General features: G+C 63.2%; 146 protein-coding genes, 2 tRNA genes, 1 rRNA gene, 1 pseudogene, 1 CRISPR repeat array and 1 riboswitch. Of the genes and pseudogenes, 64 read left to right on the top strand and 86 right to left on the bottom strand.

Annotated features, from left to right (window positions below; genetic code table 11):
• Nucleotides 1–495 precede the first annotated feature (495 nt).
• Nucleotides 496–1098, bottom strand: a complete 603-nt coding sequence (locus GBB14_RS08685) for a nitroreductase family protein (protein WP_151529444.1) — start codon at nt 1096–1098, stop codon at nt 496–498.
• Nucleotides 1099–1508: 410 nt separating this feature from the next.
• Here GBB14_RS08685 and GBB14_RS08690 point away from each other — a divergent pair, with 410 nt between their 5' ends.
• From GBB14_RS08690 to GBB14_RS08715, 6 genes are all read left to right on the top strand, one after another.
• Nucleotides 1509–2066 carry an MptD family putative ECF transporter S component gene (locus tag GBB14_RS08690; RefSeq protein ID WP_151529445.1) on the top strand — a complete coding sequence of 186 codons (558 nt, stop codon included), beginning with the start codon at nt 1509–1511 and terminating at the stop codon, nt 2064–2066.
• The gene (locus GBB14_RS08695; protein ID WP_151529446.1) at nt 2066–2623 is read left to right on the top strand and encodes an MptD family putative ECF transporter S component; all 558 of its coding nucleotides are present in this window, start codon (nt 2066–2068) and stop codon (nt 2621–2623) included. The genes GBB14_RS08690 and GBB14_RS08695 overlap by 1 nt, the downstream gene beginning before the upstream one ends.
• Nucleotides 2620–3345: an energy-coupling factor transporter transmembrane component T gene (locus tag GBB14_RS08700; protein ID WP_151529447.1), complete on the top strand. Its 726-nt coding sequence runs from the start codon at nt 2620–2622 to the stop codon at nt 3343–3345. The genes GBB14_RS08695 and GBB14_RS08700 overlap by 4 nt, the downstream gene beginning before the upstream one ends.
• Nucleotides 3342–4772 (top strand): ABC transporter ATP-binding protein, encoded by a 1431-nt coding sequence (locus tag GBB14_RS08705; RefSeq protein WP_151529448.1) that lies wholly within the window; start codon nt 3342–3344, stop codon nt 4770–4772. Before GBB14_RS08700 ends, GBB14_RS08705 begins: the two co-directional genes overlap by 4 nt.
• Complete coding sequence (locus GBB14_RS08710) at nt 4765–6477, top strand: ABC transporter ATP-binding protein (RefSeq protein WP_151529449.1); 1713 nt, start codon at nt 4765–4767, stop codon at nt 6475–6477. The genes GBB14_RS08705 and GBB14_RS08710 overlap by 8 nt, the downstream gene beginning before the upstream one ends.
• An 86-nt stretch (nt 6478–6563) precedes the next feature.
• Nucleotides 6564–8249, top strand: a complete 1686-nt coding sequence (locus tag GBB14_RS08715; RefSeq protein WP_370513652.1) for an ABC transporter ATP-binding protein — start codon at nt 6564–6566, stop codon at nt 8247–8249.
• A gap of 180 nt (nt 8250–8429) precedes the next feature.
• Here the strand turns inward: GBB14_RS08715 and GBB14_RS08720 are convergent, their stop codons facing one another.
• The 3 genes from GBB14_RS08720 to GBB14_RS08730 all read right to left on the bottom strand — a co-directional run bounded on the left by GBB14_RS08720 (nt 8430) and on the right by GBB14_RS08730 (nt 14037).
• Entirely contained in the window at nt 8430–9320 is an 891-nt protein-coding gene (locus GBB14_RS08720) for a CPBP family intramembrane glutamic endopeptidase (protein ID WP_192796191.1), read from the bottom strand.
• Nucleotides 9321–10629: 1309 nt separating this feature from the next.
• Nucleotides 10630–10706 (bottom strand) — tRNA-Met (locus GBB14_RS08725).
• A 289-nt stretch (nt 10707–10995) separates the two neighbouring features.
• Complete coding sequence (locus GBB14_RS08730) at nt 10996–14037, bottom strand: UPF0182 family protein (protein ID WP_370451596.1); 3042 nt, start codon at nt 14035–14037, stop codon at nt 10996–10998.
• Nucleotides 14038–14288: 251 nt separating this feature from the next.
• On the opposite strand from GBB14_RS08730, the gene GBB14_RS08735 reads away from it, so the two are divergent.
• Entirely contained in the window at nt 14289–14828 is a 540-nt protein-coding gene (locus tag GBB14_RS08735; protein WP_151529452.1) for a PPA1309 family protein, read from the top strand.
• A gap of 139 nt (nt 14829–14967) precedes the next feature.
• Nucleotides 14968–15660, top strand: a complete 693-nt coding sequence (locus tag GBB14_RS08740) for a hypothetical protein (RefSeq protein WP_151529453.1) — start codon at nt 14968–14970, stop codon at nt 15658–15660.
• Between the two features lie 37 nt (nt 15661–15697).
• On the opposite strand, the gene GBB14_RS08745 is transcribed toward GBB14_RS08740, so the two are convergent.
• The gene (locus GBB14_RS08745; RefSeq protein WP_370451594.1) at nt 15698–16756 is read right to left on the bottom strand and encodes a PDZ domain-containing protein; all 1059 of its coding nucleotides are present in this window, start codon (nt 16754–16756) and stop codon (nt 15698–15700) included.
• 121 nt (nt 16757–16877) lie between these two features.
• On the opposite strand from GBB14_RS08745, the gene GBB14_RS08750 reads away from it, so the two are divergent.
• Complete coding sequence (locus GBB14_RS08750) at nt 16878–18338, top strand: zinc-dependent metalloprotease (RefSeq protein WP_151529455.1); 1461 nt, start codon at nt 16878–16880, stop codon at nt 18336–18338.
• A gap of 6 nt (nt 18339–18344) precedes the next feature.
• Here the strand turns inward: GBB14_RS08750 and GBB14_RS08755 are convergent, their stop codons facing one another.
• The gene (locus tag GBB14_RS08755) at nt 18345–18884 is read right to left on the bottom strand and encodes a SprT-like domain-containing protein (RefSeq protein ID WP_225976678.1); all 540 of its coding nucleotides are present in this window, start codon (nt 18882–18884) and stop codon (nt 18345–18347) included.
• A 118-nt stretch (nt 18885–19002) separates the two neighbouring features.
• Here GBB14_RS08755 and GBB14_RS08760 point away from each other — a divergent pair, with 118 nt between their 5' ends.
• A complete protein-coding gene (locus tag GBB14_RS08760) occupies nt 19003–19920 on the top strand; it encodes a TOMM precursor leader peptide-binding protein (protein ID WP_151529457.1) in 918 nt (305 codons plus the stop codon).
• Here the strand turns inward: GBB14_RS08760 and GBB14_RS08765 are convergent.
• The 9 genes from GBB14_RS08765 to GBB14_RS08805 all read right to left on the bottom strand — a co-directional run bounded on the left by GBB14_RS08765 (nt 19917) and on the right by GBB14_RS08805 (nt 34327).
• Nucleotides 19917–22025, bottom strand: coding sequence for an ATP-dependent DNA helicase UvrD2 (locus tag GBB14_RS08765; RefSeq protein WP_151529458.1), 2109 nt, complete (start codon nt 22023–22025; stop codon nt 19917–19919). The genes GBB14_RS08760 and GBB14_RS08765 overlap by 4 nt on opposite strands.
• 20 nt (nt 22026–22045) lie before the next feature.
• Entirely contained in the window at nt 22046–22876 is an 831-nt protein-coding gene (locus tag GBB14_RS08770; RefSeq protein WP_225976677.1) for an NAD(+) diphosphatase, read from the bottom strand.
• Between the two features lie 3 nt (nt 22877–22879).
• Complete coding sequence (locus tag GBB14_RS08775; protein WP_151529602.1) at nt 22880–24001, bottom strand: TrkA family potassium uptake protein; 1122 nt, start codon at nt 23999–24001, stop codon at nt 22880–22882.
• 73 nt (nt 24002–24074) lie between these two features.
• Entirely contained in the window at nt 24075–27533 is a 3459-nt protein-coding gene (locus GBB14_RS08780) for an ATP-dependent helicase (RefSeq protein ID WP_151529459.1), read from the bottom strand.
• Complete coding sequence (locus GBB14_RS08785; RefSeq protein WP_192796192.1) at nt 27526–30702, bottom strand: ATP-dependent DNA helicase; 3177 nt, start codon at nt 30700–30702, stop codon at nt 27526–27528. The genes GBB14_RS08780 and GBB14_RS08785 overlap by 8 nt, the downstream gene beginning before the upstream one ends.
• 95 nt (nt 30703–30797) lie before the next feature.
• Complete coding sequence (locus GBB14_RS08790; protein WP_151529461.1) at nt 30798–31697, bottom strand: TIGR02569 family protein; 900 nt, start codon at nt 31695–31697, stop codon at nt 30798–30800.
• Between the two features lie 82 nt (nt 31698–31779).
• On the bottom strand, nt 31780–32997 hold the full coding sequence (locus tag GBB14_RS08795; protein WP_225976676.1) for a HesA/MoeB/ThiF family protein: 1218 nt from the start codon (nt 32995–32997) through the stop codon (nt 31780–31782).
• A 5-nt stretch (nt 32998–33002) separates the two neighbouring features.
• Complete coding sequence (locus GBB14_RS08800) at nt 33003–33860, bottom strand: DUF3152 domain-containing protein (protein ID WP_151529463.1); 858 nt, start codon at nt 33858–33860, stop codon at nt 33003–33005.
• A gap of 239 nt (nt 33861–34099) precedes the next feature.
• A complete protein-coding gene (locus GBB14_RS08805) occupies nt 34100–34327 on the bottom strand; it encodes a DUF3107 domain-containing protein (protein WP_151529464.1) in 228 nt (75 codons plus the stop codon).
• 422 nt (nt 34328–34749) lie between these two features.
• Between GBB14_RS08805 and GBB14_RS08810 the strand changes: the two genes are divergently transcribed.
• Together GBB14_RS08810 and GBB14_RS08815 are read left to right on the top strand one after the other, a co-directional pair.
• Nucleotides 34750–36057, top strand: a complete 1308-nt coding sequence (locus GBB14_RS08810) for a DEAD/DEAH box helicase (protein ID WP_151529603.1) — start codon at nt 34750–34752, stop codon at nt 36055–36057.
• A 23-nt stretch (nt 36058–36080) separates the two neighbouring features.
• The gene (locus tag GBB14_RS08815; protein ID WP_151529465.1) at nt 36081–37376 is read left to right on the top strand and encodes a hypothetical protein; all 1296 of its coding nucleotides are present in this window, start codon (nt 36081–36083) and stop codon (nt 37374–37376) included.
• 36 nt (nt 37377–37412) lie between these two features.
• On the opposite strand, the gene GBB14_RS08820 is transcribed toward GBB14_RS08815, so the two are convergent.
• Nucleotides 37413–37883: a hypothetical protein gene (locus tag GBB14_RS08820; RefSeq protein ID WP_192796193.1), complete on the bottom strand. Its 471-nt coding sequence runs from the start codon at nt 37881–37883 to the stop codon at nt 37413–37415.
• A gap of 98 nt (nt 37884–37981) precedes the next feature.
• Here GBB14_RS08820 and GBB14_RS08825 point away from each other — a divergent pair, with 98 nt between their 5' ends.
• The 3 genes from GBB14_RS08825 (at nt 37982) to GBB14_RS10825 (ending at nt 39830) form a co-directional block, all read left to right on the top strand.
• On the top strand, nt 37982–39004 hold the full coding sequence (locus GBB14_RS08825) for a diacylglycerol kinase family protein (protein WP_192796194.1): 1023 nt from the start codon (nt 37982–37984) through the stop codon (nt 39002–39004).
• Between the two features lie 383 nt (nt 39005–39387).
• On the top strand, nt 39388–39651 hold the full coding sequence (locus tag GBB14_RS08830) for a WhiB family transcriptional regulator (protein WP_151529467.1): 264 nt from the start codon (nt 39388–39390) through the stop codon (nt 39649–39651).
• A 104-nt stretch (nt 39652–39755) separates the two neighbouring features.
• Nucleotides 39756–39830, top strand: a complete 75-nt coding sequence (locus GBB14_RS10825) for a 50S ribosomal protein bL37 (RefSeq protein ID WP_012714902.1) — start codon at nt 39756–39758, stop codon at nt 39828–39830.
• An 89-nt stretch (nt 39831–39919) separates the two neighbouring features.
• Here GBB14_RS10825 and rsrA read toward each other — a convergent pair whose 3' ends face one another.
• Genes rsrA through GBB14_RS08845 form a run of 3 tightly spaced genes read right to left on the bottom strand, consistent with a single transcriptional unit; the run spans nt 39920 to nt 41621 of the window.
• The gene (rsrA, locus tag GBB14_RS08835; RefSeq protein ID WP_151529468.1) at nt 39920–40186 is read right to left on the bottom strand and encodes a mycothiol system anti-sigma-R factor; all 267 of its coding nucleotides are present in this window, start codon (nt 40184–40186) and stop codon (nt 39920–39922) included.
• On the bottom strand, nt 40183–40851 hold the full coding sequence (locus GBB14_RS08840) for a sigma-70 family RNA polymerase sigma factor (protein ID WP_151529469.1): 669 nt from the start codon (nt 40849–40851) through the stop codon (nt 40183–40185). Before GBB14_RS08840 ends, rsrA begins: the two co-directional genes overlap by 4 nt.
• Nucleotides 40852–40901: 50 nt before the next feature.
• Entirely contained in the window at nt 40902–41621 is a 720-nt protein-coding gene (locus tag GBB14_RS08845; protein ID WP_151529470.1) for a metal-dependent transcriptional regulator, read from the bottom strand.
• Nucleotides 41622–41686: 65 nt separating this feature from the next.
• Between GBB14_RS08845 and ybaK the strand changes: the two genes are divergently transcribed.
• Complete coding sequence (gene ybaK / locus GBB14_RS08850; RefSeq protein ID WP_151529471.1) at nt 41687–42214, top strand: Cys-tRNA(Pro) deacylase; 528 nt, start codon at nt 41687–41689, stop codon at nt 42212–42214.
• Nucleotides 42215–42260: 46 nt separating this feature from the next.
• Here the strand turns inward: ybaK and GBB14_RS08855 are convergent, their stop codons facing one another.
• Nucleotides 42261–42938, bottom strand: coding sequence for an SOS response-associated peptidase (locus GBB14_RS08855; protein ID WP_151529472.1), 678 nt, complete (start codon nt 42936–42938; stop codon nt 42261–42263).
• Between the two features lie 110 nt (nt 42939–43048).
• Here GBB14_RS08855 and aroA point away from each other — a divergent pair, with 110 nt between their 5' ends.
• The 3 genes from aroA to GBB14_RS08870 are packed head-to-tail and all read left to right on the top strand — an operon-like array spanning nt 43049 to nt 46854.
• Complete coding sequence (gene aroA / locus GBB14_RS08860; RefSeq protein ID WP_151529473.1) at nt 43049–44386, top strand: 3-phosphoshikimate 1-carboxyvinyltransferase; 1338 nt, start codon at nt 43049–43051, stop codon at nt 44384–44386.
• A gap of 9 nt (nt 44387–44395) precedes the next feature.
• Entirely contained in the window at nt 44396–45412 is a 1017-nt protein-coding gene (rsgA, locus tag GBB14_RS08865; RefSeq protein ID WP_151529474.1) for a ribosome small subunit-dependent GTPase A, read from the top strand.
• Nucleotides 45409–46854, top strand: a complete 1446-nt coding sequence (locus tag GBB14_RS08870; RefSeq protein ID WP_225976675.1) for a chloride channel protein — start codon at nt 45409–45411, stop codon at nt 46852–46854. The genes rsgA and GBB14_RS08870 overlap by 4 nt, the downstream gene beginning before the upstream one ends.
• On the opposite strand, the gene GBB14_RS08875 is transcribed toward GBB14_RS08870, so the two are convergent.
• From GBB14_RS08875 to GBB14_RS08890, 4 genes are all read right to left on the bottom strand, one after another.
• A complete protein-coding gene (locus tag GBB14_RS08875; RefSeq protein ID WP_151529475.1) occupies nt 46855–48144 on the bottom strand; it encodes a fatty acid desaturase in 1290 nt (429 codons plus the stop codon).
• Nucleotides 48145–48197: 53 nt separating this feature from the next.
• Nucleotides 48198–49307, bottom strand: coding sequence for a flavin reductase family protein (locus tag GBB14_RS08880; RefSeq protein ID WP_151529476.1), 1110 nt, complete (start codon nt 49305–49307; stop codon nt 48198–48200).
• Between the two features lie 106 nt (nt 49308–49413).
• Nucleotides 49414–49920 carry a hypothetical protein gene (locus GBB14_RS08885; RefSeq protein ID WP_151529477.1) on the bottom strand — a complete coding sequence of 169 codons (507 nt, stop codon included), beginning with the start codon at nt 49918–49920 and terminating at the stop codon, nt 49414–49416.
• 4 nt (nt 49921–49924) lie between these two features.
• A complete protein-coding gene (locus GBB14_RS08890) occupies nt 49925–50335 on the bottom strand; it encodes an HAD family hydrolase (protein ID WP_151529478.1) in 411 nt (136 codons plus the stop codon).
• Between the two features lie 187 nt (nt 50336–50522).
• Here GBB14_RS08890 and GBB14_RS08895 point away from each other — a divergent pair, with 187 nt between their 5' ends.
• Nucleotides 50523–51107, top strand: coding sequence for a hypothetical protein (locus tag GBB14_RS08895; RefSeq protein ID WP_151529479.1), 585 nt, complete (start codon nt 50523–50525; stop codon nt 51105–51107).
• 48 nt (nt 51108–51155) lie between these two features.
• Here the strand turns inward: GBB14_RS08895 and secA are convergent, their stop codons facing one another.
• The 8 genes from secA to GBB14_RS08935 all read right to left on the bottom strand — a co-directional run bounded on the left by secA (nt 51156) and on the right by GBB14_RS08935 (nt 61284).
• Nucleotides 51156–53774, bottom strand: a complete 2619-nt coding sequence (secA, locus tag GBB14_RS08900) for a preprotein translocase subunit SecA (RefSeq protein ID WP_151529605.1) — start codon at nt 53772–53774, stop codon at nt 51156–51158.
• A gap of 368 nt (nt 53775–54142) precedes the next feature.
• The gene (hpf, locus tag GBB14_RS08905; protein WP_151529480.1) at nt 54143–54814 is read right to left on the bottom strand and encodes a ribosome hibernation-promoting factor, HPF/YfiA family; all 672 of its coding nucleotides are present in this window, start codon (nt 54812–54814) and stop codon (nt 54143–54145) included.
• A 188-nt stretch (nt 54815–55002) separates the two neighbouring features.
• Nucleotides 55003–55515, bottom strand: coding sequence for a ComF family protein (locus GBB14_RS08910; RefSeq protein ID WP_225976674.1), 513 nt, complete (start codon nt 55513–55515; stop codon nt 55003–55005).
• A 190-nt stretch (nt 55516–55705) separates the two neighbouring features.
• The gene (locus tag GBB14_RS08915) at nt 55706–57520 is read right to left on the bottom strand and encodes an LpqB family beta-propeller domain-containing protein (protein ID WP_151529482.1); all 1815 of its coding nucleotides are present in this window, start codon (nt 57518–57520) and stop codon (nt 55706–55708) included.
• Nucleotides 57501–59597: an MtrAB system histidine kinase MtrB gene (gene mtrB, locus GBB14_RS08920; protein WP_274703398.1), complete on the bottom strand. Its 2097-nt coding sequence runs from the start codon at nt 59595–59597 to the stop codon at nt 57501–57503. Before mtrB ends, GBB14_RS08915 begins: the two co-directional genes overlap by 20 nt.
• 19 nt (nt 59598–59616) lie before the next feature.
• Complete coding sequence (gene mtrA, locus GBB14_RS08925; protein WP_151529483.1) at nt 59617–60297, bottom strand: MtrAB system response regulator MtrA; 681 nt, start codon at nt 60295–60297, stop codon at nt 59617–59619.
• 4 nt (nt 60298–60301) lie between these two features.
• A complete protein-coding gene (locus GBB14_RS08930) occupies nt 60302–60931 on the bottom strand; it encodes a dTMP kinase (protein ID WP_151529484.1) in 630 nt (209 codons plus the stop codon).
• The gene (locus GBB14_RS08935) at nt 60931–61284 is read right to left on the bottom strand and encodes a DUF4259 domain-containing protein (protein ID WP_151529485.1); all 354 of its coding nucleotides are present in this window, start codon (nt 61282–61284) and stop codon (nt 60931–60933) included. Before GBB14_RS08935 ends, GBB14_RS08930 begins: the two co-directional genes overlap by 1 nt.
• Nucleotides 61285–61727: 443 nt before the next feature.
• Here GBB14_RS08935 and GBB14_RS08940 point away from each other — a divergent pair, with 443 nt between their 5' ends.
• Nucleotides 61728–62603, top strand: coding sequence for a hypothetical protein (locus tag GBB14_RS08940; protein ID WP_151529487.1), 876 nt, complete (start codon nt 61728–61730; stop codon nt 62601–62603).
• Nucleotides 62604–62679: 76 nt separating this feature from the next.
• On the opposite strand, the gene manA is transcribed toward GBB14_RS08940, so the two are convergent.
• From manA to GBB14_RS08960, 4 genes are all read right to left on the bottom strand, one after another.
• Entirely contained in the window at nt 62680–63906 is a 1227-nt protein-coding gene (gene manA / locus GBB14_RS08945; RefSeq protein WP_151529488.1) for a mannose-6-phosphate isomerase, class I, read from the bottom strand.
• An 89-nt stretch (nt 63907–63995) separates the two neighbouring features.
• On the bottom strand, nt 63996–64985 hold the full coding sequence (locus GBB14_RS08950) for a hypothetical protein (RefSeq protein ID WP_151529490.1): 990 nt from the start codon (nt 64983–64985) through the stop codon (nt 63996–63998).
• 23 nt (nt 64986–65008) lie between these two features.
• The gene (locus tag GBB14_RS08955) at nt 65009–66385 is read right to left on the bottom strand and encodes a phosphomannomutase/phosphoglucomutase (protein ID WP_151529492.1); all 1377 of its coding nucleotides are present in this window, start codon (nt 66383–66385) and stop codon (nt 65009–65011) included.
• 89 nt (nt 66386–66474) lie between these two features.
• Nucleotides 66475–66933: a DUF3499 domain-containing protein gene (locus tag GBB14_RS08960; protein WP_151529494.1), complete on the bottom strand. Its 459-nt coding sequence runs from the start codon at nt 66931–66933 to the stop codon at nt 66475–66477.
• Nucleotides 66934–67028: 95 nt separating this feature from the next.
• Between GBB14_RS08960 and GBB14_RS08965 the strand changes: the two genes are divergently transcribed.
• Nucleotides 67029–67496 carry a metallopeptidase family protein gene (locus tag GBB14_RS08965; RefSeq protein ID WP_151529496.1) on the top strand — a complete coding sequence of 156 codons (468 nt, stop codon included), beginning with the start codon at nt 67029–67031 and terminating at the stop codon, nt 67494–67496.
• An 81-nt stretch (nt 67497–67577) separates the two neighbouring features.
• Here GBB14_RS08965 and GBB14_RS08970 read toward each other — a convergent pair whose 3' ends face one another.
• From GBB14_RS08970 to rfbD, 4 genes are all read right to left on the bottom strand, one after another.
• Complete coding sequence (locus GBB14_RS08970) at nt 67578–67922, bottom strand: WhiB family transcriptional regulator (RefSeq protein ID WP_225976680.1); 345 nt, start codon at nt 67920–67922, stop codon at nt 67578–67580.
• Between the two features lie 472 nt (nt 67923–68394).
• Nucleotides 68395–69528 (bottom strand): sugar phosphate nucleotidyltransferase, encoded by a 1134-nt coding sequence (locus GBB14_RS08975; protein WP_370451595.1) that lies wholly within the window; start codon nt 69526–69528, stop codon nt 68395–68397.
• A 247-nt stretch (nt 69529–69775) separates the two neighbouring features.
• Nucleotides 69776–70672 (bottom strand): glycosyltransferase family 2 protein, encoded by an 897-nt coding sequence (locus tag GBB14_RS08980; protein WP_151529499.1) that lies wholly within the window; start codon nt 70670–70672, stop codon nt 69776–69778.
• Nucleotides 70669–71547 carry a dTDP-4-dehydrorhamnose reductase gene (gene rfbD / locus GBB14_RS08985; protein ID WP_151529500.1) on the bottom strand — a complete coding sequence of 293 codons (879 nt, stop codon included), beginning with the start codon at nt 71545–71547 and terminating at the stop codon, nt 70669–70671. The genes GBB14_RS08980 and rfbD overlap by 4 nt, the downstream gene beginning before the upstream one ends.
• Before the next feature lie 273 nt (nt 71548–71820).
• On the opposite strand from rfbD, the gene GBB14_RS08990 reads away from it, so the two are divergent.
• The 7 genes from GBB14_RS08990 to GBB14_RS10700 all read left to right on the top strand — a co-directional run bounded on the left by GBB14_RS08990 (nt 71821) and on the right by GBB14_RS10700 (nt 78788).
• Nucleotides 71821–73314, top strand: a complete 1494-nt coding sequence (locus tag GBB14_RS08990; protein ID WP_151529608.1) for an LCP family protein — start codon at nt 71821–71823, stop codon at nt 73312–73314.
• 10 nt (nt 73315–73324) lie between these two features.
• Entirely contained in the window at nt 73325–73972 is a 648-nt protein-coding gene (locus GBB14_RS08995) for a TIGR03089 family protein (RefSeq protein ID WP_151529502.1), read from the top strand.
• 84 nt (nt 73973–74056) lie between these two features.
• Nucleotides 74057–75088: an ABC transporter ATP-binding protein gene (locus tag GBB14_RS09000; RefSeq protein ID WP_151529503.1), complete on the top strand. Its 1032-nt coding sequence runs from the start codon at nt 74057–74059 to the stop codon at nt 75086–75088.
• Nucleotides 75089–75185: 97 nt separating this feature from the next.
• Nucleotides 75186–76436 carry an ABC transporter substrate-binding protein gene (locus tag GBB14_RS09005; RefSeq protein ID WP_151529505.1) on the top strand — a complete coding sequence of 417 codons (1251 nt, stop codon included), beginning with the start codon at nt 75186–75188 and terminating at the stop codon, nt 76434–76436.
• Nucleotides 76437–76638: 202 nt separating this feature from the next.
• Nucleotides 76639–77673, top strand: coding sequence for a carbohydrate ABC transporter permease (locus GBB14_RS09010; protein WP_151529507.1), 1035 nt, complete (start codon nt 76639–76641; stop codon nt 77671–77673).
• Entirely contained in the window at nt 77670–78491 is an 822-nt protein-coding gene (locus GBB14_RS09015) for a carbohydrate ABC transporter permease (protein ID WP_151529508.1), read from the top strand. The genes GBB14_RS09010 and GBB14_RS09015 overlap by 4 nt, the downstream gene beginning before the upstream one ends.
• A gap of 66 nt (nt 78492–78557) precedes the next feature.
• Nucleotides 78558–78788 (top strand): hypothetical protein, encoded by a 231-nt coding sequence (locus tag GBB14_RS10700; protein ID WP_151529510.1) that lies wholly within the window; start codon nt 78558–78560, stop codon nt 78786–78788.
• Here GBB14_RS10700 and GBB14_RS09025 read toward each other — a convergent pair.
• The 5 genes from GBB14_RS09025 to GBB14_RS09045 all read right to left on the bottom strand — a co-directional run bounded on the left by GBB14_RS09025 (nt 78696) and on the right by GBB14_RS09045 (nt 82332).
• A complete protein-coding gene (locus GBB14_RS09025; protein ID WP_151529512.1) occupies nt 78696–79235 on the bottom strand; it encodes a YdcF family protein in 540 nt (179 codons plus the stop codon). The two genes, GBB14_RS10700 and GBB14_RS09025, sit on opposite strands and share 93 nt — an antisense overlap.
• Nucleotides 79232–79729, bottom strand: coding sequence for a 5-(carboxyamino)imidazole ribonucleotide mutase (gene purE, locus GBB14_RS09030; protein WP_151529514.1), 498 nt, complete (start codon nt 79727–79729; stop codon nt 79232–79234). Before purE ends, GBB14_RS09025 begins: the two co-directional genes overlap by 4 nt.
• A gap of 34 nt (nt 79730–79763) precedes the next feature.
• Nucleotides 79764–80978, bottom strand: a complete 1215-nt coding sequence (locus GBB14_RS09035) for a 5-(carboxyamino)imidazole ribonucleotide synthase (protein ID WP_370451593.1) — start codon at nt 80976–80978, stop codon at nt 79764–79766.
• Nucleotides 80979–81043: 65 nt separating this feature from the next.
• Nucleotides 81044–81523, bottom strand: a complete 480-nt coding sequence (locus GBB14_RS09040) for a hypothetical protein (protein WP_151529516.1) — start codon at nt 81521–81523, stop codon at nt 81044–81046.
• A 14-nt stretch (nt 81524–81537) separates the two neighbouring features.
• The gene (locus GBB14_RS09045) at nt 81538–82332 is read right to left on the bottom strand and encodes a biotin--[acetyl-CoA-carboxylase] ligase (protein WP_151529517.1); all 795 of its coding nucleotides are present in this window, start codon (nt 82330–82332) and stop codon (nt 81538–81540) included.
• Nucleotides 82333–82491: 159 nt separating this feature from the next.
• Between GBB14_RS09045 and GBB14_RS09050 the strand changes: the two genes are divergently transcribed.
• The 6 genes from GBB14_RS09050 to GBB14_RS09075 all read left to right on the top strand — a co-directional run bounded on the left by GBB14_RS09050 (nt 82492) and on the right by GBB14_RS09075 (nt 89587).
• Nucleotides 82492–84117 carry an acyl-CoA carboxylase subunit beta gene (locus tag GBB14_RS09050; protein WP_151529519.1) on the top strand — a complete coding sequence of 542 codons (1626 nt, stop codon included), beginning with the start codon at nt 82492–82494 and terminating at the stop codon, nt 84115–84117.
• A 203-nt stretch (nt 84118–84320) separates the two neighbouring features.
• Nucleotides 84321–85946: an acyl-CoA carboxylase subunit beta gene (locus GBB14_RS09055; RefSeq protein WP_151529521.1), complete on the top strand. Its 1626-nt coding sequence runs from the start codon at nt 84321–84323 to the stop codon at nt 85944–85946.
• A 46-nt stretch (nt 85947–85992) separates the two neighbouring features.
• A complete protein-coding gene (locus GBB14_RS09060) occupies nt 85993–86262 on the top strand; it encodes an acyl-CoA carboxylase subunit epsilon (RefSeq protein ID WP_151529523.1) in 270 nt (89 codons plus the stop codon).
• Between the two features lie 300 nt (nt 86263–86562).
• Nucleotides 86563–88542: an OPT family oligopeptide transporter gene (locus tag GBB14_RS09065; protein ID WP_151529524.1), complete on the top strand. Its 1980-nt coding sequence runs from the start codon at nt 86563–86565 to the stop codon at nt 88540–88542.
• A gap of 11 nt (nt 88543–88553) precedes the next feature.
• Entirely contained in the window at nt 88554–89144 is a 591-nt protein-coding gene (locus tag GBB14_RS09070) for a nucleoside triphosphate pyrophosphatase (protein WP_151529526.1), read from the top strand.
• Between the two features lie 29 nt (nt 89145–89173).
• Complete coding sequence (locus tag GBB14_RS09075; protein ID WP_151529528.1) at nt 89174–89587, top strand: DUF3151 domain-containing protein; 414 nt, start codon at nt 89174–89176, stop codon at nt 89585–89587.
• On the opposite strand, the gene GBB14_RS09080 is transcribed toward GBB14_RS09075, so the two are convergent.
• The gene (locus tag GBB14_RS09080) at nt 89584–90000 is read right to left on the bottom strand and encodes a hypothetical protein (protein ID WP_151529529.1); all 417 of its coding nucleotides are present in this window, start codon (nt 89998–90000) and stop codon (nt 89584–89586) included. The two genes, GBB14_RS09075 and GBB14_RS09080, sit on opposite strands and share 4 nt — an antisense overlap.
• Before the next feature lie 151 nt (nt 90001–90151).
• Nucleotides 90152–91213, bottom strand: coding sequence for a Cj0069 family protein (locus GBB14_RS09085; RefSeq protein ID WP_151529531.1), 1062 nt, complete (start codon nt 91211–91213; stop codon nt 90152–90154).
• 557 nt (nt 91214–91770) lie between these two features.
• Between GBB14_RS09085 and GBB14_RS09090 the strand changes: the two genes are divergently transcribed.
• The gene (locus GBB14_RS09090) at nt 91771–92658 is read left to right on the top strand and encodes a sulfurtransferase (protein ID WP_151529532.1); all 888 of its coding nucleotides are present in this window, start codon (nt 91771–91773) and stop codon (nt 92656–92658) included.
• Nucleotides 92659–93148: 490 nt separating this feature from the next.
• The gene (locus GBB14_RS09095; RefSeq protein ID WP_151529534.1) at nt 93149–94927 is read left to right on the top strand and encodes an acetyl/propionyl/methylcrotonyl-CoA carboxylase subunit alpha; all 1779 of its coding nucleotides are present in this window, start codon (nt 93149–93151) and stop codon (nt 94925–94927) included.
• A 207-nt stretch (nt 94928–95134) separates the two neighbouring features.
• On the opposite strand, the gene GBB14_RS09100 is transcribed toward GBB14_RS09095, so the two are convergent.
• The 4 genes from GBB14_RS09100 to prpD form a co-directional block, all read right to left on the bottom strand.
• Nucleotides 95135–98545 (bottom strand): pyruvate carboxylase, encoded by a 3411-nt coding sequence (locus GBB14_RS09100; protein ID WP_151529536.1) that lies wholly within the window; start codon nt 98543–98545, stop codon nt 95135–95137.
• Nucleotides 98546–99002: 457 nt separating this feature from the next.
• On the bottom strand, nt 99003–100148 hold the full coding sequence (locus GBB14_RS09105) for a bifunctional 2-methylcitrate synthase/citrate synthase (RefSeq protein ID WP_151529537.1): 1146 nt from the start codon (nt 100146–100148) through the stop codon (nt 99003–99005).
• 2 nt (nt 100149–100150) lie between these two features.
• Nucleotides 100151–101071 (bottom strand): methylisocitrate lyase, encoded by a 921-nt coding sequence (gene prpB, locus GBB14_RS09110; RefSeq protein WP_151529539.1) that lies wholly within the window; start codon nt 101069–101071, stop codon nt 100151–100153.
• Complete coding sequence (gene prpD / locus GBB14_RS09115) at nt 101072–102577, bottom strand: 2-methylcitrate dehydratase PrpD (RefSeq protein ID WP_151529541.1); 1506 nt, start codon at nt 102575–102577, stop codon at nt 101072–101074.
• 167 nt (nt 102578–102744) lie between these two features.
• On the opposite strand from prpD, the gene GBB14_RS09120 reads away from it, so the two are divergent.
• Nucleotides 102745–104067, top strand: coding sequence for a short-chain fatty acyl-CoA regulator family protein (locus tag GBB14_RS09120; RefSeq protein ID WP_151529542.1), 1323 nt, complete (start codon nt 102745–102747; stop codon nt 104065–104067).
• Between the two features lie 70 nt (nt 104068–104137).
• Here the strand turns inward: GBB14_RS09120 and GBB14_RS09125 are convergent, their stop codons facing one another.
• Nucleotides 104138–105544, bottom strand: coding sequence for an NAD(P)H-quinone dehydrogenase (locus GBB14_RS09125; RefSeq protein ID WP_151529543.1), 1407 nt, complete (start codon nt 105542–105544; stop codon nt 104138–104140).
• A 55-nt stretch (nt 105545–105599) separates the two neighbouring features.
• Nucleotides 105600–106796 carry an amidohydrolase gene (locus GBB14_RS09130; RefSeq protein ID WP_151529544.1) on the bottom strand — a complete coding sequence of 399 codons (1197 nt, stop codon included), beginning with the start codon at nt 106794–106796 and terminating at the stop codon, nt 105600–105602.
• A gap of 240 nt (nt 106797–107036) precedes the next feature.
• Here GBB14_RS09130 and GBB14_RS09135 point away from each other — a divergent pair, with 240 nt between their 5' ends.
• Entirely contained in the window at nt 107037–108572 is a 1536-nt protein-coding gene (locus tag GBB14_RS09135; protein ID WP_151588411.1) for a phospho-sugar mutase, read from the top strand.
• Here the strand turns inward: GBB14_RS09135 and GBB14_RS09140 are convergent.
• Together GBB14_RS09140 and upp are read right to left on the bottom strand one after the other, a co-directional pair.
• Nucleotides 108555–109115 carry a helix-turn-helix domain-containing protein gene (locus GBB14_RS09140; protein WP_151529545.1) on the bottom strand — a complete coding sequence of 187 codons (561 nt, stop codon included), beginning with the start codon at nt 109113–109115 and terminating at the stop codon, nt 108555–108557. The two genes, GBB14_RS09135 and GBB14_RS09140, sit on opposite strands and share 18 nt — an antisense overlap.
• A 96-nt stretch (nt 109116–109211) precedes the next feature.
• Nucleotides 109212–109847, bottom strand: coding sequence for a uracil phosphoribosyltransferase (upp, locus tag GBB14_RS09145; RefSeq protein ID WP_151529546.1), 636 nt, complete (start codon nt 109845–109847; stop codon nt 109212–109214).
• 76 nt (nt 109848–109923) lie between these two features.
• Between upp and GBB14_RS09150 the strand changes: the two genes are divergently transcribed.
• From GBB14_RS09150 to GBB14_RS09160, 3 genes are read left to right on the top strand one after another with little or no spacing between them, the layout of a single operon-like run.
• The gene (locus tag GBB14_RS09150; protein ID WP_151529547.1) at nt 109924–110205 is read left to right on the top strand and encodes a hypothetical protein; all 282 of its coding nucleotides are present in this window, start codon (nt 109924–109926) and stop codon (nt 110203–110205) included.
• A 5-nt stretch (nt 110206–110210) separates the two neighbouring features.
• Entirely contained in the window at nt 110211–111056 is an 846-nt protein-coding gene (locus GBB14_RS10780) for a C40 family peptidase (RefSeq protein WP_151529548.1), read from the top strand.
• 21 nt (nt 111057–111077) lie between these two features.
• Entirely contained in the window at nt 111078–112319 is a 1242-nt protein-coding gene (locus GBB14_RS09160; RefSeq protein WP_151529549.1) for a hypothetical protein, read from the top strand.
• Between the two features lie 33 nt (nt 112320–112352).
• Here the strand turns inward: GBB14_RS09160 and GBB14_RS09165 are convergent, their stop codons facing one another.
• Nucleotides 112353–114089, bottom strand: a complete 1737-nt coding sequence (locus tag GBB14_RS09165) for an adenosine deaminase (RefSeq protein WP_151529550.1) — start codon at nt 114087–114089, stop codon at nt 112353–112355.
• Between the two features lie 78 nt (nt 114090–114167).
• Between GBB14_RS09165 and GBB14_RS09170 the strand changes: the two genes are divergently transcribed.
• Nucleotides 114168–115481, top strand: coding sequence for a serine hydrolase (locus tag GBB14_RS09170; RefSeq protein WP_151529551.1), 1314 nt, complete (start codon nt 114168–114170; stop codon nt 115479–115481).
• On the opposite strand, the gene GBB14_RS09175 is transcribed toward GBB14_RS09170, so the two are convergent.
• The 5 genes from GBB14_RS09175 to GBB14_RS09195 all read right to left on the bottom strand — a co-directional run bounded on the left by GBB14_RS09175 (nt 115478) and on the right by GBB14_RS09195 (nt 120787).
• Nucleotides 115478–116383: an RDD family protein gene (locus tag GBB14_RS09175; protein ID WP_151529552.1), complete on the bottom strand. Its 906-nt coding sequence runs from the start codon at nt 116381–116383 to the stop codon at nt 115478–115480. The two genes, GBB14_RS09170 and GBB14_RS09175, sit on opposite strands and share 4 nt — an antisense overlap.
• On the bottom strand, nt 116383–117489 hold the full coding sequence (locus GBB14_RS09180; RefSeq protein WP_192796196.1) for a YihY/virulence factor BrkB family protein: 1107 nt from the start codon (nt 117487–117489) through the stop codon (nt 116383–116385). Before GBB14_RS09180 ends, GBB14_RS09175 begins: the two co-directional genes overlap by 1 nt.
• A gap of 137 nt (nt 117490–117626) precedes the next feature.
• Nucleotides 117627–118703 (bottom strand): inner membrane protein YhjD, encoded by a 1077-nt coding sequence (yhjD, locus tag GBB14_RS09185; protein WP_151529554.1) that lies wholly within the window; start codon nt 118701–118703, stop codon nt 117627–117629.
• 36 nt (nt 118704–118739) lie between these two features.
• Entirely contained in the window at nt 118740–119783 is a 1044-nt protein-coding gene (gene trpS, locus GBB14_RS09190; RefSeq protein ID WP_151529555.1) for a tryptophan--tRNA ligase, read from the bottom strand.
• A 92-nt stretch (nt 119784–119875) separates the two neighbouring features.
• Entirely contained in the window at nt 119876–120787 is a 912-nt protein-coding gene (locus tag GBB14_RS09195; RefSeq protein ID WP_192796201.1) for an exodeoxyribonuclease III, read from the bottom strand.
• 95 nt (nt 120788–120882) lie between these two features.
• Here GBB14_RS09195 and GBB14_RS09200 point away from each other — a divergent pair, with 95 nt between their 5' ends.
• Nucleotides 120883–122127, top strand: coding sequence for an FAD-binding oxidoreductase (locus tag GBB14_RS09200; protein ID WP_151529557.1), 1245 nt, complete (start codon nt 120883–120885; stop codon nt 122125–122127).
• Here the strand turns inward: GBB14_RS09200 and GBB14_RS09205 are convergent.
• Entirely contained in the window at nt 122124–123356 is a 1233-nt protein-coding gene (locus GBB14_RS09205; protein WP_151529558.1) for an MFS transporter, read from the bottom strand. The genes GBB14_RS09200 and GBB14_RS09205 overlap by 4 nt on opposite strands.
• Before the next feature lie 203 nt (nt 123357–123559).
• Here GBB14_RS09205 and GBB14_RS09210 point away from each other — a divergent pair, with 203 nt between their 5' ends.
• Complete coding sequence (locus tag GBB14_RS09210; protein WP_151529559.1) at nt 123560–125770, top strand: NADP-dependent isocitrate dehydrogenase; 2211 nt, start codon at nt 123560–123562, stop codon at nt 125768–125770.
• A gap of 79 nt (nt 125771–125849) precedes the next feature.
• Here the strand turns inward: GBB14_RS09210 and GBB14_RS09215 are convergent, their stop codons facing one another.
• The gene (locus GBB14_RS09215) at nt 125850–127514 is read right to left on the bottom strand and encodes an FAD/NAD(P)-binding protein (protein WP_151529561.1); all 1665 of its coding nucleotides are present in this window, start codon (nt 127512–127514) and stop codon (nt 125850–125852) included.
• A gap of 122 nt (nt 127515–127636) precedes the next feature.
• Between GBB14_RS09215 and GBB14_RS09220 the strand changes: the two genes are divergently transcribed.
• The gene (locus GBB14_RS09220; RefSeq protein WP_192796197.1) at nt 127637–128407 is read left to right on the top strand and encodes a YwqG family protein; all 771 of its coding nucleotides are present in this window, start codon (nt 127637–127639) and stop codon (nt 128405–128407) included.
• Nucleotides 128408–128592: 185 nt separating this feature from the next.
• On the opposite strand, the gene GBB14_RS09225 is transcribed toward GBB14_RS09220, so the two are convergent.
• Nucleotides 128593–129627 carry a triacylglycerol lipase gene (locus tag GBB14_RS09225; RefSeq protein ID WP_151529564.1) on the bottom strand — a complete coding sequence of 345 codons (1035 nt, stop codon included), beginning with the start codon at nt 129625–129627 and terminating at the stop codon, nt 128593–128595.
• A 291-nt stretch (nt 129628–129918) separates the two neighbouring features.
• Nucleotides 129919–130031, top strand: a riboswitch (TPP riboswitch).
• Here GBB14_RS09225 and thiC point away from each other — a divergent pair.
• The 3 genes from thiC to GBB14_RS09240 all read left to right on the top strand — a co-directional run bounded on the left by thiC (nt 130024) and on the right by GBB14_RS09240 (nt 134601).
• Nucleotides 130024–131751 carry a phosphomethylpyrimidine synthase ThiC gene (gene thiC / locus GBB14_RS09230; protein WP_151529565.1) on the top strand — a complete coding sequence of 576 codons (1728 nt, stop codon included), beginning with the start codon at nt 130024–130026 and terminating at the stop codon, nt 131749–131751. It overlaps the preceding riboswitch by 8 nt.
• 413 nt (nt 131752–132164) lie before the next feature.
• Nucleotides 132165–133481 (top strand): O-acetylhomoserine/O-acetylserine sulfhydrylase, encoded by a 1317-nt coding sequence (locus GBB14_RS09235; protein WP_151529566.1) that lies wholly within the window; start codon nt 132165–132167, stop codon nt 133479–133481.
• 46 nt (nt 133482–133527) lie between these two features.
• The gene (locus GBB14_RS09240) at nt 133528–134601 is read left to right on the top strand and encodes a homoserine O-acetyltransferase (RefSeq protein WP_151529567.1); all 1074 of its coding nucleotides are present in this window, start codon (nt 133528–133530) and stop codon (nt 134599–134601) included.
• Here GBB14_RS09240 and GBB14_RS09245 read toward each other — a convergent pair.
• Complete coding sequence (locus GBB14_RS09245; RefSeq protein ID WP_151529568.1) at nt 134598–134936, bottom strand: DUF3017 domain-containing protein; 339 nt, start codon at nt 134934–134936, stop codon at nt 134598–134600. The two genes, GBB14_RS09240 and GBB14_RS09245, sit on opposite strands and share 4 nt — an antisense overlap.
• A 10-nt stretch (nt 134937–134946) precedes the next feature.
• Nucleotides 134947–135816, bottom strand: a complete 870-nt coding sequence (locus GBB14_RS09250) for a bifunctional methylenetetrahydrofolate dehydrogenase/methenyltetrahydrofolate cyclohydrolase (protein ID WP_151529569.1) — start codon at nt 135814–135816, stop codon at nt 134947–134949.
• A gap of 9 nt (nt 135817–135825) precedes the next feature.
• Here GBB14_RS09250 and GBB14_RS10710 point away from each other — a divergent pair, with 9 nt between their 5' ends.
• Nucleotides 135826–136395, top strand: a complete 570-nt coding sequence (locus GBB14_RS10710) for a tRNA (cytidine(34)-2'-O)-methyltransferase (protein ID WP_151529570.1) — start codon at nt 135826–135828, stop codon at nt 136393–136395.
• A gap of 28 nt (nt 136396–136423) precedes the next feature.
• Here GBB14_RS10710 and GBB14_RS09260 read toward each other — a convergent pair.
• The 3 genes and pseudogenes from GBB14_RS09260 to GBB14_RS09270 form a co-directional block, all read right to left on the bottom strand.
• A pseudogene (locus tag GBB14_RS09260) lies at nt 136424–137812 on the bottom strand (PH domain-containing protein); the annotation flags it as partial.
• Nucleotides 137809–138324 (bottom strand): PH domain-containing protein, encoded by a 516-nt coding sequence (locus tag GBB14_RS09265; protein WP_151529572.1) that lies wholly within the window; start codon nt 138322–138324, stop codon nt 137809–137811. The gene GBB14_RS09265 and the pseudogene GBB14_RS09260, both read right to left, overlap by 4 nt.
• Nucleotides 138325–138363: 39 nt before the next feature.
• Nucleotides 138364–141525, bottom strand: coding sequence for an error-prone DNA polymerase (locus GBB14_RS09270; RefSeq protein ID WP_151529573.1), 3162 nt, complete (start codon nt 141523–141525; stop codon nt 138364–138366).
• Between the two features lie 149 nt (nt 141526–141674).
• Here GBB14_RS09270 and GBB14_RS09275 point away from each other — a divergent pair, with 149 nt between their 5' ends.
• The 6 genes from GBB14_RS09275 (at nt 141675) to cas2 (ending at nt 149218) form a co-directional block, all read left to right on the top strand.
• On the top strand, nt 141675–142538 hold the full coding sequence (locus GBB14_RS09275; RefSeq protein WP_151529574.1) for a MetQ/NlpA family ABC transporter substrate-binding protein: 864 nt from the start codon (nt 141675–141677) through the stop codon (nt 142536–142538).
• A 74-nt stretch (nt 142539–142612) separates the two neighbouring features.
• Nucleotides 142613–143680, top strand: coding sequence for a methionine ABC transporter ATP-binding protein (locus GBB14_RS09280; RefSeq protein ID WP_192796199.1), 1068 nt, complete (start codon nt 142613–142615; stop codon nt 143678–143680).
• Nucleotides 143681–144358: a methionine ABC transporter permease gene (locus tag GBB14_RS09285; protein WP_151529575.1), complete on the top strand. Its 678-nt coding sequence runs from the start codon at nt 143681–143683 to the stop codon at nt 144356–144358.
• A gap of 325 nt (nt 144359–144683) precedes the next feature.
• Nucleotides 144684–147983, top strand: a complete 3300-nt coding sequence (gene cas9, locus GBB14_RS09290) for a type II CRISPR RNA-guided endonuclease Cas9 (RefSeq protein ID WP_151529576.1) — start codon at nt 144684–144686, stop codon at nt 147981–147983.
• Nucleotide 147984: 1 nt separating this feature from the next.
• Nucleotides 147985–148908: a type II CRISPR-associated endonuclease Cas1 gene (cas1, locus tag GBB14_RS09295; RefSeq protein WP_151529577.1), complete on the top strand. Its 924-nt coding sequence runs from the start codon at nt 147985–147987 to the stop codon at nt 148906–148908.
• Nucleotides 148889–149218, top strand: a complete 330-nt coding sequence (cas2, locus tag GBB14_RS09300; RefSeq protein ID WP_151529578.1) for a CRISPR-associated endonuclease Cas2 — start codon at nt 148889–148891, stop codon at nt 149216–149218. The genes cas1 and cas2 overlap by 20 nt, the downstream gene beginning before the upstream one ends.
• 50 nt (nt 149219–149268) lie before the next feature.
• Nucleotides 149269–150585: a CRISPR direct-repeat array (repeat unit 36 nt; unit sequence GAAGTCTATCAGGGGTATATCGAACTGAACCCCAGC).
• A gap of 141 nt (nt 150586–150726) precedes the next feature.
• On the opposite strand, the gene GBB14_RS09305 is transcribed toward cas2, so the two are convergent.
• Nucleotides 150727–153666, bottom strand: coding sequence for an FAD-binding and (Fe-S)-binding domain-containing protein (locus GBB14_RS09305; protein WP_151529579.1), 2940 nt, complete (start codon nt 153664–153666; stop codon nt 150727–150729).
• A 43-nt stretch (nt 153667–153709) separates the two neighbouring features.
• Entirely contained in the window at nt 153710–154666 is a 957-nt protein-coding gene (locus GBB14_RS09310) for a sucrase ferredoxin (protein WP_151529580.1), read from the bottom strand.
• Between the two features lie 139 nt (nt 154667–154805).
• On the opposite strand from GBB14_RS09310, the gene GBB14_RS09315 reads away from it, so the two are divergent.
• Nucleotides 154806–155531 carry a hypothetical protein gene (locus tag GBB14_RS09315; protein ID WP_151529581.1) on the top strand — a complete coding sequence of 242 codons (726 nt, stop codon included), beginning with the start codon at nt 154806–154808 and terminating at the stop codon, nt 155529–155531.
• Here the strand turns inward: GBB14_RS09315 and GBB14_RS09320 are convergent.
• Nucleotides 155528–157144, bottom strand: a complete 1617-nt coding sequence (locus tag GBB14_RS09320; RefSeq protein WP_225976687.1) for a DNA polymerase Y family protein — start codon at nt 157142–157144, stop codon at nt 155528–155530. The genes GBB14_RS09315 and GBB14_RS09320 overlap by 4 nt on opposite strands.
• A 7-nt stretch (nt 157145–157151) precedes the next feature.
• Nucleotides 157152–157916: a hypothetical protein gene (locus GBB14_RS09325; protein WP_151529583.1), complete on the bottom strand. Its 765-nt coding sequence runs from the start codon at nt 157914–157916 to the stop codon at nt 157152–157154.
• A 183-nt stretch (nt 157917–158099) separates the two neighbouring features.
• Here GBB14_RS09325 and GBB14_RS09330 point away from each other — a divergent pair, with 183 nt between their 5' ends.
• Nucleotides 158100–158513 (top strand): hypothetical protein, encoded by a 414-nt coding sequence (locus GBB14_RS09330; RefSeq protein ID WP_225976688.1) that lies wholly within the window; start codon nt 158100–158102, stop codon nt 158511–158513.
• 84 nt (nt 158514–158597) lie between these two features.
• On the opposite strand, the gene nrdE is transcribed toward GBB14_RS09330, so the two are convergent.
• The 4 genes from nrdE to ykgO form a co-directional block, all read right to left on the bottom strand.
• Nucleotides 158598–160745 carry a class 1b ribonucleoside-diphosphate reductase subunit alpha gene (gene nrdE / locus GBB14_RS09335; RefSeq protein ID WP_192796202.1) on the bottom strand — a complete coding sequence of 716 codons (2148 nt, stop codon included), beginning with the start codon at nt 160743–160745 and terminating at the stop codon, nt 158598–158600.
• Nucleotides 160746–160884: 139 nt separating this feature from the next.
• Complete coding sequence (nrdI, locus tag GBB14_RS09340; protein ID WP_151529586.1) at nt 160885–161343, bottom strand: class Ib ribonucleoside-diphosphate reductase assembly flavoprotein NrdI; 459 nt, start codon at nt 161341–161343, stop codon at nt 160885–160887.
• 110 nt (nt 161344–161453) lie between these two features.
• Nucleotides 161454–161687 (bottom strand): glutaredoxin-like protein NrdH, encoded by a 234-nt coding sequence (gene nrdH, locus GBB14_RS09345; protein WP_151529587.1) that lies wholly within the window; start codon nt 161685–161687, stop codon nt 161454–161456.
• A gap of 400 nt (nt 161688–162087) precedes the next feature.
• The gene (gene ykgO, locus GBB14_RS09350) at nt 162088–162210 is read right to left on the bottom strand and encodes a type B 50S ribosomal protein L36 (protein WP_151529588.1); all 123 of its coding nucleotides are present in this window, start codon (nt 162208–162210) and stop codon (nt 162088–162090) included.
• Between the two features lie 182 nt (nt 162211–162392).
• On the opposite strand from ykgO, the gene nadE reads away from it, so the two are divergent.
• On the top strand, nt 162393–163220 hold the full coding sequence (nadE, locus tag GBB14_RS09355; protein ID WP_151529589.1) for an ammonia-dependent NAD(+) synthetase: 828 nt from the start codon (nt 162393–162395) through the stop codon (nt 163218–163220).
• A 30-nt stretch (nt 163221–163250) separates the two neighbouring features.
• On the opposite strand, the gene GBB14_RS09360 is transcribed toward nadE, so the two are convergent.
• The gene (locus tag GBB14_RS09360) at nt 163251–163670 is read right to left on the bottom strand and encodes a pyridoxamine 5'-phosphate oxidase family protein (protein WP_151529590.1); all 420 of its coding nucleotides are present in this window, start codon (nt 163668–163670) and stop codon (nt 163251–163253) included.
• 368 nt (nt 163671–164038) lie between these two features.
• On the opposite strand from GBB14_RS09360, the gene GBB14_RS09365 reads away from it, so the two are divergent.
• Complete coding sequence (locus GBB14_RS09365) at nt 164039–165307, top strand: hypothetical protein (protein WP_151529591.1); 1269 nt, start codon at nt 164039–164041, stop codon at nt 165305–165307.
• Here the strand turns inward: GBB14_RS09365 and GBB14_RS09370 are convergent.
• Both GBB14_RS09370 and GBB14_RS09375 read right to left on the bottom strand, forming a co-directional pair.
• The gene (locus GBB14_RS09370) at nt 165304–165639 is read right to left on the bottom strand and encodes a hypothetical protein (protein WP_151529592.1); all 336 of its coding nucleotides are present in this window, start codon (nt 165637–165639) and stop codon (nt 165304–165306) included. The genes GBB14_RS09365 and GBB14_RS09370 overlap by 4 nt on opposite strands.
• Before the next feature lie 59 nt (nt 165640–165698).
• Nucleotides 165699–166265, bottom strand: coding sequence for a TetR/AcrR family transcriptional regulator (locus GBB14_RS09375; protein ID WP_151529593.1), 567 nt, complete (start codon nt 166263–166265; stop codon nt 165699–165701).
• 679 nt (nt 166266–166944) lie between these two features.
• Here GBB14_RS09375 and GBB14_RS09380 point away from each other — a divergent pair.
• Entirely contained in the window at nt 166945–167679 is a 735-nt protein-coding gene (locus GBB14_RS09380) for an Ltp family lipoprotein (RefSeq protein WP_192796200.1), read from the top strand.
• A gap of 356 nt (nt 167680–168035) precedes the next feature.
• Here GBB14_RS09380 and GBB14_RS09385 read toward each other — a convergent pair.
• The 4 genes from GBB14_RS09385 to pgm form a co-directional block, all read right to left on the bottom strand.
• Nucleotides 168036–168108: transfer RNA gene (locus GBB14_RS09385), tRNA-Ala, on the bottom strand.
• A 188-nt stretch (nt 168109–168296) separates the two neighbouring features.
• Entirely contained in the window at nt 168297–169007 is a 711-nt protein-coding gene (locus GBB14_RS09390; RefSeq protein ID WP_151529594.1) for a thioredoxin domain-containing protein, read from the bottom strand.
• Between the two features lie 62 nt (nt 169008–169069).
• Nucleotides 169070–169564, bottom strand: coding sequence for a DoxX family protein (locus GBB14_RS09395; protein WP_225976689.1), 495 nt, complete (start codon nt 169562–169564; stop codon nt 169070–169072).
• 176 nt (nt 169565–169740) lie between these two features.
• On the bottom strand, nt 169741–171396 hold the full coding sequence (pgm, locus tag GBB14_RS09400) for a phosphoglucomutase (alpha-D-glucose-1,6-bisphosphate-dependent) (RefSeq protein WP_151529595.1): 1656 nt from the start codon (nt 171394–171396) through the stop codon (nt 169741–169743).
• 311 nt (nt 171397–171707) lie between these two features.
• On the opposite strand from pgm, the gene GBB14_RS09405 reads away from it, so the two are divergent.
• The 3 genes from GBB14_RS09405 to GBB14_RS09415 are packed head-to-tail and all read left to right on the top strand — an operon-like array spanning nt 171708 to nt 173805.
• Nucleotides 171708–173123, top strand: coding sequence for a sodium:alanine symporter family protein (locus GBB14_RS09405; protein ID WP_151529596.1), 1416 nt, complete (start codon nt 171708–171710; stop codon nt 173121–173123).
• Between the two features lie 56 nt (nt 173124–173179).
• On the top strand, nt 173180–173494 hold the full coding sequence (locus GBB14_RS09410) for a CrcB family protein (RefSeq protein WP_151529597.1): 315 nt from the start codon (nt 173180–173182) through the stop codon (nt 173492–173494).
• On the top strand, nt 173470–173805 hold the full coding sequence (locus GBB14_RS09415; RefSeq protein WP_151529598.1) for a CrcB family protein: 336 nt from the start codon (nt 173470–173472) through the stop codon (nt 173803–173805). The genes GBB14_RS09410 and GBB14_RS09415 overlap by 25 nt, the downstream gene beginning before the upstream one ends.
• Here GBB14_RS09415 and GBB14_RS09420 read toward each other — a convergent pair.
• Together GBB14_RS09420 and rrf are read right to left on the bottom strand one after the other, a co-directional pair.
• A complete protein-coding gene (locus tag GBB14_RS09420; RefSeq protein WP_151529599.1) occupies nt 173802–174227 on the bottom strand; it encodes a DUF2871 domain-containing protein in 426 nt (141 codons plus the stop codon). The genes GBB14_RS09415 and GBB14_RS09420 overlap by 4 nt on opposite strands.
• A 111-nt stretch (nt 174228–174338) precedes the next feature.
• Nucleotides 174339–174453 (bottom strand): 5S ribosomal RNA (rrf, locus tag GBB14_RS09425); the annotation flags it as partial.

Below are 174453 nucleotides of genomic sequence, written 5' to 3' on the forward strand. Positions count from 1 at the left end.
CCCTTGAATCAATCCCCCTCCCCCCCTAGTGGCCCAAGGCGTTAAAATCACAGCCCTCAGCTGCATATTCCTACCTATAAGTCACTAGATATTCAGGAGACACGCTGTTGCACCGTCCCACATCGCTACAGGTAAGAGTCACCTAACCTTCAGCGTTACCTTCTCTGTGATGTTTTTTGACACACCCACATCTGCAGGCACCTATACTCCTCCGCCGACCGCGCGGAAATGGGATGCCAGGACTGCGGAGCGTGGAGCGTGCAGTCTAAAACCATTCGCCACCCGTAGCACGTAGACATTACCGCGAAGTGCTCAAGCAAGTACCGAGAATAAAAAAGACCACCTTCTATAGCGAAATACATGACGCTAGAGAGGCGACAAAAAATAACTATGCGTTTTAATCGAGAAATTCAATAGCGAGGACACTTCCAGTCCTAAGAACTACGACTTCACACCCACCACGCGATAGAACACGGGCGACCTCCCGAGCGCGCGCTAGCCAGCGTAGCTATTATTCACCCGCCGATCCGCCTTGCGCCCAGGATGGGCCGGCATCTCGGCCTGCGGATCGGGGTACCCCATCGCCACGATCACCGCAACGCTGCGATCGTCTCGCCCACCAAGGTCGATGATCTCCTTGACCGCCTCATCGTTCCACCCGGTGGTGGGGTTGGTGGCCAGCCCTTCCGCCTGTGCCGCCAGCAAGGCGGTGCCGGCCGCGAGGGTGGCGTCGATAATCGCAGCTTGTCGACGCTGCCCCGCCGATTGTTGTTGCTTGTAGCCGCGGACATAGTCCGCCTTTGCGCCGAGGATCTCCTCGGCATCCTCCGGCCACATCTCCGTGCGGCCCACGAAGATGAGCACCGCTGGGGCGTCCGCAAATTGCTGCTGGCCCGAGGAATCCGTGAGCGCCCGACGTAGCTCGGGATCAGTGACCACCACAACATCACGCAACTGCAGATTGAACGCACTCGGCGCTTCGAGCGCCGAGGACACAACCCGATCCAGCACCGCATCAGGGATTGGGATGTCCGCATAAGCGCGAACGGTGCGGCGTTGTGCAATCAAATTGTGAACGAGAGAAGACGTGTTATCCATGCCCCCTACAACAGTGAGAATCAGCTGTTATTCCAAGCCTTCATCATGCGGCCTAGCGACCGCAGAATCCATGACACACACCCCCGCCGTGTACGCGGAGCACCGGCGAAAGACCTTCCGAGCCACGCACCCGTGGCGCGACAGGCTCGCCCTCCACTGTCTCGCGCCCCCGTTATAGGGGCCCACCCGAGCCGTGAACACTCGCACACTCGCCGAGCGCACCACACCATGATCACAGCACCCTCCCCGCTCAACGACTACGTCACACCACAAGAACACCCCGCCACGCGCACGGATTCACCAGAGCTCCCACACCCCCCATCATCAAGACTCAAATCACGCTTGACACTCCCAAGGGGAACAGCAATAGTTAGGGTAGGTTCAACTAACTCGTTACTAAGGTAGGGCTCGTGAAGTTCACAACCCGTGATTTCATCAACGTCGGCATCTTCTCCGCCCTCTACTTCGTCGTCATCTTCGCCATCGGCACGATCGGCTTCTTCGGCCCCGCATTCATGTTCGTCGGCTGGACCCTCTCCATCCTCATCGATGGCGCAGTCATCGCCCTCTACTCCACCCGCGTCCCGAAAGTAGGCGCACTAGCCCTCCTCGGTCTCATCAACGCCCTTTTATTCATCGCTACCGGCCACTGGTGGGGCATCGCAATAGTCATGGTGCTACTCGGCCTCGCCGCCGACCTCCTCAAGAACAAAAACTTCCCCCTCGCCTACGCCATCTTCACCCTGTGGTTCATCAGCCCCCTCGTGCCCGCCATCGTCAACGCCGACACCTACTACGCCGAACTCACCGAACAGATGGGCGCCGAATACACCAAGCAGATGCGTGAACTATTCACCAACTGGGTCGTAGCCATCTGGTTCATCATGCTCTTCATCCTCGGCTACACCGGCGGCCTACTCGGCAAGAAACTCAATAAGCACAACTTCCAACGAGCAGGACTCGCCTAATGACCACCAGAGACTTCATCAACGTCGGCATATTCACCGCGTTGTATATCGCGGTTGTCTTGCTCACCGGCATGGTCGAATTAGCCGGTCCGGCGTTCATGTTCGTCGGCATCCTCATTGGCATTCTGGCCAACGGTGTGGTTGTAGCTCTCTACGCCTCCCGCGTCCCGAAATTCGGTGCGCTGACCCTGCTGGCGCTGATCACCAGCATTCTTTTCGTCGCATTCGGCAACTGGTGGGCCATGCTCATCCTCGCCCCGCTGCTGGGGCTTGCTGCCGATGCAATCCTCAAGGCCACGAAGAATTTCCCCCTGGCCTACGGTGTGTTCAGCATCTGGCTGGTCATCGGCTGGCTACCCGTCATCTTCAACAGCGACGAATTCTGGGCTGATGTCGCAGAGCGGATGAACCCGGAGTACGCCGACTCCATCTCCGCTGTGCTCAACGGCCCCGTGCTGCTCATCTGGGCTGTCGGCATGTTCATCGTCGGTGTCCTCGGCGGCCTGCTCGGGCAACGCCTCAGCCACCGTAATTTTCAGCGCGCTGGTCTGGCATGACCCCCATCCCCGAACCGCGGCCGCTGTCTCGTCCCGACCCGCGAACTGTGCTGCTGACGCTCATCACAATCAACGCACTGGCGCTGGGGGCGACGACGAGAACAGTAGAGATCGCCGCCGCAGTCGTCGTGTTTACGGCACTGGCGACACTGCGGCGACCGAAACCCTTCTTCGGGTTCCTCATCTTCTGGCTGTTCTTTATCTTCGGCTACGAGCTCATCATCAACGCCGGCGCCTCCACCACCCTGGCGTTGCTCTCCGGTATCGGATACTGGTTATCGCGGTTTGGCCTGGTCATCGCCGCCGCCTACTGGGCTGTGTCCTCGATCCGCCCCACCGAGCTCATCGATGCGCTCAAGCGGCTACACGCACCGAATTTCCTGGTGGTGCCGCTGGCAGTGGTCTTTCGCATGTTCCCCGTTATCGCCACCGAGGCGCGCGCCGTCGTCGATGCGATGACGCTGCGCGGCATCCGCCCCACCGGCTGGTCCATGATGGCCCACCCCCTACGTACCGCTGAACTTATCGTCATCCCCCTGCTGACCACTGTAGTCCGCGCCGGCGATGAGCTCGCGGCTGCGGCCATGATTCGTGGCCTCGGCGGGCCGCGCAAGCCGACCTCCATCATGCAACCGCGCTTCCGTCCCGTCGACGCTGTCCTCATCGTCGCCGTTATTGCACTGATCATCCTTGCCCAAAGCGATTGGGAGCTGCCGCTATGACTATCAGCGTCGCGGACGTTCATTTCCGCTACACCTTCGGCACCAACGGTGAACTCACCGAGCATGGCCTGAGCGATATCACCTTCAGCGCCGAAGCTGGCACGCTCACAGTGCTATGCGGCGCCTCTGGTTCGGGAAAAACCACTGGGTTGCGCCTTCTTAATGGGCTGGTACCCAATTTCCATCCCGGCACGCTCACCGGCACGGTCACGGTGGCTGGTACCGATGTCCCCAACCAGCCGCTGCACGATGCGCTGCTCACCTCCGCCACGGTGTTCCAGAACCCGCGCACCCAGTTCTTCACCGAAGAGGTCACCAGCGAGCTGGCCTTCGGCAATGAAAACCTCGGGATTCCGGCCGAGGACACCATCGCTCGTATTCGCGCGGCGGCGAAAGAAACCAATACAGAGCACCTTATTGGCCGAAAACTCAACGAACTGTCTGGCGGTCAAACTCAGCGGGTTGCCTGCGCCGCCGCAATTGCCAGCCAAGCACCGGTACTTCTTTTCGACGAACCCTCATCCAATCTCTCCCCGGATGCCATCGACGATTTGCACGATATCCTCGCCCACCAAAAAGCCGCTGGGCGCACCATCGTCGTCGCTGAGCACCGCCTCTACTTCCTCCGCGACCTGGCTGACCAGGTGCTCTATTTCCGCGAAGGCCGACTGGCACACCGCTTCACCGGCGAAGAGTTCTTTGCGCTTTCCGACGATCAGCGCCGCGAATTGGGGCTGCGCCGGATCACCCCACCGGAGGGCACGCATCCCCCCGCGCCACCAAAGGGCAGCACTGGCCTGCAGCTGAACAATATCCGCTTCAGTTATCTCTCGAAGCAGATTCTCGATATCCCTGAGGCATCCTTCCCAGCCGGCGCTATCACCGCCCTGACTGGGCCAAATGGCTGCGGTAAAACCACGCTGGCGCGCCTATTGTGCGGCCTGAGTTCACCGGCGCGCGGCGGCACCATCAGCATCAACGGCACCCCCATGCGCAGTGCCGCCCGCACCAAGGCCAGCTACATCGTCATGCAGGACGTGAGCCGTCAGCTCTTTGCCGAGGCCGTGGAGGACGAGATCACCCTCGGCCACACTGCCTCTGAGCGCGAGGCTATCGACGTCAGCACGCTTCTCGCCCAGCTCGATCTCGACGGGTTAGAAGATCGCCACCCCCAGTCGCTCTCCGGCGGGCAGCGGCAGCGGCTCGTCATTGCCTCAGCAATGGCCCAGAACAAACAGGTACACATCCTCGATGAGCCCACCTCGGGTGTCGGCCAGGCTCATCTGGTCGCTATTGCTGAGCGGATGCGGCAGCTTGCCGACGCTGGTGCGGTGGTCATCGTTATCACCCACGACGAGGAACTTATCGAGGAGTGCGCCGATTACGTCGTTCACCTTCCAGATATCAACAGGAAGACACATGGATAATAAATATCAGGCGGGAAAAGCCGCTCTCAATGAATTCCTCTCCCCGATCCAGAAGCAGATCTGGATTGCTCGGATCCTCTCAGCACTATCCGCAATACTTCGGGTCGCGCCCTATGTCGCCCTAATCCGGCTCGGCGAGGAGCTTCTTTCACCTACGACCGACCCTGAGCGAGTGCGCACCATCGTCTACTTCTTGATCGGCACGTTCATTCTGCAGATACTGCTGTTCACCTTGGGGCTGGCGGTCACCCACTTCGCGGATCTTAAGCTCAACCGAATTCTGCGCGACCGCATTATTGAACACATTTCGCACGCCCCACTGGCGTGGTTTAGCGATAAAAACTCTGGCCGAGTACGCAAGGCCGTGCAGGACGATGTCAAAACCTTGCACATGCTCGTCGCACACGCCCCCGCAGAAAGCACCGCAGCTGTTATCGCCCCCATCGCGCTGGTCGTTTATGCCTTTATTGTCGACTGGCGGTTGGGGTTGCTATCTATCGCCACACTGCCGATCTACATCGCGGTACAAGGCTGGATGATGTCGTCCATGGGAGAAAAGACCGCCCGCATGGATGACCACCTCGGCAACGTCTCGGCGACTGCCACCGAATTTGCCGATGGCATCGCCGTGGTGAAAACCTTCGGCAGGGTCGGCCAGGCGCACCGCCGCTACCGGGATGCCGCCAATACCTTTAGCAAGTTTTATCTCGACTGGGTGGGGCCGATGCTGCGCATCTCCGGCTTGGCCGAATCCACGATCAGTGTGTCGGTGCTCGTGTTGATCAACCTCGGCGGTGGCGCCTGGCTGGTTTCCCAGGGCTACGTGAATCCGGCCGATGTGATTGCGACCAGCCTTATCGCCCTGATGGTTCCTTTGGCCATCACCACGATGGGCACCTCCATGTGGGCCTATCAGATGGCAGGCAACGCCGCCCTACGCGTCAAGGACGTGTTAAACAGTCCCTCTCTGACTCCGCCAGAGGAGCCGGAACATCCGCGCGATAACACCGTGGAGTTCCACAATGTTTCCTTCTCTTATGGCGAGAATACGGCGCTTTCCGACGTCTCCCTGACGCTGACCCCAGGCACCGTCACTGCGCTCATCGGCCCGTCGGGCTCCGGTAAGTCAACGCTGGCCACAATGGTGGCACGCTTCCAGGATCCCACCTCTGGCACGGTGACGATTGGTGGTGCAGACGTACGGCAGATTCCTACCGCAGAGCTCTACGAGCGCGTGTCCTTCGTGCTCCAAGACCCACAATTGCCGGAGATGTCCGTGCGCGACAATATCGCTCTCGCCTGCCCAGATGCCTCCCTCGAGGATATCTGGCAGGCCGCTACTGACGCCCAGATTGCCGAGGATATTCGCGCCTTGCCTTTGGGTTTGGACACCATCACCACTGATCTTTCTGGCGGCCAGCGCCAGCGCATCGCCATCGCGCGGGCATTGCTTGCCGACGCCCCGATCCTCGTTTTGGACGAGGCGACAGCAGCAACAGACACCGACTGCGAAGCGGAGATTCAAGCAGCATTGAACCGGCTCGTCGTCGGCCGCACTGTATTGGTTATCGCACATAAGCCGGAGTCGGTTCTAGGAGCCGACATGGTGGTGCACCTTGTCGGCGGCCGTATCCACACCATCCTTCGCGGCGCGGATGTCACTACCGACGCCGTCACCGAACTCATGCAAGGAGCAGTCTCGTGAGCGTCTCCGTTATCCGCAGCCCTCTCCTCATCGGACCAATCCGCCGCCTCCTCACCGACCGTGGTCGGTCCCAGAACATCCGCCACATGGCCCTCACCACCGCGATGGGCGTGGTCGATGGTCTCGCCATGCTGGCGCTGCTGCCTACGGCAATGACGATGGCCGTCGGCGGCACGAGTTGGGGCTTCGACCTCACCGCGTGGTTATTCATCCTGGCGGGCCTTGCACTCATCAGCGCGGTACTGCGCTATCGATCGGCCATCGTGGGCTATGACGTCGCCCTCGATTTGATTACGAGCCTGCACCACCGCCTCGGCGACCGCTTAGCTGCCTTGCCGCTTGGCTGGTTCCGCTCGGAGCGCACCGGCGGGCTATCCCAGCTGGTCACCGATGGATTCATGTCCATTGGCCAAACACTGGCACACATGATGGCCACCATCTTAAGCAATGCCGCAACGATGCTCGTCATCGTCATCGGCGCATGGTTCTGGGACCCCACATTAGGACTGGCCCTCACCGCCTTCATCCCCGTGGTACTCCTCGTCAATGGACTAGCCCAATGGCTAAAAGCGAAGTCCACGGCCAATGTTGTACCGAAGACACGCGAGGTATCCCACCGCATTGTGGAATTTTCTGCCTGCCAGCCCGCATTGCGCGCGGCGGGCCGATCGAGTGAATTCGCCCCGCTGCGTCAGGCCACCGAGGCCGAAGACAAGGCCCGGCTGCGGGATTTGTGGATGTCACTGGTGCCGATTGCGCTGGCAGGAGGTGTCGTGCAGATGGTCCTGGTGGTGATGATCTCAGCGACCGCAAGCCTAGCGATCACTGACACCCTCGGCCCGTTGCAGACCATTGCCATTATCGGCCTTACCCTGCGATACAGCCAGGTACTCAATGCGCTGATGGACACGCTCATCGGTATGGACATGGCGCGGGCACCATTGGATCAAGCCATGGAGATTCTCGATGCCGAGGTTCTCTCTGAGCCATCCGCAGAAGCCGAGCTCCCCTCCCCCGGGGAGATCGAGTTCGACAACGTCAGTTTTGGCTACGACGCCGAGAGTCCGGTCATCCACGACGTGTCCTTTAGCGTCCCGCCGCGCACTATGGTCGCCCTGGTGGGGCCTTCGGGTTCTGGTAAAACCACTGTTGCCCGGCTGATTTCGCGCTTCTGGGATGTTGATTCCGGCGCCGTCCGCGTCGGTGGCGTCGATGTGCGTAAGCAGACCACCGAGCAACTCATGCGACAGATCTCCATGGTGTTCCAGGACGTCTACCTCTTCGATGACACCCTGATGGAAAATATCCGGGTTGGCCGGGAAGGCGCGAGCGACGATGAGGTGAAACAAGCAGCTGATCTCACCGGGGTGACATCTATCGCCGAGCGACTGCCCGATGGGTGGAATGCTCGTGTCGGTGAGGGGGGCCGGTCCCTCTCCGGCGGCGAACGGCAGCGTGTATCCGTGGCCCGCGCACTGCTGAAGAAAGCACCCATCGTGCTACTCGACGAAGCAACCAGCGCCCTAGACGCAGAAAACGAAGCCAACATCGTTGCCAGCGTCGACAAGCTCCGCGACGAAGCAACAGTACTCGTCATCGCACACAAACTCGACACCGTACGCGAAGCAGACCACATCATCGTACTCAGCGACGACGGCCACATCGTCGAACACGGCACCCACGCCGAACTCTACGCCGGTGGCGGCCCCTACCGGCGCTTTTGGAACCGCTGCGAAGCGGCCTCCGGCTGGAGCATCACCACCCAAGGCTAAACAGTGCCCAGTGCGTTCCCCACGTGGGGGCGCACTGGGCACTCCAGTTCTCGGTATTCTCCACGCACCAGCGCCCCTGCGGTGCGGGATTAATCACAGCAGCTTCTCAAAAGCGTCCAGGGTGCACACCCAAAGGCGACGTCCCTGCTGTGCGCACTATCGGTGATGAGCTGAGGGCGCTCAGCGCACTCGCTTGGACACCACTGCGGTGGTGTCCTTTTTCTTTGTCTTGATGCACCACGCAATGATCGCGACGCCGAGGACCGTGGAGAGCACGGAACCCTCCAAGCCGAACTCACCGCCGTTGAGCAGTGCACTGCCGCTCGGATCCGAGGACAAGATGGAGCCAGGTAGTACGTTGCCAGAGACGTGCGAGCCGTAGAGCATAGCGAGCACGAAGTTCCAGCCGCTGTGCCAGCCGGCGACGAACCAGGCGTTACCTGTGCGCCAGTACATCGTGCCGAATACGACGCCGTAGAGCACCAAGTTCACCAGACCGAAGATCGTAAGGTTCGGGTTGTTCAAGTGGATGAATGCGAAAAGGATCGACGAGAGACCGATGGCTCCTGCCACGGTGAGCCGCGAGGCATAGGCGGGGATGAGGAAGAAACGAAAGAGCAGTTCCTCGAAGAATCCTTGGAACGCGAAGAAGACACCCGCGAGAAGAAGAATCCACAGTTCGCTCGCCTTCATGGTGAACGTGACGTCTAGGGCCCCGACGATCACGTTGAGCAGGTAGACGATGGTCACGGCGGCGAAGCCGAAACCGACACCCGTGATCCAGGTGCCGAAGCGGTTCTCTCGGACCATGCCCAGGTCGGGCAGCCGCAACCGAAACACCTTGGTGAGCAGCAGGAGGCACAGGAAGACAGCAAGGATACGCCCGAGGGTGGAGCCTATGTTGATCGGGGATGCCACAGCTAGGGAGGAGACACTGGCATAAAGATCACCCATGATCCCGACGAGGATGTCGCTACAGAACACCAAGACCAGGACGAGAATCGTGGGAACAATGACACTGATGATGAGGTTCCGTGTGCGCCACGGGGCTACGTGTTCAGCGAAATCCACCGCTGGTATGAGGGGTGTCCTATTTTTCGGCAGTGCATGCCGTACCGAATTGGAGTCGTGTGGTTCTGTTGTCGGCGACATGGGAAGGTCCATTTTCTGCGGAGAAAGAGCCGCGGTAAAGACCTAGCGCTCTCACCGGAATGCGATAGGAGCGATAGGTCTGGCTGTTGGGCAGGCGCACTACTGGGTCTATGACCTCGAGGAAGAAAGTGACGTCCTACTACCCACCACGATACACATCCAGAACGGTGATCAACGGTTCCGCTCGGCGGGCTTATGTAGGGCGCAGCAGGAAATCTCCAGCATGTTCTCGCTACGGCCCCTCCCCATTACGTTATTCGCACCCCAAAAGTGAGAATAATCTCGTGTATAAGGCACTCCCATCGAGGTAATGAGAGCTGCTGTGAGTCGGCGAGCCGGTGGAATGAGGAGCGCTCTAGTCGTAACACTGGGGTGCCAATCTCTGTGCACGCGGCCGCAGCGGGCAGAGCGGCAACCTAGCGCAGCTATGAGCCCCATCGCAGCGAATGTGCGAATCATCCACGAGGCTCTGGAGAAGTCCATCATCACTCGGCGATACAGTCCCACCGACAGAATCTGGCGACGACGCACAGCACCTTGATACCCCATGTCCTCAGCCGAAGATCTCGTCCTGTGCTCATGCTCGACATCGGTCAAGCAGTGCCGTCCACCATGGAGGCGGATTCACCGAGAGGGTAGCTCACACGGCATGCCATAGGCGAGCAGACGAAGACAGAATCACTGAAGCTGTGCGACACGTTCAACCACGCCCTTCAACGAACACTCGGAGTGGAAAGAAGAGACAGCAACAATGGCGACCTGCGCAGAGCCGTCGATGCTGAAGGAGTGGCACGAGATCTTGGGCCTTCCGGCCGACGAGGACTCGATCGAGGAAGCCTAGCAGAAGACGCATCTGGGGCAACGGCTGTGTGCTCAGACAGAGGACTGGACGAAGAAGCACGAGCAGAGCCATCTTCACGGCATCGAGATCGCGACCGAAGAAATGTAATCTAGGGTCGATCAGGTCGATGCGGATGCAGCAGGTGCAGGAGGGGACGCGGAGGAGTTCGATCCGGACAAGCCTCCGATGGCATCCGCCAGCCGAAAGGAGTACTACCGGCTGGCGGATGCTCGGTACAGCGACTCTCGCGGACCACGAATGTACTAGAAGACGCGCCAGTCCCGCAGCATGCCTCACAATGAATCGACTACGGAACTATGCCCTACAAGATATCTACACAGCAAGAAACCCCCGACTTCCAATCGGAAGCCGAGGGTTCTCGGAAAGTGGTAGCGGGGGCAGGATTCGAACCTACGACCTCTGGGTTATGAGCCCAGCGAGCTACCGAGCTGCTCCACCCCGCGTCGGGTGCATATATGCACTTGTTGCTGTTCCGCGCCTTGCGGCCCGTCTCAGCGACGTGTGATTACTATACAGAGGAATAGCGCATCATCCAAATCGCTCTGTGTACTGCGGATTCTCGGCACTACCTCGCTGGGATAGACCACACTATCTAGCCCACCCATACCCGGCGCGCACCACCGCACACACTTCCCCAAGAACCACCTAAAACACCGCCTCAAACACCAGCGCCCACAACCCCGAAGGGCTGTGGGCGCTATAAGCGGCCGTACTACGTAGCGCTACATGGCGCTAGTTCTGGTAGTTCTCCTGGTAGTCACGCACTGCATTATCGAGTTCGTCGAGGGCACGACCGTACTCTTCGTTCGAACCATTGCGGGCGTCTTGCAGGTTCTCGAGGGCGCGGTTGATGCGATCAATGGCTTCGCCCTGATCGCCGCTTCCGCTAGCAGGACCGCTCGGGGTGTCCGCGCTGTCATCCTTTTTATCTTCGGCGGATGCGTCCTCGTCCTTCTTTTCGTCCTCGGGCGTGGCATCGTCCTTGCCAGTGTCGACGGTTTCGGCCTCGTCTAGGTCGGCGGCTTCCTTCGGGTCGATACCCACTTGGTCGAGGGCCTCGGCGATGGTGGGCGCGTAGCCCACCTTGCCGTTGTAGGAGATCAGTACGCGGAGCAGCTTCGGGAAGGCCGAGGCCTGGTCCTTACGCTGGGTGTACACCGGCTCCACGTAGAGGATCTCTCCCCCGCCCACGGGCAGGGTGAGGAGGTTACCGTCGATCACCTTGTTGGTGCGCTCCCAGAGGGAACGGTCACGCGCGATCTGATCGGAGGAGATCATGGTGTCCTGTGCCTGGCGCGGACCCTGCGTCTGGGTGTTCGTCGGCAGCACACGCAGCGTGATGTGGCCATAGTTGTCCGGGTCGGAGGACACCGCCATGTGTGCGGAGAGGAACTCGCGCTTCAGACCACGGAAGGAGGTGATCATCTGGAAGCTGGGCTCGCCCGTCTTCGGGTCGGCGGCGACCACATAGTAGGGCGGCTGGGCCAGTTGGCGTCCCTCGTTGCCGCCAGCTTGTTCGCTGGTGCGGGTTTCCGTTGCGGTCGGATCCGTGGGCACAGACCAGAACGCATCGTTGTTGAAGAACACGCCCGGATCATCCACGTGGTAGCGAGTCATCAGCTCGCGCTGCACCTTGAAAAGATCCTCGGGGAAGCGCATGTGGTCCATGATCTCGGGAGAAATCTCGGACTTCGGCTTCACCGTGTTCGGGAAGATATCGCTCCAGGCCTTGAGTACGGGATCCTGCTCGTCGAAGGCATAGAGCTGGACGTCGCCGTCATAGGCGTCCACCACTGCCTTCACGGAGTTACGGATATAGCTGACCTGATCGTTAAAGAGCAGCTGGTTAGTTCCTTCGGGGTTGCGGGCATCCTCGGTGACGTTGGTCAGCGAGGTGCGTTCCGCATAGGGAAGGTTCGCGAGGGTGGTGTAGCCGTCCACGATCCACTTGATGCGTCCATCCACCACAGCCGGGTAGGTCTTGGAGTCGGTGGTCAGCCACGGCGCCACCTTCTTCACGCGCTCGCGCGGGTCACGGTTGAAGATGATCTTCGAATCGCTGCCCACTCGATCGGAGAGCAAGAGGTTGAGCTCCTGGTAGCGCAGCGCGAAGGCAGCACGGTTGAACATGTTGCCCACGTCCACGCCACCCTTGCCGTCGTAGGTGAAGCGGTCGGTGTCGGTGTCGTACTCCACTGGGCCGGCGCCGGTATCGCCCACGATGGAGTAGTCCACATTGGCGGGGACCTCACTGATCACCGGGCCGTAGTAGGTACGTGGCTGCTTCGCCTCGATACCGAGTTTCTTTACTTCTTCATCGTTGCGGTTTTGCTTCAGCGCCTGCAGATCGGAGACGTTGTACACGGGATAGCCGCCGCGGGTGGATCCCACATCGCGGGCCACCTCATCCACCTGGTTGGCGGGGGCGGCGATGAAGCCATTGCCGTGGGTGTAGACGGTGTGGCGGTTAATCCAGTCGCGCTGGTTATCACTCAGCGCGTTCGGGTCCATCTCGCGGACGGTCACCACATAGTCGCGCAGCTCCCCATCGGTGGTGTAGCGGTCGATGGCGAGGGTGTCGGGGAAGCCATAGAAGTTACGCAGCTGTTGCTGCTGGGTGAAGGTGGCGGCAAGTACCTCGGGGTCGAGGAGGCGGATATTGGACAGGGTGGCACGATCATTCGCCACCTCTTCGTCGGTAGCGCCCTTCGCTCCCCAGTTCTCCATGTAGGTGACGTTGTCGTCGGTGAGGTTATAGGCGTAGCGCGTGGAGTCGATATTGCGCTGGATGTACTCGCGCTCCTTCTCCGCACGGTTCGGCTTCACCGAGAACTCTTCAATAATCAGCGGATAGGCCGTTCCGATCACCACTGCAGAGAGCACCATCAGGCCGGTGGCCAGCGCGGGAATGCGGAGGTCCTTGAGCACCACCGCGGAGAAGAACGCAATGGCCACCACGATGCCGATCACCATGAGCAGGATCTTGGCGGGAAGAATGGCGTTGATGTCGGTGTAGCCACCGCCGGTAAACGTTTCATTCTTACTAAATAGCAGCGAGTAGCGCTCGAGATAGTAGCCGGCTACCTTCACCAGCATCCACAGCCCAGCGGTCACGGTCAGCTGCACCTGGGCGGAGGTGGAAATAGAGGCACGCACCCCCGTCATGCGGTTACCCACACGGATACCTCCTAGGAGGTAGTGCCCGATGAGGCCGATGAAGAACGCAATGATGAGAAATACCGACAGGTAGGACACGATCAGCTGCAGCATGGGCAGCACAAAGGCGTAGAAGCCGAGGTCGTGGCCGAATTGCGGATCGGTTTCCCCGAAGCTTTCTCGGGAGAAGAACATCAACACGGTGCGCCACTCGCGCTGCAGCGCGAAGCCGCTGAACAGTCCCAGCAGCACGGGCAGCCCGATGAGCACACCCCGTAGGGAGGATTCCAACACCTTGCGGTATTGGTGAATCGGGTTATTCGGATCGATCGCCTCAAGGGAATCGGGGCGATTTTTATAGGTGACGTATCCGGCGATGAACGCTATGCCCCCGGCGAGGATGGCGCCCACAAAGAACAAGGCGATGCGGCTGAGCACTACCTTGGTGAACACTCCGGTGAAATCTACTTCCTGAAACCACAGCCAGTCGGTGTAGAAGCCGACGACCATGGGGGCGATCACCACAAGAGCGATAATGATGCCTAAGGTCCAGCTGAGGGCCTTCGGTGGGCGTTTAATGGGCGGGCCGGACGAGGGCCGCTTATTCGACAACGCTATTCTCCTTGATGCACATTGTTAGGTTAAGTCACGCTCTATCAACTACGGTTCCCGTACCGTTGGGCGCGAGAGTGAGTCAACGTGAGCGTGGGTGAGGCCAGCCAGCGGATGCGGTGCGCATAGTGACGTATGTGGACCCCCTCATGCTGCTCGAGGACGTCCCGCAGCCACACCCGGCTCCGGCACATCTCACACTCATATCTACCAAAACTGCATAGACAGTTCACCACATTACGTAATCCAAGGAAGCCATGAGCAATCACGACGAATCTGCAGCCACCTATTTTCTGCCGCAGGCCCTCAACAAGGCCATGCTGGAGGCAGTCGAGTTCATCCACGCCGAGGGCTGGGACGCCACCCCTACCCTGTTCGCGCTCGTTCCTCGCGAGAGGCTTATCGACGCTCTCCCGGAGGACATCGATGACTCGCCCTTCGTTCTCGTGGTGCAAGATAACCTGCCCGAGCACATCCAACCGGGCTCCGAGGAACTCGGCGATTATATTGCCCGCATCATGTGGCCCGAGGGCGTGGAGGGCGCGGTGCTCGCCCAAGAGATCATGTTTAAAGACAGCGCAGAGCACGCGGATACGACGGCCCGCCCGGCGCGACTGTTCTCCGGTGTGGTGCGCGGCGGAAGCGATCTGACTCTGCTGCAGCTGCGCCCCACCGAGGAGGAGCTGGAGGCCAAGGGGGCCTTCGCGGAGGACGATATTGAGCTCCGCGGCGGCGCCGGGGTGGCCCCAGGCGTGATTGCCGCGCTGCGCTATTCCTTCGAGGAGAATGTGGACTAGGCCCCGCTCCCACCGCGGGCACAAGATTCCAAGCGGCCGGTATGCGTGAACTAGCATGGGTGGTGCGCTGTGCTCTAGGTCAATGTTCTTATATAGCGTGCGTATCGATTGTGCATCCACGCGGAGGAAAAACACTGTCATGAAAGATTCTCGGATTCTGCCCCTGATGGCACTCGCCCTCGCTGCTGCGCTCACGGCGGCGGGATGCTCGGATTCGGGCGAGGCCTCGGATGTAGCGGAGAGCTCCTCCAGTTCCACGACCTCGACTCACACCTCGGAAACATCCTCGGCAGAGAGCGAAGACAGCACCGAGATGGTGTCGACAAGCACAACGAGCAGCACCGACACACGGGACTTTAAGGATGCCTCCATCGGCAAGGCCTACGAGAAGTACGGCGATCTAGCGCCGCGCGAGCTCTTTGAGCAACTCAATGACTGCCAGCCGAATGGCCTGCCGAATTCAATTACGTGTACCGGCCCGAAGGTGGGCACGTTCCAGTTCATGAGTTCCAAGCCGAAGGCGATGTCGGTGATGCAGGCGCTGACCGAGTTTTCGAATTCGCAGGTGGTGGACAAATCCGAGGATCGCGTGGTCGGCTGGTCCATTATGGGCACCACGGCGATTGTCACCGTGGTGAATAAGGACAAGGGCCTGATTCTGCAGCAGATGGTATCCACCGATGATGTGGATCCGGAAGAGCGCATCTATGAGCTGGGGCTTGCCGAAAAGCCCGGGACCGCGGAGAGCGAGCCGAAAGAGCCCGAGGAGCAAGACTCCGATAACGCGGCTGCCACCGACGATGAGGAGAATAACGCGGACTCCGAGGAATAAGGACTCAGCGTCCTAGAACCCAAGGCCCAAGCGGCGGCTATCCACAGGTGGGATAGTCGTCGCCATTTTTATAGGCCTGCATGGACTCGATGGCGCCGGCGAGATCGGTGACCTTGATGATGTCCATATCGCCGTGATCGCCCTTGAGCGCCTCCGCGCAATTGGCTTCTGGGGCGAGGAATACCTCCGCGCCGGCATCCCGGTGGGCAGCCGTGACCTTATGCTGGATGCCGCCAATGGGGCCGACGGTGCCGTCATTACTAATGGTGCCGGTGCCGGCGACATGCAAGGAGGCATTAATGTCTTCGGCAGATAGCTTCTCCACCACGGCGAGGGTGAAGATCAGCCCCGCGGAGGGGCCGCCGACGTCCTCGAGATGGAAATCCACATCGAGGTTGTCGCCCGGAACTGCGCTCATCACCACGCCCAGCAGCGGCGTGCCCGGGGCGCGGGGGTTGTCCCCCAGCTCGACGGTGACGGCCTGTTCTGTGCCGTCCTCATTACGCAGGGTTACGGTGACCTCATCGCCTACCTCATGAGATTGCACCGTCTCGCGGGCCTGCTCGGGCGTGGTCACTGGGGTGTCATCGATAGCGAGCAGCACCTGGCCTGGCTGCACCTGCCCCTCGGCAGCGGAGCCCTCGGCCACGGAGAGCACCTCTACCTCGGTGGGGCGGTTGAGATACCCCATCGCCGCCACCACCGCCGCCGATTCGGAATCCACAAAGGCCTGCTGATTGATCTCACGGACTTCTTCTTCCGTCTTATCCCGCGGAAACACTGCCTCGATCGGCACGATCGTGTCATCGCTGAACAACCAGCGCCCCATGGTTTGGGCCAGCGACATATTGTGGCGCACCACCACCGTGGTCATATCGAGGTTGCCCGTGGTCGTCTGGGTGGACGCTCCCGTGATCTCCACGACCGGCTCCCCGGAAAACTCCGAGAGCACATCGTAGGTGGGGCCGGGCCCCTCGGCGGCATAGGGCACCGTCAGCGAGATGTCGGTGCCAGGAACGTGATCGAGGTTGGCGAGCACGGCAAGCACCACCACTGGAATGGCGCCGTAGGTCAAGGTGCGCTTACGAGGATTCACGACTGACCACATTACCTTCCCCACAGCACGAGGCTTCAACACTTGCGGCTCGCGCCCTGTTCGCTCTCAGCGTGGCTGTCTCGCTAGCAAGCGCAACTCCGTGCGCGGTAGATTTGGTGCCATGAGCCGTAACGGATTTGGATTTTCCTTTGGTAATGAAGACGATGACGATGACCGCCGTCGGGATGGCCAATCGCCCTTTGGCATGTTCTTTTCCGGAGGCTCGGGGGATGACCCCAAGTTTGTATCCGGTGGTTTAGGCGACATGCTCAACCAGTTTGGGCAGATGCTCAGCGATATGGGCTCGAGTATGAACGACCCCAACTCGGAGGGGCCGGTGAATTATAGCCTTGCCGAGCGTATCGCCCGCCAAGCCGCGGGATCGCCGGGCCCGGTACGGGCGAATGACGCCGAGGCCGTCCGGGAATCGGTGCGGCTGGCGGAGCTCTGGCTTGACGACGCCACCCAGCTGCCCACCTCGGAAGCCTCGGTGCAGGCGTGGAACGCCCACGATTGGCTCGAGCACACGCTGCCCATGTGGAAGCGTTTTGTGACGCCTGTGGCCGAGCAGATGAACGAGGCGCAATTCGATAATGTGCCCGAGGAGGCCAAGGAGATGATCGCGCCGATGCGCGGCATGCTCTCTCGGATGTCCTCCATGAATTTCGGTATGCAATTGGGTAATGCGCTCGGCGAGCTCGCTACCCAGGCGCTCACCGGCTCGGACTTTGGGCTGCCCGTCGCCCCGCGTGATACCACCGCGGTGCTGCCGCAGAATCTGCAGACCATGTCCAAGGATCTGGGAGTGCCCGCCCAGGAAGCGCTGGTCTATCTCTGCGCCCGCGAAGCCGCCCGGCAGCGCCTATTCAAACACGTGCCCTGGCTGGTGGAGCGTCTCGTCTCCTCGGTGGAGGAGTACGCCGCCGGTCTCGTGATCGACACCTCCAATGTGGAAGAGGCGATGCGCGAAATCCAGACCGAGGCCCAGGACCCCGAGGGCATCCAGGAGGCCATGGCCCGGTTGCAGGGCATGGACCTCTCCCCCACGGTCACCTCCCGCAATGCCGCCGCGGTCAGCCGTTTGGAAACGATGCTCGCTCTCGTCGAGGGCTGGGTGGAGCTCGTGGTCACCGAAGCCATGGGCGATCGCGTGCCCTCGACCGCGGCAATGAATGAGGCGTGGCGCCGCCGACGCGCCACCGGCGGCTCCGCAGAAAAGGCCTTCGCCAAGGTGGTGGGCATCGAATTTGCCGCCCCCAAGGTGGCCGAGGCCCAGGAGCTGTGGCGCCGCGTGGAAACCGCTGTGGGTATCGAACGCCGCGACGCGGTGTGGGATCACCCCGACTTCCTGCCCGTGGCCGAGGACTTGGATAACTCCGCCGAGTTCATCGACGGCCTGCTGGATTCCGAGGACTCCGGCGATTTCGATCCCATCGCAGAGATCGCCAAGCTCGAAGAGGAACTCGCCCGCGAGGCCGAGAGCACGGACTCCGGCGCTGCGGATGCGGACGCCAAAGATGCGGACGCTCAGGACAGCGACGATAAGGACGAGGATGATAAGGACAGCGGCCGCGACGCCTAGCCTCCGCTAGGCCTCCGGCTCCTCCTCGCGGAGCGGGCGCTCGTCCATAAAGCTGAGGGCTTCCAAAAAGCCCTCGGCTTTTGCCGTGTGTGGGTAGCGCTCTACCCACTGCCGAAACTCGGGGCCGTGGCCACCGGGAACGAAGGTGTGCACCATTTCGTGCACGATCACCGCATCCACCACATAGCTGGGCAGTGGCTGCAGCCGGTGACTCAGCCGGATCGTGCCATCGGCGGGAGTGGTGGATCCCCAACGTCGGCGCTGATTATGCACCCAGCGGATGGAACTAACTCGCGCCCGCGCCTCCAGATAGCGTTCATTGAGCTCCGCGGCGCGGCGCTTTAAGGCGGTGTCATCCTTGAGCTGGCCACGGGAGTGCTTCGCTTCGACTCGGCGCAGCAAAGAGGCCACCATCTCGCGCTCTTGGCGCGCCGTCAATCGGGCGGGAATGCGCACCACATAGCCATCGCCGCGGGCCTCGATGGCCGCGGTCTTCTTTCTTCGCGCCGATCGAATGACTGTCACTGCGGGCTGCTCTGTACTCACAAGCACGCCAGTGTAGTCCGCTCGGCTGCGCGGGGCGGGTGAGTGTAGTAGAACTATCCCCAGACACGGCGGCCGCGGCCGCAGCCAGTGCAGAACGGGGTTTCGGGGGGAACGTCTTATGCAAGCACCAGCGGAGCATCACGACACCGCAGCACCACGCGCCATCGTGCGCCTGCGCGAGGGCATTTCTGTGTTCATCCGCCCCTGCGGGGCACTGCAATTCGGGCAAAACCCGCAGACCGCGGTGGTCATCGACGAATTCAGCCCCGTCATGGGCGCCGCCATTGCCCGCTGCTTCCGCCGCGTCCATCGGGCAACACCGCGCACCCAACTCAGCACCTGGCTCGAAGAGGCCGGTATGGCCGGCAGTGCGGCGCGTTCGCTTATCGACGATCTCCTCCAGCACCGCATCCTCGAAGCCTGCCCCGACAGCGGCCGTACCGCGAGCCTCATCGGGCGTTCTCCCCTCGCCACGCAGGTGGCGGGCGTGCTCAGCGCCACGGGTGTGAGCCTGCACCAGCCGCAGCACCCAGATTTTCTGGCCCCTTTCGTGCACGATATTGCGCAGCTGCCCACCCACCCGGTGCTGGTGATTGATGAGATCAGCCAGCATCGCTTCCTCGCCCCGCTGCTCACCCAGCTCATCACCGAGGAGCAGCCGCTGATTGTGGTGGACGTGATCGACGGGCACTATTGCATCGGCCCGATGCGCCGCGGCACTCGCGGGCCGTGCCCCTTATGCATGGAGCTCTATCGCAGCGACGCCGATCCCGCATGGTCGGATATCGTGGCCCAGCGCGTCCCGCACAAACTTCAGCCCAGCCCCATCACCACCACCGCCACCGCGGCCGTCATCGCGGCCCTCGTCCAGGCGATCCACGAGGGCAGCCAGCCGGAGCTGGTGCGCGCCGGCACCCGCTGGACGGTCACCCACACGGCGGTGCAGGAAGACACGGTGGCGGCCCATCCGATCTGCCCGGTGTGCTTCGAGGCCTCCCAACGGCGGCCGCGGGCGAGAACGGTGAGTGAGGGCTAGCGCAGCTCGTCGAGAAGCTGCAAGAGCGACTCCCCGAATTGCTCCACCTTCATCGGCCCGATCCCTGAGATATCCAGCAACTCGGCTTTGGTGGAGGGCATCTCCTCGGCGATCGCGGTGAGGGTGGCGTCGGTGAACACGATATAGGCGGGGGCGTTGAGCTCCTCGGCCTCGGCGCGACGCCACTGCTTAAGCCGCTCAAAGATCGCCGCATCCGCCCCTGAGGGGCAGTCCTCGTGGCGGCCGGCCACCTTGTCCTGCGGGGTGAGCAGCGTGGTGCCGCATACGCGGCAGCGCTTGGAGCGCTTGGAGCGCGGCGGCACAGAGGACAGATCCACCTCCGGCACCACATCATCAAGAAAGCGGCTTCGCTTCCGCGAGGCACGCCCGCCCTCTTTGCGGGCCAGGGCCCAAGAACAGCTCAGATGCTCACGGGCACGGGTAATGCCCACATAAAACAGGCGGCGTTCCTCCTCGATCGCCTCGTTGCCGGCCTTGATGGCGTGGCTGATCGGAATGGTTTTTTCCACCAGCCCCACCACAAACACGGCATCCCATTCCAAGCCCTTGGCGGCATGCACGGTGGCGAGGGTGACGCCCTGCACGGTGGGATCCTGCTTCGCGGCAGCGCGCTGATGCACCTGATCCATCACGGCCTGCAATCCCCAGTGGGGATGCGAGGAGGCGAGATCCTCGATCACATCCGCCAGCGCCTTCAGCGACTGCCAGCGCTCCCGCTGCTTCGCGCCTTCCGGTTCCTTCTCGCTGAGGCCCACATCGGCCAGCAGATCGCGCACATAGCCTGTGAGCTCCACGCCGCTGGGCCCGATGCGCTGCAGCTCCTCTTCGGCCACACCGGCGGTGCGCTCCACCTGAATCTGGCGGTTGAACTTCTGCGCGGCGCGCACCAGCAGCGCCATCGCTTGGCGCACCTCCGGCCGCTCATAAAAGCCTTCGCCTTGCTGGACTTGGTAGGGGATGCCGGCGTCGGCAAGCGCCTGCTCATAGATGGGCGACTGGGCGCGAATACGAAAGAGCACGGCCATCTCCGAGGGCGGTACTCCCTCCTGCATCAGCTGCTGGATTTTTTCCACCACCCCACGGGCCTCGGCGGATTCATCCGGGTAGGACTGAAAACTCGGCGCGGGCCCCGAGGGGCGCAACCCCTCCAGCCTCAGCCGGGTGCCGGCGATGCGGCCGCTGGCGCGCGCGATCACGCTATTGGCCACGGAGGTGATCTCTGGGGTGGAGCGATAGTCGCGTTGCAGGCGCACGGTGGTGGCCTGGGGATAGCGGCGCGGGAAATCCAGCAGATAGCGCGGAGTGGCGCCGGTGAAGGAATAGATGGTCTGGTTGGCATCGCCCACCACGGTGAGATCGCTGCGATCCCCGAGCCACGCCTCCAATACCCGCTGCTGCAGCGGGGTGACATCCTGGTACTCATCAACCACGAAGGTGCGGTACTGATCGCGGAACTCCTCGGCCACCGCGGGGGCGTTCTCCAGCGCCCCAGCGACGTGGATGAGCAGGTCATCGAAGTCGAGCAGCACCCCGTCCTTGGTGTTTTTTAGCTGCTCATAGCGCTCATAGGCTTGGGCGATCTTCGCCGGATTCGCTGGGGCGGTGCGCAGCGTCTTTTCCACCTCCGCGGGATAGGACTCGGGGGTGAGCAGGCTGGCTTTGGCCCAAGAGATCTCGCCCAGCACATCGCGGATGGATTCCGTGGAGGTATCCAGGCCCACCGCCCGCACCGCCCGGGCTACCGCGCCGAATTGATTGTCCAGCATCCGCCACGGCAGATCGCCAGCGATCGAGGGCCAAAAATAGGCCAGCTGGCGACGGGCGGCGGAGTGAAACGTTCGGGCCTGCACGGCCGCCACCCCCATGCTGCGCAGCCGCTCCCGCAGCTCCGCCGCGGCACGGGTGGTAAAGGTGACCGCCAGCACCCGGTTGGGCGAGACCATGCCTTCGTTCACGAGATTGGCGATGCGATAGGTGATGGTGCGGGTTTTGCCGGTGCCCGCGCCGGCCAGAATGCACACGGGGCCGCGGGGCGCCGCGGCGGCACGGCGCTGGTCCTCGTCGAGGTCATCGAGGCTGAACATGGCGTCGAAAAGCACCTTCCCTAGGGTTGAGTTCTGGTTGTTGAGGCGCGCAGCGCCTCGAAGAGCCTACCTGCTGCCCAGGCATGCATCATGCTGTGCGCAATCGAGCCCACACGCGGCTGCGGGAAGCGCTGCTCGCGAATATCGCTCGCGCTCACCCAGCGGGTCTCACGCAGCTCATTATCGGTGGCGCAGTGGGCCTCCCCATCAGCGGTGGTGCCGTACATGCCCAGCATCAGCGAGCCCGAGAGCGGCCAGGGCTGGCTGGACACATAGCGCACCTCGCCGAGACGCCGGCCGGTTTCCTCCAGCACCTCCCGAACGAAGGCGGCCTCGATCGACTCGCCCGGTTCCACATAGCCGGCGATGAGCGAAAAATACTGCGAGCGCTGCGCATTGCGCCCGACGAGGATGCGGTGCTGGTCCTGCAGCTCCACCACGCCGATCACGGCAGGGTCGATGCGCGGAAACACCCAGCCACTACTCCCCCGCGCCCGGGCGGAGTCGGCGGCATAGTCCAAGGCGGAGCCATCGGCGGGGTGAAAGTGAGTGCTGGCTTTGGACTTCACCAGAGCAAGGGCGCGCAGCAGCTCCCCTTCTCCGGCGATCGAGCCCTCCCAGAACTCGGGATCACCGGGGCCGCACAGCGTAGCTCCCGCTGCTGCGGCGCGCTCAAGAGCGGCGGCATCGGCCTGCACGGCATAGAGCTGGCGGTGCTTATCGACGCTCACTCGCTGTCGCATCGCCTCGGCACTGATACCGCAGCGGCGCAGCTCGGCGCGGCCGAGCTGTGCCGCGATGGTGTGGTGCGGGCCAACGAGAAGGTAGCGATCGGCAGACTGATCCGGCACGGGTTAGGTGCTTTCTCCGCGCGGCGGCTCGGTATCGGGGATATCGGCGGAAAGCACGCGGCGCACATAGAGCAGCCGGTCGCCCGGTTCGACGGATTCCGCCTCTTGGGCGTCGATGCGGTAGAGCTTGCCGGAGCGCACCACGCCCAGCACAATATCGGCGAGGTGGCGGGGGTTGGCGCCCACCTCGTCTTCTTTGACCATGCGCTCGGCGATGGAAAAGCCTTCGCCCGGGGAGAGGAGATCTTCCATCATCTCCACCACGGGCGGGGTGACGGTAGCCAAGCCCAGCATGCGGCCGGCGGTCTCGGAGGAGATCACCACCGAATCAGCGCCGGATTGCTCCACGAGGTGCAGGTTTTCGGACTCGCGTACCGACGCCACGATCATCGCCGAGGGGGCGATTTCACGCACCGAGAGGGTGATGAGCACCGCGGCATCGTCTTGATTGGGTGCCACCACCACGGCCCGGGCACGGGAAACTCCGGCCAGCTTGAGCACATCGGATTTCGTGGCGTTGCCTTGGACCGTCACGAGGTTGTGCCCCGAGGCGCGCTCGAGTGCTTGGCGGTTGGTATCAACCACCACGATCTGTCCGGGCGGCACACCATCGGCCAGCAGCGCGGTGACTGCGGAGCGTCCCTTGGTGCCGTAGCCGATGACCACTGTGTGATTGCGCAAGCGCTTCCTCCATCGTTGGATTTGTAGGGTGCGGCGGGATTCCTCGGTGAGCACCGCCAGCGTCGTGCCCACCAAGAGGATCAGGAAGGCGATACGCAGCGGGGTGACCACAATGACGTTGAGGAGGCGGGCCCGGTCGGTCACTGGGGCGATATCACCGTAGCCGGTGGTAGAGAGCGACACCACCGAGTAGTACAGCGCATCGAGAAAGGACAGCGGCTCGGTGTAGCCGCCGCTATCGAAGTACACGATCACCGTCACCGTGAGGATGAGCACGATGGCATACACCACGCGGCGGGCAATGAGCAGCCACGGCGAGGAGCGCCTGTCCTCCGGGATGCGGATGATATTCAGCAGCGCATAGTCCGGCAGATCATCCAGCTCGGTCGGGCGGCGTACCACGGGTTGCCTCGCGCGGGCTCGGGATCCGAACCTTTTACGCATTCTCGCCACGGCTATATCCTTGCTGCTTGGTTGCGGGGGTCATCAGTGGTGGGCACTCGCCGGCTGCACACGCTCAGTCTGTCGTGCCGATACCGTCAGTGTGCACCAGCGCGGCGAGCTCATTCTCATCGGGTAGCTTACTCGGTTCGAGAGTGTGATCGTAGGCGATGTAGTGGAAGGCTGCACGCACCGAGTCCGGATCGATCTCTCGACCATATCGCCGCGACAGCAGCCGCGCCCAGGCCAGCCGGTACACGGCCAGCTGGATCTGCGCTGCCTGCATGTCCGCGCCTGTGGGCGGGCGGCCTGTCTTCCAGTCCACCACACACCAGCCGGACTCCTCGTCCGTACCGAAGTGGAAGATGGCGTCGATGCGCCCGCGCACCATGCTGCCGCCGAGTGAGATCTCGAAGGGGTATTCCACATAGGTGGGGGTGCGCTCCGCCCACTCGCTGGCGAGGAATTTCTCCTTCAACTGCTCGAGCTCCGCGCCCTGGGGATTGATTTCCTCCCCCGTCCCGGGCAGTTGCTCATCATCGAGCAGCGAGGTGGCGCCGAAGCGATCCTCGATCCACTGGTGCAGCGCCGTGCCCCGCTTGGCATAGGCATTGGGTTTGAAGGGCACCGGGCGGTGCTGGCGGCGGGCGAAATCCGCGGGGCTGGACTTCAACGACACCAGATCAGAGGTGGAGAGCTCATGGCTGAGCTCTACCTCCACCACCGGCCGAGCGGCGGCCTCATGTTCGGCGATGAGCGCCTCCACCTCCTGCTGCCACAACTGGCTGAGCTCACTGGAGTTGGCGGGAAGATCCTCCCAGCGGCGGTGGCGGGCCGCCTCCACGGCCGTGGCCGCCGCATCGAGAATGTCCTCGCTATAGCTGGCGATGCCATGGTTGAGCGCCAGCGCCTGGGCCTTTTCTTCCTTCCACAGCCGCGGGAAGCGCAGATCCGTCGCCTCGGCCGCTAGGGTGGTGCTCTCTTCGGCGGTGGCGGCGGCAGGATCCGGCTCCTCGCTCTCAGCGCTGTCGTACCAGTGCACCACAGACTCGGGGGCGAGTTCTTTTAGCGCCGTGAAATGCTCGAAGGGCGTGGTCTCCCTGCTCGCCGGATCGGCATGCGCCGCCCCGGTGACGATCAGCGTGTTTTCGGTGCGGGTAATGGCCACATAGAACAGGCGCACCACCTCATCGAGATAGCCCCGCCATAATTCATCGCGGTGTTCGGTGATCGCCGCGTCCGCCTCGTTCTGGGTGGTGACTCCCTCGAGGTCCAGCACCGGCACGCCATTGGGGTTCTCCACCCCGGCGATATCGGTAATCACGGCATCGCCGCGCAGCACGGGGGGAAGCTCCCCTACCGAGTTGAGCCAGTTATCAAACCTTTTCTGCCTGGTTTCCCCATCGTTGTAGGTGCTGTTATCGCAGTGCAGCACCGCGACGGTATCCCATTCCAAGCCCTTGGCTTTGTGCACGGTGAGCAGCTGCACGCGGTCGCTGTGGGCGGCGATCTCGGCGCGGTCGAAACCGCGCTCGTGCTCCTTCGCCAGCTCAAAGTAGCTCAGCATGGACTGCAAAGAGGCCCCGGGCGTGCGGCTAAACTCGGCCACCTTCTCGGCGAGCTGGTTCAGATGCGCCACCCCGGCGCTGCCATCGCTATTCGGATCGCGGCGCACGAGCGCTTCGGTACGGATGGAAAATACCCGCTCGATATCGGCGATAATGTCCGTTAGCGGTTTGGAGAGTGAATAGGAGCGCAGGTAGCGCAGTTTCGAGGCGAGCTCGGCGAGCCGTTGGTAGCCCTCTTCGCTATAGCGCTCCGGCTCGCCGAGGTCCGCGATGGCGTCGACAAGCCCCACATGGGCATCGGGTTCATCGCTGAGCGCTTGGTCGATGGCGGCGCGGAGGCGCTCCAGCGGATCGGGCGAGTCGAGCCGTTCATCCTCTTCTACCTCGCCGCTGGAGTTCACTCGGCCGGCAATATTCTCGGCGCGGCGGTGGAGCGCCTTGAGATCCTGCACCCCCAGATTCACCAGCGGGCCGCACAGCACGCGGACCGCGGCCTCATTGTTCTCCGGGGAGACGAGCATGGTGGCGATGGCGAGCACATCCGCTACTTCCGGCACCTCCAGTAGCCCGCCGAGGCCAACGATCTCATAGGGGATACCGCGCTGGGCCAAGGCTGCCGCCATCGCGGCGATGTGGTGGTTCTTGCGCACCAGAACGGCGCCGGTGAAGCGCTCTCCCGCCTGCTGCTTATCGTGGAAGCGCTCGGCAAGACGCCCAGCGACATACTCCACTTCCTCCTCATAGGTGCGAAACCATCCCAGGGCGATATCGCCCGCCGCGGCCTGTGGCCGAGAACTGAGCTTTTCGACGCTGCGCTGCTGCCCATCACGCTCCAACACAGAGGCGGAGACGGCATTGGCCAGCTCGAGCACGCTGCTCGGGTTGCGCCACGAGGTCGTGAGCTGGCTCTTCGGCGCCGGCGAGGTGCTGCCATCCTCCGCGATGCGGGGAAAGTCTGTGGCGAATTGGTCCAGATTGGTGGAGGTGGCACCACGCCAGCCATAGATGGCCTGCATGGGATCGCCCACAGCGGTAATGCTCAGCGCGCGGTCGGTATTGCCAAAAAGATGCGACAACAGTACCCGCTGGGCATTGGAGGTGTCCTGGTACTCATCGAGCATAATCACCCGGAATTTCCGGCGTTCGCGATAGCCCACCTGGGGATAACTTTGGGCAATGCGGGCCGCCGCAGAAAGCTTCTGTGCAAAGGTGGCCACATTATCGCGCTTCATGCGCCGCCGCAGTTCCCGCACCAGCGGCAGATAGTCCTGGCGCTTCGTCATCGCCGTGACAAGATTTTCGACATTCCCCGACTTGTACTGCTTTTTCTGCCGCGGGCTGGTCTCGAGCCCATCGATGAGCGAAATATAGTCGCGCTGCGCCTCCTCCAGATCCGCGGGATCGACAAGGTGGGAATCGAGTGCGGACATCAACGCTAGGGTGGAGTCGATAGCCGAGCTGACGCTGGGATCGCTGGCGATCGCGGTGGAGTGCTCCCGCACCACCTCATAGCAGTACTGATAGAGCTCGGTCTCGGTAATCAGGCGCGCAGATGTTTCGATGGGCAGCAAGAGGCCGTACTCGGCCACAAGATCCCCACAGTAGGAATCGTAGGTAGCTACCTTCGGCTCGATGCCGAGCTCGCGGCCCTGCTCATCCACCGCAAGCCCGAGGGTGTCTTTCAAGGTGGAGAGGTTCCGGCGGATGCGCTGTTCCAGCTGGCCGGCGGCCTTGCGGGTGAAGGTGAGTCCCAGAACCTGATCGGGGCGCACCAGCCCATTAGCCACCAGCCAGACCACGCGCGCGGCCATGGTTTCGGTTTTACCGGCGCCGGCGCCCGCCACCACCAGCAGTGATCCTTGTTCCGCACCGATCACCGCTGCCTGCTGCTCGGTCGGTGCATAGGGCTGCTGCAGTCGCTCCGAGAGCTCACGGGGAGACAGCCGCGGATTGTTCTGCTTAGGCATTGAAGATGCTCCTTCCCTGATCCTGTGCCGGGCATACCGCCTTCAACGTGCAATACGTGCACTGCTTCTCATTGAGCTCAGCCCGCACCCGCGGCTGTGCTTTCTCCCGCGCCAGCGCCATGAGCGTGTCCTCAAAAGCAGCGAGTTGCTCCTCATCGAGCCGTGCTTGCTCGCGCGTGGTGACCTTCTTGGTGCTGGTGCCGGGATAAACCAGCACGGCTCCCTCCCGCTCGAGTTCAGGGTCCTCGGGGCCGCGGGTGGCGAGATTCCCTTCCGCATCGAGGCGGGCATGCGCTACGGCCACTTGATAAGCCGAGAGCTGCGCATGATCGGCGGCATCTTTCTGGGCGATGGCCTGAGCGGAGGACTTATAATCCACCACCCGCAGGCTATCCCCGCTGCGGTCGATACGATCCAGCCGGCCGGAGATCATCACATCATGCTCGCCGTCTGGGAGATGGCCGACGCGCACCCACGCCCGCCGCTCGGTACCCACCAAGGTGGTCGCGGCATTAGCAGAGTGGATCCACGACACTGTTTTATCGAGCATGGTGCTAAACCGAGCGATCTCCGCATCCTCTCTCCACGCTGCATCATCGAGCTGCTGAGCAAAGGCATGCTCCACCAACTCGCGCGCCACGCTCTCCTCGGCGCCATTATCAATGGCTTCGGCAAAGGCGTGCACGAGCGTGCCGGTGATTTGGGGGCTGCCACTGGCGGAGTCAGCGAACTTCGCCACGGTGCCGTTGAGGGGGCAATCAAGGCTCTTTTCGATGGCGGAGGGGGATAAACGGATGGTGTCCCCAGCACGCACCAGAGGCTCAGTAGTAGAGGCCGCACGCATGCCCCACCACTCCTGCGGGCTGGCCCCCAGCACGCCGGCCTCCGCTAGCCGCGCGAGATGATATGCGGCATGCTCGCGATCCGCTGCGGGAGCGTGCGGATTTTCCAGGGTGCGCCGCAGTTCCGCGATCACACTCGAGGTGGACAGCATACGCGGATGAATGGCGCGCACCGCCCCGGCGTCCTCGGATGTGCTGGCGGCAGTCTCGGCGCTATACACCCGCATGCTCACCGGGGTCGCAGCGAAGAAACGAGAGGGCTCGGTGGTTCCATCTTCGCTCTCCGTGTCATCGATCGCCATGATGTAGAGCTGTTCGGTCGCTCGGGAGCAGGCCAAGCTGAGCAGACGGCGTTCTTCTGCTTCCCGCTCGGCCGTGTGGGTCACATACACCCCAGGGTCGATGTCCTCGTCTGTGTGGTTGATCAACTCTTCCTGGCCGAATAGGGTGCCCGTTTCTCCCAGCTGCGGCCATGCACCTTCATTAACCCCTGCAACGATCACGAGGCGAAAGTGCATGCCCACGACCGAGTGGGCGGTAAGGATGGTGACGGCATCGGTTTTGGCGCCGCGCCGCTCACGGGTGAGCGAAGGAACATCGAGGCTGTCGATATAGGAGATGAAGCTGGAAAAGGAGGCCCCGGGGCGACGCTCGGTATAGTCGCCCGCGGTATCAAACAAGGCCATGGCGGCGTCGAGATCCTGATCCGCCTGGGAGCCGGACGCTCCGCCGCGAAGCGAGACCGCCTGCAGGTGCTGGGCGAGGCCGGTCGCCTCCCACAACGCCCATAGCACCGCCTCAACGGACTCGCCGCGTTCATAGGCCGCCCGCCCCGCCTCGAGCACCTCGGTGGTGCGCTGCAAAATCTGGGTTTCCCGCTCGGTGAGGCTATCGCGAATCTCGGCGTTTTCCGGGGCAGTATAGCCCGGGGCCTGGGGAAGCAGGAGATCCTCGAGAACCTCGATGGCCCGGCGGCTACCGCCGTGGCGTTTTTCTGCGGCACGCACACCGCGCAGCAGACGGCGATAGGTGACCGGATCGGCGCCACCGACGGGGCCGAGAATGAGCTCGCTCAGCTCGGTGCTGCTGATACGGCTCAGCAAGCTCCGTGCGGCGATAAGCAGGCTGGATACCACCCGCTGTTCCTTGAGCACCATCGCCGAGTTGTCTACGTGCACCGGGACACCGGCGATCAAGAGCGCCCGCTGCAGGCTACCGATCTCTGCTGAGCTGCGCACGATCACTGCGATATCGCGCCACGCCACCGAGTCGAGCAGCCCGGCGCGACGTACTCGGTCCGCGATGAAGTCGTGGTGGCTGCGGGCATCAGCGGCCACAACATACTGCGAGCGCGCCTGCACCTGAGGCTCTGTCAGCTCGATGGTGTGCTCGGCGCGGTAGTCGATGAAGAAGTCGGGATCCGCGCCACGGAAGTGGAACACGGAGTGCTCTGGGTTGCCGCCGAGCACCGTGAACGTGGTGTGTGGGGTGAGCGCCTCGATCAACCCAGCTGCCTTGGGGTCGAGGTTCTGTGCGTCATCAATCAGCAGATACCGCGCTGAGCGGGCCACCTGTTGGGCGAGCTGCTCATCATCAATGATGAGGCGGTGAGCTTCGGCCAGCAGCTCGGAGGCGTTGAGCGAGTCCTGGCCAGACAGCGCCATGGTGTGGCGATACTCCCGCAAAAACTGCCCCGCAGCAGACCAGAGGGGGCGGTTCCAGTCCTCGCCGAGCTGCTCGAGGTCCGCGGCACCTAAACCGCGCTCTTGGGCGCGCAGCAGGAAGTCACGCAGGCCGCGGGCGAATCCGACGAGCTCGAGTGCCTCGTGCTGCTCTTCCGGCCAGTAGGCTCCGCCGCGCTCGCGGTGGCCGTCGAGAAGCTCGCGGATCACGGCATCCTGCTCGGCGCCGGTAATCATGCGGGGCGAGGTGCCAATATCGCGCTGGCGCGCGGCCCGGACAATGGCGAAAGCCAGGGAGTGAATAGAGCGCACGAGCGTTCCGGCGGAGGCAAAGCCCTCAGCGCGGCCGCCCAGCAGAGAAGAGAGCTCGCTGCGGTGATAACTTGCTGTCTCCTTGGCGGTGGTGATCAGCGCGATCTCCGCCGGATCCACCCCCGCGTTGATCAAGCCCACCACCGTATCGCTCAGAGCGGAACTCACACCCGTGTTGGCGGCACCGATGAGCTTCACGGTTCCTGTCAGCTCAGCGTGCACCAGCTCATGCACGGCCGCAGACCACGTCCTGCGAGGGGTATCTCGCGGACCGGGGTAGGTGACTTTCACCGTAGGGTTCGGCGGTGGGGCCATCTGCGGGGTGCTATTCATGCCCATCATTGTTGCAGAGGTAGTGGACACTCACAGCGAATTGCCCCTCGACAAATAAGAACACACATTCGAAGAATGCATACGGGAAATCTGGGCTAAGAGTCGGCGTCGAGACGCTCGCCAAGTTCGCGGGCCAACGCCACAATGCGGCGGCTGTGTGCGGGGCGGCTCGCTGGGTGCAGCGCGTGTACATAGAGGCGATAGAGCACGCCGCGGGCGGCCAGGGCGTCGAGAAAACGCAGATGCGAGAAACGATCCAGCACCCCGATATCGACGGCATCGGCGATGATGCCATCTACCATCGTCAGCGCCGCGGTATAAGCATGCGGGTGGGCCACGGGCACGATCTCGGTCACAATCGGAGCTTGGCTACCGGAGAAGATGGTGGTACCCAGCATGTCAGCGTGGCCCAACTGCACCTCGAGAGGAATCTCGGGCACCCGCCGATGCAGCTCCGCAGCGGCGCTCAGCGCCTCCACCTCGTGGCCGCGTGCGGGGCGATCGCCATCAAAAGCGCGGGCCAACAACTCGGCCGGCTGTTCTGCCCACGCGGCACGATCAGCTAGCTGAAAAATGCTGGCTTCATCGTCGACCTGCTGCATATCGCGGCCCACCCACTGGGGCACCGGCACCTCGGCGAGAGCGTCGGCGAGCAGAAGGGCCGCGCCCACGGTTTCATCGACCCGCTGCGCTGGTTCGCCCACCACATAGGCGTTCGCCCGGAATCCCGAGATCACCACGCGCCCATCGGTGGAGCGCACCGGCCGCACCAGCCGCACGCCACGGGGGCTGAGGCTATCGCGCAGCTTGGCCGACCACGCGGCAAAAGACGCCGAGGGAGCTCGGGAAATCACCACGTTTCCGCATTTGATGCCGTTGTCCCACGCCGCGCCGAGTCGCTCTGCTGCGGCGATGTGATGGGTGGGCACTCGGAAAGCCTCAAAAACGTGCCCCGGTACCGAGCCCACGGGTGTCGAGTCGGTGGTGTCAGTCATAGCCCCTAGATTAGCGTTGCACCCCACCAGCCCGGCGCGCACACCACGGCCGTGGGCGAGATTGCGTTCCCAGCTGCGCCTTCTACTGGTTCATCCACCAGTACATGATGCCCCCATCGAGGGTGATGACGCGCTCGAAACCATGGGCCAGCAGGATCCGGGCGGCCTCTTCGGAGCGGACTCCCGCTTTGCAGTACAGCGCCACCGGCTGGGCGCGATCCAGCTCGGCGACCTGGCCGAGGTCCCCGGCGCGCAGCCGCGAGAGCGGGGCGAGCAGGCTCTCGCCCAGCACTCCCCCTTCCCATTCGATGGGTTCGCGCACATCCACCGAGATCATGCCCTCCTCGAGCAGGGCGGGCAGCTCCTCCATCGAGCGGTGTTCCGGCTCCTTGGGGGCATCGGCGTCGCGGGGTGTATTCTGGGAATCCGTCCTGTGTCCTTCCTCAGCATCGGTGCTATCGCGGGTGGCCGCATCCACCGCAGCAGCATCAGCTGTCGTCGCTGCTGGGCCGTCTCCCCACTCGCATGCCTCGACCACGGGGCGGTGCCGCCGCGCCGCCGATTCCGGGTGCGGGGAAAAGGAGAAGGTTTTGAAGTTATTATTCGCCGCATCCCAGGTGGCGAGGCGGCCGATGAGCGGGGTACCGAATCCGGTGATGAGCTTGATTACCTCGGTGGCCATCATGGTGCCGATCACCCCGGGCAGCACGCCAAAGACGCCGGCCTCGGCGCAGTTGGGGGCGCTGCCGGGCGGCGGCGGGGTGGGGAAAATATCGCGCAGGGTATAGCCCTCGGCGAAGACAGATAGCTGGCCGCCGAATTGCTGGATGCTGCCCCACACCAGCGGGATAGACTGCTCGGCACAGTGATCGGCCACCAGATAGCGGGTAGCGAAGTTATCGGAGCCATCCACCACAATGTCGTATTCACTGAGGATCTCTCGGGCATTAGTGGCCGTGAGTGCGCAGTGGTGGGTGCGCACCTCCACCTCGGGGTTGAGCTCGCGGGCAAAGCGCGCCGCGGACTGCACCTTCGGGGTGCCGATATCGCTGGTGCGGTGCACCACCTGACGCTGCAGGTTAGAGAGGTCCACCGCGTCGGCGTCGATAATGCCCAGACACCCCACCCCGGCCGCGGCTAAGTATTCAATCACCGGGCTACCGAGCCCGCCGGCACCAATAGCCAACACCGAGGCTCCGTAGAGTTTCTGCTGCCCCTGCAGCCCGATTCCGGGCAGGGAGAGATGGCGGGCATAACGTGCCGTCGCCCCAGTGGGCAGCGGCCGCGGTGTGAGAGTCACCGGATTTATTCCTTCTTGCCGTTCGGATAGGGCCACGCGTTATAGCTGCAGGTGGCGTTATCGTCGGGGTAGATCTCGTTGGGGTCGATCTTGTTCAGCTCCGAATTGGAGAGGCTGAGGGTCTGCTGCATCATGATCGGCGCGAGGGCGCCATCGCGGCCGCAGGGCACATGCTGCGCATAGCCGATACCGTGTCCTACCTCGTGGTTGATGAGGTATTGGCGATAGGCGCCGAGATCACCAGCGAAAGGCCGGGCTCCACGCACCCAACGGGATTCGTTGAGCACCACGCGATTGCCGTCGGAGGTAAAGCAGGAGGTCTCCATGCCCAAGTTGGCGCCGCAACTCTTGTGCGTGGTGTTCACACTGCTCAGCTGGATGCGTAGATCCGCCTTGTCCGGATTGTCGATGCGCTTGAAGCCAAACTCGGGATCGGCGGTCCAGCCCTTCGGATTGGTCAGGGTGGCATCCACCATCGCGGCAAAGCCATCGTCGCCGCCATAGTGGGCGGGGTTGAGCCCCTCTTCCACTTCGATCACATAGGTGAAGGTGCGCGGGCGGCCCGCCCCAGCTTCGGCGCCAGGTGCGCCCACCGTGCGGTAGGTGCCGCGACCGTCTTCGGTATAGGGCCCGCCTTCGGGCAGCTGACCGCCCTCGGTCAGAAACGTCAGATCCGCGGGATTAGGCACCGGCGGTCGCCCCTCGTCGCGACCTGTGCTCGTGGCTGCCGGCGGGACGGAGGAGGCGGTGGGAGGTGTGGTAGCGGCGGGCTGATGGATGATATCGACGAGCACCCACACGGTGATGATCGCCAGCACCGGAATGGCATAGGCCCGCCAGCCATAGTCGCGGGCGAAACGCACGAAGAAGGAGTCCGTGGACTCTTCTGCTTCTCGACGCTCCCCCGCTGCTTCATGCCGTCCCGGCGACGGTTCCGGCTCCGGCCTGTGGTGGCGCGGGGCAGCGATGTCATCGTCGCTATTCCACGCGTTATAGCGGTCGGGGCGGTCCTCCCCGTCCTGGCCGCGTAGATGTCTTCTCTCGTCGATGACTCGCTACTCCTTCTGCCTCGTAATCCTGCGCGCTGCGCCTAACGGCTGCGTTAGTTGATAAAGCCCACTGGATGAGCGTGTGCGGAACCGAATTCCACATAGGCGATAGAGCTACTACGGACCACATACTTGCGGCCCTTGTCATCATCCAGAGTCACAGAGGTCGGCTCTGCGCTGGCGAGTGCCTGCTGCACCTGCGCGAGCACCTCATCCTGGGCGCGATCGGAGGAGATAACAAGCTCGCGTGGGCTGTCATTGAAACCAATTTTGATGTCCATAAAGATGCCCTCTTTCCATGTCTGTGACGATGGCGCGGCACCTGCCTAGGCTACCGCGCCGGTGCGTATGAATGAACGGTTATCGTCTCATATGCACAGTGAGGATAGTAGTTCTCTGCCACCGTGCACTGAGGTAGTCTCCAATACTAGTGGCAGGACAGTTAGTATCTATAGATGTGTCTGACCAAGGATCTTCCACCGCCCACGATCAGCCTCGCTCTGCCGGTTCGAGGCGTTCCCGCCGCCGAGTGCGTCGCCACACCACGCGCCAGCAGGTAGCTGAGGCCGCACCGGCACCTTCCGAGAAGGCTGCGGCGACTGCTCCTCCTGCCGCTACAGAGGCCGCCGCCGCGGCCGCTGCGACGCCACCTTCCCGCAGTACAGCCGCCACGGAGGATGCCACCACGCCGACCTTCGCGGAGCTGGGCGTCGCCGTGGAGATCGTGGAGGCCCTGGCAGAAAAGGGCATCACCCACACCTTTGCCATTCAGGAGCTCACGCTGCCCTTAGCGCTTGATGGCGCCGATATCATCGGCCAGGCCCGCACCGGCATGGGCAAGACCCTCGGTTTCGGCGTGCCGCTTCTCGATCGCGTCTTTGATGCCGCCGATGTCGCGGAGCTCGATGGCACCCCGCGCGCCCTGATTGTCTGCCCCACCCGCGAGCTGGCGGTGCAGGTGAGTGAGGATCTCGCCACTGCCGCAGCCCGCCTGCCGGTGCGGGTACTGGCGATCTACGGTGGCACCCCCTATGAGGATCAAATTTCGGCACTCGAGCGCGGCGTGGACGTGGTTGTGGGCACCCCGGGACGGCTTCTTGATCTCGCCCAGCGCGGGGCACTGCGGCTCAACGAGGTGGCGATCCTGGTTCTCGACGAGGCCGATGAGATGCTCGATCTGGGCTTTTTGCCCGATATTGAAAAGCTCATGGCCATGCTCACCCACGCGCACCAGACCATGTTGTTCTCGGCCACCATGCCCGGCCCTATCATCACCTTGGCCCGAGGCTTCATGCACAAGCCGGTGCATATTCGGGCCGAGTCGGCGGAGTCCTCGCAGACACACGCCTCTACCCGCCAGGTGGTGATGCAGGCGCACCAGATGGATAAAACGGCCATTATTTCCCGCATTCTGCAGGCTCCCGACCGCGGCCGCACCATCATTTTCACCCGCACGAAGCGTTCCTCGGCAACCTTGGCCGAAAACCTCGCCGCCCATGGCTTTGCGGTGGGGGCGGTGCACGGCGATATGGGCCAGTCGGCCCGCGAGCGCTCGCTCACTGCCTTCCGCGAGGGACGCATCACGATCCTGGTGGCCACCGATGTGGCCGCCCGCGGTATCGACATCGATGATGTCACCCATGTGATCAACTATCAGACCCCGGACGATCCGATGACCTATGTGCACCGGATTGGCCGCACCGGCCGCGCTGGCCACACCGGAACGGCCGTCACTCTGGTGGGCTTTGATGAGCTGCACAAGTGGGCGCTGATCAATGATGAGCTCAAGCTCGATCAGCCGGAACCGCCCCAGTGGTTCTCTACCTCCCCCGAGCTTTTCGAGGCCCTCGATATTCCCGAGGGCGCTACCGATTCCATCGGCGATGCCCGCCCCGTCTTCGGCGGGGGTGCTTCGAGCCTGCGTGGTCGCGGCAGCCGCCCGCGGGGCGCGGGGCGCAGCCACGGACGCGGTCAGCAGAGCGGCCGCGGAGGGCGCGGGCGCCGTAACTAGAAAGTGCGGTATCCTTCAGCCTCATGAGTTCACGCGATAGCGGTGCGGCTGGTGCTGCCACCCCTGCTCGGCGCCGCCTCACCCCCGCTGCGGGCTGGGCTGTGCTCGCGCTACTGGTGGCGCTCATCTGTGTGCTCACATATATCAGCGCCCCCGCCCGCCACGCGCATCTGCGCAGCTCCATCGGCCCAGAGGAGCAGCCCCCGCAGGTGCCGAGTGTGGTCACCTCCTTCCCAGAGTCCATGCATAAACAGTGGACACTCACCGCTGAGTCCCCGCTGCAGCAGCGGGATACCTATGTGATCGATGGCTTGGTGATCGCCACGGAGGACCACCGCGTGTTCGCCTTCGACCCCGCCACCGAGACCGAGCGCTGGTCCTATGAGCGCAGCGATGCCACCGTCTGCGCACTATCTTTGGCTTTTTCGCAGGTGATGGTGTCCTTCTCCACGGGCTTCGGCTGCGGTGAAACCACCGCCATCGATGCCGATACCGGCCGCTATAAGAGCACCCGCGCGGTGCTCACCGAAGAGCCCGTGCACTCGCTGCGCTCCAATGATGCCGCGGGGGTGTACAACGATGAGTTAGTGGTGCTGTGGCGCTCGGATCTGGTGCGCACCATCCAAGTGGGTAAGGATCCCGCCCCGCAGGAGCGCGAACAGCTGGGCCGCGATTATTGCCGCATTGGCTCCGCTTTGACTCGGCTGAGCACCCTAGCCCTCATCGATATCTGCGCTCCTGATCAGGCCGGCAATAACAGCGGCGCCCCTCTGGCTCGGCTGCACTTTTTCGACCGCAACCCCGAGGATTCCCGCAAGCCGGAGCCGGAGACAACCATCGAGCTCGAGCAGCCGGACGCCCAGCTTCTAGCTGTCGCTGAGGACGCCGCCGCGGTGTACTACCCGCCCCAAGACCTGCGCGTCCAGGGCCGTATTGTCTCCTATGGCGTCGATGGCGAGGTCTTAAGTGAGCGCGGCGTGGCGCCGCTATTCGATCCGCGCACTGTCATTCACGCCGATCTTCCCCACCACATCACGGTCTACACCGATCGCGGCCTCATCCTCTTCCACCCCACGACCCTCGCAGTGGAACACATCTTCTCCGATGCCATCGGCTCTGGGGTGGCGATGGGCACCGATGCCGTGGCCTATCCCGTCCGTGATGGTCTCGCCCTCGCCGAGTGGCACCGGGGCAAGCGGATCGACCATGTCCGGGCCTCCATCGACGATGGCGCCGATTCCACCCCGATTAACCTGCGCCTTTCTGGGGACACGATCATCGCCCAACAGGGCTCAACGATCACAGGGTGGCGTCGATAATCGCTTATCGACGCCACCCTGCAGGCATATTCCCGACTAGTACTGCGCTGCCGCCCAGCGCACGGCGACCCCGTTGAAGAGCAGGCCCAAACCGAGCAGGCCCACAATGCCCACCGCAATGGCCGAGGGGGTGTGCCCGGCGCTGTGAATATAGAAGGCAATGGGAATAAGCAGCATGTTGAGCATGAGCACGGGCGCACGACCCCAGCGCTTGCCGCGGGCGAGGAAGAATGCGGCCACACAGACCGTGCCGAAGAAGATGAGAAAGACCACGCCGGTGCCGAAGCCGAGCAGATCGGCGCGCAGCTCATCTTCGAAAACGGCGGAGGCATCGCGATATCCCAGCAGGTCACGGGCCATGAGAAAGATGCCATACGCGATACCGAGGAGCCCCTCTACCCCGCCGAGTATCGCCGCCCAGCGAATGGGGGCGGGAACGGCGGATGCGGCCTGCTCTGCAGGCTGCGTGGACTCGGGGCTGCGGCGGGATTTTTCTGCTCTGCTCACAGAACATGAGTCTATACAATGCCGGTGGCTGCGCCCTAGACATCCCGCGGCGACGCGGCGCGCCGTCGCGGGAGCGGAATCCTTTACACTGGGGAATCGTGCGAAGCCTACTTTTGATGAACCCGAACTCCACGAGCGTCAGCCACGCCATTGTCCGCGATGTTGTGAGCGCGCTCGCGCCAGTGACGTCCATCAAGGCTGTCCACACGGCCTATCCGCAGCATGCCGAGGAGATCTGCGCTGGGCTGCGGCGCTCTGATTATGACGCCATCATTATTCTCGGCGGCGATGGCACTGTCGGTGAGGTGATCAACGGCTTGCTGGGCAAGGATATCGATGCCCGCCCCGATGCTGCCGAGCTGCCGCGGCTGGTGATCATTCCCACCGGCTCCGCCAATGTCTATGCCCGCGCCCTCGGCCTGCCCAATGATCCCACGGAGGCCGCCGCCGAGATCGCGGATCTGCTCCGCGAGGGCACGGTGCGGCGTTTGCCGCTGGCCATGGCCCATAATGTGGGCTCGGCAGAGACAGATCCGAACGATGATGAGTCCAAGCGCTGGCTCTGCGTGAACCTGGGTATCGGCATTGATGCCGCCGTGATTCACTCGATGGAGCAGGCCCGCAAGCGCGGCATCTCGGCCACCCCCGGCAAATACGCGCTTATTGCGGCACGCGCCTGGCGTCGCCTGCGGGCGCATCCGCCGCATATCTCTTTCCGAGCGGAGACCGCTGGCACCGTGCGGGAGGAAAAGGAGCTGCCCTTGGTGGTGGTATCCAATACAAATCCCTGGACCTTTGCCGGCCCCGTTCCGGTTGTGACCAACCCCGATGCCCGAACGGAAGGTGGCCTCTCAATCTTCGCTCTCACCAGCGCCGAAGGCGCCGGTGGCCTAGCGGCGTTGATGAAGACGGTGGGCTCGAATGTCCGATTCTGGTCTGCTTTGCCCGTGGATACCGGAGAAATCCAAGTTGACGATATCAACACACTTACACTCACCCTGACAGAGAAGACGAAGTGGCAGCTAGACGGCGAGTTTATGGGCGAGACAGATCGCATCGATATCGTTTCTGTCCCCGATGTGATCGACGTGATCGCCCCTGAGAGCGCTCAATTTTCGTGAGATATATCACTATTTTGGCGAAAGCTCTAGCCAAACAGACATAGTCGTGCAAGAATTCACTTCAGCGAAGGCAAAGAAAGCGCAACCCTTTGCCAAACTTCGGTAGAAGCAGAGATTAACCATACGTTAAACCCGCAGCTGAGACGGAACGCTTAAGCGGCGGGCGTTAATTTTTCTCTCCCTTGGCTTCACTGTAGCTAGCAACCACGACCCCCATATTCTTGGGAGCCGCTCGTGCCCTCTGCTAGCCGTAGGATGTCAGAACTGCGAAGAGAAGAACGCCCACATCCGGATCATCCGATGCGTACCCTGCCTTCACCCGAAGCCGATAATTCACCCTGATAGATGCACTAAAGCTTTAGCTTAACTTTAAGGAGTACACCATGGACTGGCGCCACAACGCAGTTTGCCGCGACGAGGACCCCGAGCTCTTCTTCCCCGTAGGAAATTCCGGTCCCGCCCTGGCACAGATCGCCCGGGCAAAGCTGGTGTGCAACCGCTGCCCAGTAACCAACCACTGCCTGAAGTGGGCCCTCGAGTCCGGCCAAGATGCCGGCGTCTGGGGTGGTATGAGCGAGGACGAGCGCCGCGCCCTGAAGCGCCGCAACAAGGCGCTAGCGCGCCAGCGCTCCCGCGCCACAGTCTAGGAAGCGTGAGTGCCACAGTGAATTGTTCTCGCCGTGAGTGAGACGATACACTGGGCACTCAAACTTTCTTTTCATTCATACCCACCTCTAGGAAGGAGACCACTATGAGCAAGCGTGGTCGCAAGCGTAAGGACCGTCGCAAGAAGAGCGCTAACCACGGTAAGCGCCCCAACGCCTAAGCCACTCGCCTAGGCCCTAGCGCAGCAAAACCCAGCCTGGTTTCTTTTCAGAACCACGCTGGGTTTTCTCTTGTTCCCCACCGCTGCGGCTAGCCGATGGTCCACTCCACGCGCATCTTGAAGCGGATGGTTTCACGCAGCCGAGTGGGGGCTTTTTGGCAGCAGCACTGCCGCAGAAGCTCACGTACCTGCTCCTCTACCCCGAGACGCTCGAAGCACTCTGGGCAGGCCTCCACGTGCCGGCGCAGCTGTTCCCGCTCGACGGGGCTGCAATCCCCCTCCAGCAGCCGAGCGAGAGAAGCATAGGCGCGCTCGCAGCTTTCGGAGCATTCATGCTTGCGTCCGCAGTCTCTCATTGGCTCACCTTCCGCGTTGTTGTGGCCTGCTCGGTGCTGTCCGTCTCGGGCTCGACGCCGATGCCATGATCGGCAGCTACTTCTCTCAACGCATCGCGCAGCTGTCTTCTTCCCCGATGCAGCCGACTCATCACCGTTCCGAGGGGAGTGCCCATGATCTCCGCGATCTCCTTATAGGCCAGCCCCTCGACGTCTGCGTAGTAGACCACCATGCGATAGTCCTCGCTGAGCTGGTTCATCGCATCCGCAATCTGGGTATTCGGCAGCAGCTTCAATGCCTCCACCTCGGCGGATTCCAGCCCGGTGGAATCGTGGGTGGAGGTATTCATCAGCTGATGATCGGTGATCTCCTCGGTGGGCAGCTGCTGCGGCCGGCGCTTTTTCTTGCGATAGCTGTTGATATAGGTGTTGGTCATGATCCGGTACAGCCACGCCTTGAGATTGGTGCCCGGTTGAAAAGAGGAGAAGGCCTGATAGGCCTTGAAATAGGTTTCCTGCACGAGATCCTCGGCATCCGCCGGGTTGCGCGTCATGCGCAGCGCGCCACCATAGAGCTGATCCAGCAGCGGCAGGGCGTCGTCTTCGAAACGCTGCTCGAGGCTGCGCTCATCCTCGCCTGCGCGCGCTCGGCCCGTGGCCTGTGCGTCCTCAGGTGTGTCCACCATGCTTATCCCCGTGGCTCCTGCCTCTATAGTCGCGGTGTGCGCCGTGCGTCCTATTCGTCCTTATATATTCTAGGGTCCGCCACATCCACACACCGCACCGCCTCCTCATTGAGCAGCACTGGCTCGGCCGACCAGGTGCCGTCAGTTGCGCCCACATAGAGTGCCGCCATGCCGTCGAAAGGCGGCTCGCCCACTCTGATGCGCACCCCCGGCACGATGCCGTTATCGTTCAGGTAGCGCAGGATGTCCACGCTGTGATCGTGGATGCGCTCCACCACCGTGTCCGCACCGGGAGCAAGCGCTGCCAGCGTATAGCCACCCACGGTGTCGATCTCCCCGCTCGCGCTGGGAATCGGATCCCCATGCGGGTCGCGGCTGGGGAAACCGAGAAAGCTATCAATCCGGCCGAGCAAACGATCAGAGATGGCGTGTTCGAGTAGCTCGGCCTCCTCGTGTACCTCGTCCCAGCCATAGTTCAGCGTTTCCACCAAAAAGCTTTCCACCAGTCGGTGCCGCCGCACCATAGCTAGGGCCAGTTGCCGCCCCTGCGCCGTGAGGGTGATGCCGCGATAGGGTTCGCGGTGAATATAGCCGTTCTGCGCCAGCTTTTTCACGGCCTCAGAGGCCGTGGAGGCCTTCTGCCCCATCGTGCTGGCGAGCTCTTTCAACGACGCCGGCGCCTGCGTCCGTTCGCAAATATCAAAAATATTCTTCAAGTAATCCTGGGTGCGCACGGGCAAATCAGTGATGGAAGGTACAGGCGTATCCATACTCTCTAAGCCTAGCGTTTGATCGCTGCGGCGCTAGGGCGATCCAGCGTTATAGTGTCTCCGTTATGGCAAAGAAAAAGAAAAAGGGTGCCTCGGGTGCCGCCACTCCCGCCCTGGCGATGCTGCGCGCGGCGGGAATCGAGCACCAGGTTCACGAGTTCGACGCCGGCCACGATCACTTCGGCCAGCAGGCTGCCGCAGCGCTCGGCGAGAGCGAGGGCGTCGCGGCCGCGGCCATCTTCAAAACCCTCGTGGTGGACTTAAGCGCCGGCCGCGGGCCCCGCCGCAACCTCGCAGTCTGCTGCGTACCGGTCACCGGCTCGCTGTCGTTGAAGAAGGCCGCCCACGCCTTCGGCGTATCCAAGGTGAGCATGGCGGATCCGCATGACGCCGAAAAGTCCTCCGGCTATATCACCGGCGGGATCTCCCCACTGGGGCAGAAGAAACTCCTGCCCACGCGTATCGACGCCAGCGCCACGGCGCATCCGACCATCTATGTCTCCGGCGGCAAGCGCGGGCTCGATATCCAGCTCCGCGCCAGCGATATGGCCGCCGTCCTCGGCGCTGAATTCAGCGATCTCGCCGCACCCTAGGCCGACAACAGGGCGCGGCAGCAGGAGAGCGTCGATAAGCGTGCTGCTAGGAGATCAGCTCGGGATAGTCATTGCCCACCCGGCCCACAGCCGTATCGGCTGGGGTGGTGATCATACTCGCGCGCAGGGACTCCGGCGCCGGGCCCGAGACGATGGCCTCCGCCGCCTGCTGATCCTTAGTGAGCCACGCCTGGGCCTCCTGGGCGGTGAGCAGGCGCGGCATGCGATCATGCAGCCAAGCAAGCGGCTCGGCGCTGGCGGTGGTGATGATCGTGGTGGACAGCTGCCCCAGCCCAGTGGCGACCAAGCCCGCAGCCCACAGCAGCTCGCCGTCCTCCCGGTGGACAAAGTGCGGCTGCTTATCCTTCCACTCGTAATAGCCATCCATGGGAATCACGCAGCGGGAATGGGCGAAGGCGTCGCGGAAAGACGGCTTGGTGGCGACAGTTTCCGCCCGGGCATTAAAGAGCACGGGACCGGTGCTGTCCTTCTTCCAGTGCGGCAGCAAGCCCCACCGCGCGGCCCGCAGGCTCAGCGGGGCCTGCGTGGCGGCATCCTGAAGCAGCTCGCTAGCAATAAACACCGGCACCGCGTGGGTGGGGGCGATATTGTAGCGCGGCGGCGGGCAGCCCTGGGGCGCATCGATCTCCGACACGCCGAGTACCCGCTGGGCATGGCGCAGCAGCTCCTGCTCAGTGGTGAATAAAACAAAACGACCACACATAGTGCCCATTGTGCCAGCAGCCTGGCCACGTATCCCCCGTATGCTCACAATCACCTGCGGTTTTAGGGCGCATCGACGACGCCACCGGGCCCTAGCCCTAGAATCGAGGTATGGATTCAGCACGCATGCCCCTGTGGGACAGCCCATTTGTGAAGGACCCTGTGCGCGCCCGCGTACACATCCCCGGATCGAAGTCGATGACGAACCGCGCACTCATCTTAGCCGCGCTCGCCGACGGGCCCTCCACCATCTCTGGGGCGCTGCGCAGCCGCGATACCGACCTGATGATCGGCGCCCTCAAAGCCCTGGGCGTCTCCATTAGCGATATCTCCCCCTCCCATGGCAGCCCCAATATTGAATTGCGCGTGCAACCCCAGCCGCTGTCGGGCACCACCATCGATTGCGGACTGGCCGGCACCCTCATGCGTTTCGTGCCCTCGGTGGCAGCACTCGCCGATGGCACCGTGTTCTTCGACGGCGATGCCCAAGCCCGCACCCGCCCCATGAGCGCGGTGCTCAACGGCCTGCGCGGGCTCGGGGCGGATATCGACGGCACCCGGCTGCCCTTCGCGGTGCACGGAACCGGCAGCCTGCCCGGAGGCACGATCGCTATCGACGCCTCCGGCTCCTCCCAATTCGTATCCGGCCTGCTGCTGGCCGCCGCCCGCTTCGATAACGGCATCGAGCTGCGCCACACCGGCACCGTGCTGCCATCCCAACCGCATATCGATATGACCATCGACATGCTGCGCGAGGCCGGCGTAGAGGTGGACACCTCCGAGCGCCACGTGTGGCGGGTGCGCCCCGGCACCATCCGCGGCCGGCACTGGAGTATCGAACCCGATCTCTCCAATGCCACCCCCTTCCTGGCGGCGGCCGCGGTCACCGGCGGCGAGGTGACCATCCCTCACTGGCCGCACACCACCACCCAGCCTGGGGACGAGATTCGCTCCATCCTCACCCGCATGGGCGCGCAGGCCGAGCTGTACTCGCGCGGCGATAGCCACGACCTCGTGGTCACCGGCCCCAGCGACGGCCGGCTGCGCGGCATCGATATCGACATGAGCGATATTGGCGAGCTCACCCCCACCGTGGCGGCCTTGGCCACCCTGGCCGATTCCCGCTCGTTCCTGCGCGGTATCGCGCACCTGCGCGGCCATGAAACCGATCGCCTCGAGGCATTAAGCACCGAAATCACCCGGCTCGGCGGGCACTGCGAAGCCCACGCAGACGGGCTCACCATCACCCCAGCGCCACTGCACGGCGGGGTATGGCACAGCTACCACGATCACCGCATGGCCACCGCGGGGGCCATTATCGGCCTCGTCACCGAGGGCGTGCAGGTGGAAAATATCGACACCACCGCCAAAACCCTGCCCGGCTTCGACACCATGTGGGCGCAGATGATCGCCGGCGCACAACCCGCCGCCCCGACACAGCACGAGTGAGGTGAGACAGTGAGTAGATCCCGGCGCGATTTTGATGAATCCGATGTAAAAATCCGCCCCTCTCGGGGCTCGCGGCCGCGCACGAAACACCGCCCCAAGCACAAAGACGCCGAGTTTGGCATGGTGATTAGCAAAGACCGCGGCCGCTGGGGCGTCGCCTTAGATGGCCGCGCCCCTGCGGACACCGTGACCTGCATGCGCGCCCGGGAGCTGGGTCGCACCGCCATCGAGGTGGGCGATCGCGTGGGCGTGGTGGGCGATACCAGCGGCAAGCCCGGCACCTTGGCACGCATTGTGAAACTCAGCGAGCGCTCCTCGGTGCTGCGCCGCACCGCCGACGATACCGACCCCTATGAGCGGATCGTGGTGGCCAATGCCCAGAAGCTACTCATTGTGTGCGCCGTGGCCGATCCCCCGCCCCGGGCCGGTTTTGTGGAACGCGCTCTGGTGGCGGCCTATGTGGGCAATTTGTCGCCGGTACTGTGCTTGACCAAATCCGATCTGGCCGATCCTTCTGCTTTTGCCGCCGAGTTCGACACCCTCGAGGTGCCGGTGGTGGTGTGCGGGATTAACGATCCCCTCGATGAGCTCAATGCTCTCATCGACGGCCAGGTCTCCGCGCTCATCGGCCATTCCGGAGTGGGGAAATCCACCCTGGTCAACCGCATCGTGGCGGACGCGGATCGCGCGACCGGTGAAGTCTCGGGTGTGGGCAAGGGACGCCACACCTCCACGCAGTCGGTGGCGCTGCCCCTCGACTCCGGCAGCGGCTGGATTATTGACACCCCAGGTATTCGCTCCTTCGGGCTGGCCCATGTCACCCCAGAGAACGTGATCGCGGTGTTTGATGATCTCGCGGCCGCCGCCGAGACGTGTTCACGCGGCTGCACCCACCTCGGGCCTCCTGCCGATCCTGAGTGCGGATTGGATGATCTGGACGGCCCCTCAGCTCGACGCGCCGAGGCGGTGCGCCTGCTGCTCACCTCCTTGCACTCCAATGATGAATGGGAGATGAAGAACCTGTGAGCAGTACCCAGCGCCCGGCAGAGGATAGCGAGGCAGCCAGCGAGGACACCACCGCAGCCAACGGCAGCACGGTTAGCAGCGGGGTCACGGATACCGCGGCACGCGCCAGCTCCGATCGCGCCCCGGCGGATAGTGGCGATACCGGCGAACGCGGCCACAAGGGCACCGGTGCGGCCACCCCGCAGGCCCGACTCAAGCGCCTCGCCTTGCTGTGTATCTACACGCTCATCGTGGGTGTGGGCACCGGCCTTGGGGCCGCGGCGCTGGTGAAAACGATGCAGATGGTAGAAATGCTGGTCTATGGCCGCCATGAAGGCATGACGGCCCACCTTACTGCCGGCACCACCGCCGCCCAACGCTTCTGGGGTATCACCATCGCCGGTCTTTTGGCCGGTGTGGCCTACTATCTGCTGCAAACAAAGGGCAAGCCGATCCGCTCGGTCACCGAGGGCATGAAGGGCAAACCCATGCCCGTGCTATCGACCTTGATCAACGCCTTTTTGCAGATGATCACCGTGGCTGCTGGTGCCTCGGTGGGCCGCGAGAATGCTCCCCGCGAGCTCGGCGCCATGATGTCCAGCCAGCTCTCGCACCGGCTGGAATTGGATTCGGAGACCCGCCGTATTCTGGTGGCGGCCGCGGCCGGCGCCGGCTTGGGCGCGATCTATCACATCCCCCTCGCCGGGGCGATCTTCGCCGTGGAGATCCTCCTCGGATCCATCACCATTCGCGCGATGATGACGGTGTTGGCCTGCTCCGCGGTAGCCACAGTGACCTCCGGCATCGTGGTGGGCAATGACCCGCTCTATGCCACCATTCCGCTCTCTGAGGGCTGGGGCAATCTCGGGGCCGCAATCATCGTGGGCGCACTCTGCGGATTGCTGGGCGTGGTATTTCGCAGTGCCATTTCTCGCGCAGAGAGCAATAAGACCCATGGCGCGGCCATGCTGTGGACCATCCCTGCGGCCTTCATCCTGGTGGGGCTGATGTCTATCTATCTGCCCACTGTTCTCGGCAATGGCCGTCTCGCCGCCACCGAGGTGCTGGTGGGCCGACCGGCCCTCACCTTCGCTGCTGCCCTGTTAGTGGCCAAGGGCATCGCCGTGTTTGTCACCTTGCGTTCCGGCGCGGTTGGCGGTGTGCTCACCCCTGGCTTCGCCATCGGCGCGCTCGCCGGCTATTGCATCGGCGTGTTCCTCCAGCCCTTCATGCCGGGGCTGCCGGCCTCCGACTTCGCGCTGCTGGGCTGCGCCAGCTTCCTCTCTACCTCCATGGCCGCACCGCTATTCGCGGTGATCGTGACCATCGAGTTCACCGGCCAAACCTCCAGCGCCTATCTCGCGCTGTTCTTGGCCGCCGCCACCGCCTCCCTCGCGGGACGCGCCGCTAGCGAGACCATGAAGATCCCGCTGAACGTGACGATGCCCTGGAACCGGCCCTAATTAGCGGCGCAGCGGGGTACGGCCGGAGAAGTTCATCATTACTTCTTTCACCCCAGGGCGGATCTTCTTCAGCATGATCAGCCCCGTGGCCAGGCCGCGGCGCACCCCGTTCTCGCCCTCGCCCACGTGGAGATACTGCTCCACCGGGAACTTATCGCTGAAGGCCGCATTGGAGCGCACCTCTGGGGCGTTGTCCTTATCGGCCACCATGAAGCGCGGCGGCAGGCTCAGCTTGAGCAGAGTCTTTTGCACCTTGAAGAACTGCTCCGGGAAGGAGCCGGTGTGATAGGGCAAGTCATAGTCGCGGGCGACCTTCTCCACCTTCTTGCCCACCTCGGCCAGGCGGTTGGAGGGCATGGTGGGAAAGAGGTGGTGTTCGATCTGGTAGTTGAGGTTGCCGGAGAGCACGCTCAACAGGAAACCGCCGCGGAAGTTGGCCGAGCCCAGCATCTGGCGCAAATACCACTGGTTGTGGTCCTCGGTGGCGTGCTGCTTCTTGGTGAAGGTTTCGGTCTCGTCCGGGAAGTGCCCGCAGAAGATCACCGAATAGGCCCACAGGTTACGGATCAAGTTGGCAAGCATATTGCCCTTGAGCACCGTGCCGCCCAGACCGAAGGGAAGCGCCACGAGCGGGAAGATGGCGTAGTCCTTGGCCATCTGGTTGCGCACCTTGGAGATGGTCTGCCAGAGCTTCGGCTTGGTCTCCTCCCAAGTGGCCTTGCCAGCGGGAATCTTGCCCAGCTCCACATCGTAGAATGCCACCGCCCACTGGAAGAAGGTGGCCAAGATGGTGTTGGTCAGCGGCTGCGCCAGGTGATAGGGCTGCCACTTGCGGTCGCGGGTCACGCGCAGCACGCCATATCCCACGTCATTGTCCATACCGAGGACGTTGGTGAAGGTGTGGTGGATGTAGTTATGCGAGTGCATCCACTGCTCCGAGGGGCAGTTATTGTCCCATTCCCACGTGGTGGAGTGCACCGTGGGATCGTTCATCCAGTCCCACTGGCCGTGCATCACATTGTGGCCGATTTCGAGGTTCTCGAGGACCTTCGACAGCGCCAAGAGCCCGGTGCCGGTGGCAAAGGCCGTCTTGTTCTTGCCGAAGAACAGCGCCGCGCGGCCCGCAATTTCGCAGCCACGTTGCACCCGAATCAGGTTCGTAATATAGCGCGCATCGCGCTCTCCCAGATCAGACTCCACCTCTTGCTTGATTGCGTCGAAGCGAGCTCCGATGGCGGCGATGTCCTCGTCCGTGAGATGCGAATAAGCGCGAATGTTATCGATAGCCATGTCTCTGTGTCTCTCCTTCGCGTTGCAGCGATTGTGCAGTAATTGTGCTGGTTTTAGATACTGACGTCCCCGCAGGGCACCGAGTTACACACGCGCACTCGCTCCCCTGGGCCGCAGGTTTGGCCGGTGGTCAAATCCATAACTTGGCCCTCCTTGATCTCTTGGACGCAGGTATGGCAGATACCCATGCGGCAGCCATGTGGCAGGGCCACCCCGATGCTTTCCGCAGCCTCCAGCACCGTGGTGGCGCCATCGACTTCCACCGAGGCATTGCTTCCAATGCTCACCACACCGCCTGGGTTGGACCCCGCCTTCGAGCGGTCCAAGGTAAAGCGCTCGCTGCGGATCTGGCTGGGATCATCCAGCACGGCACCCAGCTCGTCCTCTGCGGCGCGGATCATTTCCTCGGGGCCACAGACGTAGACGGCGTAGCTGGATATCTCCGGGATGGCGTCGATAAGCGACTGCATAGTCATCCGCCCCTGCTCGCTGGTGATGGTCAGCAGTAGGCGGACATTCGGATGCGTGCCGAGATGCTCGAGCTCCTCGGCAAAGAGCAGATCGGAGCGTTCCCGCACCGAATGGGCGATCACGATAGTGGTGTCTTCGATGGCGCCGGTATCCGCGATATAGCGCAGCATGCTGATGATGGGGGTAATGCCCGTGCCGGCGGAGATAAAGAGCAGGTGATCGGCCACGGGATCGGTGAGGTGAAAATCTCCTGCGGGCGCGGCGAGGCGAATCGCCATCCCGGCGCGGGCGTGGGAGATGAGATGCTGCGAGACCATGCCGCCGTCGATAGCGCGCACGGTGATGTGGAAGATAGAGTCGCTGCCCTGTACCGGGGCGTTGGTCAGCGAATAGCTACGCCAGACGAAACGGCCATCGATGGGCAGGCCAATACCGATGAACTGCCCCGCTTGAAAGTCCAAGGGCACTCCCCAGCCGGGAGCGATCTCCAGGCTGACGGTGCGCTCGTTGAGTGCTTCAATCCGAATGATCTCGCCACGCAGCTCGCGCGTCGACCACCGGTGGTTGAGCAACGCGGTGTAGTCATCGGGAAGCAGGGGGTGAGTGATCGCGCCGAGAGCGCGACGGAACTTCCGTAGCCGGTCCGGGCTGAAGCGGCGACTACGCGGGGTATCGGCAGGTGGGGTGGCCACAGCTAGGCCTCCAAAATATTTTCTCTCCAAGAAATAACTATTACGTTAGCGTACCTTAGCCCTGCCCATCCCACCTGTCTAGTTTTACCCCCGAAATCTCAGCCAGCTAGAGTAACTCCACTACAAAGGGCAGTTCAGTGGGGTCGTACCACGCCAAGAAGTGCTCGGCGGCGTCTCCCACCGCCAATTGCGCATCCTCATCGCCCAGCTCCGCGGCATCCAATACGGCGAGGGCGCGCTTGATATCGGCTTCCGCGTCCTCGAGGTCAATATGCAGCGCGGCCACATCGCGCAGCGCCACCTCGGCTGGGCTGAGCCGCACCACCGACTCGCCCATCTCCGGCTGGAATTCCACGGCCTGATCGTCCACATCCGCGCTGATCACCACGCGGCGATGGGGAAAACGCTGCTCGCTATCGATAGCCAAGAGCCGGATGGAGGCCAGCGCCGCATCGTCGAAGGCGACCTCGGAGAGCTCCTCATCATCGCCGCTGGTGTAGAACTCGCGCAGCGCCGGGGTGAGGGCAAAAGCCCACCCATTGCGGGCGTGGATCACGCTCTCGCTGTGCAGCTGCTCAAGCATGGGAAAGGTGGCCGGAAGATAGACGCGCATCCGCTTAGAATTCCCCTTCGATCTCGAAGACGCCGGCGATCTCCACAATGGCGCGATCAAATTGCTGGAAGTACACGCCGATCAGGCCGGCCTCCACAGCGCCGCGCACGTTCACGATGGAATCATCCACCATCACCAAGTCCTTGCGCTCCAGCTCCAAGGTGTCGGCCGCGAATTGGAAGGCCTCCACGGTGGGCTTTTCCGCGCCGATCTCGCCGGAGAGAAGCACCGCATCGACGATGCCGCGGAATTCCCACTCGCGGATCTCCCCCGCGCCGGGGCCGCCGGGATCATTGGACAAAATGGCGATCGGGGCGCCCTTCTTCCGCAGCGCCGAGAAGAAGTTACGCCAGCGACGCTGCACCTCTTCTGAGCCATCGAGCACTCCCACATAATCCACTACCAGTCCGCGCATTGTTCTCCTTGTGTTGTTGCTATCGCCCCAAGGGCGCATCTATGCAGGCACGGCGGGCGCCGCGCTGCTAACCATGCCATACTATACGCGGGACACAGGGGGATTCCACGGGCCACAAGCCGCCACGCGGCCGCGGGCTGCTTTCCGCGATCGCGCACATCCCGCGCAGGAAGGCCGTGTGAGAGCCATGAGCGCCCAGAGCTCGCCTTTTATCTCCATTGCCGGTACCACCCATCTGAAAAAGCTGCACCCAGCCGCGGCGCTATCCGCAGCCGCCACCGCAGCCGCCACCGCAGCCGCCGCCGAATCGACGCTTTCCCCCGTGGAGTCACTGCGCCCCCTGGCGCGTGGGGCGGCGCAGGCCACACCTCAGCCCGGCGCCCAGCCGCGAGCGCGCCAGCGCCGCCGCCTCTCGGATCTGCTCAGCATCGCCCAACCCCCGGTGAGCAGAATGCTGGCGGTGATGAGCGGGGCCGCGGAGCCCAGCACCCTCGCCCCTGCCCGCTTCGCCCTGCAGGTCCGCGCCCATGTGGCCATGATGCGTCGGATCATCGCCGTCCAGAAAGTCACGGCGGATTCCACTCCCCCACCTATCGCCGAGCTGCGGGTGATCCCAGATGTCTACCGCCGGGACCGCTTCGACTTTGTGGTGCGCCTCGGCCAGCCGCTGGGCGCGGTGAGCCAACACCGCTTCATGGCGGGTGCCATGGAGCTGCACGCGCATAAAACAACCCGCAGGGTGTGGTGTGTTCACACGCTGCGGGTGTTTTAAGCGGCGCCGCCCGCAGCTGGTGTCCTGCGGGCGGCGGGGCGGGCGAGTTTAGCTCTCGGCGGGCCCACGGTAGGTACGCTTGGACTCGGCCTGGCGCACCTTGGCCACATCTCCGCCGATGTCCTCGGCGTCGATCTTGCCATCGTTGTTGATGTCGGCGGTGCCGGCCTCTTCCATCTTGGGCACGAACTGCTGGCGCAGCAGGAAGAGCTGGCGGACAGTTTCTTCCTTGATGCCGTCCTTCATGGCATTGAACATGTCGCCGCCCTCCTTCTGGTATTCCACCAGCGGATCGCGCTGTGCCATGGCGCGCAGGCCGATGCCCTCCTTGAGATAGTCCATCTCATAGAGGTGCTCGCGCCACTTCTGGTCCACGATGGACAAGATGATGGTGCGCTCCAAGTTGCGCATCTGCTCCTCGCCGCCGAGGGAGGTCACGGCCTCCTCCAGCTGGGCATAGCAGGCGCGGGCGTCGTCGATCAGCGCCTGGCGCAGCTCCTCGGCGGAGAGCTCGCCGGCTGCACCATACTCGGTGCCGTCGATGAGCTCCTGGTACTCAAAGCTGGGGCCATAGAGCGCCTCGAGGGCGTTCCACAGCTCATTGAGGTCCCAGTCCTCGACGTAGCCCACCTCGGTGGCGGCGGCGACATAGGCGGAGAGGGTTTCGTCGATCATGTTCTTCACAAAGGGCTCGACGTCCATGCCCTCGAGGATCTCGCGGCGCTCGCCGTAGACCACCTTGCGCTGCTCGTTCATCACTTCGTCGTACTTGAGCACGTTCTTGCGCGCCTCGAAGTTCTGGTTCTCCACCTGCGACTGCGCGGTCTTGATGGAGTTGGACACCATCTTCGCTTCGATCGGCACATCGTCCGGCACATTCAGGCGGTTCATCATGGACTCGATGGCCTGGCCGCGGAACCGCACCATGAGCTCATCACGCAGCGAGAGGTAGAAGCGGGTCTCTCCCGGATCGCCCTGACGCCCGGAGCGGCCACGCAGCTGATTGTCGATGCGGCGGGACTCATGGCGCTCGGTACCCAGCACGTAGAGGCCACCGGCCTCGCGCACCTGCTCGGCGTACTTCTCGGAGCGCTTCTTGGCCTCGGCGATGGCCTCGTCCCAGGCCTCCTCGTACTCCTCCGGCTTCTCCACCGGATCCAAACCGCGCTCACGCAAGGCCAGGTCCGCGAGAATGTCCGGGTTGCCGCCCAGCACGATGTCCGTACCACGGCCGGCCATATTGGTGGCCACGGTGACATTGCCCGGCAAGCCCGCCTGGGCCACATACTGGGCCTCTTGCTCGTGGTGCTTGGCATTGAGCACATTGTGCTTGATGCCACGGCGCTGCAGCAGGGTGGACAGGTACTCGGAACGCTCCACGGAGGTGGTACCCACCAGCACCGGCTGGCCCTTCTCCACGCGCTCGGCGATGTCATCGGCCACGGCCGCGAACTTCGCCTCCTGCGTCTTGTAGATCAAGTCGGGCTCGTCGCTGCGCTGGTTGGGGCGGTTCGGCGGCACCGCGATCACGTCGAGTTTATAGATTTGGTGCAGCTCGGCGGCCTCGGTCTCGGCGGTACCGGTCATGCCTGCGAGCTTGTCGTAGAGGCGGAAGTAGTTCTGCAGGGTGATGGTCGCGAGAGTCTGGTTCTCGTTTTTGATCTCCACCTGCTCCTTGGCCTCAATGGCCTGGTGCATGCCCTCGTTATAGCGGCGACCAGAAAGCACACGGCCGGTGAACTCGTCCACGATCATGACCTCACCGTTGCGCACGATGTAGTCCTTATCGCGGGTGAATAGCTCCTTGGCCTTGAGCGCATTGTTCAGGTAGCTGACCAGCTGCGAGTGCTCGGGCGCATAGAGATTGTCGATGCCCAGCTGGTCCTCGACGAAGGATACGCCCTCTTCCTTCACACCAACGGTGCGCTTGCGCACGTCCACTTCATAGTGGATGTCCTTCTTCATGCGCGGTGCGATCTGGGAGAAGGCGGTGTACCACTGCGAGGTTCCCTCCACGGCGCCGGAAATAATCAGCGGGGTGCGGGCCTCGTCGATGAGGATGGAGTCCACCTCGTCCACGATGGCGTAGTGGTGCCCGCGCTGCACCAAATCGTTGAGCGAGCGCGCCATATTGTCTCGCAGATAGTCGAAACCGAACTCATTATTGGTGCCATACGTGATGTCGGCAGCATAGGCTTCACGACGCTGCGCCGGGGTTTTCGTAGCCAGAATCACGTCGGTACGCAGCCCCAGGAAGCGGTGGACACGACCCATCCACTCGGAGTCCCGCTTAGCCAAGTAGTCGTTCACGGTGACCACGTGCACACCCTTGCCCTCAAGGGCATTGAGATAGGCGGGCAGCACACAGGTGAGGGTCTTACCCTCACCAGTCTTCATTTCGGCGACATTGCCGAAGTGCAGGGCGCCGCCGCCCATGATCTGTACCGGGTAGTGTTTCTGGCCGAGCACGCGCCACGACGCCTCGCGCGCCACCGCGAACGCCTCAACCACGAGGTCATCGACGGTTTCACCGTCCTCGAGGCGCTTTTTGAACTCGTCGGTCTTTGCACGCAGCTCATCATCGCTGAGCTTTTCGTAGTCCGATTCCACTGCGATGACCTGATCAGCGAGGTGACGCAGACGTTTAACAGCGCGCCCCTCACCCATCCGGAGTAGCTTTGACAGTCCTAGCACAGGCTCTACTTTTCCTTATATATCGACAACCGGAGCGACGCGCCGCCTCCGCGCCCTTCATCGGCGCGGCGCACGACACACCCACGTTCAAGCTTTTGCTTCGTGCAGCATAACGCACTATCGGAGATGAAGATAAGGCGCCGCTGCCCACAAGTCTGTGCCTATTGTACGCACCCCAGCACGCAGACGATGCAGCATGCCCTAAGAGCACCACCCCGCCGGCTAGCTCCGGGGTGTAGCTAACCCGCCCGAGCTGGGTGGGCCGGACACAGCAGCGACCCGCCCCGAGCTCGTGTGCTCCGGGCGGGTCGAATGGCACTCCCGCCGTGGCGGTCGAGGAACTAGCTCTCCTCGTCCTCCGTCAGGGCGATCAGTCCGTAGTCGAAAGCGTGGCGACGGTACACCACGGACGGACGGTTGGTCTCCTCATCGATGAAGAGGTAGAAATCGTGGCCCACCAGCTCCATCTCGGAGAGAGCATCGTCCACGCTCATCGGGGTAGCGGCGTGCTCCTTGCGACGAACGATCTGGCCGGGCATAGCATCCTCCACCTTGTCGGCGTAGGTGTCTGCATAACGATCATCTTCCTCCGCCCGGGCGGCCTTCGCCTCGTCCACGAGTTCGCGGGCGATCTCGCCGGTGGACAACGGGGCGCGGTGACCGGAACGGCTGATGGTGCGGCGGGCCTTCACCTTGCGCAGCGAGCGCTCCATCTTGGCCAGCGCGGTCTCCAGCGCGGCGTAGAAGCTATCCTCCTTCGCCTCGGCGCGAGCCAAGTGGCCCTTACCGGTGGCGGTGATCTGAATACGATCGGCGCGATCGGCACGGCGCGGATTCGGCTCGTGCTGCAGCTCGACGTGGAAGAAGGTAAGGGTGGGATCGAGGCGCTCGATCTTGGAGAGCTTAGTATTGACACGCTCAGCGAAGTGCTCGGGAACCTCAACATTGCGTCCGGTAATGCGAACCTGTGCTTCTGGGCGCAGAGTCTCGGTGTTGTCAGCAGGTGTAGTCACGTGCGTGTACCTCCCGGGGTTGGCCACCACCAACGGAAGGGCTGGATTGCTCCTCCGCGGTCTGCGGTGACGATGATGTCTTGCACCTCAAGAATACATCTGGTTATGACCAATCTTCTAGGGTTCTCAACGATGTTCGCCCTTAGCGGACAGGACGAGCCCGCATTAGCCCAGTAACGCGGATTTCTCTAAGCCGCCGCTAAGGTTATGGCACCGATCACCCTTACCCCCACATACGCCAGCGCGGCTCGACTCGCGGCCAGAGTGGATCCCGTCGTGAGGACATCGTCGACAAGCAGCACGGGATGCAGTGGCCGCGGGGCTCGCCTCACACGCACCGAGCCGCTCAGGCTGCGCCGCCGCTCCGCTGCACTCAACCCCACCGAATCGCGGGCACTGGGCGTGCGGAAGAGCAGCTCAGAGGTGGGGATGTGGGTATGACGGCACAGCGCGGTCACATGATCGCCGCCGCGACGGCGGGCATTGCGCCGAGTGGTGGGCGCCGGAACGAGGCTCAGCCGCTGCGGCTCCGGCAGCTCCCCGCGTGCGGCCATGAACTCGAGGGCCGCCCGCAGTACCGCCGCCGCGTGCGGGATCACATCCACCCGTCCGCGCTCTTTCATCTCCACGATGATCTGGCGATGCGCCCCGCCATAAGGGCCGCAGGCCCATACCGGAACATCCAGCTCCACAGTGGGCATAACCAGTTCCGGCGGCTGCGCCAACGCCCGCGCACACCGCGCACACAGGCGTACTCCCGGCGCGTGACATCCCGCGCAGCGCATCGGCAGCATCCATTCCCACGCCCCGCTCATGGCAGCCTCCCCCCGTGTGGGCCGTTGCGGCGCGGCTGCCTAATAAGGCGATTCCGCGCCGTCTCGTGCCCGCAGCTTAACGCGCGACCACGGGGATCGCACGGGTTCCTTGCAAAGCCGGGACCTCGCGCCAGAAGGTGGAATTACCGCCGATGGGCAATTGCAGAACCGAGTGCTGATCGGCCACCACATAGTTAGAGTTACCGGCCGCTACGCCCCGCACCGGGGCGGTGATATTGCCATTGGGCAACGCGATCGCCTCGGAGCCATCGGTGGAGAGCTGCCACACCGGGGTTTCTTGGCTCTTGGTGCCCACGATCAACGAGCCTGTGGGCGTCCAGTCCAACGTGGTGGCCTGGTTGCCCAGAGACGGCGCAATATTTTGGATCGCGTGCAGTGCGTACTCGCCCGATTGCTCCGAGACTACCGTGCCCAGATACACATCGCCTTCCACGATGAACGCGGCACGCACGCCCGTCGGCGACAGGCGCAGTGCCGTGATCGGCGGGCGGCGCGATTCCTCCTCGGCGTCGATCGTGTCCCATAGCTCATCTATGTTCACCTCGGTATTGGCCACTTCCCCACTGGAAGTGGAACGGGCGGTGCGCACCACGGTGGTGCCATCCACAACACTCCAGATGGAATTGCCATCGGCGGCGAAGGTGGGACGGGTGATACTGCGCCCCTCGAGGGCCATTTTCATTGGCACATCGAAGCCGCCGTAATAGAGGGTGGAGTCCTTCACCGACTCATCCACCGCCGACACCTCGGGATCCTCATCCTCGCTGGGATCGGTGGAATACACCGCCGCCACCGAGTCGGAGCTGGCAAAAACATCCGCCGATTGCATCACGCCCTTGGTTCCACCCTGGGTAGAAACGCGCGCCGGGGTGTCATTTTCGATGGAATATAGCTCTCCCTGCGCCACCGCGTAGAGCGGCAAGGACACCGCTGCAGAGGCGAAGGGATTGAACTCGGCAACATCCGATAATGAGGTGGTATTCGACCCCGCCGAGAGCGGCAGGCCATCGGAGGTGATGGTGTAGGGATCGGCGATATCGGAGCGGGCCAGGGTCCAGGCGGCTTGGGCCACGAAGAGCTGCCGCTCTTCCGAGCTGAGGGTTTGCAGCCCCGTGAACTCATAGGCCGAGTTTTGCTCGCCAATAAAGGTGGAATTCGGCGGCAGCGCCGTTTTTACGCCCTCACGCAGCGCCTCCCGCGGACCCGCCGCTAACAGCGTCAGCAGCGTGGTGTCGAGAGAATCCGGATCGGAATGCACCCAGCGGCGATCCGCCACCAGCCTCTGAAACTTGGGATCGAAGAAGTAGATATCGCGCGGCTGATATTGCTTGCTCAGCTCGCTCATCTCGATGATGACCCCATCGGGCAGCGAGGCGATCCGCCACTCGCCGTCCACCCTCTTCAGCGACATTTCTGCCTCAAAGGACGCATGCTCCGGTTGATAAACCCCGCCCTCGCGGAGATAGCCCACCACCTCGCCGCGCACCGTGTAGCCGACTGTGCCATCGCGCGGAGTTCCCTTGGCGTTGAGGTCCACACGATCGACGACGATCGCCCCCGTGCTGGACTCGGGACTTTCTTTCCACGCGGCGGCAGCCTCGGGTGTCATGAAGTTACGGGCACTGGCATAGTTTTTGCTGGGATTCGCCGAGGCAGTAAAGAAATCGCGCAGCAAAAGGTCCGGTTCCCGCCCGGGCTCGGGGGTGAGCTCTCCGCCCACATCCGCCCCGGGCTCGAAGGAGCGTAGCGCCTGCGGATCGGAATCGGTGGGCAGGCTGGTGCAGCCGGCGGTAAATAGCGCCGTGGCCAGCACCGCCGCAGCCACAGTGCGGCGGGCGGCGGATCGGGGTTTATTCGCGCCAGTCATCATCGTCCTCCTTCAGCTTCGGCGGCTCCTCCTGCGGGCCAGCGGCCGGGCCATCGGCGGCGTCCGCGGAGCCCTCAGAGCCCTCGGTGTCCTCAAGCGGCCCGAAGTCTTCCAGCTCCGCGGCGGCGAGCTCCTCTTCCGAGATTTCCATGAGATCGGCGAGGTAGTCCCGGTGCGGCGGCCGCGCCTGCGATGCCTCAGTGGAATCCATCTCTCCCCCAGGCTCCTCGCCAACTGCGCCGGGCTGGGTCTTCCCCTCCTCGGCAGAGGGATCGTCGAAGGCGCCGAATTCAGCGCGGGCCCATTCTTCATCGGCGATCTCAGCGATCTCGTTCTCCGATAGCTCGGTGGCAGGAGCAGCCGTCGCGGGAGAGGCAGCGGGGCTAGCGGTGGCCGCCGCGGGCTCCGTGGTCTCCCCTTCTTCTGCGGCCGCACCGAGGGCGGAGCCGGAGGCCGCCTGCTGGGCCTCGAACTCATCGGTGGGCAGCTCGGTCACGCCCACCGAGATGGAGGTATCGATGAGATCCAGCGGCAGCGGCGAGTTCTCGACGTGCTCATGCGGGTGGCGCGGCAGGGTGAGGCGGAACATGGTGCCCACGCCGGGCTCGCCGATGGCTTCGAGGCGACCGCCGTGCAGCTGCGCGTCCTCGCGGGACATGGCCAGCCCCAGCCCGGTGCCGCCCGAGTGGCGCTTGCGGGAGGGATCGGCCCGCCAGAAGCGTTCAAATACCAGCTCCTCTTGGCTGGGCTTGAGCCCCACACCGTTATCGCAGACCGCCAGGGCCACGGCCTCCTCATTGCCGCGCAGGCGCACCAGCACCGGCTTGCCTTCGGAGTGGTCGATGGCATTGGCCACGAGATTGCGCAGGATGCGTTCGACGCGCCGCGGATCCACGGTGGCCATCACCGGCTCCTGCGGCAGGTCAAAACGCACCGAGACCCCCACCTTCTCGGCCAAGTGCTTCACCTGTTTCCACACGGCGATCACCACCGAGCGCACATCGCCCTCGGAGGCAGACAGCGTCGCCACTCCGGCATCGTGTTTGGAGATCTCCAAGAGGTCCTTGAGGAGGGCCTCGAAGCGGTCGAGCTCGCGAATGAGCACATCGGAGGCGTGCTGGGTGAGCGGATCCAGTTCCTCGCGCTGATTGGCGATCAACTCCGCGGCCATACGCACCGAGGTCAGCGGGGTGGAGAGCTCATGGGAGACATCGGAGGTGAATTGTCGCTGTAGATCGCCGTATTCCTTGAGCTGGTCGATCTGCTTGGAGAGCTCCTCGGCCATGGAGTTAAAGCTCATGGCCATGCGCGCCATCTCATCTTCGCCATCGACCACCATGCGCTCGCGGAAGTGCCCATCGGCGAAGCGCTGGGCGATACGCGAGGCCGAGCGCACCGGCCCCGTGATCTGCTGGGTGAGCAGCCACGAGATGCCCACCAGCAGCACCAGCAGCACCACGCCACCGGCGGCGAAGAGGCCGCGCATCAGCGCCAGGGTTTGCTCTTCGTTTTCCATCGAGAGCACGAGATATACCTGCAGATCCGGCACCCCAGAATCGGTCGGCGTGCCGATAATCAGCGATTTCACGCTGCTGCCATCCGCATTGTCCACCACGGTGAACTGATAGGAGACCTGCCCCTCGCTGACAAAGCGACGCAAGCGGGGCGGAATCTGATAGCCCTCGGGGGAGCTGATCACATCGGCATCGTTGTCGCTATTGACCACCACGACCGGCTCATACACCGCGGCCTTATCCGCCACCGGTCCGCCGGCCCGCGCCGCCAACGCCGAGCGCGCCGAATTCACCTGCAGCTGCAAGCTGGTGGCGGAATCAATGGAGGCGATCTGCTGCTCCACGGTCTGGCGCGCCCTATCGATTTCCGAATTGGCAATGTCCAGCTTGGCGTCCACCAGCCGCTGCGTGGTGATCGAGATCATGGACAGGCCCAAAATGAGCACGACAAGGGCACACACCACGAAGATCGATCCGATCACTCGGATCTGCAGTGATGTGTTCCACTTGTGGGCGACGGTATAGCGCAGTCGCCGCGCCTCGGATTTGAGTTGGCGGATGGTCACAACGATGAGCCGGCTCGCCCTACACTGCGCCGGTCTTATAGCCGACGCCGCGCACGGTCAAAACGATCTGCGGGTTCTCGGGGTTCTTCTCGATCTTGGCGCGCAGGCGCTGAATGTGCACATTCACCAGTCGGGTATCGGAGGCGTTGTGATAGCCCCAGACCTTCTCCAGCAGCTCCTCGCGGGAGAGCACCTGACCAGGCTTGCGGGCCAGCTCGGTGAGCAGATCAAACTCGATCGGGGTGAGCTGGGTTTCCTCTCCATCGCGGGTGACGGAGTGGCTCGGCACATCGATCTTTAGTCCACCGATCTCGAAGTGCTCGCCGGGTTCCTCATCGGCGCGGCGCAGACGCGCCCGGATACGCGCCACGAGCTCTTGAACCTTGAAGGGCTTATTCACATAGTCATCGGCCCCGGACTCCAGCCCGAGCACCACGTCCACGGTGTCCGTCTTGGCGGTGAGCATGATGATCGGCACGGTGGAGTTTTGGCGAATGACACGGCAAATATCGATGCCATTCATGCCGGGCAGCATGAGGTCCAGCAGCACGAGATCGGGCTGATGCTGCTCGAAAGCACTCACGGCCTCGGCGCCATCGAGAACCGGGATCGCCTGCAGGCCCTCGGTCTTTAACACGAGGACCAGCATCTCAGAGATTGCGGGATCGTCATCTACGACGAGAATTTTCGGTGCACCCATAATTTTATAATTCCATACCTAATGTATTCATGATGCGTTCAGCTGTCTTCGCCGGCGAATCCTCCGGGGCGGCCACAATCCACGGGCTGCCCCATCCCTCCGCAGCGAGGCGTCGATAAGCACAGGCCGTGCGCGTTTGTAGATCCGCGTCGCGCTCATAGGCATCGCGGGGGCGGGTGGCGTCCTGCGCTTCACGACGCTGCGCTCGGGCCGCCGCCATCTGCACCGGCGTATCCAGCAGCACCTGCACATCCGGCGCGGGCAGAGCAAAGGTGGTGAACTCGAGCTCCGCCACCCACTGCGCTGCGGACTCATCGGCCAGCCGCGCCGAGGTATAGGCGGCATTGGAGGCCACATAGCGATCGAGCACCAGAACCCGTCCGGGATCAGCTGCCGCGGCGGCCAGCTGCTCCCGCGCCCCCAAGCGGTCGAGAGCAAAGAGCGTGGCCATGCCGTGAATCGAGTCGATGAGATCACCCATGCCGCCCTTGAGGGCCTTATCGGCGAGCTGGGCGTGCACGGAGACCTCATAGCGGGGAAAGCCGAGCACCTCCATGCTGGGGATGCGCTGCTGCAGCGCCGTGACGAGGGTGTTTTTTCCTGCCCCGTCAATTCCTTCGACGGCAACCAGCATTAGTTGAGCGCCTCGAGAAAGACGTCGATATCTGCGTCCTCGACCGAGGTTTCCAAAAGCTCGGCGGCGGTCTCGCGCAGCTCCTCGGAGCCCGCGCCACTGAACTCGCGGATGAAGGGATAGTCCTCCACGACCGCACCGGCGCTATAGGGCGCGCCGGCCCAGATGGCGGCGATCGTGGCGGCGGCGAGCCCATTGTGCAGCTCGGCGTCGGAGACCTCGGGCTGGCGCAGGGCTAGCGTGCAGGCATCGTCGACAGCTTCGATAATCTCCTCGCCGTCGAGAGTGGAGAGCTCATCGAGAAACTCCACGTTGACGTCCTCGGTGAAAATGCTTTCATCCCAACTACTCATGCTGACCTCACTCACGTGCTTGTTCAGTATTCATTTCGGCCACGCCACCGCCGCAGACCTCACCCAGCTGGCGCCCGCCTTCGCCGCAGTGGCACAGGCGCAGTGGAGCTGGCCGAAGGACGAGGGACTGTCAAGGGCGATGACGCGTGTTTATCCCATATCTACCACGCCTAACGTCGCCGCAATATTTGTCGCCACCGGCGTTTGTAGCCGGAGTGCGCGCGGCGCAGCGGAATGGGCGTATGAGCCGGCCCTATGGGCACAAGGTGGTTAAGGTCTGATGTCCCCGTTGTCAAGCACAAGCGCCGCGGCGCCGAACATTTCTTGCTTATCGCTCTTTTCACGGCTCCCCTATTCGTGTTATCGTCCATGGAGAGTTATAGATTCGTTATATTTGCTCATGAGCGGTGCACGGGGCCCGCCGGGCGGAAAAGAGGTGAGCGATGGTCGATACCGACCTGAAGCGATTCTTCCTGTTCACCTCCGCCGGCTTGGCGATCGCACTGATCGTGGGTGTCGGCGCGTGGTGGCTCGCCGCGCCCAATAATGGCCGCAGCGAAGGCTCCACGGAGACCCGCGGCGGCTATGTCTCGGTCAATGAATCCGAAAGCGTCTCTTCTTCTTCCTCCACCGAGGCGTCGAGCGAGCCGGAGCGCCGAGAGGACGAGGACAGCTCGGCCGAGTACCAGGCCAGCCCTTCCCGCATGACGCCCCTCGCCCCCAACCGCGGCTCGACCCCGCAGACCCTCGGGGCGCCCCTGAGTAGCACGGCTCCGCCCACCAAGGTGCTGCGCCTGCCGACCACCGGCGAAACCGCGACGACAAGCCCGCAGCTGCCATCGTTCCTCCCGAGCATTCCCCCGATCATTGGCACGGGCGAGCCCTCCACCCCGGCAATCAGCAGCAGCTCCTCCACTCCGGGCACGAGTGATTCCTCTAGCACCTCCTCGGAGAGCAGCACGACTACGACGCCGGAGGATGATGACACCTACACCCCGACCACTGGGGACGTCGAGCCCGTGCCGAGCAGCCCCGCTGATACGCCCGCGGAGAGCACGACAACGAGCACACCCTCGAGCGAGCCGTCCAGCTCCACCACTGTAGAGCCCAGCGAGCGCGCTGCGGATGAACGCAGCAGCACCCAACCGAGCGCGACGAGCACGGCCCCGAGCAGCTCCCAGCAGAGCAGCCCGGCGCCCTCCTCCGCCGCCCCCAGCAGCTCGGCCGCGCAGCCTTCCCCAGCGAAGGAGAACGCCAGCGCCGACGCTACGAGCACCGGCCCCACAGTGAACTCGCCGCGGAACACCACTAGCTTTTAACTCGGACGCCATATCCGAATAGCAGAAACGGCCCCCTCCTTGAGGATGGGGGCCGTTTTTTGGGATCGTGGCGTGTTTAGGCGAACGCCCAGAAGAGGTGGGCGCTCTCGCTGGTGGCCACGCTCACAGCGCGATCACGCTCATCCATCCACACCGCCTCGGTGGGGCGCAGTGTCAGCTGCTCGCCCGCAGCATCGGTGACCGTCAGCTCGCCGGCGGTGGCCACCAGAATGGTGGGGCCGCTGAGCTGCAGATCGAGCGGCGGGCTCGCGGCGTCGATATGCGCGCACGAGAGCGTGAAATCCTCGATCGGAACGGGATAGCGGGTGATGGTGGTCCCGACCTGGGTGGTGCTCTGCGTTGTCACGAAGGGATCAACGAGCGGGGCAAAGCTCAAGACCTTCACCAGCTCGGGCACGTCCACGTGCTTGGTGGTGAGGCCACCGCGCAGCACATTGTCCGAGTTGGCCATCACTTCCACGCCCACCCCGTGTAGATAGGCGTGGAGAGAGCCGGCACGCAGATAGATTGCCTCGCCGGGCTCGAGCCGCACGTGGTTAAGCAGCAGGGCGCCCAGCACACCGATGTCATTGGGATAGCGCTCATTGATGGCGCGCACATTGTGCACGGTGTGGGCGATCCACGGCTCCACCTGTGTCTCATCGAGGGCGTCGATGGCGCCGATGAGGTTCTGAATCAGCTCCGCCCGGGCGGCGGTGGGAATGGTGATCCAGGTGGTGAACAGCGCCCGGAGGCGGTTTTCCTCTTCCTTCTCCGCGAGCGCCTGACCATCGTCGATCATGTGCAGGTAGCGCTCCATGGCCGCGCAGTTCAGCTGGCGCAGCAGCTGAATCGTCTGCGCGAGGGGACGAAAACCCGCCATGGCCTCAAACTCGGACAGCGCCACCAGCACCTCGGGCTTGTGGTTATCGTCCTTGTAGTTGCGCTGCGCCCCGCCTACCGGAATACCGAGGGCATTCTCTCGCTCCCAGCCATCCTCGGCTTGCTGCTTCGAGGGATGGGCCTGGAGGCTCAAGGGCTCATCGGCGGCGAGAATCTTGACCAAATACGGCAGCCGGTTCTGGTAGCGATCGGCGATGCGCTCGCCCAGCCACTCACTGGGCTGCTGGGCAATGAGCTCGCTCAGCGGCTCGCCGTCCACCGTGGAAGGGGAAGCTGGGTGCGCCCCAAACCACAGTTCGGCGATGGGATGCGGCGCGGGGGCCTGATCCCCTTTCAGCCGTGGAATGGCGGTGCGGGAACCCCATGGATAGGCCCGCTCGATTCCCTCGAGACGGTGCATGTACGTCTATTACCTCCTTGGCCTGCGCTTTGCAGCGCACGCCTTAAAGCGGCTCATGCAACTACACACGAAGCCAGTGCGCTGCATATTTATGCAGTGGCGCAGCTGGCTGCCCACGCGCGTGCAATGAGCCTTAGGCCTGGTGCAAGTGACTCGGAGTCGGCTGGGTGCGCGTCTCCGAGTGGCAGCGCGTCCGCTGTGTCTGCTGAATGATTCTCGCAGTATTCGCAGCGCGCTTCAATAGGCATCACGAGATCGGCTATGGAGCCGAGTGCCCAAACAACAACCTTTGAGGATAGCACCGTCGGCGGTTCGTCGAGGAACGGGTCATAGAAGATGTCCTCAGACGTGCTGGGCGAGGACTCATCGTGGAGCCGATAGCCCGGCGCCGATAGCGCGGTGTGCACGCCGCCGGCGCGGCTAAAGAGAGCCGCAATGAGGGTGGCGATCTCCTCGCTATCGTCGCTGGCCGCCACGTGGACCACCGGCGAGTCCTGCACATACTCGGCCAAGGAGCGCGCCGGATTGACCACGCTATCGCGATCAGGGTGGCAGGCGGCTAGTTCCTCATCCACCTCATCGGCGATGGAGGCGAGGGTGTCGGCCACCCCGGCGGCGTCCATGCGCAGGCCGAGAACCGCGGCGGCGAGGGCCGCGATGGTGCGCGCCGGCGAGTTTTGCGTCACCGAGGGCAGTGCCGGCACCCCAGTCACCCCGGTCTCTTCGGCGGTATAGGAGGCGAAAGGACTGAGCAGGATGCTCACGCATCCCCGCGCATGGGCGGTGCTGGCGGCGGCATAGGCCTGGGACTCGTGGGCTTCATCGGCGCTGATGATCACCACATCCATCGCTCCGGCATAGCGCGGAAGCGCCGGCACGCACACCACCGGCACCCCGGCGCTGGGCAGCAGGGCCAGCCCCGCGCGCACCACGCAGCGATTGAGATAGTCCGGGGCCACCACGATGATCGCCCGCGGCGAGCTACTCAGCTCCAGGGCACCGTCGCGCACGGCGCTGGCGATGGCGCGGATTTGGGCGCCCTCGTGGGACAGGTCGAAGAGTTCCTGCTGGTTCATCATGGCTGGCGGCCCCTAGCGGTGGGTTAGGCGCGGATGATGCCGAGGATTTCGTTCACGAGCTCCTCCACATCCGCGGCGGTGGGTGCCTCCACATTGAGTCGCAGCAGCGGCTCGGTATTGGAGGCGCGGACATTAAACCAAGCGGGAGTGCCGGCCAGTTCCACGGTCACGCCATCGAGGCGGTCAATGGATTCCGCACGGTCGGCGAAGGCCTCGACCACTGCTTCGCGACGCTCCTCTTGCTGCTGCGCATTCTCCAGCACAGAGTTGATCTCGCCGGAGGCGGCGTAGCGGTTATAGCGAGCCATCAGCTCCGAGAGCGGGGCGTCCTGCTCCCCCAGGGCGGCGAGGACGTGCAGCGCGGCCAGCATGCCGGAGTCGGCATTGAAGAAGTCGGTGAAGTAGTAGTGCGCGGAGTGCTCGCCGCCGAATTTCGCTCCGGTATCGGCCATCGTCTTCTTAATGAAGGAGTGGCCCACGCGGGTGCGCTCGGCGGTGCCGCCGTGCTCGGCGATAATCTCCGGCACGCTCTTGGAGGTGATGAGATTGTGGATGATCGTCGCACCGGGGTGCTCGCGCAGGGTGCGCTCGGCAATGAGGGCACAAATCGCCGAGGGGCTTACTGGCTGGCCCTTCTCGTCCACCACGAAGCAGCGGTCGGCATCGCCGTCGAAAGCCAAACCGACGTCGGCGCCGGTGTCGAGCACGAACTTCTGGAGATCCACCAGGTTCTTCGGGTCGAGCGGATTGGCCTCGTGGTTGGGGAAGGTGCCGTCGAGTTCGAAATAGAGGTCTGCGACCTCGATGGGGCTATCGGCGAACATCGCTGGGGCGGTCAGCCCCGCCATGCCATTGGCGGCGTCGATGGCTACCCGCAGCGGCCGGATGGAGGAGATATCCACCAGCTCGTTGAGATAGTCCACATAGCCCTCGAGCACATCACGGCTTTCCGTGCTGCCGGGCTCGCCCTCGAACACCGGCACGCCCTCGATGAGCATTTCGGTGATATCGGCCAGCCCGGTCTCCTGCCCCACCGGCTTCGCCCCGGAGCGGCAGAGCTTGATGCCGTTGTACTGGGCGGGGTTGTGGCTGGCGGTGAACATCGCGCCGGCGCACTCGAGTACCCCGGAGGCGTAGTAGAGCTCATCGGTGGAGGCCAGTCCCAGGTGGATGACGTCCACGCCCTGGGAGGCGGCACCGTCGGCGAAGGCTTGGGAGAGCTCCGGGGAGCTGGGGCGCATGTCGTGGCCAATGGCCAGCAGGCGGGCCCCCTCGCCATAGATCAGGTGACCGAAAGCGGCGCCGGTGTCGTACATGAATTCTGCGTCGATACTCTCCCCGACGACTCCGCGGATATCGTAGGCCTTCACTACAGCATCGACTGCCTCTGGCGAGCGCATAAAGTTCTTTCCTTTGCAGGCACGTAGATCTACTGGATTAAAAACGTACCGACAACTATAGCCCGCCGCGCGGACACGGCGGCCGCCGCTTAGGATTCCTCGTTCTCAGCAGGAACGATATAGAGGTGGCGCTTGCCCACCGCGCCCTTGGGGCGATCCTGGCGGCTGCGCGCGGGGTGGCGGCGGTTCTCCGCATCGCGGGCGCGTTGCTGAGCGTCGGCGCGGGTGCTCGAGCCATGTTCGCTTAGAGCCGAGCGCGGCACGAGTCCGGAGGCATTCTTGCCCACCTCACGCACGGCCTCGGCGAGGGCGGTGAGGTGCTCATCATCGTCCTGCAGCCCCGTATCGATGCCGTCCACACGCAGCATCTCCCAACCTAAGGGGGCGGTGATGCGGGCGGCGTGATCTGCACACAAGTCCCAGCTGTGGGGCTCATTGCGGGCAGCGAGCGGCCCCACCACGGCGGTGGACTCCGCATAGGCATAAGTCAGCGTTGCCACGGCAGGCTTGCCGCAGCCAGGACGGGAACAACGACGAAATTGGCTCACGCCCCAAAAGTCTAGACTGTTAGTCAAGGTTTAGACAGTCCTTGGCGGTGGCGCCTCACCCATCTGGTCGCCGCGGCCACTTAAAGTGGGAAGCTATGAGCACCCTTCCTGCCCGCCTCCGTTCTCGCGACCGTCGAGGTCGCGGGGTGCGTGGGCCACTGATGCCCGCGGCCTTGCCCCGCTTTGTCAGCCGCAGCGAAGATTTTGATCGCGCCGTCCTCGCGGCCTATGCCCCCATTCAGGCCCGCTTCGCCGCCGAGTTAGACCATCTCGATATTGCCATCGACATGATCCCGCGCATGCGCCTGCGCACCGATCTGACGATCCTGCCGGACGATATCGCCTCGGACGGCCCGGTGCCGCTGGGGCGCGTTATCTCCGCCGGGGTGGATCGCTATGGCAATCCCACCCGTCCGCGCATCGTGCTCTTCCGCAAGCCCATCGAGCTGCGCGCCCCCAACCCCCAGGAACGAGCCGAGCTGCTCGATACAGTGCTCGTGGCCTTGGTAGCCTCATTCCTCAACGTGGCCCCCACCGTGATCGACCCCAGCTTCGAGCTCTAATGGCGGCACTGCGGCCCCGAAGAAAAAGAAAAAGCCTAGACCCGCGGGTCTAGGCTGCTCTGAGCAGGAGGACGGCTCGTATTAGCCGAGCTGCTTCTTCAGGCGGCGACGCTCACGCTCGGAGAGTCCGCCCCAAATGCCGAAGCGCTCATCATGCAATAAGGCGTACTCCAGGCATTCATCGCGGACACCGCAGGCCTTGCAGATGCGCTTGGCCTCACGGGTGGAGCCGCCCTTTTCAGGAAAGAATGCCTCGGGGTCAGTCTGGGCACATAGCGCCTGGTCGTGCCATTCCTGCTCGACGGCTCCGAAAAGATCATCAAAACTGAGTTCACCGTAGGAGGATTCCGCCGCAGCGGAACGGGTGGTGGCATCGCCGTGATCCTGCGCATCAGTATCGGGGTAGTCACCCTCGACGCTGCTGATCACGAGGTGATCGGCCTTATTTTCCACGTCAAGCCCCCTTTCTTTGCCGGCGTGATCTCTTTGCTACTTCCTCAGCGCGCCTCGCGCGCAGCCCGCACTGCTATCTCTCACTAGATCAGTCCGACAGTATTCGAGGTGGAACATTCCGTGTGATTTTCACCGGGGAATGTTCCGCTCCTCACCCACCACTGGGGTGGATTTTTGACTCCGGCTAGCGAGAGGGAATGCGAGCCAGTTACACACTTGTGATTACACACGCGGGCCTAGATATCGTCAAGCCGCTTCGACCCTCCCTGGATGAAAATGCGCGAATTTGCTGGATAATCGCCACATTCGTCACAAAATTAACAAACCCCCAGCCTCGGGGGTGAGGCGTGGGGGTACTACATATAGATGTCGCCGGCCATATATGCCAACGGGCCCGAAGCGCGTCCCTCGCGCGCCGGCTACGGGCAGCGGCTAGCGCGAGCCCTTAGGCATCCGTCGAAAAGCGAATGCCCCCATCCGGAATGGACACCCCCGGCCACACGCGCATCCCGCCGCGTAGCTCGCAGCGTGCCCCCAAGGTGGCGCCATCGCCCACGATTGCATCGTGAATGTGGGTATTGGGGCCGATATGCACCCCCGCACCGATGATCGAATTGGAGATGATCGCCCCCGGCTCAATGGTGGCGCCATCGAAAACCACGGTGGCGTCGAGGCGGGAGCCGGCGCCGATCTCGGTGCCGCGCCCCACCACCGTGCCGCCGAGCAGCAGCACGCCATCGCGCACCGCCGCGGAGGGAGCCACCACGGACTCGCCGGTGCACCCTGCCAACAGCGGCGAGGGGGCAATACCGCGGACCAGATCCGAAGAACCACGAACGAAGTCCTCCGGGGTGCCCATATCGCGCCAATAGGAGTTGTCCACATAGGAGAACACGCGGCACTCCTCCTCCAATAGGCGCGGGAAAATCTCGCGCTCCACGGAGACATTGCGATTGGCGGGGATGGTCTCAATCACCGGGCGAGAGAACACATAGGCGCCGGCATTGATCTGATTGGTCGGCGGGTCCTGGGTCTTTTCCAGAAACTCCACCACACGCCCCTCGCTATCGGTTGTCACACAGCCATAGGAGCGGGGATCCGCCACGCGCACCAGGTGCAGGGTCACGTCGGCGTCATTCGCGGCGTGGGTGTCCAAGAGGGCCCCGAGATCCGCACCGCCGAGCACGTCGCCGTTGAACACGAGCGCGGTGTCATAGCGCAGCTTCTCCAGCACGTTGCGAATGCCGCCGCCGGTGCCGAGGGCCTCTTCTTCCACCACGTAGTCGATCTCGACTCCAAACTCGGAGCCGTCGCCGAAGTAGGACTCGAATACCTCGGCCTTATAGGAGGTGGAGAGAACAATGTGGGTCATGCCGGCCGCCTTGATGCGGGCGAGCAGGTGCTGCAGGAAGGGCACGCCGGCGGTCGGAAGCATGGGCTTCGGTGTGTTCACCGTCAGCGGGCGCAGGCGTGTACCTTTGCCGCCGACCAAGATCACAGCATCTACCTCGCGCGCCGGTACCTCGGTACCCTCGGCTAGGGTCGTCGACACCGGATCGAATGTGTGGGGTGAGCTCATCATCGAGTGCTTGTACCTTACTTATCTCAATAGTCCCGCCCACGTCTCAGGCGCAGGCTGCACGCAGAGGTGGGCCGCAGCCAAAGCAGTGGTGCTTTCCTTGTAATCTATCCCAGCGCGCGCCCGCGTCGGTCGCGGCACGCCCACGCGCCGCGGCAAATATCGGTGGTGCTGTTCACAGGGCGCGGCACCGCCATCCGCCCCGCCAGCAGCGCTCCTCGCTGCAGGCGGCAGCCACCGCGCGCGGCTAGTCTGCGCTGCGGCGCGCCCGCGCCACGGCGAGAATCTCCCGCAGCTTCAGCCCCACTTTCAGAGCCACGCGCAGCGGCAGGTGATAGGCCTTGGGATAGCGATCCGCCTGGAAACGATAGGCGGATTCGTGGTGTGCGGGCAGCAACCGGCCGGGGTCCCGATCGGCCACATGCCCCTTGGCGTGGGTGATCACGGCGGCGGGTTCAAAGACATTCTCATATCCGGCCCGACCCAAACGATCTCCGAGATCCACATCTTCCATGTACATGAAATAGCGTTCATCGAAGCCGCCAATGGCGTCGAAGGCCTCCCAGTTGAGCAGCAGGCAGGAACCAGAGAGCCAACCGGCAGTGTGGGCGGTGCTCATATCCGCATCATTGCGGTAGCGGCGGGACCACGGGTTGTTCTTCCACACCCCGCCTAATAGTGCGTGCCCAATACCCACCCCGAGCGTGGGCACGGCGCGGGCGGAAGGATACGCAGAACCATCGGGCTCCTTAATATACGGCCCCACCGACCCCACCGAACCCTGCCAGGTGGCCGCAGTAGTCACGAGCGTATCGATGCTGCCGGGGCTAAACACCACATCGGGATTGACCACGAGCAGATAACGCGGATCCACCTCCCCCGCCGCCCGCGCGGCCTGGAGGTGCTGGGCGGCAATATTGATGGCATGTCCATAGCCCACGTTGCCGCCGGTGGGCAGAAATTCCGCGCAGTCATAGTCCCGCTCGGCCGCCTCGGGGGCACCATCGCGGGAGCCATTATCTGCCATGACCACGCGCACCGGCCGGGACGTGGCCGCGGGGATGGAATCGAGGAACTCCCGCAGGTGACGGCCAGGAGAATAGGTCACGGTGATGATGGCTAGAGCATTGGTATCCACAATCACTCCATGCTACCGCTCACCGCACGGCGCACCCCGCTGCGCCACTCCGGTAGCGGGGTCAACCCGGCGCGCTCCCACGCCCGCGTCCCCAAGGCCGAATTATGGGGCCGGCGGGCCGGGCGCGGATAGGCACTGGAGTCCACGGCCTTCACCCGCGCCGGATCAGCCCCCACGGCACGGAAAATCTCGCGGGCCAGGGTGCACCATGTCACGGCCTCGCCGCCGCCCACACAATGCAGCACCTGCGGTAGGGGCTGGCCCTGTTCATGCTTATCGACGATCTCCCACAGGCCTCGCGCCAGATCAAGAACGAAGGTGGGATTGCCCCATTGGTCATCCACCACGGTCAGCGTGTCGTGCTCGCGCTCTAAGCGCAGCATCGTCGAGACGAAATCGCGGGCCTCGGGCAGCACCTGCCCCGAATACACCCACGCGGTGCGTACCACCGTGGCGGCGGCGCCACTGGCGGCGATGGCCTGCTCCCCGGCGAGTTTGGTGCGCCCATACACCGTCTCTGGATGGCAGGGCGCATCCTCCGGCGCCGGCTGCGGGGCGGGCGCCGCCCCGGCTCCCATCACATAATCGGTGCTCACATGCACCACGAAGGCCCCGGTGCGGGCGGCATGCTCGGCGAGCAGCTGGGGGCCGCGGGTATTGCCGGCCGCAGCCGCGGCGGGCTGGGTCTCCGCGCCGTCCACATCGGTGAAGGCGGCGGTGTTGATGATGAGGTCGGCGTCGATAAGCGCACACTGCTGCGGGGAGGTGATGTCCAGCTCACTACGGCTGAGCCAGGTGAGGTGCTCGCGGCGCTCGGCTGGGCAGGTGAGACGGAGGGCGCGGCCAAGCTGGCCCCCGGCGCCGGTGACGGTAATACGCATGAGTGTCCTTGGGAATTGGCGGGCGGCGTCTAGGAATTGTTGGTGCTTTGTCACTAGAATCTCATATGCTGTCGGCGCAGCGGGTATCCGTAGCGCTCCGCAGCACAGTCCGCACGCGGCACCCCGCTGCGGAGCAGATCCTTGTTGCGCCACAGTCAGGAGCGTGTAGCACCCGTGTCAGGCTCGAACCGTCAACGCTATGTTCGCGACATCAGCCCTGCCCCCAAAGCGGGCGTCGAGCTGCAGCAGGCCGGCCCCAAAGGGTGGCGGGCCATGGTTGCGGTGCTGTCGGTGATGGTGCTGACCATTTCTGGCCTCGGCTACTTCTCCGTGGGACGGATCGGCTCGGATGTGGCCAGCGCGGGCAACCTTGCGCTCGGCCTCGGCTCGGATACCCCCAGCGACGGCGCCACCGATATTTTACTCGTCGGCTCTGACTCCCGCACCGACGCCCAGGGCAACTCGCTCTCCCCCGAGGAGATCGACATGCTGCACGCCGGTGATGAGCAAAACGACAACACCGACACCATCATGGTGGTGCGCGTGCCCTCCGATGGCTCCTCCGCCACCGCCATCTCCATTCCGCGCGATACCTATGTTCATGATGGCGAGTTCGGCAACCTCAAGATCAATGGTGTCTTTGCCGCGCACAAGGCCAAGGAAGTTGAGCGCCTGAACAGCGAGGGCATGAGCGATCAGCAGCAGATTGCCCGCCAATCCAAAGACGCCGGCCGCAAGGGTCTGATTAACGCTATCGCGGATCTCACCGGCATTACCGTAGATCACTACGCGGAGGTGGGCCTGCTCGGCTTCGTGCTGCTCACCGACGCTGTCGGCGGCGTGGAGGTGTGCCTGAACGAGGCCACCTATGACAAGTTCTCCGGTGCGGATTTCCCCGCCGGCCGCCAGACCCTCAGCGGCAAAGAGGCCCTGGCCTTCGTGCGTCAGCGCCACGGCCTGCCCCGCGGCGACCTGGACCGCATTGTGCGCCAGCAGGCCTATATGGCCTCGCTGGTGCAGACCGCTTTGAAAACCAACACGCTCACCAGCCCCTCCAAGCTGAACCAGATGGGCGATGCCGTCACCCGTTCGGTGATCATCGACGAGGACTGGGACATCATGAGCTTCGCCACCCAGCTACAGGATCTGGCCGGCGGCAATGTGCTCTTTGAAACCATCCCCGTCACCAGCATCGACGGCGTGGGCGACTATGGCGAGTCGGTGGTGACCGTGGATCGCACCGAGGTACACGAGTACTTTGATCGCCTCCTCAACCGCGATGAGCAGGACGGCCAGGAGTCCACGGACGGCCCGAAGGATCGCGAGGATAGCGAGGGCGCGGCTGCCGATAACACCGGCCCCAGCGCGATCACGGACGTCACCGTCCTCAACTCCACCACCACCACCGGCCTCGCCGCGCAGGTGGGTGGGGCGCTGAAGAATGATGGCTACACCATGGGCGAGATCGGCAACGCCCCGGCAGGGCTGTACACCTACTCCCAGGTGGTGGCCGCCGATCCGCAGAATCCGGCCGCCCTCGCCCTCGCCGATAAGCTCGGCGGGGTGCCTGTGACCTCCTCACCCACTCTCAACCCAGGCAGCGTCGTGGTGGTTGTGCACACTGACTACATCGGACCAAAGGATGAAAACGCCCCTGTAGAAAGCGAGTCCACCGAGGTCATCGGCGAGCCGGGCACCGAGCTGGATGATTCTCAGCTCTCCCCTACGCTCGATGCCGGCGGCGACGGCCCGCGCTGCGTCAACTAGGTTAGGGTGCATGCTCACGCTTTTCGACGCGCACCGCGACGCCCCCAGCGCCCCCGTATTGACCTTCTACGATGAAGCCCGCGGATTCCGCATGGATTTCTCGGCGCTCACCCTCGATAACTGGGCCGCCAAGATGGGAAACTTCCTCATCGAGGAGCTGGATCTCAGCCCTGGGGAGAGCATCGCCATCGACGTCGATAGCTCCTGGCAACGCCTGGTGCTGCTGCTCGGGGCGGCGGCCGCCCAGCTCACCGTGGCGGATGCGGCAGATGCTGAGAGCGAGGTGCTCTTCCAGGACTCCACGCGGCTGGATAGCGCGGAGGACCGCGAGCTCATTGCCGTGACCATCGATGGCTTCGGCCGCTCCGCCGCCGAATGCGGCCTCGACATCGGCGAGGCCCTCGATCTCGGCGCGGAGGTGCGCCTGCACGGCGATCACTTCCCGCACCCCACCCAGCCTTTGGCGCAGCTCTATCCCGAGGGCACGGCCGCGCGCATCCTGCTGCGCGGCGAGGACCCCGCTGCGGATGACCGCGCCCTCGCGGCGATCGGTGCCGGGGGCAGCGCCGTCGTCGTAGCGGGTGGCGCCCCCGCGGAGCGCCTGGCAGAGATCGCCGCCGCCGAGAAGGCGCTGCTCGATTCCCCCGAGGCGTCCTGAATCTCTGCGGTGTGGGCCCGCTTGTGTGGGCCCACTTCTATAGGCCCTGCCTTTTCGGGGCGCGCTGGCCCTAGGATATAAGCCATGGCTTCTGTGCGTTTCAACGATGTCTCCATCACCTACCCCGGCGCGCCCCGGCCCTCGGTGAGTCATCTCGACCTCGAGATCGTCGACGGCGAGTTCTTGGTGCTCGTGGGCCCTTCGGGCTGTGGTAAGTCCACCACCCTGCGGGCCTTGGCCGGTTTGGAGGCGATTAGCTCCGGCTCCATCCTCATCGGGGAGCAGGATGTGAGCAGCATGGATCCGGCGGAACGCGATATCGCCATGGTCTTTCAAAACTATGCGCTCTACCCCACCATGAGCGTGCGGGAGAATATGGGCTTTTCGCTGAAGCTCGCCAAGCACAGCAAGGCGGAGATCACCGAGCGGGTGGAGCGCGCGGCACAGCTTTTGGATCTGGATGGACTACTGGATCGCCGCCCCAAGGACCTCTCCGGTGGCCAGCGCCAGCGGGTGGCGATGGGCCGCGCCATCGTGCGCGAGCCCCAGGTCTTTCTCATGGATGAGCCTTTGTCGAATCTCGATGCCAAGCTGCGCGTGCAGACCCGCAGCCAGCTCTCTGCCCTGCAGCGCACGCTCGGCACCACCACCGTATATGTCACCCATGACCAGGTGGAGGCCATGACCATGGCTGATCGGGTGGCGGTGCTCAATGAGGGCATCTTGCAGCAGGTCGCTACCCCGCAGGAGCTGTATAGCGAGCCGGCGAATGCTTTTGTGGCCGGGTTTATTGGCTCGCCCTCGATGAACCTCATCGAGATCTCCGATCCGCAGCGCGGGCGGGTCATGCTGGGTATTCGCCCCGAGGATGCGCACGTCGCGGTGCCGGGTGAGCAGCGCCCAGGCCACTGGGCCCCGGTGGAGATCGTGGTGGATCTGGTGGAGGTGCTCGGCTCCAGCACCTACCTCTACGGGCATCTGATCTCCAGCCCCGAGGTGCGGCTCGCGGTGCGCCACGATGGCGAGCCCATCGGCCGCGATACACAGATCACCGTGGAGCTCGACCTCGCCAAGGCCCACTACTTCGATGTGGAGACTGGCGGTCGCATCACATAGCCCTCTTTAGGGGTGATTGACTACACAAGTCTCCCGCAGGGTGTCTGCGGGTCACTACATTTGAGGGAAGTTGTTCACAGTACCCAAGGAGTTTTATATGTCGACTTCCCGCATGTCCACCGCCGCGGTACTCGCGGCAACCGCGCTGGCCTTCACCGCGTGTTCCTCTGACGGTGGTAGCGCCGAAGCCCCCGAGGTGGACAACGCCGATGGCCGTGGCCCCATCACCTTCGCGATGGGTAAGAACGACACCGATAAGATCACGCCCATTATCGAGGCCTGGAATGCCGAGCACCCGGACGAGCAGGTTACCCTCTCTGAGCTGGCCGGCGAGGCCGATGCGCAGCGCGACACCCTAGTGCAGTCGCTGCAAGCCGGCAACTCGGATTTCGATGTGATGGCCCTCGATGTGGTGTGGACCGCAGACTTCGCCGCCAATCAATGGCTGGCTCCGCTCACCGATGACCTCGAGGTAGACACCGATGGCCTCTTGGAGGCCACCGTGGAGTCCGCCACCTATGGCGGCACTCTCTACGCCTTGCCGCAGAACACCAACGCCCAGCTGCTCTACCGCAATACCGAGCTGGTCAAGGACGCCCCGGAAACCTGGGAAGATCTGGCCAATTCCTGCGAGGAGGTCTCGGACAAGGAGTGCCTGACTATCCAGCTCAAGGAGTATGAGGGCCTGACCGTCAATACCTCCGCGTTCATTCACGGCTGGGGCGGCGAGGTGCTCAACGAGGACGGCACCCCCGCAGTGGAGTCCGAAGAGTCCCGCGCCGGCCTGCAGGCCATGGTGGACGCCTATAAGAATGGCGTGATTGCCAAGAACGCCCTGGCCACCACCGAGGAGGAGACCAACCTGGCCTTCACCGAGGGCACCACCGCCTACGCGGTGAACTGGCCGTACATGTACCGCAACGCCGAGGACTCGGAGGCCACCTCCGGCAAGTTCGAGGTCCAGCCCCTGGTGGGCAAGGACGGCGTGGGCGTGTCCGCGCTGGGCGGCTACAACAACGCCATCAACATCAACTCCGAGCACAAGGCCACCGCAAAGGACTTCATGGAGTTCATCGTCTCCGAGGAGAATCAGAAGAGCTTCGCCGCGCAGTCCTTCCCGCCGGTGCTGGCCTCCATCTACGATGACGAGGCCCTGGTTGAGGAGTTCCCCTACCTGCCCGCGCTCAAGGAGTCTTTGGAAAACGCCAAGCCGCGCCCGGTGACCCCCTTCTACACCGCCGTGTCTAAGGCCATCCAGAACAACGCCACCGCCGCCCTCAAGGGTGACGTCACGGTGGACGAGGCCACCGAGTCGATGTCCGCCGCCATCACCAACGCCTCGCGTTAGTCCCTGGCGCTGCGCCATCGCGCCGGCTCATCGACCCACTGTCCTGTTTCTCGGGGCAGTGGGTTTTCTGCGCTTATCGACGTCGCCCTCCCTGCCAGCGGGGGCGAGCACGCCTCACTGAGAGAGCGCTGGCGCTAGATTGAGAGAAGAGACAAAAAGAATGCTCCACTGCACCCGATACCAAGGAAGCGAGTAGCAGCTGATGGAAAGGTTGAAGCAACGGCGGCAGGCCGCGTTTCTCATCGCGCCGGCCATGACCGTGCTGGCGATCGTGATCGGCTATCCGATCGTGCGCGCCATCTGGTTGTCGTTCCAGCAGGATAAAAAGCTCGATCCCACCACGGGCGTGTTCGTTGATGGCGGCTTCGCCGGTGTCGATCACTACCTGTACTGGCTCACCCAGCGCTGCATGCAGCCGGATGGCACCATCAGCACCTGCCCGTCCGGCGTGATCTCCTCCGACTTCTGGCCGGCAGTGTGGGTGACGCTCTTTTTCACCGTGGTGGCTGTGAGCATCGAGGTGGTCCTGGGCATGTGGATGGCGATCGTGATGAACCGCGAGTTCAAGGGCCGCGCCCTGCTGCGTGCCGCCGTGCTCATCCCGTGGGCGATCCCCACGGCGGTTACCGCGAAGCTGTGGCAGTTCATCTTCGCCCCGCACGGGGTGATTAACTCCCTGCTGGGCCACGACGTCGCGTGGACCACTGATCCCTGGGCGGCGCGTTTCGCAGTGATCGTCGCCGACGTGTGGAAAACCACTCCGTTTATGGCGTTGCTGATCCTGGCTGGGCTGCAGATGATCCCGAAGGAGGTCTACGAGGCCGCCAAGGTCGATGGCGCGAATTCCTGGCAGATTTTCCGCCAGATCACCCTACCGCTGGTCCGGCCGGCGCTGATGGTGGCGGTGCTTTTCCGCACCCTGGACACCCTGCGCATGTATGACTTGCCGGTCATTATGATCTCGGCGTCCTCCAACTCCCCCACCGCGACGATCTCGCAGCTGGTGGTGGAGGACCTGCGGCAAAATAACTTCAACTCCGCCTCGGCGTTGTCCACCTTGATCTTCCTGCTCATCTTCGCCGTCGCGTTCATCATGATTCGTTTCCTCGGCGCCGACGTCAACCGCAGTGCCACCCAGGACGAACGCGCAACCGATGACGATGATGCACTCCCCTCGTCTACCGTGGCCCTGCCCGCGGTGGATGCCCCGCTGCAGCTGAAGGAGGCCCAGCGATGAAAGCACTGCGCAACTATATCGGCGTGATCCTGATTCTGGTGTGGGGGCTGGCCCCCTTCTACTGGATGCTCGTGACCGCGCTGCGCGATAGCTCCCACACCTTCGACACCACCCCGTGGCCCACCCACGTCACCTTAGATAACTTCCGCGACGCCCTGGCCACCGATAAGGGCAATGACTTTCTCGGCGCCATCGGCAATTCCTTGCTCATTGGCATCGTCACCACCGTGCTGGCCGTGATGGTGGGCGTGTTCACCGCTTATGCCTTGGCGCGGCTCGACTTTCCCGCCAAGGGCTTTGTCACCGGTATCGTGCTGGCCGCCTCCATGTTTCCCGGTATCGCGTTGGTGACTCCGCTCTTCCAGCTCTTCGGCGATCTCGGTTGGATCGGCACCTACCGGGCGCTGATTATCCCGAATATCTCCTTTGCGCTGCCGCTGACCATCTACACCCTCGTCTCCTTCTTCCAACAGCTGCCCTGGGAGCTCGAGGAGGCGGCCCGCGTCGACGGCGCCAGCCGCGGCCAGGCCTTCCGCACCGTGCTCTTGCCGCTGGCCGCACCGGCGCTATTTACCACCGCGATCCTCGCCTTCATCGCCACCTGGAACGAGTTCATGCTGTCCAAGCAGCTCTCCACCACCAGCACCGAGCCGGTGACGGTCGCCATCGCCCGCTTCTCTGGGCCCTCGGCGTTCGAGTACCCTTACGCGGCCATCATGGCCGCCGGCGCATTGGTGACTGTGCCGCTGGTGATCATGGTGCTGGTATTCCAGCGCCGCATCGTTGCCGGCCTCACCGCCGGCGGCGTGAAGGGCTAAACCGCCGGCCGATAAGATGGGCCGCGGAGAATAGACACATCCACTGCTCGAGGAGGGATCGCCACTATGTCGCAGTCGAGTGAGATGAGGCGCAAGAAATTGGTGTGGGAGGCGCTCGTGGGGTTCTGCGGCACGTTCGCCGCAGTCGCCGTGGCGCAGGCGGTGGCTAATATTCTCCGCCCCGAGCCGGAGGTATGGCCGGCGCTACTGGCCCTCGTGTTGGTGATCGCCACGGTGGCCCTGTGGCGCAGCGGCCAGAATAGGTTTCAGCTTCCGCCAGACGATACGCAGCGCTGAATGCGCCAGCGCCCCCGCTTCCCGCAGGCATAACCACAGCACCTCGGGGAAGGGAGTGGGCGCCCCAATCGTCTCTACCGCGTAGCCGTGATGCCACGCCCACAGCCGGATGCGGGGCAGATGGAAGCGATTCGAGACCACCACATAGCGGATGTCCTCTCGCCCATAGTGCTCCCGTAGCAGCTCGCGCACGTGCTCCAGATTCTCATTGGTGGATTCCGCCCGGCCTTCCATCACGATCGAGGCCCGCTCGATGCCGTGCTCCACCAGCCACTGCGCCATTACCGGCGCCTCATCGCGGCCGGTCACCACCACCACGTCCCCGCGGGCGATTGCTGCACGACCAGGCACGAGGGCCGCACGCAGCCGCCGCTCGAGGGGGCGGCGCGGCTGGGCATGCTCCACGCTGGCGCCCAGCACCACCACAGGCCGCGGCTGGGGACTCACCCGAGCAGCTTCTTCTGCAGGGCGCGGTCTTTTTCCAAGACCTCGTTTTTCATATTCTCCTGGTAGTCCACCATCTTCTCCAGCAGGGAGGAATCGCCAGCAGAGAGCATCCGCACGGCGAGCAGGCCGGCGTTTTTCGCCCCGCCGATGGAGACGGTGGCCACCGGTACGCCGCCGGGCATCTGCACGATCGACAGCAGCGAATCCATGCCATCGAGATCCTGCAGCGCCCGCGGAATGCCGATCACCGGCAAAGGAGTGGCCGCAGCCACCATGCCGGGCAGGTGCGCGGCCCCGCCGGCGCAGGCGATGATGCACTTCAGGCCGCGGGTGTGGGCCTCGCGAGCATAGTCCAGCATCCGCTCCGGGGTGCGGTGCGCCGAGACCACGCCCACCTCGAAAGGCACTCCGAACTCGGCGAGGATCTCCGCGGCAGGCTCCACGGTGGGCCAGTCCGAGTCCGAGCCCATGATAATTCCAACTACTGGCTGCATTCTTTTTCTCCTTCGATCATCCGCTCGCGGGCGCTCACGACTGTGAGGGCCAGTGTGCATGAACCATGAAATAGGCGGCGGCGCGCGCATCGGCGCGCAGGGCGTCCACATCGCCTTCGCCACTGAGATTGACGTGCCCGATCTTGCGCCCCGGGCGATAGCCCTTGCCATACAGGTGAATCTTGGCCTGGGGATAGCGCTTCCACACCTCAGCCTGTCGCTCGGCCGAGCTGAGCCCTGGATCCTCCTCGCCGCCGAGGATGTTGGCCATCACCGTGTAGCCGGCGGTGGGGGTTGTCGCCCCCAGCGGCATATCCAGCACCGCGCGAAGATGCTGCTCGAATTGGCTAGTCACACAGCCATCCTGGGTCCAGTGCCCAGTGTTATGGGGGCGCATGGCCAACTCGTTGACAAAAATCTCGCCCGCGGTGGTTTCAAAGAGCTCCACCGCCAGCACCCCCGTCACTCCGAGTGTGTCCGCCACCCGGCGCGCCATCGCGGCGGTGCGCGCCTCGACGCTCTCATCGAGGCCAGGGGCCGGGGCAACCGCCAGCGCACACACCCCGTTTTCTTGCACCGATTCCACCACCGGCCAGCTCACGCATTCGCCGGAGGGACGGCGCGCCACCATGGCCGAGAGCTCGCGGCGCAGCTCCACCTTGGTTTCGGCCATGAGGTCAATGCCCTGGGCGAGCAGTGTCTCTACGCGTTCACACAGTTCCTCTTCGCTATCGACAAACCACACGCCCTTGCCGTCATAGCCGCCGCGGCGCGCCTTGAGGCATACCGCGCCGTTGACGCGGGCGAAGAACTCTCGGGCGTCGGCGATACTGGTGATGGCGGCGAAGTCGGGCACGGGTGCACCCAGCTCGCTGAGGTGGCGCCGCTGCAGCAGCTTGTCTTGGGCGTAGACCAGCGCCTCGGGGCGGGGCTGGATATTGACTCCCTCGCCGATGAGGGTGTGCTGGTGCTCATTGGGCACATGCTCGTGATCGAAGGTCACCACGTCTGCGCCGGCGCAGACCGCGCGGAGATCATCCAGATCAGTGTAGTCGCCTATATACACATCGTGGGCCACTTGCGCGGCCGAGGAGTCTGGGCGGGAGGCAAGCACGCGCAAGGATTGCCCCAATTCGATGGCCGCCGTCTGCATCATGCGGGCGAGCTGACCATCGCCGATCACGGCGACGATCGGAAAGCCGGGGGCGTGGGCGGACATGTTCTCGCTAGCTGGCTGCACTGTAGTCACAGATACACAGTGTAGGAGGTCAAAGACCCCGCTGGGTATTTGAGGCCACTCCAACCACCGCCCGTCTAGCGCCGCTGCGCCAGTACGGAATTAATAGCCTTGACCGCCTGCTTGGGCTTGGGTACCCCGCGAAAGACCATGGGGTGGGGTTGACCGGCTACCTCGAGGACCACAGCGCCGCGCTGCTTGCTCGCCCGGTAGATATAGCGCATCCCAATCGACTGGGAACGGGCGCGCAGGGCGGGCCCGCGCACCACTACCCGCTGGGTGGTCACCGTGAAGCGGCGGCGACGGGCGCGCACCACGGGCAGCACGAAGCGCCACAGCACCAGCAGTATCCACAGCAGCAGCACCAGCCCGCGGGTTTCTGCGGGAAAATAGCTTACCTGCTCATAGCCGGGGCTGCCGGGCAGGCGATCGAAAAAGCCGATGGCGATCCACGCCAGCCCTGTCCACAGCACGAGTTCGAGCGCCGGGAAGGTCAATCCTGTCACCGGGGTGGTGGCGTCAAAGATGCAGCGCTCGCGGTTGTCCACAATGGTCATAGTGGCCTCACAGCCTAGCGCTTCAGCCGCAGGTGCTCCACATCGCCGGCGGAGAGCTGGTGGAGCTCGCCGACCGTATCACGCACGTGGATGCGGCCATCATCACCCACACCCACACACTCCCCCTCCAGTACCTGCGTTTCCGAGAGATGCACCCGCACCTGCTGCCCAATAGAGCTGCACACCTCGCGGTAGGCGTCCATGGGGCTTATGACTCCGGCCGCCCACTGGCCGAGGCGGTGATGCAGCGCCAAGAGAATATCGCCAACGAGATCGGTGCGGTCTACCTCATAGCCTTCTAGCTCGAGCGAGGTGGCGTGCGGCACCGGCAGCTCCTCCTGGGTGAGCGAAACATTGAGGCCCAAGCCCATCACCAGCGCCGGCTCCTCGCCCAAGGAGACGGCTTCGCCGAGGATGCCGCAGAGCTTCTTGCCATTGAGCAGCACATCATTGGGCCACTTCAATTGGGCGTTGATGGAGTGCTCGCGCAAGGCGTCGATAAGCGCCAGCCCTGTCATCAGCGGCATTGTTCCCAGCCGCGCGAGGGCGGAGCCGTGGGGGCGGAATAACACAGACAAGGTGACCTGAGAATACGGCGGGGTGACCCACACGCGGTTCTTGCGCCCCTTGCCGGCGGTTTGGGATTCGGTCACCGCCGCGGACCAGGTGGGGGCGCCCTCGGTGGCCGCCCGAGCGAGATCCGTGTTCGTCGAACCGGTTTCTTCTGTGTAGTAGAGGTGCGTAAAAGGACCATGACCCACGACACGCTGGTGGAGTCGGGCCGTATCAATTGGTCTGCGCTCGTTCATGCCCTCCAAGAGTAGCCGTTTATTCGTCCTATGCACCGGATTGTGGCCACCGCAGCACAGTGCTCGCTGCGGCGGCTGTGTGGGAGAACACGGAAAAAGTTGGGCGACATGCCCGAAATTTCTAGACACAAAACAAAGAATGCTCTACTATCCCCAAACATGACAATTTCCTCACCTTTGCGCGCCGACACCCCCCCCGATCCGAATCGACGCCCCACCACCGCCGAAAAGATCGCCAGCTTAAAACAGCTGCGTTCCGAAGCCGCCACCCCCATGGGCACCCGCCCCATTGAGAAGCGGCACGACCAAGGCCGCCTCACCGCCCGGGAACGCCTCGATTTCCTGCTGGATGAGAACTCCTTTGTGGAAACCGATCAGCTGGCACGCCACCGCACCCACGAGTTCGGCATGCACGCACGCCGGCCGCTCACCGATGGCATTGTCACTGGCTGGGGCACCATCGACGGGCGGGAAGTCTGTGTCTTCTCCCAGGATGCTGCGGTCTTTGGCGGCGCCCTCGGAGAGGTCTATGGCGAAAAGATGATCAAGATCATGGAACTCGCCACCACCACCGGCCGCCCCCTCATCGGCCTATACGAGGGCGCGGGCGCCCGCATCCAAGAAGGCGCCGTCTCGCTGGATCTCATTGCGCAGACCTTCTACCAGAACGTGCAGGCATCCGGCGTGGTGCCGCAGATCTCGGTGATCATGGGCGCCTGCGCCGGCGGCAACGCCTACTCCCCCGCCCTCACCGACTTCGTGGTGATGGTGGATGAAAGCTCCAAGATGTTCGTCACCGGCCCGGACGTGATCAAGACCGTCACCGGCGAGCTCATTACCCAAGAGGAGCTGGGCGGCGCCTCCACCCACATGTCCACCGCCGGCAATACCCACTACACCGCCACCTCAGACGAGGATGCGCTCGAGTGGGTGCAGGACCTGCTGCGCTATCTGCCGAATAACAACCGCGACCAGGCCCCGCCGGAGGAACCGGTGGATCTCGCGGAGCTGCCGAGCGTGGAGGAGCTGGCCCTCGATTCCATCATCCCGGACGCCCCCAGCGTTCCCTACGATGTGCGCGATGTGATCTCCGCCCTCACCGATGACGCCGATTTCTTCGAGATCCAGGCCGATCGTGCCGAGAGCGTCGTCACCGCCTTCGGCCACGTCGATGGCCAGCCGGTGGGATTCGTGGCGAATCAGCCGCTGCATTTCGCCGGCTGCCTCGATATCGATTCCTCCGAGAAGGCCGCCCGCTTCGTGCGCACCTGCGATAGCTTCAATATCCCGATCGTGATGCTGGTGGATGTGCCCGGCTTCCTGCCCGGTGCGGCCCAAGAATATGGCGGCATTCTGCGTCGTGGCGCGAAGCTGCTCTACGCCTATGGCGAGGCCACCGTGCCGAAGATCACCGTGACCATGCGCAAAGCCTATGGCGGCGCCTATTGCGTGATGGGCTCCAAGGGCCTCGGCGCCGATCTGAACCTGGCGTGGCCGACTGCGGAGATCGCGGTGATGGGCGCAGCCGGCGCGGTGGGCTTCATCTACCGCAAGGAGCTGAGCGCAGCAGCCGCCGAGGGCAAGGACGTGGCCGCGCTCATCGAATCCTTTGAGCGGGAGTACAACGACCACTTCCTCACCCCCTATCAGGCTGCCGAGCGCGGGCTTATCGACGCCGTCATCCTGCCCTCGGAAACGCGCGAGTCCATCATCCGCAACCTGCGCCTGCTGCGTTCCAAGGTGGAGCATCGCCACGCCCGCAAGCACGGCAATATGCCGCTCTAAGGGCCCGCGGCCGGGGTGGCGAGGCGCCATCCCACCACCCCATACCCCCACCTCATCTCAGGGAAATACCCACCTCATACCGAGGCGAGGTGGGGGTTTTCCCACCGAACACTACCCCCGTATATGTGGATTTTTGCGGTGAAAATTGAAATGAAGGCTGCTTTGGACAACATTGTGGCCTTCAACACCTAAACTTAGGAACTATGACTGCCGCACAGACTCCGGGCGATACCATGCCCGACGTAAACACGACCGCAGGCAAGCTCGCCGATCTGCGAGCGCGCCTGACTGAAACCCACGCCCCGATGGGCCCTGCCTCTGTGGAGAAGGTCCACGAGGCGGGTAAGAAGACCGCCCGTGAGCGCATTGAGTACCTGCTCGATGATGGCTCCTTCGTGGAGATCGACGCCCTCGCCCGGCACCGCTCCAAGAACTTCGGCCTCGATGCCAAGCGCCCCGTCACCGACGGTGTCGTCACCGGTTATGGCACCATCGACGGCCGCAAGGTGTGTGTATTTTCCCAGGATGGCGCCGTCTTCGGTGGCGCCCTCGGCGAGGTCTACGGCGAAAAGATCGTCAAGATCATGGATATGGCGATTAAGACCGGCGTGCCGATCATCGGCATCAACGAGGGTGCGGGCGCCCGTATTCAGGAGGGCGTGGTCTCCCTCGGCCTCTACTCCAAGATCTTCTTCCGCAATACCCAAGCCTCCGGCGTGATCCCGCAGATCTCGCTGATCATGGGCGCCTGCGCTGGTGGCCACGTCTACTCCCCCGCTCTCACGGACTTTATCGTGATGGTGGACAAGACCTCCAAGATGTTCATCACCGGTCCCTCGGTGATCAAGACCGTCACCGGCGAGGAAGTGACCCAGGAAGAGCTGGGTGGCGCCTCCACCCACATGGCTACCTCCGGTACCTCCCACTACACCGGCGCAGATGACGCCGACGCCCTCGACTGGGTGCGCGAGCTCATCGGCTTCCTCCCGCAGAACAACCGCGACGAAGCCCCGCGTGTTGAGGCGGAGATCATGGAAGGCTCCATCCAGGACAACATCAACGAAGCTGACCTGGAGCTGGACACCCTCATTCCGGATTCCCCGAACCAGCCTTATGACATGAAGGACGTCATCACCCGCATCATCGATGATGGCGACTTCTTGGAGATTCAGGAAAACTACGCCGAAAACATCATCATCGGTTTCGGCCGCGTCGAGGGCCGCTCCGTGGGTATTGTGGCCAACCAGCCGATGCAATTCGCCGGCTGCTTGGACATCAAGGCTTCCGAGAAGGCCGCCCGCTTCGTGCGCACCTGCGATGCCTTCAATATCCCGATCCTCGAGTTCGTGGACGTGCCCGGGTTCCTGCCCGGCACCAACCAGGAGTACGAGGGCATCATTCGCCGCGGCGCGAAGCTGCTCTACGCCTACTGCGAGGCCACTGTCGGCAAGATCACCGTGATCACCCGCAAGTCCTATGGCGGCGCCTACTGCGTGATGGGCGGCAAGGAAATGGGCGCGGACATCGTGCTCGCATGGCCCACCGCACAGATCGCCGTGATGGGCGCCTCCGGCGCCGTGGGCTTCATCTACCGCAAGGAGCTGAAGGCCGCCGCCAAGGAGGGCAAGGACGTCCAAGAGTTGATGAAGGAATACGAGGCCGAGTACGATCGCGAACTCGTTAACCCCTACATGGCTGCCGAGCGCGGCTTCGTCGACGCCGTGATCCCGCCGTCCGAGACCCGCGGCCAGATCATCGAGGGCCTGCGCCTGCTCGACCGCAAGGTTGTCAGCGTTCCCGCCAAGAAGCACGGAAATATCCCGCTCTAAGCCGGCTACCACGCGCGAGCCCACGAGAAGTTTAAAGGAAGAAAGCATGTCAGACTCCCGTCCGGAGAACACGGATTCCCCAGAGACCACTGAGGCAGCAGAGGCTGCAAAGAAGCCCTTCTTGAGTATCGTCAAGGGCAATCCGAGCGACGCTCAGGTGGCCGCATTGACCACCGTGTTCGCTGGGCTTGCTTCTGCGGCCGCGGCAGCCGAGAAGAAAGAAGTCGACCGCAACAAGTGGGGCAATTACGCCGAGCGGCTCAACCGCCCGACCACCTATAACCCCAACGCATTCCGCAACGTCAGCTTCTACTAGCTCTCCCAGAAGCAGCCTCGCGCTTCCAGCGCCGCCCCGTTGTACCCACTGTGGTAGAACGCGGCGGCGCTGTCGCATGTGTAGCCACCACCTACGCCTCCCCTTTCATGGCCTTAACCTGCCCCAAGCACACCCCGTGTAGGCGGTAAGAGGATAATTGTTGCCGTTAGCACAACGCTTTCACTGTGGCGGTCCGTGGCGCCTAGCGTCATCCCAGCCAGCCTGCATCGACTGAGCTGGGGCGTCCGCGCGGCCACCGGCCCGTCCAGTTTTGTCTTCTTCACGATGGAAAAGAGGAACATGAACGCGACAACCTCCGACACGGGCTCACCCGCAGCGCAGACGCGTGGCCCGATCAGTGAGTTAACGCTTAGAGCGGTCATCATCGGTGGTCTCATTACCCTGGTCTTCACCGCTGCCAATGTGTACTTGGGACTGAAGGTGGGTCTCACCTTTGCCACCTCCATCCCGGCTGCGGTGATCTCGATGGCGATCCTGCGTAAGTTCGCAGGCCACACCATCCAAGAAAACAATATTGTGCAGACCATCGCCTCTGCCGCCGGCACCCTATCTGCCATTATCTTCGTGCTCCCCGGCCTCGTCATGATCGGCTGGTGGAGCGGCTTCAGCTACTGGGAGACGGCGTTCGTGTGCGCCATTGGCGGCATTTTGGGCGTGATGTATTCCATCCCGCTGCGCCGCGCCCTCGTCACCGGCTCGGATCTGCCCTACCCCGAGGGCGTCGCCGCCGCCGAGGTGCTCAAGGTGGGCGATGAGCAAGGCTCGGTCGAGGAGAATAAGCGCGGACTCGCCGTAATCGTCGGCGGCGCGCTGGTCTCTGCCGGCTATGGCCTGCTGGCCGCGGTGCGCGCCGTGGCGGGCTCGGTCACCTCCACCTTCAAATTCGGCGCCGGCGGCACCATGATCGGCGGCAGCCTCTCCCTGGCGCTGATCGGCGTCGGCCACCTAGTGGGCGTGGCCGTGGGTATCGCCATGCTCGTGGGCCTCGCCATCTCCTATGGTGTGCTGCTGCCCATCTTCACCTCCGACGATATTGCCGCTGGCGGGGTCCTCGACGAGGTCGTGCCCGCCATGTTCTCCTCGGATGTGCGTTTCGTGGGCGCTGGTGCCATGGCGGTGGCCGCCATCTGGACCCTGCTGAAGATCATTGGCCCCATCATCTCCGGCATGAAGGATGCTCTGGCTTCCTCCCGTGCCCGCCACGATGGCCAGTCCGTGCCCCTCACGGAGCGCGATATCCCCTTCAGCATCGTGGTCACCACCACTCTGATTTCCATGCTGCCGGTGGGGCTGCTGCTGTGGCTATTTGTGAAGGATTCCTCCATCACCCACCACACCACCGGCCTGGTGCTGCTGAGCATCATCTACGTACTGCTGGTGGGCCTAGTAGTGGCCGGTATCTGCGGCTATATGGCCGGTCTCATTGGTGCCTCCAACTCCCCGATCTCGGGTGTGGGCATCATCGTGGTGATCACCGCGGCGCTGCTGATCAAGCTGGTCACCGGCAATGAGCACGAAACCAACGCCACCGCCTTGGTGGCCTACACGCTGTTTACCTCGGCGGTGGTATTCGGTATTGCCACCATCTCGAACGATAACCTGCAGGACCTCAAGACCGGCCAGCTGGTGGGCGCAACCCCGTGGCGCCAGCAGTTTGCGCTGATCATCGGTGTGCTCTTCGGCTCCGCCATCATTCCGCCGGTGCTGCAGCTGATGCTCACCGGTTTCGGCTTCGTGGGCATGGAGGGCGCCGGCCCGGATGCGCTGGCCGCACCCCAGGCGGCGCTGCTGTCCAGCGTGGCTGAGGGCATCTTTGGCAATTCCTTGGATTGGAGCCGCATCGGCTTGGGCGCGCTCATCGGTGCCGGCATCATCGTGGTAGACGAGATCCTCCGCCGCACCACCCGCTTCTCCCTGCCGCCGCTGGCAGTGGGCATGGGCATGTACCTGCCCGTGGCCCTCACCCTCATCGTGCCGATTGGCGCCTTCATCGGTTTCTTCTACAACCGCTGGGCCGATAAGCACGACGATCCGGAGCCGATCAAGCGCCTCGGCGTGCTGCTGGCCACCGGCCTGATTGTGGGTGAGTCGCTATTTGGTGTGCTCAACGCCGGCATCATCGCTGCCGCAGGCACCTCGGATCCGCTGGCCCTATTCGGCGAGGACTTCGCCCCGATCGCGCAATGGCTGGGCGTGCTCGTCTTCGCCGGCGCCGCCGCGGCCATGTACCGCTGGGTGGGTAAGAAGGCCACCAGCTAGGATCTGTGCACATGCGTCTCGTTCTCGCCTCCGCCTCCCCGTCCCGCCGCTCCATCCTGCGCGCCGCCGGTGTCGAACCGCTGTGCCAGCCCGCAGAGGTGGATGAGCGCGCCATCGAGGCTGCGCTGGCGGGGCGAGAACCGCAGGAGATCGTCAGTGCGCTCGCCCGCGCCAAGGCCGAGGCGGTGGCCGAGCGCTTCGCCACAGACATCGTGGTGGGCTGCGATTCCATGTTGCTTATCGACGGCCACCTCCAGGGCAAGCCCCACACCGTGGAGGCAACCATCGAGCGCTGGCGGGCGCAGCGGGGACGCACCGCCACGCTCATCACGGGCCACTGCATTATCTCGCCGCAGGGCTGCGTCGATAAGTCTGCGCAGACCCGTCTGCGTTTTGCCGAGGCCAGCGACCGCGATATCGAGGCCTATGCCCGCACCGGCGAAGCGCTGGAATGTGCTGGGGCTTTTACTCTCGAAGCCATCGGCGGCTGGTTTATTGATCGCATCGAGGGCGATCCCTCGAGCGTGATCGGGCTATCGCTGCCGGTGCTGCGCTCAGCGCTGTATCAGCTGGGCTATGAGGTCCACGAATTTCTGCGCTGAGGCTGCTGCGGCGACTATCCTCGGAAGCCATGACGGAATTTAAGGATATGCTCGCCCCACCGCCACTGCACCTGCCGGAGGATCCGGCCGCCGATGCTGCCGGCCCGCTGGTGTCTGCGGTGCTCAGCCACCCCGAATCCCCGCTGCTCTGGGCCCAGCTCGCCGAAGAGGCCCTAGCCGCCGCCGACAGCGATAGCGATCGGGCGCAGGCCTATGCCTATGCCCGCACCGGCTATCACCGCGGCCTCGATCGGCTGCGCGCCCACGGCTGGAAGGGCTGGGGGCCACTGCCCTACTCCCATGAACCGAACCGCGGGGTGCTGCGCGCTATCGCCGCCCTCGCACGGGTATCGGCGATGATCGACGACACAGCGGAATACGAGCGCTGCGAGCAGATGCTGAAGGACGCCGACCCCGAGGCCGCCGCCACCCTCCTGCGCTAGACGCGCGGCCACTCCTTCATCACGTCCTCGTGATCGAGCTGCTCCCAGCGCGCATGCTGCGGCTCCTGGGTGCGCACCGCCGCCACCAGCGACTCCGCCACCCACACATCGCCGACGATCAACATCACGCTTTCCACCAGCCCGGTGAGGGTGCGCGGCTTGGTGGATGCGGCCTGCTTCACCGCCTCGGTGCGGATCCTCCCTAAGGCGTTCTCCCGCTGGGCATCATCCACCACGAAAGCGCGAATAGTATTCAGCGCATCCACCTCTTGGGTGGCGTCGAGACCGGCGGCGAGTACCGCGCGCACAAAAGCCTTTTCATCATCGCTGCCGGGCCGCAACAGCACCATCAGCCGCCGCTGGTTCAACTCGAGGGCGGCCACACGCCGTTCGAGGGACTGCACATCAGTCATGGTGGATCTCCTTTATACGAGGCATCGTGACTCTATGGGCTGATTATAAAACCGGCCCAGACCATGGCGAAGGCCCGGCCCCGATGAGATTCATCGAGTCCGGGCCCTGCGCCTCACACGGCGCTCGAGCGTATGCCCCTAGGGCGCGCTCTTAAGCGTGCTTGGCCTCCACGCGCTTGATAGCTTCCTCGGCCACCATTTCCTGGATACCCATGTCCAGCTCGGAGGTGAAGCCCACGCAGGAGCAGTTGATCTCACCGAGCACGTAGGTGTCGCCGCCATCCTCGGCGTCGTCCAGCATGAAGTCAGCGGTCCAGATCAGCGGGATGTTGTCGCCGCCGAGCTTCTCCGCGATGACCGGGCGCACATCGGCGAACATATCGATGAGCTCCTGCCACTCTTCCGGCTTGTCATAGGAGTACTTGGCGCCGGAGAAGAGGGTGGCGGAGAAGTTGTCGCCGCCCGCGGCCGGCTTCTTGTGCACCACAAACACCGGGTGCGGGCCCACCAGCAGAATGCGGATCTCGCCCTCGACGATGCGCGGCATGAAGCGCATATCGACCAGCATGCCGTTGTCGCCGATGATGTACTGCTCACAGAAGTCAATGAACTCGCCGAGCTCACGAACCTCGGTGTGGTTGTCCACGGCCTCGGTGCACTTGAGCTTGGTGTCGAGGGGCAGCTCGGTGCCGGGCTCGACGGAGGCGGCCAATTCCTTATCCTCCAGCTGCACGCGCCAAATGCCGGAGCCGGTGGAGCCGCGGTTCTGCTTGAGCACGCGCTCACCATAGGACAGGGAGGACGGGAAGGTGGAGTGGAACTTCTCCACGTCGTAGTAGGCGTAGGTATCATCCGGCACCAGATCGGTGGAGGCGAGCTTGACCAGGGCGTCCTTGGCGCCATAGGCCATCATCTCCTCCGGGGTGGACATGCCCACCAGGCCGGCCTCCTCGGAGAGCTTGGTGAGGAGGGTGAAGTAGCCCTTCTCGCCGCCGGGGATATTGCCGGGATTGACGCGGGAAATATAGGCGTCGAAATTCTCGGACACGTACTCAAAAAGCTGCTCGGACCACTCGGGGCGGTAAAACACCACCTCGGACTTCCAGCCCTTTTCCTTAATGGCGTTAACGATCGGCAGGGTGTCCTTGCGGTGACCGTTGAACTGCTTGTCGTTGCCGCCTTCAACCTCGAAAACGACGATACCCTTCTTCATAAGCCTAAAACTCTCCTTGTAGAGCGATTGTGAGTCGTGCATGCAGATGTGAAGATCACATAAACTGCGCTGGCTGGAGGGCGCGTGGCGCACCATTCTTCAGCCGGTGCGTAATAGTCAGCAGGCCCGCTAACGACACTGCTCAGCAGCACAGCGATACGTAGATGTGCGCTCGACGCGGAAGGCGCTTAGAGAATTACTTCCGAGATCGAGTGCTTACTGAGCACTGTGTACGTCGTGAAACTCTCACTAAGTGAGTGCTTAATAGAGGAAAATGCCTCGACAACCATTACTCAGATAATTCTAAGGCAGCACTGTTACTTTCGCTCCACATGCCCCTAAAGCGTAATGAATGACACACTGCGCGAGTGAGAGTGATGCCCCAACTGGTGATAAAAGTAGAGTGGAAGCTTCTCGTGTGTGCGGGTTCGTGCTCGCTGCCACCACTGCAGGCCACTGCCGGCAGGATGGCAGACGATGCTGGCTCCTAGCGTCGTCACGCGCTAGGCCACGGCCTCGCACACCTAACGCCCACTGTATGAGGAATGTGATTGTCCATGCCGATCCCTTTTGACCCCAACCCCGTGCTCGCGGACTATGCCCATCCGGAGAAGATCGTGTCGGCGTCCTGGTTGTCCGCACGTCTGGGCACCCCCGGGCTCCGCGTGGTGGAATCCGACGAGGACACCCTCCTCTACGACATCGGCCACGTGCCCGGGGCGGTGCGCATCGATTGGCGCGGCGAGCTCAATGATCCGCTGATCCGCGATTACATCACCGCCGAGCAATTCGCCGAGCTCATGCGCTCGAAGGGCATTGCCAATGATGACACCGTGGTGATCTACGGCGATAAGTCCAATTGGTGGGCCGCCTATACCTTCTGGGTATTCACCCTCTTCGGCCACAAGGACGTGCGCCTGCTCAATGGCGGCCGCGATGCTTGGATGGCCGAGGAGCGCGACACCAGCTTCGTGGTGCCGGAGTATCCCCGCACCAACTACGAGGTGCCCGTCCGCGATGATTCCGAGCACCGCAGCCTCGTGGCCGAGGTGCGGGCCAAGCTCGGAGAAACCACGCTGCTCGATGTCCGCGAGCCCGATGAGTACACCGGCGCCGCCTCCAACGCCGAGGGCTACCCCGCCGACACCGTCTCCCGTACCGGCCATATCCCCACCGCCATCAACGTGCCGTGGAATAAGGCCGTCTACGCCAATTCGCGCTTCCGTTCCCGCGAAGAACTCGCCGAGCTCTACGCCGACTACGACAAGGACGCCGACACCATCGTCTACTGCCGCCTCGGCGATCGCTCCGCGCACAGCTGGTTTGTGCTCAAGTACCTGCTCGGCTTCAGCAATGTCCGTAACTATGACGGCTCCTGGATCGAGTGGGGCAACATGATCGGCATGCCCATCGTGCACGGCGAGGAGCCGGGCACGCTCGAGTAGCGACCCCAGCGCTCGCGCGGCTTTACGGGCGGCTCGCGGCTGCGGGCGCCGTTGCGAGCATTCGCGGTAGCAGCAGCTCAGCGACCTCTACTTTTGCTCACAAGACATTCCGACTAGCATCACTAGGCACACCCCGAGGACGTCTCCGATGTCCGGCTTCTCCTCGGCCGGTGTGCCTTCACTTATGCCCGTGCCTCTGACATCGCATCCGAGCCCGCGGACGCTGTGCAGGGAAAATAAGGCCACGGGAGCAGGAGTATCTGGGGTGCGCGGGTGTCCGCAGCGCCCCACGCCACCTGTACGCCTTACCCAAATTTAGGTGTGGACGGTGGGGGTAATTACGAAATAACTGATCCAAGCCGCCTTTGCTTTGTTGTTAGGTGTGTAACAATGACAGGTAGCCCGACGCTATCCTCACTGCGCATGCCTGTGCATAGCGAGGATCGCACAGCAAAAACTTAAAGGTTTTCAAAACTCAGGAGGGGTTTTAGTGACCGTCGAACAAAAGAAGATCACCAAGGTGCTGGTTGCCAACCGTGGTGAGATCGCCGTCCGCGTTATCCGTGCCGCTCGCGATGCAGGAATCGCCAGCGTTGCGGTCTACGCCGAGCCTGATGCCGAGGCACCCTTTGTCGCCTTGGCCGATGAGGCATTCGCCCTCGGCGGCTCCACCTCTGCAGAGTCCTACCTGGTCTTCGACAAGATCCTCGATGCCGCCAAGAAGTCCGGCGCCGACGCCATTCACCCTGGCTACGGCTTCCTGTCGGAAAACGGCGACTTCGCCCAGGCCGTCATCGATGCCGGCCTGATTTGGATTGGCCCCTCCCCGCAGTCCATCAACGATCTCGGCGATAAGGTCACCGCTCGCCACATCGCGCTGCGCGCCGAAGCACCGATGGCCCCGGGTACCAAGGAGCCGGTCAAGGACGCCGATGAGGTGGTGGCCTTCGCTAAGGAGCACGGCCTGCCCATCGCCATTAAGGCAGCCTTCGGCGGCGGCGGCCGCGGCATGAAGGTGGCCTACAAGATGGAAGAGGTCGCCGACCTCTACGATTCCGCTACCCGTGAGGCCACTGCCGCCTTCGGTCGCGGCGAGTGCTTCGTGGAGCGCTACCTAGACAAGGCCCGCCACGTGGAGTGCCAGGTGGTGGCCGATATGCACGGCAACGTCGTGGTTGCCGGCACCCGTGACTGCTCCCTGCAGCGCCGCTTCCAGAAGCTCGTTGAGGAGGCCCCGGCCCCGTTCCTTACCGATGAGCAGCGCACCCAGCTGCACGAGTCCGCGAAGCGTATTTGTAAGGAGGCCGGCTACTACGGTGCTGGCACCGTCGAATATCTGGTGGGCTCGGATGGACTCATCTCCTTCCTCGAGGTGAACACCCGTCTGCAGGTGGAGCACCCCGTCACCGAGATGACCACCGGCCTGGACCTCGTGCGCGAGCAGTTCCGCATCGCCGAGGGCCGCGAGCTGCACATCAAGGAAGACCCCAAGCCGCGCGGTCACGCCTTCGAGTTCCGTATCAACGGCGAGGACGCTGGCTCCAACTTCATGCCGGCCCCCGGCACCGTGGTGAAGTACCACGAGCCCTCCGGCCCGGGCGTGCGCATGGACGCCGGTATCGTTCAGGGTTCCGTGATCGGTGGCCAGTTCGACTCCATGCTGGCGAAGCTCATCGTCTACGGAGAGACCCGCGAGGAGGCGCTGCAGCGCTCCCGCCGCGCTCTCGCCGAGTACGTTGTTGAGGGCCTGCCCACCGTGATCCCCTTCCACGCACACATCGTGGAGAACCCCGCCTTCGTGGGCGATGGTGAAGGCTTCGACGTCTACACCAAGTGGATCGAAGAGGAGTGGGACAACCCGATCGAGCCCTACGTGGATCCCGCCGACGCCGATGAGGAAGAGGAAAAGATCCCCTCCCAGAAGGTGGTCGTGGAGATCGACGGCCGTCGCGTCGAGGTGGCCCTGCCGGGCGACCTGGCTCTGGGCGGTGGCGCTGGCGGCGCCAAGAAGAAGGCCAAGAAGCGTCGTGCTGGCGGCAGCAAGAAGGCTGTCTCCGGTGACGCCGTGGTCGCCCCGATGCAGGGCACCGTGATCAAGGTGAACGTGGAAGAGGGCCAGGAAGTCAACGAAGGCGACACCGTTGTGGTCCTCGAGGCCATGAAGATGGAGAACCCCGTGAAGGCCCACAAGTCCGGCACCGTGGAAGGCCTCAGCGCCGAGAACGGCTCCGGCGTGTCCAAGGGCGAGCCGCTCATGGAGATCAAGTAGTCACATACCCTCCCGCATAGCCGCGTGCTGCCTCGTGCACACGCGGCTATGTGCTGTCTAGGGCGTGTGCTGCCTAGGGTGCCTAGTGAGCGCCTAGCTCACCTCGCGGCGACACGCTCTGTGGCGGCTAAGGCGGTTCGCGATAGAAACTGGCCCCTGTCCTTGCCGGACAGGGGCCAGTTCGCTTATGCGCAGCGGGCGCGGCGGCTACTCGATGACGAGGAGCAGGTCGCCGCCCTCAACCTTGGTGGGTTGTTGCAGCGCCACGCGGGTGATGGTGCCATCCACGGGGGCGGTGATGGAGGCCTCCATCTTCATGGCCTCGATCACGGCCACGGCGTCGCCGGCGGAGACTTCATCGCCCACGGAGGCGTTCACGGTGACCGCACCGGCGAAGGGGGCAGCCACATGGCCCGGGTTGTTCGGGTCGGCCTGCTCGGCGGCGGCGGTGATGGATTCCACCGACCGGTCGCGCACCTTGATGGGGCGGATCTGGCCATTAACATTGCACACCACGGTGCGCATACCTTTATCGTCCGGCTCGGAGATAGCGTCGAGACGCACCACGAGACTGGACTGGTTCTCCAAGCGGATCAGAGATTCCTCGCCGGACTTCAAGCCGTAGAAGAACTCGCGGTCCGTCAGCACCGAGGTATCGCCGAAGAGGCGACGGTGCTCGGCGAACTCCTTGGTGGGCTGCGGGAAGAGCAGGTGGTTGAGCATCTGGCGGCGGGTATCCACATCCTCGCTGCGCAGTGCCTCCTCCGAGTCGGAGGACAGCGCCTCCAGCGGGTCCTTGCCCTGGGCTCGGCCATCGAGGGCGCGGCTGCGCAGCGGCTCCGGCCAGCCACCCGGAGGGGTGCCCAGCTCGCCGCGGAGGAAGGCGATCACAGAATCCGGGATGTCGTATTTCTGCGGATCCTTGGCGAAGTCCGCCGGATCCACGCCCGCACCGACCAGGTGCAGGGCGAGATCGCCCACTACCTTCGAGGAAGGCGTCACCTTGGTGGGACGGCCCAGCATATCGCTCACGGCTGCGTAGTAGTCCTCGATCAGCTCGAAGCGATCCGCCAAGCCCAAGGCGGTGGCCTGTGCCTTGAGGTTCGAGAGCTGCCCGCCCGGGATCTCGTGTCGGTAGACGCGGCCCGTGGGGCCGGCCAGCCCGGTTTCGAAGGGGGCATACATTTGGCGCACGGCCTCCCAGTAGGGCTCCATATCGGAGATCGCCTTCAGCGATAGCCCGGTGTCGCGCTCGGTATTGGCAAATGCCGCCACAATCGCGGAGAGCGAGGGCTGCGAGGTGGTGCCCGCCAGGGGCGCGGAGGCGCCATCGACGGCATCGGCACCGGCCTCGGCCGCCGCCATATAGGTGGCCAGCTGGCCGCCAGCGGTGTCGTGGGTGTGCACGTGCACCGGCAGGTCGAATTCCTTGCGCAAAGCCGACACCAGGGTGCGGGCGGCCTGCGGGCGCATCAGCCCGGCCATGTCCTTGATGGCCAGGATGTGGGCGCCGGACTCCACGATCTGCTCCGCGAGCTTCAGGTAGTAGTCCAGGGTGTAGAGCGACTCATTCGGATCGGCCAGGTTGCCGGAGTAGGCCATGGCCACCTCGGCCACGGCGATATTGGTCTCTAGCACTGCCTCGATGGCGGGACGCATCTGCGAGACATCATTGAGCGCATCGAAGATACGGAAGATATCCACGCCCGAGCGGGCGGCTTCTTCGACGAAGGAGTGGCACACCGTGTCCGGGTAAGGGGTGTAGCCCACGGTATTGCGGCCACGCAAGAGCATTTGGATATTCACATTCGGAATAGCCTCGCGGAGCTGATCCAGCCGCTCCCACGGATCCTCGTGGAGGAAGCGCAGGGCCACATCGTAGGTGGCGCCGCCCCAGGCCTCTACAGAGAGCAACTCCGGGGTGAGATAGGACTGCGCCCGCGCGGCGTGCACCAGCGCGGACTGGCGCACTCGGGTGGCGAGCAGGGATTGGTGGGCATCGCGGAAGGTGGTATCGGTGACCGCGAGGGTGGTGTTCGCGCGCAGCTGCTCGGCGAACTTCTGCGGGCCGAGCTCCTGGAGCACATCGCGGGAACCACGGGGGCGCTCCCCCTTGGGTACCACCGGAAGTTTCGCCTTGGCGCGGCCCACCTGGGGCGCGGCACCATTGGGCTGGTTGACGGTGACATCGGCGAGGTACTCGAGGATGCGGCTGGGCTCATCATCGGCGGGCGGGGCCTGCAGGAGCCACGGGTGGTCCTCGATGAAGGAGGTGGAAATCCGCTTGTGCAGGAAGTCCTCCTCGCGCAGTAGAGCGCGCAGGAAGCCGATATTGGTGGCCACCCCGGAGACGGTGAACTCGGCCAAAGCGCGCTGGGCGCGCGATACCGCGATGGCAAAGTTCGGGCCACGGCAGGTCATCTTCACCAATAGCGAGTCGAAGTGCGCGGTAATCTCGCCGCCCAGCATGGCGGCGCCATCCAGGCGCACGCCTGCTCCGCCCGGGGAGCGGTAGGCGGTGATCACGCCGGTATCGGGGCGGAAACCGTTATTCGGATCCTCGGTGGTGATACGGCACTGCAACGCCGCGCCTTCGGTGTGAATGGCGTCCTGGGTGAGTCCCAGCTGCTTCAAGGTGGCACCCGCGGCGATGCGCAGCTGAGTCTGCACGATATCTACCTGGGTGACCTCCTCGGTCACGGTGTGCTCCACCTGGACGCGCGGATTCATCTCGATGAACACGTGCTTGCCGTTTTCGTCCACAAGGAACTCCACGGTACCGGCGCCAACATAGCCAATGGACTGACAGAACTTCACCGCATCGGCACAGATCTTCTCGCGGAGCTCTGCGCTGAGCTGCTGGGCGGGGGCGATCTCCACCACCTTCTGGTGGCGGCGCTGCAAAGAGCAGTCGCGCTCGTAGAGGTGGATGACATCACCGGTGGTATCGGCGAGGATCTGCACCTCGATGTGCTGCGGGTTAATCACCGCGCGCTCGATATACACGCTCGCATCGCCGAAGGCCGAGAGCGCTTCACGGGAGGCTTCTTCCGCGAGGGCACGCAGCTTATCAGGGCTGGGGATAAAACGCATGCCGCGTCCGCCACCGCCGGCCACAGCCTTCACAAAGATCGGGTACTCCTGCCCCTCGGCAGCAGCCACGATGTCATCGATATTGTCACTCGGCGTGGACTCCTCCAGGGTGGGCAGTCCAGCCTTGCGGGCGGCGGTGACAGCCGCGGCTTTGTCGCCGGTGAGATCGAGGATCTCGGCGGGCGGGCCGACGAAGGTGATGCCGGCATCGGCACACTTGCGGGCAAGAGTGGCGTTTTCCGAAAGGAAGCCATAGCCGGGATAGATGGCATCCGCTCCAGCTTTCTGGGCGGCGCGGATAATCTCATTCGGATCTAAGTAGGCCTTGACAGGCGCGCCTTCTTTTCCGATGCGCACGGCCTCGGTGGCATGCGAGCGGTGGAAGGAGTTGCGATCCTCGATGGGATAGACCGCCACCGTGCTGGCGTCGATCTCATAGGCGGCGCGGAAGGCACGGACCGCGATCTCACCGCGGTTGGCCACGAGCACCTTGTCAAAACTGGGCAGGGACTGATCCTGATTCATATATCTCTTTCTTGGTCATGCGCCCGTTGTGTCGGGCATATCACACAGAGTAGTGCCTTGGAGCGCCATACTATGCATGCGCCGGGAAAAGCACATGGCTCCGGCGCATGTAAGGAGGAACATGCACCGGAGCCATGATCGTCTCCCTCACACATCCCACATCCTAATGTGGAACGCACCCTAAGAGCCCGTACGCCTGCGCGCCGACTGGTGTGCGGCGATGGTTCATCGCCCACAGCAGCGAAAGTGAAGTCCTAGCGGAACGCTGTCTTTAACTCGGTTATGACTGCCGTAAAGACCTGAGTGCCGCTTTTTTCTTCATCTCCCGCGTGTGCAGGAACCACCATGTCGGCGCAGCTGCGTGATGCGTCCACTATGCCTGTGGATCTGGGAGTGAGTGAGAGACGCTACCGCCCCTCCTCGGGGGCATCCCCGGCAGGAAGGTGCGGAAGTCGTGTTATTCGACCGTCTGCGCCGGAACCTTGCGCTGCTCTTCGCCGTTGTAGGCGGAGAGCGGACGGATGAGCGAGTTGGACTCATTCTGTTCAATGATGTGCGCCGTCCACCCGGTGATCCGCGCCATCACAAAGATTGGAGTAAAGAACTCCACATCGAATCCGAGCAGGTGATAGGCCGGTCCAGAGGGGAAGTCCAGGTTCGGCTTGATGCCCGTGGCCTCATCCATGGTTCGCGCCATGATGTCGTACATTTCCACCCACTTATCGCCATCGTGGTTCTCGGCAAGCTCCCGAAACGCCGCCTCCATGGTAGGGACGCGGGAATCGCCGCGCTTGTACACGCGGTGGCCGAAGCCCATGATCAGTTCCTTATTGGCCAGGGCATCCTTCACCCACTGCTCCGCGCGAGCAGGATCGCCGATCTGCAGCATGGTATGCATGACGGCTTCATTAGCGCCACCGTGCAGCGGCCCCTTGAGAGCACCGATGGCGCCAGTGACGGCAGAGTAGGTATCAGACATGGTGGAGGTGATCACGCGCGCCGTGAAGGTCGAGGCGTTGAAGGAGTGCTCCGCGTACAAAATGAGCGACTTATCAAAGGCCTCAATATCGGCGCGGTCATTGGCCGGGGATCCTTCCGCATCACCAAAGACCATGTGCAGGAAATTTTCCGCGAAGCCCTTACGCGTGGAGGGCTCGATATAGCCCTCGCCGCGGCGGCGGCGAATATCCAGGGCAACCACGGTCGGCAGCTTGGCCATGAGCTCCAGCGAAGTGCGGCGGATATGATCGGAGTCCTTGGTATAGGCCTCCGGGTCCTGGGAGCCGATATAGCTCACGGCACTGCGCAACACGTCCATGGGGTGGCAGGTGGTGGGCATCTTATTCACCAATTCGATCAGCCCGCGATCGATATGCCGCAGCGCCTTTTCGCGGATGGAGAAACGACGCAGCTCATCAGGGGTGGGCAGCTGACCATTCCACAGCAGGTAGGCCACCTCCTCGAAGGTGCAGTAGCGCGCGAGTTCCTGGACGGGGTAGCCGCGGTAGGTCAGGGAGTTGGTCTCCGGCACCACCTTGGACACGGCGGTGTAGTCCACCACCACCCCGGCAAGGCCCTTGCGAATCGTTGTGTCTTGCGTCATTGTTATGCCCCACTTTCTGGGTTGGTGTAGGTGAAGATTTCTTGATCGAAGGCGTTGTACTCGGCGTAGCGCAGCAGCTCATAGAGCCGGGAGCGGTGCTGCATTCGCTCCAGCCACCCTTCCTGGGTGCCCGTCGCTGCGAGCTCCTGGAGGGCGTCTTCTACTTGGCCCATGGCGATACGCAGCGTGGTCACGGGATAGATCACGGCGTTATAGCCGATGTCCTGGAGCTGCTGGGCGGTGAGCAGCTGGGTTTTGCCGAACTCTGTCATATTCGCCAAGAGCGGGATATCGACGGCGGCGCGGAAGGCCTCGAAGTCCTGGGGCGTGGTCAGCGCCTCGCTGAAGATCATGTCGGCTCCCGCATCGGCATAGGCGCGCGCCCGCTCGATGGCGGCGTCGATTCCTTCCACTCCTGCGGCATCGGTGCGGGCACAGATGATGAAGTTGGGATCGGCGCGTTCATTCACCGCGGCCGTGATGCGGCGAACCATGAGCTCGGTGGGCACCACCTCTTTGCCATCGAGATGGCCGCAGCGCTTGGGATTGACCTGGTCTTCGAGGTGGCAGCCGGCGACTCCGGCGCTTTCCAGCTCGGCGATGGTGCGGGCCGCGGACATGGGCTCACCGAAGCCAGTGTCGGCGTCGACAAGCACCGGTAAAGACGTGCTCCGGGCAATCTGCCGCGAGCGGGCAGCCACCTCGCTGAGGGTGGTCAGGCCGATATCGGGGAGCGCGAGATCGGCGGCGACCACGGCGCCGGAGACGTAGACGCCATCGAATGCGGCGTCCTCGATAGCCCGGGCGACCAGCGGCGAGAACGCGCCGGGCAGTCGCTGCAATTCGCCGCTGCGCAAAGCGCCGACGAAGCTGGCGCGGATATCGCGGGCAGTGGCCGCAGGTGCGAACAGTCGCTCGTTCATCTAGAACAGCCCCTTCCCCGTGTGCGGCGCTTGCGCCAGCACCTCCTCGCTCACCTGGAGATTGAGCTGATTCAGCTCGGTACCGTTGAGATCGGCACAGTGTTGCACCGCGTCAAGGAAGCGTTCCTGCTCCTGCTTATCGACGACGCCCTCTGCCAGAGTGGTGAATTTCTGGATGTAGTTCTCTCGGGCGAAGGGACGTGCGCCGAGGGGATGGGCATCCGCGACGGCGATCTCATCCTCGATCACCTCGCCGTTGCGCAGCGTGATCACGGCGCGGGCGCCGAAGGCCTTCTCCGCGGGATCGGTGGAGTGATAGCGGCGGGTCCACTCAGGATCTTCCACCGTGGAGATCTTGTGCCACAGCTCGATGGTCTCTGGGCGGTGGGCACGCTCGGGAGCATAGGAGCGCTCGTGGTGCCAATCGCCGTCCTCTAGGGCCACGGCGAAGATGTACATGATCGAATGATCGAGGGTTTCTCGGGAGGCATCGGGGTCGAACTTTTGCGGGTCATTCGCGCCCGAGCCGATCACGTAGTGGGTGTGATGGCTGGTGTGCAGCACAATGGACTCGATCTCGGAGAGATCGGCGATGCGCTCGCGCATCCGGCGCGCCAGATCGATGGGCGCCTGGGACTGATACTCCGCGGAGTGTTCCTTGGTGAAGGTATCGAGAATGGCCCGCTTCGGCTCGCCCTTCTCCGGCAGCGGCACCTGGTAGGTGTGCTCCGGCCCGGAGAGCAGCCAGGCGATCACGCCGTCCTCGCCCTCCCAAATGGGTGCTGGGGCGCCCTCGCCGCGCATCGCCCGATCCACCGCTTCGACGGCCATCTTGCCGGCGAAGGCCGGGGCGAAGGCCTTCCAAGAAGAGATGAGCCCCTTGCGTGATTGGCGAGTGGCCGTGGTGGTGTGCAGGGCCTGCCCGATGGCCTGGTAGATGGTCTCCTCGTCCAAGCCGAGCAGCGTGCCAAGCCCGGCAGCCACGGATGGGCCGAGATGTGCAACGTGGTCGATCTTGTGCTCATGCAGGCAAATGCCTTTGACGAGGTCCACCTGCACCTCATAGGCGGTGGCAATACCAGCAATGAGCTCCGCGCCCGAGCGGCCCGTGTGCTGGGCTACGGCAACCAGGGCGGGAATATTATCGCCGGGGTGAGAATACTCAGCGGCAAGGAAGGTGTCGTGGAAGTCGAGCTCGCGCACCGCCACGCCATTGGCCCACGCGGCCCATTCGGCGCTATAGGAGCCGGGGATGCCGAAGACCTGGGCGCCGCCGGTGGTGACGGCATGCGCCTCGGCCTGGCGGCGGGCCACGGTCACGGGGCGGCGAGCCACGGAGGCCGCGCTCACGGCCGCGTTGTCGATGAGGCGGTTGATGATCATCTCCTCAACGTCTGCCTCGATGGCCACGGGGTCCGTGGCAAGCGCCGCGATCTTGGCCGCGAGATGCTCGTCTCGCGGAAATTCTTCAGCGGAGCGGTAGGTCCGCACATCATGGATCTTCATGTCACTTCTCCCTGAGGGGTCGTGCCTTATGGGGTACCGCTAACGCTAGGGCGAAAAATGTTTCTCAGGTCACAGTAAAAGGTGAATATTTTTGCAGACTTACTTCGGCTGTTTTGTAAACCCTGTAAAATCCCCTGTTAGGTGTATACATAGCGAGGCAGGTAGTCATGGATAAACTTTTTGCGGGGGTACGGATTCGGGCGCTGCGTTCCGCCCGCCATCTCACCCAGGCGCAGATGGCGCGGCTGCTCGGAATCTCCACCAGCTATCTCAACCAATTAGAAAACGACAAACGCCCGCTCACCGCGCCGCTGCTGATCTCGCTGGCGCAACACTTCTCGGTGGGTGTGGACTACTTCTCCACCGATAGCGCCTATCGCCATATCGACGGGCTCAAAGAGCGCATCGCGCATGCCCCAGACATCGCGGTGAGCGATAATGAGCTCTACGAGATCGCCACCCACCATCCGGAATTCACAACCGCGCTGCTGCGCACCCCGCGGGATGAAGACGACAGCGCCTCGAACCCCTACGAGACTGTGCGCGATCTCTTTTATGCCCACCACAACCACTTCCCCGCTATCGAGGAGGAGGCCGAATCTCTCGCCGCGAGCCTCGGATCCGGCTCGCTGCGGAGCATGAACCTGGCCAAACGCCTCGCCGAGGATGCTGGGATCAGCGTCCGTTTTAATCACCATCACGTGGGACCCAAGCGGCAGCTCAGCGCCCACCGGGAATTACACCTGCGCAGTGATCTCTCCGCGGCGCAGCTCTGTTTCGAAATGGCCCTGCAATATGGGCTGGTCGTGCTGGATCCGCTCTTTGGCCGCATCGCCGCCACCCTGCCAGAGAGCACCCGCGACGTGGCGCGGCTGGGCTTGGCCCAGTACTTCGCCTCTGCCGTCACCCTGCCCTATGGAGAGTTCCTCGCCCAGGCCGAGCAGCTCAACTATGACATCGAGGCCCTCGGGGTCCGTTTTGGCACCTCCTTCGAGGCCACCTGCCACCGTCTATCCACCCTGCAACGCCCCGGCGCGCACGGGGTGCCCTTCTTCTTTATTCGCACCGATCGAGCAGGCAATATTTCCAAGCGCCAATCCGCAACCTCGTTCCACTTCTCCCACAGCGGCGGCAGCTGCCCGCTCTGGGTCATCCACCGCGCCTTCGACACCCCGGAGACCATCGTGCGCCAGGTCGCGGCCATGCCGGATGGCCGCACCTACCTGTGGATCGCGCGCACCATTACGCGCCGGGCGACGAGCTTTAGCCACCACCCCGCCCAGTTCGCCATTGGCTTGGGCTGCGATATCACCCACGCGGATCGCTTGGTGTATTCCCACGGGTTGAATCTCTCCCCGGACGCGGCCACCCCTATCGGCCCCGGCTGCCGGAGCTGCTCGCGGTCCGAATGCAATCAGCGGGCCTTCCCCTATGCCCGCTCTCGCGTGGAGATTGATCTCTCCCAGTCGGCCCGTTTCCCCTACGCCTAGCGCCCCCGGAACGCAACGAACCCCGAGATACGCTGCATATCTCGGGGTTCGCTACAGGCCTGTGGGCGTGTTACTCCAGATCGTCGTGCTGCACCAGCTGGCGGGCAGCCTCGGTGATAGAGCCCGACAGCGTCGGGTACACGGAGAAGGTATTGGCCAGATCGGACACCGTGAGGTTGTGGTTCACGGCGAGCGCGATGGGCAGGATCAGCTCGGAGGCGGTGGGGGCCACCACCACGCCGCCGATGACCAGGCCGGAGTTCTTCCGGCAGAAGATCTTGACGAAGCCGTAGCGCAGGGCGCGCATCTTGGCGCGCGGGTTGGTCGACAGCGGCAGCTTGATTTGGCGGGCGGCCACCTCACCGGACTCGAGCTGCGCCTGGGTGATGCCCACGGCGGCGATCTCTGGGCGGGTGAACACTGCGCTGGCAACCGTCTTCAAGCGAATCGGGTTCACGCCCTCGCCGAGGGCGTGGTACATGGCGATGCGCCCCTGCATAGCGGCCACGGAGGCCAGCGGGAAGAGGTCGGTGCAGTCGCCGGCGGCGTAAATGCCGGTGACGGAGGTACGGGAGACGCGATCGACCATGATGTGGCCAGAGCGGGCCACCTCAACCCCGACACGGTCCAGGCCGAGTTCCTTGGTATTGGGCACGGAACCGACGGTCATCAGGGCGTGCGAGCCCTCGATTTCGCGTCCATCAGAGGTGCGCACGACAACGCCCTCGCCGGTGTTGGTCACGCTATCGACGCGGGCGTGCTTTTCCAGCTGCACGCCGCGCTCTGCGAGCACGTCCTCGAGGGTGTCGGCGGCGTCGGCGTCATCGTGGGGCAGAATGCGGTCGCGGGAGGCCACCATCGTCACCTGCACGCCCATCTCGGCGAATGCGGAGACGAACTCCGCACCGGTGACACCGGAACCGACCACGATGAGGTGCTCGGGAAGTTCTTTTAGGTCATAGATTTGGCGCCAGTCCAGGATGCGCTCTCCATCCGGCACGGCACCGGGCAGCACCCGCGGGGAGGCGCCGGTGGCGATGAGCACGAGATCGCTCTCGAGCACCTCTTCCTCCCCTTCGGCGGTGTGCACCTTCACGAAGTGGGTGGCCTGCTTGGAGGCGCTATCGTCGAACTCGGCGCGGCCGTTGATCACGCGCACCCCGGCGCGCTCGAGCTGGGTGCGGATGTCATGGGACTGTGCCTTCGCCAGGTCCAGCACACGCTTATTGGCGGCGCCGAGAGAAAAGAGCACGGTATCGCCGGTATCCACCAGCTTCATGTCGTCGGCACGGCGCAGGTCCGTTTTGACGCTGGTGGTGGAGATAAAGGACTTCGAGGGCACACAGTCGAAGAGCACCGCGGAGCCGCCGGCCCCTTGATCCTCGATGAGCGTGATCTCGGCACCGTATTTGGTGCCGGCAAGAGCGGCTTCGTAGCCGGCGGGGCCGCCGCCGATAATGACAATGCGCTTAGACAAGATTCCTCCGTGCAGACGATTGTGAAACTATGGGTGGCTTCAGTCTAACGAAACCTTAAGGAATCTCAGGGTTACTGGCCCCAGTATCGGTGGCGAGATAGCGTTTCAGGATCGCGGCGAAGAGGCGGATGCCCACCGAGATGGCGCGCTCGTCCACCACCAGATCGCCCTGGTGCAAATCTCCCGGGGTGCCGGTGCCATCCCAGCAGCCCAGCCGCGCCATGGAGCCGGGCACGTGCTCGAGATACCAAGAGAAATCCTCGCCACCGGAGGATTGGGGAGCTTCCACTACCGCATGCGGATCCACACTCGTGGCGGCGTCGGCAAGCACCGCCGTGGCCACATCATCGTTGACCACGGGCGGAACCCCGCGCACATAGCGCACCTGCGCCTCGCAGCCGGTGGGCGCCACCACCTGCTGAATCAGCTCTTCCATGAGCGGCTGCATCATGCGCCACACCCGAATATCGGCGGTGCGCACCGTGCCCAAGAGCACCCCATGCTGGGGCAGCGCATTGGCCGCGAAACCCGCCTTGACCGAGCCGAAGGCCAGCACCGTGCCGGAGCGCGGATCAACCCGGCGCGACAAGAGCCCCGGCAGCTGGGTGACGAGAGCACCCAAGGCGTAGACCACATCCTCGGTCAGGTGCGGGCGCGCCGAGTGCCCGCCGTGCCCAGAGACCGTAATGGTGAGGCTATCGGCCGCCGAGGTGATCGCCCCGGTGCGCACCCCCACCTTGCCCACCTTCAACTTCGGTTCCACGTGCAGGGCGTAGATACTGCCCACTCCCTCGAGAGCACCATAGGAGATCACCTCGGGAGCGCCGCCTTCCAGTACCTCCTCGGCAGGCTGGAAAATGAAGCGCACCCCGAGGTTGAGGTCGAAGCTGCTTAAAGCGCAGGCCGTGGCCAAGGCGATGGTGGTGTGCACATCGTGGCCGCAGGCGTGCATATAGCCCTGCTTCTCGGAGGCGAAATCGAGGCCCGTGATCTCGGTGATGGGCAGTGCATCGATATCGGCGCGGAAGGCCAGCTTCTCGCCGGTATCCGGGCCGAGATCCACCCGCAGCCCCGTATCGGGGAAACGCACCGGCTCTAATCCATAGGAGCGCAGCACCTGCTCGAGGAAGTCGGTGGTCTCGTACTCGCGGTGCGATAACTCCGGGTGGCTGTGGAGATGACGGCGCCAGCTGAGCACCACATCATGGTGCTCTTCGATCCAGCCCTGTACATGACTCCACACATCGCTCACGCGACTTCGTCCCTCCTCGTGGCAACAAATAATCCTTGAACTCTATCTTCCATTACACACTAGCGGCTTTGCCGTACCAGAACGTGGGGTAATAACGCTAGGCTCAACACAGGACCCTTTCCGCAAGCAGCTAAAGGATAGTCAGTCGTGGAATCCCGCCCCTCCGAGCCCCACTCCGCTGCCCCTTTGGTCTATGGCACCACCGGCTTCCGCGCCCCCGTCGGCCCAGGACCACAGCAGATGAACATCACTCTCATCACCCGCTTGGCCGCGGCCTTCGCCGCTTGGCTGCCGAGCCACACCACGCAGCGCACCACCCCGCCCAGCCGTTTCGCGGGCGACTCCCCCTCCGAAGAACCCGGGATCGGCCGGCTGCTCCACGCCACCGACGCCCCCATTCGCGTGGTGGTGGGCTGGGACACCCGCTATGGCTCCTCCGCCTTCGCCCAGGCCGCCGTCGAGGTCTGCGCTGGGGCCGGCTTCGAAGTGACGCTGCTGCCCCAACCCACCCCCACCCCGCTCATCCCGTTTTTAATACACACGCGCTGCTTCGATGGCGGCATCCAGATCACCGCCTCCCACAATCCGGCCGTGGACAATGGCTGCAAGCTCTACACCCGCGACGGGCGGCTGCTCTCCACCGAAAGGGCGGCGGAGATCACCGCCTTGATGGAGGATATGCCGCCGGCACCCGAGATCCCGCGGGTGCATGTGCGCCCCACCCAGGATCAACTGCGCCGCTATGTGGACTATGTGGTGGACCTAGTGGATCCCGGCGCGGATGATCGGCTGCGCGTGGCCACCGAGCGCGCCGGGCTGACGGTGGTCTACACCGCGATGCATGGGGTGACCGGCCGCGTTTTGCACCAATGCCTGCAGTCAGCGGGGTTCGCGCTGTGCTATCCGGTGCTGAGCCAGCAGCATCCCGACCCTACCTTCCCCACCCTCGCCTTCCCCGATCCGGAGGAGCCCAGCGCGGTCGAGCAGGTGCTGGAGCTCGCCGCCCATCACGACGCCGATCTCATCATTGCCCTCGACCCGGACGGGGATCGCTGCGGCATCGGCATCAAGACCGCCGCCGGCACCCACCGCATGCTCAGCGCGGACGAGCTGGGGCCGTTGCTGGCTACCCGGCTGGTCTCCGATACTCCTGCGGGCGCGCCGGCCCCGGTCGTGGCCACCACCCGCGTGTCCTCGCATCTCTTGAAGTCTCTGGCCGCCGCGCAGGGCTGGGACTATCAGGAATCCGCCACCGGTTTTAAGAACATGACCCAAACCGCGGACGATCGCCCCGGCCAGCTCGCCTTCGCCTATGAGGAAGCCCAAGGTTTTTGCGTCGATCCGGCGCGGGTTCCGGACAAGGATGGGCTGGCCACCGCGCTGATTACCTGCGCCTGGGCGGCCGAGCTGAACATGCACGGCTCCTCCCTCGAGCAGGAGCTGATGACGCTGCATAAACGCCATGGCTACTATGCCAGCCGCAAAGTCATCATCCGCACCTCCGATCCGCAGACCCTGCTGGAGGAGGCCGCCGCCACGCCGCCGCAGGAACTGGCCGGCATTCCCCTCCGCCCCCTGCAGCTACTCGACGATCAAATCATTGGCTGGAGCGGCAGCGGCGAGGCCGGGCGGGTGCGCATTCTGGCCCGCACCTCCGGCACGGAGAGCAAAGCCAAAATCTATATCCACGTCTCTGGGACCGACTCAGCGGAGCAGTCGGAGGCGCTGCTCACTCGCATCGTCGGCGAGCTGCGGGAGCTACTCGGACGCCTCTAGTTCGGCGGGCTCCGCGGTCTCGGCAGTATCGGCAGTCGCCGCGGTCTCGGCAACATCCGCAGCATCCGCCTCGTCTGCAGCATCCTCTCGCTCCTTGATCTGCAGCCGCGCCTGCTGCCGGAGAACATAGAGCGGGTGGAACTCATCCACAAAGCGGGGATCATCGCCGTCAATGATCACGTGCGAGCCATCGAAGGGCAGCACGTCCTCGGGCTCGCGCGGCCACACCACATCCACCTCGTTGGGCAGGGACTCGGTGGCCCGGCAGAGCCGGCGGGGCGGGGTGGTGGCGTCGGGAAGCAGCACCGCGAGGGGCACGTGGAGGGCACGGGCGACGCGATAGACGGTGGCGAGCTGCGGATTGGCGCTGGTATTTCGGGAGGACACCCCGCGTTCAAGCCCGACCACCGCGTTGCGGTGCACCCCGGCGAGCTCGGCGAGGCGTTCTTGGCTGATATCGCGCATGGCGCGCAATGTGCGCACCCGCTGGCCGAGCGCCACAGCATAGCTCGGCCAGTAAATTACGTTATCGTCATCAGCCATCAAAAAGACTCTGCCTACGCAAGCGGGCAGAGTCTGCACACCATGGTGTGCATTCCCCACGAGAGTGAGGAGCACCACCATGGGGTGGGCGGGTTTTTAGAGGTCGATGTTGCGCGGACCGTAGAGGCGATCGCCGGCGTCACCCAAACCGGGCACGATATAGGCGTCCTCGTTCAGCTCGGGGTCGATCGTGGCGGTGACGAGCCGCACGGGCAGGCCGGAATCGGCGAGCGCCTGCACTCCGGGCTGCGCCGAGACCATGCACACGGCGGTGATGTCGGTGGCGCCGCGGGCGTGCAGCAAGCGGATGGCGTGCAGCAGCGACCCACCGGTGGCGAGCATGGGATCCACCACGAACACCGGCTGGTCGGTGAGATCCTCGGGCAGCGCCTCCAGATAGGGCACCGGCTCGTGGGTCTCTTCATCGCGGGCCAGGCCGATGAAACCCACCTGGGCGTCGGGGATCATGGACAGGGCGGGGTCGATCATGCCCAGCCCGGCGCGGATGACGGGCACGATGATCGGCGGGTTTTCCAGCCGCGCCCCCTCCGCCACGGCCACCGGGGTGTGGCAGTCGAAGGTTTCTACCGGCACGTCGCGGCAGGCTTCGTAGATGAGCATTGCTCCGAGATCGCGGAGCGCGGCGCGGAAGGTGGCGTTGTTGCTGCGCTTATCCCGCATGATGGTCAGTCGGGCTGCGACGAGCGGGTGGTCAATAACCTTGGTCTCCATACGTTCCAGAATAGAACAGTGCCCCGTATCGCCGACGAGGGGAACCATCACAGGTGTGCGCAACGTCTAGATGAGCATGACTGACCTCATGTGTACCCCCAGCTATGCCCGCTCATTGCTGCGCGATCTCCTCACCGCGGCAGCCGCCACCACCCCAGCAGCACCACCGGCGCTGGCCCCAACACCCGGGATGGAGCGCTTCGCCGCCGCCCTCGCCCGCGCCACGACCGCTACCGGGCAACGCAGCCAGCAGCTCGCCCACTACTGCGAACAGCGTGCCCAAGACACAGCCGGGCATCTTCGTTCAATTGAGCTTGTCGACGCCGAGCTCGCCGCATCTCTGAACAGGCAGGTCTGAGGCTGATGTTTCCGGTACTCACCCAGCTCGCCGCCCTTGTGCCCACCGCTACCCTGCCCCGCGAGTTCGGCGGGGTGACGGATATCTCCGCCGCCCAGCGTCTTGCCCCCATGTTCGGCGCTGGGGCCCATCGTCTCAGCCACGCCGCCGGCGCCTTGGATGCGGAAAAGACGGAGCTGCAGCAGATCATGGCCATTGCCCAGCCGATCATTGCCCGCGCCAGCACCGATCTCGTGCAGCTGGCCCAGCACTATCTCGCAGACGTCACCCGGCTGGCGCCCCAGATGCTCAGCCCCCACCCGGCACAGCACCTCGCCGCCGCCCAGGCGCTCGCGGCTCTCTCCCCCGCCACCCTCGCGGCGGCGGGGCAGCGCACGCAGCAGCTCGAGGCGGAGCTGGCACAACCCACCGCCCAGCTGGAGCATATCGCGCAGCGCGGCCCGCTCGATCTGGACCATGCTCCCGACTCTGCGGCGGGTGGTGTGGGCGGCGAGACGGCGTCGACAAGCACCGCGGGAGCGCGTGCCGTGGCGGCCGCGGAATCCCAGCTGGGCACGCCTTATGTGTGGGGCGGCACCACCCCAGATGGTTTTGATTGCTCCGGGCTGGTGCAGTGGTCCTATGCCCAGGCCGGTGTGGAGCTGCCGCGGATGGCGCATGAGCAGGCGGTGGGCCGGCAGGTCGGCGCCGATGAGCTGCAGCCGGGCGATCTCGTGGTGTGGGATGGGCATGTGGCCATGTATACCGGTGAGGGCATGATGATCGAGGCCGGCGACCCGGTGCAGAAGAACCCAGTGCGCACCACCAACATGGGGATGGGGTTTCTAGGGTTCTATCGCCCCACCTCCTAAGGCTCGACTAGGCTTTAGCGCATGACTTCTTCCTCCTCCGAGGCACAACAGACGATTATTCCTATAAAGATTGCGCTCACAGAAGGGGACTTCTACACCCTGTGGGCGCCGGCCTACCGTGAACACGGCAGCGTCTGGCAGGCGTTTTTGGGAGATGATGACAACGTCTTCTTCTTCCACTCCCCCGCCGAGCTCCTCGCCTATATCTCGGCCCATCCGCAGCACGATCTGTCGAATCACCCGCGCTGGTCGAGTTTCCAATCCAAGCCGGAGGCCCGCGTGGTGCCGGAGGATTCCGGCTACGCCGATGTGGTGGGCGTGCCCGCGCTGCTCGCCGAGCGCCCCAGCCACAACGCCGTATCGGGCACTGCCCGCGCCCTGCGGGTGGCGCGCTCGCTGGGCGAGGTCCTCGCCGATGTGACGGTGACCTCCTTCTTCTCCGGGCACTCTGTGCTGGACAATCTGGATCGCGGCTCGGATCATTACATCGGCGAGCAGGGCGCAGAGGAATGGACCGGCGTGGGCCGCGTGGTGCTCAACAGCTGGAACGATGTGGTGGACGCCCTCGACGGCCACGTATTCACCCCCGAGGTCGATGACAACGCCGTTGCCGAGGCCGAGACCGCCATCGCCGCCTCCCAGGAGCGCATTGCGGAGGAAAAGGCCGCCGCCGAGGCCAAGCGCAAGGAAGAGGCCGAGGCCGCCGACCCCTATGACAGCACCGTGTGGGCCGCCGCCGGTATCGATCCGGTGAAGATCAGCATTGAAGGCCGCACCCTGTATACGCTGCGCACCTATGTGGAAGGCCGGCCGGTGTTCCTGGGTAAATACGGCGAGATCTTCACCTTCAATAACCGCAAGACCATGCCCCGCTGGCTGGCTGAGCATGGCGATCATGACCTCGCCAAGCTCTCCACCTGGGAGACCGTGATGACGGAGGTCAATGGCGGCACCCTCGAGGTCACCGTGCACGAGGACAACTCCTATTCCTTCACCGGGCTTGAGGATGATATCCGCAAGGGGCCTAAGGAAGTGGATACCGAGCAGATGCGCCGCGCCTATGAGCTGCTGGCGGATGCCGCCGACTGGGCCGCCGATGACTCGCTCAACTCCATCCTGCTGGCCCGTCCCAGCCTGCAGGACTACATCGCCTATATGCTCGGCGGCGCCTCCAACTATGTGCCGGATGCGCCCTTTAGCAAGGAAGCCGAAGGCTGGAAGGCCCTCACCGAGACCCTCACCCAGCGCTTCAGCAAGTTCTAACCCCGTGGCGCCAGCGCCCGCGGGGCTTATGCCCTAGACGCGGCGCCACCCAATCTGCCCATCGTGATCGACACGGCGCGCCTTGGACTGCACATCCTGCGGCGGCTCCGATACGGTGGGCTCGTCCATGTCCTCCTCATCGCCGGCGGCGTCTGCGTCTTCTACGTCCTCTCCGATGAGCGCGGCGAGCTCGCTGGCATCTACCAGGTAGCCGCCATAGCGGCTGCGCTCATCCTCGGCATCGGGGCGAAAGATCGGCAGCATATCGTGCACGGCCTTGATGGGGCGGCCCGCCACCTGGGAGAGCTCATCGAGCATGGCGAGGCTATCGCGGAGCAGCAGCCACAGCCGCGCGCGGTGCGCCCCATCCAGCGCCACGTGGTGCGTCACAAGGTAAGTGCGCGCCAGCATATCGACGCGCTCCTCAATATCCTCCACCCGTTCCGGAGAGAGCCCAGCCAGCTCCTGGTTCATATCGCCCCAGAAGGGCGTGACCCTGAGCTGTTCCACCACCAGCAGCGGCATGGCCTCGCCCTCGCCATAGGAGCGCCCCTCCTCCGCATCCGGCGTGGAGACGGGCAGAACGCCCTCCTCGCCTGCGGCGGTGGTCTCACCCTCAGCGCTAACCGCGCCGGCGCGGGCAAGCCATGCGGCATAGGCCTCCCGTGCCTCGTTCATGCGCGGATCGATATAGTCCACGAGGATCACATCGCGCACCTCCCGCTGCATGAAGGCGGCCTCCATGGAGATAAGGGTGATATCGCGCAGATCCTCGAAGCTCAGGCCGCACTCCTCGACCAGATACATCATCTCATCGGTCTGGGTAACACCCGAGACCAGCCGGTTATCGGTGTTGATGGCGCAGGCGAAGCCGCGGTTAAAGAGTTCGGCGAAGGGATGCACCTGGCCGTGGGCGACCGCGCCCGTCTGGTAGTTCGAGTGGGGGCATAGCTCCAGGCAAATCTCGTTGTCGTAGATATAGCGCGCAACGGGATCAGTGGTGAGTTCCTCATCCTCGGGAAGCACATCCATCAGCCGCACTCCGTGGCCGATACGACGCGCCCCCAGCTCCAGGGCCTCGCGGATGGAATCCACCCCGGCGGCCTCGCCGGCGTGAATGGTCACGGGCACAAAGTGTCGGCGCAGCAGCTCGAAGGCCTCGCGGAAGCGCGAGGCCGGAAAACCATCCTCCGGGCCGGCAAGATCGAAGCCCACCACCATGCCTTCGACCGAGCCCGGGTGATAGTTGTCCACGGTCAGCTGCGCCACCTCCAGCACGTTGTTCTGCTGGCGCATGCCGCAGAGGATCAGCCGCACCACAATGCTCACGCCGCATTCGTCGAGCATGACGGTGGCCGTCTTAATCCCAGTGGTGGCGGCGTCCACCACCTCCTGCATGCTCAGCCCCTTATGCGTGTGCAGCTCAGGGGCGAAGCGCAGCTCCGCGTACACGCAATTGTCGGCGGCCAGCTGAAACACGGCGTCCTTGGCCACAGCGGTGATGGAGGCGGCGTCTTGCATCAGGGCTACGGTGTGCGCAAAACATTCGAGATAGCCCGCGAGATTGCCCGCATTGGCCTTCTGCTCAAACCACTGCGCCAGCGCCTCCGGTGTGGGTTCCGGCAGTTCATAGCCCTGCTCGGCGGCGAGACTCACCATGAGATCGGGACTTAAACCGCCATCGAGGTGATCGTGAAGGGATACTTTCGGCAGCTGCTGCACGATCTCACGCGGCGGCGGTGGAAGAGGAGAGGACGTGGGGTTGATCATGGTCACATTCTAGGGTGACACCAGCGTCGCCGCCTCCCACCTCATGGGTGGACTCGTGCAATAGACTATCGGCCTATCATGGCTGAACATTTTTCCCGCGCTTTTCGACGCCTCCCCGCCTGTCTTCTCGCGCTCTCTTTATGCACCACCGGCGTGCCCGTGTCCTGGGCACAGGAGGAGACCACTCCCTCCACCTCAGAGACAACGCAGCGAACCACCTCGCCGAATACGGATGATTGCCCGCACGCCACGACCCCACCGCCCCCAGTGGATACCTCGGAGGAGCCGAAACCGGGGCAGAGCTCCCCGGCGCCGCTGCCGGTGCCGGCGATCAATGCCGGCGGGCCGAAGCTCAACGAGTGTGGTGTCATCGCCGCTGAGGGCTTCACCGTGCCCCAAGGCAATACCGCCTCAAGCTGGATCGTGTTCGATCTTGACTCCGGCGAGGTGAGTGCCGCGAAGGATCCGCACGGCCGCTACCGCCCGGCCTCGGTGATTAAAGCCTTGCTGGCGCTGGTGAGCATCACGAATCTCGATCTGGATAAGAAGGTGTCCGTCTCGGCGGAATCGGCCGGTATCGAGGGCTCGGCGGTGGGTATCGGCCCGGATGGGGTGTACACCAATCGGCAGCTCATCAGCGGCCTGCTCATGGCCAGCGGCAACGATGCCGCCCACGCCCTCGCCCAGGAGCTCGGCGGCGATCGCGTAGCACTCGAGAAGGTCAATGCCCTCGCCCGGCAGGTGGGGGCACGCAATACGCGCGTCGCCACCTATAGCGGTCTGGATGGCCCGGGCATGTCCACCACGGCCTTTGATTTGGCGCTCATTTATAAGCAGGCGTGGGCCAATCCGGTATTCGCGGAGATCGTACGCACGCGCTCCATCGATTTTCCCGGCTGGGGCGACTATGAGGGATTCGAAGTGTGGAACGATAATCAGCTGCTGTCCAAGCATGAGGACTCCCTCGGCGGCAAGACCGGCTATACCGATGATGCCAACCACACCTTCGTGGGCGCGCGGGAGGTCAATGGGCGTCGCCTCGCCGCGGTGATCTTGGATGCCACCATCACCCCGACGAAGCGTGCCTGGCAGATGGCCGATGATCTCATCGACGCCGCGGCCGACACTCCACCCGCTGCCGAGCCGGTCGGCACGGTGGCTGCTGTGGCCGAAACGAGCTCGGTGGAGACAAGCACCCCCTCAGCCCCCAGCGCTGCCAGCGAGGACGCCGCCGCGGCGGAGCCGGAACCTGCCGGCCCATCGCGGGGTGCGGACGTGGCCTTGGTGGCGGCGTTTATCCTCAGTCTTATTCTCGCCGGAGTGGTCGGCGTGGCTGGGGTGCGCTCGCGGCGGCGCCGTCGGGTGCGCCTGCGCCCCCGCCGCCGGCGCTAGTTATCCTCCACGAAGCGCTTGCGCACGACCTCGCCGTGCACGGACTCGTCGTGCTTACCCACATATCCTCGCTGCTCGGTGATGGTGTATTTGTAGTAGGCGCCGGCGACGATCGATATCACCTGGCCGCCCGAGAAGCAGGCGAAGAACTTCCACCAGGAACGCTTCAACGACTGCTCCAGCGAGAGATTCTTGCCGGTGCGCACATCCTTCGTGCGGTATCCGGCGGCGAGTTTCACCGGGGTGCCGCCGAAGAGGGTTTCGGAGCCGCACACATAGACCAGCATGACCACGAGGGTAATGAGGACGCTCACCAGGGCATCCGAGTCGGAGTAGCCAAAGAACCCTTGTATCGCCTGTGCACACAACTGGGCGACAAACCAGTCGCCGACTCCCAGGATAAAGCGCGTTCCTTGCCCTGGCCGGCGCTCTTCGGGGCCGCCGGTGCTATATCCCTGCGCGGGAACAGGCTGCTGCGGGCTCTGCGGCGCGACCCCGTAGGTGGGGGAAGACATATTCGGCATTCCCGGCACCCCAGCAGGCCCTGCCGTGGTGACTCCCGGCCCGGGCTGCGGCGGCATCGCTGCCTGCGAGCCGAAGTGGGTACGGGTGCCGAGATCATCGGGCAGCTCGCCGAGCTTGGCGAGGGTGTCGAGCTCAGCCCAGCTACACGGCTGGCCGAGCGCCTTCTCGTCATATTCCCGCTGCGTGTCGGCATCATCCATGATTTCCATGAGGATGCGCACCTCGCGCCGCGGTGATTGTTCTTCCGCCAGCCCCTCAAGCTCTAGTTCGGCGTCGATGGTGCACAGCCGCACGAGGGCTCGCTCCGCGTCATGATCGAGGTCCAGCAAACGGTAAATGTCCACCACTGGCTCGGCCACAATGTGCTGGTAATTCACTAGTGTTCTCCTTTGGCACGATCGTCAGTTCTAGAGTAGCGCAGCCACCGGACACCCACGGCCACTGCGGCGGCTCCGGCGCACAGGAGTGCGAACACGGTGGCGATCGGGGCGCGGCGGACACGCACCCCCACCATGTGCAGCACGGCGGGTTGGGGCACCTCAAGCTCCACGAGTTGGCGGGCGCCATCGCTGGTGGCCGACCACGCGGTGCACAGCAACACGATCTGCCAGACGATAAAGAGCAGCACCATGAGCGCGATCACGGGGCCGAAGACCACCCCAGCCGGATAGTTGAAGAAAAAGATGGCGATGGCACTGGCGGCGCGTTTGAATAGCTCCAGGATCACCGCACCCACCAGCGCCGGCTGCCACACCAGCGACCACGGCACAGCCACGGTGGGCACGGCCTTCATAATCCACGCCAAGGCGATGATATTCGCCAGCACCGCCACGGCCAGCGCCGCCAGGCTCAGCCCCACGCCGACACCAGGCACATGAGCCAATCTGAGATAGGCGACAATGCGGTCCGCCACCGCGCTCGTCTGCACGGTGGTGACACTAAAGGCGATGAGCAGCACCACCATGAGGCCGATGAGCTCCACCAGATCGCGCAGCCTAGAGATGAAGAAATTGGGGCCGCGGGCATCCGCCAGCCACACCGCGCTGGTGCCGAAGCGCAGGTTCACCATCCAGTTCGTGCCCGTCCACAGCGCCGTGAAGGCACCCACTCCCAGCACCATATTGCGCTGGTCCATGGCCTCCATGATGAGGGACATGAAGGGGGCAGCGGCGTCGCCGCCTAAGTATTCGCGGAGGAAGCTATCGATGCCGTCGATGAGCCGCGGCTGGCTATTGAGCACGAAGCCGGCGGCGGCAAAGACGAGCATGAGCAGCGGGACGATGGACATCACCGAGAAGTAGGTGATGGCGGCACCATACTGCCAGCCGCCGCAGCGGATATAGCGCTCGATCATGCGCATGGTGTGGTCGAACCACGGCCACGCGGCGCGGCGCGCAGCACACAACCGCGGCGGGATGGCGTCGGCACGTTCAATGCCGAATTCATCCTCCGCCGCCGGATTCGGTGAGGTCAGTGCTGCCACCGGCGTGTGCTCTCCATCCATCTCGCTGAGCAAACCACTGGCAGCTTAGCAAAGACTGAGAAGCAGCACAGACCGCCCATCGCAGAGAAGAGGGCCCCGTCCACGCTGGGTGAACGAGGCCCGAGAGGCTGGAGAGTCTATTTGCCGCCGAAGATCGCGGCGAGCAGGCCGCCGGCCACGGCGCCTGCGCCGACAACAGCGGCGGTCGAGGAGGCCGCGCTCTTCGTGCGTACTTCGCGGCGCACGCGGATCACGGCCGGCTCTGGCACGTCATAGTCCACCAGCGCCAGAGATTCCTCGGTGGTGGCCGCCCACGCGGAGGAATACAGCAGGATACGCCAGACGAAGTAGAGCAGGGCCATCACACCGATGATCGGCCCGAAGGTGGCGCCGGCTGGGTTGGACAGCGCATTGGAGAAGAACAAGGAACCGAACTGCTTCAGGATTTCGAATCCAATTGCGCCCAGAAGAGCGGCCTTCGCGCAGGATTTCAGCGGGGTCTTAGTGCGCGGCATGAACTTCACCAACCAGAAGAACACGAGGTAGTTCGCCAACACACCGACGACCACGGCCACCACATAGGTGATGTAGCTGATGCCGGGGACACCGCTCAAGCCCACCCGTTCCAGCAGCGTGGCGGTCAGCCCCGAGGCGCCCACGGCGGTCACACCGAAGGCGAGCACCAAGGCCAGCAGCAGGGTGATCAGGCCGATGAGGTCGCGCAGCTTATTCACCAGGAAGTTGCCGCCCACCGGGTTGAGCTTCCACATCTTAGACACGCCATAGCGCAGGTTGTGCATCCAGCCCAGACCGGACCACAGGGCCGTGAGGGCACCGATTCCCGCTACCGAGCCGCGCTGTTTCACAGCGGTGTCCAGGATTTCGGTGAGAGTCTCGGACATGGAGCCGTCCACCGATTCGGTGATGCGCTGTTGCACCTCGCCGAGAAGCTGCGGGTTGCCGGCGAGCACGAAGCCGAGGGCGGCAAAGAGCAGCATGAGAATGGGGAAAATCGACAGCACCGAAAAGTAGGTGATGCCGGCGGCGTATTGGTTGCCACCCATCGAGGAATAGCGCTCCTGCATGCGCATGATGTGATCGAACCACGCGTGCTTGGCGCGGAACGCGGCGAGGGCGCCGACGTTATCGTCGTTGGTGCGCTCGATGCCGTGCACGTCGGTGCGTGCGGGATTAGCGGTAGTGCGTGCCGCCATAGATGGTTTCTCCTCAGTCTCTTTTATGCGTCTCGCTTAGCGACGCTGTCCTGCCAAAAAGCCCACCCGCTCGTAGACATCGTCCAAGGTGGATTCGGCGATCTCGGAAGCCTTATCGGCTCCCTTGGCCAGGATATTTTCCAGCTCGCCGCGATCAGCCAAGAAGCTATCGAAGCGCTGTTTGAGCGGGGTGGTGAACTCCTCCAGCGCGGCGGCCGTATCCGTCTTGAGCGCGCCATAGCCCTGTCCAGCATAACCGTTCACCAGATCCTCGATGCTGGTGCCGGTCAATGCCGATTGAATCACGAGCAGGTTGGACACGCCCGGCTTGGCCTCGCGGTCATAACGAATCTCGCCGTCATTGTCGGTGACGGCGGACTTGATCCGCTTGGCGGAGACCTTCGGCTCGTCGAGCAGGTTGATCAGGCCCTTGGGGTTGGAGCCGGACTTGCTCATCTTCGAGGTGGGCTCCTGCAGATCGTAGATCTTGGCCGCGCCCTCGGGAATGAAGCTCTCCGGCACCACGAAGGTCTTCTTGTACTTGGAGTTAAAGCGCTCCGCGAGGGTGCGGGTGAGCTCGAGGTGCTGGCGCTGATCCTCGCCCACCGGCACCAGCTGGGGGCGGTAGAGCAGGATATCGGCAGCCATGAGCATGGGATAGGTAAACAGACCGGCGCTGGTGCGGTCTTGGCCCTGCTTGGCGGACTTGTCCTTGAACTGGGTCATGCGGGAGGCCTCGCCGAAGCCGGTGAGGCAGGTGAGCACCCAGCTCAGCTCGGCGTGGGCGGGCACATGCGATTGCACGAAAAGGGTGGACTTTTCCGGGTCAATGCCCAGCGCCAAGAGCTGCGCGACACCCTTGATGGTGCGCTCGCGCAACTCCTTCGGATTCTGCTCAACAGTAATGGCATGCAGATCAGGGATGAAGTAGAAGGCGTCATAGGAATCCTGCAGATCAATCCACTGCTTCAGGGCACCGAGGTAGTTACCGAGGTGATAGGAGTCTGCGGTGGGCTGAATGCCGGATAGGACGCGTTGCTTCTTCTCTGGTCGTGGGGTGGTCGAGCGGGAGTTTTCCATAGTTTAATAATCCTACAACCCCCGCTCGCGCCCCGCCTGCACCCGGCTCCTCCTAGCCCCCTCTTAGGCTTCTCGACGCTTCACTCACGCCACTAGACCGCGTAGCACACATTCAGCGGCGAGTGATCGGACCACCGCAGATTATAGGCATCGGCCTTATCCACCCAGCAGCGCTCGGCGCGCTGCAGCATGGCGGCGGTGGCCGCCTGGTAGTCGATGCGCCACCCGGCATCGGTGTCGAAGGCCTTACCGCGGTAGGTCCACCACGTATAGGGGCCGTCCACATCGCCCTCGAGACGGCGAGCCACATCGAACCAGGCGGGATCGGTGGCCGGCTGCCGCAGCGGCGCCGCCGAGGAATAGTTCACCGCGCCTGCGAAGCTGCCGTGGGCCTCCACCTGGCTCGCCCCATCGGGGAAGGTGCCAAAGACCGAGTCCATAAAGGCCCGCTCGTCCGGCAAGAAACCGGACTTCTTCTTATTGGCTTTGTCATTCTTCAAATCCTGGGCGCGGTGGCAGATATTCCAGTCGCCGCCGATCACCATGTCCGGGTGGGTCGTGGCCAGCTCCTCCAGCAGGGGGCCGAAGGAATCGAGGAAGGCGTATTTCTCATCCTGCTTCTCGGTGTCGGCCGCGCCGGAGGGCAGATAGAGCGAGGCCACGCGCAGCGACTCCAGGGGAGCGTCGATAAGCGTGGCAGCGATGAAGCGGCCCGAGTCCTCGAAACCGGGAATGCCGATCTCCACATCACCCAGCTCATAGCGGGAAAGAATCCCCACCCCGGCGCGACCCTTGGCGGCGGCCGGCGCGGTGGCGAGATGCCAGCCCGAATCCAGGGCTGGGGCCAGGGCGGCGCGGGCCTGGGTGTCGTCGGCGCGCACCTCCTGCATGAGCACCACATCCACCCCGGCGGTCTCGAGCCAGGCGAGCATGCCGCGGTTGTCTTCGGAGCGCTGCTTCACCGCGGCGCGGATGCCATTGACGTTGACAGAAGAAATCGTGATAGCCATAGCCCGCAATTCTATCGTGGCCATCTCCCCAACCCCGCCGGTAGCATTAGTTTCACACGCAAAATCCTCTCAGAGAAAGGTGGTTCACCATGGCAACACAGCAGGTTCTCGTCGCAGGAGCGGGGCTGGTGGGGCTGTGTACCGCCTTTAGTCTGGCGCGTGCGGACCATGCGGTCACCCTCATCGATAGGAGCCGGATAGGCTCTGGGGCGGCGCGCGGCAATGCCGGGGAGATCACCCCGCTGCAGGCGCTGCCCATGCCCGAGCCGGCGCTGCTCACCCAGCTGGCCGAGGGCGTGATCTCGCAGCGCCACTACTTCACCATCGCCCCCTTGGCGCTGCCGCGGCTGTCGGTATTTGGCCTGCAATTCCTGCGCAACTGCACGGAGTCGCGGCTGCAGCGCAATACGGCGGCGCTGGATCAGCTGGTGCGCCAGGCGATGGCCGCCTATGACTCTTTTCACCGCGATGGCATCTCCCTCGCTGGCGGCGGCTGGGGCTATCTCAATGTGCACTCCGATCCCGCGGCGCTGCGTGTCTTCCGCGAGGCCCAGGTTGCGCGCGCCCGGCACCTCGGGTTGGAGGAGCCCGGGCCGATTCTGAGCCGCGCCGAGCTGGAGGAGCCGCTTCTGGGCGAGGAGATCACCGCCGGCTATCGCATCCCCACCGAGCGCTATATCGATCCGGATCTCTTCTGCACGGAGCTGCACACCGCCCTCACCGAGCTGGGGGCGAGGATCCTCCCCCACACCGAGCTACTCTCCCTCGACTCCACCCACGCCACCGTCCGCACCGGCCACGGGGTGGAGACCATCGGCTTCGATAAGGCGGTCGTCTCCACCGGCGCCTGGCTGAACCGGCAACTCCGCGGCATTCCAGGGCTGCGCTTCTCCGCCGTCACCCCGGGCACCGGCTATAGCTTTCATGTGGAGATGGATCCGCTGCCGCGCAGCCTCGTCATGGGGTTGCATCGCAAGACGCTGATCGTGCCGATGAGCGGCAGCGCCCGGGTGGTGGGGCTGATGGATTTCGGTTTCCGCGTGGAACGTTTTGAGCGCCACCGCATGGATTTTCTGCGGGAACGGGCCGCGCGCTTTATTACTGGCCTGGACACGGCCCCGATCTCGCGGGAATGGACCGGCCCGCGCCCGATGACCCCCACTGGGCTTCCTTATATCAGCCCGGTGCGGGCGCAGCCGAATATCATCGTCGCCGCCGGGCACAATATGCACGGGCTCACCCTCGGCCCGGTCACCGGCGAGATCGTTAGCGCACTCGTCGCCGGCCGCGATCCGGGCATCGATATGCGCCCCTTTGCCCTGCCGCGCTTTTAGCGCTGGGCGCTTGTCGACGCCATCCTGGCGTCTTCCGCCCGCTTCAGGCGATAGGCCAGCGCCCAGGTGCACACACCCAAAACCGCCAGGCCGGCACCGGCCAGCGCGGGGGCGGCATAGGAGAACCCGGCGCCGATCACCACGCCGCCCAGCGCCGCACCCAGGGCGTTGGCGGTGTTGAGCGCGGTGTGGTTGAGCGAGGCCGCCAGCATCTGCGCCTCGCCGGCATTGTCCATGAGACGAATCTGCAGGATGGGCACCAGCGCGCTGGCGGCGGTGCCGATGAGCACGAACACTGGAACGGCCAGCCACACATGCTGCGAGGCGAGATAGAACAACGTCATGAGAATGGCGGAGGCGCTGAGCGCGCCCATGATGCCCTTTTCGAGGTTCCAATCGCTGAGCCGGCCGCCGATAACATTGCCGAGCAGCTGGCCGAAGCCGTAGACCATGAGCACCAGCCACATCCAGTGCGGGTTCAGCCCCGCCCGCTCCGTCATGGTCCAGGTGATGTAGGTGTAGACGGCGAAGTTGCCGCCGAAGCCGATGGTGCCGATGAGCAGCGTCAGCCAGATCTGCGCCTTTGCGAGGGCCCCGAGCTCGGTGCGGGGGCTGGTCGGCGGCATCTCGGTCATGTGCGGCATGAGGAACCACAGCGCCACCAGGGTAATCAGACCCACCGCCGCGACTAGGGCATAGGCGATCTGCCAGCCGAAAACCGAGCCCAGCGCCTGGGCTGCGGGCACGCCGGCCACCGTGGCCACCGAGAAGCCCATGCCCACATAGGCGATGGAGCGGCCCCGCTGCCCCGCCGGAGCCATGGAGGCGGTGGCCAGCGCGGTGATGGAAAAGTAGGCGCCATGCGGCAGGCCCGCGACGAAGCGGGTGATGAGCAGCATCGCATAAGAGGAGCTGAATACCGTGACCGCGTGGGAGATAGTAAACGCCGCCATGAGCAGAAGCAGCAGCCGGCGCCGCGGCATGAAGCCGGTAAACAGCGCCACCATCGGGGAGCCGACCATGACTCCCAGCGCGTAGACGGAGATGACCGTGCCGGCCTTGGCCTCACTGATACCGAAGTCGGTGGCGATCAGCGGCAGCAAACCCATGGAGGCGAACTCGGTGGTGCCGATGCCGAAGGCGCCGAGCGCGAATGCGGCCATCACGATATAGCGGCGAGCATCCGAGATCTCGGTTTGGCGCGGCAGCCTCTTTGTCCGACGCAGCAACAGCTCTTCTCCTTTCCCACACTGGGGTGCAACACGTAGTACGAACGTTGAGACACTACACCTTTATGGCCACAATGCAATCCGGACAGCTGGGTGTGGAGCAGCCGTGGGATCCGGACGCCTTTTTACCCCCACGGGAAAAGAGAACGGGTATCGTAGACGGCTGTACTGTTATTTCTTCAACTCATATATATAGGAGACGCATGGCTAAGATCATTTACACCCGCACCGACGAGGCCCCGCTGCTGGCCACCTACTCACTCAAGCCCGCCGTGGAGGCATTCGCAGCGACCGCCGGTATCGATGTGGAGACCTCCGACATTTCCCTCGCCGGACGCATCCTCGCCCAGTTCCCCGACTATCTCGGCGAGGACCAGAAGGTCAATGATGCTCTCGCTGAGCTCGGTGAACTAGCCAAGACCCCGGAAGCTAACATCATCAAGCTTCCCAATATCTCCGCCTCCTTGCCGCAGCTGCTGCGCGCCATCAAGGAGCTGCAGGACAAGGGCTTCGCCCTGCCGGAGTACCCGGAAAAGCCCTCCACCGATGAGGAAAAGGACATCCGCGCCCGCTACGACGCCGTCAAGGGCTCCGCGGTGAACCCGGTGCTGCGTGAGGGCAACTCCGATCGTCGCGCCCCCATCGCCGTGAAGAACTTCGTGAAGAAGTACCCGCACCGCATGGGCGAGTGGTCGGCCGACTCCAAGACGAACGTGGCCACCATGGACTCCGGCGACTTCCGCCACAACGAGAAGTCCGTGATTATGCCCGCCGCCGATTCCCTCACCATCAAGCTCGTCACCGACGAGGGTGAGCAGGTACTCAAGGACAACCTGGAGGTCCAGGAGGGCGAGGTGGTGGACGCCACCTTCATGTCCGCCAAGGCTCTGGACGCCTTCCTCACCGAGCAGGTGCAGCGCGCCCAGGACGAGGGCGTGCTCTTCTCCGCTCACCTCAAGGCCACCATGATGAAGGTCTCCGACCCGATCATCTTCGGCCACGTGGTGCGCGCCTTCTTCAAGGATGTCTTCGCCGAGCACGGCGAGGTGCTGCTGGCCAACGGCCTGAACGGCGAAAACGGCCTCGGCGCCATCCTGGAAGGCCTCGACTCCGTCGAGGGTGGCGAGGAGATCAAGGCTGCCTTCGAGAAGGCTCTCGCCGAGGGCCCAGACGTGGCCATGGTGAACTCCCACAAGGGCATCACCAACCTGCACGTGCCCTCCGATGTGATTATCGACGCCTCCATGCCGGCCATGATCCGCACCGCCGGCCACATGTGGAACAAGAACGACGAGGAGCAGGACGCCCTCGCCGTCATCCCGGATTCCTCCTACGCTGGCGTGTACCAGGCCGTGATCGAGGACTGCAAGGCCAATGGCGCCTTCGATCCCACCACCATGGGCACCGTCCCGAACGTGGGCCTGATGGCACAGAAGGCTGAGGAGTACGGCTCCCACGACAAGACCTTCAAGATCGAGGCCGACGGCACCGTGCAGGTCGTTAATTCCGCTGGCGAGGTGCTCATGGAGCACGAGGTCGAGGCCGGCGATATCTGGCGCGCCTGCCAGGCCAAGGACGCCCCGATCCAGGACTGGGTGAAGCTGGCCGTGACCCGCGCCCGTCTCTCCGGTATGCCGGCAGTGTTCTGGCTCGACCCGGAGCGCGCCCACGACCGCAACCTCACCGAGCTGGTGAAGAAGTACCTGGCCGATCACGACACCGAGGGCCTGGATATCCAGATCATGTCCCCGGTCGAGGCCACCACCTACTCGGTGGAACGCATCCGTCGCGGCGAGGACACCATCTCCGTGACCGGTAACGTGCTGCGTGACTACAACACTGACCTCTTCCCGATCCTCGAGCTGGGTACCTCCGCGAAGATGCTCTCCGTGGTGCCGCTCATGGCAGGCGGCGGCCTCTTCGAGACCGGTGCCGGCGGCTCCGCCCCGAAGCACGTGCAGCAGCTGGTGGAGGAAAACCACCTGCGCTGGGACTCCCTCGGCGAGTTCCTGGCTCTGGCTGAGTCCTTCCGCCACGAGCAGCAGTCCAATGGCAATGACAAGGCCGGCGTGCTGGCCTCCGCTTTGGACAGGGCCACCGAGACCCTGCTGAACGAGGGCAAGTCCCCCTCCCGCAAGGTCAATGAGAACGACAACCGTGGCTCTCACTTCTGGCTGACTCTCTTCTGGGCCACCGAGCTGGCACAGCAGAGCGATGACGCGGAGATCGCCGCGACCTTCAAGCCGGTTGCCGAGGCCCTGCAGGAGGCCTCCGAGGAGATCCACCAGGCTCTCATCGACGTCCAGGGCGAGTCCGTCGATCTGGGCGGCTACTACGCCCCCGATGAGGAGAAGGCCAACGCTGTGATGCGTCCGGTCGCTCGCTACAACGAGATCCTCGACACCCTGAAGTAAGCACAACGCCAAGGCCCACCACCGCAGAGATCCTCCTCCGCGGCGATGGGCTTTTGCCCTGTCTGGGCGCCTGCCCGCACTAGGCCATAAAGCGGGCGGCAATATCGGCCGCAATTGCATCGGCGCGGCGCAAAATCCCGTGATTGCTGCGGGCTTGGGCGGTTTCCGCCACCGGCCAGTGCAGCCCCGCCACCGAGATACCGAAGGCATAGAGGCTGGCCCAGGGCTGCCCATTGGCAGGGTGGATCACCCGCATCGTCTCATCCGAAATCGCCAGCGCCCCGGTGGCGGCCGTACCAGAGGAATCCTCCAGCACCATCTCCATGGCCACTTCCTCCGCCAGCAGCTGCTGCATGAGCGGATCGGCACTCACGGACACATCGGGGTTGGGCTGGCGGGCCTCGATACACACCCGGCTGTGATAGCGCTGCGTGGCGTTCATCCGCGAATAGCACACAAAGCCCTCCGGGGCACTGGGTTCTACATAAAAGCCGGGGCCGGGCAGGGTGACGATGCCGGCGTCGATAAGCGCATCGAGCTGCGCGAGACGGAACTGCGGCGGCCCCTGCAGATTCGCGCTATTGACCCCAGTGAAGAAGTCCTTAAAGTGCGCCGAATAGCTGTGCGCGGAGAGCCGCCCCGCGCCCACGGCCTGCTCGATCACCGGCCACGTATCGCGAATCGGGTCAAACCACGAAGCGTCTTCGGTGAGGTAGGTGTGTAGCCACTGCCGCCACTGCCCCATGTCCACTGCGGGGTCGATGATCTTTTGCCAATCCACATCGGGATAGTGGGCCTCCACCTCGGCGGTGATGAGCGGCCAGATATCGCGCATGAAATCGATCGGCGGGGTGAGATCCGCGATCGCCTCCGGGGTGAGCACCTGTGGCGTGTACTGCTGGAGCAGGTTCCGCTTGCCGCGATAGGGCAGACCACTCGGTGAGCCGGCTACGATGTGCGGCTCTCGCCCCGAGGGCTCATAGCCCGCCGCGGTGAAGCGGCCGCCGCGGCCTTCGGTGAGGGCGGCCATATAGTCAAAGAAGGACAGCCCCACTCCCTTTATCAGCACCGTCTCACCGGGCTCTAGCGTCTCGAGCTCCGCGAGGTGATCGGCGGCATTAGCGGGGTGGATGTGCAGCGTGTTGGTGATCCCGAGCTGCGCTAACGCCTCGTCGAGCTGGTGCACATCCGGCGGTAGCAGGGCGGGGATATGGCCAAGTGTGAGCACGCAGGCGTCCACGCGAATCGATTCCGCCTCATCGGCGAAGTCAATCTGCCAGCCCTCGCCGAAGCGGTGGACGCGGCGGGCCCGGCGCGTATGCACCCGCACGCCCGCGCCGTTGAGCTGGGAGAAACGCCACTGCAGATACAGGCCATAGAGGGGCCGGCTGGCGGGATCCGCGGCCGCAAGCTGCGCGGCTTCCTGCTGTGCCCACTCGCCGGCGAGCGCCAGCCACGGCTCCGCGGCAGCGCTATGGGCCCATTCATAGAGGGTGGGCCCCGTGCAGAGCGGGCCGCTCAGCTCCACGGTCTCGTCCACGAAGGCCGTGACTTCCCCACTGGCGGTATTCATGAGCATGAGCGGCGACTGCTCGGGATTCCACACCGCACCGGAGCCGGGAGCGTACTCCTCGATCACCTCGATGCACAGATCCTGCACGCCGCGCTGCTCGGCGAAAGCTGTCAGCCTTTCCAGCACCGCCAATCCCCGCGGGCCACACCCAATGATCGCTATTCGAGCCATAGGGCCATTGTATTCCGCCGCCGCCTCGACTTCGTACACGTGTTCCCTGGCGCTCGACGCCACGGGGCCCTAGCATGAGGCGCACCACAGTATTGAGCGAGCGCTGTAGCGGAAAGGACCCCATGAACAGCGAATCCGAGCGCCTCCTCGCGCATATCACCGAACACTCCACCCTCCCCTCTATCGAGATTCAGCTGCGCGGCACCCCGCAGACGCTGAGCGAGAGCACCGTGGGCGGCCAGCCCTATCTGGATCCTGGCGAAGAGGCGCCGGTGGGCCAGGACGGCGCGCCGCTGGTGTTTTTGGCCCAGCTCAACCTCGCCGAGCTTCCCGCCAATGATCTGCTGCCCGCCACTGGCCTGCTGCAGTTTTTCATCGGTGGCGATGACCTGCTGGGCATGCACGACTTCGACAATATCCGGCGCAATAACCACCGGGTGATCTACCGCGAATCCTTTGATTCCACCGTCGACAGCAGCACCTATACCCTGCCCGCCGCGGCCCACACCCCCTTTACTCGCAGCGAGGGCGTCGGGATGGACTTCGAGCTCGTCCGCCAGCCCATCTCCACCGAGGATCATCGTTTCGAGGATGCAGTGGCGGAGGCGGAGGAGGAGCTGGGCATCGAGGTTGATGCTGCCGGCATCGGCGAGCTCGTGGATCAGCTCCGTGACAGCCACACCGCCGGCGGGCACCGTATCGGCGGCTATCCCTTCTTCACCCAGGCGGATTTGCGCACCCCGGAGGATGAGCTCGATGTGCTGCTACTGCAGATCGATAGCGAGGGGCCGGTGATGTGGGGCGATACAGGCGTAGGGGGGTTTTTCATCTCCGCTGCGGACCTGCGGGCCCGCGACTTCTCTCGCGTCGGCTATAGCTGGGACTGCTACTAAGGGCGCGGATGCTTGGGACCAACCGAGGCGCTCGGCACCAGTGTTACATCGGGCCTTTTAACGCTTTGAAAACTGCAATTACCCGCAGCGTTCAGCGCCCCAGAACCTGTTGTGTCCTCGAGCGCGGAATGCTTCCTCATGGGAACTAGCTGCAGTGTGCCTAGCAGTCGAGCAGTGGGGCCCTCTTAGCTGGAACTAAATGGAACGGTGATATCACGTTGATCGTAGCTCGAGCCGGTGCCGCTCATGTCCGCAGACAACATCAGGCCAGGGCCGCAGGCAATGTCCACATCTGCACCGAGAGCTCGACGTGTAAGACTAATAGCGCGCGGAGAGTAGGGCAGGCCGAGGTGCGAGGCTAGGTCTTGAGAGCATCCATCCTGTAGCACCAGTGCAGTGGAGTTGGGGCCATCGAACTGAGAGTTGGCCATTGGGGTAACCACCGTGTCGGTGCGTGAGGAAATGGACACGTAGCGCACTCCTTCGACCTCTATTCCACCTTCAGCGAGGGCGTTCATGGCGTCAGAGCCGGCGAGGAGATCCTTGGCTACCTCACCGAAAATTCGGTCGATTGCTGGATACACGGGTATGCCGGCAGCGTTCGCTTCTTGGGCATAACGCGCAATGCCGAGTAGGTTGGTGCCATGGATCGCACCGCCGAGAGTGATCACAGTACCCACCCCTTCGGAGCCAACCTGTTTGGCATACATGGAGGCTAGGGTCCCGCCAAGGGAGTAGCCAACGATGTCCACCTTCTTCGCTCCCGTGTGAGCCTTGACGGCCTCGATATCAGCGGCGACCTCAGCCAGCGACTCGCTGGCAGGTTTAAGCCCGTAGACTCCCTCGACATTGGAGGTCACAGGAAGAGGGCCGTCATATTTTCCGTAGGCCGGGGCATAGACGCAGCGACCATCGACAGCCAGTGCAGGTCCGAGAGCAGCGAAAGAGCCATACGGATTGGAGTTCATGCCATGGAGAAGCACCACTGGGTTTTGACCCTCTTGCGGCACACAGCCGGTATTTACTCCCTCCGGCATGACACTGGGGTTCTGCATTTGCACAAGCGCTGCGGCAGCGAGGTTGGGCTGGGTGGGCCCATGGTTTCCCTCATCGCTGACAACGATGGTTGCCTGCACGCTGGGCACGAGGACAGCGGCGATAGTGATAACCCCTGCACAGACTGCGCCGAAACGGCGGCGGAAAGTTCGTGATAAAGCCATGTGTGTTTCCTTAACTCCTTGGCAATTCAGGTCAGCGGCCCAGTCTGCACAACTCAGAAGCCGAGGGGATCACCCCATAGAACCACCGATACTGTAACTGGAACCACTTTCACATCAGCTGTGTTACTGGTGCTACAGCTAAGCCTAGGCCTGTGTAATCTATTTTCCTACCAAACCGAAGGTTAGTTACCCCCAAAAAATCATTTCTGCAGGAAATCAGGGGAACAAGTGGGGGTAAACCACAAAGCTAAGACAAAGGTATCCCGATGTTATAGCCTTAAGTAAATACAACCTCATACCCACGGGAGTGCGCTGATGCTGCGCGCTGAGAGGACCCAGCGCATGGGTCGACCGTATGAACCTGTCTGGATCATGCCAGCGTAGGAAGGATTTTTTATGACTACCCGTCTGTCTGCCGCCAAGAAGGCCCGCAGTGCTGCCCCGGAACCGGGAGAGCTGACCACCGGCCCCATCTACCGCAGCCACAAGACCTACCGCGAGGCCATCCACACCAACACCGATGGTTCCACCACCACCATGCGCATCCCGGCGCGGGCCATCGAGCTGACCACCGGCACGGATTTCGAGGTCTATGACACCTCTGGTATCTACACCGAGGACAACCCCCAGCTGGATCTGAAGAAGGGTCTCGAGCCTCTGCGCGAGGGGTGGGAAACCCCGGCCCCCGCCCCCGCTTCGGAGGCGCAGCCCACCACGCTGGTGCGCACCCAGCTGGCCTGGGCTCGGGCCGGGATCATCACCCCGGAGATGACCTTCATCGCCCACCGCGAGGGCTTCAGCCCGGAGGAAGTGCGCGAGGAGGTGGCCGCGGGCCGAGCGGTGATTTGCGCCAATCACAAGCACCCCGAGATCGAGCCGATGATCATCGGCAAGAAGTTCGCGGTGAAGGTGAACGCGAATATCGGAAATTCGGCGGTCACCAGCTCCATCGCGGAGGAAGTGGAGAAGATGGTGTGGGCCACCCGCTGGGGCGCAGACACCATCATGGACCTCTCCACCGGCGACAATATTCACGAAACCCGCGAGTGGATTCTGCGTAACTCCCCCGTGCCGGTGGGCACCGTGCCGATCTACCAGGCACTAGAGAAGGTCAAAGGTGATGCCACCAAACTCACCTGGGAGATCTACCGCGACACCATCATTGAGCAGTGCGAGCAGGGCGTGGATTATATGACGGTGCACGCTGGGGTGCTGCTGCGCTATATTCCGCTGGCCGCCGAGCGCGTCACCGGCATCGTCAGCCGCGGCGGCTCGATCATGGCGGCGTGGTGCTTGAAGGAGCACCGCGAGTCCTTCCTGTACACCAACTTCGCGGAGCTCTGCGAGATTCTCGCCGCCTATGATGTCACCTTCTCCCTCGGCGATGGCCTGCGCCCGGGCTCGATCGCCGATGCCAATGACGAGGCCCAGCTGGCCGAGCTGCGCACTCTCGGCGAGCTCACCCGCATCGCCCACGATCATGGCGTGCAGGTGATGATCGAAGGGCCTGGCCACATCCCCATGCACAAGGTGGCAGAGAATGTCACCTGGGAGGAGGACTGGTGCGATGAGGCCCCCTTCTACACCCTCGGCCCGCTGACCACCGATATCGCCCCCGGCTACGATCACATCACCTCCGCGATTGGCGCCGCGATCATCGGCCAGGCGGGCACCGCGATGCTGTGCTACGTCACCCCGAAGGAGCACCTAGGCCTGCCCAACCGCGATGATGTGAAAACAGGCGTGATCACCTATAAGATCGCCGCCCACGCTGCGGATCTGGGCAAGGGACATCCCCGCGCCCAGGAGCGCGATGATGCGTTGTCCACCGCCCGTTTCGAGTTCCGCTGGCACGATCAATTCGCCCTAGCCCTGGATCCCGATACGGCGCTGGACTTCCACGATGAGACCCTGCCGGCCGAACCGGCCAAGACCGCCCACTTCTGCTCCATGTGCGGCCCGAAGTTCTGCTCGATGAAGATCAGCCAGGACGTGCGCGACTATGCCCAGGAGCACGGTCTCACCTCGGCTGAAGCTATCGAGGCCGGTATGCAGGAAAAGTCGGATGAGTTCACCCGGCGCGGCGAGCGCGTCTACCTGCCGCTGAGCCCAGCCACCTCCTAAAACCCCCATCCGCGCGCGACACCCCGCCCCGCCGCCCATCCCTCCCGATCGATGGCTGGGGCAGGGTCTTATATATCTCCCACCACCCCCAAAATGAGCTAACTCACATACCGAGCTGTCTATCCCATCGTCGCAGTTCACGACATATAAGCGCGCCCACTCTGCCCGCTCAGCCCTTGCTCTAGACCGAGCGGTTCGTTAGGGTTGCTGACAACGCAACGCGGGGCGCTAAGGATTCGACGCTCTCCGCTTTCCCTTAAGGACTCTTGGGAAGTCATTTCTTTTCAAGCGCTCGCCGCGGTCTATGGTTCCTCCTTCGCGGCGAAGCTGTCTCATACTGTGTTCTCCGGCGGATGGCTCGAACCGTCCCGCGTTGTGGTCCCCATAAATGTCCATGATGAGAGGAACCATCAATGCCTAAGTACAACAATGAGAACGCGGCCGAGTGGGGCTTTGCTACCCGCTCGATCCACGCCGGCCAGCCGGTGGACTCCGATACCGGCGCCCGCAATCTGCCGCTGTACTTCACCTCCTCCTATGTATTCGACGACGCCGCCCATGCTGCCGCGCGTTTCGATCTTTCCGACCTTGGTCCGGTGTATTCCCGCCTGACCAACCCCACCGTGGCCGCCGTCGAAGAGCGCCTCGCCTCCCTCGAGGGCGGCGTGCACGCTGTGCTCTTCGCCTCCGGCATGGCCGCTGAGACCGCCGCGATCCTCAGCCTGGCCCGCGCCGGCTCCCATATTGTCTCCTCCCCGCGCATCTATGGCGGCACCGAGACGCTCTTCCAGATCACCCTGCCGCGGCTGGGTATCGACGTCACCTTCGTCGAGGATCCGGACGATCCCGAATCCTGGGCGGCCGCCGCACAGGACAACACCGTGGCCTTCTTCGGCGAGACCTTCGCCAACCCGCAGGTGGATGTGCTGGATATTCCGGCCATCTCCGCGGTGGCGCATGAGCACAAGGTGCCGCTGATCGTGGACAACACCGTGGCCACCGCAGCCCTGGTCCGCCCGCTCGAACTGGGCGCCGATGTAGTGGTGGCCTCGCTGACCAAGTTCTACACCGGCAATGGTTCCGGCTTGGGCGGTGTGCTTGTCGACGGCGGCTCTTTCGATTGGTCCGTGGAACACAACGGTGAACCCAAATACCCCGATTTCGTCACCCCAGACCCCGCCTATCACGGCCTGCGCTATGTGGACCTCGGCCCCGCCGCCTATGGCCTCAAGGCCCGGGTGGGTCTGCTCCGCGACACCGGTGCCGCCCCCTCCCCCTTCAATGCGTGGGTGACTGCCCAGGGCCTGGACACCGTTGGTCTGCGCGTGGAGCGCCACAACTCCAATGCCTTGGCCGTGGCCCAGTTCCTGGAGTCCCAGCCTGCGGTGACCAAGGTGAACTATGCCGGCCTGGAGTCCTCGCCCTTCCACGCCACCGCGCAGAAGCTGGGCCTAGCCACCACCGGCTCGGTGCTCTCCTTCGATATCGAGGGCGGCCGCGATGAGGCATGGGCCTTCATCGACGCCCTGCAGCTGCACTCCAACCTGGCGAATATCGGCGATGTGCGCTCCCTGGTGGTGCACCCGGCCTCTACGACGCACTCGCAATCGGATGAGGCTGGTCTCCGCCGGGCCGGTATCAGCCAGTCCACCATCCGCCTTTCGGTGGGTATCGAGGCGATCGAGGACATCATCGCTGATCTCGAGCGCGGCTTCGCCGCCCTCAGCTAACCCACCGCAGCGATCACTCGCGCCGGAGAGGGAAAGGACACCAAGGATGAACCTAGGCACACCCGGCCAGCTGCACACGGTGCCGCTCGGCGAATTCCGTACCGAGGCCGGTGTGAGCCTGCCCATCTCCGTGGCGTATATGCGCTTCGGTGAGCCTCGCGCGGATGGCTCCAATATCATCCTCGTCGAACACGCCCTCACCGGCGATGCCAATGCGGCCGACTGGTGGGGCGGTATTATCGGGCCGGGCCGCGCCTTCGACACCACCGAGTACTGCATCATCTGCACCAATGCACTCGGCGGCTGTCAGGGCTCTACCGGCCCCGCCTCCCCGGACCCAGATGGCGTGCCGTGGGGCTCGCGCTTTCCGGCGCTATCCATTCGGGATCTCGTGCATGCGGAAAAACTCCTGCTCGATCATCTCGGCATCACCCACCTGCGAGCCGTCGCCGGCGGCTCCATGGGCGGTGCCCGCACCCTCGAATGGGCGCTGCTCTACCCCGAGATGGTGCAGGCCTGCCTGGTGGTGGCGGTCTCGCCGCGGGCCAGTGCCTGGCAGATCGGCGTGCAGCAGATCCAGATTGCCTCCATCACCTATGACCCCGACTGGCAGGGCGGGGATTACTACGGCACGGGGCGCCGCCCCGAGCAGGGGCTTACCACCGCCCGCAAGCTGGCACATCTCACCTATCGTGGCGAGCTAGAGGTCGACGAGCGTTTCGGCACCACCGCCCAGCGCGGGGAGAATCCCTTGGGCGCCTATCGCGACCCCACCCAGCGCTTCGCCGTGGAAAGTTATCTCGACCACCAGGGCCGCAAGCTCGTCGATCGCTTCGACGCCGGCTCCTATGTGGTCCTTACCGAAGCGCTCAATCGCTTCGATATCGGCCGGGACCGCGGCGGCCTGGTGCCTGCCTTGGCGCAGATCACCGCCCCCACCATGGTGGCAGGAGTAGACACCGATATTCTCTACCCCTACTACCAGCAGGAATTAATTGCGCGGAATGTCGCCCATCCCATCGGGATGGCCCATATCTCTTCCCCGGTGGGCCATGACGCCTTCCTCGTGGAAGAGCGCCAAATGGACAATATTGTGCGCCGCTTCCTCGCCGCCAGCTAGCTGCCGAGGGCGTCGATAGAGGCGGAGATGTACATCATCAACCCGCCCATGACGGCGGTGAAGGCGACGTCGAAACGCCGCGAGCGCACCGCCAGCACCCCCAATACATGGGAATCGCAGACGTAGCGGATTCCGGATAGCAGCACGAGACTGGCGCCGAAGACGAAGGTGGCTCGGCGCCAGTGATCGCTGAAGAGAAACACCGCGGCCACAATCAGCCCCAGCACGAACACACCCATCAGCGTCCGTTGCAGGCGAAGGGGTAGCGGCGAGGGCGGCAGGGCCCGATCGTGCGGGTTGCCGCTGAGATCCGCGATAGGGTCGACGCGCTCCACGGATCCGGTATTAGAGCTCGCGCTGGGAGAGACCGGCGAGCTTCTCCGCCCGCTCCACCACATTGCGCACGAGGAAGGCGCGGGTCAGCGGGCCCACACCGCCCGGGTTCGGCGATACGGCACCGGCGACCTCCCATACATCGGGGTGTACATCGCCCAGCAGCTGGCCGTCCTTGCGGGAGACTCCCACATCCAGCACGGCGGCGCCCGGCTTCACCATGTCGGCGGTGAGCATATGCGGCACGCCCGCGCCGGCGATAATCACATCGGCCTGCTGGGTTTCCGCCTTCAGATCGGCGGTGCCGGTGTGGCACAGCGTCACGGTGGAGTTCTCGGAACGGCGGGTGAGCATGAGCCCGATGGGGCGGCCGACTGTCACGCCGCGGCCGATCACCACAACCTTGGCGCCGTTGAGCTCAATATCGAAGCGGCGCAGCAGATGAATGCAGCCATTGGGGGTGCAGGGCAGCGGGGCGGGCTCGTTGAGCACCAGCTTGCCCAGATTCACCGGGTGCAGGCCATCGGCATCCTTGGCGGGATCGATGGCCTCGAGCACGGCGTTTTCGTCGATGTGCTTCGGCAGCGGCAGCTGCACAATGTAGCCGGTGCAGGCGTCATCATTATTCAGCTCCTCAATCACCTCGAGCAGCTCGCCTTGGGTGACATCCTCCGGCAGGTCCTTCCGGATCGAGTTCACGCCGATCTTCTCGCAGTCCTTGTGCTTCATGCGCACATAGGACTGGCTGGCGGGGTCCTCGCCCACCAGCACCGTCGCGAGCCCTGGAGTGATGCCCTGTTCCTTGAGTCTTTCGACTTTCTTCGCAAGCTCGACGAAAATTTCGTCGCGGTAGAGTTTTCCATCCAGTTTCATCGCGGTCATGGATCCATTATGACAGACGCCCGCCGCGTAGGATGGGCCCACGTGAACACCGCGCCCGTTACCAGCCCCAGCACCGCCCTGCCCTATGCCCATGTGGTCTTTGATAACCCGGTGATTCCCCCGAATACCGGCAACGCCATCCGCATGTGCGCCGGCACGGGCGCCACCCTGCACCTATGCGAGCCACTCGGCTTCGACCTCAGCGAAAAGCACCTGCGCCGGGCCGGTCTTGACTATCACGATCTCGCCCAGGTGCAGGTGCACTCCTCGCTTGCAGCGTGCCTCGACTCACTGCCCGATGCTCGGGTCTTCGCCTTCACCACCAGCGGCACTCTTAGCCACTCGGAGGTGCACTACCAGCCCGGCGATGTGCTGCTCTTCGGCACCGAGCCCACGGGGCTGAGCGCGGCGGCGCTCTCCCATCCCCGCATCACCGCTCAGGTGCGGATTCCGATGCTGGCGGGGCGGAGATCGATGAATCTGTCCAATGCGGCGGCTGTGGCGGCCTATGAGGCGTGGCGGCAGCTGGGCTATCCGGGCTGTGCAGCGCCGGGAGCTGGCGCTGGCGGAGCCGATTAAGCAGGGCGTAGCCATCGGCGCTGGCGATATGCTTCAGCTCCATCTTTACCGGGCCTTCCACCAAGTCGAGGCGGACGCTCACCAGCCCTAAACGCTGCTGCAGCGGCCCGGCACTGAGCGTGAGCTCCTGAATATGCTCCAGCTCCACCACACTCATGGTGCGGCTCAAGCGCCCGGTGTGGATGACGGCGTAGTCCTCCACCAAGCTGAGCCCGCGGTAGCGATAATGCAGCGGCCCCAACCATCGCGCCTGGCGGGGAGAACGCACCATCGGCGAGTGCAGCTGCCCTGGCTGCGCCGGCCCCTGCAGGTGCTCGGCGTCGACCTTGCTGAGCAGCAGGAGTAACGCGGTGGCCGTGGCATAGTCCCCCACCGGCAGCACCGTCGTGGTGGTGGAGGTATCGCTGCTATCGCCATAGCCGGCCACCGACACCGTCACCTTCCACCAGCCGACCCGCCGCCACAACAGCGGCTGGGTGATGGATACCCCGTGCACACGGTGCAGCGGCACGGTTTGCGAGCGACGCTCGGTGAGCCCATAGCGCAGCTGCAACTCATGGGTGGTCACATTGTGCTCAGCGCGGAAGCCCCACGCCCGATTAGCGAAGCCCACCACGGAGGGTAAGCCACCGAGGAGTATAGGCAGCACGATCGCGAATCCGGCGGGTGTGAGCACGATTAGGATCAGCGCCAGAGCCATGACGATGGTGGACCATTGGAGGGCCAGCGCGAGCAATGCCTGCCGCACAGGCACAGCGGCCAGCAGCTCTGGCTCGGCGGCGCCTGCGGACCCCCTAGGCGCGGGGCTCTCGGCCGCTGACTGTTCAGCCGCGGCACTCTCGGTAGCAGCGGACCCTGCTGCATCCTGTTCTGTGCGGCTATGGCGTAGCACAGTGTCTTTGACCTGCTCGGCGGTGTTCTTATCTAGGTACTCGATCTTCAGCACCGAATCATCGCCGCCTGCAGTTTCAATGTGCACGGCAGCAAGACCACAGATGCGGGCGACGAGGGGCTCGGCCACATCGACGGCCTGAATCCTATCGCAGCGCGCGGACCGGGATTGGCGGCTAAACACGCCTTTTTCCACCACCACTTCATCGCTGCCGAGGCGATAGCCAATGCGCTTCCACCAGATCCGGGACAGCGCCCACGTCAGACCGAGCACAAGCACGGTGCCGCCGATACCCACCACGATGGGTAGGAGGGAAAAAGAGTCACGATCGCGCAGAAAATCAACAATATCGCCGAGGAGCTCCCGCTGGTTGATGCCGATGGCGACGATCAGCGCCAGCAGCGCCCGCCAGAAACTAATCAGCGGGGTCAGCGGGTGAACGCGCTGGAATTCGGCGTTGTCTGCGGTGACCGCAGCCGCGCCGTTGTCTGGTGCGGCGGCATCGGGGTGCAGTTCTTCTTTCACAGGCCGCTCATCCTCTCCTTCGCCTTCTCACTCAGGCGCACGCGCAACTCGGAGGCCACATCCTCGGGCAGGCCCGGAATGCTGGAGTCGCTGGTGGAGGACGCGGTGTGCAGCTCGATATTCTTCAGCCCAAGAGCACGCTCGATGGGACCGTTATTGATATCGACGAATTGGATGCGGCCATAGGGCACCACGGTGAGGCTGTAGAACAGGCGGCCGCGGCGCACCAGCAGCTCATCCTCGGTTTCTGCCCAGCCAATGCGCGCCACTTGAACGACCGTGAGCCAGGCGATAAACGCGCTGATCCCAGCCATGGCGATCGCGCCGACGATGAGCGCAATCTGCCATCCGCCAGAGACGAAGTAGGCACCGATGGCCATGCCGAGTGTCGCAAGGATCAGAACGGGCATGCGGCCGATAAGCCGCGCCTTCACCAAGGCTGGGGAGACGGGCTGAAACGTCACGCCCATGGCGTCGGCGTCGCGCTGGTTGAGTTCGGTGTGAGAAGCCATAGGCCCACTTTTAGCACAGAGCGCACCGTGCCCCGCTGCTTAGCGAAAGTCGCGGGAGCGGATGTCCAGTATCTCCCCGAGGGCCAGGGGCTCGAACTTATCGGCCTCCACGGTGGCCGCCCCGGTGGCGGTGCGCACGATACCGCGCACGAGCAGCGCGGTCGCGGTGCGCGCGAGCCGGCGATAGCGCGCCCACAGCCCAGGCGAGACCACCACATTGATCAAACCGGTTTCGTCCTCCATGCCAAAAAATACTGCCCCGCTGGCGGTCTGGGGACGCTGGCGGTGGGTGATGATGCCGGCCACGAGGATGCGGCGGCCATCTTCCTGCGCCAGCAGCTGCGCCGCGGGTATCACCCCGCGCTGGTCCAGCTCGGCGCGGATAAGCTCCAGCGGCTGGCTGGCTGGGGTGATCCCGGTGCTGGCCACATCGGCCACCATGAGCTCAAAGGTGTTCATTCCCGGTAGCGGCGGCGCGGTGATCGCCGAGAGCCCTGGCAGCATGCCCTGCTGCTCACTGGCGGCCACGCCCGCCACCCATTGGGTTTGGCGGCGGCTGATCCGGAGCGCCGCGAAGGCCCCAGCGCGGCCGAGGCTTTCCACATCTCGGACGTTCAGCTCGGCGGCGCGGGCGATATCAGCCACCGTCGATGCCGGCGAGAGGCTGTGTCGGATCTTCTCGAGCCTGTCGGCAGCCTGCCGCCGCAGCCCTGATACCGAGCACAGCCCCAGCCGGATTGCCCCGTTGTCTACCCGTGGTTGCACATCCGAATCCAGCACCGAGACCGGCTCTACCTGCACCCCGTGCCGGCGGGCGTCTTGGATCAGGGATTGGGGCGAATAAAAGCCCATGGGTTGGGCGCGCAGCAGACCCACGCAGAACTCTGCTGGGTAGTGGTATTTAAACCAGGCCGAAAAGTACACCAAGGAGGCGAAGGACTGGGAGTGGGATTCAGGAAAACCATAGGCGGCGAAGGCCATAATTTTCAGCCACAGCCCGTGGGCGACGTCCTCGTCTATATTGTGGGTGCGTTTACAGCCCGCATAGAACTTCGTGCGCAGCGTCTCCATCCTCTCTGGTGAGCGTTTGGAGCCCATAGCGCGTCTTAAAGCATCGGCTTCTACGCCGCTAAAACCGGCGGCGTCTACCGCTATCTGCATGAGTTGTTCTTGGAAGAGCGGCACTCCGAGGGTTTTACCCAGCGCATTTTCCAGGCAGGGGTGATCGAACTCCACGGGCTCGAGGCCGTTGCGGCGGCGGATATAGGGGTGCACCGAGCCGCCCTGAATCGGGCCGGGGCGCACTAGGGCGACCTCCACCACGAGGTCGAAGAACTCGCGGGGTTTCAGCCGCGGCAGGGTGTTGAGCTGGGCGCGGGATTCCACCTGAAAGACCCCCACGGCATCGGCGCGGGCGAGCATGGCATAGACCTCCGGCTCGGCGAGGTCGAGCTCCCACAAGTGCACAGTGATGCCATGCTGCTCTGTCACGAGATCGATCATGTGGTGCAGGGCCTCAAGCATGCCCAGGCCCAAGAGGTCGAATTTCACCAGCCCCGCGGAGGCGCAGTCATCCTTATCCCACTGCACCACGGAGCGTTTGTCCATGCGCGCCCATTCCACGGGCACCACATCCGCGATGGGGCGATCACACAGCACCATGCCGCCGGAGTGAATGCCGAGATGCCGGGGCTGGCCTTCGAGGCTGGCCGCGAGCTGGCGCACCTGCACTGGTGGGTCGGCGACGCCGCGCGACCACGCATCACAGCTGCCCTGAGCAAAGCCGAGGGCGCGGCCGGCGTCACGTATCGCCCCTTTATGGCGATAGGTGATCACATTGGCCACCATGGCGGCATAGTCGCGGCCATAGGTGTCGTAGACGTATTGGATCACCTCCTCGCGGCGGCCAGATTCAATATCAATATCGATATCCGGTGGCCCTTCTCTTTCGGGAGAGAGGAAGCGCTCAAAGAGCAGTCGCGCACTGATCGGCTCCACATTCGTGATGCCGAGGGCAAAGACCACCGCAGAGTTGGCGGCCGAGCCGCGACCTTGGCAGAGAATATTCTCCCGCTGGCAAAAATCCACGATCCCGCACACGATGAGAAAATACCCGGCGAAGCCGAGCTGCTCGATCACCTCCAGCTCATAGTCGATCTGCGCATGGGCGCGGTGGGCGATCTCAGTGGGCCGAGACGCATAGCGCTGGGGAGCGCGCTCCGCGACCAGCTGGCGCAGCTGCGCCATCTCATTGTCTCCGTGGCTGGGCAGATTCGGGGCCACGAGGGTGAGTTGTACGGCGCATTCCTCCGCCAGCCGCAGATTCTCTGCCATGAGTTCGCTGGCGTGCGGCACCATGGTGGCCAGCGCCTTCTCTCCCAGCAGCCAGCGCCCGCCCATGGGGTCGAGTTCTGCGGCGTGATCGCCCACACTGCGGCGCGCGGCGAGCGCATCCTTCGCGGCGGCGAGCCGTCGCGCCCCCATCGTGGCGGCAGTGGCCACGGCGGAGACGGTCCCCCGCAGCTGGTACTGGGCGCGAAGCCGGTCCAGCTCGGCGTGCGCATCGGCGTCCGTGGGGCGGCGAGAAATCCGGTACTCGAGGCGGATATTCTCCCGCCCGAATGCCTCGATCAGGGCGGGAAGGTGTGGGGCCCAGGTAGCGTCGACAAGCACATACCAGCGACCGCCGGCAGCGGTGCCGAGCGCCGCCAGCGAGGGATAGACCGTGTGGTCTTTTTCTCCGGCGGCCATCGCCGCGGCGGAGATAACGCGACTGAGGCGGCGATAGCCTTCGACGTCCTTGGCGAGCACGCACAAGGTAGCCGGAATCCCCAGCTGTTCGCCGACGCTGAGCTCGGCACCGATAATCGTGTCCAGCTGATAGTGCGCTGCGGCCTCGGCGAATTTCACCACGCCATAGAGGCCATCGCGATCGCACAGACCGAGGGCGCGATAGCCCAGTTCCACGGCGCGAGCGACGAGTTCTTCTGGCTCAGATGCGCCGTGTAAAAAGCTATAACTCGAGCGGCAATGCAGGTCCGCGATACGCCCGCGCGACTGTCGAACATGCGCTGCGTTAGGGCTAGACTGAGCGGGCGCAGGCTGGAGGTGCCCATCATAGCGGCCAGATAGCAACCGTTCTAGCTTTGACCAGCTCAAAGGACGGGCATTCACCCCCAAGAAGCAGCCATTCCATTCCATGCGCCCCACGCTAGCATGTTTCGCACACCTGTTCTAGCCCTTTATTGCTCCCTCCGTAGACCAAGCTGTACAGATTCAAACGAAGGTGCTAGCGTAGAGCAGCGTCAAATAGACAGCTCTTTCTACTACTTTTTTCTAAGGATGTTCCCATGAAGCGATTTACCCGCACCACCGCTGCCCTGGCCACCGTGGCCCTGTCCGCTACCGCGCTGGTAGCCTGCGGCAGTGATGATTCCTCCACCATCAAGCTCGGCTCCACTGATTCCACCCTGAAGCAGTTCGCCGCGTGGGAGGACGCAGCCAACGAGAACGACATCGACCTCGAGGTTGTGAACTTCAGCGATTTCAATACCCCCAATAAGGCGCTGGCTGAGGGCGAGATCGACGCCAATAGCTTCCAGCACCTGAAATTCCTCGCCGAGCACAATGTGGGCTCCGGCGATGATCTCTTGCCGATCGGCTCCACCTACATCGTGCCGCTGGCACTGTACTGGAAGGACCACGATTCCCTCGACGGCATCGAAGGCCAGGAGATCGTGATCCCGAACGATCCCTCCAACCAGGGCCGCGCCATCAACGTGCTGGTGCAGGCGGATCTGATCACCTTGAAGAATGACGTGAATAACCCCACCCCGGCCGACATCGATAAGGATAAGTCCAAGGTTGAGGTGCAGCCGGTGGATGCCGCGCAGACCCCCACCGGTTGGGGCGAGGGCAAGCCGGCCATCATCAACAACTCCTTCCTGGATCGCGCCGGCATCGACCCGAAGTCCTCCATTTTCGCCGATGACCCCAACTCTGAGCTCGCCGAGCCCTATATCAACGTGGTGGTTGTGCGCGCCGAGGATAAGGACAATGAGCAGCTGAACAAGCTCGCCGAGATCTGGCACACCCAGGCTGTGGTGGATGCCGATCAAGAGGACACCGCCGGCACCTCCGTCGCCGTGGATCGCCCCGCCGAGGAGCTGCAGGAGATCCTGCACCGTCTCGAGGACGAGATCCGCAAGGGCTAATCCCCGCACCACGGCCCCCTTTTCCTAGGGGGCCTTTGTTTCCATTCACCTACGTTTTAAGGAACATTTCGCTCGTGGCACAACAACCACACGCGGCCGCCGCCGGATCCATCCCTTCCGGTACTACTGGCACCGCTATTGAATTCCGCAACGTGTCTAAGACCTTCTCCACGAAGCGTGGCACGGTGACCGCCCTGGATAACGTCAATCTCACCGTCGCCCCCGGGGAGATCCTCGGCGTGATCGGCTACTCCGGTGCGGGCAAGTCCACCTTGGTGCGCCAGATCAATGGCCTCGATGTGCCGAGCTCCGGCGAGATTCTGCTGGACGGCACCAATATCGTGGGCATGCCGGAGAAGAAGGTGCGCCAGCTGCGCCGCCACATCGGCATGATCTTCCAGCAGTTCAACCTGTTTTCCGCGCGCACCGCAGCCGGCAATATCGCCTATCCCCTCGAGCTAGCCGGCATCTCCAAGGCCGAGCGTGCAAAGCGGGTCCAGGAAATGCTCGACTTCGTGGGCCTCTCCGATAAGGGCAGCTCCTACCCCGAGCAACTGTCCGGCGGACAGAAGCAGCGCGTGGGCATCGCCCGCGCCTTGGCTACTAACCCCTCCTTGCTGCTGGCCGATGAGGCCACCTCGGCTCTCGACCCCGAGACCACCCAGGATGTGCTGGCGCTGCTGCGCAAGGTGAACAAGGAATTCGGCATCACCATCGTGGTAATTACCCACGAAATGGATGTGGTGCGTTCGATCGCCGACAAGGTGGTGGTGATGGAAAACGGCCGCGTGGTGGAGCAGGGCTCAGTATTCGAGGTGTTCTCGGATCCGCAAACCGCCGTGGCTCGCCGCTTTGTGGCCACCACTCTGCGCAATGAGCCGGACAATGTGGAGTCGGATGATCTTCGCGGCAAACCGGGGCGACTATTTACCGTCAAACTCACCGAGACCTCCGGCTTCTTCACCGCTGCCGGCCACGCCCGCGAGGCCGATGTGCGCGTCGATATTGTGCACGGCGGCGTGACCACCCTGCAGGGTAATTCCTTCGGCAAGGTCACCGTCCGGCTGAACGGCGATAATGCCGCCATCGACGAGTTCTACCGCTCCCTCACGCAGACCACCGAGATTCAGGAGATTTCTTAAATGGACACCACTTATCTCGCAGCTGACTGGGATCGGCTCGGCGATACCTTCATCGACTCCATCTTCGAGACCCTCTACATGGTGGGCATCACGATGGTGGCCGGCGGCTTCTTCGGGCTGGTGCTGGGCATTTTGCTCTACACCACGCGCCCGAGCGGCATCCTGCGCAACTCGTTTGTCTACGCCGTGCTCAACGTGTTGGTGAACTTCATCCGCCCGATCCCCTTCATCATCCTCATCGCCTTCATCGGCCCGCTGACCAAGGTGGCCATCGGCTCGACCATCGGCACCGGCGCCGCCACCTTCGTGATGTCGATCGCCGCAACCTTCGCCGTCGCCCGCATCGTGGAGCAAAACCTGGTGGCCATCGATCCCGGTGTGATCGAGGCGGCGCGCGCCATGGGAGCCTCGCCGTGGAAGATCATCACCTCGGTGATCGTCCCCGAGGCCTTGGGCCCCCTCGTGCTGGGCTACACCTTCATCTTCATCGCGGTAGTGGATATGTCCGCCATGGCCGGCTACATCGGCGGCGGCGGCCTAGGCGATTTCGCCATCGTCTACGGCTATCGTTCCTTCGACTGGACCGTCACCCTCGTGGCCACCGCAGTGATCATCATCATCGTCCAGCTCGCGCAGTTCTTCGGCAACTGGCTGTCGAAGAAGATCATGCGCCGCTAATTCGGCTCATCGCAGCACGCTTATCGACGCAGCGTCCCCGCTTCATCGGGGGCGCTGTTCGCGTTATCCGCCGCAGTAATCACACGAAACTAGCGAGGCTTCCACTTCCACGGGCGTAGACGTAGTCCTCTTCGCTACGTACCGGCTACACACCGCCTCCCTATCCTCCACATTGGGGGATACGTAGCCGTTTTCTGGTTGATAAAAAATTTCGCTGCTAATATCAGTAGCGAACTGAACCTCAGTAAGCGCCGGCTAGTTTCCGGTTGCAGAATGCTCCAGCCGGACCTTCGGGTCCGGCTTTTTTAATCTAGGAGGACACCTCATGTCCACGAGGTATGTCGTAGGCATCGACGTCGGATCGTATTCACTCGGCTGCGCCGCCATCGAAGTAGACGAGGCTGGAAATCCACTCCAGCTATTGAACACCGTTTCTTTTATCCACGATTCTGGCGTTGATCCGGACTCAAATAAGACTGCCAACACACGTCTTGCAGAATCTGGTGTGGCTCGTCGAACTCGGCGCCTCTACCGGCGACGCAAGCATCGCACGATAAAACTCGAAAAGTTCCTCAAAGCTCAGAATTGGACGACGCGTCCATTCGAGGAGTACTCCGATCCGTATTTCCCGTGGAAGGCTCGGGTCGCACTCGTTAATGGCTTCATCGCTGACGAAGCCCAACGAGGGGAATACCTGTCGGTGGCCCTGCGTCACATCGCTAACCACCGTGGATGGAGAAACCCCTACCATTCAACTGCTAGCTTGTACTCCCCCGGTGACGCGAGCGATGCCTTCAATGAGATTCGCGAGAATCTCAGCCAAAAGACTGGCCGTCCCATCCCCAGCGATGCCACCGTGGGGCAGCTGATCTCCTTCGCGCAATTCGGCCACCATCGCCTCCGCGGCGGCGGCAAAGAAAAGGATAAGAAGAACCCAGATCAGGCAAAGCAGGCGGTCATATCGGCTCGGCTACAACAGAGCGACCATGCGCGGGAAATCAATGAGATATGTCGTGTCCAGAAAATCGACGACACTCTTCGGAAAAAGATCATTGATCTGGTCTTCGCTGCTGAGTCTCCCAAGGGCGCGCAGCAAGGCCGTAGAGGCAAGGATCCTCTCAACCCCACACAAACACGTGCTGCTAAGGCCTCTGATAGTTTCCAGCGCTATCGTGTCTCCGCGCTCATAGGCAATCTGCGCATCAAAGAAAGTACAGGACAGACGAGACGTCTCACTGCCGAAGAACGAGCCTTGGTATTCGATCATCTGATCAATCTTCCGGCCAAAAAAGACCCTTCATGGCTCGATGTCGCCGCTATCCTGTCCGTCGATCGCGGGCGGTTGAGGGGCACCGCAACTCTTACCGACGATGGTGAACGCGCTGGCGCTCGGCCGCCGGTGCACGACACCAATCGAGTTATTTCGCGCTGCCGCGTTAAACCTCTTGTTCACTGGTGGGCTACAGCCGATGCCGCTCACCGAGCCGAGATGGTCAAGGCGCTGTCCAACTCCGAGAAAGTCAACTTTGACTCCAAGGAAGGGGCTGCTGTTCAGGCATTCTTTGCCGAATTAGATGATGACCAGCATGAGAAACTCGATTCGCTTCACCTGCCCATTGGGCGCGCAGCCTATAGTGAGGACACTTTAACGCGGCTGACTGCGCGAATGCAGTCGGAAAACATGGATTTGTATGAGGCACGGCGTGCGGAATTTGGTGTCTCCGAAGACTGGGTTCCGCCCAAGCCACGCATCGGTGAACCGGTAGGAAACCCAGCGGTGGACCGTGTTCTCAAGGGCATTGCACGGTGGATAGAAGCAGCCGAGGCCGAATGGGGTGCGCCACAGTCCATCGTCATCGAGCATGTGCGTGATGGTTTCTCCAGTGAGAACGTTGCTCGGGAGATCACCCGTGAAAATGACCGTCGTCACAAACGGAACCTTCAACTGTTCGCGGAGATGCAGGAAAAGCTCAATATCGATGGCGCTGTGCGTCGCTCCGATCTGTGGCGCTACCAGTCGCTCCAGCGTCAGAACGAGCAATGCGCCTACTGTGGCGCGCCCATCACCTATTCCAATAGTGAGATGGACCATATCGTGCCACGTGCAGGGCAAGGCTCAACCAACGTGAGAGAGAATCTGGTGGCCGTGTGCCATCGCTGCAACCTCGCGAAGAAGAATATTCCTTTCGCAGTATGGGCAGATAAATGCCCCATACCTGGTGTTTCACTCGCTGAGGCGCTCGAACGCACCAAGTTCTGGCTTCCTGAGCCTGGCCAGAAGAAGTCGGATTTTAACGCGTTTCGAAGTGCTGTCTGCGAACGGTTGAAACGAACCCACGCTGATGAGCCCTTAGATTCCCGCTCCATCGAGTCTGTGGCGTGGATGGCTAATGAGGTGAGGGGACGTGTCGCACAGCACTTCCATGAGGCTGACACCAGCGTCCGAGTTTATCGAGGCGCCCTGACGGCTGAGGCGCGTAAAGCTTCTGGTATTCACAAGCGTCTGCGCTTCATCGATGGCCCTGGAAAATCCCGTTTGGATCGCCGGCATCATGCCGTCGATGCAGCAATTATTGCTTTTACCACGCCCTACGTTGCACAAACCTTGGCTGAGCGTGCGAACAAACGCCAAGCAGCTTTTATCGAAAACGCACCAGATCAGTGGAAAGAGTATACGGGTGCCGATGACGCTCACCGTGCTGCTTGGAATTCTTGGGTGCCCAAGGTTCGTAAACTTGCGCATATGCTCCAAGCAGCGCTCGACGAGGACCGAATCGTTGTCACCTCCAATCTACGGCTGCGATTGGGGAATGGACGTGCACACGAAGATACGATCGGAGCGCTCAAGAAAATTCGTGTCGGTGGAGAAATCTCTGCCACAGATATCAATCGAGCTTCTTCGGAGGCACTGTGGTGTGCGCTCACGCGTGAACCCGACTTTGATCCTAAAGAAGGCCTCCCTGCGAATCCGAATAGGCGTATTCGAGTTCACGGTTCGTGGTTCAACGCCGATGACGAGATCGAGGTCTTTCCAATCGGGGCGGGCTGCATCAAGGTCCGCGGCGGTTATGCGAAACTGAGCCGCTTCCACCATGCGCGCATCTACAAAATCACATCAGGAAAGAAACCTTCCTACGCGATGCTGCGCGTCTATAACGTCGACCTTCTTCGTCATAAACACGAAGACTTATTCGCGGTCGAGATCAAGCCCCAAACAATCTCTGCTCGCCAAGCAGAACCAAAGCTCCGCAAGGCGCTGGCAGAGGGTAACGCAGAGCACCTAGGGTGGCTCGTTGTCGATGATGAGTTAGTGATTGACACCTCCAGCTTCACTACTGGACAAATCGCTGGGCTGCAGGAAGCCTTCGGAACGGTGTCAAGATGGCGGCTCGACGGTTTTTTCAGCGATAGCGAGCTACGTTTACGTCCGTTACTCATGAGTGCTGAAGGCGTTGACCCAGATGCCCCTAAAGAGGCGCGAATAATCATTGAAGGTCGTGGGTGGATCTCAAGGGTCAATACAGTTTTCGGCAAGGGACAGCCAACAGTCATTCGTCGAGACTCGCTAGGACGCGTGCGCCTGTCTAGCGCAGCGCATCTTCCTGTCTCTTGGAAGGTGCGCTAGCATGCATTCCGGCTGGAGGGTTGTAGACTGCTCGAACCTCGAGGGGACCATTCGTTATCGTCGTGGTCAACTGGCCATCCAGCCGGACACCGCATCAGAAGCAGTCACCGTCCCGTTGAGTCATATCGCGGTCGTCATGGTCGGAACGAAGGTGAATATTTCCGGCGCAGTGCTCGCAAAGCTCAGCGAATATGACATTGCGCTCCTCATTACTGATTGGCGTGGTGTACCTGTTGCTGGGGCGAGTCCATGGAATGAGCACACTCGTATCGGCGCACGTCAGCAGGCACAGGCTTCGCTTTCCCTTCCCCGCCGTAAACAGGCGTGGGCGCGAATCGTGAGTGCAAAGATTTACGGACAAGCGGCAACCGCGGAGGCGCTGAATAAGGAGAGCTCCCACCTTCTAAAGAAGCTCAGCCGTAGTGTTCGCTCAGGCGACCTGGACAACAAAGAGGCAGTAGCCGCGCGAATCTATTGGAAAACGCTCTCGGAAGGCCCAGATTTCAGGCGGCAACCAGGCGCGGCTTCGGACGGGTTCAACTCTGCGCTTGACTACGGTTACACGCTTCTTAGAGGAACTGGAATACGGGCAGTTGCTGGAGCCGGACTTGCTGGGACGCTCGGTGTGTTCCATCATGGCCGTGCTAATGCCTTCGCCCTGGTTGACGACCTTATGGAGCCGTTCCGTCCGTTCATCGACCAATTTGTGTTCTCTATTCTGGAGCCGGCTTCACCGCTCACCGCAGATCACAAACATCAGCTTTCATCTTTCCTTCACAGTCACCCATTCAACAGCAATGGCCAGAGTGTATCGACGGTCTTTCAAGACTTTGCACAGCATTTTGGTTTGTACGTCGAAGGAACAGTGGATCGGCTACAAGTCCCGCGTTGGGAAGGGCAGCTCAGTGCCAGCGAAGGACAGTGAACCGGTGTGGTGCGTCGTGATGTTTGACCTTCCGGTGAAGACCAAAAACCAGCGTAGAGAAGCTAATCGCTTCCGCAACCGGTTGTTCGACCTTGGGTTTTGCCGCGCCCAATTCAGCGTCTACGTTCAGTATTTCCCACTGGCGGCGCGTCTCAGCACGATAGTCAAACAGGTGAAAGGCGAACTTCCCGCAGGCGGAGAAGTGCGTATTTTGTCCGTGACGGACCAGCAGTGGGCAAAGGCGATCCGTTTTTCGAACCACAAGGAACAAGCGGTCGAAGAAATCCCCTCTCAACTAACAATTTTTTAAAAGCGCATGCCGAAAAAGACCCAGTTCAGGCCCTGTTTCTGGGCCTCACTGAAGTCTATCAGGGGTATATCGAACTGAACCCCAGCATAGCGCTTGTACGGCCTCAGACGTAGTGAAGTCTATCAGGGGTATATCGAACTGAACCCCAGCCGCCTCCGACGGTGGCGTGATGTTCAGCGAAGTCTATCAGGGGTATATCGAACTGAACCCCAGCCTATGGGGTGTGACCGTGAAGGAGTTACGAAGTCTATCAGGGGTATATCGAACTGAACCCCAGCGGCTAGTCTCACTGTCTCTGCTTGTTCTGAAGTCTATCAGGGGTATATCGAACTGAACCCCAGCATTGGGCTTTGTTGCCTCCCGCACCCGGGAAGTCTATCAGGGGTATATCGAACTGAACCCCAGCCGCCAACATCCAACCCCTGCAAGCCCGCGAAGTCTATCAGGGGTATATCGAACTGAACCCCAGCGGGATCGACATAGGGCCGCGATGGACCGGAAGTCTATCAGGGGTATATCGAACTGAACCCCAGCACCAGACACCACTCGAGCAGCACCTCCGGAAGTCTATCAGGGGTATATCGAACTGAACCCCAGCTACTACTTCCGAGGCCGTACAAGCGCTCAGAAGTCTATCAGGGGTATATCGAACTGAACCCCAGCTCGCGGCGGTGCACAGCCCAGCGCACCCGAAGTCTATCAGGGGTATATCGAACTGAACCCCAGCATAGCCAACGTCTCACGTGGCGAGACAAGAAGTCTATCAGGGGTATATCGAACTGAACCCCAGCCTACATCTAGTAGGGCGTCGAGCGTGGGGAAGTCTATCAGGGGTATATCGAACTGAACCCCAGCACTGTAGCGGGGCTCACGCACCAAGCACGAAGTCTATCAGGGGTATATCGAACTGAACCCCAGCGTCATCGGGCTGGGCGAATGCCGATCCAGAAGTCTATCAGGGGTATATCGAACTGAACCCCAGCATCCCAGCCGTAGAACTTCCACTCATGGGAAGTCTATCAGGGGTATATCGAACTGAACCCCAGCTTAGACGGGATACGGTGCTTCGCGCGGGGAAGTCTATCAGGGGTATATCGAACTGAACCCCAGCGGTCGAGGACGTGCACGCTGGGGCGGCGGAAGTCTATCAGGGGTATATCGAACTGAACCCCAGCTGGGTGTGGGAGTGTCCACCGGCGCCGCGAAGTCTATCAGGGGTATATCGAACTGAACCCCAGCAGCGGCGTCAGAGGTGTATTCCGGAGAGGAAGTCTATCAGGGGTATATCGAACTGAACCCCAGCCACTGCAGCGTGGGATACGGCCGAGGGGGAAGTCTATCAGGGGTATATCGAACTGAACCCCAGCGAAAATGGGCATGGTGGCGGTCTCGGTTAAAGCCTATGGCGCTGCATCACGCTTAACGGCAGTACCGTTTTCCACGTCCTGTGCTGCGATGATCCTACAACCACAAGCCTGTGGCTTTCTGCAGGATCACCGCATCGCGACCTACCGCGTCGCCTCCTCCAACAGGTACAGCACGTGCTCATAGCTCCGCCCAGTGATTTGCTCCATGCCCAGCTCGCAGGTGCGGTTGGAGGACACATAGGCGTCCACGCGCCCATTGGCTTCGGCCTCGGCCAGCCCGGCGCGCTCGTCGCGGGTGGCGGCGTCGAGAAGCTCGGGGTGGAGCATGCCGCGGTCGCCGGCGGTGCCGCAGCAGCCGGCGCCGCGGGGCACGAAGGCCTCCTCGGCGGCGAAACTGGCGACGCGCACGAGGGTGTCGCTGAGTTCCATGTGGGCCAGCGAGCAGTTCGGGTGCACGGCCACCCGCCCAAGGCGGCGGGTGGGTTCAAGGTGCTCGATCAGCCGGGCGGCCCATTGGGTGGAATCGAGGATCTCGATCTGGGCGAAGTTCTCGGCGAGCTCGCCGTCGAGGCACTCGGGGATGCCGGAGAGGATGCCGTGGGTGCAGCTGGAGGCGTCCACAATCACGGGGATGGCGCCGTGGCGGGACCATTCCCATAGTTTCTCGGCGGTGTGGCGCGCCATATAGGTTTTGGCATCGTGAAAGCCCTTGGAGCTAAACGGCGTGGTGCAGCAGGTACCGGCCACATCTTGGGGGATCGCCACCTTCTGCCCGGCGCGCTGAGAGAGCGCGAGCAGAGTTTCGGGGAGGGAGTGCCCTTCCCCGGAGCGGCCAAACATGCGGTTCACGCAGGCGGGGAAGTACACAGCATCCGCCTCGGCCGGATCATCCCCTGCAGGCAGTGCGGCTGCCCCGCCGGGTAGGCCGTGTTCGGCGGAGGGCACGAGATCATTGTCCATGAAGGAGCGCAGCATTCCGGTGGCGATGGACACGGAGCGGGCGCCGAGTTTCTCCCCCACCACTTTCTTGAGTGCGTCCTGGGCGCTCAGGCCGCTGCGGGCAGCGGTCTCCACGGCCACCCAGTTCTTGGCCAGGATGAGTGCCACGCGGTTGGCGATCTGGCCGTTTTCCAGCTCGCGGAAGAGTTTCATCATCTTGCCGGTGTCGATGCGCAGCGGGCAGGCGATGGCGCAGCTAGAGTCCGCAGCGCACATGTCGATGGCGTCGTAGCCGTACTCGTCGATGAGCGCCCCGAGCATCTGGGAGCCGGCGGGCTGCCGGGCCATCTCGCGGCGCAGCACGATCCGCTGGCGCGGGGTGGTGGTGACGTGCCGGGAGGGGCAGACTTCCTCGCAGAAGCCGCATTCGATGCAGGCATTGGCGATCGCCTCAATGGCGGGGGTGGACTTGAAGTCTTGGAGGTGCACCTCGGCGTTGCTGGTGAGCTGCACATCGGGGGCGAGGATGCCGGTGGGGTCGATCAGTCGCTTCACCCGCCACATCAGGTCGAAGGCTTGGGGTCCCCATTCGCGCTCCACGAGCGGGGCCATGTTCAACCCGGTGCCGTGCTCGGCTTTGAGGGAGCCATCGTATTTATTGAGCACCAGCTTCGTCATCTCTTCGATGAACTGGTCATAGCGGCGTACTTCCTCCGAGGAGCCGAAGGAGGGGGTCATGAAAAAGTGCAGGTTACCGAAGGCGGCATGCCCCATCACCGAGGGCGGATAGTTGTATTCGCGCAGCAGCTCCATGAGGTCTTTGGCGGCCTCGCCGATGCGTGCCGGCGGGAAGCACACGTCCTCGGTAATCAGCGAGGAGTTTTGCGGGCGCTGGTGCCCGAGCAGCGGCATCAGGCCGGAGCGAATCTCCCAGGCATTGGCTTGGTCGATGGCGTCCTCCATGAAGTGCAGCGGGGAGATTAGTTCCGCATCGGCCAGCACGGCCCGTGCCGCAGCCACGGCCGCGTCGCGCTCCTCCTCTGTGGTTCCGCCCACCTCGAGGAGCAGCGCCGAGGCGTCGTCGTCAAGCGATGCCCACTCATCGTGGGCACCCTTAAAGGAGCCGACCGAGCCCTTCAATACTGGGGAAACGAGCAGCTCACAGGCTAGGGCACCGGCCTCCATGAGGCGGTGCACATAGTCCGCGGCAAGCTCCAGGCTGGGCAGGGTTACCCAGGTGACGGCGGTATAGCGCGGCTTGGGCAGGGTGGCGATATCGGCTTCCGCGATGAAGCCGAGAATCCCCTCGGAGCCGATCATCAGCTTGGTGAGGATACCGCTGGCGGTATCGGCGTCGAGGAAGGCATCTAGGCGCAGACCAATGGTGTTGCGGATGGAGAACTTCGTGCGCAGCCGCGCCACCAAGGTCTCGTCGGCGCGGATCTCATCCCGCAGCTCGATGAGCCCTTGGGCAAGCTCCGGCTCCCGCTGCCACAGTGTGTCCTCCGCATCGGGCAGGCGGGTATCGATGATGGTGCCGCTCGGCAACACGATCTTTAACCCCTGCACGCTGTGATAGGAGTCCTTTTCCAGACTGCAGCGCATACCGCCGGCATTATTCGCCAGCACGCCGCCGATCGTCGCCACGCTTGCCGACGCCGGGTCCGGGCCCAGCACCCGCCCGTAGCGGGCAAGCACATTCTGCACTCCGCCGAGGGCCTCGCCGGGGCGCACCGTCACGGATTCGGGGTGCACCACGAGCCCGCGGAAGTTCTCCCGCACATCCAGCAGAATGTCATCGGATTGGGCCTGGCCATTGAGCGAGGACCCGCCGGAGCGGAAGGTCACGGTGCGGTGATTCTGCTGCGCATAGGCAAAGATATCCGCAATCTCCTGCTCACTGCTGGGGCTGGCCACGATCTGGGGGAAGCGCCGATAGGGGCTGGCATCGGTGGCATAGCGCACCAAGTCGAGGGCGCGGGCGTGCACATTGCGCGTCCCGAGCAGTGCTTCGAGGTCCTCCCGCAGCTGCTGCGGGCTGCCCTCGGCGAGCTCTTCGGGAAAATGATCCGGGTACTCGGCCCCCTCCGGCTGGGGCGGTACTCCGATATTGGCTGACTTTTTCTGAAAGAGTGCGGGCATAGACACCAGCCTATGCTGGCATCCCATCACCCGTGACTTTTTTCTAGCTTTCCGCCACGACTCGCCGCACGCGCCCCACCCACTTGTGGGCCTTTTTCGCCGGTTTTCCACAGGATGGGATCATCTCCCCTGCCGGCCGGCGCTCTAAGAACACGTGATAGCTGGAGCCATCGGGCAGGCTCACCTCCCGCACCGTTTTCTCGGGGTTCTTCTCCCCGCCTAGGTCCACGCCCTCCACATAGAGCGACCCGATCTCGGGGCTGCCATAGCTGCGCGCCACGAGAATCTCGGCCACCTGCCCAGCGGGGTCGAAACAGCCCCGACCGCGCAGCTGCGGCAGGTAGAGCTCCCCGCGCTGCACCGACTCCAGCATGGCTACGGCATGCTCGGTGCCCATATAAGCATAGGAATAGCCCCAGGGCATGAGCATGAGGGTGGCGGCGAAGCGATGCCCCTTCATGTGCGAGGTTTCCCATACCCATTCCTCCTCGGCGCGCTCCGCTAATTCCGCAGCGAGGGGCCGGCCCTTAATCGCACAGCACTTATCGCGCTTGCCATGGGTGCACACCAGCACCAGCGGGTGCGTCACTTTCTCCCCACCATTGGCCAGCGGCGTATCGAGGTTGAGCTCTAAAAGATCCTGCGGGCAGCTCACCTCTAGCCGCTCTACCACGGGCTGCTGGAGTCCATTACCGGTGAAAATGATGAACACGCGATAGCGCTCGCGCGGCTTCGGCCTTCCTGCTGGGCGAATGAGCTGGAAGGAGGCGTTATGCATCCCGAAGAAGTACGTGAGCTTGCCACTGAGCTCCCCGCCAAAAGTGCCTCCATCGAGTACATCGCGGCTCCAACCTTGGTGGTGTTCGAAAAGCACAAACTTCTGCCCCGCCTTGGCCGTGCCCTCGATGGGCTCCTCTTTCAGCTCTGAACAGGACGGTTGCTCCGGCTCGCAGGACAAACGGCCATCGGTGGGAATCTCGGGGGCTTCACGCTCAGTCATGAGATTCAGCTTAGTGGGATATATCGTCCTGTCGCTCACCACGCGGCGCCTGCGCTCTTATCGACGCCACCCTCCTGCCCATCCGCTGCGCCCAGCTCAACGCGGCCACACTCGTTAAGCAAATTAGTAAGATTAAGATATGAATAACATCGCTTATGCTCGTGTACTTTCCCGCCCCTATGCCCGCGCCCTGACGTGCGTGGCGCTGGCGACCTCGCTCACGATGGCTGGCTGCTCCCCCGGCGGGGGCGATAGCGCCACAGACCCCAGTGTCTCGGTGACTACCTCCGAAGAAACCTCCACTACCCGTTCCACGGAGACCATCACCTCTTCCACTACCCTGCCGGCGGAATATGACTCGGAGGATCGGGAGCCGGTGAACGAGGACCCAGGAATTACTCCCCTCGGTGAGCTCAGCATCGCCGAAAATACCTCCAGCGAGGAATGGGGCACTGGCACCGGCAAGGTGCTCCCCACCGCGGTGCGCGTGGGTCGCCATAAGAACTTCGACCGCGTTGTTATTGATCTCGACGTGGAAAAGGGCAGCACCCCAGGCTGGCGCGCCGTCTATGAGGCACAGCCGCTGCAGCAGGCTAGCGGCCGCGTCCTCGAGGTCGCCGGCGATACCTATCTCCAGGTGGATCTCACCGGCACCGCCTATCCGATGGAGTTCGGCAAGGACTTCGCGCCGCTGGAATGGAGCAACACCTCCGGCAAGGGCATCGTGCAAGAGGTGCTGGACGCCGGCACCTTCGAGGCCCGCACCCAATTCGTGATCGGCCTCAGCGGCGGCCAACGCCCCTTCTCTGTCACGGTGCTGGAAAACCCGGCGCGGGTAGTGATCGATATCGCCCACCAGGCCTAGACATAGCTGGCCTCAATCCGCCACGAGCCGCGCACCCACACCAGCACCCAGCCATAGACACGGCGGGGATCAGTGGCCGTGAGCTGTAGCCGGGCGTGCGCGGGGTGGATGCCGACGCCGGGTGCGGGCGCGGCCGACCACCACTGCTCGTCCACCGGCCAGGGCCCAGCCCAGCCGTTCACGCGCAGCCGCCGCGAGCCCCACACCACCGTCTGCGGTGTGGCACTAAGCAGCAGATCCTCTGCGAGGGTCACTGGCTCCCCAGCGGCATCATAAAGCCCGATCTTGCTGGCCGGATGATTCCATCCGGGGCTGCGCCGGGCTGGCAACGGCGCAGCCAGCCGCCCCGGCCAGCTGCCCGTATCGGCTTCGGGAACGCGCTCCCCATTGCTCACATAGCCGATGCGCTCTACCACCCCGCGCCCGCCATGATCGAAGGGACGCAGCACCGTATCGCTGCCATAGCGCGACTGCACGCGGGTGATGACTTTCTCGGCCCACTCAGTCCGCTGCGCCGTATCACCGAGCGCCTCCCATAGCCCGGCATCCGCTCCTGGTTGTTCCGTCTCCAGAGGGATGAGCTCGAGCTCCACGATCCCGCCGACAGGCTCTTCCTCCTCCCCCTGGGGGTGCTGCTGCCGGTGGGTGATCCACCCGCCCAGCTGCCAGCGCACCCTGTCGGCGGTGGCCGCCTCATCCAAGGGGGCGAAGGTGCGCCATACCCTTTCCAGCGCGCACTGGCTGGCGCCATCATCCACGGTGGCACGAATCGCCAGCTGCACGCATACTCGGCCCGCCGCGGCGAGGCGCTCGTGCAGGCGCGCCGCAAGGGAGCGAGCGATAAAGGCCGCCTGGTCCACCCGCAGCAGAGGCTCCTCGGGGACATACACCACGGCCTCTCCCCGCGTGTTCTCCTCTGCGGGCGCTAAGCGCCGCGAGCTATCGGCCGCACAGATTGCATAGAGCCGCATCCCAGCGCGGGAGAATCGCGTGGCCACCGCCGCGCGCGGCAGCTCCAGCATCTCGCCACAGCTACGCACCCCCATCTCCGCCAGCTGGCCCACCAGCTCCTCCCCTACTCCCAGACTGGGTTCGGCGCCGACGGCGCTCAGCCCCACCTGCTTGAGGAATGCACGACTGCCACCTGCGGGCACCACCGCGCCGAGACGGCTACTGCGGGCGGCGATAATCGCCGTTGCCAGCTCATCGGCCACCCCCATGCGCAGGTCGACGCCCTGTTCTGCGGCAGCCGTCATCGCCAGATCCATCGCGTGATCCTCTGTACCGTAGTAGCGGGCCAGGCTATCCGCCGCCACCAGCACCAGCCCGGGGCGCAGCACCTCCACGGTGGCCGCCACCTGGAAGAGCGCTTCCACGATCACCGCGAAGGCCTCCCCATCCGCGGTATCGTCTCGCGCCGCGGTGACTGCCTCGGGGCAGATCATCTGGGCGGCGCGCAGCCGCATGCCCCGCGCCACCCCACGGCGACGCCCCGCCTGGTTGACCACCCATACCCGCTGCTCGTGGTGCACGATCACGGGCACATCCGGCCCGCTGTCCGTGACGCGAGAGACCACCTGCGCCGGCCAGTCGGGGTACCACAGTGCCAGCACCCGCACTCTAGATCACCTGCAACTGCACTATCTCTGGCTCGCCCACCGCCGCGGCGGACTCCGCAGCAGGCGCCGCACCGCGCAGCTCATAATGCACTGTGCGCGCAGGCAGTCCCCGCTGCTGTATCTGCACCGCAATATCCACTCCGGTAATGCGCCCGCGGCCTGTCATATCCATGCCATGAAAACGCTGCGGGGTAGCGCCTAGCCGCAGCTCCGCATTCGCCACCAGCTGTGGACCGCCGATCAGCATCACGGCGCAGTCTCCGCGGCGCAGCTTCGCCCGCAGCGCCCGCTCCGCGGCGGCCCCCACGTGGTGCAGTGCGGGAAGATAGGCCACCACCACGTCCATGCCCTCGGCAAGCACGGCGGCGATCTGTATTGTGTCCTCACCCGCGCCACGGACAACGATGATATTTTCTAATAGCCCTCCCTCTTCGAGTACCTCGGCGAGCAGCAGATCCTCCCAGCCAACGAACGCCACCCGCTGCCCCTGGGCGCTGACATAGGCCACTAAGGACACCACCAATGCCGGACAGTCACTGGCCAAGGTAATCCCCCGGCGCGGCAGACCGCCGCCAGCTATAGCCCCCGCGAGCACCTGCGGAAGGCGCACACTACCTGCCATTTCCTCCTCTACACCGCTTGCCACTTCAGCAGGTCGGGCGGCTTCTCCGCCGGCAATACTCACCAGCTGGGCGCGCAGGGCGGCCACCTTCTGTTCGCGGCTGAGCACACTCAGATCGGCGCGCTGCTCGCTGCAGGAACTCACGGCATCCACCCCCTCGTGCGCGTCGCCACAAAACTTGTCGACACCCTCGCGTATCGAACACTCGTTCTTACTAGTGCTAGTAAACACCGCGCTTGAGTCCGCGTCAACCATGCTGCTATCACCCCCTGCTCCCCTGCCGTCTGGGGCGCTCGATAACCTAGGGGTATGCCGTCGATAAGCGAAGTGCGTTCTCTTCCCAACCCGATACCCACGCCTGCACCGGTGCGCTTGGGCACCTCTGTGCTCTTTGGTCTGGGCGTGGCTGTGCTGACTACCTCCCTGCCGCGCGGGATACAGGTGGCGATCATGGTGGTGTGCATCGCGCTCGGCATCATGCTGATTTATACCCACCCCTATCGGCGGCGCATCCGCGAGTATCTCGAAGCGCGCGGCTTTGAGTACCGCGCCCGCGCCAGCATGCTCATGCCGCTCTTTCCGGTGTGGCTGGCGCTGATGCTCGCCCCCGTGCTCGCGCCAGCTGCCCTCTGGGCCACCGCCCTGCTCGCCCTCGCCGTCTGGGGCTGGATGTGGCTGGTATTTCCGCATGTGGATGGCACGCGGATGCTCGCCTACGTGGATCGAGCGGACACCGCCTAGGCTTTAGTCGCCCCCATAAAGCCGAACAGCCCCACCCCGTGCGGGATGAGGCTGTCAGCAAAGACGGCGCGAGGCGCGCAGGGGCTAGAGCATGCAGCTCACACAACCCTGCACTTCAGTGCCGGTGAGCGCGGTTTGGCGCAGCCGGATGTAGTAGACCGTCTTAATGCCCTTGCGCCAGGCGTAGATCTGGGCGCGGTTGATATCGCGGGTGGTGGCGGTGTCCTTGAAGAACAGCGTGAGCGAGAGGCCCTGGTCCACGTACTTGGTAGCCACCGCGTAGGTATCGATAATCTTCTCGAAACCGACCTCATAGGCGTCCTGGTAGTAGTCCAGATTGTCATTGGTCATATACGGCGCCGGGTAGTAGACGCGACCAATCTTGCCTTCCTTGCGGATCTCCACCTTGGAAGCGATCGGGTGGATCGAAGAGGTGGAGTTGTTGATATACGAGATCGAGCCCGTCGGCGGCACCGCCTGCAGATAGCGGTTAAACATGCCGTAGGTGGCCACCGATTCCTTCAGCTCCGCCCACTCCTCTGCGGTGGGGGTGTGGATGGTGGAGTTGGCGAAGATCTCCTTCACCCGCTCGGTGCGGGGCGCGAACTCGGCCGGATCATAGCGGTCGAAGAACTCGCCGGTGGCGTAGTCGGAGGTTTCGAACTTGGTGAAGTGCTTGCCACGCTCCTTCGCGATCTGGTTGGAGGCCTTAATGCACTCGTACATCACCGCGGCGAAGTAGGCGTTGGTGAAGTCTAAAGCCTCCTCGGAGCCGTAATGGATGCGCTCGCGGCCCAAAAAGCCGTGCAGGTTCATCTGGCCGAGGCCGATAGCGTGGGCGTTGTCATTTCCCTTACGGATCGACGGCACCGAGTCGATCGCGGTCTGCTCGGACACCGCCGTCAGCCCGCGGATAGCGGCCTCGATGGTGGCCGAGAAGTCCGGGGAGTCCATGGTCTTGGCGATGTTTAACGAGCCCAAGTTGCAGGAAATATCCTCGCCAATGTGGGAATAGGACAGATCATCGTTGAACTCCGAGGCGGTAGAGATCTGCAGGATCTCAGAGCACAGGTTCGAGTGGGTGATGCGGCCCTCGATGGGGTTGGCCTCATTCACCGTGTCCTCGAACATGATGTAGGGATAGCCGGACTCAAACTGGATCTCGGCGAGCGTCTGGAAGAACTGGCGCGCGTTGATCTTGGTCTTGCGGATCCGGGGATCCTCCACCATCTCTGCGTAGTGCTCACTGATGGGAACATCGGCAAAGGGCTTGCCATAGACCCGCTCCACGTCATAGGGCGAGAAGAGGTACATGTCATCGTTCTTCTTCGCCAGCTCGAAGGTGATATCGGGGATCACCACACCGAGCGAGAGAGTCTTAATGCGGATCTTCTCATCTGCGTTCTCTCGCTTGGTGTCCAAAAAGCGCATGATGTCTGGGTGGTGGGCGTGCAGGTACACGGCGCCGGCACCCTGCCGGGCACCCAGCTGGTTGGCATAGGAGAAGGAATCCTCCAGCAGCTTCATCACCGGCACCACGCCAGAGGACTGGTTTTCGATCTTCTTAATCGGTGCGCCCTGCTCACGCAGGTTCGAGAGCAGCAATGCCACGCCGCCACCGCGCTTGGATAGCTGCAGCGCGGAGTTAATGGCGCGGCCGATCGATTCCATGTTGTCTTCGATGCGCAGCAGGAAGCAGGACACCGGCTCGCCGCGCTGGGCTTTACCGGAGTTGAGGAAGGTCGGGGTGGCGGGCTGGAAGCGGCCACCCATGATCTCATCCACCAGCATCTCGGCGAGGCGCTCATCGCCATCGGCGAGCGTCAGTGCCACCATGCACACGCGGTCCTCGAAGCGCTCGAGATAGCGCCGTCCATCGAAGGTGGTGAGGGTGTAGCTGGTGTAGTACTTATAGGCCCCGAGGAAGGTCTCGAAGCGGAAGCGCTTCGCATAGGCCCGCTTGAACAGGGACTTCACAAAGGGGAAGTCCCACTTATCCAGCACATGCTTCTCGTAGTAGTCATTGTCCAGCAGATAATCCAGCTTTTCCCGGAGGTTGTGGAAAAAGACGGTGTTCTGGTTGACGTGCTGCAGGAAGAACTGGTTAGCCGCCTCACGATCCTTATCGAACTGGATCTTGCCTTCATCGTCGTACAGATTCAACATCGCGTTGAGCGCGTGATAATCCAGCTGATCCGCCTTGCGCACCGGTTCGGCGACATTCTTTCCCATCTCGGCCACAGTCGATCATTTCCTTTACATCTTGAAATTTCGGTTGTGCGCCTTAAGCGGCGCCAACCTGTGGTTACTGTTGTTGTTTTTGTCTCTACGCGGTGACGGCTTCGGCTCTAGTCATCCTAGAACACTGACTCTAGAAGCCGCTGGCATTCTCCGCGTGCTGGGATACCGGCCGCAGGCCAAGCTGTTCGGCGTTCTCCCTGAGCCCCTCTTGTACGAGGCGCACATCCTCATCAGTCCCCATGAGCTCGAAACGATACACATAGGGCACATGGCATTTAGCGGCAATAACATTCCCTGCCGTCCCAAAATCTGTTCCAAAGTTTGAGTTCCCGCCGGCGATCACGGCTCGGATAAGCGAGCGGTTGTGGTCATTGTTGAGAAAGCGAATTACCTGCACGGGGACTGGTTTAGGCTCGCGGCCCATAATGGAGACCCCACCGCCGTAGGTAGGGCAGATCAACACATAAGGCTCATGCACGATGAGCGGCTCGTCATTTTTACGAAGCGGAATCCTGCGCGCGGGAAACCCGAGCTTATCGACGAATTTTTTCGTATTCCCCGTCGCGGAGGAAAAATACACTACAAGCATGATGCGCCTGCCGAATCCTGGTATCTAGGTGGGCCAATAGAAACAGGACCACTCGTTCGTACTGTGTAACTACTACGAGTGGCCCTTTACTATCCGCAAGCGATAAGCGGCTAGGCAACCTGGGCGCTGAGCGTGCGAATGCGCTCAGGGCGGAAGCCTGACCAGTGCTCTCCATCAGCCACCACGACGGGCGCCTGAACGTAGCCGAGAGCCATCACATAATCGAGCGCCTCGCTGTCCATGCTGATGTCCACGAGCGAGTACTCCAGACCGGCACGGTCGAGAGCCTTCTTCGTGGCGTTGCACTGCATGCAGGCGGGCTTGGTGTAGAGGGTGATAGCCATCGTCGGAGTAATCCTTATTGCTTGGGGAATGAATCGCAGTCAAAGGGGTGCTGCGGTGGTACGTGGTGTCACCAGCAAGTGAGGACCTTGTGGTGAGCTGCTGAACTAGACACTATACGTAGTATCCATTTACCGCAAGAGCACAATATGTAGTAGTTACACGCTGGAAATTCCCAAGATGACATCCATGTAAGCACTACATCTGGCGAGACACGTTCGCCACCAAAAGTAATTCTGTCTTTACCCGTCTTGGGAGAATGCTAAAACCGCAGGAGCGTCGTTATCGAATCGTTATATTCTGGGATCTATTCCCGCCCACCAACAAAAAACACCGCCTATCCTCACTGCGTAAGGACAGGCGGTGTATCTGGGTAGACTGACAAACCAAGGACCTACAGGATTAGCCCTGGCGAGCCTTGAAGCGGGGGTCCTTCTTGTTCAGGACGTACACCTTGCCACGACGACGCACAACCTGGGCGCCCGGCTTGTTCTTCAGCGACCGAAGCGACTTGCGGACCTTCATCGGGCGCTCCTTTCTATTAGCGCTTATAAGTTCTAAGGGTCGCCCACCGTGGGCGCCCTGCCGAACCGCAACGTGAGTGCAGAGCATTCACGGGGTTCAATGACACGAACGATTATCATAGACCACCGGCACAGCATTGTACAAAATGCCGCCGACTACGGTACGAGACTACTATCGGCCGCATGCAGACACTCCAAGCTCAGATCATCGACCACCTCGACGTCCACCCCACCATCGACCCCGCCGCAGAGCTCACCCGCCGCGTGGATTTTCTCTGCGACTACCTAGCGGCCACTGGGCTAGCCGGCTTCGTGCTTGGTATCTCCGGCGGACAGGATTCCACGCTGGCGGGCAAGCTCGCCCAACTCGCCGTGGAGAAGCGCCGCGCCGCCGGCCATGGGGCCGAGTTTTATGCCGTGCGCCTGCCCTATGACCGGCAAGCGGACGAGGCTGATGTGGATGTGGCCATGCGCTTCATCCACCCCGACCACGAGCTGCGCGTCAATATTAAGCCCGCCACTGACATGGTGGAAGACGGCGTGGCCCAGGCCCTCGAGCAGACCAGCATGAGCGATTTTCACCGCGGCAATGTTAAGGCCCGGGAACGAATGGTGATGCAGTACGCCATCGCCGGCGAGCGCAACCTGCTGGTTGTGGGCACGGATCACGCGGCAGAAAATGTCACCGGATTCTTCACCAAGTTCGGCGATGGCGCCGCCGATCTCCTCCCCCTCTGGGGGCTGAATAAGCGCCAAGGCGCCGCGCTGCTCGCAGAACTAGGCGCCCCCGAGAGCACCTGGACTAAGGTGCCCACCGCCGATCTCGAAGATGATCGCCCGCTCCTCGCAGATGAGGACGCACTGGGGGTGCGCTATAGCGATATCGACGACTACCTCGAGGGCAAAACTATTAACGATGCCGCCCGCGAGCGCATCGAGCAGCTGTGGCAGCGCGGCCGCCATAAGCGGGCGCTGCCCGCCACCTATACCGATGGCTGGTGGCGCAGCTAGTCGCGCGGCTAGTGGCGCCGCAGCCCTGAGCTAGTAGCGCTCCGGCTCCTCACCGAGCCGGAACGCACGGCCGTTGAGCTGCTGCGGGGTAATACGTACGAAGTTGTACTTCAGCGTAGGCAGCCACGGCTTCAGGTTCAGCCCCTCGGCGTAGTCGATATCCTCTTGGCGGTCGAGTACCTCGGCGGTGCCTTGAATCACCACGGACCAGGCGCGCTCCTCGGTGAAGTAGTCCACCTCAAAGAGCACATCGGGATTGACGAAGAGCGAGAAGAGCTTATTGCCCTGCGCGGTGCGAATATAGATACAGCCATCGTCCACCACATAGTTCACGGGGAAGATGTCCATCTCATCCTTGCGGCGCACCACGACACGGCCCAATTGCTGGGTACCGAGCTTCTCTAGGCACTCGTCTTCGTTAAGAATTTTCACAACATCATTGTCAGCCATAGGCCCCATTGTCCCACTCCCAGCCAGCACTGGTGGGCGAGCCAGCTCACACGTGGGCCTCCCACATCGCCGTCCCCCACAGCATCACCCCACAGGCCAGCTCACATATATGCCCCCAGCTGCGGCAATGCACGAGCCCGCCGCCGCGCCTGTGCCCCACCCATCGGCTCTGGCAACTGTGAGGATATTCACCGAACAACGCGGCCCAACCACCATTTTGGGGTAGCTCCGGCGGATCGGACGCGTGGCGGAGGCGGCGTCGATAAGCGCTGTATGCATTGAAGCGCGTTAGAAGAACAACCACATTCATGGAAAGATGGGGCGGGACGTTACCTGACCTTACATATATCCCTAAGGGGCAACACACCATGAAACAGAGCATGGCAATCGCCATGGCCTTTGTCGGACTACTCGTGGGGGCGGGCTTCGCCACCGGTAAGGAGATGATGCAATACTTTGTCTCCTTTGGCACCGGAACCGGAATCTGGGCGCTCGTACTCACCGGCGTCATCCTCATCGTAGTGAGCGCCGTCATCCTCCAAATCGGCAGTTTCTTCCTCGCCGATGAACACGGCGCCGTATTTAAGAATGTGGCCCACCCGCGCGTGTCGTGGATTTTGGATGTGGCCGTATCCATCACCATGGCCACCATGGGCATGATGATGCTCGCCGGTGCAGGCTCCACCTTCGAGCAGTCTTTCGGCGTGCCCTCCTGGCTGGGCTCGTTGATTATGGCCGTGATCGTCTACTTTGTCTGCTTCCTCAACCCGGTGCGCGTCTCCAGCGTGATTGGCGCTGTCACCCCGTTGATGATCGTGGCCATCGTCGTGCTATTCATCTACACCATCGCCAATATCCCCGAGGGCTTCTCCTTCGAGGCCGCCAATGAGATCGCACTTAATGAGCCCACTCCCGTGAAGCCGTGGTGGTGGTCGGCCATGAACTACGCCGGCATGTCCCTGATTTGCGCGGTGGGTATGTCGCTGGTGATCGGCGGCTCCTACACCAAGCTCAAGGCCGTGGCCGTCGGCGGCATGCTGGGCGGAATGATCCTCACCGTGATCTTGGTGCTGGAAACCATCGTGCTGTTCTTCAATGTGGACACTGCCGCCGGCAAGGACATTCCGATGGCGGCGATCGTCACCAACATTCACCCCGTGGCCGGCTATGGCTTGTCGCTGCTGATTCTGGTGATGATCTTCAACACCGCCCTCGGCGATGTCTATGCCTTCTCCCGCCGCATCCAGGTGGCCACCCCCACCCCGCAGTGGGTGAACCTGCTGGTGATTCTGGGCATCAGCTGGGCGATCAGCCTCATCGGCTTCGGCCCGCTCATCCAGATCATCTTCCCGATCCTGGGCTATATCGGCATGGTGATCGGCGTGATCTTCGTGATCTGGCGCATCCGCTGGTCGCACCTCATCACTGGTGAGAAGCAGCGCCGCCACCGCATTCGCCAGCTCACCCGCGCGTATATCAACCCGAAAACCTATGATGATCACTCCCTCGAGCTCAACCACGAGCTCGACCGCTCCAACGCCGATAACGAGAAGCTACTCGCTACCGTGGCCGATGAGGAGCGTACCGAGATCGAGGACGAGGACGATAGCGCCGAGCAGCAGGACTCTAAGGCTTAACGACGCAGCGCTCGCGGGTGATACACCGCCACGCTGGCTGCGAGCACACACAAGGTTCCCGCAGCCAGCGCCCACACCACGTGGGCCACTCGGGCCGCGTTCCCCTCACCAACAAGGCCTAATCCAAGCCCAGCTAGCGCTACGAAAGCCACCGCCGTGTAGCCGCTGAGCATCCCTCGCGCCACACGCAGGTGAGCCACCGCCCACGCCCCGCAGAGCGCGGAGCTACCCGCGGCCACCGCCGCGACAAGCGCTCCCCCGCCGGTGCTAAACACCGTGATCATTCCGGTGATGAGCACCCCGAGGGCCGTGGCGAGCGGTATCCAGTGCATAGCGGCCTCCTTCCCAGCCCGTCTCCCCGCATGGGGTGGCGGGCTGTGTTGTGTGTTTATTAGGCCAGCGAGCGCAACCCCTCGAGGTAGACACGCGCAAACCATTCCTGTTGATCATCCACCAACTGCCGCCCCACGGCGGGCAGCTCGCGAGAGATCATGCCGATGCCTACGGCGAAGCGGATGGGAGTGACATCCGCGGGAATGAAGCGGTGTCGCCGCGCCTTATCTAAGAGGCCGGCAAAGACCTCGCTGATCGCCGTCCGCCGCTGCTCCACGATTTCAGCCAGGAGGTTCTCGTCATACGCAAAGCGCGAGATCTGCTCGGCCAGCGGGGTAATCCCCAACCGCACCAGCTCGAGGATGACATCATTCCAGTTCTGCCATGGATCCTCGTTCCAGCTATGTTCGTGGGCCCGCACAATATCGTGTGCCTGTGCGGTGACGCGCTCGGTGACGGCATTAACGAGGACCCGCCGATCCGGGAAATTGCGGTGCACCGTGGCCACCCCCACATCGGCTTCGGTGGCGATTCGCCGAAAAGACACGTCAATACCCTCCTCTTGGAAGAGGGTTTGGGCCGCCATCACAATGGCTTCACGGTTCGCTTGGGCATCTGCTCGCATGAGGGGCTCGCTTTCTTCTCCTCGGACTCCACAGCTAGTCGTGGATCTTCAGCATCCACTGCGGCCGCATATGTCCGGCTTCAGGACCAGATAATTAACGCTGGGCCATCCGTGGCTAGCCGATAGCCCCACCCTGAGAATCTGGACGCACGCACTTATCCTCCATCATTCACCATAGAAGCCCAAAAAGAGAGCCTCGCACACGGCACGCTGGGGACTCGGCTCTGTGCTCGCTGTGTTCTCGGTGTCGGTGGGGCGTGGGTTGGTGATGCGGGCGGGGTTCGGGCCGGCGGGGAGCGCACAACTACGCGCGGTGCACATAAGGGCGATGGAGGGGCCAGAAAACATGCGCCCATACATCCGTGGTGTTCGATGAAATACTAGCGCTGAACTGGGATGTTCGACGCATTCGACAAACGGTGTCCAGGCCGCATGTTTGTATCACTCTTAACAGCAGTGAAGAGAAGAAAGAGAATCCTATAGTCGAATATCCCTGAATACCGCAGCATTTACGCGGTGCCAAACAATTCCCCGCTGATCGCCTCCCCTTATTCATTCCTCCTGCGATCAGCACCCCCATTCTCGCCACCGGTGTCGGTATGCACCGTCTACCTCATCGACACACGGTGTCACCCTCCGGCCTCTAGGCCACTGATCTACGAAAGGTAGTGCACAGACCGTGACCAACCAGTTCCCTCACAACGGGCAGGAGCCCCAGAACGGCAATGATCCCCAAGGCGGGCAGCCGCAGTATGGCGAGTTCCCGCAGAATGGCCAGCCGGGGCAGCCTTATGCGGGGCAGCCCTACCAAGGCCAGCCGCCCTTCCCGCCGCAGCAGCCGCAGAAAAAGAAGAAAGGATGCCTGTTCTGGGGCGGGATCGTCGCTGCGGTGTTCATCCTCCTTGGCGCCTGCTCCGCCATGTTCTCCGATGGCGATAGCGACACCACTGCAGATTCCTCGAAGTCCAGCTCCGCGGCGGAAGAAAGCACGCAGGGGGAGACGGCCACGGAGGCCGCAGCGGACGATCAAGCTCCCGCGGAAGCGGCACCCGCCGCGCCGCCAGCGGAGCAGCCCGCAGCTGAGGACAACTCCGCGGAGCAGGATGTGCCACGAGAGTACAGGAACGCCCTGAAGAAGGCTGAGCTCTACTACTCCATGCAGCACATGTCGAAGGCCGGCATCTACGACCAGCTCACCTCCGAATATGGAGAGAACTTCCCGCCCGAGGCAGCTCAGTGGGCCGTGGATAATCTCGACGCAGACTACAACCAGGCTGCGCTGAAGAAAGCTGAGGTGTACTACACCGACATGGCCATGTCCCGCGACCAGGTGTATGAGCAGCTCATCAGCGAGTACGGCGAGAAGTTCACCCCCGAGCAGGCCCAGTACGCCGTGGATAACCTGCAGGATTAACAGGACTAGCAGCACCCCGTGCTGCTCCGTCTCTGTGCAGCAGCGACGCCCCTGATCGGTCTCTCGCTGCTGCTCCTCCCGTTGCCGTTAGCTGCCGGATGCAGCGAGTCGCCAGCGTTGGTGGAGCCGCTCGCAGCCCCCATAGCTTCGGCGTGAGCGGGGTTGAACACGGGCTGGCGACCGTCCGGCACGTCTTCTCTGGGGTGTGATCGGTTGAATCGTTAGCCATGACTCCCGCTGGGAATCGACCCCAGCATCATCCACCTAGGAAGCCACCACCACTAGTCAGTGCAGCTAAGCACCTGAGAACACGAAAAAACCCTGTTCCCAAAAGGGAACAGGGTTTTCGTATCAAGTGGAGCTAACGGGATTCGAACCCGTGACCCCCACACTGCCAGTGTGGTGCGCTACCAGCTGCGCCATAGCCCCTCGGACGCTCTATAACTTACACAGCCCCGTTCATCTTAAGCAAATCAGCTGTTCAGGACCTGTTTTCCAGAAGTACCCAGAAGCGCCCAAGCCCCAGAGCCCCACGGCCCTGCTCAGCGCCCACAACGCCACAAGGCGGCACATCACTGTGCCGCCTTGCCTACTAAGGGTGCTGTTGAAGCCTCAGGCTACTTGCCCACGAGGTCCTTCACCCAATTGTCGTTGGGCAGCAGATCCTCGCCGTTGTGGAGAACGTGTGGACTGGAGACCTTGCCAGTCTCCTCCTCGAGCTTGGTGGCGTTGGCGGTACTAATTTCTTCATAGTCGCCGCGCTCCGATTGCTTCGAGATGGCATCACGCAGGCTCTTGTCGGCCCCTACTTCTCCAGCAGCGGCAGCGAACTGATCCGGTTCCCAGGAATACATCGCGTCCTGGTTATTCATCAGATGCGAACGGAAGTTCCAGTACTCATTGGCTTTGCCGGCCTTAGCGAGGGTGTAGGCCGAGGTCGCGGCCTTTGACGAGGGGCCATCGTTACCGCGGTCGAGGAAGTTCAGGGAACGGATATTCACCACGAGGGTGCCGTCCTCAATGGCCTTGAGCATATCCTCATCGGTGGCCTTGGCAAGGTCAGCGCAGTGCGGGCAAGAGTAGTCCTCGTAGAGGTCTACCTCGGCGGCATCCGTGCTGGTCTTGTCGCTCGTGAGACGGATGGCGTTGTCTTTGATCTCCAAGTTGATGGAGGTGTTCACGGTGTTCGCCGCGATCTCCGCCTTCTTCTCGCTGCGGCCTTGGACCACGATGTAGCCAACAACCACAGCGATAACAACCAATAGCGCCACGAGCGCCCAGAGGAATCCGGATCCCTTGTCGTTAGGGTTCTTAATTTTGTTGCTCACGAAGAGGTCTCATCTTTCACATTGGGTGGTGCTCTCGGGTGATTGCCCCGAGAGGAGAAAACTTAAGGGTAAAGCGCCCAGCGGCGGAAGGGGTTGATCCATACGATCGCCGCCAGGGCAATAAAGGCCAGATCGCGCAGGATCTCCAGCGCATAGGTCGTGCCCGTGACGCTGGCATCTACCCCACCGCCGCCGAAACAGCCGCAGTCAATGCTGAGACCACGGGCCCACGCAGAGGCGATGCCTATGATGAACACCGCAAACAGCAGCGCGGAGAGCACAGCGGCGGGGCGCAGGAAGAGGCCGATAAGCAGCATGATCCCGAGGATCAACTCGACGGCGGGCAGGGCCACGCCGATAAAGTTACCCATCTCCCACCCCACCAGCTCATAGGCATGTACTGCTTGGGAGGAGGCTACGGGGTCGGAGATTTTGGTTGCCCCACTGACAATCCAGATACCGGCCAGGGCGAGGCGGGCGAGCGCGCCCACAAGTGGCGTGCTGATCAGTCCCTGTATTCCTCGACGCGGCGCGGGCTGGTGTTGAGTGGTGGTCACAGCCTTGAAGTTACTAAAGCACCCCGCGTGAATAAAACCATGTCGGTCACTTTCAAGGGGATTCACAGCATTTTGACAGCTGGCAGGGGTGGGTCAGACGCACTCACCCACCAGCCGACGCGCAGAGCGCGATCTGGTGGGTGATGCGCTGCGTGGCGGCGTCGATAAGCGGCCGCTTAGCCTAGGACCTCCGAGACGAGGGCTTGTGCCTCGGCCTGGACCTTCTTCAGGTGCTCCTCGCCTTGGAAGGACTCGGCGTAGATCTTGTACTTGTCCTCCGTGCCCGAGGGGCGGGCAGCGAACCAGGCGGATTCGGTGGTCACCTTCAGCCCGCCGATGGCGGCGCCATTGCCAGGGGCGTCGGTGAGCTTATTGGTGATGGGCTCGCCGGCGAGCTCGGTGGCGGTGACATCCTCTGGGGAGAGCTTCTTCAGCACGGCCTTTTGCTCGCGGTTGGCCGGCGCATCGGTGCGCGCATAGGAGGGCGCGCCATAGGTTTCGGCCAGTTCGGCATAGCGCTGCGAGGGGGTCTTGCCGGTGACGGCGGTGATCTCGGAGGCGAGCAGATCCAGGATAATGCCGTCCTTGTCGGTGGACCACACGGTGCCGTCGTGGCGCAGGAAGGAGGCGCCGGCGGATTCCTCGCCGCCGAAGCCGACGGAGCCATTGATGAGGCCGGGCACAAACCACTTGAAGCCCACCGGCACCTCCACGAGGGTGCGGCCAAGCTCGGCGACCACGCGGTCGATCATGGAGGAGGACACCAGGGTCTTGCCCACAGCGGTGTCCTTCGCCCAGTGGGGGCGGTGCGCGAAGAGATAGTCGATGGCCACCGCGAGATAGTGGTTGGGGTTCATCAGCCCGGCATCGGGGGTGACGATGCCGTGGCGGTCGGCGTCGGCGTCATTGCCGGTGGCGATGTCGAACTTGTCGCGGTTGTGCACCAAGGAGGCCATGGAATAGGGCGAGGAGCAGTCCATGCGGATCGCCCCATCGGCGTCGAGAGTCATGAAGCGCCAGGTGGCGTCCACGCGCGGATTCACCACGGTGAGATCCAGCCCGTGCTTCTCGGCAATCACTCCCCAATAGTCCACGGAGGCCCCGCCCATCGGGTCGGCGCCGATCCGCAGACCGGAATTCTTGATGGCCGCGAGATCCACCACGTTCGGCAGATCGTCGATATAAGTGTTCAGGTAGTCATAGGTGCCGGCGCGCTCATCCAGCACACCGCTCACAGGGGTGCGCTTGACCCCCTGCAGGTCCTGGGCGAGCAGCTCATTGGCGCGCTGGGCGATCCAGTCGGTGGCGCCGGTATCGGCGGGGCCACCATTGGGAGGGTTGTACTTGAAGCCACCATCGCGCGGCGGGTTGTGCGAGGGGGTGATCACGATGCCGTCGGCGCGCTTCGGGTCCGTGCCCGTCACGCCGCCGCTCAGGCTCCGGTTGTGGCGCAAGATGGCGTGGCTGACTGCCGGGGTGGGGGTGTAGCGCCCCGCGGCGTCGACAAGCACATCCACGTCATTCGCCAGCAGCACCTCGAGTGCGGACAGCATGGCCGGCTCGGACAGCGCGTGGGTATCGCGGCCGATGAATACCGGGCCGTTGATCTTCTCCTTGACGCGGTAGTCCACGATGGCCTGGGTGGTGGCCAGAATGTGGTACTCGTTGAAGGCCGTGTTCAGCGACGAGCCGCGGTGACCGGAGGTTCCGAACACCACCTGCTGATCCGGGTCGGAGGCGTCAGGGATTCGCGTGTAGTAGGCGGCGACCAGCTCAGCGATATCAATGAGATCGGAGTCGAGGGCGACCGTGCCCGCGCGCTCATGAACCATAGGGAAATCAGTCTCCTTGGTTGTCGTTAGAAGTGAACTATCACTTCCATCATCCTCCCTTTTCGTCGATCGCGCAGCGGCCTGCCCCACATTGGTGCCCACGCTTATCGACGCCGCCCTCCTGCCCCACTACCACTGGCCCCGCGGCCCACCCAGCACCCCCGAATCTGTGCAGTATGCAGAAAAACACGCATTTGAGTTACCTAGGACACACATGAGGAGTATGCTGAGCACACTTAAGGCGCCCTCAGCTTGTGTGCTCACGCACGATGGCGCCGCTACGCTGCTCACGTTCGACCGAAGGAAGAACAATGGACTCATTGCTGGACATTCTCAGCACAATCGGCGGCTTCGTGTGGGGCCCCTTCCTGCTGATTCCCCTGTTGCTGGGCACGGGCTTGTTTATGACGATCCGCCTCGCCGGGTTGCAGTTCCGCAAGCTGGGCGTCGCACTGCGCCACGGGCTCTATGACAAGGGCGAAGAGGGCGAGGGAGACATCAGTAACTACCAGGCCCTCACCACGGCGCTCGCCGCCACGGTGGGCGTGGGCAATATCGTCGGCGTGGCCACCGCGCTCTCGATCGGCGGCCCAGGCGCCCTGTTCTGGATGTGGATGACCGGCCTGGTGGGCATGGTGTCGAAGTACTCCGAGGCCTTCCTCGGCGTGCGCTTCCGCGTCACCGATGAGAAGGGCGGCCAATCCGGCGGCCCGCAGCAGTATCTCAAGCGCGGCATCAAGGGTCCGGTGGGTAAGATCCTGGCCTTCCTCTTCGCTTTCTTCGCCATCATCGCCTCCTTCGGTATCGGCAACCTCACTCAGGCGAATGCCGTGGCCACGGGCCTGCAAGACAGCTTCGATATTGATCCCATGGTCACCGGTATCGGCATGTTCGTGCTCGTCGGCACGGTGCTGCTGGGCGGTATTCAGGCCATTGGCCGCGTCACCTCCGCCTTCGTGCCGCTGATGATCATCATCTACATCGTGGGCGCGGTCACCGTGCTGGTGATCAACGTCAATGAGATCCCCAACGCCCTGCTGCAGGTCTTTGGCGACGCCTTCACCGGCACCGCCGCCACCGGCGGTTTCGTGGGCTCCGGCATCCTGGTGGTACTGCAAATGGGTGTGGCCCGCGGCATCTTCTCCAATGAGTCCGGTATGGGTTCCGCCGCTATCGCTGCGGGCGCGGCAAAGACCAACCACCCCGTGCGCCAGGCGCTGGTGTCGATGACCCAGACCTTCATTGACACCATCATCGTGGTCACCTTCACCGGCCTCGCGATCATCACCACCGGCGTGTGGACGCTCGGCAAGGATGAGGCCGGCAACATGACGGCCCGCGCCTTCGAGACCGCCCTGCCGGGCCAGTGGGCGGGCACCATCGTCAACGTCTCCGTCGCCTTCTTCGCCTTCTCCACCATCATCGCGTGGTCCTACTATGGCGAGCGCTGCGTGGAGTCCCTGGTGGGCTGGCGCGGCTCTCTGCCCTACCGCATGATCTTCACCGTGGTCGTCTTTATTGGCGCCGTCAGCCAGCTCGAGGTGGTGTGGACGATCTCCGATATCGCCAACGGCCTCATGGCCCTGCCGAACCTCATCGGTATCCTCATTCTCTCCGGCCTCATCGTCCGCGAGACCACCGCCTATCTGCGCTTCGACCCGAAGCTCAAGGCCACCGACGAGCAGGTGCGCCAATTCCGCATCGACTCCAAACTCGACTGGTCTTAAACACCCACCGCACGCCCCTCAGGTCATAACACTTCGACTACGCTTCTAGAAGTGTTATGACCTTTTATGTATTCGCCGGCGCGGGAGCCGCGCTGGGAGCAGTGAGCCGCTGGGTTCTCCTCGGCGGATTCGACTCCCTGTGGACACTCCTGCTCATCAATGCCCTCGGCTCCTATGCCCTAGGCGTGCTCACCCGCCGCGGCGCCTCCGTGTTCTGGACCACGGGCTTCTGCGGCGGTTTTACTTCCTTTAGCGCCTATATGGCGATCGCCACCCTGGACATCCGCTACGCCCTGCTCACCGTCGTGGTGTGCGTGGCTAGCGCCTATGTGGGATTGAGGGGCTCATGCTTATCGACGCCATCACGCTAGCCACCGGCGCCTTTCTCGGCGGCATGAGCCGTGCCTGGCTCGCAACCCACCTGCGTAGCCCCTGGGGAACGCTCGTGGCGAATGCGGCCGCGACCTTCCTGCTCGGGGTGGTCATCGATGCTCCCCTCGCCGATTGGTTGCTGCTCATCCTGGGCACCGGGATCGCCGGGGCGCTGTCTACCTGGTCCACTCTGGCTAAAGAAATAGCCGCCAGCCTCCAGGACAAGAACTGGAGACTCGCGGCTCTCACACTCGGGAGTAATCTCGGCGTGGGCGCGCTCGCGTGGTGGGCGGGCGCGGTTGTGTTCTAGCGCCGGGTGCGCTGGAATACACGCACTCGCTGCCGCACGATAATCAGCAGCAGCACTAGGGCGACCGACATTAGGATATGCCCGATACCGGAGATGCCGGCCAGCGCCGCCGAGTACTCCTCGCCGGGGTGAAGCACTTGCCAGCTTCCCTTCACCAGCATGTGGGTAATCATCCACGTCAGCGCCACCGTGTAGCTGAGGAAAAACGCCGGGAAGCGCTTATGGGTATCAATATCCAGTGCCGCGCTTAAAGCGATGAGGACCAGTGGCAGAATCACGCCGAGTACCAGCGCATGGGTGTGCACGGTGGAGAGTTGGGTGTCGCCGCTGTAGTTGTGAAAGCGGGTGAACTCGCGGTAGTAGACCCCGGCGATCAGCCCGATACCGAGGTAGACAGCAGCTAGAGTTGAGAGTTTTCGCATAGCCTCTCAGTCTAATTGATGCGGGCATGCAAAAAAGGATGTGATAGGTAAGCAGAGAATACTCTGTTCTTACCTATCACATCCTTATATATGTTGCACTGTGAAGTTTTAGGTCGGCGGTGACTTACTCTCCCACACCCTCCCGGGTGCAGTACCATCAGCGCTGTCGGGCTTAGCTTCCGGGTTCGGAATGGGACCGGGCGTGTCCCCGATGCTATAACCACCG

Source organism: Corynebacterium sp. 51B (assembly GCF_008930785.1).
GTDB classification, from domain to species: domain Bacteria; phylum Actinomycetota; class Actinomycetes; order Mycobacteriales; family Mycobacteriaceae; genus Corynebacterium; species Corynebacterium megadyptis.

Bases quoted from the DNA above. Each gene is read 5' to 3' on its own strand.
- GBB14_RS08930 (WP_151529484.1), bottom strand. From the start codon at position 60,931: ATGCTGGTTGCCGTCGAAGGAATTGACGGGGCAGGAAAAAACACCCTC.
- GBB14_RS08910 (WP_225976674.1), bottom strand. From the start codon at position 55,515: ATGCCCACTGTGGAGCTGGATGTTCCGGTATGGGCCTGCGGCCCTTAT.
- GBB14_RS08740 (WP_151529453.1), top strand. From the start codon at position 14,968: ATGAAAGATTCTCGGATTCTGCCCCTGATGGCACTCGCCCTCGCTGCT.
- GBB14_RS08885 (WP_151529477.1), bottom strand. From the start codon at position 49,920: ATGCGCGTCTATCTTCCGGCCACCTTTCCCATGCTTGAGCAGCTGCAC.
- GBB14_RS09210 (WP_151529559.1), top strand. From the start codon at position 123,560: ATGGCTAAGATCATTTACACCCGCACCGACGAGGCCCCGCTGCTGGCC.
- GBB14_RS10780 (WP_151529548.1), top strand. From the start codon at position 110,211: ATGTTTCCGGTACTCACCCAGCTCGCCGCCCTTGTGCCCACCGCTACC.
- GBB14_RS09065 (WP_151529524.1), top strand. From the start codon at position 86,563: ATGAACGCGACAACCTCCGACACGGGCTCACCCGCAGCGCAGACGCGT.
- GBB14_RS09170 (WP_151529551.1), top strand. From the start codon at position 114,168: ATGGCTGAACATTTTTCCCGCGCTTTTCGACGCCTCCCCGCCTGTCTT.
- GBB14_RS09235 (WP_151529566.1), top strand. From the start codon at position 132,165: ATGCCTAAGTACAACAATGAGAACGCGGCCGAGTGGGGCTTTGCTACC.
- GBB14_RS08785 (WP_192796192.1), bottom strand. From the start codon at position 30,702: ATGAATAGCACCCCGCAGATGGCCCCACCGCCGAACCCTACGGTGAAA.
- GBB14_RS08875 (WP_151529475.1), bottom strand. From the start codon at position 48,144: ATGGCTATCGATAACATTCGCGCTTATTCGCATCTCACGGACGAGGAC.
- upp (WP_151529546.1), bottom strand. From the start codon at position 109,847: ATGGAGACCAAGGTTATTGACCACCCGCTCGTCGCAGCCCGACTGACC.
- GBB14_RS09375 (WP_151529593.1), bottom strand. From the start codon at position 166,265: ATGCGAGCAGATGCCCAAGCGAACCGTGAAGCCATTGTGATGGCGGCC.
- prpD (WP_151529541.1), bottom strand. From the start codon at position 102,577: ATGAAGATCCATGATGTGCGGACCTACCGCTCCGCTGAAGAATTTCCG.
- GBB14_RS09240 (WP_151529567.1), top strand. From the start codon at position 133,528: ATGAACCTAGGCACACCCGGCCAGCTGCACACGGTGCCGCTCGGCGAA.
- GBB14_RS08750 (WP_151529455.1), top strand. From the start codon at position 16,878: ATGAGCCGTAACGGATTTGGATTTTCCTTTGGTAATGAAGACGATGAC.
- GBB14_RS09405 (WP_151529596.1), top strand. From the start codon at position 171,708: ATGGACTCATTGCTGGACATTCTCAGCACAATCGGCGGCTTCGTGTGG.
- GBB14_RS09135 (WP_151588411.1), top strand. From the start codon at position 107,037: ATGAACATCACTCTCATCACCCGCTTGGCCGCGGCCTTCGCCGCTTGG.
- yhjD (WP_151529554.1), bottom strand. From the start codon at position 118,703: ATGGCGGCACGCACTACCGCTAATCCCGCACGCACCGACGTGCACGGC.
- GBB14_RS09010 (WP_151529507.1), top strand. From the start codon at position 76,639: ATGGAAAGGTTGAAGCAACGGCGGCAGGCCGCGTTTCTCATCGCGCCG.
- ybaK (WP_151529471.1), top strand. From the start codon at position 41,687: ATGGCAAAGAAAAAGAAAAAGGGTGCCTCGGGTGCCGCCACTCCCGCC.
- GBB14_RS08895 (WP_151529479.1), top strand. From the start codon at position 50,523: ATGAGCGCCCAGAGCTCGCCTTTTATCTCCATTGCCGGTACCACCCAT.
- nrdH (WP_151529587.1), bottom strand. From the start codon at position 161,687: ATGGCTATCACCCTCTACACCAAGCCCGCCTGCATGCAGTGCAACGCC.
- GBB14_RS09410 (WP_151529597.1), top strand. From the start codon at position 173,180: ATGACCTTTTATGTATTCGCCGGCGCGGGAGCCGCGCTGGGAGCAGTG.
- ykgO (WP_151529588.1), bottom strand. From the start codon at position 162,210: ATGAAGGTCCGCAAGTCGCTTCGGTCGCTGAAGAACAAGCCGGGCGCC.
- GBB14_RS09100 (WP_151529536.1), bottom strand. From the start codon at position 98,545: ATGAATCAGGATCAGTCCCTGCCCAGTTTTGACAAGGTGCTCGTGGCC.
- GBB14_RS09315 (WP_151529581.1), top strand. From the start codon at position 154,806: ATGAATAACATCGCTTATGCTCGTGTACTTTCCCGCCCCTATGCCCGC.
- GBB14_RS08715 (WP_370513652.1), top strand. From the start codon at position 6,564: ATGGCCCTCACCACCGCGATGGGCGTGGTCGATGGTCTCGCCATGCTG.
- secA (WP_151529605.1), bottom strand. From the start codon at position 53,774: ATGGGTGAGGGGCGCGCTGTTAAACGTCTGCGTCACCTCGCTGATCAG.
- GBB14_RS08830 (WP_151529467.1), top strand. From the start codon at position 39,388: ATGGACTGGCGCCACAACGCAGTTTGCCGCGACGAGGACCCCGAGCTC.
- GBB14_RS09070 (WP_151529526.1), top strand. From the start codon at position 88,554: ATGCGTCTCGTTCTCGCCTCCGCCTCCCCGTCCCGCCGCTCCATCCTG.
- GBB14_RS08950 (WP_151529490.1), bottom strand. From the start codon at position 64,985: ATGATGAACCAGCAGGAACTCTTCGACCTGTCCCACGAGGGCGCCCAA.
- GBB14_RS09080 (WP_151529529.1), bottom strand. From the start codon at position 90,000: ATGACTGATGTGCAGTCCCTCGAACGGCGTGTGGCCGCCCTCGAGTTG.
- GBB14_RS09165 (WP_151529550.1), bottom strand. From the start codon at position 114,089: ATGATCAACCCCACGTCCTCTCCTCTTCCACCGCCGCCGCGTGAGATC.
- GBB14_RS08915 (WP_151529482.1), bottom strand. From the start codon at position 57,520: ATGATGACTGGCGCGAATAAACCCCGATCCGCCGCCCGCCGCACTGTG.
- GBB14_RS09120 (WP_151529542.1), top strand. From the start codon at position 102,745: ATGGATAAACTTTTTGCGGGGGTACGGATTCGGGCGCTGCGTTCCGCC.
- cas1 (WP_151529577.1), top strand. From the start codon at position 147,985: ATGCATTCCGGCTGGAGGGTTGTAGACTGCTCGAACCTCGAGGGGACC.
- GBB14_RS09225 (WP_151529564.1), bottom strand. From the start codon at position 129,627: ATGGCTTTATCACGAACTTTCCGCCGCCGTTTCGGCGCAGTCTGTGCA.
- GBB14_RS08940 (WP_151529487.1), top strand. From the start codon at position 61,728: ATGGTCGATACCGACCTGAAGCGATTCTTCCTGTTCACCTCCGCCGGC.
- GBB14_RS08705 (WP_151529448.1), top strand. From the start codon at position 3,342: ATGACTATCAGCGTCGCGGACGTTCATTTCCGCTACACCTTCGGCACC.
- GBB14_RS08845 (WP_151529470.1), bottom strand. From the start codon at position 41,621: ATGGATACGCCTGTACCTTCCATCACTGATTTGCCCGTGCGCACCCAG.
- GBB14_RS08995 (WP_151529502.1), top strand. From the start codon at position 73,325: ATGCTCACGCTTTTCGACGCGCACCGCGACGCCCCCAGCGCCCCCGTA.
- GBB14_RS08760 (WP_151529457.1), top strand. From the start codon at position 19,003: ATGCAAGCACCAGCGGAGCATCACGACACCGCAGCACCACGCGCCATC.
- GBB14_RS09050 (WP_151529519.1), top strand. From the start codon at position 82,492: ATGACAATTTCCTCACCTTTGCGCGCCGACACCCCCCCCGATCCGAAT.
- GBB14_RS09150 (WP_151529547.1), top strand. From the start codon at position 109,924: ATGACTGACCTCATGTGTACCCCCAGCTATGCCCGCTCATTGCTGCGC.
- GBB14_RS09275 (WP_151529574.1), top strand. From the start codon at position 141,675: ATGAAGCGATTTACCCGCACCACCGCTGCCCTGGCCACCGTGGCCCTG.
- mtrA (WP_151529483.1), bottom strand. From the start codon at position 60,297: ATGGGTGCACCGAAAATTCTCGTCGTAGATGACGATCCCGCAATCTCT.
- GBB14_RS09220 (WP_192796197.1), top strand. From the start codon at position 127,637: ATGAACAGCGAATCCGAGCGCCTCCTCGCGCATATCACCGAACACTCC.
- GBB14_RS09085 (WP_151529531.1), bottom strand. From the start codon at position 91,213: ATGAAGAAGGGTATCGTCGTTTTCGAGGTTGAAGGCGGCAACGACAAG.
- rfbD (WP_151529500.1), bottom strand. From the start codon at position 71,547: ATGCGTATTACCGTCACCGGCGCCGGGGGCCAGCTTGGCCGCGCCCTC.
- GBB14_RS09200 (WP_151529557.1), top strand. From the start codon at position 120,883: ATGGCAACACAGCAGGTTCTCGTCGCAGGAGCGGGGCTGGTGGGGCTG.
- GBB14_RS09045 (WP_151529517.1), bottom strand. From the start codon at position 82,332: ATGAACGAGCGCAGACCAATTGATACGGCCCGACTCCACCAGCGTGTC.
- GBB14_RS08685 (WP_151529444.1), bottom strand. From the start codon at position 1,098: ATGGATAACACGTCTTCTCTCGTTCACAATTTGATTGCACAACGCCGC.
- GBB14_RS09285 (WP_151529575.1), top strand. From the start codon at position 143,681: ATGGACACCACTTATCTCGCAGCTGACTGGGATCGGCTCGGCGATACC.
- GBB14_RS09090 (WP_151529532.1), top strand. From the start codon at position 91,771: ATGCCGATCCCTTTTGACCCCAACCCCGTGCTCGCGGACTATGCCCAT.
- GBB14_RS09360 (WP_151529590.1), bottom strand. From the start codon at position 163,670: ATGGCTGACAATGATGTTGTGAAAATTCTTAACGAAGACGAGTGCCTA.
- GBB14_RS10700 (WP_151529510.1), top strand. From the start codon at position 78,558: ATGTCGCAGTCGAGTGAGATGAGGCGCAAGAAATTGGTGTGGGAGGCG.
- GBB14_RS08990 (WP_151529608.1), top strand. From the start codon at position 71,821: ATGGTTGCGGTGCTGTCGGTGATGGTGCTGACCATTTCTGGCCTCGGC.
- GBB14_RS08805 (WP_151529464.1), bottom strand. From the start codon at position 34,327: ATGGACATCAAAATTGGTTTCAATGACAGCCCACGCGAGCTTGTTATC.
- GBB14_RS09000 (WP_151529503.1), top strand. From the start codon at position 74,057: ATGGCTTCTGTGCGTTTCAACGATGTCTCCATCACCTACCCCGGCGCG.
- GBB14_RS09040 (WP_151529516.1), bottom strand. From the start codon at position 81,523: ATGACCATTGTGGACAACCGCGAGCGCTGCATCTTTGACGCCACCACC.
- GBB14_RS09160 (WP_151529549.1), top strand. From the start codon at position 111,078: ATGACTTCTTCCTCCTCCGAGGCACAACAGACGATTATTCCTATAAAG.
- GBB14_RS10710 (WP_151529570.1), top strand. From the start codon at position 135,826: ATGACAGACGCCCGCCGCGTAGGATGGGCCCACGTGAACACCGCGCCC.
- manA (WP_151529488.1), bottom strand. From the start codon at position 63,906: ATGCACCGTCTCGAGGGAATCGAGCGGGCCTATCCATGGGGTTCCCGC.
- GBB14_RS08710 (WP_151529449.1), top strand. From the start codon at position 4,765: ATGGATAATAAATATCAGGCGGGAAAAGCCGCTCTCAATGAATTCCTC.
- GBB14_RS09105 (WP_151529537.1), bottom strand. From the start codon at position 100,148: ATGACGCAAGACACAACGATTCGCAAGGGCCTTGCCGGGGTGGTGGTG.
- GBB14_RS09075 (WP_151529528.1), top strand. From the start codon at position 89,174: ATGACGGAATTTAAGGATATGCTCGCCCCACCGCCACTGCACCTGCCG.
- GBB14_RS08975 (WP_370451595.1), bottom strand. From the start codon at position 69,528: ATGAGCTCACCCCACACATTCGATCCGGTGTCGACGACCCTAGCCGAG.
- GBB14_RS09250 (WP_151529569.1), bottom strand. From the start codon at position 135,816: ATGACCGCGATGAAACTGGATGGAAAACTCTACCGCGACGAAATTTTC.
- pgm (WP_151529595.1), bottom strand. From the start codon at position 171,396: ATGGTTCATGAGCGCGCGGGCACGGTCGCCCTCGACTCCGATCTCATT.
- GBB14_RS09265 (WP_151529572.1), bottom strand. From the start codon at position 138,324: ATGGCTTCTCACACCGAACTCAACCAGCGCGACGCCGACGCCATGGGC.
- GBB14_RS08935 (WP_151529485.1), bottom strand. From the start codon at position 61,284: ATGAGTAGTTGGGATGAAAGCATTTTCACCGAGGACGTCAACGTGGAG.
- nrdE (WP_192796202.1), bottom strand. From the start codon at position 160,745: ATGGGAAAGAATGTCGCCGAACCGGTGCGCAAGGCGGATCAGCTGGAT.
- purE (WP_151529514.1), bottom strand. From the start codon at position 79,729: ATGCAGCCAGTAGTTGGAATTATCATGGGCTCGGACTCGGACTGGCCC.
- GBB14_RS09415 (WP_151529598.1), top strand. From the start codon at position 173,470: ATGCTTATCGACGCCATCACGCTAGCCACCGGCGCCTTTCTCGGCGGC.
- GBB14_RS08890 (WP_151529478.1), bottom strand. From the start codon at position 50,335: ATGCGCGGACTGGTAGTGGATTATGTGGGAGTGCTCGATGGCTCAGAA.
- GBB14_RS08965 (WP_151529496.1), top strand. From the start codon at position 67,029: ATGAGCACCCTTCCTGCCCGCCTCCGTTCTCGCGACCGTCGAGGTCGC.
- GBB14_RS08790 (WP_151529461.1), bottom strand. From the start codon at position 31,697: ATGACTGACACCACCGACTCGACACCCGTGGGCTCGGTACCGGGGCAC.
- GBB14_RS09215 (WP_151529561.1), bottom strand. From the start codon at position 127,514: ATGGCTCGAATAGCGATCATTGGGTGTGGCCCGCGGGGATTGGCGGTG.
- GBB14_RS09015 (WP_151529508.1), top strand. From the start codon at position 77,670: ATGAAAGCACTGCGCAACTATATCGGCGTGATCCTGATTCTGGTGTGG.
- GBB14_RS09310 (WP_151529580.1), bottom strand. From the start codon at position 154,666: ATGACTGAGCGTGAAGCCCCCGAGATTCCCACCGATGGCCGTTTGTCC.
- thiC (WP_151529565.1), top strand. From the start codon at position 130,024: ATGACTACCCGTCTGTCTGCCGCCAAGAAGGCCCGCAGTGCTGCCCCG.
- GBB14_RS08780 (WP_151529459.1), bottom strand. From the start codon at position 27,533: ATGCCTAAGCAGAACAATCCGCGGCTGTCTCCCCGTGAGCTCTCGGAG.
- nrdI (WP_151529586.1), bottom strand. From the start codon at position 161,343: ATGCTTGTAGTGTATTTTTCCTCCGCGACGGGGAATACGAAAAAATTC.
- nadE (WP_151529589.1), top strand. From the start codon at position 162,393: ATGCAGACACTCCAAGCTCAGATCATCGACCACCTCGACGTCCACCCC.
- GBB14_RS09305 (WP_151529579.1), bottom strand. From the start codon at position 153,666: ATGCCCGCACTCTTTCAGAAAAAGTCAGCCAATATCGGAGTACCGCCC.
- rsrA (WP_151529468.1), bottom strand. From the start codon at position 40,186: ATGAGAGACTGCGGACGCAAGCATGAATGCTCCGAAAGCTGCGAGCGC.
- GBB14_RS08815 (WP_151529465.1), top strand. From the start codon at position 36,081: ATGAGTTCACGCGATAGCGGTGCGGCTGGTGCTGCCACCCCTGCTCGG.
- GBB14_RS09365 (WP_151529591.1), top strand. From the start codon at position 164,039: ATGAAACAGAGCATGGCAATCGCCATGGCCTTTGTCGGACTACTCGTG.
- GBB14_RS08700 (WP_151529447.1), top strand. From the start codon at position 2,620: ATGACCCCCATCCCCGAACCGCGGCCGCTGTCTCGTCCCGACCCGCGA.
- cas9 (WP_151529576.1), top strand. From the start codon at position 144,684: ATGTCCACGAGGTATGTCGTAGGCATCGACGTCGGATCGTATTCACTC.
- GBB14_RS08695 (WP_151529446.1), top strand. From the start codon at position 2,066: ATGACCACCAGAGACTTCATCAACGTCGGCATATTCACCGCGTTGTAT.
- GBB14_RS08735 (WP_151529452.1), top strand. From the start codon at position 14,289: ATGAGCAATCACGACGAATCTGCAGCCACCTATTTTCTGCCGCAGGCC.
- GBB14_RS09005 (WP_151529505.1), top strand. From the start codon at position 75,186: ATGTCGACTTCCCGCATGTCCACCGCCGCGGTACTCGCGGCAACCGCG.
- GBB14_RS08840 (WP_151529469.1), bottom strand. From the start codon at position 40,851: ATGGTGGACACACCTGAGGACGCACAGGCCACGGGCCGAGCGCGCGCA.
- GBB14_RS09055 (WP_151529521.1), top strand. From the start codon at position 84,321: ATGACTGCCGCACAGACTCCGGGCGATACCATGCCCGACGTAAACACG.
- GBB14_RS08775 (WP_151529602.1), bottom strand. From the start codon at position 24,001: ATGCGTAAAAGGTTCGGATCCCGAGCCCGCGCGAGGCAACCCGTGGTA.
- GBB14_RS08765 (WP_151529458.1), bottom strand. From the start codon at position 22,025: ATGTTCAGCCTCGATGACCTCGACGAGGACCAGCGCCGTGCCGCCGCG.
- GBB14_RS09420 (WP_151529599.1), bottom strand. From the start codon at position 174,227: ATGCGAAAACTCTCAACTCTAGCTGCTGTCTACCTCGGTATCGGGCTG.
- GBB14_RS09270 (WP_151529573.1), bottom strand. From the start codon at position 141,525: ATGGAATGGAATGGCTGCTTCTTGGGGGTGAATGCCCGTCCTTTGAGC.
- trpS (WP_151529555.1), bottom strand. From the start codon at position 119,783: ATGGAAAACTCCCGCTCGACCACCCCACGACCAGAGAAGAAGCAACGC.
- GBB14_RS09140 (WP_151529545.1), bottom strand. From the start codon at position 109,115: ATGGCTGATGACGATAACGTAATTTACTGGCCGAGCTATGCTGTGGCG.
- GBB14_RS09370 (WP_151529592.1), bottom strand. From the start codon at position 165,639: ATGCACTGGATACCGCTCGCCACGGCCCTCGGGGTGCTCATCACCGGA.
- GBB14_RS09060 (WP_151529523.1), top strand. From the start codon at position 85,993: ATGTCAGACTCCCGTCCGGAGAACACGGATTCCCCAGAGACCACTGAG.
- aroA (WP_151529473.1), top strand. From the start codon at position 43,049: ATGGATTCAGCACGCATGCCCCTGTGGGACAGCCCATTTGTGAAGGAC.
- GBB14_RS08955 (WP_151529492.1), bottom strand. From the start codon at position 66,385: ATGCGCTCGCCAGAGGCAGTCGATGCTGTAGTGAAGGCCTACGATATC.
- GBB14_RS08855 (WP_151529472.1), bottom strand. From the start codon at position 42,938: ATGTGTGGTCGTTTTGTTTTATTCACCACTGAGCAGGAGCTGCTGCGC.
- prpB (WP_151529539.1), bottom strand. From the start codon at position 101,071: ATGAACGAGCGACTGTTCGCACCTGCGGCCACTGCCCGCGATATCCGC.